The following is a 227362-nucleotide window of genomic DNA, read 5'->3' on the forward strand; positions in this document are numbered from 1 at the left end:
TACCCTGGTTCGAAGGGCATTCGCTGCAGGGATACTTCCTGCCTGCGTCACCGGCAAAGGAGCCGGCGCCGACCGTGATCTGCATCGGTGAGCCCGGCCACCGTAAGGAAGAATTTCTGTTCAAGCTCGAGCCGCACGCGCGCGAGCGCGGCTTCTCGATGCTGGCGCTCGACCTGTTCGGTGACCAGCGCGACGATTTTCTCGACGCGCTGTTGCGGCGCAAGGATCTCGAGAGCGCGATCCCCTGCGTCATGGACTATCTGGAGACGCGGCAGGACGTCGACTTCGCGCGCGTCGGAATCATCGCCGATGGCTGGGGCTCCTCCTTCGTGGCGCGCGCGGTGCTGCAGGAGCCGCGGCTTGCCGCCGCCGTCTGCGACGGCGGCCTGTGGGACCTGCACGAGCGGGCTTTCTTCGCCAGCCGATTTGCGATGAGCGACGTCAGCATCGTCCCCGTGCCGCATGCGCCGCTGATGGCCTCCAGCGCCGATTGCCCGGTGCTGATCACGCTCGGCGAGAACGGCTGGCTCAAGGCCGACCGGGCGCGTCAGCTCGTCCGGAACTCCCGGCTCGGCAGCTCGGATGTCACGCTGAAAGTGTTCACCGCGGCAGAAACCGGCGCGGCGCAGGCCCACGCCGACAATCCGAGCATTGCCAACGAGTATATCTTCGACTGGCTGGAATCGCGGCTCGGCGGCGCCGGGCGAATCTAGGTCAGCCGTCAGAGGTCCAGGCTGAGGCGGACGCAGGCCTTTTCCAGCCGGGTTTTCAGCGTCGCGAGCTTGGTGGTGAATTCGGCGAGTTCAGCCTCGTCAAACTCCTGGAAGACGAATTCCTTGATGGTCTTGTACTGCTCGTTGAGGCTCGCCAGGTGTTTCTGCGTCTTCTCGGTCAGGGACAGCCGGACCACGCGCGCGTCGGTCGGCGAGGGGCGGCGGCGCAACAAGCCCTTCTTTTCCAGCAGCTTGGACTGGGTGGTGACGAAGGACGGATCGACGTGGAGGAGCTTGGACACGACGTTGACTGGAATGCCGTCGTCCTTGTCGAGATCCGAGATGGCCATCAGGATCAGCCATTGCGGCCCGCTGATGCCGAGCGTCCTCGCCCAGAACTGACGCAGCTCCTCAAGATACATATTAATCGACGATATCTCCCAGGTGAATCGCCTGATGATATCCAGGTTACCGATGGTGCGCAGGCGCGCCCCCTCTTTCCTCGTCGCGGACACAGCGTCACTCCCGCAGGCTGATTCTCTTTCCGATCGTTTGTTTGGGGGCATAGTCCACGCAACTCTGCTCTGACGCAAGTGCAGAGCAGGCTAATTGTGTCACGAAAACTACAAATATGACCGGATCAGCCTTTTCGGTTGACCCGGGTGTTGCGCCGCAGACACAGGATTAGTGAAACCACAAAGCTGATCTAATAAACTATTTTGATTAATGGAGTTGCGCGGGCATATTGGTTCGTGACGGTGGGGGGTTCTCGATCGTCCCGTTGCAGGTGGTTCGCTCACGTCCCTCGCGAATGCGGGTACGTCCGAAAACGCGAAGCGGCCGAGCGGATTTGAAGAGACGGGGATCTGGGGGGCCTGATGGTCCGGTCTCCGTGAAATGAGCAACTTGGAGGTTTTAAATGAAAGTGGTGAAGAGCCTTTTGCTCGGCACTGCGGCGGGACTGATCGCCGTCGGTGGAGCTCAAGCGGCTGATCTTCCGGTCAAGGCCAAGGCGGTCGAGTACGTGAAGATCTGCTCACTCTACGGCGCAGGTTTCTACTACATGCCGGGCACCGATACCTGCATCAAGCTGGGTGGTTACGTCCGCGCCGACATGCTTCTCGGCGGTGGCGGCGACTATGGCTTCAGGAACAGCTCGAGCACCGTGAACGGCGGGTCCAACAACCGTCTGACCAACTACGTCTACAGCCGCGCTCGTCTGGACTTCAACATCGATACCCGCACGGCGACCGAATACGGCGTTGTTCGTACCTACGCAGACCTGGTCGTCAGCTACGACTCCACGAACGTCACCGGCAGCAATCCGTCGGCGTTCTCGACCAGCTCGGCTTCGCTCGGTCTCTACCACGCCTTCATCCAGTTCGCCGGCTTCACCTTCGGCCGCACGGTCTCGATCTTCGACGCCCCGTGGCAGAGCTATCCGGCGGGCGGCCCCGATACCATTCCGGGCGGCTCCAACCACGTCAACGGCGTGAACCAGGTTGCCTACACGGCTGACTTCGGCCAGGGCATCACGGCTTCGTTCGCGCTGCAGGACGAGACCTCGGCGAACAATGGTCAGTCGAACCTCTGGAACGTGTCGTCGGGTACGGCGGCGCAGTTCGTGACCGGCGTCTACGGTGCCAGCGCCTGGGGCGGCACGCGTGCGCCCGACATCATCGGTCAGGTTCGTGTCGACCAGGCCTGGGGTCTGGCGCAGATCTCGGTCGTGGCCCATGAGCTGCATGCAGCCTATTACGGCGCGACTGAAGCCACCGGTCATCCCTCCGACAAGTGGGGCTGGGCCGTGCAGGGCGCCTTGTCGATCAAGAACATCCCGACCGGTGCGGGTGACGTCATCAACCTGCAAGCCGTCTACACGGACGGTGCGACGCGCTACAACTTCCAGAGCCTGTTCCCGCAGAGCTTCTTCATGTTCAGCGGCAGCAGCAGCGCCTATCAGAGCACCGGGTTCGCCGGTCTCGCTGATGGCGTGTTCGGAATCGGTACCGGCATCGATACCGTCAAGACCTGGGGCGTCCGTGGTGGCTACACCCACAACTGGAGCCCGAACTGGGCCAGCGCAGTGTACGGTGGCTATGGCCAGCTGAGATACGGCGACACGGGCAAAGCCCTGATCTGCACCAACTTCGCCGCAATCGGGTTGGCCGGTTCGACGTGTAATCCGGACTTCAACTTCGCGGTGGTCGGTGTGAACACCGTGTGGACCCCGGTCAAGGGCCTGGCGTTCACTGCCGACTTGAGCTGGTCGCGTCTGGACCAGAAGTACTCCGGGTTCATCGCCAGCCCGGGCATTGCCACCGCTGCGAAGCCGGCGGCCGTGTACGAGCTGAAGGACCAGGACTCGGTGAGCATGCTGCTGCGCGCTCAGCGCAACTTCTGATCCGCGGTCGCGCAAATCGATCCGAGAACCCCGGCGGGAAACCGCCGGGGTTTTTTTCACGGCAATCGTTTCGGAAAATCGAATGCCCGTTGCAGAACACGAAGGCGTGCCATGCGATTCGACCTCATCAAACTTATTTACTTACCTGAGTTACTAAGCTATATAGCTCTCAGCCAGATACGAAAGTTGCGGCTCTTAGCTTCATGCTAAGCCTCCAGAAACCTCCGGCGATGCCCCGCCGGAGGTTTTTTATTGTCCATACCGCAGCGTCAGCCGCGTATCGCGCGGGCGCGCGCCGGCGGCCGATAGGCGAGGCGGCTGTGGCCGGCGCAATAGGGCTGGCCGTCCGGCGCCGTGTTGCCGCAGAAGCAGAAATCGTCTGCGCCCGGCGTCGAGATCGGCCAGCGGCAACGATTCTCCGACAGATCCAGCAGCGAGCAGCGGTTGGCCTCGTCGATCGGGCCTGCGACCGCCGCCGCATCGGTCTCGCCATAGAGCGTGGCGAGCATCTCGTATTGCAGCCGCGGGACAGCCTTGCGCATCCGCGCCGGCGCCAGGCCCTTGTCCTGCACCTTGCGGTCGTTGACCGTCCGGCCGCGCGTCAGATTGAGTCGCGACAATTTGCCGATCACCGCGTTGCGGCTGACGCCGATGTCGGCGGCGATCTCGCGACAGGAGAGGCCGGCCTCGAAGTGCTGCTTCAGAAGTTCGATTCGTTCGTCGGTCCAGGTCGGTGAGAGAACAGGCATGTGTCGGCGATCCCAGGTTGCAGATACTGGCCATCCGCCCACTCCAGATCCGTCCGCCTCACGCACCGGGTGCGCTCACGTCCTGCCATTGTCGCGGATCGACAGAAGACCGTCCTTGATGGCGAGACGGATGCCTTCCTCGATCAATGTCCGTGCGACGCCGGGGACGCTGGTGCCGTGGGTGCCCTGTCTCACCAGCTTCTCCAGATACGCGATGGTCGAGAGCGCCAAGGTTACGGGAATGCGGTCAGTCTCGGCTTTTTCGGTGGCCATGGCCCGAACGCTAGCCTCTTACTCGGGTACATAAAAGTAACGATTAAGACTCTATTTAGGTTTGAGGGCGGAAGTCAAATCAGCGCTGGGGCGAAAGCTCACGTGATTGGAATCGCTTGAGAATCGGGCGCGCCACGACGCGCCGCGGGGAAAGACCGGGCGGCGGCGTGAGGTCGGAAGGTCAGAGGGAGGGCGCGGCGGCTCAGCCGTGCACGATCGCCTTTTCGATCATGCAATGGATGCCTTTGGCGCCGTTGACGGTCTGGGTCACCCGGAGATCGGCGGCGAGGCTGCACAGCGTGTAGGCATCCTCGCGGGACAGATTTCGCATCTCGCCGAGCAGCGCGATCATGTCGCGCAACGCGCGCACCACGCATTGGTCGAGGTCGGGGTCCATCGCCATGGTCATGTAGTGCGTCGGCGTCTCGGCGCGGGGATAGTCGAGCTTCAGGTCCTTGCGCAACGTCAGACGGAAGCGGCCTTGCAGCGCGGTCTCGATCGCGGTGACGCAGACCTCGCCGTCGCCCTGCACGCCATGGCCGTCGCCGCAGGAGAACATCGCGCCCGGCACGAACACCGGCAGATACAGCGTCGCGCCGGCTCCGAGCTCCTTGTTGTCGAGATTACCGCCCATCGCGCGCGGGATCAGCGAGGAGATGCGGCCCCAAGCTGGCGGTGGCGATACGCCCATCACGCCGAAGAACGGCTTGAGCGGCAGGTCGAGGCCCCACGGCATGCGGCCGGTCATCCTGGTACGGTCGAGCGGGATGTTCAGAATGCGCGTCTCGTGGAAATCGTCGGGCAGGGTGCCGGACAGCGGCTTGATCAAGTTCCAGCCCCAATCCTGCCGGAGCTGGACGTCGAGGATCTCGACCGCGAGCACGTCGCCGGGCTCGGCCCCTTCGACCGCGATCGGACCGGTGAGGATATGGCCCGGCAGCATGCGCTCGCTTGTTGCATGAACCTGGTGCATCTCGAGCGGAATGTGAAACTTGTCGCGATCAGGCAGCACATCCGGCCCGCCGCTGATGGTGTCGACCGTCACCTCGTCGCCGCTGGCCACGGTGAGGACGGGCTTGAGCGCGGCTTCGAAGAAGCCCCAATGGCAGGTGTCGGGGCTGGAATGCAGGTGATGATGGGTCATGGGCCGCGTCCGGTTGGTTTGATCGGTCCGGGCTTGACCCGGCGATCGATCCTCTTTCAAGAAGGATTTCCGAACAAGGCCGGGCCGGCCAAGCCCGCGCATGGCAGGCACGATCATTCCAGCGAGGCTCCTCTGTTTTTCGCTCTCTCCAAGACCATCGGCGTCGCGCTGCTGCCGATCAATCTTCTGGTCGAGCTCGGAATTGTCGCTGTCGTGCTGATGGCGACGCGCTTTGCCGCATTCGGCCGCAGGCTTGCCGTGATCACGCTGGTGCTGCTGGCGCTCGCGGCGTTCTCGCCGCTCGGCAATCTCCTGATCTACCCGCTGGAGTCGCGCTTCCCGGCGTGGGACGCCTCGCGCGGCGCGCCCGACGGCATCATCGTGCTCGGCGGCTCGGTCGACACCGACCTGTCGGCGGCGCATCGCACGCCGGTGGTCGCGCACGCGGCCGATCGTCTGTTTGCGCCGGCCGAGCTGGCGCGCCGCTACCCCAATGCGCGCATCGTCTTCACCGGAGGCTCCGCGAACCTGGTGTCGAGCGAAGCCAGGGAGGCCGACTATTCCGCGCCGATCCTGGAGAATCTCGGCATCGCGAAGGACCGCCTGATCCTCGAACGCGACTCCCGCAATACCTGGGAGAACGCGATCTTCACCAAGCAGCTGGTATCGCCAAAGCGAGGCGAGCGCTGGCTCCTGGTGACCTCGGCCTTCCATATGCCGCGCTCGATGGGGATCTTCCGCAAGGCCGGATTTGACGTCGAGGCCTATCCGGTGGACTGGCGAATGGGGGGACGCGAGGATCTGTTCTCCTTCACCAACATGGGCGCTCAGGGGCTGGGCCGAACGGAAGTCGCCGTCCGCGAGTGGATCGGCCTTCTGGCTTATCGCCTAATGGGCCGGATCGCCGAGTTGCTTCCGGGGCCGGGCAAGGACTAGAACGAGGTCACAAGACAAGAACACGGCGCGCGATCGCCGGCGCGGAGGAAGCCATGCAACAGCAGAGTGCAGACAGGCCCGATCTTGCCGGCCTCGTCGCCGATCTCAACAGCCTCTTGCGGCTGAAGACGAATGTGATCGGCATGAAGTTGTTCGCGAGCGTCGCGGAGATGGAGGCAATCCCGAAGATCCGCCGCCCGAACGCAATTCACACCACCGACCAGATCGTCAGCATGGCCGCGCGCCTGGGCTGGACCGTCGGCATCACCGCCGACGATCTCGTAGGCGCGCAATGCCGCGCGGTGATCGGTCTCAGCCCCCAGGACGAAAAATGGCTCGCCGGCGAGAACTATGTCGGGGTGTGGCATGGCACGGCGGACGACGCACGCAAGCGCCAGGAGGCGCTGGACGTGGTTCCGTTCGGACACTATCAGGCGCTCGCCGTCAGCCCGCTCGCCAGTGGCCGGCTCGATCCGCCCGACATCTGCCTCGTCTACGCGACGCCGGGGCAGATGATCATCCTGATCAACGGGCTGCAATATACCGGCTACAAGAAGTTCGAATGGGGCGTGGTCGGCGAGACCGCCTGCGCGGATTCCTGGGGGCGGGCGCTCAAGACGGGGGAGCCCAGCCTGTCCTTGCCATGCTATGCCGAACGGCGCTATGGCGGCGTGCCGGATGAGGAGATGCTGATGGCGTTGAAGCCGTCGCATCTCGCCAAGGCAATCGAAGGCATGAAGGCGCTGGCGAAGAACGGCCTGCGCTACCCGATCCCGCCCTATGGCATTCAAAGCGACGTCCGTGCCGGCATGGGCGTGAGCTACGCGAAGAAGTAAAGGCCGATCATGAGCTCTGCGAAATTCGACATCGTCGTCTACGGCGCGACCGGTTTCACCGGCCAGCTCGTCGTCGAATATCTGGCGGCGCATTACAAGCACGACAGGGCGCTGAAATGGGCGATGGCGGGCCGCAGCCTCGACAAGCTGACATCGGTGCGAGATGCGATCGGCGCGGCGGCCGACACGCCGCTGATCACGGCCGATGCCTCGGATGCGGCGTCGCTGAAGGCGATGGTGGCGCAGACCAAGTCGGTGATCACGACGGTCGGGCCGTACCAGTTTTACGGCGAGGATCTGCTCGCTGCCTGCGTCGCTGCGGGCGTCGATTATTTCGATCTCTGCGGCGAGCCGGTGTGGATGCGGCAGATGATCGACAAGTACGAGGCGGCGGCCAAGGCCAGCGGCGCGCGCATCGTGTTCTCCTGCGGCTATGATTCCGTGCCGTTCGAGCTCGGCACCTTCTTCGTGCAGGAGGAGGCCAAGCGCGTCTTCGGCGCGCCGGCCCCCCGCGTGAAGGGCCGCGTGCGCGACATGCGCGGCACGCTGTCGGGCGGCACCGCGGCGAGCGCGAAGGCGACCTTCGATGCGGTCGCCAAGGACCTCAGCCTCGTCGCCATCCTCAACGACCACTTCGCACTGACGCCTGGCTTCACCGGCCCGAAACAGCCCAAGGGCAACCGGGCCGCTTACGAGGAGGATCTGCAATCCTGGGCCGCGCCGTTCATGATGGCGCTGATCAACACCCGCAACGTCCATCGCTCCAACATGCTGATGGGCTTTCCCTACGGGAAGGACTTCGTCTACGACGAGATGGTGCTGACCGGTCCCGGCGAGAAGGGTGAAGCCAACGCCAAGCGCGTGATGGCGGCCAATGCCGAGAAGACCGGCCCCAACGCGCCGAAGCCGGGCGAGGGGCCGTCGAAGGAGGAGCGGGAGAACGGCCTGTTCGATCTGCTCTATGTCGCGATCGCCCCCGACGGCCGCATGGTCCGCGCCGGCGTCACCGGCGACCGCGACCCCGGCTACGGCTCGACCTCCAAGATGATATCCGAATGCGCGATCTGCCTGCTACGCGACGCGAGCGACGTTCCCGCCGGCTTCTGGACGCCGGGAGCCGCGATGCAGCACAAGCTGATCAAGCGGCTGCAGGACAATGCCGGGCTGACGTTCAAGGTGGAGACATAGGGTCTAGGCGTCCTCGCCAGCCCTAGCCTTGTAGAGCTGCGCGGCCGCGATCATGCCCCACACAGCGCCGAGCATCATCCAGAAGTGCCGCCAGTGGTCGGTGTCGATCACCAAGCTTTCGCCGACGGTGCCGAGGAAGGCGGAAAAGATCGCGAGGTAGGCGCGCTGCCACGGCACACGGATGAAGACGTGGCGGAAACCCATGATGACGGTGGTGAGGACCAGCGCGGGATAACATACGCCGGCGAGCCAGCCGCCGGACATGAAGGCGTTGAGGTAGGAGTTGTGAGTGTCCTCGGGGAAGTAGCGGTTGAATTGCAGTGGACCGATGCCGAACGGCAGATCGAGCGCCATCTCCGCCCCCAGGATGTGCCGGCCGAACCGGCCGAAGCGGCCTTCGTCATAGCTCTGGCCGAAGCTCGCGCGCTGCTTGAACATCTCGGCCGTGGCATCGAGCGACAGCAGCACGGCGATCAGCGCGAGGCCGAGCACCGCGGCGACGATCGCCATGATGACGATGCGCGAGCGTTGCGCATTGGTGCGGCTGGTCAGCACCATCAGCGCCAGCATGAAAGCGGAGGTCAGCACCAGGCCGCCCCAGGCGGCGCGCGAGAAGGCGAGCAGGATCGCCAGCGACATGATGCCGAAGGCGATGACGTTGCGGAAGGCCTTGGCCAATTTGTCGGAGACCACGCTCTGAAGCGCGAACAGCGCCGGCAGGATCAGGTAGGCGCCGAGCACGTTCGGGTCCTTGAACGTGCCGCGCGCGCGGCCGTACAGCGTGAGGAGATCGTTGCCGTCGGGAACCAGGTGGAAGTAGCCGGCGATCGCCAGCAGCGAGGCAATCATCGCGCCGACCATGAGGCCGCGGCGGAGCATGTCGAGCCGGGCCTCGGTGTCCTCGGACATGACCATGGCGAAGAACAATACGGTCACCGCCATGTACCAGGAGGTCGCGATCCAGCTCACCACCTCCGTCCGCTCCAACAGCGGAATCGCGCTGATGGTGTAGCCGACATTGAGCAGGATCAGCATCAACACCAGCGGCATCAGCACGAGCCGCAGCCGCAGGCCGGTGGCAAAGAAGGTGACGGTCGCGAGCAGCGTCGCGATCTCGTAAGGGCTCGGCTCGATGAAGACGATGGCGCCGGAGGCGCCGACCAGCCACACCAGCGCGCGCTGCAGCGCCAGCACGCCGGGCGCGGCCGTTGCGGCTACGTTCACTCCACCGGCTGTCGCCGCATACGCCATCACACGCTCACGCTACTCGCACGCCACACGACGCCGTCATCGTCCGGCTTGACCGGGCGATCCAGTACTCCGCGGCGGGCATTGCGCAGAACAGCTGCCGCTGCGGAGTACTGGATGCCCCGCCTTCGCGGGGCATGACAGAGAAATTCAATACGCGTTCTCGTTCTTGGTCAGCAGCGAGATCGGCGTCTTCAGGAGAATGACGAGGTCGAACAGCACCGACCAGTTCTCGATGTAATAGAGGTCGAACTCGACGCGCTTCTGAATCTTCTCTTCGTTGTCGATCTCGCCGCGCCAGCCGTTGATCTGGGCCCAGCCGGTGATGCCCGGCTTGACGCGGTGGCGGGCGAAATAGCCATCGACGGCTTCGTCGAACAACCGGCTCTGCAGCTTGCCCTGCACCGCATGCGGTCGCGGGCCGACCAGCGACAGATTGCCTGCGAACACCACGTTGAAGAGCTGCGGCAGCTCGTCCAGGCTGGTCTTGCGGATAAAGCGGCCGACGCGGGTGACGCGCGGATCGTTCTTGGTCACGACCTTCGAGGCGGTCGGATCGGCCTGATGGTGATACATCGAACGGAACTTGTAGACGTCGATGCGCTCGTTGTTGAAGCCGAAGCGTTTCTGGCGGAACAGCACCGGGCCGGGGCTGTCGAGCTTCACGGCGAGCGCGACCAATCCCATCACCGGCAGCGCTGCGATCAGCGCGAGGCCGCCGACGATACGGTCGAACAGCCATTTCATCACCAGGTCCCAATCGGTGATCGGCGCCTCGAACACGTCGAGCGTCGGCACCTCGCCGAGATAGGAATAGGAGCGGGGCCGGAAGCGCAGCTTGTTGGTGTGGGCGGAGAGGCGGATGTCGACCGGCAGCACCCAGAGCTTCTTGAGCATCTCCAGGATCCGCGTCTCCGCCGAGATCGGCAGTGCGAACAGCACGAGGTCGACGCGGGTGCGGCGGGCGAACTCGACGATGTCGTCGACCTTGCCGAGCTTGCGCGCGCCGGCGCAGGTGTCGAGCGCGCGGCTGTCGTTGCGATCGTCGAACACGCCGAGCACGTGGATGTCGGAATCCTCCTGCGCCTTCAGCGCCTCGACCAGCTGCTCGCCATTGCTGTCGGAGCCGACGATGATGGTGCGGCGGTCGAGCCGGCCCTGGCGCGCCCAAGCGCGGACCAGCGCGCGCAGCACCAGGCGCTCGGCAATCAACGCGGCGAGTCCGAGGAAGTAGAACGCGGCGAGCCACAGCCGCGAGATTTCGCTGCCGAACTTGGCGAAGAAGGAAATGCCGATGAAGAGCAGGAAGACGAACGACCAGGACGAGATCATCCGCGTCATCTGCCGGAGCTGACCACGGAACAGCTGCACTTGGTAAATGTCGGCGGCCTGGAAGCAGATCACGGCGGCGATGGCGACGGCGACGACCTCGGCTGGGTAGATCCAGCTGAACGCCCCCGCGAGCGGCATGACGTAGCCGAGATAGACAGCGATGCCGACGAGGCTCAGCAGCGCGAAATCGGCCAGGCGCACGAAGCCGGTGATCACGATCGGCGAATAGGCGCGGGCGACCTTCTGGTTAACGACCTCGAGCGCCGCAGGCGAGAGCCGGCGACGGCGCTCCACGAAGGGCTGGTCAGCAGGCTTTGCCGCAGCGCTGGCCGCGGCATCGAGCATCGAGCGTGCGTTGAGCGGTTCCACGGGCGTTCACGTCCATTCCAGAGCCCGCGGCACGGCCTTGCGCGCCCGGGCAAGCATCCCTGGCGCTTCGATTATCGAACAAATCGGAAGATTCTCTAAAGCTGGACTTAAGGATGGTTAATGATTGGCAAATGCGTCGCGATAGCCGGCGAGCACGCCCTCGACCATCGCGGCTTGCGAGAAATGCGCCGAGATGCGCTCGCGCAGGGAGAGTGCGCGTTGCGCGGTGGTTTGCGGATCGTCCAGCGCTGCGGCGATCGCCTCCGCCATCGCCTCGGGATTGCTGGGCGCGAACAGCGCCGGGCTGTCGGCGCCCAGGATCTCGGGGATGCCACCGATCTTGGATGCGATCATCGGAATGCCCGCGGCGCCGGCCTCGATCACGACGTAAGGCATGGAATCTCCGCGCGAGGGGACGACGAGCAGCCGCCCCTTGGAGAAGCCGTAGCGCGCCTTGACGTGACCGATGAAGCGGATGGCGTTCGCCAGGCTGAGCCGCTCGACCTGCGCCTTCAGCGCGGCCGTCTCCTCGCCGTCGCCGCCAAGCGTGAGCGTGACCTTCTTGCCGCCTTCGTGCAGGCGCGCCACGGCGTCGACCAGCAGGTCGGCGCCCTTGATGTGCCTGAACTCGCCGACATAGCAGAGGTCGGTCGCATCCTCGGCGGTGACGACCGGCTCGAATTCCTCCGGCGTCACGCCGTTGAAGACGCAATGCACCACGCCCTTGGGCGTGCCGACGATGCGCTGATAGGTGTCGCGGGCAAAGACGCTCTCGAACAGGAACAGGTCCGTCGAGCCCATTAGCGCGCGTTCGAGCCGCGCGTAGAACTCGCCCTTGAAGGTGTTGAGCGGATAATGCAGCGAGCCGCCATGCGGGGTGTAGATCCGGATCGCGTCATCCGACCGTCGCCGCATGCGGATGAAGGCGCCGGCCTTGGCGCCGTGGCCGTGCAGCACGTCGGGCTTGAGCGCGGCGATAAGCCGCTGCATGCGGAGCCATACCAGGACGTCGTCCGGCGACGGTTCGCGGCGGATCGCCATGCGGTGTACGCCGAGCTTCAAGCGCGGTGCGAGCTCGGTCAGCGCCTTGTCGGCGCGCTCGCCGCCGGTGAGGCTGTCGGCGAGGATGCCGACATGATGGCCGCGGTCGACCTGGCCGTTGGCGACGTCGAGGATGTGACGGAAGATGCCGCCGACGGGTGCGCGCACGGCGTGAAGGATGCGAAGCGGCCGGTCGGGAGAGGGGGGCATGATCAAAACCAGCTCGACGGCGACTGCCGAACAATTCTCGCGAAATAATCGAGATGGATTAAGGGGCCTCGTGGTTAACAAACGGTGACGGGTCGACGCGCGCAAGGGGCGTGTCGTCGAGATTAACCCAGCGGCAACCTTAATGGAGTGTAATCGCCTCGGTTGAGGTAAAGTCGCAGCATTGCCCTGCGGGAGTGTTCGATGCGTTTAGCGTTCTGGCGTGCCGGCAAGGACAAGGCTGTGATCGAGCGGGCCGTCGCGAAGTCCAAAGGCGAAGCTGCGCCCAAGAGCGAAGCGAAGACTGAAAAGAGCGAAGCGAAGGCCGAAAAGATCGAAGCCAAGGTTGAGGCCAAGATCGAAGCGAAGCCCGCGCGCGTCATTGCCAAGCCTGCGCAGGTCGAACCCGGCGACATCGACCTGCACGCGCTCGGAGCGGCCCTGGCGCGCAAGCGCAGCTGGGTCGTCGTGCCGACGGTGCTGGCGCTCGTGGCCTCGCTCGCCATCGTCAATCTCGTCACGCCGCGCTACAAGTCCGAAACCCGCATCCTGATCGATGGCCGCGAGAACGTGTTCCTGCGTCCGAACGGCGACCGCACCGAGGAGCGGCAGGCGCTCGATGCCGAGGCCGTCACCAGCCAGGTGCAGCTGGTGCTGTCGCGCGATCTGGCGCGCGAGATCATCAGGAAGAACAAGCTCGCCGAGCGTCCCGAATTCGATCCCGTCCTCCAGGGCATCTCGCCGCTGAAGTCGCTTGCCGCGCTCGTCGGCATCGGCCGCGATCCGTTCGCGATGACGCCGGAAGAGCGCGTGCTCGATTCCTATTACGAGCGCCTCCAGGCCTACGCCGTCGACAAATCGCGCGTGATCGTGGTCGAATTCCAGTCCGCCGATCCCGAACTCGCCGCGCGCGTCGCCAACTCGATCGCCGACGGCTATCTCGTGCTGCAGCAGGCCGCGCGCCAGGAGCAGGCCAAGAACGCCAGCCAATGGCTGGCCGGCGAGATCGAGAGTTTGCGCAAGAAGGTCTCGGACGCCGAAGCCAGGGTCGAGGACTTCCGTTCCAAGTCCAGCCTGTTCATCGGTACCAACAACACGACGCTGTCGAACCAGCAGATGGGCGAGGTCAACACCCAGCTCAACAATGCGCGCTCGATGAAGGCGGATGCGGAATCCAAGGCCAGGCTGATCAAGGAGATGCTCCAGAGCGGCAAGCCGATCGAGGCATCCGAGGTCGTGAACTCCGAATTGATGCGCCGACTGTCGGAGCAGAGGGTCACGCTGCGCGCCCAGCTCGCCGAGCAATCGTCGACGCTGCTCGGCAATCATCCCCGGATCAAGGAGCTGAAGGCGCAGCTCGGCGACCTCGACAATCAGATCCGCGACGAAGCGGCCAAGATCTCGCGCTCGCTCGAGAACGACGCCCGCATCGCAAGTGGCCGGGTCGACGGTCTGACCACCAGCCTCGAGCAGCTCAAGAAGCAGGCGGCCTCCACCAACGGCCAGGACGTCCAGCTCCGCGCGCTCGAGCGCGAGGCCAAGGCGCAGCGCGATCTGCTCGAGACCTATCTCGCCAAGTACCGCGAGGCCAACACCCGCGAGACCATCGACACCGCGCCGACCGACGGCCGCATCATCTCGCGGGGCATCGTCTCGAACACGCCGGCCTATCCGAAGAAGCTGCCGATCGTACTGATCGCGACGATCGCAACGCTGCTGCTCTCGTCCGGCGTCGTCGTCACCGGCGAGCTGCTGCGCCAGACCGCGCCGCGCGCGGCAATGGGCTTGGCGCAGGCACCGGTCCGCCAGGAGCCGCTGGCCGTTCAGCAGGCCCGCGAGCCCGCAATCGACAGGCGCAGCGAACCCATGTTGGATCCGGTGTTGGCGGAGCCCGCGCCGCTGCAGCCGGAGATGGCGACCGACTTGGATACGAGTGAATTCGCCGAGATCGAGCGCCTGGCCGACGAACTGCGTGCCGCGGGCGCTGCGGCCAAGAAGGTCACGGTGCTCGGCACGGCGCCGGGCGAGGCCATCACGCTGTCGACGCTGACGCTGGCGCGGAACCTGGCGCGCGATGCCCGCGTCGTCGTGGTCGATCTCGCCGCGTCCTCGCCGACGATTGCCGCAGTCTCCGCCGATGCGCAGGCTCCCGGGCTTGCCGAGCTGATGCAGGGCGAGGCCTCGTTCGCGCAAGTGATCACCCGGGACAGGCTGTCGCGGCTGCACCTGGTGATGGCCGGTCGTCCCGGCTTCGATCGCAGCCTGCTGCAGTCGCCGCGCGTCGCGCTCGCGATCGACGCGCTGCTGCGGGCTTACGATCACGTGCTGATCGACGCCGGCAGCGCCTCCGACCTTCCGGCCGAGCTGCTCACGGCGCATGCCCGCGCCGTCGTGGTGCCCGATGCCGCGATGGCAGCGGATGCGCGCACGCAAATGTGCGAGCAGCTGAGAGCCGTCGGCTTCAGCGCGGTGGCGATGCTGAGCAAGCCGGTGCAGGCCTCGGATGCAGTGGACTCCCCGCGCGTGGTGGCGGCGTAGCTTCTCTTTCCCTCTTCCCTTGTGGGAGAGGGTGCCGAGACATCGTAGGTTGGGCAAAGGCGCACTTGCGCCGTGCCCACCACCCATCCAATACGGTAATAGAAGGCGTGGGCACGCTCCGCTTTGCCCACCCTACGAAGCTAGGACACGTCCCCGTTACCCGAACGCCTGCCGCAGCCGCCGGGCCATGTCGAACAGCATCTGGTTCTGCTTCACCAGCCGCTTGCCGTGGCTGAGCGAGGACATCGCCATGGCCGCGAGCTTGCCGCGCGAGGTCAGGGGGACGAAGCTGTCGAAGATCTCCTCGTCGTCCTTGCAGAACATCCGCTTGTAATCGTCCGAGCCGATGCCGAGGTCGAGCGAGCGGTAGCCGCGCTCGCCGTAGCGGTCGATGATGTAGCGCATCAGGATCAGGCCGGGGCTGTAGCGGGCGTGCTCGGACATCGTGTAGGTGTTGAACATCATCGAGAAGCGCTCGCCGTCGGCGACGCCGGCGAAGATCGCGATCACCTCCTCGTCGCATTCCAGCGCATGGATGTCGATGACATGACCTTCGCCGCGCGGCGCGAGACAGGCGCTGCGGACGAACTGCTCGACGCCGGGTTCGGCGAAGACGTTGGGGAGCTTCTGCTCCGCCATCCGAGCCGGCTTGACGCGGAAGAACCAGTCGAGCAGGCGAATGATGTCCGCGTCCGACGTGGCCAGGTGATAGCGGTAGCCGGCGAGGGACTGAAGCTTCTTTTCCTTGCTCTTGAGGCGGCGGCGGAGGGAATTGCTGATCCGCGATGCCGGCGGGCCGCCCGGCTCCATCACGAGGCGCGGACAGCCGTTGATCGCGCGCTGCCGCGGCAGGGCTGCAAACGGGTTCGGCTGGTCGTGCCAGCGCTCGGGCTGCTGCGTCAGCGCGAGCACGTCGACGTGCTCATCGAGCGGCGCAAGCAGCGCATCGAGATCGGCGCTGGCGGCCTCTGCCGCAAACTCGGCGTTCCACAGGCCCATGTTGAAGGTCGTGTGCTTGCCGCCCATGAAGCCGGCGGTGCGCACGCCGTGGCCCTGGCGCAGCGAGAGCGGCAGCAGCAGGAGCGGCCGGCGCTCGGCGTCGCGGGCGATCACGATGAAGGGACGGGCACCTTCACGGGCCCCGACCAGCCGCTGCCAGGGGGCGAGCAGGTCGAAGCGCTGGTAGGGCGTGAAAAGATGGCCACTGGCCTCGAAGCCGCGCCAGACCGCCTCGACCTCGGCGAGATCGGTGACGATGTCGACCTGTGCGATACGGCTCGCTCTCGACCGCGCTGGCGCTTCTGCCGTCCGGCTTTGCATCGCCGCAGCCATGGTCATTCGCGAAACCTGTCGAGAAAAACGAAAATACGTATTTCGGCCTGTGGCCGACCTTTGCAAACAAAGGTCAACAAAGGGTAATGACACTGCAGAGGGAACTGACCGCCGGCGCGCGCGAAGGGTGGGATTTTGGCTTCCGACGACAGATGGTTGGAACGGCTGCGCCTCGAGCTGGCCTGGTTCACCGGCCAGGCCATGCTGCGCAGGCGCGGTGCCGGCGCCATCCTGCGCTTCCGCTACGTGCGGCCGCGGCGGCGCGGATTTCAGCCGCTGCGCGAGCACGAGATCACGCCGCAATTCCTCGATCGCGCCATCCGCGCGCTGAAGCGTTGGAAGTACGATTTTGTCGGCATGGACGAGGTCTGCCGGCGCGCGGTGACGCTGCCGGAGAAGCGGCGGTTCGTGGCGCTGACCTTCGATGGCGCCGGCAAGGATCTCGTCACCTTCGCCTATCCGGTGCTGGCGCGTCACGCCGTGCCCTTCACGATCTATGTGCCGACCGCCTTTCCCGACGGCGTCGGCGAGGCCTGGTGGCTTGCCCTGGAGCAGGTGATCGCGCGCGAGAGCCGCATCGACCTGATGATGGGCGAGAAGGCCCAGCGTTTCACCGTCGCGGACAACGCCGGGAAGCACGCGCTGTTCTCGTATCTGGAGAGCTGGCTGCGCTCGCTGCCGCCGGCGGACCTGTCGGCAGCGATCGCCGATCTCTGCACCCGCTACCGGATCGACCTCGCCGCGCTCTCGCGCGAGGCGTCGATGGATTGGGAACACCTCGCCAGGCTCGCCGCCGATCCGCTCGTGACCATCGGCAGCGCAACGGTGAACTATCCGGTCCTGGCCAACATGAAGGACGCAGCCGCACTGCGCGAGATGACGATGGGCAAGGCCGTGGCAGAATCGGCCTTCAACCGCGAGATCAGGCATTTCGCCTTTCCGTTCGGCGACCGCGCTTCGTTCCGGCGCAGCCACGTCGTGATGGCGGAGGAGGCGGGCTTCGCCAGCGCGGCCTCGACGATCCCCGGCATCGTGGAGGCGGAGGGACGGACGAACTTGCGCGCGCTGCCGCGCATCTCCTGGGACGGGCGCATGCGCTCGCTGCGGATGCTGCGCGTGCTGGTGTCGGGCGCCGCCTTTGCGCGGGTGCGGCCGACCGGGAGCGCTACGAGCCGGACCTGACGCGATCGGGCCGCTGCATCCAGCTGACGATCGGCATCGCCGGCAGCACCCAGCCCATGCCGACCACGACGTAGTAGATCGCCTGCCGCCAGCCGGATTCGGCGATCCACGGCATCTGCGCCGCCGCCATGCCGAGCAGGGCCCAGACGGTGGCCAGCACCAGGAGCAGGATGGCGCCGAGGAACTTGCGGGTGCGGATCGTCATGGCGGGGACTTTAAGGCTTTCGCGTAACTTGCGCTGCGGGAGCGGGGGACTATAAGGGGCACGCAATCCGGTTCAAGTCTCTTCGCCACAGGCTTGGTTTTGTCCTTGAAATGACGACGAATTCCGCCCCATCCGAGCCGCATCGCGCCGTGCGCTGGTGGCTGATCGTCGTGGCCGCGCTGATCGCGCTGATGGTGCTGGTCGGCGGCGCGACACGGCTGACGGAATCGGGCCTGTCGATCGTCGAATGGAAGCCGGTGACGGGCACAGTTCCGCCGCTGTCGGAAGCGGCGTGGGCCGAGGCATTCGAGGCCTACAAGAAGATCCCGCAGTACCGCGAGCTCAATGCCGGCATGAGCCTGTCCGAATTCAAGACGATCTTCTGGTGGGAGTGGAGCCACCGGCTGCTCGGTCGCTTCATCGGCGTCGCCTATCTGCTGCCGTTCCTGTTCTTCCTCTGGCGCGGCGGACTGTCAGGTGAGCTGAAGCGCAGGCTGTGGCTGCTGTTCGCGCTCGGCGGCCTCCAGGGGGCGGTCGGCTGGTGGATGGTCGCCTCGGGCCTGACGGAACGCACCGAGGTGTCGCAATATCGGCTGGCGACGCATCTTTCGCTCGCGCTCCTGATCTTCGCGGGCATCGTCTGGACCGTGCGGCGGCTCGAGGAGCGACCGCAGATCGCAGCACCGGTTCGGCTGCGGTTCACGAGCGCGGTGCTGCTCGTCGTGACCTTCGTGCAGATCTATTTCGGCGCGCTGGTCGCGGGCCTGCGTGCCGGGCGGGCCTTCAACACCTGGCCCGAGATCGACGGGGCGCTCATTCCGTCGGCGGAGCGGCTATGGTTCGAGACGCCGTGGTGGCGCAACATGTTCGACAACGTGCTGACCGTGCAGTTCGAGCACCGCATGACCGCCTATGCGCTATTCGTGCTGGCGCTGCTGCACGCGTTCGACGCGGTGCGCTCGCGCGCGGGCGCAGCAGCAAGCGGCGCGCTGTGGCTGTTCGCGGCGGTGAGCGTGCAGGCGGTGCTCGGCATCCTCACGCTTCTCAACCAGGTGCCGATCGCTCTTGCGCTGAGCCACCAGGCGGTTGCGATCGTGGTGTTGACGCTCGCAGTGATCCAAGTCGAGCGGCTCGCGTCACGGCAGTCTGCGCAGACGCAGCCGCGCGCGGTGCCCGTGGGCGCGCCCGGCTGATCACCATCAGCCCGGCTGATCAGCAATAGCCGTAGACGCCGCACGCATAGGGCAGGCGCCAGAAATAATCGACCTGCTTCCCGCCGTAATAGGCGCCCTGATAATCGTAGCTCCAGGGGCGGCCGTAATATCCAGGCAAGGTGTGAGAGCCCGGCAACAGCGGCGTGCCCGGCAGATTGCGGATGTAGCTGCCGATGCCGTAGGCCGGCGAGATCAGCGCATCCGGATCGGTTTCGACATAGACCTGTGGCGGGTCCTGCGGCGGCCCGGCGGCGCGCCGCTTCGGCGTCGCCGGCAGATCGGCGGCCATTGCAGACGAGGCCGTCAGCATCACTGCCAGGGCGGGCACCATCCAGCGCAGCATCGTCGGCTCCGAATCAAAGGGGATCCAAGCACGATATATGGGGCAGGTATGGTTAATGAGGGTTAATCGAGTCCCGTCATTCCGGGGCGGTCCGTAGGACCGAACCCGGAATCTCGAGATAACCCGACAATATCGAGGTTCTCAGGTGCGCAATTGCGCACCAGAGTTCGGTGCTTTGCACGGCCCCGGAACGACTCCAGGTTCAAGCCCCCAGCGCCTGTTCCAGATCCGCGATCAGGTCTTCCTTGTCCTCGATGCCGACCGAGATCCGGACCACGTCCGGGCCGGCGCCGGACTTGATCTTGGCGGCATCGTCGAGCTGGCTGTGCGTGGTCGAGGCCGGATGGATCACCAGCGAGCGGGTGTCGCCGACATTGGCGAGGTGCGAGAACAGCTGCAGCTTCGACACCAGGCTGACGCCGGCGTCATAGCCGCCCTTCAGGCTGAAGGTGAACACCGCGCCGGCGCCCTTTGGTGCGTATTTGCGCGCGAGCTGGTTGTACTTGTCGCTCGGCAGCCCGGCATAGCTCACCGAGGCCACCGCCGGATGTCCGGCGAGGTATTCGGCAACGGCTTTGGCATTGTCGCAGTGCTTCTGCATGCGCAGCGGCAGCGTTTCGATGCCGGTCAGGATCATGAAGGCGTTGAACGGCGACAGCGCCGGGCCGAGGTCGCGCAGGCCGAGCACGCGGCAGGCGATTGCGAAGGCGAAATTGCCAAAGGTCTCCTGCAGCCGGATGCCGTGATATTCGGGGCGCGGCTCCGACAGCATCGGATATTTGCCCCCCGTCGACCAGTCGAAGGTGCCGGCGTCGACGATGATGCCGCCGAGCGAGTTGCCGTGGCCGCCGAGGAACTTCGTCAGCGAGTGCACGACGATGTCGGCGCCGTGATCGATCGGACGGATCAGATAGGGCGAGGCCAGCGTGTTGTCGACGATCAGCGGCACGCCCGCCTTGCGTGCCACGGTCGAGACCGCCTCGATGTCGGTGATGCTGCCGGCGGGGTTGGCGATGGATTCGATGAAGATCGCCTTCGTGCGCGGCGTCACCGCGCGCTCGAAGCTTGCGATGTCGTCAGGATCGGCCCACACCACGTTCCAGCCGAAGCTCTTGAAGGCGTGCGTGAACTGGTTGATCGAGCCGCCATAGAGCTTGCGCGCGGCGATGAATTCGTCGCCGGGCTGCAGCAATTGCTGCAGCACCACGACTTGCGCGGCATGGCCGGAGGCGACCGCGAGCGCGGCCGTGCCGCCTTCGAGCGCGGCGACGCGCTCTTCCAGCACCGCATTGGTGGGATTGCCGATGCGGGTATAGATGTTACCGAACGCCTGCAGGCCGAACAGCGAGGCGGCATGATCGGCATCGTTGAAGACGAAAGAGGTCGTTTGATAAATCGGAGTCGCGCGCGCGCCGGTGGTGGGGTCGGGCTGTGCACCGGCATGCACGGCAAGCGTTGAAAATCCCGGAAGGCGATCGCTCATTGAGGGCGTCCTGTTCTTGTGGCTTGAAAATCGCGCGGCATGCTGATCGGCGAGACGCTTGGCGTCAAGGCGCCGCTTCACATCGGAACGATCGTGCTACGCATTGTCGCGTTCGCGAAACGAAACCTTCGCAAGTGCGTCAGCTTTGCTCGCTCTTGTTCTTCGCAGCGCGATCGGAAGCGGCGGTGTCGCCGCCGCCGACACTCATCCGATTGAGGGACAGCCGCATGCCCTGCGTCGGCGCCGGGGCGCGCTTGGAGCTGAGCGTGCGCGAGTTCACGCCCATCCACGAGATTTCCGACGACAGGCGGCCATATTCGATCTTGGGGCAGCGGTTCATGACCACCTTGATGCCGACTGATTCCGCTTTCCTCGCCGCCGCGTCGTCGCGCGCGCCGAGCTGCATCCAGATCACCTTCGGCAGCGGGTCGAGCGTCAGCGCCTCCTCGACGACCGGCATGATGTGGCTGGAGTTGCGGAAGATGTCGATCATGTCGACGGGACGGCCGATGTCCGACAGTGACGCGACGAACGGCTTGCCGAGCAGCTCCTTGCCGACATGGCCGGGATTGACCGGGATCATGTCGTAGCCGCGCTGCATCAGGTATTTGAACGCGAAATAGCTCGGCCGCACGTTGACCGGCGAGGCCCCGACCATCGCGATCGATTTCACGCCGTTGAGGATGCCGCGGATGTAATTGTCGGGATAGGCGTCGTGGTTCATCACTTATCTTTTCTTGTTGGCGGGGGTCACTCATCCCGCCATGTCGGCGCGCGCTTCTCGATGAAGGCGCCGATGCCTTCCTCGGCGTCGCGCGCCATCATGTTCTCGGTCATCACCTCTGCGGCATAGCGATAGGCGTCCGCAAGGCTCATCTCGGCCTGGCGGTAGAAGGCCTCCTTGCCGAGCTTGATCGTGTAGGCGGATTTCAACGCGACCTGTTGCGCGAGCTCGATCGCGGCGCCGAGTTCGGTGCCGGCGGGAACGACGCGGTTGACGAGGCCGATCTCGCGGGCGCGGTCCGCCGTGACGGGCTCGCCCGTCAGCAGCATCTCCATGGCCTGCTTGCGCGGGACGTTGCGCGACAGCGCCACCATCGGCGTCGAGCAGAACAGGCCGATGTCGACGCCGGGTGTGGCGAATTTCGCTTCCTGCGATGCGATCGCGAGATCGCAGCTGGCGACGAGCTGGCAGCCGGCGGCGGTCGCGATGCCCTGGACGGCCGCGACCACGGGCTTCGGCAGATGTACGACCGCCTGCATCATCGCGCTGCAGGCGTTCATCATCTCGGCGAAGAACGCGCGGCCGCGGTCCGGGTCGGTGCGGTGCGCGGTCAGCTCCTTCATGTCGTGGCCGGCGGAGAAAGCAGGACCGTTGGCCGCGATCACGACGCCGCGGACGGCCTTGTCGTCGCGGATCTCGTCAAGCTCGCCATGCAGGGCTGCGATCATCGCCGCCGACAGGCTGTTGCGCGCAACCGGCCGGTTGAGTGTCAGGACCGCGATGGGGCCGACCGTCTCGCGCAGCAGGATCGGCGGTTGCGGGGTGGGGGCGCGGGCGGCCTGGACGGACATTGACGCGATTTCCGCTAAATGATTGCAATTGGATGACACCGATAACTTAATGTAACAGGGCAGGCGAAGCGAGGGTGGGGACGGCATGGCGTTAGCGAAAATGAGCGTGGCGGAGCTGGAGCAGTTCCTCCGTCTCGAGTTTCCCCAGGCCTTCAGCGGTGACGACATCACGATCGAGAGCGCGGACGGCCAGACCAGCCTTTTGCGCCAGCGTTACAGCGAGCGGATGTTGCGCCCCGGCGGAACCGTGTCCGGCCCGACGCTGATGGCGCTCGCGGATTTCGCCATGTACGTGGTGCTGCTGTCCGCGATCGGGCCGATCGGGCTCGCCGTCACCACCAATCTCAACATCAACTTCCTGCGCAAGGGCCAGCCCGGGCAGGATGTGCTCGCCGAGGCCCGGCTGCTCAAGCTCGGCAAGCGCCTTGCCGTCGGGGAGGTGAATCTCTTGTCGGGGACCTCGCCCGATCCGATCGCCCATGTCACCTCGACCTATTCCATTCCAAATGTTTGAGCTTTTCGCAGGTAATATCGCACCATATTTTTAAGTCATTGATTTTATGTTGCTAATTTGCGCTCTGAGGCATTGACCGTTGCGCCTCTCTTCTCTAGAAACCCGCGCAGTCAGGCGCGGTGTTCGCGCCGATATCTCCCGTCCACGGAAACTCCGACATGAAAACCTTTTCGGCAAAGCCGGCTGAGGTGACGAAGAAGTGGGTACTGATCGACGCCAAGGGTCTCGTCGTCGGCCGCCTCGCCACCATCGTCGCCATGCGCCTGCGCGGCAAGCACCTCCCGACCTACACCCCGCACGTCGATTGCGGCGACAACGTCATCATCATCAACGCGCAGCATGCGGTCCTCACCGGTCGCAAGCGCGAGCAGAAGACCTACTACAAGCACACCGGTTACGTCGGCCACGTCAAGGAGCGCACCGCGCGCCAGATCCTCGAAGGCAAGCATCCCGAGCGCGTGCTCGAGAAGGCCGTCGAGCGCATGATCCCGCGTGGTCCGCTCGGCCGCGTGCAGATGGGCAACCTCCGTGTCTACGGCGGCGCCGATCATCCGCACGAGGCGCAGCAGCCCGAGAAGATCGATATCGCCAAGTTGAACCGCAAGAACACGAGGGCCGCATAACATGGCCGAATCCATTCAGTCGCTCGACCAGCTCTCGCAGCTCAAGACGGCGGCCGCGCCCGAGGCGCCCAAGCACGAGAAGAAGGTCGACAAGTTCAACCGCGCTTACGCCACCGGCAAGCGCAAGGACGCGGTCGCCCGCGTCTGGATCAAGCCGGGCGCCGGCAAGGTCACCGTCAACTCGCGCGAGGTCGAGGTCTATTTCGCCCGTCCCGTGCTGCGCATGATGATCGAGCAGCCGTTCTCCGTGGCCCAGCGTTCGGGCCAGTACGACGTGATCTGCACCGTCGCCGGCGGCGGCCTGTCCGGCCAGGCCGGCGCGGTCCGTCACGGCATCTCCAAGGCGCTCACCTATTTCGAGCCGGAGCTGCGCGGCGTGCTCAAGAAGGGCGGCTTCCTCACCCGCGACTCGCGCGTGGTCGAGCGCAAGAAGTACGGCAAGGCCAAGGCTCGCCGCTCCTTCCAGTTCTCGAAGCGTTAATCGCTTTCGTCGCATTCGCCGCGAAAGCGGCTTCAATGAGATGCAAAAGGGCGCTGATTTCAGCGCCCTTTTTGTTGTTCGTTTGTATGCAAATTGATGGCGTGTTTCCCGAAAACTTAGGGATCGGCGAAAACCTGAATGGAACCCGCGAGACCTAGCGTCGCCTTCGGAAGGGCGCGCAAATCGGCTGGGCCGATCGCGTAACTGCTATGTTCTAGAGGGGGCCGACATGATGTCGCTCGATAGCATCACGCTCTATTTGGTCGCTACCATGGTCGCCGCACTGCTCGGCGCCATGATGGTGTTTTTCGGCAAGCAGGAGAACAGCCCGGCGCTGAAATGGTGGGGCACCGCCTATCTGCTCGGTGCCGCCTCCGTCGCACTATGGACCGCGGCGGGCGACAGGCTGGGGCCGCACATTTACCTCGCACTGAACGCCGTCGGTTTCGTCGCCTGCGGCATGGTCTGGAACGCAGCGCGCGTCTTCCACGGTCGCAAGCCGAACTGGCCGGGGCTCGTGCTCGGCGCGCTCGCCTGGGTCGCTGCTGCGACGCTGCTCGATCCCGCGGCATCGATGCTGCGCATGCTCGTCGGTGCCGGCATCGTCTCGGTGTACGCGGCGCTGACCGCGAGCGAGCTCTGGACCGAACGGCGCAAGAGCGTGCAACGGCGCTGGCCCGCCTTCGTGATGCCGGTGATGCACGGCTGCGTGTTGATGCTGCCGATCCTGATCGGCAGCTTCCTGCGCCCGCATGATGCCGGCTTCTCCTCGAGCATCTGGGTCACCGTGTTCGCGGTCGAGCTCATACTCTATGCCGTCGGTACCGTGTTCGTGATCTTCATGCTGGTGTCGGAACGCACCGTCACGGCGCACCGCACTGCGGCATCGACCGATCCCTTGACCGGCATGCTCAACCGGCGCGGCTTCTCGGAAGCTTGTGCGCGCGTGATCGAGCGCGAGGCCAAGGCCGGGCGGCCGGTGACCGTGATGATCTTCGACATCGACCATTTCAAGTCGATCAACGACCGCTTCGGCCATCCCGCCGGCGACGAGATGCTGAAGCTGTTCTCCACCGTCGTGGTCAGCAATTTGCGCATCTCCGACCTGTCGGGCCGGATCGGCGGCGAGGAGTTCGCCGCGCTGTTGCCATGCTCGCTGGAGGAGGGCGTGCTGGTCGCCGAACGCGTGCGCGAGGCGTTCGAGACCTCCGGCGTGGTCGTCGACGAAGGCCCGGTCGACACCACCGTCAGCATCGGCGTTGCCGGAGGTCCGGCCGGCACCGAGCTCGAGGTGCTGCTGGCCTCGGCCGATACCGCGCTCTACCAGGCCAAGCGCGGCGGCCGTAACCGCGTCGAGGCAGCCGAGGAGCTGCCGCTGTCGCTGGAGAACTGGCGCCGCCAGAGCGCGGCGCGCACCGCCGCACCGCAGGCGCGTCCGGCCACCGCGTAAGAATGCAGGGCGGGCTTGCGGTAAATCTCTGTTTACCATTCGATCCCTACCATCGTGGTCATGGAATCGATCCGTCGACAGAATCCGCAAGCCGCCCTGATGTCGCTCGAAGCCGAGGCTGCCTCGGCCCGCGGCGGTTTCGCCTGTCTGTTCTCCACCGCCGATGAATACGAGACGGCGCTGATCACCGAGCGCCGCGCGCAAGGACGCTACACGCGGGAACGCAGCTACTGGCCGTTCGTGTTGTTCGTAGGCTGTGCACTGATCGTCGCGGGCACGGTCCTGCTGTTCGCCTGACAGGCCTGCATTTCCAGGCCGGGCAGGGCGCCGCTTCGGCGCCTTTTTCTTTGTCGCCGTCTGCGGTAGACACGGCCATCAACAAAAGGGTGGAAACCGATGATCACCGAGATCGCGCAAATCGACGTCAAGCCGGGCAGCGAGAAGGACTTCGAGGCGGCCGTTGCCAAGGCCAAGGCCGCTTTCGGCCGCTCCAAGGGCTTTCACGGCTTCGAGCTGCACAAGTCGATCGAGAAGCCGCAGCGTTACCGGCTGATGGTGAAATGGGAGACGCTGGAGAACCACACCGTGGACTTCCGCGGCTCGGAGAATTTCACGGAATGGCGCGGCCTGGTCGGCCAATATTTTGCCGCGCCTCCCGAGGTCGAGCACACCGAGACCGTGCTGACGACCTGAGCGGCTCTATTTCTGGAGCATGATCTCCGCGCAAACGCGTTCCGCGTTTGTCGCGAAGGAAAACCGCTCCACACTTTGCGCTAACGCGGCCGTCCGGGTCCGGATCATGCTCTAAGCCGCCTCCGCCAGCGGCGGCGCCTCATATGTCTTGACATGGTCGATCATGACCTTTGCGATGGCGACCAGCGGGAGCGCCAGCGCCAGGCCCCAGATGCCGAACACGACGCCGAGCAGGATCTGGAACGCGAACAGCGTGGCCGGCGGGATGTCGAGTGCCTGCCGCTGCAGGATCGGCGTCAGCACGTAGCTTTCCATGGCGTGCACGCCCATGAACAGCAGAAACGCCGACAAAGCCGGGATCCAGCCCGAGGCGAGGCTCGCCAGCACCACGATGACGCCGGCGATGATGGCTCCCACCGTCGGGATGAAAGCGAGCAGGCCCGCCTGAATCCCCAGGATGAACGCGCTGGGGATGCCGATGAGGGCGAGTCCGATCCAGGTAACGGCACCGACCGCGATCATGACGATGATCTGGGCGATCAGCCAGCGCTCGAGCGTTTCAGCGATACGGTCGATGACCAGGGCGACACGGGTGCGGTGCCGCGCCGGCGCCAGGAACAGCAGGCCGTCATGGTAGACCTTGGGCTGGGCGGCGAACGCCAGGCCCAGGAACAGCACGATGAAGATGTTGCCGACGCCGTGAATGGTGCCGAGCAGCAGCTTGAGGGTCTGGCTCACGATCGCCCCGCCGCTGGAGGCGAGCGTGCCGGCACTGGGCAGCGGAGCGCGCGAAGGCGCTGCCGGCGCAGGCGTCGTCTCCGAGGCCGCGTTGGCCGCGGAGTCCGATGCAGCGTTGCCGAGATCGAAGAAGCTGGTGTCGATGCCGTGGCTCTCGAGCAGGGACCTGACATTGGTGATCTGCGACTTGATGGTCTTGCTCAGCAGCGAGGCCTGCTCGGCAATGGTGGCGCCGCCGATATAGGCGACGCCCGCGAGCAGCAAAGCGAGCGCGACGCAGACGATTGCAAGCCGGATCGTGTGAGGCAGCTGGACCCGGCGGCCGAGCGCATTGACCAGCGCGTTGAGACCGAGGCCGAGCAGCATGCCGGTGAAGATCAGCAGCAGGGTGGCCGCAAAATACCAGGTGAAGGCGAGCAGCGCGGTGAACAGCACGACGCCGATGCCTCCGACCGCGATTGCCCAGGCCTGATCCCGCGCGAGGTCGGAACGGGAGCGGGATCGTTCATCTGCGGAAAAGGTCACATCGTATCCTGTCTTTGGTGGCTGCAATGGGGGCACTCTTTCGACAAACGCGCCTCCGATCAAGGGCGGCAACGCGCCGGTTTGACGCTGCCACGCGAACGGTGCAGAGCGGTGACGACAAGGAAGTGAGGGGGGCGCTTGGGCGTTATCAGCAAGTGGGCCGGTCTGCTCGGGCTGTTGGCTTTGCTCGTCGGTGGCGACCAGATCCGGATCAACCGGCCGGACCATAAATACCGCCTGACGGTCGAGGTGACGACGCCCGCCGGGATCAAGACCGGGTCGGGCATTCTGGCTGTCGTGCCCGATCGCAACTATAACCGCAGCGGCCGCACGACGACGCGCGGGGAGGCCGTGTTCGTCGATCTCGGCCAAGACAAGAACCAAGACAAGAACATCATGGTCTTGCTGGCGCATCAGCAGGGCGCCAAGCTCGACCTCGACGACATCAATTATGTGGCGCTCCGCGCCTATGGCATCGCGCGCGGCAGCCGGGTGTCGTTCAAGGACATGAGCCGGCAGACCGGCATTGTCCCGGTGCAAGGGGAGCTCATCCCCGTGCTCGTGAGCTTCGGCGATCTCAGGGATCCCAGCACCGCGCGACGTGTCGCCAGCGACAATGCAGCGGCAATCCTGGGCGAGGGCTATGCGATCCGCGGCTTCTTCGCCGAGGTGGTACCCAACGGGCTCTGGCCGATCGACTTCGGAGGCGCGCTGGGCGAGCCCGTGACACGCGGGCTGGAGGCCAGACTTCCCTGGCTGGCCGCGCCGGGCGAGACGGCGGCAATCGCGCTGAAGGCCGCCGGTCTGCCCGTGGAGGGCGGGTTGGACGCCCGGGAGGCATTTGCGCGAAAATAGCATTGCCGTCCCGCGATCCCCTCTGTTGAATTTGTTCCATCGCAGGGGCATGTTTGGAGAATCTTCTTATCGGGAGGCGCGGAACGACAGATGAGAAAGCCGGTCGTCGGCGTGATCGGGAATTCCCATCGCGTCGAGAATCGATTTCAGGTCCAGATGGTTGGCGAGCGAAATCTGCGCGCCGTGGCCGATGTCTCCGGCGGCTTGCCGCTGATGTTCGCTGGAGCCCCCGACATCACAGATATCCCGGCGCTGCTCGATACCGTGGACGGCATCATCCTGACCGGGGCTCGCGCCAACGTTCATCCGACCCGCTTCAACGTCGACCCTTGTGAGAAGCACGAGCCCTACGACATCCACCGCGACGAGGTCGCGCTGGCGCTCTCGGTCGCCTGCGTCGCCCGCGGCATCCCGCTGTTCGGCATCTGCCGCGGCCTGCAGGAGATGAACGTCGCCTTCGGCGGCTCGCTGCATCCCGAGATCCGCGAGATCCCCGGCCGCATGAACCACCGCATGCCCCGGCTCGAGAACGGTGAGATCCATCCCGATCCGACCGTGGTGTTCGCCGACCGCCACGACGTCGAGCTGACACCCGGCGGTGCCTTCGCCAGGATTCTCGGCTGCGAGAAGATCCGGGTGAATTCGCTGCACGGACAGGGCATTCTCGAGCCCGGCAAGCGCGTGCTGATCGAGGGCATCGCCGAGGACGGCACCATCGAGGCGATCCGCATCGCGGAAGCTGCGAGCTTTGCACTCGGCGTGCAATGGCACGCGGAGTACGACCCGCAGCACAATCCGAACAACCGCAAGCTGTTCGAAGCCTTCGGCGAGGCGATGGTGACAAGGCAGAAGGCGGCGGCGTAGGCCACGCGGGCGCGGCGCGCGCTCTCTTCGCGCCGTCATTGCGAGGAGCCCTTGCGACGAAGCAATCCAGGAGCTTCCCGCGAACGCAGTCTGGATTGCTTCGCTGCGCTCGCAATGACGGAATACGCGGCATTGCTCGCATTCTCCGGTTCTCAGCTCAACTTGCAAACGCGTCGACGATCTCGCGGCGGTTTTTGCCCGAGGCCTGACGTTGCGTGCTCGCGACTCGCGCTATGCAATCATGGTGCCTTCGAAATTCTGATCGCGATAAACCAATCGGTAGGAATTGCTCCGAGCCGATTTTCGCGGCTCTGATTTGTTCTTTGAGAACGAACTGGAGTCAGATGCAGAACGAAAGCTGATGGGCCCGCGCGGTGCAAGGTCTTGCTACCATCGTCAAACCGTAGACGCCCCTCCGGCAGTGGTCTGATCTCGCCCCCGTTTCAGCTTGGCTGGCTCGATTTCGGCATGACCTAAAACGAAAAGGCGCCTCCTTTCGGAAGCGCCTTTTGCTTGTCGCAGACAGTTCGGGCGGATCAGCCCGAATAGTACATGTCGAACTCGACCGGGTGCGGGGTCATCTCGAAGCGCTCGACCTCGGTCATCTTCAGCTCGATATAGGCGTCGATGAAGTCGTCGTCGAACACGCCGCCGGCCTTGAGGAAGGCGCGGTCCTTGTCGAGGTTTTCGAGCGCCTCGCGCAAGCTGCCGCACACGGTCGGAATCTGCTTCAGCTCTTCCTTCGGCAGGTCGTAGAGGTCCTTGTCCATCGCCGGACCCGGATCGATCTTGTTCTTGATGCCATCGAGGCCGGCCATCAGCATCGCGGCGAAGCCGAGATAGGGATTGGCGAGCGGATCGGGGAAGCGCACCTCGACGCGCTTGGCCTTCGGCGAAGCGGTGTAGGGGATGCGGCAGGAGGCCGAGCGGTTGCGCGCGGAATAGGCGAGCAGCACGGGGGCCTCATAGCCCGGGACCAGACGCTTGTAGGAGTTGGTCGACGGGTTGGTGAAGGCGTTGATCGCCTTGGCGTGCTTGATGATGCCGCCGATATAATGGAGGCAGGTCTCCGACAGGTCGGCGTACTTGTTGCCGGCGAACACCGGCTTGCCGTCCTTCCAGATCGACTGGTGCACGTGCATGCCCGAGCCGTTGTCGCCGTAGACCGGCTTCGGCATGAAGGTGGCGGTCTTGCCGTAGATGTGCGCGACCTGGTGGATGCAGTACTTGTAGATCTGGATGTGGTCGGCCATCAGCGTCAGCGTGTCGAACTTCATGCCGAGCTCGTGCTGGGCGGAAGCGACCTCGTGGTGATGCTTCTCGACCTTGACGCCCATCTTGGCCATGGCGCCCAGCATCTCCGAGCGCATGTCCTGCACGGAGTCCTGCGGCGGCACCGGGAAATAGCCGCCCTTGGTGCGGACGCGGTGGCCGAGATTGCCGCCCTCATATTCGGTGTCGGAGTTGGTCGGCAGCTCCGAGGAGTCGAGGCGGAAGCCGGTGTTGTAGGGGGTGGAGGAGAAGCGCACGTCGTCGAACACGAAGAACTCGGCTTCGGGGCCGACGAACACCGCGTCGCCCACGCCCATCGACTTCACCATCGCCTCGGCCTTCTTGGCAATGCCGCGGGGGTCGCGGTTGTAGGGTTCCCCGGTGGTCGGCTCGAGCACGTCGCAGGTGATGACCATGGTGGTCTCGGCGAAGAACGGGTCGATCGTCGCGGTCACCGGATCGGGCATCAGGCACATGTCGGACTCGTTGATCGCCTTCCAGCCGGCGATCGAGGAGCCGTCGAACATCGTCCCTTCGGCGAAGATGTCTTCATCGATCATGCTGACGTCGAACGTGACGTGCTGCCACTTGCCGCGCGGATCGGTGAAGCGCAGGTCGACGTACTTGACGTCGTTGTCCTTGATCGATTTCAGGACGTCTTTGGCGGTCTTCATGCATACCCCTTATGGCTCTGCGGGTCGGTTTCCAGGTGAGCAAGATTGTTCTCGCTTTTGGCGAGTTCGCGCGCGACCGCACAAACGAAATCAGGCCGCCGAAGCAGCCTTATTTCTTGTCAGAGTGTCGCAAAATGCGGGATAGCACCCGGCTCAGATAGCGTCCAGCCCGGATTCGCCGGTTCGGATGCGGATCGCCTCTTCGATGTTGGAGACGAAGATCTTGCCGTCGCCGATGCGGCCGGTCTGCGCGGCGCGGCGGATCGCGTCGATGGCGCGCTCGACCAGGTCGTCGCCGATCACGATTTCGATTTTGACCTTGGGCAGGAAGTCGACGATGTATTCTGCGCCGCGGTAAAGTTCGGCGTGGCCCTTCTGCCGGCCAAAGCCCTTGGCCTCGGTGACGGTGATGCCCTGGAGACCGACTTCCTGAAGCGCTTCCTTCACCTCGTCGAGCTTGAATGGCTTGATGATGGCTTCGATTTTCTTCACTGCGCGTCTCCCGGCCTCTCGATCCAATAGCAACGTCTTCGTCAGGACGCGCATTTCTCAACGCACGATCTTGTCTTCCTGTGCCGGGATCCCTGACCCGTCCGGCAGCGACGGCCGGCCACACCCTTCAAGATGTCAGTGAGCACGACGAACCGAAGCGGCTTCCTCGAAAGCAGGGTCTATGCCAAGTTGCAAATGCCCTGATTATTGGAGCGTTATCAGCCTTTTACGAGCATCTCTGAGTGATGGTGGCGACCTGCACAAAATACCGAAGACTGCGAAATAGGCAAACGGTTCAATATGTGCGCAGTTCGACGTTCTCGCCGCCGAATCGGCGCCAAAGATGCCTGTTCAAGAGGCGTTTGTACTAGGAAGTGGCATGGAAGTTCTGAGCAACGCCGAAATGCAGCGCGCCGACCAGCTCGCCATTGCGGCCGGCACGCCCGGTTTCAAGCTGATGCTGAGCGCGGGCCAGGCGGTCGCCGAGGCCGCCCATGCGCTGGTGGAGGAGGGGCCGATCCTGATCGTGGCCGGCCCCGGCAACAATGGCGGGGACGGTTTCGTCGCCGCCGCCGAGCTCGCCGCGCAGGGGCGTGAGGTCTCGGTGATCCTGATGTGCGAGCGCGACCAGCTCCAGGGCGATGCCGCCTCCGCCGCGCGCGGCTGGAAGCACCCGGTGCTGCCGTTCAATCCGCAGGCGATCGGCAGGCCCGCGCTGATCATCGATGCGCTGTTCGGCGCGGGTCTCAGCCGTCCCGTCGATGGCGAAGCGCGCGCCATGATCGAGGCGATCAACGCCAACGGTGCTCCGGTGCTGGCGGTCGATTTGCCGAGTGGGATCAACGGCACCAGCGCGGCCGTGATGGGCGTGGCGGTGAACGCCACCGAGACCGTCACCTTCTTCCGCAAGAAGCCGGCGCACCTGCTGCTGCCGGGGCGCATGCATTGCGGCCGGGTGCGGGTTGCCGACATCGGCATCGATGCGCAGGTCCTGGAGGAGATCGCGCCGCAGACCTTCGAGAACGATCCGGATGTCTGGGGCGCGGCGTTTCCGGTGCCGCGCATCGACGGCCATAAATACGCGCGCGGTCACGTGCTCACGGTCTCGGGCGACGCAGCCGCGACCGGCGCGGCACGGCTCGCCGCGCGCGGCGCGCTGCGCGCCGGCGCGGGCCTCGTGACGCTGGCGAGCCCGCGCGATGCGCTCGCGATCAATGCTGCCGCGCTCACCGCGGTGATGGTGCGCCCCGTCGATACCGCGGTCGAGTTTGGCGAGCTGCTCGGCGACAAGCGCTACAACACCTGCATCATCGGTCCCGGCGCCGGCATAGGCGAACGCACCTGCGATATGGTCCACACCGCGCTTGCCGCGCAGCGGCATCTGGTGCTGGACGCGGACACGCTGACGAGCTTTGCCGCGACCCCCGAGCACCTGTTCGAGTCGATCAAGTCCTCTCAGGACAATGCGGTGGTGCTGACCCCGCACGAAGGCGAGTTTCCGCGCCTGTTCTCCGACCTCAGCAACAAGCATCCCGGCCGCTCCAAGCTCGAGCGCGTGCGCGCCGCCGCCGAGCGCTGCGGCGCCGTCGTGCTGCTGAAGGGCCCGGACACCACAATCGCCGCCCCTGACGGCCGCGCCACCATCGCCGCCAACGCGCCGCCCTGGCTCGCCACCGCCGGTGCCGGCGACGTGCTGTCCGGGATCATCGCGGGCCTCCTGGCGCAAGGCGTGCCACCGTTCGAGGCCGCCAGCATCGGCGTCTGGATGCACGGCGAGGCGGGAAGCGAAGCTGGGCCGGGCCTGATCGCGGAGGACCTCACCGAGACGCTGCCGGCCGTGCACCGGCGGATCTATGACGCGCTGGGCATCCAATACTGAACGTTCACTCCACCCCATACCAGCGCACCAGGCGCGGCGCGGCCCAGTGGGTTGCGACGGATTCGATCAGCCAGCGTCCGGGCGAGGTCGCCGCGAAGGCGATGCGCTGGGTCTGGCCGGGCTCGATCGCGAGCGTGTCGAGCCAGTAGGGTTTCCAGCCGTCGTCGAGCTTGTCCAGCAGGCGGAAATGGTGGCCGTGCAGGTGAAACACGGTGGCGATGGGGGCGGGGTTCTGCAGCGCCAGCACCACGGTGCGGCCGGTCTTGGCGCGAAAGGCGGGGGCGGAGGCGGTGTAGAAGGTCGCGGGCCGAACCCAGCCGGAATCGGCGGCGCCGAGCGCGACATCGAACCGCAGGGCGCCTTTCAGGTCGAGGCGGTCGGGCAGATCGTTCGCGGGCAGAGGTTGTAGCGGCGGCAGCTCCGCGCGCCGCCGGATTCCGCCGGAGACCGAAAGGGTTCCGATCTGGCGCGCCTCCTTGCCGTCATGCAGCAGGAAGGGAGCCGAAGCCTCGACATCCACGAAGGCGTCGGCCCGCGCGCCGGGAGCAAGGACGAGGGCGCCGTTGCGGGCCGGAAACGGCTCGGCCGGCTGGCCATCCAAGGCCATGACGTGAACTTCGTGATTTTCTAATTTAATTGCGAGAACAGAGCGTTGCGAGCCGTTGATGATGCGCAGTCGCAGCCGCTGGCCGGCCGAGGCTGAGAGATCGAATGAGGTCTGTCCGTTGATTGTATGGAGCGGCTTCGCGTCCTTCGGGTCTTGGCCCGGCGGAACTGCGGTGCCATCCGGCTGCAGGCGCCATTCCTCGATCAGCAGAACCTCGTCACGATCGGCGGCGACCGGGCTGGTCTCAGCCGCGATGATCGGAAGCGGACGCGCGGGCTGCTTCAGGCTGTCCTCGAACAGGCTGAAGTCGGCCAACAAGGTTCCGGCATTAGGGATTGAAATGATTGACGTTTCAACGGTATCTGGCGGCGCGGGCGCGCGTCCCCGGAGCGGGTCGGAAGGAGCCCCGCCGCCGAGGCCGTACCAGACTGGCGCAAGCGGCACAGGTAGGTCGTTCCGAAACACCAACTTGCAACGGTCCCCACGCCTCAGGCGGACGCCCCGGAGATGGCTTACGGCGGCCAGCTCCCAGATCGGCGTAGCCGGCTGACCCGGTCTCAAAGCCAGCGTTGCCGGCCTCGCCTGCAGCGCGAGCTGGGCCGTCACGCTGGGGCTTGCGCCGCCCAGGATCAGCCCGGCTGCCGAGGCCGCCATGCCTGCCAAAACCTCGCGCCGATGGGGGGCATGGATCCGGGTTGTCATGGGCACGATCCGGACCACGCCGTGCTGGATAAGTCCAGCCGCAGTGCCTACTTGAAGCCTGCCTCCATCAGGCCATTTTTTTGCTGCGAACAGTCAGGCACATGCTATAAGCCCGGCCGCCCGCGGCATCGCGGCCGGTCTTGATGCAAATTCACGCGGGCGTGGCGGAACTGGTAGACGCGCTGGATTTAGGTTCCAGTGACGAAAGTTGTGGGGGTTCGAGTCCCTCCGCCCGCACCAAGCGCTTATCGCGTTTGCACGGATTACGAGGCCTGCTTCCGCGCGGATGATCGTCCGTCAGGAAGCGGGTCCGATGAACCACCGGCGTGGAGGCGATTGCCTTGCGCCGGATCGATTAACGATAGCGTCCCGACGCGCGACGTGCCGGGGCCGAACGAAAAGAAGATTGGACGCCATGCAGGTCACAGAAACCCTCTCGGAAGGTTTGAAGCACGAGTTCAAGATCAGCGTTCCCGCGTCTGATCTCGACGCCAAGGCCGGCGCCAAGCTCGTCGACCTCAAGGACAAGGTCCGCATCAACGGCTTTCGTCCGGGCAAGGTGCCGGTCTCGCACCTGAAGAAGGTCTATGGCCGCTCGGTGATGGCCGAGACCATCGACCAGACTATCCGCGACACCAACACGCAGCTGTTCTCCGAGCGCGGCTTCCGTCTCGCGACCGAGCCGAAAATCACCATGCCGACGGAGCAGAAGGACGTCGAGGAGCTGCTGAGCGGCAAGACGGATCTGACCTACACGGTGGCCATCGAAGTCGTGCCGGCGATCGCGCTCGCCGACTTCAAGAGCTTCCAGGTCGAGAAGCCCGTTGCCGAGGTCACCGACGCCGACGTCGACGAGGCGATCAAGCGCATCGCCGATTCCAACCGCACCTATGCCGACAAGGGCGAGGGCGCCAAGGCCGCGTCGGGCGACCGCGTCACCATCAACTTCACGGGCCGCATCAACGGCGAAGTCTTCGAAGGCGGCACCGGCGAAGGCATCCAGGTCTCGATCGGCTCCAACACGTTCATCCCGGGCTTCGAGGAGCAGCTCATCGGCATCGGCGCGGGTGAGACGCGCACGCTGAAGGTGTCGTTCCCGAAGAACTACATGAACGACAAGCTCGCCGGGCAGCCGGCCGAGTTCGAGACCACCGCGACGCTGATCGAGGCGCCGCAGGACCTTGCGATCGACGACGAGTTCGCCAAGTCGCTCGGCCTGGAATCGCTGGACAAGCTGAAGGAAGCCGCACGCGAGCGCCTGGTCGCCGAGTTCGCGACCGCCACGCGCCAGCGCGTCAAGCGCGCGCTGCTCGACCGCCTCGACGAGGCGCATCGCTTCGAGGCGCCGCCCTCGCTGGTGGACGAGGAGTTCAGCCTGATGTGGAACTCGGTCAAGGCCGAGATGGACTCCGCCGGCAAGACCTTTGCCGACGAGGACACCACCGAGGACAAGGCCAAGGAGGAGTATCGCAAGATCGCCGATCGCCGCGTGCGGCTTGGCCTCGTGCTCTCCGAGATCGGCGAGAAGAACAAGATCACCGTGACCGACGACGAGGTCGGGCGCGCCGTGATCGAGCGCGCGCGCTCGATGCCCGGCCGCGAGAAGGAGGTCTGGGACTTCTACCGCAACAACGCCCAGGCGCTGGCCCAGCTTCGTGCGCCGATCTATGAGGACAAGGTGGTCGACTTCATCCTCGAGCTTGCCAACGTGACCGAGAAGAAGGTCTCGCGCGAGGACCTCTACAAGGACGACGACGCGGAAAAGACCGCGGCCTGAAGGGTTTGAGATCGTCCGCTATTAAGGATGATGAGCAAAGAGGCCCAGCTAGCCAGGTGGCCGGCTGGGCCTCTTTGTCCGAATCAGCTTCAACTGCCGTCACGGATTAAGCCTTAATGCGCTCCGCACTTGTCAGAAGCGAATTGGGCTATATCTGTCGCTACGCCTTCTGCTTCTTACCCAAGTTCCTGCATCACAGGACGTCCATTCGCCTCCGGCAAGTCCAGCCAAACCGGCAACCCTGCCCGGCGATGTCCGTCTCCGAAAACCCTAGGTGACTCATGCGCGATCCGGTTGAAACCTACATGAACCTCGTGCCCATGGTGGTCGAGCAGACCAACCGTGGCGAGCGCGCCTACGACATTTTCTCGCGCCTCTTGAAGGAGCGCATCATCTTCGTGACCGGCCCGGTCGAGGACGGCATGTCGACGCTGATCGTCGCGCAGCTCTTGTTCCTCGAGGCGGAAAATCCGAAGAAGGAAATCTCGATGTACATCAACTCGCCGGGCGGCGTGGTGACGTCGGGTCTGGCGATCTACGACACCATGCAGTTCATCCGCCCGCCGGTCTCGACCCTGTGCACCGGTCAGGCGGCGTCGATGGGCTCGCTGCTGCTTTGCGCCGGCGAGAAGGACATGCGCTTCTCGCTGCCGAACGCGCGCATCATGGTGCACCAGCCCTCCGGCGGCTTCCAGGGCCAGGCCACCGACATCATGCTGCATGCCCAGGAAATCCTGAACCTGAAGAAGCGGCTCAACGAGATCTACGTCAAGCACACCGGCCAGACCTACAAGTCGATCGAGGATGCGCTGGAACGCGACAAGTTCCTGACCGCGAACGATGCCAAGGAGTTCGGCCTGGTCGACAAGGTGATCGACAAGCGCGCCGAGGAGCCCGCGCAGGCGAAAGCCCCGTAGCACTACCGGAGCGTCACGACGATCCCTCGGTTTGTCGTGGACCCTTCAGGGCTGCGTTCACGTTAGGTGCGCGTGCGCGCGGTGCAAAACGCGGTTTTGCGCCCTGCGACGAGCAGAAAGTTCCGCTTTCGTGCTTGTTTTTCGTGGCAATCCAGCAACGCCGGGGTGTTTTCGATCACTTCGCCCGTGCCAAGACCGGAAATCACGGTATTGTCACGGGTAGCCAGCGACCCCCGATTAGCGAATTCTTGATAGTCGGGTGACAGCATGGTTGGCTACGATTGATCGGCTATGATCGCGGGAGAATCGAACGACCGTGATTCGCACGGGATGTAGTAAAGCGTAGGGTCTTTTTTGGTACGGAATTTGCTCTACTTAAGCTTCATACCGACCATCGTGTCGGAATGGAGCGATCGAGCGGAACGGGATCGAACCGCGGACGGAGACATGAATGAGTAAGGTCGGCACGAGCGACTCCAAGAACACGCTATATTGCTCGTTCTGCGGCAAGAGCCAGCACGAAGTCCGCAAACTGATCGCGGGTCCCACGGTCTTCATCTGCGACGAGTGCGTCGAGCTCTGCATGGACATCATCCGCGAGGAGAATAAATCCTCGCTGGTCAAGTCGCGCGACGGTATTCCGACGCCGAAGGAAATCTGCAAGGTGCTGGACGATTACGTCATCGGCCAGAGCCATGCGAAGAAGGTCCTGTCGGTCGCGGTGCACAATCACTACAAGCGCCTCAACCATCAGACCAAGCACAACGACGTCGAACTCGCGAAGTCGAACATCCTGCTGATCGGTCCGACCGGCTCGGGCAAGACGCTGCTCGCGCAGACGCTCGCCCGCATCCTCGACGTGCCGTTCACGATGGCCGATGCGACGACGCTGACTGAAGCCGGCTATGTCGGCGAGGACGTCGAGAACATCATCCTGAAGCTGCTCCAGGCCGCCGACTACAACGTCGAGCGCGCCCAGCGCGGCATCGTCTACATCGACGAAATCGACAAGATCAGCCGCAAGTCCGACAACCCCTCGATCACGCGCGACGTGTCGGGTGAGGGCGTGCAGCAGGCGCTGCTCAAGATCATGGAAGGTACGGTGGCTTCGGTCCCGCCGCAGGGCGGCCGCAAGCATCCGCAGCAGGAGTTCCTGCAGGTGGATACCACCAACATCCTGTTCATCTGCGGCGGCGCTTTCGCCGGCCTCGAGAAGATCATCTCGGCGCGCGGACGGTCGACCTCGATCGGGTTCGGCGCCCAGGTGCTCGCGCCGGAGGATCGCCGGACCGGCGAGATCTTCCGTCACGTCGAGCCTGAGGACCTCCTGAAGTACGGCCTCATCCCCGAGTTCGTCGGTCGTCTGCCGGTCGTGGCGACGCTCGAGGATCTCGACGAGACCTCGCTGAAGAAGATCCTGACGGAGCCGAAGAACGCGCTGGTGAAACAGTACCAGCGGCTGTTCGAGATGGAGAACATCGAGCTGACCTTCGCCGACGAGGCGCTTGGCGCGGTCGCCCGCAAGGCGATCGAGCGCAAGACCGGCGCGCGAGGCCTGCGTTCGATCCTCGAGGCGATCCTGCTCGAGACAATGTTCGACCTGCCGGGCCTGGAAGGTGTGGAAGAGGTCGTGATTTCCCGCGAAGTCGTGGAAGGAACGGCACGTCCGCTCTACATCTACGCCGATCGGTCCGATCGCGCCGTCGAGAACGCCAGCGCCTGATTCGACGGCGCTGGAACGCTCCAATCGTCTCCTCAAAGTGGGCTGCGGAACTGGTATTTCCGCAGCCGGTGTGGCGTCGCTTATCGCGTTGCGTAAGCGCCTGATGGCGCGCGTTTTTCAATGACTTGACACCCCCCGGGTCGATAGCCACCTAATGTCGGCGGCGAGCGAAAATTCTCTTCAAGATTCGCCTCTGTTCCGTTCCGGCGTGCCGGTCCAACCCGTAGAGGACCGACCGGTTCTGCGGATCACCTCGGCACCTTGTGGCGGTTGCGCTTGATCGGCGGGCTGCGTGCAAGGGGGCAAAGCAAAAGGAAAAGGCCATGACCAATCCAAAACCCCGGCCAACCATCGTTCATGGCGAAGCGCACGCCTATCCCGTGCTGCCGTTGCGCGACATCGTCGTCTTCCCGCACATGATCGTGCCGCTCTTCGTCGGCCGCGAGAAGTCGATCCGCGCGCTCGAAGAGGTGATGAAGAACGACGCGCTGATCATGCTCGCGACGCAGAAGAACGCGTCCGACGATGATCCGGCGCCCGATGCCATTTACGAGACCGGTACGCTTGCCAGCGTGCTGCAGCTCCTGAAGCTTCCCGACGGCACCGTGAAGGTGCTGGTCGAAGGGCTCGAGCGTGCGCGCGTGGCGAAGTACACCGATCGTGCCGATTATTATGAGGCGACCGCCGTCGCGCTTGCCGACACCGATGCGAAATCGGTCGAGGCCGAAGCGCTGGCGCGCTCGGTCGTGTCCGACTTCGAGAGCTATGTGAAGCTCAACAAGAAGATCTCGGCCGAGGTCGTCGGCGTCGTGCAGGCGATCACCGATTTCGCCAAGCTCGCCGACACGGTTGCTTCGCATCTCGCGGTCAAGATCGCCGATCGCCAGGGCATCCTGGAGACGCTGTCTGTCACCACGCGCCTGGAGAAGGTGCTGGGCCTGATGGAGAGCGAGATATCGGTGCTGCAGGTCGAGAAGCGTATCCGTTCCCGCGTCAAGCGCCAGATGGAGAAGACCCAGCGCGAGTACTATCTCAACGAGCAGATGAAGGCGATCCAGAAGGAACTCGGCGACGACGACGGTCGCGACGAGCTCGCCGATCTCGAAGAGAAGATCTCCAAGACCAAGCTCTCTAAGGAAGCGCGCGAGAAGGCGCAGCACGAGTTGAAGAAGCTGCGCCAGATGTCGCCGATGTCCGCGGAAGCGACCGTCGTGCGCAACTATCTGGATTGGCTGCTGTCGATCCCGTGGAACAAGAAATCGAAGGTGAAGAAGGACCTGGAGCAGGCGCAAGCCATCCTGGACTCCGATCATTACGGTCTCGAGAAGGTCAAGGAGCGCATCGTCGAGTACCTCGCGGTGCAGTCGCGCGCCAACAAGCTGACCGGGCCGATCCTGTGCCTCGTCGGTCCTCCCGGCGTCGGCAAGACCTCGCTCGGCAAGTCGATCGCGAAGGCGACGGGGCGCGAATTCGTGCGCGTCTCGCTCGGCGGCGTGCGCGACGAGGCCGAGATCCGCGGTCACCGCCGCACCTATATCGGCTCGATGCCCGGCAAGATCATCCAGTCGATGCGCAAGGCGAAGTCGTCCAATCCGCTGTTCCTGTTGGACGAGATCGACAAGATGGGCGCCGATTTCCGCGGCGATCCGTCCTCGGCGCTGCTCGAGGTGCTCGACCCCGAGCAGAACGGGACCTTCAACGACCACTATCTCGAAGTCGACTACGATCTGTCCAACGTGATGTTCATCACCACCGCGAATACGCTCAATATTCCGGGGCCGCTGATGGACCGCATGGAGATCATCCGGATCGCGGGCTACACCGAGAACGAGAAGGTCGAGATCTCGCGCAAGCACCTGATCCCGAACGCGGTGTCCAAGCATGGCCTGGACTCCAAGGAGTTCTCGATCGACGACGAGGCGCTGCTGCTTCTGATCCGCCGCTACACCCGCGAAGCGGGCGTGCGCAATTTGGAGCGTGAGCTCTCCACACTGGCCCGCAAGGCGGTGAAGGAGCTGATGATCTCCAAGAAGAAGTCGGTTAAGGTCACCGAGAAGACTCTGGAAGAGCTGCTCGGCGTGCCGAAGTACCGCTTCGGCGAGATCGAGAGCGAGCCGCAGGTCGGCATCGTCACCGGCCTTGCCTGGACCGATGTCGGCGGTGAGCTGCTGACGATCGAAGGCGTCATGATGCCCGGCAAGGGCAAGATGACGGTCACGGGCAATCTGCGCGACGTCATGAAGGAGTCGATCTCCGCGGCGGCGTCCTATGTCCGCTCGCGCGCGATCAATTACGGCGTCGAGCCGCCGCTGTTCGACAAGCGCGACATCCACGTGCACGTGCCGGAGGGTGCGACGCCGAAGGATGGTCCGTCCGCGGGCGTTGCGATGGCCACCGCGATCATTTCGGTCATGACCGGCATTCCGGTCCGCCATGATGTCGCGATGACCGGCGAGATCACGCTGCGCGGCCGCGTGCTGCCGATCGGCGGCCTGAAGGAGAAGCTGCTGGCTGCGGCCCGCGGCGGCATCAAGACGGTGCTGATCCCCGAGGACAACGCCAAGGATCTCACGGAGATTTCCGATGCGATCAAGGGCGGCATGGAGATCATCCCGGTCTCGCGCCTCGACGACGTCGTCGCCAAGGCGCTGGTGAAGAAGCCGGTGCCGATCGTCTGGGAAGAGGACACCAAGGTGACGGTGAAGCCCGACGGTGACGAAGCCGCCGGGGGCCTGACCGCTCACTGAGTGTGCGGCTCGAAAATGATGATAAAACGGCGCCTTCTGGCGCCGTTTTTGTTTGGGGAAGGGAGGAGGCCATGCAGATCGACGGGCAATGCCATTGCGGGGCGATCACTTATCAAGCCGAGGTCGATCCGGAGGCGGTCTCGGTCTGTCACTGCACCGATTGCCAGACGCTGACCGGCTCGCCGTTCCGGGTGACGGCGATCTGCACCCAGGCCGATGTCCGCCTGACCCGCGGTACGCCCAAAATCTACGGCAAGCGCGGCGACAACGGCCGGATGCGCTTCCAGCATTTTTGCGGCGACTGCGGTTCCCCGCTGTTCACCAGCGGCGAGGGCGACCAGGTCGATGATTGGGGCATCCGTTGGGGCTCGATCCGCCAGCGGCATGCGCTGCGGCCGGCGCGGCAGATCTGGTGCCGGTCGGCGGCGGTGTGGATCGACGCGGTGCCGCTACTGCCGGGGCGGCCTCAGGAATGAGGCCCAAGTCGGTCCAAGTCGTTGGGCTGGGGTCTTGCCCGTCCGGGGCCCCTGGGGCTAAAGAGGCGGCGAGGGGCGGTTAGCTCAGCTGGTTAGAGCATCTCGTTTACACCGAGAGGGTCCGCGGTTCGAATCCGTGACCGCCCACCATTCCCCGAGACATATCGGCTTGGCAATATTCGTGCCCACTGGATTGCCGCAGAGCTGAATGACCTGGAATAGCAGCAATCAAGAGGCTCCGATGCAACAGCCTAGCGGGCACGAGCAAAATGCCGACCAGATCGCCTATTGGAACGGCCCGAGCGGGCAGCGCTGGGCCGATCGCCACGCGGTGCAGGAAAAGCTGCTCGGACCCATTGCCGACATTCTGATCGCGCGCGCCACGCCGAGGCCGGGCGAGCGCGTGATCGACGTCGGTTGCGGCTCCGGTGCGACGACATTTGCATTTGCGAAGGCGGTGGCGCCTGATGGCTTCGCGCTCGGCCTCGACGTGTCCGAGCCGATGCTGTCGCAGGCGCGCGCGCTGGCGCCGAAGGGCCTGCCGCTCGATTTCGTGCTGGCGGATGCGACGGTGTATCCGTTCGAGCCGGCGAGCTTCGATCTCCTCGCTTCACGCTTCGGCGTGATGTTCTTTGCCGATCCGATCGCGTCCTTTGCCAATCTGCGGCGCGCGCTGAAGCCGCGCGGCCGGCTCGCCTTTGCCTGCTGGCGCGAGCCGAAGGAAAACCCTTGGATGATGGCGCCGCTGATGGCGGTCTACAAGCACGTGCCGAAGATGCCGCCGGTCGGGCCGGAGGAGCCGGGCCCGTTCGCCTTCGCTTCGGAGGAGCGCGTGATGCGCATCTTGAAAGGCGCAGGATTCGCGGACGTCGCGATGGAGGCGCTCAATCTGGCGATGGACATTGCGATCGGCGGCGGGCTCGAGGCCGCCGTCGACGGCGCGCTGCAGATCGGCCCGGCCAGCCGCGCGCTCCAGGGCCATCCGCCGGAGACCTACGAGGCCGCCAAGGCCTCGATCCGTGAGGCGCTCGCGCCGTTCCTAAAGGAGCAGAGCGTGGCGCTCCAGGGCGCGATCTGGATCGTGACCGCAGAAGCGAAATAGCGCCGCCGAACTTGCGGTTGCGAGCATTGAAGATGAATCCAGCACTGAACCAGCGCACGGGTCTTTGGTCCGGCTTGCCCGGATGGGCGAACTCTATCGCGTGGTTCTGGATCTGGGTCGGCGCGATCGGCCTGGCCTTGATGGTCCACCTTGCTTTCCTGGTGGCGTGGCCAGATCACTTCATCCATGAAGACAGCGCGGCCTATATCATCCAGGCCGAATCCATCCTGAGGGGACAATATATCGACGATGTGATGAAGCGGCCGTATGGCGTGGCCGCCTTCCTTGTGCTGCTGTCAAAACTGTTCGGCCCGCACATCCTCGTTTTCGTCATCGCGCAGCATCTGATGAGCGTCGTCACCGCGCTTTTCGTTGCAGGGATCGTGCGCTTTGCCGGCGCGCCGCGTGTTTTTGCGTTAATGGCCTTTTGTCTTGCGGCGCTGCATGGCCGCATCGTCCACTACGACAACACGATCGGCGCGGAAACGATCTCCAACTTCCTGGTCAGTCTTGCGGCCTTCATCGCCGCTGGGGCGGCCTTCAGAAAATGGCCGGCGTTGCCGTCCGCGGTGGCGGTGGGCCTAACGCTCGGCGCCGTGATGACCTGCCGGTCGGCGGCCGTGGGACAAGCGGCCGTCATCCTGCTGTGGCTGATGGTGGTGCTGGACGCAGGACTGCTGCGCCGGCTCGGCGTCCTTGTGCTGGCAGGCTTTGTCGCATCAGTCGTCTACTTGACGCCGGCGGCGATCAATCTGGCGATCGACAAGCGTCCCGCCGGCAACGAGACCCTGGCCGTAATGGCCTTCGTGGTCGGCTATTCCGGCGACTTCGAACACGGCGTTCATCTCGACCGGAAGGCGCAGGCGCGGGGCTACGTCGAGCAGATGCGGGCTGAGGACACGCCGCGGGGATGGCCTGACATCGGTGTCTATCAATGGCCGTTCGGCGCGATGCACCGGCTGGCGAAGACCGGCGACAGCGAAGGGGATCTGGAGAGGGTGGTGCGTGACATCTTCGTGGAAACGCTGACGACGCCCTCGACGCTCTATCGACATCTCACGAAACACTTTTTCCGGGAGATGTTCTTTCTGCTGTTCGATGCAAATTCGGTGGCGCGGCGGGCGCCCAGCCCCCAAGGCTACGAGTTCTTCACGGTTCGCGATAGGTTCCCGTTCTTTGGCAGCCCGACGGGGTTGAAGCCCGGACAGCTGGTTCAGAACTACTACAAACCCTGGTGGCCATTGTCGCTGCTGCTGCCGACTGCGGATCAGTTTCAGCTCAACCTGAACCGCCTCTTTGCGCGTGGCTACGCGCCGAGCTCGCATCTGGTCGTGCTGTGCTGTGGGGTGAAAGTCTCAACTGAATACGACGATCGCCCGGGAGTGATGCTGTGGCTGTCCTCGGCGACCCTCGTCCTCGCCCTGGTGCTTCTGATCGGTGTCCCCGCGAGCCATGCGGGCTTGGTGCGGCGGTCATCCGGCCGCCTGGTTGCCGGCGGCACCTTGATGATCATGCTGGCGTTGATCAGCGCCGCGTTTCCGGCGTTTCTCATCTATGGGCTCAATCGCTACGCGTATTACGCCATTCCCTTCCTCGCCGGTTCGAGCGCGATCCTGGGCAGTGTGGTGTTCGATTGGCTCAGGGAGAAGGCCGGCCGGGCCGGCGGCGAAGCCTAAGCTCTCTCACACCACATCGTCCGGCGCCAGCGCGCAGCCATTGTCGAGATGCGTCTCGACCTGGAGCGTGGTGTGGCCGATGCGGAAGGATGTCCTGAGCAGCTGCGTCGTCTGCATCAGGAATGCGTCGTCGCTGCCGGCCGGCATCACGAGATGGCAGGTCAGCGCCGTCTCGGTGGTCGAGATCGGCCAGACGTGGAGATCGTGAATCTCCGAGACGCCCGGCCGCGCGAGCAGGAACGCCCTGATCGCGGCGAGGTCGGTGCCCTCTGGCGCGGCCGCCATCGACATGTCGATGGAGCCGCGCAAGAGGCTGGTCGTGCTCCAGAGGATGGTCGCGCAGATGACGAGGCTGGTTAAGGGATCGAGCCAGAGCCAGCCGGTCCAGATGATCAGCGCCGCCGAGACCACGACGCCGAGCGAGACCGCGGCGTCGGCGGCCATGTGCAGGTACGCGCCTTCGATGTTGATGTCGTCCTTCCGCCCGCTCGCGAACAGCATGGCCGTGAAACCATTGATCAGGATGCCGATGCCGGCGACCACCATCACGGTCACGCCTGCGACCGGCTCCGGCTCGCGCAGGCGCAAAATCGCCTCCCAGCCGATCGCGCCGGTTGCGACCAGCAGAAACACCGCATTGGCCAGCGCCGCCAGGATGGTGGAGGCGCGAAAGCCGTAGGTGAAGCGGCCGCTGGGCGCCCGCCGCGCCGCGATCGAGGCGCCCCAGGCGACGACCAGGCCGAGCACGTCGGACAGGTTGTGGCCGGCGTCGGCGAGGAGGGCGGTGGAGTTGCCGATATAGCCATAGATCGCCTCAGCCACGACCAGCGCGATGTTGAGCGAAATGCCGATCGCGAAGGCCTTGCCGAAATTCGCAGGCGCGTGGACATGCGAGTGATCATGGCCATGACTATGGTCGCGACCATGACGATGCGCATGGTCGCCATGATCATGGTGGTGATGACCGTGATGGTCGTGGCCGGCCAATCCTAGCGCTCCCGGGACGTCGCCAAATCGGACGCCATTGTAGGCGTTTCACTTGCCCCGTCACGGCGGAACAGCACGTAGAGCGCCGGCAGCACCAGCAATGTCAGCACCGTCGAGGAGAGGATGCCGCCGATCACCACGGTCGCAAGCGGCCGCTGCACCTCGGCGCCGGCGCCGGTGGCGAGCGCCATCGGCACGAAGCCGAGCGAGGCGACAAGCGCCGTCATCAGGACCGGGCGCAGCCGCGTCAGTGCGCCCTTGCGCACGGCGTCCGCCACCGAATGCCCCTCGCTACGCAGCCGCTCGATGAAGGCGATGATGACGAGGCCATTGAGCACGGCGACGCCCGACAGGGCGATGAAGCCGACACCGGCGCTGATGGACAGCGGGATGTCGCGCAGCAGCAGCGCCGCCACGCCGCCGGTCAGCGCCAGCGGCACGCCGGAGAACACCAGCGCCGCATCCGCCGCCGATCCCATGCCCATGAACAGCAGCAGGAACACGAGCAGCAGCGCCACCGGCACCACGATCGTCAGCCGCTTGGTGGCCGAGACCAGTTGGTCGAACTGGCCGCCCCAGCCGATCCAGTAACCCGGCGGCAGCTTGACCTTCTCGGCCACCGCGGCCTCGGCCTCCGCGACGAAAGAGCCGAGGTCGCGCGCACGGACATTGGCGGTGACGACGATGCGCCGCTTGCCGTTCTCGCGGCTGATCTGGTTCGGCCCCGGCGTCGCATCGACGGTGGCGACCGATGACAGCGGCACGTAGCGCATCTGGGCGAGGGGGGAGCTGACCAGCGACGTTCGAACGGCGCCGCCGATTGCTGCGTCCTCGGCGGGCGGCAGCGGAATCGGAATCGCCCTGATCGCCTCGAGATTGCCACGCAGGTGCTCCGGCAGGCGCACGACGATGTCGAAACGGCGATCGCCTTCGAACAGCTTGCCGGCCGACTTGCCGCCGACCGTGATCTCGACGATGCCCTGCACCTCGGCGACGCTGAGGCCATAGCGGGCGAGCGCCTGACGGTCGAGGCGGACGGTGAGGATCGGCAGACCGGCGACCTGCTCGATCTTGACGTCGCTGGCACCGCGGATACCGCGGATCGCGGCCTCCACCTGCTTGGCGGCGCCTTGCAGGATGTCGAGATCGTCGCCGAAGATCTTGACGCCGACGTCGGTGCGGACGCCCGAGATCAGCTCGTTGACGCGGAACTGGATCGGCTGGGAGATTTCATAGGCGCTGCCGGGAATCTCGTCTGCAGCATGCTCGATGGCCTCGACCACCTCCGATTTCGACTTGCCCGGGTCGGGCCATTCGGCGCGCGGCTTCAGCATGACGTAGCCGTCGGTCTGTGCCGGCGACATCGGGTCGGTGGCGATCTCCGCGGTGCCGATGCGGGTGAAGAACTCCTTTACTTCCGGGATTTGCATGATGCGCTTCTCCAGCGCCTTCTGCAGGTCGAGCGACTGGGTGAGGCTGGTGCCGGGAATCCGGATCGAGGCCAGCGCGACGTCGCCTTCGTCGAGGCTCGGAATGAACTCGCCGCCCATGCGCGAAGCGGCGATGCCGCTCGCGGTCACGATGAGCACGGCGGACAGGGCGACGGCGAGCCGGTTGTCGATGGCAAAACGGAGCAGGGGCAGGTAGGCGCGCTTCGCCATCCGCATGAACAGGTTTTCGTGCTCGGACACCTTGCCGGTGACGAAAATGGCGACGGCGGCCGGCACGAAGGTGATGGAGAACAGAACGGCCGCGCCCAGCGCCATCAGCACCGTCAGCGCCATCGGCGTGAACATCTTGCCCTCGACGCCGGTCAGCGTCAGCACGGGCAAATAGACCACGGCGATGATCAGCGTTCCGAACAGGCTCGGCTTGATCACCTCGCTCGACCCGCCCAGGATCGCGCGCAGCCGTTCGGGGGTCGTCAGTAGCCCGCCTTTCTCGCGCTGAGCCACAGCCAGCATGCGCAGGCAGTTCTCGACGATGATGACGGCGCCGTCGACGATGATGCCGAAGTCGATCGCGCCGAGCGACATCAGATTGGCGCTGACCTTGGTCTCGACCATGCCGGTGATGGTCATCGCCATCGACAGCGGAATGACGCAGGCCGTAACCAGTGCGGCGCGGATGTTGCCGAGGATCAAGAACAGCACGGCCACCACCAGCGCCGCGCCTTCCAGCAGGTTGTTCCGAACCGTGCGGATGGTGGCTTCGACGAGGTCGGTGCGGTCGTAGACGGTCCGCGTCACGACGCCCTCGGGCAGCGACTTGGCGATGTCCTCCAGACGGGCCGCGACGCGGCGGGCCACGGTCCGGCTGTTCTCGCCGATCAGCAGCATGGCGGTGCCCAGCACGGTCTCCTCGCCGTTCCACGTTGCGGTGCCCGTCCGCAGATCGCGCCCCTCGGCGACGGTGGCGACGTCCCGGATCCTGACGGGATTGCCGCCGCGCGAGCCGATGACGATGTCCTGGATTTCGCTGACATTGCCGACCTGGCCCGGCGAGCGAACCAGATATTGCTCGCCGTTGCGCTCGATATAGCCGGCGCCGACATTGGCGTTGTTGGCGGCGAGCGCCGTCATGACGTCGCGAAAGCCGAGCCGGTAGGCCATCAGCTTGCCGGGATCCGGCAATACGTGGAATTGCCGCTCGAAGCCGCCGATGGTGTTGACCTCGATCACGCCCGGCACGTTGCGAAGCTGCGGCCGGATGATCCAGTCCTGCACGGTGCGCAAATCGGTCAGGGAATAGTCGTGGCCGCCCTGCGTCCTGGCACCCGCTTTGGCCTCGACGGTGTACATGAAGATCTCGCCGAGGCCGGTCGAGATCGGCCCCATCGCGACCTCGACACCCGCCGGCAGCTGGTCCTTCACCTGCTGGATGCGCTCGCCGACGAGCTGCCGGGCGAAATAGATGTCGGTGCCGTCCTTGAAGACGATCGTGACCTGGCTGAGGCCGTAGCGCGACAGCGAGCGGGTGTAGTCGAGCCTGGGCAGGCCGCCCATCGCAGTCTCGACCGGGAAGGTGATGCGCTGCTCCGTTTCCAGTGGCGAATAGCCGGGGGCGCGGGTGTTGATCTGGACCTGGACGTTGGTGATGTCAGGGACGGCGTCGATCGGCAGGCGCTGGAAATTCCAGGCGCCAAAGGCGACGGCGCCGAGCGCGAGCAGGAGGACCAGCCAGCGCTGCTGCAGCGAGACGGCGATGAGACGCTCAATCATGTTCGGCCTCGCCCTTGCCCATCTCCGCCTTCACGACGAAGCTGTTTTCGGCGACGTAATGCTCGCCGGCCGAAAGGCCGGCCTTGATCTCGACATGGCGCGGATCGGAATCGCCTGTTTCCACGGGCCGCGCCTCGATCTTGTCGCCGTCCTCGCGCACGAACACGATGGTCTTGTTCTCCAGGGTCTGGATCGCGCTGCGGCGCACGGCGACCGCGACGTTGCGCGCCGCGAGGATCAGCCGCGCCGTGACGAACAGGCCGGGCCGCAGCCGTCCGTCCGGATTTGGCAGCACCACGCGTGCCAGCGCGGTCTGGGTCTCGCTTGAGCCGATCGGTGCCATGTAGGAGATCGAGCCCTTGATCTCGCCGCGGCCGTCGTCGGGATCGATCAGGACCTCGTCGTTGAGGCGGACGCGGCGGAGATCCTGCCGGTAGATCGACAGATCGACCCAGATGCTGGAGAGGTCGGCGACGACGAAGGCCGGCTTCTGCTCGGAGGCGTATTCGCCGAGCGAGATCTGCCGTTCGATGATGGTGCCGGCAATCGGCGCCTTCAGCTCGTAGACGGTGAGGCTCTGGTTGCTCTCGATCGCGGCGAGCAGATCGTCCTTGCCGACCTTGTCGCCGATCCGCTTCTGGATGGATTTGGCGATGCCCGGAAAGCGCGGTGTCACCTGCACCACGGCCTCCTGGTTGGCGCGCAGGATGCCGTTGAAGGCGAGCGTGTCGGTCAGCGTCGCGGATGCGGCCTCGGCCAGCACCACGCCGGCTGCCGCCAGCTTGACGTCGGAGATGCGGATGCGGTCGGCGCCGTGCTCGTCCTGCTCGACGCGATCGTTCGGCTTCTTGTGCTCGGAATGCGCGCTATGCTCGGTGTGCGCCACTTTGTCCGGCGCGAGCAGGGAATAGCCGTAAGCCCCGAGTGCGGCGGCAACGATGGCGACGAGCATGGTGGAGAAGTTCCTCATCGTGCGCTCTCCCGCGCCAGCGTGAAGGGATTGCCGACGAGGCCCTCGATAATGGCTACGCCCGCATGGAAATTCTGCAGCGCCTCCTGCTCGCGGAGCCGTGCCTGGGTGACGCTGGCCTGGGCATCGAGCACTTCGAGCAGGGTGAAGCGGCCCTGGCCGTAGCCTTGCGAGATCGCCTCGGACGCCTCGACGGCCTTGGGGATCGCGGTCTCGCGCAGCACCGCGAGTTCGCGCAGCGAGCCTTGCAGCGAGTCATAGGCGCGGCCGGCGATCACGATCAGCGTGTTGCGATTGGCCTCGCGCTCGGCTTTGGTCTTGGCGAGGCTTTCCTGGGCCGAGAGGATGTTACCCTGGTTCTGGTCGAACACGGGGATCGGCACTGAGACCGTCAGCCGCGCCGCATCGTCGCCCGTTTCGTTGAAGTGGCGCCAGCCAGCCGCGATCCGCACGTCCGGATAGGGCCTGAGCCGTGCCAGCAGGAGCTCGGCATTGCGCTGGGCATAGACTGCGGTCCAGCGCACCAGCTGCGGATTGGCGTCGATGGCGGCGACCACGGACTGGAACGTCGGCGGCTTGCCCATCGTGTCGAGCCGGCCGGAGACCTCGCCGAATTTGGCGGCGGGATCGCCCATCAGCACCGCAAGCTCGCGCCGGGCGCTTGCCAGCGTCGCCTTGAAGCGTTCGCGGTCGGCCTTCACCAGGGCGGAGGCGACCTCGGCGCGGCCGGTTTCCGCCGGCGAGGACGCGCCGGCCTCGACCCGGCGGCGCAGCAGCGGCGTCAGGCGGTCGATCGCGGCGATCTGCTCGTCGAGGATCTGGATGCGCCGCTGCGCGCCGAGCACGCTCAGAAAGGCGATCGCAGTCTCCGACAGCACCTCCAGCCTGATCGCCTTGCGCTGGATCGCCGCGACCTCGACGCCGGCTGCGCCTGCGGCGATCCGCGCCTCGCGCTTGCCGAACAGCTCGAAGGCCTGGCTGATCTGCAGCGTGGTCTCGGCCGATCGCGTTCCGCGATATCTGCCGGAGCCGAATGAATCGTCCTGTTCGTAGGTCAGTTCCGGATTGAGCAGGGCGCCCGCCTGGATGCGCTGGCCCGTGGCGATGCCGACGTCGCGCTCGGCTGCCGTCAGGCGCGGGCTCGCCGCCAGCGCGCGCGACAGCGCGCTCCGCATCGTCAAAGTCTGGGCGCAGCCGTTCTGAGTCAGCCAAGGGCTGACGAAAATTGCCATCGCGCACGCCAGGCGCGCGGCAGTCCGTTTGGAAGACACGAAGATGACCTGTGAGCAATCGCATCGTAGGCGCGCGGGCGCCCGGCTGATCAGTTCAGGTCAGGTGTCTGGGGGGCGGCGATTCGGTATCGGGATCGATGCCGATCGAGGCGGGCTCGCGAGATGACGTTGGCACGGTGTGCAGATGGATCGCCGTAGCCGGTTCGATGTGCTGGGCGACGGTCACAGAGAAGCAACCGTGGCAATGATGTGCCGCAATCGTCTTGCCTTCGCCGTCGCAAGGCACAACGGTCGTCGAGACAATGTGTGCTTGACCGAATGGGCTGGCCACATCGACGCATTGGCCGGCATGCAGGGCGCCCGACAGCAGATACAGCAGCGCGCAAACCACCGCCAAGGACCCGCGCCAATTGCGCGGGCGGAACACCTTGCTGACAGACCGGCGGATCGAAAACACGCTGTCACTCTCCTTGACCTCAAGCTGCCTAGCAGGGTCGGGGAACAGTGTCGACCCGCAACAATGTTACGTGTGGGGAACTTGATGTCGCGGCCAGGCCGGCCGCGTGTTGTGCGGAGGGGGGCATCGCTCTATCTTGTCGGCATGGCCGACGCATGCTGCTCACCGCCGCCGCTGGATCTTGATCGCCATCGCGGCAGCAAGCCCTATCGTCGCGTGCTCTGGGCCGTGCTCGCCATCAACGCCGTCATGTTCCTGGTTGAGATCGGCGCGGGCCTCGCCGCCGGATCAGCGTCGCTTCAGGCGGACGCGTTGGATTTCCTCGGCGACGCTGCGAACTACGCGATCAGCCTTCTGGTTGTCGGCATGGCACTTCGCTATCGCGCTGCCGCGGCGCTCGCGAAGGGGCTGACGATGGGCGCCTTTGGCCTGTGGGTCGTCGGCACGGTGATTTGGCATGCCGTTCATGGCACGTTGCCGAGCGCGTTTACCATGGGGACGGTCGGCGTGGCGGCCCTTGCCGCCAACGCGGCCTCGTTCGGCCTATTGTGGGCCTATCGCAAGGGCGACGCCAATATGCGCTCCGCCTGGATCTGTACCCGCAACGATGTGCTTGGCAACGTTGCCGTGCTGCTGGCCGCCCTCGGTGTGTTCGGCACTGGCACGGGATGGCCCGACGTGATCGTGGCCGCCATCATGGCCGGCCTTGCGCTTCAGGGCGCGGTCGTCGTCGCCCAGCAATCCACCGCGGAGTTGAGGGCGCGTCCAGCTTTGCGGTTGCCGTGACCGCCATGGACATGGAAAGACCGGATAGGTTGGGTTGGGCGGCGTCCGCCGCACCCATTCGAGCGGCTCTCACTGCCGGGCCTTCTCCCGGAATGCATTCGCCTGATGCGGGCACGCCGTTCTGCGGCCCACGCGCCTCTCCTGATCTGCAGGTTCCGCCCTGATCACATCATTGCCGGCCGTGACGCGGAAAGGCCCCAGCCGGACGAGCCGGCTGAGGCCTCATGTGCTCACAATCTCTATCCCTAGGACTTGGACAGGCAACCCGCATCTTCCAAGTTCGTTCCATACGATCTGTCCAATTTGGAACGTTCCTCACATCTCGCGATTAGCAAAAAGAGAAACTGAGGAGGACGGACAATGGACGGACTGATTTATCTGATCGGCTTGATCGTCGTCATCATGGCGATCCTGTCGTTCTTCGGCCTGCGCTGAGAGCGCCACGATGACGGTCGAAACTCTGATGCGGGAAGAGGTCATCGAAGGCGGCCTGGCAGCCGAGGCGCCTCGAACGATCCAGTGGAGCTCGGTGTTTGCGGGCGCTCTTGCTGCGAGCGCAATGTCGTTCATCCTGATCGGTTTTGGTGTCGCGGTGGGCCTCGGTGTCAGTTCGGCCTCGCCGACCTGGCGCGATGCGTCGGCGGCGCTGGCACTGCTGTCGGGACTGTATCTGATCATCCAGGCGATCGTCAGTTTCGGCTTTGGCGGCTACGTCGCCGGCCGGACCACCCGGCCCGAGCCCGCGCTCGCAACGATCGAGGATGACGGCGAGCGGCGGGACGGGCTTCACGGGCTGACCGCCTGGGCGCTGGCGGTCCTGGCCGGCGCGGCGCTGCTGGCGCTTCTCGGCGCCGCCGCGATCGACCGTTCGCCCATGCGCATTTCGGCGAGCAACACCTCGGCGGCCGAGCCCTTGTTGAGCTATGAGCTCGACAAGCTGTTCCGGGCGCCACGCCGCGCACCGAACACCGACCTGAGGGAAGCGCGCGCCGAAGCCGGACGCATCCTGATGACCTCGTCCAGCCACAGCGGCGTCAGCACCGATGACCGGGCCTATCTCGTGCAACAGGTCGCCGCCGTGACGGGACTGGCGGCCCCCGATGCCGAGCGGCGGGTCAATGCGCTGATCGCAGACTCCAAGACGGCCATCGATCGCGCGCGACGCAACTCGATCATCGTGGCGTTCTCGGTCGCGGCCGCGACCCTGATCGGCGCCGCGGTGGCCTGGGCTGCAGCCGTTGCCGGCGGCCGGCACCGTGATGGCGCACCGTTGCCGAGCTGGATGGCGAGCGCCAACCGCTTCCACCGCAATCCGCGCGCAATGCCGGTCCCGTAGGCCAGATCCAGGGGTGGACCTATCTGTCCGCCCCCGCATGTCGCTGAACGAATTCGGCAACGAGAGCTGTGATCTCCGCCGGGCGCTCCAGGCTCGGAAGATGGGCCACACCACGCAGCTCACGGCCTTCCGCGCCCGGAATTGCCGCGACAAGATGACGGCAGCGGTCCTTCACATAGGGGAAATCGAGGTCACCCCATATGATGAAGGTCGGCACTGCGATTTCATGAAGCCGGTTGAAGAAGGGTCTGATGTCGATGTCCGATCCGAAAGGTGGCGAGCGGAGCGCGATGCCGTTCATATCGAGGAACAGGTCGCGAGCCGGACCGCCAACGCGACCTTCGGCAGCCCGTGGTCCGTCCAGCCAGAGGCGCGCCTTCATCGCGTTCATCCGATCGAGATCGCCTGACGCTTCGATCTCCTTCCATCGCATCATCAGCGTCTCGATGTCGGCGGGATAGACCGGATCGGGTGCACCCGCGACGTTGGGGGCGATCAGAACCAGGGCGCGAACGCGCGAGGGATGCCGGACGGCGGCATCAAGCGCGATGCGCCCGCCGAGTGAGCAGCCGACGAGGATGGCGGGCTCGCCGCCTGCGGTTGCATCCAGCACTGCGAGGAGATCGGCGAACGCGGAAAAGTCTTCGGGCTCGGCGCGGGTTTCGCCGAACCCGCGTCGGTCATACCCGACCGCCCTGTGCGTGGCGCTCAGTTCATCGAATTGAGCGCGCCACATGCGCCTGTCGCACACATTCGCATGAAGAAAGACCACGGCAGGGCCGTCGCCCGCCACTTCTGTCGCAAGGCTGGCACGGCCGGATGCGACGTATTGCATCGAAGCGCGGTGATTTCTCATTCCGGTCGCGTCGCGCTTCAGGCCTTCTCTTCCCAGATCACCGCCAGATGCACGATGGTCTGCACCGCCTTTTCCATGTCCTGCCGGCTGACCCATTCGAGCCGCGAATGAAACGCGTGCTCGCCGGCGAAGATGTTGGGGCAGGGCAGGCCCATGAAGGAGAGGCGCGAGCCGTCGGTGCCGCCGCGGATCGCGGTGCGCATCGGGCGCAGGCCGGCGCGGCGGATCGCCTCGATGGCGTATTCGAGCACGTGCGGGTGACGATCGATCACCTGCTTCATGTTGCGATACTGCTCCTTGACCTCGAACGTGTAGGTCGAGCGCGGATAGTCCTTCATCACGTCCTTGACGATGCCCTCGAGCAGCGCCTCCTTCTCCTTCAGCCCTTCCTCGGTGAAGTCGCGGACGATGAAAGAAAGCGTCGCCTGTTCGAGCGCGCCGTCGATGCCGATCGGATGTAGAAAACCCTGCTTGCCCGAGGTGGTCTCGGGCGAGCAGCCCTCCTTCGGCAGACGCTCGACGATGGCGGCTGCGATCTTGATGGCGTGCTCCATCTTGCCCTTGGCGTAGCCGGGATGGGCGCTGACGCCGTTGATGGTGATGGTGGCGCCGTCGGCCGAGAAGGTCTCGTCCTCGACGCAGCCGGCGCTCTCGCCGTCCATGGTGTAGCCGAAATCGGCGCCCAGCTTGTTCAGGTCGACGTTGTCGACGCCGCGGCCGATCTCCTCGTCCGGCGTGAACAGGATCTTGATGGTGCCGTGCTTCACGTCGGGATTGTTGATGAAGAAATGCGCGGCATCCATGATCTCGGCGACGCCGGCCTTGTTGTCGGCGCCCAATAGCGTGGTGCCGTCGGTGGTGATGATGTCGTTGCCGATCTGGTTCTTCAGCGCGGGGTGCTCGTTGAAGCGGATCACCTGGCTGGTGTCGCCGGGCAGGACGATGTCGTCGCCGCGATAGTTCTTCACGATTTGCGGCTTGACGCCCTTGCCGGTGACGTCGGGCGAGGTGTCCATGTGCGAGCAGAAGCAGATCACCGGCACCTTCTTGTCGGTATTGGCCGGGATCGTTGCGTAGACGTAGCCGTAATCGTCGAGATGCGCGTCCGCAACGCCCATGGCCTTCAGCTCGGCCGCGAGCACGCGGCCGAGATCCTTCTGCTTCTCGGTCGACGGCGAGCTGGGAGATGCCGGATCGGACTGGGTATCGATGGTGACGTAGCGCAGGAAGCGCTCGGTCACGGTGTGCGAAAAGGAGAGGGAGGACATTTCTGATCAAACCGCCGGATGTTCGGGAAGCTGGCGGTATATCAGAAAAGCGGGCCGTGATGCGGCCGGAACGGGCTCGGGTCAGGCCTTAGTGGCTCAGATGGCCTCCTTCAGTTCCTTCACCGGGCGGAACGCGACCTTCCTGGTGGCCTTGATGTGGATCGCTTCGCCGGTGGAAGGATTGCGGCCGGTGCGGGCGGCGCGCTTGCGGACCTGAAGGATGCCGAGGCCGACGATGCGGACCCGGTCGCCCTTCTTGAGGTGCTTGGTGATCAGATCGACCATGTCGGTCAGGACGGCCTCGGCATGCTTCTTGGACACCTCCTGGCGCTCGGCAATGTCGGCGGCGAGGTGCTTGAGCGTGATGGTGGCGGACGCGGCTGCCTTCTTCGCCGAATCCTTCTTAGCCGCATCCTTCTTAGCCATGTCTGGCCTCCTCGATCTTGCAGGTTTGTCCAGGGAGACGGCCCCTAACGCGCAAGTTCCCGGAGGCGTAGACGATTCGGGAGCGGACTGACTACGCCGCCGGCGTTGCCGAGGGCCGCGTTCGTGTGTGCCAGCAGTGGAATCCGCCGGTTTGGGTTGCGGATGCAACATCCTTGACTTCACCAGATCGGGCCTTTAAGTCCCCCCTCGTTCCGCAGACATTGCGTGTCACGCGGGAGTAGCTCAGTTGGTTAGAGCGCCGGCCTGTCACGCCGGAGGTCGCGGGTTCGAGCCCCGTCTCTCGCGCCATTTTTGGCAAATAGATCAAATAGTTGCTGTCTACTGGTAGCCAAAAGCGCCGCTTGGACTGCTGTTTCATCCCGATCGCTTCCTTCCCCGCCAGAATACGTCTATTTCGGCTTGGACTCCTCGATATGCGCGAGGATGCGCCGAGCGTCCGCGCTGCCGGCCTGCGCCGCCTTGGCCAGGAGCCGCCTGGCCTCGGCAAGGTCCCTTCGGCCGCCGATTCCGTTGGCGTTGCATCGGGCGAGATTGACCAGAGCTTCGAGCCCGCCCATCGCGGCGCCCCTCTGGTACAGCGCCCGAGCCGATTTCAGGTCTCGTCTGGCTCCCAGCCCCTTCTCGGCAAGCTCCCCCATCCTGTTGATGGCCGTCGCATCGCCGAGCTCGGCGGCCCGCTGGTACAACGCATAGGCCTTTGCGGGATCGCTGGCCGCGCCGATTCCACGCTCCTGCTGTAGGCCGAGGCTGACGAGTGCTGGCGCAATCTTCTTCTCGGCGGCCATCTCATAGTAGAAGCGCGAGCGGGCGGGATCTTTCTCGACGCCGTTGCCGTTCTCATACATCAATCCGAGCTCGTAGAGCGCGCGTGCGTTGCCGAGCTCGGATGCCGCCTTGTAGCTCGCCATCGCTCCGGCGTAATCGCGCATGGCCAACAATGAACGCCCGAGCTGGTAGTGCAGGCGGTCTGCCCCTGGCGACCGCTTGACCGCCTCCACACATGCCGCAACCGCGCGCGCCGCCTTTGTATCGTCCCGCGTCTCGCCTTGGTCGGTGCCGATCGCCATCGAATCCGCGAGCCCGGCAGCGGAGTTGTCGCAGTGCTGCATGACGGCGGTATCGTCCTGAACGAGTTGCTTGACGGGATGGAGATAGATCTTGTCCTTGGAAAGCTGACCGTACATGTAGGGCGTCTGCTTCCGGTGCGTTGCCTGCCGAACCTCGTCGCGAACGTTGCGAAACACGAAGTTGATCTCGAGGTCGGCCTGCCGGAGGTATTTCAGCAGCGCCGCAGCGAAAGGGCTGTTGCGGCCTTCGCCCTCTTCCGCGGTCCGCCCCGGCTCCGCCGGAAAGAACACGAGCGTGTTGCGGATCGGTGCGCTTCCGGCTGAGGTCAGGGAAGCGCTGCTGCGGCGGCCATTCGGTATGGCAGGGAACGGGTTCTCGCGCATGGCATCCAGGATCACCAGACCCAGCCTGCGAGCCCGCCCGGCGGCAGCGGTCACCGCAGCCAGGGGAACGGTCTCTGCGTTGGCCGACTCGGGTGTCGCCAGATGCGCATCGACGGGGATCAGGTAACTGCCGACACCGGCAGCTGCGCTGTATCCGGAAAAATAGAAGACCGCGATGTCCGCAGCGGCGGACTTCTCGGTGAAGGCGACGAGCCCCACGCGCAGATCGTCGATGGTCGTGTTTTTGCGCAGATCGACCTCGAAGCCGAGACCGGTGAGAGCCGCGGCAATGTCCTCTGCATCGTTGACGGGAGAGCCGAGCGACGGCGCGTTCGCGTAGCTCGCGTTTCCAATGACCAAGGCGATACGGCCGTTGGAAGCTTCTGCTTCGGCGTCGAAGAGGAGCCCGATGGCAATGAACAGGGCCAGCCAGCGCAAGATCAAGTCGCGTCCCTCAGTCGATGACGGAATGGGGTTGCCGCCTGATCCAGTCGCGATAAGTGAGGAAATCGAGGTCGAGCAGACCATAGTCGACGCGCAGAAACCCGTCCACTCCGGACGACACCGCCGCGGGAGTCTGCCGCGCGACCTCTTGCGCCATCACGCCGACATAGAACCTGGCATCGCCCTTGTATCGATAGCGATAAAGACGGAGGCCAGTATCGGTCCAGCCGAGGGCCGTGATGTCCTCCTTGAGGCGGATGTCGGATGGAATGGTGACGCGGCTCGCAGCATTCGAAGCGGCGGCAGAGGCCGCTCTGCTGGCCGCGCTTGACGCCGCGCTCGAGGCTGATCGGCTGGCCGCGCTCGACGCCGCGGCTGATGCCGCCTGCGATGCCGCCCGGCTTGCTGCGCTCGACGCGGCATTGCTCACCGCAGTCGAAACGGCATTGCTGACCACGTTGCCGACGACGTTGCTGACGACGCCGCTGACCACATTGCCGACATTCTGGTTCACGCGTGCAACCACTCGCCGATATTCGCGATTGCGAACCTTTTCCTCTTCCGAGCGGGTGTAGGCGGAAACCAGCAGCCCGCGCCTGCGCGCCTCGGACACCGCGTTGATCATGCATCCCTTGGGATTGCCCTTGGACCGGCAAAGCTGGAATTGAAGCTGGACGTAGTCGGGGTATTTTTTGATGGATCTGGAGCACGCCCCGGAATCGCCGTCGAAGCAGGCGTTCACGTCGCTATCGTGCGCTGATTGCAGCATCAGTTCGGTGGAATTGACCGGTCGCAGGGCAAGGTCGCTGCCCGGCGGCAGGCGGTTATGGCGCGAGCTCGGATAGCGCTCGGCAAACCGGCCAACCACGCTCTTGTCGCGTGATTCCTTCAGGACGTCCCATGCCTTCTCGACCGCCTCCGAATTGCCGGTGGTCGTGTCGGCCGAGGCGAGCCGATAGCTCGCCGGTGGCGGACCGGGCATGTCGATCTGCCCGGTGGCTTGGCCCGGTTTGGCCGATTTCTCGAGCGAAGCCAGCGCGAGGCGGGCGCTCTCGACATGCTCGCCAAATGGATAGAGATCCAGATAGGCGCGGTACGCCGCGAGCGACTTCTGTCGCTCGACGATCTTCCAGGCGTTCGTTTCAGCGGTCTGCAACTGCGCAATGCGCTGGTCGATTTCGGCCGTATGCGCGCTCGCCGGGAATTGCTGGGCGAAGCGGCGCAAGGTCGCGATCTCGTTGGTCGAGCGGACGAACTCCCAGGCGAGCTGCTCGGCATCTGCTCCACCATCGCCGTTTGCGACGGCGGCTTCGCCGTTGAGATAGATGTCGCCCTTCGGCAGCGTCCCGTAGATCGCCGGCTCTTGTGTCCCGGTCTCCTTCCAGACTTCGTCGTGCACGATCCGGAACAGATAGTTGATCTCGAGTTGTGGCGTTTCGATATGGCGCAGGAGTGAGCCGGAGTAGGGGCTGTTCCGCCCGGCCCCGTCGCTCGCCGTCGTGCCGGCTGCGGCCGCAAAGGCAACGAGCACGTTGTCGCTCACCTCGACAGGGGCAAGACCGCGCGTGTCGGGCGCGAAATGGGTCGGGGCCCGGGACGTGCCGGACACTGGGGCGGCCGCCTTCGATGGCCGCGACGACAGCGCGCGTCCCGCGGCGGCGACCTTCGTCGTTTCGAACGGGTCGTTGCGACAGGCGTCGAGAACCACGAGGCCGATGATCTTCGGCATCACGGAGATATCGATCAAGGTCTCGAGATTGATCGCCTCGGCATAGACATCGATCTCGGACTTGATTTCGGCATCGACCGGAATCAGCCAGTTCTTTCCGTCCATTTCGACGCCATGGCCTGCGAAGAAGATCACCGCCTTGTCGGCCGTCTTCGCCGCATTGCCGAATTCGATGAGGGCCTGCCGGAAATGATTGTAGTCGAGGTCGGCGAGGTGCCTGACGGAATATCCCAGACGACCCAGCGACGTCGCCATGTCGGCGGCGTCGTTGGCCGGGTTGATGAGTTTTGGGACCTTGCGATAGTTGCTGTTGCCGACGACGAGCGCGATCCTGTCTTCAGCAGCCGCCTGCAGTATTGTCGAAACCAGCATCGACAACGCTACGCAGCCCAGAACGGCGATCCGGCGTGCCAGAACCTGCAACTTGAAGACGGGACGCGCGCTTGCGAGAACGAAGATCCCGAAATGACGAGGCATCGGCAGAAACTCAGAAAATGAAAAATCGAACAAACGGACTTGGGCGGCTTGTCCGTGGATTTTACATCAAGGGACGCTGGATGACGACATCAAAGGCCCCCGTGTTCAGGACTTCGTGAACCGGCACCTGCGATGCTTCGACCAAGAGGCTGCACGTCGCGAGCGATGAAACCAGTCGCGCTGCGCTGGTGTTGATGGCGCGGGCGACCGGGGCCGGCGACATCTTCGGAGACTGCGGATGACCAGGACAGTCAAGTTCGCCCGGGCGCCAATTCTCGCGCTTCCGCTGCTCGCCGCATTGTGCAGCGTGGCGCGCTGCAATGATCCGGCGGAGTCGTCACGCGACTCGATCATCCAGAACGTTCGTGAGGACGTGCGGCGACACATTCGGGCACGGGAAGCAGGCAAGGCCACGAAACGTCCGGAAGAGAGCCAAGCGGCAACGCAGATTCGTGTCACAAAGAAGCGAAACCGCGCGAGGGTGGAGTAGAGGGAGATCGCCGCGCACCCTGTGGCCCGGGAAAGTGTTGCAATTGAGCATCAGGTGGGCGCGGTTGATGGACCCGCCCCCACAATTCAGCGAATCGGGTGAAGACGCGGCGGGTGCTGTGCCAATAAAACTCTGCGCCTGAAGCTTGCGGGAATTTGCCTCCCGCGGCTCGGGCTGAACCAGCAGGGGGTTGATCGAAGACCATGAGGGCAGGAATTCTCCTCCGCGGCTTTGCCGTGGCCGTACCTTTTTTGCTTAGTCTGTTTGCGACGCGAGCGGCCTCGGCACAGGAGGTCAATGTTCCGCAGCAAGTCATCAACAACACCGTCCAGAACATCATCCAGAACGTCCGCGACCAGATTCAGCATCGCAGGGTCGTTGCTCCTCCTGGAATGCTGCGCTTCAGCGGCGAGGAGTCGGATCTCGACCGTCGTGATCCGTTCGCCGCCAGGGGCGTCAGCAATCCGTTCGGTGCGCTGGCCTACGCCAAGGCTCCGGCACTTGCAGCGCCGCCCCCGGCGGCCTGGCTTTACGGCGTGAACCTCGTCGGCAGTGGCGACAGTGCGCAATCGAGCGGGGTCCAGGTCAGCGTTGCGACGGTGACCGGCGCGGTCGATGTGACCAAGATCGGTATCTTCACTGCCACCGACGCGCTGACCTTCATCGGGACTGGCTCCCACTCGTGGGCGCACACCTTCACGAATGGCGGACTGATTACCGATGGTTCAATTCCATCGACTTCCGGCACCCTGTCGTATCTCAACGGCGGTTTCTCGACTGACTTCACCGCGCTCGCGAGCTGGACTCGCAGCACATCCAATCTGCCCCTTGCCGCGACCGCGGAGGGCAGCGGCATCGCCTATACCTGGAACGGCCAATACCGGTTCGACTTCCCCTATACCGTGTGGTTCGAGCCCACGGTCGGCGTAACCTATTCGGAGAGCTATACCGCCAATTTCGGCAGCAAGACGGGCGATTCAACCGAATTTCACGGTGGCATGCGCGTCGGATTCGAGGCGGACTGGCTGGGCTTCAAGGTTCAGCCGTCGATCTCGGGTCAGTACTACAGGATCGTGGATGCGAGCGGCGCCGGCGCCGTGGGCGGTGCGGTCCCCGTTGCGGCCGGCATGATCGGTACCAATGGCCTTCGCGGTTCCGCAAAGGTCAACGTGCTCTGGACGCCGCAGCTGTCGTCCTACCTCGAAGTTCATGGCAGCAGCATCACCGTGCCGGACCCGCTTCTGCCCGGAGTTGGGGGACTCGGAACCTCGATCGCCGGTACTCAGGCCGGCCTCCGCTACACTTGGTAAAGTGACCTCGAAGACGGATGCCCGCCTGCCCGGCGGGCATCTTCTTGCGCTCCTCTCGCGTCTGGCGGAGACAACATCCCCCACGGCGCCGTCGCATGGGCGAAACCAAACGAAATGCCGCCCGAAGGCGGCCTTTGGTATCAAACCGGACCTTTTTCGGTGGTTCAGCGGATCTCCGACGTCCCGGCGCTCGTCACCACCACCGGCTTGCCGGCCTTGATGACCTGGGTGGACTGGGCGGTCTGGCTGTAATCGGCATGGGTGCGGGCGGCGATCCCGAAGCCGGCCACGGCGATGCCGGCCACCAGCGCCACCACCACGATCTTCAGGTGGGTCGCACGATCAGCAGAATGAATTGAGTGGTTCATCTGAGCCTCCCGACGGGCTTTGCCGTCGTCTATGGGCTCACCTTCTAAGGGCTGTCTGTTTCCGGATGGTTTCGCGGGTTCCGCAAAATGGTTTCATCTCCCGCCTGGCGGGGCTCGTCCGGAATGGAGTTGGAGGCGGCGCCTTTCCGAGGCCTGGCATGTCGATCGGGAGCGAGGACGCCCTGCAGGCGGCGGACGCCTCATCTGGAGGACTTCTAAGAGCCGTTCTAAGAAGCTTTCAATTAGGGAAATCGCGCGCCCTCACATAAGCGTCGCCGTAAGCGCATGCTGTTCCGGGGACAGGCGGCATGACGCATCGAACATGCAGCTTCGGGGTGGCGCGTTGAACAGTCTTGGAATGCTGCGGTCGGCCGTGTTGGCGACCGCATCCGCTTGGGTCTTGATGCCTCAGGCATTGCTTGCACAATCTTCGGCGCAGGGTGGCGCGCAGACCATTCCGCCGGTGACTGTCACGGCGCCGGAAGCGCGCCGCCGCGCCGCGGCGACGCCCCAGCGCCGCGCGACGCGAACCTCGGTGCAGACCCCCGCCACGAACAGGCCGCAGCCACGGCGCGAGGTCGGCTTTGTCGAGACGCCGCGCGGGCCGTTGAACGGCTACGTCGCCGGCCGCAGTTCGTCGGGCACCAAGACCAACACGCCGATCATGGAGACGCCGCAGGCGGTGTCCGTCATCGGCGCCGAGCAGATCCGCGACCAGAAGCCGAACAAGCTCGACGAGGTCCTGCGCTACACCGCCGGCGTGCGCGCAGGGACCTTCGGTGCGGACACGCGCAACGATTGGTGGCTGATCCGCGGCTTCAAGTCCGATGACATCGGCCTGTTTCTCGACGGCATGCAGCTGTTCTATACGGCCTATGCGAGCTGGCGTCTGCCGCCGTCCAACATGGAACGCGTCGAGGTGCTGCGCGGTCCGTCCGCCGTGCTCTATGGCGGATCGAGCCCGAGCGGCATCGTCAACGTGATCAGCAAGATGCCGCCGGCAGAGCCGATCCGCTACATCGAGACCGGCGTCAATAACTTCGGCAACGCCTATGTCGGCTTCGATGTCGGCGGGCCGGTCGCGACGCAGCCCCAGGACGGAAAGCTGTTCTACCGAGTGGTCGGCGAGGTCAGGAACGGTGGCACGCAGGTCGACTTCACGCCGGACAACAACTACTTCATCGCACCGTCCTTCACCTGGAAGCCTGATGCCGATACGACCTTCACGGTTCTCGCCTCGGCCTCGAAGACGGACACGAGGGGTATCAACTTCCTGCCGTACCAGGGCACGGTGACCAATGCGCCGTTCGGCAAGATCCCGACCAGCTTCTTCGCCGGCGATCCCGGTGTCGACAAGTTCACGCGCGAGCAGGAGATGCTCGGCTATCAGTTCGAGCGCCATCTCACCGACGATCTCACGTTCCGTCAGAATGCGCGGTTCGCGCACGTCGATGTGACCTATCGCGGCTACGTCGGCAGCGGCTATACCAATGCGACGGCCGGCGACCTCTTCCGTTATAATTGGTACGCGAAGGACACGGCCAACCAGGCCAATCTCGACAACCAGTCGGAGTATCGTTTCGGCACCGGACCGGTGAAGCACACGATGCTGTTCGGCGTCGATCTGAGAGGTTATCAGATCGACGACTATCAAGCTTTCAACTTCTTCGGAGTTCCGTCAATCAACGCCTTGAATCCGGCGTATGGCGTCGGTGACATTCCCATCACCGGCGATCCGTTCAGAAATTTCCGGATCACGCAGAAGCAGGCCGGCATCTATCTTCAGGATCAGATGAAGCTCGGCAACTTCACGCTGGTGCTGAGCGGTCGCAATGACTGGGTCGAGACGACTCAGGCCGCTCGTGATACCGGCGCCACAATCGCCAGCCGCGACGACAGCAGGTTCAGCGGGCGCGCTGGATTGATCTACAATTTCGACAATGGCATCGCGCCTTACGTCTCCTATGCGACGAGCTACAACCCGGTCATCGGTCTGAACGCCCAGAACCAGCTGTTTCTGCCGGAGACCGGGCAGCAGACCGAGATCGGCGTGAAGGTCGCCCCCAAAGGGTTCGACGGCTATTTCACGGCCTCGGTGTTCGACCTGAAGCGCCAGAACGTGGCGACCACCGCGGGCACGGCGATCTTGCAGAACCAGACCGGCGAGGTGACCTCTCGCGGCATCGAGCTCGAAGCCGTGGCCAATGCCACTAGGGAACTGAAGCTGATCGGCGCCTTCACCGCCTATCACCTCTTCAACAGCCGGGATCTCGACCCGAGCCTGGTCGGCAAGACGCCGACCAACACGCCCGAGCTGCTGGTGTCGGGTTGGGCCGACTACACCTTCAAGGATGGTCCGCTCGCAGGGTTCGGCTTCGGTGGCGGCGTACGCTATGTCGGCTCCTCCTGGGCCGACACCGCGAACACGCTCGAGGTTCCCGCGGTCGTGCTCGGCGATCTCGCGCTCCACTATGAATGGCAGAACTGGCGCACGGCGCTCAACGTCATCAACCTGACCGACAAGATCTATGTCGCGAGCTGCGCGTCGGCCACGTCCTGCTTCTACGGCGACCGTCGGCGCGTCACCGCCAGCGTCTCCTACAAATGGTGAGGACAGGCGAGGGCAGGGTCGGAAGCTCTGGGGGCTCGGAGCAACCGATCGTGATGTTCGCCCGGCTCCGCCTGGGTGTCCGCTGATCCGCCGTCACGATGAGCTCGCGGGCCATGCCCCCCGGCCCAAAGCTCATCCGAGCGCGGCGCGAGCGACCGGCAGGTCGCCGTCGCCGCGCTCGCGGCCGGCTTGGAGCCAATCGCCGATACATTCGCCGGACGAGCCCCGGTCCCGTGATGACGCATGGCTCCTCTGATTACTCTGGGCTGTGGACAGGTCTTTCCTGCACCTGAGGCGGCGGCACCAGCATTGGTGTCCTGGCGGGCCGATTGGCAAATATGTCGCCGCGACAACGGAGGGAAGTTGCCCCTGCGGCCCTGATCGCCGTGGCCGGGCGCGTTGCTGCATCAAAACCAGAGTTTTGGTCGGTCAGCGCGCAGCAAACAGCTGCCTCGGCCCGAGCGCCGCAATCTCCGAACGGCTGACCTGCGAGACCGTGGCAGCCCTTGCTGGCCATGGCGATCTGCTCCATACCAGCCGCGGGGTGATTCCGGGATTTTCACCGTTCTGGGGGCGGCAAAGGGCCTGAAAAGAGCGTGTCTTGCGCCCATTGGTGCACTGCGCTAAGGCTCAGAATAATTCCAAATCGGACGAATCCGTGGCTGTCCCGAGGCTGCGGGAAAAAGGGCTCGCCAATGAGCGGCATTCTGCAGAACTATCTTCCACTCGTGGTCTTTATAGGAGTAGCGGGCCTGATCGGTCTCGTGCTGCTGATCGCGCCCTTCATCGTGGCGTTCCAGCAGCCGGATCCGGAAAAGCTGTCAGCCTATGAGTGCGGCTTCAACGCCTTCGACGACGCCCGCATGAAGTTCGACGTCCGCTTCTATCTCGTTGCCATCCTCTTCATCATCTTCGACCTCGAGGTGGCGTTTCTGTTTCCCTGGGCGGTGGCGTTCGGCAAGCTTGGCGCGACCGGCTTCTGGTCCATGGTGGTGTTCCTCGCCGTGCTGACGGTCGGGTTCGCTTATGAATGGAAGAAAGGGGCCCTCGAATGGGATTGAACCCGGCTACGCCGTCCGCAGGTCCGGTGATCGCACCGGCCCCCAAGGGTATCCTGGATCCGTCGACCGGCAAGCCGGTCGGGGCCAATGATCCGTTTTTCCTCGAGGTCAATTCCGAGCTGTCCGACAAGGGCTTCTTCGTGGCGGCGACCGACGATCTCATCACCTGGGCGCGCACCGGCTCGTTGATGTGGATGACATTCGGTCTGGCCTGCTGCGCGGTCGAGATGATGCAGGTGTCGATGCCGCGCTACGACGTCGAGCGCTTCGGCTTCGCCCCGCGTGCCTCGCCGCGCCAGTCCGACGTGATGATTGTTGCGGGCACACTGACCAACAAGATGGCGCCGGCGCTGCGCAAGGTCTACGACCAGATGCCCGAGCCGCGCTACGTCATCTCGATGGGCTCCTGCGCCAATGGCGGCGGCTATTATCACTATTCCTACTCGGTCGTGCGCGGCTGCGACCGCATCGTGCCGATCGACATCTACGTGCCGGGCTGCCCGCCCACGGCGGAAGCGCTGCTCTACGGCGTGCTGCTGCTGCAGAAGAAGATCCGGCGCACCGGCACCATCGAACGCTAAGGTTTTACGTCATGGACGACGCCAAGCTCGACGCCCTGGGGCAGACGATCGTTAGCGCGCTTCCGGGCGCTGCGACCGGTCACTCGGTGGCCTTCAACCAGCTCACCGTGGACGTCGAGACGGCCAGGATCGTCGAGGTGGTCAAGTACCTCCGCGATGACCCGAACTGCCGGTTCGTCAACATCACCGATGTCACCGCGGTGGACTACCCGGATCGCGAGAAGCGCTTCGACGTGATCTATCATTTCCTGTCGCCGACGCTGAACGCGCGCATCCGGCTCAAGGCGCAAGCCGACGAGACCACGCAGGTGCCGTCGCTGATCGAAATCTTCCCCGGCGCCGACTGGTTCGAGCGCGAAGCCTACGACCTCTACGGCGTGTTCTTCGTCGGCCATCCCGACATGCGCCGCATCCTCACCGACTACGGCTTCGAGGGTCATCCGCTGCGCAAGGATTTCCCGCTCACCGGCTTCGTCGAGGTCCGCTACGACGACCAGGAGAAGCGGGTGGTGTACGAGCCGGTCCGGCTCAACCAGGAATTCCGCAAGTTTGATTTCTTGTCGCCCTGGGAGGGTGCGGATTATCCGCTGCCTGGCGATGAGAAAGCAGGACCGAAGGCCTGACCATGAACGAGCAAGCTGAAAACCTTCGCAACTTCACGATCAACTTTGGTCCTCAACACCCTGCGGCGCATGGCGTGCTGCGTTTGGTGCTGGAGCTCGACGGCGAAGTCGTCGAGCGCGTCGATCCCCATATCGGCCTGCTTCACCGCGGCACCGAGAAGCTGATCGAGCAGAAGACGTACCTGCAGGCGATCCCTTATTTCGACCGGCTCGACTACGTCGCGCCGATGAACCAGGAGCACGCCTTTTGCCTCGCCGCCGAAAGGCTGCTCGGCATCGAGGTGCCGCGCCGCGGCCAGCTGATCCGCGTGCTCTATTGCGAGATCGGCCGCATCCTCTCGCATCTGCTCAACGTCACCACGCAGGCGATGGACGTCGGCGCGCTGACCCCGCCGCTGTGGGGCTTCGAAGAGCGCGAGAAGCTGATGGTGTTCTACGAGCGCGCCTCCGGCAGCCGCATGCACGCGGCGTACTTCCGCATCGGCGGCGTGCATCAGGACCTGCCGCAGAAGCTGGTCGACGACATCGAGGCCTGGTGCGATCCGTTCCTCAAGGTGGTGGACGATCTCGATCGCCTCCTCACCGCCAACCGCATCTTCAAGCAGCGCAACGTCGACATCGGTGTGGTGCCGCTGAAGGAAGCCTGGGAATGGGGTTTTTCGGGCGTGATGGTGCGCGGCTCGGGCGCCGCCTGGGACCTGCGCAAGTCGCAGCCCTATGAGTGCTACGCCGAGATGGATTTCGACATTCCGATCGGCAAGAACGGCGATTGCTACGACCGCTACCTGATCCGCATGGAAGAGATGCGCCAGTCCGTGCGCATCATGAAGCAGTGCATCCAGAAGTTGAACGCGCCCGACGGCAAGGGTCCCGTCGTCGTCGAGGACAACAAGGTCGCTCCGCCGCGCCGCGGCGAGATGAAGCGCTCGATGGAAGCGCTGATCCATCATTTCAAGCTCTACACTGAAGGCGTCCACGTGCCGGCCGGCGAAATCTACGCCGCGGTCGAGGCGCCCAAGGGCGAGTTCGGCGTCTATCTCGTCGCCGACGGCACCAACAAGCCCTACAAGTGCAAGATCCGCGCGCCGGGCTTTGCGCATCTCCAGGCCATGGACCACATCTGCCGCGGCCATCTGCTGGCCGACGTCTCGGCGATCCTGGGCTCGCTCGACATCGTGTTCGGAGAGGTCGATCGGTGATGGCGCAGGCGCCTATCCAGTTTGACCGCGCCTCGGGGGCCCTGGAAGGGGCCAACCTGTGGGAGCGGACGGCTGCCTTGGCGCTGGTGACGGGATCGAAGATCTCCTCGCACTTCTCGCACATGGGCTACATCGCCTGCGCGAATTTGCTGCGCAAGACGCTGCCCGAGCGCAACATCGCGATTAGGCTCAATCCCGACGCGGTGTTCGAATTCCCTTACGGCGACGGCTATTGGAGCAAGCTGCTCAACCGCTCCTACACTTACGAGGACGAGCTCGAGCTCTTGTTCGCCGATTCCATCGACGTCGACTACACGCTGCTCGATTGCGGCGCCAATTACGGATATTGGTCGGTGCTGGTGTCGAGCAAGCCGTTCGGCGCGCACCGGGCGATCGCGATCGAGCCGTCGGGCCAGAACTATTCGAAGCTCGCCAACAATGCCCGCATCAACGCTGGCCGCTTCGAGACTATGAAATGCGCCATCGGCGCGACGCGCGGCACCGCGCGTCTGTCGGGCACCAAGCACGAGGCCTTCAGCATCGCCGGCGACCAGTCGGCGGGCGGCGAGGAGGTGCCGGTGATCGCGCTCGACAACCTCATCGAGGACGGCAAGGTTGCGGCCACCGGCAAGTACCTGATCAAGCTTGACGTCGAGGGCGTCGAGATCGAGGCGATCAAGGGCGGGGCGCGACTGCTGCAGGCCGACAGCGTCATCATGTGCGAGGAGCACGGCAGCGACCGTTCCCACGCCGTGTCGCGCTTCATCCTCGAACAGACCCCGCTGAAGCTGATCGTGTTCGATCCGCGCAGCAACCGCATGGAGACCGTGACCGAGCTGTCGATCCTCGACCGCATCAAGGTCTCGACCCACGTCGGCTACAACGTTTTCGGCACCGCAAGCGCATTCTGGCAGGACAGGATCCAGGCCATGAACGCCAAGAACCTGGATGCCAAGACCGCGCGCCGCATGCAGTGAGAGATTGAAGAGATGTCCGTTCGCCGATTAGCACCGAAGGAAGTCCAACCCGCGAGCTTCGCGTTCACGGAGGAGAATCTCGCGTTCGCCAGGCAGCAGATCGCGAAATATCCCGCCGGCCGCCAGGCCTCCGCCGTCATCGCCATCCTCTGGCGCGCGCAGGAGCAGAACGAGGGCTGGGTGTCGGAAGCCGCGATCCGCGTCATCGCCGACATGCTCGACATGCCCTATATCCGCGTGCTGGAAGTCGCGACCTTCTACACCATGTTCCAGCTCGCCCCCGTCGGCAAGAAGGCCCACGTCCAGGTCTGCGGCACCACGCCGTGCCGGCTGCGCGGCGCCGAGGATCTGATCCACGTCTGCGAGCACCGCATCCATCACGAGCCCTTCCATCTCTCCAAGGACGGCAATTTCAGCTGGGAAGAGGTGGAGTGCCTGGGCGCCTGCGTGAACGCGCCGATGGTGCTGATCGGCAAGGACACCTATGAGGACCTGACCAAGGAAAGCTTCGGCAAGGTGCTCGACGGTTTCGCTTCGGGCAATCCGCCGAAGCCCGGTCCGCAGAACGGCCGCCAGTTCTCGGCGCCGATATCGGGACCGACCACGCTCAAGGAGATCACCTGATGCGTGATCTCATCGCAACCGGAGGGACCGCGGCCGTGAAGAGATGGGGCTTTGTCGCCATGCACGCCGCGATCGCGGCTGCCTTCATGTTCCTGCTGCAGCGTTTCTTCATGAACGCGTCGCAGGAGACCAGTCTGCTCTGGGCGCTGTTCTTCGCCGTCTGCGCCGCCGGACTTGCCTACAAGCAGTCCATTCGTTGATCGGAAAGCACTGATATGCTCGAGGACAAGGACCGCATCTTCAAGAACCTCTACGGCCTCCACGATTGGGGGCTCGAGGGTGCGCGGCGCCGCGGCGCCTGGGACGGCACCAAGAACATCATCGACAAGGGCCGCGACTGGATCATCAACGAGATGAAGGCGTCGGGCCTGCGCGGCCGCGGCGGCGCCGGCTTCCCGACAGGCTTGAAGTGGTCCTTCATGCCGAAGGAATCGACCGACGGCCGGCCGAGCTACCTCGTCGTCAACGCCGACGAGTCCGAGCCCGGCACCTGCAAGGATCGCGAGATCATGCGGCACGATCCGCATCTGCTGATCGAGGGCTGCCTGATCGCGAGCTGCGCCATGAACGCGCATGCCTGCTACATCTATGTCCGCGGCGAGTTCATCCGCGAGCGCGAGCATCTCCAGGCCGCGATCGACCAGGCCTATGAGGCCAAGCTGGTCGGCAAGGACAACGTCAACGGCTGGCCGTTCGACATTTACGTCGCCCACGGCGCCGGCGCCTATATCTGCGGCGAGGAGACCGCGCTGCTCGAAAGCCTCGAGGGCAAGAAGGGCCAGCCGCGCCTCAAGCCGCCGTTCCCGGCCAACGTCGGTCTGTTCGGATGCCCGACCACCGTGAACAACGTCGAGTCGATTGCGGTCGCGCCCGATATCCTGCGCCGCGGCGCGGCCTGGTTCGCCGGCATCGGCCGTCCGAACAATGTCGGCACGAAACTCTTCTGCATCTCCGGCCATGTCGAGCGGCCCTGCAACGTCGAAGAGGCCATGGGCATCCCGTTCCGCGAGCTGATCGAGAAGCATTGCGGCGGCATTCGCGGTGGCTGGGACAACCTCAAGGCCGTGATCCCCGGCGGCTCGTCGGTGCGGATGGTGCCGGCCGAGCAGATCATCGACACGCCGATGGATTTCGATAGCTTGAGCAAGCTGCGCTCGGGCCTCGGCACCGCCGCCGTGATCGTGATGGACAAGTCGACCGACCTGATCCGTGCGATCGCCCGCATCTCCTATTTCTACAAGCACGAGAGCTGCGGCCAGTGCACGCCGTGCCGCGAAGGCACGGGCTGGATGTGGCGCGTGCTGACCCGCATGGCCGAAGGTCGCGCCCACAAGCGCGAGATCGACATGCTGCTCGAGGTCACCAAGCAGGTCGAAGGCCACACCATCTGCGCGCTCGGCGACGCCGCGGCCTGGCCGATCCAGGGCCTGATCACGCATTTCCGCCACGAGATCGAAGCGCGCATCGACCAATATTCGCACAAGGCCGATGTCGACGACATCGGCGTCCGCGATCCCGTGAACATGGTCGCGGCGGAGTAGGAGAGGGCGATGACGGATCAGCCGGACAATATCGTGCTCGTATATCTTCGTCGCCTCGACGAGAAATTCGATCGCATGGCGGCGGACGTCAGCGACATCAAGACGCGCGTCACGAACATGGAAGAGAGAATGGGGCACGTCGATCTGAGGCTTGCCCAGGTTGACATTGCGGTTCCTGGGATCAATCGGCGAATTGATCGCGTCGAAGCCCGCCTCGTGCGCATCGAGCGACGCCTCGATCTCGTCGAACTGCCGCATTGAGGAAGACTGACGTATGACCAAGCTCATCATCGACGGCAAAGAGATCGATGTCCCCGCCGAGTACACGCTGCTTCAGGCGTGCGAGGCGGCCGGCGCCGAGATTCCGCGCTTCTGCTATCACGAGCGGCTGTCGATCGCCGGCAATTGCCGGATGTGCCTCGTCGAGGTGAAGGGCGGCCCGAAGCCGGTCGCGAGCTGCGCCTGGGGCGTGCGCGACTGCCGTCCGGGGCCCAAGGGCGAGCCGCCGGAGATTTCGACGCGTTCGCCGATGGTGAAGAAGGCACGCGAAGGCGTGATGGAATTCCTCCTGATCAACCATCCCTTGGATTGCCCGATCTGCGACCAGGGCGGCGAGTGCGATCTGCAGGACCAGGCGATGGGCTATGGTGTCGACACCAGCCGCTTTGCCGAGAACAAGCGCGCGGTCGAGGACAAATATCTCGGCGCGCTGGTCAAGACCTCGATGAACCGCTGCATCCAGTGCACGCGCTGCGTCCGCTTCTCGGCGGAAGTCGCCGGCGCACCCGAGATGGGCGCCACCGGCCGCGGCGAGGACATGGAGATCACGACCTATCTCGAGCACGCGCTGACGTCCGAATTGCAGGGCAACCTCGTCGACATCTGCCCGGTCGGCGCGCTGACCTCGAAGCCCTATGCCTTCGCGGCGCGCCCGTGGGAGCTCGGCAAGACCCAGTCGATCGACGTCATGGACGGCCTCGGCTCTGCGATCCGCGTCGACACCCGCGGCCGCGAGGTGATGCGGATCCTGCCGCGCATCAACGAGGCCGTGAACGAGGAGTGGATCTCCGACAAGACCCGGCACGTGGTCGACGGCCTGCGCACCCAGCGTCTCGACCGGCCCTATATCCGCGAGGCGGGCAAGCTGCGCGCGGCAAGCTGGTCCGAGGCCTTCGCCGCCATTGCCGCCAAGGCGGCCCGCACCGACGGCAAGCGCATCGGTGCGATCGCCGGCGATCTCGCCGGCGTCGAGGAGATGTTCGCGCTGAAGGACCTACTCGGCAAATACGGCTCCAGCAATCTGGCGGTGCAGGGCGGCGACGCCTTCGATCCCGCGCTCGGCCGCGGCTCCTACATTTTCAATCCGACGCTCGCAGGCGTCGAGCAAGCCGATGCGCTGCTCATCATCGGCGCGAACCCGCGGAAAGAGGCGGCCGTGTTCAACGCCCGCATCCGCAAGCGCTGGCGCGCCGGCGGCTTCAAGGTCGGCGTGATCGGTGCCAAGGCCGACCTGACCTATGACTACGACCATCTCGGTGCGGGCACCGAGACGCTGGCCGAGCTCGCGGCCGGCAAGCACTCCTTCATGGACGTGCTGAAGAACGCCAAAAACCCGATCATCCTGGTCGGTGCGGGCGCGGCCGCCCGTCACGACGGCGCCGCCATTCTCGCTGCCAGCGCCAAGCTCGCGCTCGACGTCGGCGCGGTCAAGGACGGCTGGAACGGCTTTGGCGTGCTGCACGAGACCGCCTCGCGCGTCGGCGCGCTCGATATCGGGTTTGCCGCAACCAGCGGCGGGCTCAACGCTGCGCAGATGACGACCTTCGGCACGCTCGACTTGCTGTTCCTGCTCGGGGCCGACGAGATCAAGGCGCCGGACGGGACCTTCGTCGTCTATATCGGCACCCATGGCGACCGGGGCGCGCACCGCGCCGACGTCATCCTGCCGGCGGCCGCCTATACCGAGAAGTCCGCGATCTACGTCAACACCGAAGGGCGCGTGCAGATGACCGGCCGCGCCGCGTTCCCGCCGGGCGAGGCACGCGAGGATTGGGCGATCATCCGCGCGCTGTCGGAAGCGCTCGGCAAGAAGCTCGGCTATGACTCGCTTGCGCAGCTGCGCCAGGCGGTGTTCAAGGCCGTGCCGCATCTGATCCGTCTCGACCAGATCGAGGCCGGCTCCGCCGACCAGGTCAAGAAGCTGGCCGGGAAGGGCGGCTCGCCCGAGAAGGCGCCGTTCAAGCCTCTGATCGAGGACTTCTATTTGACCAACCCAATCGCGCGTGCGTCCGCCGTAATGGCGGAATGCTCGCGTCTCGCCTCCGGGCAGATGCTGACCGCAGCGGAGTGAGCGTGATCTGATGGAATTCTTCGAAAGCGCATTCTGGACCGGATTCCTCTGGCCGCTGATCATCATGGTCGCGCAAAGCGTCCTGGTGCTCGTCGTCCTCTTGGTGGCGATCGCCTACATCCTGCTCGCCGACCGCAAGATCTGGGCGGCGGTGCAGATCCGCCGCGGCCCGAACGTGGTCGGCCCGTGGGGCCTGCTGCAATCCTTCGCCGACCTTCTGAAGTTCGTGCTGAAGGAGCCGATCATCCCGGCCGGCGCCAACAAGGGCGTGTTTCTTCTTGCTCCCTTGGTCTCATGCGTGCTCGCGCTCGCCGCCTGGGCGGTGATCCCGACCAATCTCGGCTGGGTGATCGCCGACATCAATGTCGGCATTCTCTTCATCTTCGCGATCTCGTCGCTGTCGATCTACGGCATCATCATGGCCGGCTGGTCGTCGAACTCGAAATACCCGTTCCTTGCGGCGTTGCGCTCGGCCGCGCAGATGGTGTCCTACGAAGTCTCGATCGGCTTCGTCATCATCACGGTGCTGCTCTGCGCCGGCACGCTGAACCTCACCGGCGTGGTCGAGGCCCAGCACGCGCGCGGTCTCGCCAGCCTGATCGGGTTGCCGCAGCTCACGATCCTGAACTGGTACGTCTGGCCGCTGTTCCCGATGTTCGTGGTGTTCTACGTCTCGGCGCTGGCGGAAACCAATCGCCCTCCGTTCGACCTCGTGGAAGCCGAATCCGAGCTCGTGGCCGGCTTCATGGTCGAGTACGGCTCGACGCCGTACCTCCTGTTCATGCTCGGCGAGTATGTCGCGATCGTCACGATGTGCGCGCTGGCGACGATCCTGTTCCTCGGAGGCTGGCTGCCGCCGGTGGACCTGCCGCCCTTCAACTGGGTGCCGGGAATCATCTGGTTCTCGCTCAAGCTGTTCTTCATGTTCTTCCTGTTCGCGATGGCAAAGGCGATCGTGCCCCGCTACCGCTACGACCAACTGATGCGCCTCGGCTGGAAGGTGTTCCTGCCGCTGTCGCTCGTGATGGTGATCGTGGTGGCCGGCGTGCTGCATTTCGCCGGCATCGCGCCGAAGTGAGGGCCGTCATGGGTATCAACATCAACGCCACTGCACGCTCGCTTCTGCTGTCGGAATTCGTCTCGGCGTTCTTCCTCGCCATGCGTTATTTCTTCCAGCCGAAGCCGACGCTGAATTATCCGTTCGAGAAGGGCCCGATCTCGCCGCGCTTCCGGGGCGAGCACGCCCTGCGCCGCTATCCGAACGGCGAGGAGCGCTGCATCGCCTGCAAGCTGTGCGAGGCGGTCTGCCCGGCACAGGCCATCACCATCGAGGCCGGCCCGCGCCGCAACGACGGCACCCGCCGCACCGTGCGCTACGACATCGACATGGTGAAGTGCATCTATTGCGGCCTCTGCCAGGAGGCCTGTCCGGTCGATGCCATCGTCGAAGGCCCGAACTTCGAGTTCGCGACCGAGACCCGCGAGGAACTCTATTATGACAAGGCCAAGCTGCTCGCCAACGGCGACCGCTGGGAACGCGAGATCGCCAAGGCGATCGAGCTCGACGCGCCGTACCGGTGAGGTGAGGGCATGATCCTTCCCGCGCTGTTCTTCTATCTCTTCGCCGGAATCTGCGTCGCCTCGGCCGTGATGGTGATTGTCTCGCGCAATCCCGTGCACTCCGTGCTGTACCTGATCCTGGCCTTCGTCAACGCCTCCGGCCTGTTCGTGCTGATGGGCGCCGAGTTCCTCGGCATGATGCTGATCGTCGTCTATGTCGGCGCGGTCGCGGTGCTGTTCCTGTTCGTGATCATGATGCTCGACGTCGACTTCCTCGAGCTGCGCGAGGGTTTCATCGAGTACCTGCCGGTCGGCCTGGTGATCGGGGGCATCTTCCTGTTCGAGCTGCTGCTCACCGTCGGCTTCTGGGTCATCAATCCCGGCGTCGCCAAGACGATCACGGCGGCGATCCCGGCCAATGTCAGCAACACCGAGGCGCTCGGGCTCGTGCTCTATACGAAGTACATCCATTACTTCCAGCTCTCGGGCATGGTGCTCCTGGTCGCCATGATCGGCGCCATCGTGCTGACGCTGCGCCACAAGGAGAAGGTCAAGCGGCAGGACATCAACGTTCAGAACGCACGGACGCCCGACATGGCGATGGCGGTGCGCAAGGTGGCGCCGGGGCAGGGGCTCTCGGACGCGGATGCGGCGGAGTGGGTGAAATGACGATCGGGCTCGGACATTATCTGGCGGTCGGCGCGATCCTGTTCACGCTCGGCATCCTCGGCATCTTCCTGAACCGCAAGAACATCATCGTCATCCTGATGTCGATCGAGCTGATCCTGCTCTCGGTCAACATCAACCTCGTGGCGTTCTCGACCTTCCTCGGCGACATCGTCGGCCAGGTCTTCGCGCTGCTGGTGCTGACGGTCGCGGCCGCGGAAGCTGCGATCGGTCTCGCCATCCTGGTGGTCTATTTCCGCAACCGCGGCTCGATCGCGGTTGAGGACGTCAATCTGATGAAGGGCTGAGCTCTCAAATGGTTCAGGCAATCGTTTTCCTGCCTCTGCTGGGCGCCATTCTGGCTGGCCTGATCGCGCTGTTCGGCGCGCATGCCCGCAACCCCTCGGGCGACGAGCTCGACCATCACGGCGACCACGGCCATGGCGCGCATGCCCATGCGTCCGACAAGATCAACGAGGATGCCTCCGTCATCCACGAGAGTCATCACGACGACGCTCACGATGATCACGGCCATGGCCCGACCGAGCCGCCGGCGGCGGGCTCGCGCGCGGCCGAGCTGATCACCACCGGGCTGCTGTTCGTCTCGGCGGCCTTGTCCTGGATGACGCTGGTCGACGTCGGCTTCATGCATCACGATTACAGGATCCAGCTCTTGCCCTGGATCTTCTCCGGCGACCTCCAGGTCTGGTGGACGCTGCGTGTCGACACGCTCACGGCGGTGATGCTGGTGGTGGTGACGACCGTCTCCTCGCTCGTGCACCTCTATTCCATCGGCTACATGGACGAGGACCCGAACCGGCCGCGCTTCTTCGGTTATCTCTCGCTGTTCACCTTCGCCATGCTGATGCTGGTGACGGCCGACAACCTCGTGCAGCTGTTCTTCGGCTGGGAAGGCGTCGGTCTCGCCAGCTATCTCTTGATCGGCTTCTGGTACCAGAAGCCGTCGGCGAACGCCGCCGCCATCAAGGCCTTCGTGGTCAACCGCGTCGGCGACTTCGGCTTCGCGCTCGGCATCTTCGCGGTCTTCATGCTGGTCGGCTCGACCGATTTCGAGACGATCTTCCACGCCGCACCCGGCCTCACCGGCAAGACCATCAACTTCCTCGGCTGGAACGCCGACGCACTGACCCTGACCTGCCTGTTGCTGTTCATGGGCGCGATGGGCAAGTCGGCCCAGTTCCTGCTGCACACCTGGTTGCCGGACGCGATGGAAGGCCCGACCCCGGTGTCGGCGCTGATCCACGCCGCGACCATGGTCACCGCCGGCGTCTTCATGGTGGCGCGCCTGTCGCCGCTGTTCGAGCTCGCCCCGAACGCCCAGGCCGTCGTGATGTTCTTCGGGGCGACCACGGCGTTCTTCGCCGCCACGATCGGCCTCGTCCAGAACGACATCAAGCGCATCGTCGCCTACTCGACCTGTTCGCAGCTCGGCTACATGTTCGTGGCGATGGGGGCGGGGGCCTATTCGGTCGGCATGTTCCACCTGTTCACCCACGCCTTCTTCAAGGCGCTGCTGTTCCTGGGCTCCGGCTCGGTGATCTACGCGATGCACCACGAGCAGGACATCCGCAACATGGGCGGCCTCTGGAAGAAGATCCCCTACACCTATGCGGTGATGGTGGTCGGCACCCTGGCCCTGACCGGCTTCCCGCTCACCGCCGGCTATTTCTCCAAGGATGCGATCATCGAGTCCGCCTACGCCTCGCACAATCCGTTCGCGATGTACGGCTTCCTGATGACGATCGTCGCCGCCGGCCTGACCTCGTTCTACTCCTGGCGCCTGATCTTCAAGACCTTCCACGGCGAGCCGCATGACGAGCATCATTACGAGGCCGCGCATGAAGCTCCGCTCTGGATCCTGATCCCGATCGGCGTGCTCGCGGTCGGCTCGTTCGTCGCCGGCCTGCCGTTCAAGGAGCTGTTCGCCGGCCACGGCATCGAGGAGTTCTTCCGCGAATCCGTCAAGATGAACCCGCACATCATCGAGGAGATGCACCACATCCCGCAGGCCATCGCCTTCCTGCCGACGGTGATGATGGTGCTGGGCTTCCTCGTCTCGTACCTGTTCTACATTCGCCGGCCCTATCTGCCGGTCGAGCTCGCGAACACGCAGCCGATGCTGTACCAGTTCCTGCTCAACAAATGGTACTTCGACGAGCTCTACGACATCATCTTCGTCCGTCCGGCGAAGTGGATCGGCTACCAGCTCTGGAAGAAGGGCGACGGCTTCATCATCGACGGCTTCGGCCCCGACGGTGTCTCGGCCCGCGTGCTGGACGTCACCCGCAACGTCGTCAAGATCCAGACCGGCTATCTCTATCACTATGCATTCGCCATGCTGATCGGTGCCGCCGGCCTGATCACCTGGTTCATGTTCGGCTTTGGAGGCCAGTAAATGACAACCTGGCCCATACTTTCGGTCACGACGTTCCTGCCTCTGGTCGGCGCGCTGATCGTCTATCTGAGCCGCGGTGACGACGAGGCCGCCCGGCGCAATTCGCGCTGGATCGCGCTCTGGACCACGCTGATCACCTTCGCGGTGTCGGTGATCCTGGTCATGCGTTTCGACCCCGGCAATCCCGACTTCCAGTTCGTCGAGAAGGCGAACTGGCTCGCCACCGGCATCACCTATCACATGGGCGTCGACGGCATCTCGCTGCCGCTCGTGATCCTCACCACCGCCGTGATGCCGTTCTGCATCATCGCGAGCTGGAAGGCGATCACGAACCGTGTCCGCGAATACATGATGGCGTTCCTGATCCTGGAAACGCTGATGATCGGCACCTTCTCGGCGCTCGATCTCGTGCTGTTCTATTTGTTCTTCGAGGGCGGCCTGATCCCGATGTTCTTGATCATCGGCGTCTGGGGCGGTCCGCGCCGGGTCTATGCCTCGTTCAAGTTCTTCCTCTACACGCTGCTCGGCTCGGTCCTGATGCTGCTCGCCATCATGGCGCTGTACTGGAACGGCGGCACCACCGATATCCCGACCCTGATGCACACCGCCGTGCCGCGGTCGTTGCAGACCTGGGCCTGGCTCGCCTTCTTCGCCTCCTTCGCGGTGAAGATGCCGATGTGGCCGGTGCACACCTGGCTTCCCGACGCGCACGTCGAGGCGCCGACCGCGGGCTCCGTGGTGCTCGCCGCGATCCTGCTGAAGATGGGCGGCTACGGCTTCCTGCGCTTCTCGCTGCCGATGTTCCCGCTGGCCTCGCACGACTTCGCGCCGCTGGTCTTCACGCTCTCGGCCATCGCCATCATCTACACCTCGCTGGTCGCGCTGATGCAGGAGGACATGAAGAAGCTGATCGCGTACTCGTCGGTGGCGCATATGGGCTTCGTCACCATGGGCATCTTCGCCGGCACCATGCAGGGCGTCGCCGGCGGCGTGTTCCAGATGATCTCGCACGGCATCGTCTCCGGCGCGCTGTTCCTCTGCGTCGGCGTCGTCTACGATCGCCTGCACACCCGCGAGATCGCGGCCTATGGCGGCCTCGTCAACCGGATGCCGCTTTATGCGATGACCTTCATGGTGTTCACCATGGCCAATGTCGGTCTGCCCGGCACCAGCGGTTTCGTCGGCGAGTTCATGACGCTGCTCGGCACCTTCAAGGTCTCGATCCCGACCGCGTTCTTCGCCAGCTTCGGCGTGATCCTGTCGGCGGCCTACGCGCTGTGGCTCTACCGCAAGGTCGTGTTCGGGGCGCTGGTCAAGCCGCAGCTGGCGAGCATGAAGGATCTCACCTTGCGGGAGTGCGTCATTCTATTCCCGATGATCGCGCTGACGATCCTGTTCGGCGTCTATCCGAAGCCGGTGCTCGACATGTCGGCCGCCTCGGTCCAGCAACTCGTCAACAATTACAATACCGCCGTGACGGCCGTGAAGGCCGCCGCACTGCTCCAGTGATCGGGCAGGTCAGGATATCGCCATGAGCTTTTCGACTGCAGGTTATCAACTGGCGCCGGTGCTGCCCGAGCTCGTGCTCGCGGTCGGCGCGATGGCGCTTCTGATGCTCGGGGCTTATCGCGGGCAGGAGACGACGAGAACCGTCACCTCTCTGGCGGTGGTGCTCCTGATCGTGGTCGGTGCGCTCGTCTACATGCAGCCCGCGGGCAAGCAGGTGACGTTCGGCGGCAGCTTCATCGTCGACGACTTCGCCCGCTTCATGAAGATCCTGGCCTTGATCGGCTCGGCCGTGACGCTCGTCCTGTCGACAGAGTTCCTGTCCGACCCGTCGCGCCGCATCTTCGAATACGCCATCCTGGTGCTGCTCTCGACCCTCGGCATGATGGTGCTGATTTCGGCCGGCGACCTGATCTCGCTCTATCTCGGTCTCGAATTGATGTCGCTGGCGCTCTACGTCGTCGCGGCCTCCAACCGCGACAACGCCAAGTCGACCGAGGCCGGCTTGAAGTACTTCGTCCTCGGCGCGCTGTCCTCGGGCATGCTGCTCTACGGCGCCTCGCTGGTCTATGGCTTTACCGGCACCGTGAGCTTCACCGGCATTGCCTCGGCCGCGACGATCTCGAATGTCGGCCTTGTGTTCGGCCTCGTCTTCCTGCTTGTCGGCCTCTGCTTCAAGGTTTCGGCCGTGCCGTTCCACATGTGGACGCCTGACGTCTACGAGGGCGCGCCGACCCCGGTCACCGCCTTCTTCGCTTCGGCGCCGAAAGTCGCGGCGCTCGCCGTCTTCACCCGCGTCACGCTGACTGCATTCCCCGGCATCGTCTCGCAGTGGCAGCAGATCCTGGTGTTCGTGTCGATCGCCTCGATGGCGCTCGGCTCCTTCGCCGCGATCGGCCAGAGCAACATCAAGCGCCTGATGGCCTATTCCTCGATCGGCCACATGGGCTTCGCGCTGGTCGGCCTTGCCTCCGGCACGGTGGAAGGCGCGCAGGGCGTCCTGATGTACATCGTGATCTATGTCGCGATGACGCTCGGCTCGTTCTCGATCATTCTCGCCATGAAGCGCAACGGCCAGGCCGTGGAGCAGATCAGCGATTTCGCCGGCCTGTCGCGCACCAATCCGCTGCTCGCCTTCATGTTCGCGATGCTGCTGTTCTCGCTCGCCGGCATCCCGCCGCTCGCCGGCTTCTTCGCCAAATGGTACGTCTTCGTCGCCGCCATCAAGGCGAACCTGTTCACGCTCGCCGTCATTGGCGTGCTGACCAGCGTGGTCGGCGCCTACTATTATCTCGCCATCGTCAAGACGATGTATTTCGACGAGCCGGCCGGGAAGGTCGATCCGGTCAGGATCGAGGTGCGGACGGTGCTGGCGGTGGCCGGCCTGTTCAACATCCTGTTTGCGCTGTTCGCGGGGCCCGTGGTGAGCGTCGCCTCCGCCGCGGCAAAGTCGTTGTTCTAGGATGGCCTTCGCGCTCGGTCCTCGCGCATCGGCCGCGGGCTACAAGCTCGCGGCGTTCGAACGGACCGGCTCGACCAATACCGAGGCGATCGAACACGCCAGGGCCGGCGAGCGCGGCCCGATGTGGTTCGTCACGTCCGAGCAGACCGCCGGCCGCGGCCGACGCCAGCGCGCCTGGATCGCGCCGCGCGGCAATCTCGCCGCCAGCATCCTCGAAGTCATGGACGTCGCCCCCGCCGTCGCCGCCACGCTCGGCTTTGCCGCAGGGCTGGCCGAGGAGGCGGCGCTGCAGAAGGTGAGTCTCGAGGCCGCGCTTCGTCTCGGCGAGGGCCGGCCCCGCTACGCCCTGAAATGGCCGAATGACGTGCTCGCCGGCGGCAAGAAGCTGGTCGGGATCGGCCTTGAGGCCGAGGCCGTCAATGGCGGCCTCGCCGTCGTCGTCGGCATCGGCACCAACGTGGTCGCCGCGCCGGAGGGCACGCCGACGCCCGCGGTGTCACTGGCCGCGCTCGGGGTCCAGATCAGCGCGGAGGAGCTGTTCACGGCCCTGTCTGATGCCTGGGTCGAGTTCCGGGGCATCTGGGACAATGGCCGCGGCTTTGCCGAGATCCGCAAGCTCTGGCTGGAGCGCGCCGCCGGCCTCGGCGAGAAGGTTGCGATCCACACGGGAACGACGACGCTGGAAGGCGTTTTTGACACGATCGACGACACCGGCTGCCTGATCGTCCGTAACCCGGAGGGCCGCCTCGTGCCGGTGGCGGCCGGCGAGGTGTTCTTCGGCCCGGTCGCCTCGGTGGGAGCTGCGTGATGGCAAGGCCCGACGAACTGGTGTTTGCGCCGCTCGGCGGCGTCGGCGAGATCGGCATGAATCTGTCGATCTACGGCCTCGGTAACCGCCACCAGCGGTCTTGGTTGGCGGTCGATCTCGGCGTCTCCTTCGGCGATGAGGAGCATCTGCCGGGCATCGACCTGATCATGCCCGACATCTCCTTCCTGGAGAAGGAGCGCAAGAACCTGATGGGCCTGGTGCTGACCCACGCCCATGAGGACCATTTCGGCGCTATCATCGACCTCTGGCCGAAGCTGAAATGCCCGATCTACGCCACCAGGTTCAGCGCCGCGCTGTTCGAGGCCAAATGCGCCGCCGAGCGCAACGCGCCCGAGATTCCGGTCACCGTGGTGCCCTCAGGCGGCCGTGTCGATATCGGCCCGTTCAACGTCGAGTTCATCCCCGTCGCGCATTCGATTCCCGAAGCGCATGCGCTGGCGATCCACACCGAAGCCGGCATCGTGCTGCACACCGGCGACTGGAAGATCGACCCGACCCCGACGCTTGGAGCCCCGACGGACGAGAAGCGGCTGCGCGAATTGGGCGAAGAGGGCGTGCTCGCCCTGATCGGCGATTCCACCAATGCCGTGCGCGACGGCCGTTCGCCGTCGGAGGCCGAAGTCGCCCGAACCATCATCGACCTCGTCAAATCCGCCAAGGGCCGCGTCGCGGTGACCACGTTCGCCTCCAACGTTGCCCGCGTCAAAGCGGTGGCTGATGCCGCGAAAGCCGCCGACCGCGAGGTGGTCGTGGTCGGCCGCGCCATGGAGCGCGTGGTGCAGGTCGCGCGCGAGACTGGCTATCTCGACGGCGTGCAGAACTTCCGCTCGCCCGAGGTCTATGGCCACCTGCCGCAGGACAAGGTGTTGGCGCTGTGCACCGGAAGCCAGGGCGAGCCGCGCGCCGCGCTGGCCCGCATCGCCAATGACGACCATCCCGAAATCACGCTGAACCGCGGCGACAGCGTCATCTTCTCCTCGCGTACCATTCCCGGCAACGAGAAGGCGGTCGGCTCGATCATCAACAATCTGGTGCTGCAGGGTGTCGAGGTCATCACCGACCGCGATGCTCTCGTCCATGTCTCCGGCCATCCCCGCCGCGACGAGCTGCGCGACATGATCTCCTGGGTGAAGCCGCAGCTCCTGATCCCCGTCCACGGCGAGGCGCTGCATCTGCACGAGCACGCCAAGCTCGCCCGCGCCGCCGGCGTGCCGCGCGTGCTGGTCTGCCGCAACGGCGACCTCGTCAAGCTCGGTCCCGGCGATCCCGGCATCGTCGGCGAGGTGCCATCGGGGCGTCTCTACAAGGACGGCACGATCCTGGAAGACTCCAAATCCCGTGCCGTCGTGGAGCGGCGCCGCATGGGCTTTTCCGGCTGCGCCTTCGTCGCCATCGCCATGACCGCGCAGGGTGAGCTCGCCGGCGATCCCGAGCTCGATCTGGTCGGCATCCCCGAGAAGAACAGGGCCGGCGAGCCCTTCGATGACATCGTCTTCGATGCCGTGATGTCGACCATCGAAGGCCTGCCGAGGGCGCGCCGGCGCGATCCGGACGCCTTGGCCGAGTCGGTGCGACGCGCTGTCCGGGCCGTGATCAACGAACATTGGGGCAAAAAGCCCCCCTGTCTGGTACATGTACTGACAGTATAGGGAGGGGAACATGTTGGGCCGGCTCAACCATGTCGCGATCGCGACCAAGGACGCGGTCAAGGCCGCGAAGATCTACGGTGCGGCCTTCGGCGCCCAGATTTCCGAGGCCGTGCCGCTGCCCGAGCACGGCGTCACCACCGTGTTCGCGACCCTGCCCAACACCAAGATCGAGTTCATCGAGCCGCTCGGCGAGGCCTCGCCGATCGCGAAGTTCATCGAGCGCAATCCCGACGGCGCTATCCATCACGTCTGTTACGAGGTCGTCGACATCATCGCCTCGCGCGACACGCTGGTGAAGGAGGGCGCCAGGGTGCTCGGCGACGGCGTGCCGAAGATCGGCGCCCATGGCAAGCCGGTGCTGTTCCTGCACCCCAAGGATTTTTCCGGCGCCCTGGTCGAGATCGAGCAGGCATAAGGCCGCGTCATGGCCATTCAGATTTCAACCTGGCTCGCGATCTATTTCGTGCTGTGGTGGGTCATGCTGTTCGTGACGCTGCCGTTCGGCGTGCGCAGCCAGCACGAGGACGGTGTCGGCGCGCCCGGCACCGACCCCGGTGCTCCCATCCTCACCCGCATGGGGCACAAGCTGATCTGGACCACGATCATCTCGGCGATCGTGTTCGGCATCGGCCTTGCGGCCTACCACGCCGGCTATCTCTCGATCGAGCGCCTGTCGAAGATGATGGGCATGCCGTTTTAGTTTCACCTCTTCCGCTCGGGGAGAGGTGGAGTACCTCGGCGATAGACTTTGCTTGATCGCGTCACTCGCCTAGAATTTTGCGATTTTTCTGTTGGGGGGAACGAATGACATTTCAACGTATCGTCATTGCGCTTCTGGTGCTGATCGTCGCCGGCATCGGTGCCATCGGCTATTTCGAATGGCGGATGGCCGTGCAGGTGCGCACGCTCAAAGCCTTCGTCGAAGGTTATGTCTTCAACGAGGCCGTGCTGGCCTGCGAGCAGGCCACGAGCTCGACGCCGTTCAAATGGAACGGCGGCAAGAGCACCTCCGTGATCGGCCTGAACTCGGTCAAAACTGACAAATACACCGTCAGCGCCAGCTACACGCTGGTGGCTGACAGTGTCTATTGCGATTACGATCCGATCAAGAGAAAGGCCGACATCGGCTCCAGCTTCCTGGAGCGGGAGACTTTCTAGCTAGATCGCGCGGCGTTGCCGGCCGGCGACGAGACCGTAGACGAACAGCACGATGATCGCGCCGACCACGGCCCCGATGAGGCCCGCGCCCTCGCCAGGGCGATACCAGCCCAGCGCTTGGCCGAGGTAGGACGCGACGAAGGCGCCGACGATGCCGAGGATGGTCGTCAGGATGAAGCCGGATGGTTCGTTGTCGCCGGGCATGATGAACTTGGCGATCACGCCGGCGATGAAGCCGATGATGATGGTCCAAAGAATGCTCATAGTGACACCTTTTCGAGTTGAGCCGCTGCTTCTACGCGGTGGGCAGCCGTCCATCCGGCGTGTACTTGTCGATGGCGGAAGGAAGCTCGCGGGTGAGCCGTGAGACGATCTCGTCCTGGGAAAGCCCGGTCTGCTGGGCGAGCTTTTCGAGGACGTCGTTGCCAATGGCCTGCTTGAGCTCCGGCGAGGAGATCTCCTTGTTGGGGCCGGGCTTCACCCAGGAATCGGCAACCTCGCCTTGCCCGTTCTGGTTGAATCGCTCCAGGAGCTCGCCAATGCCGCCATTGAGCAGGCCTCCGACTCCGCCGGCGCCCAGCATGCCGCCGAGATTGCCGAGCATGCCGCCGAGCGGCTGCTGGCCGCCCGCAGGCGAGCCGCTCCCTGCGCCTTTCAGCAGCTCAGCCAGCTTGTCACGATTCTGATATCCGGCGATGGCCAGCATTGCCAGAAGGGCGGTCATGGAGGGCATTCCGCGACCCATCGGTTGGCTCCCTTTTTGAAGGTCAGAAACGAAAAAACTGTCTCGGCCTGCTTGGGTTCCTCCGTCGGCCAATCGCGGCTCGCGACCAAGCGTCTCAGCGGGTTGCCCGACGCCCGGAGCCGTGCGGGCCGGGTGCTGCGCGCCCGGGTGGCGGACCGCGCCGATTGCGACTACGATCCGATCAAAACAATGGCCTGGATCGGCCCCGCGCGCTGCAGCATCGGGAGGAATGATCCGGTCCAGACAGGGGATGTGATCGTCATGGGCGGGGACCGGGCAGGGGATTACCGAATTCTGCATGAAGGCGAGTTGCGCCACTACCTGGCGGGCGTCTCCGAACTTGGGGCATTGCTCGGCGGCGAGCCGGCTACGTGGGCGATCACCGAGGTCGGGGACGGCAACCTCAACCTGGTCTTCATCGTCAAGGGTGCGCAGGGCGGCATCGCGGTGAAGCAGGCGCTGCCCTACGTCCGCCTCGTCGGCGAGAGCTGGCCCTTGCCGCTGTCGCGCGCCCATTACGAATATCTCGCGCTGTCGCGTCAGGCCCAGCTCGCACCCGGCCTGGTGCCGGCCGTGCTGCATCACAACGAAGCCCTGGCGCTGACGGTGATGGAGCTGCTCGAGCCCCACATCATCATGCGCAAGGGGCTGGTCGCGGCAACGCGCTATCCGCGTTTCGTGGACGATATCACGACCTTCATGGCGCGGACGCTGTTCTTCACCTCCGACCTCGCGCTATCGGCGGCCGAGAAGAAGGAGGCCATCGCGGCCTTTGCCGGCAACCACGCGCTCTGCAAGATCACCGAGGACCTGATCTTCACCGATCCCTACCGCATCGCCGAGCAGAACCGCTGGACCGCGCCCTATCTCGATGGCCTCGCCGCGAGCCTGCGCGAGGATCTGGAGCTGCACGTCGCGGTCTCCCGGCTGAAGCTGAAATTCATGGCAAGCCCGGACGCGCTGATCCATGGCGACCTCCACACCGGCTCGATCATGGTCACGGACAGCCAGACCCGGGTGATCGACCCGGAATTCGCATTCTACGGTCCCATGGGCTTCGACGTCGGCGCCGTGCTGGCCAATCTCCTGATGGCCTATTTCGCCTCTGCCGGCCACGAGCGCGCCCCGGGCGAACGGGCGGCCTTCGAGGCCTGGGTGCTGGAGACGGTCGAGCAGGTCTGGACCGAGTTCGCCCGAAAGTTCCTCGCCCTCTGGCGCGCCGGCGGCATCGGCGACGCCTATCCGCCCTCGCTCTTTCCCGGCGAGAAGGGGGCGGCGCGGCTGGAGGCCGAGCGGCAGGCCTACATGCAGCGCCTGTTCACTGATGCGGTCGGGTTCGCCGCTGCAAAAATCATCCGCCGCATCTTCGGCCTCGCCCACAATATCGATTTCGAGCTGATCGAGGACGCGCGCGTGCGGGCGGTCAGCGAAGCCCGTGCCGTGCGGCTGGCGAGGGCGATGATGGTGGATACGGCGTCGTTCCGGACCATCGCGGATGTGACGAATGCCGCGCGAAAATTGCGGGACTGGCTGCCGGAAGTGTCGGGCTGAACCAGCCACATGGCGAGGAGCCCGCCCCACGCTCCGTCATTGCGAGATGACATCGTCGCCGGAACGTTAGTAAAGCCGCATCGGCAGCAGGACGCCGTCCGCGCCGGCCAGCAGACCCCAGGTCTCGTTGGCCGCGACCTCGAACTCCCGGCTCTCGGCCGCGCCGCCCCCGACCGCGAGAGTCACCTTGTACCTGCCTGGCGGCAGATCGAGCTTCTGGCTGTCCGGCAATTCGCCTGCGGCACCGTCGGAATTCGCCAGTTCTTCGCCGGCGTGCGCCGCCAGTTTGATGGTCTGGTCGGCGACGGTGATCAGTGCCGCTTCATCCGTCTTGTTGCCGAGCATCAGCCTCGCTTGCCCGGGCTTGGGCAGGAGGCCGATGGTCGCCGGGGCGAATTTGCGCCTCGACAGCTCGGCAATTGTCTTGCCGTCCTGACGTGAGAGCCGGAGCAGGACCGGTCCTTCTCTCGTCAGGAATGTGATCGCGGCCCGGTCCGGCTCTGCCACGGCATCGTCTTCCTCCGTCCAGCCACGCTTGCCGAGTGCGTCGCGATAGAAGCCGAGCACAGAAGCGATATCGCGCGGCGTCTCGGCGTAGATCGACTGAATCTGCGGCGAAGCTTTCGCCGTCGCGAGGGCCCAGCCTTCGGGCAGTGGCAGGCCGGTATGCTCGGAGAGCTTGGCTTCGAAATGCGCTCCCGCACCGCGCGCCATCATCCCGACGGGGATGCTGAGCAGTCGTTCGGCGAAATTGTCCAGCGTGTCATGGCGCCGGACCGCCCACCAGGTCTGGTCGACATTGTCGTTCAAGCCGGAGGTGCGACTCCAGCCGAACTGGATAGTGTCTGTCGCGCTCTCTCCACCGAGGCTGGCCGCGACCGGATGCGCCAGCACGGCCGTAGCAACGACCAGACCGGTGGCGAGCAGGGCAGCTAGCTTTCGGCGATGCATTCTTCCGCGATCCCTTGGGGCTCAGATAATGATCCTGAGCTTGGTCGCGTTGATCACGAAAAATGTTCATCGATCCTGGTCGTCCGATGGCGCACCGCGTCAAAGGCCCCTCCGAAGGAGTGCCTCAGGAACCGGCATCATTTGCCGTCAAAACGAAGCTTGCTTTCGGCAGGCGACGAATGATCAAATCACTCATCGGAATACGCCTGCGTCGGGGGGATACATGATGTTCAAGACCATCGCGATCGTTGCCGGTTTGGGACTGGCGCTCGCCGCCACAGCCGAGGCGCAGACGCCGCGCAAGGGCGGAACCATCCGCATGACGGCGCCCTACGGCTCGAGCTTCACTAGCCTCGACATTCACACCACCCAGCGCGCCCAGGACGAAATCTACGCCAAGGCCCTGCACCGCTCGCTCTACATCTGGAATTCGGCGGAAGGAAAGCCGGTGCTGGAACTCGCCAAGGAGGACGTGGTCTCGGGCGGAGGCCTCGTTCACACCTTCAAGCTGCGCGACGACGCCTATTTCCACAGCGGCCGCAAGATGACCGCCGACGACATCATCTGGTCCTACAACCGCATCATGGACGGCAGCAAAGCCTATCCCGGCGCGCGTTACGTCCGCGTGATCGAGGGCGCAGCCGCGGTGGAGAAAGGCCAGGCCAAGGAGATCTCCGGCCTGAAGAAGATCGATGACTTCACCGTCGAGATGAAGCTGACCGAGAAGGTCGATCCCGGCTTCTACTTCTTCACCGCGCTGACCTCGATCTATCCCGCCGACGAGGCCGCCAAGGAAAGCTTCATCCAGAAGCCGATCGGTCTCGGTCCGTTCAAGTTCGTCGAGCACGTGCCGGGATCGCGCATCGTCCTGGAACGCTGGGACCGGTTCTATAAGCCGGGCAAGCCCTATGCCGACAAGATCGTGGTGTCGGTGATGGGCGAGGCCGCGGCGCGCGACGTCGCCTTCCGCAACAAGGAGATCGACACCTCGGTGCTGGGACCTGCGCAATACGTCGCCTACCAGTCCGACGCCGACCTCAAGGGCACCATCGTCGAGGTCGCCGAGGTTTTTACGCGCTACATGGGGATGAATCCCAACTTCAAGCCGTTCTCCGACAAGCGCGTGAGACAGGCGATCAATTACGCCATCGATACCGACTTGATCATCAACAAGCTGGTCAAGGGCAAGGCCTATCGCGCCACCAGCTGGCTGCCGCTGACCTCGCCGGCCTACGACAAGGCGATGAAGCCTTACCCCTTCGATCCCGCCAAGGCCAAGCAATTGCTCACCGAGGCCGGCTACGCATCCGGATTCGAGTTCGAATGGACCACCAGCCAGAATGAAAGCTGGGGCCTGCCGATCGTCTCGGCCGTCATTCCGATGCTGGACAAGGTGGGCATCAAGGCCAAGGTCAAGCAGGTCGAGACCGCGGTGCTGGCGGAGGTGGTGCGCACCGGCGACTACCAGGCCTTCATCTATTCCCAGGCAAGCGGCCCGGATCCTCAGGCCGCGCTGAAATGCTTCCATTCGGCGACGCCGCAGGCGGCCTGCAACTACACGACCTACAAGAATCCCGACTTCGACAAGATCCTCGATGAGGCCGGCCAGACGGACGACATGGCCAAGCGTATCCAGTTGCTGCAGAAGGCCAATGCGCTGCTCTACGAGGAGGCCCCGGTCTGGTTCTTCAACTACAACAAGGCGGTCATGGCAGTGCAGCCCTGGCTCAAGGGAATTCAGCTCAACGCGACGGAGCTGACCCACCAGAACGTCGAGGATCTCTGGGTCGACGAGACCTCGCCCGCGAAGTGACATGCGCGCTCCCTCCGGCGCGACCGGCGAGGGGGGAGCGGAGAAAAAGTTGAGATGCTCGCGTTCCTGATCCGCCGCGTCCTGCAGACCATTCCGACCGTGCTCGCCGTGGTGCTGCTGGTATTCGTGCTGTTCAGCGTCGTTCCCGGCAGCATCGTCTCGAGCATGAGCGACGACAGCGATCCGCAGGTCGAGCTGCGCATGAAGAAGCAGCTCGGCCTCGATCAGCCCGTCTATATGCGTTTCGGCGCCTACATCGCCGGGCTCGCGACCGGCGATTTCGGAACCTCGTTCCGGACCCGTGAGCCTGTCACGACCATGATCGCCAAGCGGGCGTGGCCGACGCTGCAGCTGATCTTCGCATCCATGGCGTTCGCGATATTGCTCGGCGTGCCGCTCGGCTTCGTCGCGGCCTTGCGGCCGGGCAGCCTCGTCGACACCGTCTCGATGATGCTGGCGGTGTCGGGCCTGTCATTGGCCAAGTTCTGGCTCGGACTGCTCTTGATGTACCTGTTCGCGCTCAAGCTCGGCTGGCTGCCGAGCTTCGGCTATGGCGACGGCGGCCTCAAATACCTGATCCTGCCTGCCGTGACGCTCGGCGTCTCGCCGATGGCGCTGCTGGCGCGGACGACGCGCGCCGCGGTGCTCGAGATCATGACCGCGGATTTCGTCCGCACCGCGCGCTCGAAGGGCATGAGCGAGACCAGGGTGGTCAAGTGGCACGTGATGCGCAACGCGCTCGTCCTCATCCTCACGACCATGGGCCTGCAATTCGGCGCGCTGATGGGGCAGGCGGTCGTGGTCGAGAAGCTGTTCTCCTGGCCGGGCATCGGCTCGCTGCTGGTCGACAGCGTGCTCCAGCGCGACATTCCCGCCGTCCAGGGCTCCATCCTGGTCGTGGTGCTGTTCTTTCTCGCGATCAATCTCCTGATCGACGTGCTCTACGGCGTGATCGATCCCAGGATCAGATACGCATGAAGCTCCGCGCCAATCTCGTCATCGGGGGAGCGTTGTTCGCGCTGGCGATCGTCGTCGGCCTGCTCGCGCCGTGGCTGGCCCACACCGATCCGGTCATGGACGCCAACCTCATGAATGCGGAGGAGCCCCCGAGCTGGACCTGGTGGTTCGGCACCGACGCGCAGGGCCGCGACATCTATTCCCGCGTCCTCTACGGCGCGCGCGTCTCGCTGACGGTCGGCATCGTCTCCCAGCTCATCAACAGCGTCATCGGCGTGGCGCTCGGCCTCAGCGCCGGCTATTTCGGCGGCTGGTGGGACGATGTCGTCAATGCCCTGACCAATCTCATGCTCGCGATCCCCTCGCTGATCTTCGCGCTCGCCATCATGGCGGTGCTTGGTCCCGGCCTGACCAGCCTCCTGATCGCGCTCGGGCTAACCAATTGGTCGTTCACCTGCCGCCTCGCACGGGCCTCGGCACTGTCGCTGCGGAGCCAGGGCTATGTGCAGGCGGCCACCGTGCTCGGCTATGGTGATATCCGCATCATGATCACGCAGCTCCTGCCGAACATGCTGGGGCCGATCGTCGTCATCGGCACGCTGGGCATGGGCAGCGCGGTCCTGTCGGAGGCCGCATTGTCGTTCCTGGGCCTCGGCGTCCGCCCGCCGTTTCCGAGCTGGGGCAGCATGCTGTCGGAGGCGCGCGAGCAGATCACGACGGCGCCGTGGCTTTCGATTTTTCCGGGCCTTGCCATCTTCCTGACCGTGCTCGGCCTCAATCTGCTCGGCGATGGCCTGCGCGACATTCTCGATCCGCAATCGCGGAGCCGGCGGACATGACCGGCGCGCCGCTGCTCGAGGTCGAGGATCTCCGCATCGATCTCGATGACGGAGCGAGGCGCGTTGCGGCGGCCGAAGGCATTTCGTTCCGCATCGATCGTGGCGAGACCTTCGGCCTGGTCGGCGAATCCGGTTGCGGCAAGAGCATCACCGCGCTCGCCTTGATCGGCCTGCTGCGGACGCCCTTGTCGATCGGCGGCGGCGTCATCCGGTTCGACGGACGGGAGATCCAGCAGCTGTCTGCCGCGAGGCAACGGCAGCTGCGCGGCAATCGCATCGCCATGATCTTCCAGGAGCCGATGACGGCGCTGAACCCGGTCTCGCCGGTCGGGCGGCAGATCGCCGAGATGTTCGTGCTGCACAAGGGCAAGAGCTGGCGGGAGGCGAGCCAGCTGGCGGTCGAGGCGCTCGCGAGCGTCCGCGTCCCCGCGCCGGAGCGGCGCGTGAAGGACTATCCTCACCAGCTGTCCGGCGGGATGCGCCAGCGCGTCATGATCGCGATTGCGCTGGCCTGCGGTCCGGACCTCTTGATCGCCGACGAGCCGACCACGGCGCTCGACGTCACCGTGCAGGCGGAGATCATCGAGCTGATGCGCAATCTGTGCGCCGAGCGCGGAACGGCGATCCTGATGATCAGCCACGATCTCGGCCTCGTCGCCAATGTCTGCCGCCGCGTCGCCGTCATGTATGCCGGCCGCATCGTCGAGGAGCGCGGCTCGGCCGACATCTTCCGAGCGCCGTCCCATCCTTATACGCAGGGCCTCGTCGACTCGCTGCCGCGGCTCGGCAGCCGTGCTGCGCTCGGCCGCAGCAGGCTGAAGGAGATCGCGGGCGTCGTGCCGGCGATCACGCGCTTCCCCGATGGCTGCCGGTTCAATCCGCGTTGCGCGCGGGCGACGGATATTTGCCGAACCACTGCGCCGCAGGCGGATCGGCTGGAGGCGGGCGGTTTCGTCCGGTGTCACCACCATGCATGAACCGCAGGCGAGAGCGGACGACGATGTGATCCTCAGCGTGGAGGATCTCGCCGTCCATTTTCCGCTCGGGGGCGGCCTGCTGGGCCGTAACAGGCGGCTGCTCCGCGCCGTCGACGGCGTCAACCTCAAGCTGAAGCGCGGCGAATGCCTCGGCCTCGTCGGCGAATCCGGCTCGGGCAAGTCGACGGTCGCCTTGTCGATTCTCGGCCTGGTGACGCCGACGCGCGGCCGCATCGTGCTGGACGGGCAGGTCGTTACCAACCGGCAATCTGGTGACCGTAAGGCGCTCGCCCGCATCGTGCAGATCGTGTTCCAGGATCCCTACGCTTCGCTCAATCCGCGCCAGACCGTTCGCCGCACGTTGGAGGATCCCCTGCGCGTGCACGGCGTGACCGCGAAAAGCGAGATCGAGGACCGCGTCGCGACGATGCTGAGGCATGTCGGGCTGCGCCCCGAGCAGGCCGACCGTTACCCGCACGAATTCTCCGGCGGCCAGCGCCAGCGCATCGGCATCGCCCGCGCGCTGATCCTTAAGCCCAAGATCGTCATCTGCGACGAGCCGGTCTCGGCGCTCGATGTCTCGATCCGCGCCCAGATCATCAATCTGTTGCTGGAATTGAAGGACACGCTCGGCCTCTCCTACATCATGATCAGCCATGACCTCGGCGTCGTCGAGCACATGAGCGACCGCGTCGCCGTGATGTATCTCGGCCGCATCGTGGAGAACGGCGACTGGCGCGAGATCTTCGAACGTCCCGCGCATCCCTATACGCAGGCCCTGATCGCCGCCATCCCCGATCCGCTGCGCCATGCCCCGCTGGCAACGACCGGCGGCGATCTGCCCAACCCGCTCAACCCGCCGAACGGCTGCGCCTTCAGCCCGCGATGTCGATATGCGGAGGCGGTGTGCCGGAGCGAGCCGGGGCCCACGCTGGAGACGCGGGCGGATGGACATGAGGTCAGGTGCTGGCGGAGCGGGGAGATTGCGGGGCGGATGGCGCTTATCTCGACCGACGGCTGATGCACCGAAGGGTGCTGCCTTGCAACTACGGTCGAACGGCCGTGACTTCGACCTCGATCAGCGCGTCGGGACGAGCCAACGCGGCAACGACGATGACGGTCACCGCTGCGGGGCTCTCCGAGCCCCAGCGCGCGCGGCGCCCTTGGCCAAGTGATAGCCAATCCAATCATAGATCGATCCCGTGGAATCCGCAGCGGTCGTGACCATGGCGCTGACCCTGTCATTCCTCGCAACGCTATATCCATCGTGGCGAGCTGCGCGGCTCGACCCTGTCGAGGGTCTACGACAGCGGGGCTAGAGCATGATCCGGAAAGGTGTGTCGCGGTTTTCCGAAAATTCATGCTCGAACAACAACCTGAAGCGCGATGACGTTTCATCCAAATCGCATCGCGCTTTAGTCACGGCAACGACGCGCGGAGGCGATCTGGCGGGCGCGTTTATGGGATGGATATTTCGCCTTCCGGTCCAACTCTGACCTCTGGCGAAGGCGGTTTCTGCGCGGCTATCAGGAGCATAGTGGACCGCATCCGCGCTCGGCGCGAGTTTAGGGACACGCGGAATCTCGTGATCAATCAGATCATTATCGCACGTGACCCGGAGCGGACGTCTTGCGCGCTAGCTGGCGGCCATGCGGCCCCCTTTGTGCCGAACATGGTAGAGCGCCGTCTGCGGTTAGCTGACCGGATGTTTTCGTGCCACAGTTCGTCGTCTTTTGCGGGGAGCTGACGGAAACCAGTTGGCCTTTGACCGAGATCAAGCTACTCGTAGCTCATGAGGAAGGACAAGACTTTTCGGCTTGTTCTGATCAAGCCGTCACATTACGACGACGATGGCTATGTCATTCGATGGTGGCGCGGCGGCCTGCCTTCGAATTCGCTGGCCTGTCTTTACGGCATTGCGCTCGATTGTCGCGAGCGCGGGGTTCTCGGGCCCGATTTTAACATCGAGATCGACGCCATCGATGAGACCAACTGGAAGGTGCGCGTCGCGGATCTGGCGCGCGCGATCAAGGCCGCCGAGGCCGGCATGGTGATGCTGGTCGGGGTCCAGTCCAACCAGTTTCCACGATCGCTCGATCTGGCGAGACAGTTTCGCAAGCTCGGAATCCAGGTTGCGATCGGCGGCTTCCATGTGTCCGGCACGCTTTCGATGTTGCCGGAGCGCGATCCCGGCGTTCAGGAGATGATGGACCTCGGCGTGTCGGTCTTCGCGGGCGAAGCCGAAGGGCGGCTCGAGGAGCTGTTGCAGGATGCGGTCGCCGGACGATTGCGGCCTCTCTACAACTACATCGACGATCTGCCACACCTGGAAAGCCAGCCTTTGCCGATCATTCCCCGCCAGCAGATCGGACGGGTCATCGGCCACACCACGAGCTTCGACGCCGGGCGCGGCTGCCCGTTCCAATGCTCGTTCTGCACCATCATCAACGTGCAGGGCCGCAAGTCGCGACGCCGCAGCGCCGACGATATCGAGGCCGTGATCCGCGCCAACGTCGCTCAGGGCGTCTTCGCCTTCTTTCTCACCGACGACAATTTTGCGCGCAACAAGGATTGGGAGATTTTGCTCGATCGCATCATCGCGCTGCGCGAGAAGGAGGGCTGGGACCTCCGTTTCACGATCCAGGTCGACACGCTCTGCCACAAGCTGCCCAACTTCATCGAGAAATGCGCCAAGGCCGGTGTCCGGCGATGCTTCATCGGCCTTGAAAACATCAATCCGGACAGTCTGCTCGGCGCCAAGAAGCGGCAGAACAAGATCACCGACTATCGCGAGATGATGATGGCCTGGAAGAAGGCCAGGATCATGACCGTCGGCGGTTACATCATCGGCTTTCCCAACGACACACCGGAATCGATCGTCCGCGACATCGAGATCATCAAGCATGAGCTGCCGATCGACATGCTGGAGTTCTTCTTCCTGACGCCGCTGCCGGGCTCGGAAGACCACAAGACGCTCTACCTGAAGCGCGTCGCGATGGATGCGGACCTCAACAAGTACGACCTGGACCACGTCACGACGGACCACCCCGCCATGTCCAGGGCGGACTGGGAGCGCGCCGTCGAGCTCGCCTGGAACACCTATTACAGCTGGGAGCACATCGAGACGCTGATGCGGCGTGCCGCGGCGATGGGCAACAATGTCGGCAAGATCGGCACCTACGCGCTCTATTTCAAAGGCTACCATCCCATCGAGCGCGTCCATCCGCTCGAAGGGGGTGTGCTGCGGCTGAAGAGCCGCGACGAGCGCCGTCCGCATCTGCCGGTCGAGCCGGCCTGGTCGTTTTATCCTCGCTATGCCGCGGAGACGGTCGCGAAGGCCGTACAATGGGCTTCGCTCGCTCTGCGCCTCCAGCGGCTGGCACGCAAGGTCAAGTCGGATCCGCACCGGCTCGCCTATGTCGATGCGGCGATCACACCGCAGGCCGACGAGACCGTGAGCCTGGATTTGTACAAGACGCGGTCCAGCCAGGCGTTTCTCGATCAGCGGCGGCATATCGAAGAGGCACAGAAAGCCAAGTTGGCCGGGGGATAGTGATTTCTCACCGCCGCGCGAATCATCCAATCAAATTGACCGATGTCCAGTTGCGCGCCGAACGGCCCCAAAACCATCACTTCGGCTGTGCCCCAAGCTGACCAAAGACGAGTCGCCGCCATATCGGCCTTCTACGGGACAGCAGACATGGCACCATGGTTGCGCTGACCGCCGTTATTGACCGGTGCGCAGCGCGCCTTTTGACCCGTCGCGGGCGACAGGCTTCGCACTCAGACGTGTATCAGGCGCGCGCCGGCCATTTCAGCTACGGCCAAGGCGCACATATGACTCGCCCGGAAACTGCAGAGGATATCCGCGTTGTATCGCCTGGCTTTGGCTTTCAACAGATTCGTCGCCCGTAGGTCCTTGCGCATCAAGCTCCACAATTGCTGGACGCGCGATGGTGATTTGCGATGCCGCAGAGATTTAGCATCCCCGCACCTGGATAACAATTAACTTCGGAGAACAAGGAAGGCCCCCCGAAGGCGGGCGCAATGAATATGTGCGATGCGAATTTCACGTCATGTTTCTTCGTCAAGAATTGTACGTACTTTCTCCGCCAGACCACGAAAGGTGAATGGTTTGCTCAACAGGTTGATCCCCGCATCAAGCCGACCGTTGTGGATTATCGCGTTGCGTGTGTAGCCGGTTGTGAATAGGACCTTGATGGTTGGGTGCAAGCGCCTAGCGTGATCGGCGATATTTTTCCCGGTAAGGCCATCCGGCAATATAACGTCCGTGAAGAGAAGATCGATGGATCGAGAGGATTCAAGAAAGCCAATGGCCGAGGCTGCATCGGCCGCTTCGAAAACTTGATATCCCAAGTCGCGGAGCACACCGGATGAATACGCGCGCAGATCGTCATGGTCTTCTACAACTAGGATAGCTTCGTTTCCCCTCAACAGCGCTGCGGTCGGGATGCTGCGATCTTCCTGCTTGTCGGGTTCCGTCTGCGATCGAGGAAGATAGAGTTTGACCGTCGTGCCCTGATCCGGCTCGCTGTAAATCCGAATGTGGCCACCTGTCTGTCGCACGAACCCGTAAACTTGACTGAGTCCCAACCCGGTTCCTTTGCCGACCTCCTTGGTCGTAAAGAACGGCTCGAAAACGCGATCGATGGTTGCGCTATCCATTCCGGTTCCGGTGTCCGTAACTGCGACCAAAACGTACTGGCCGGGAGGGACAGGCTCTGGCAGCGCGGCAACATACTCATCATCCAGCCAAGTGTTGCCTGTTTCGATTGTAAGTCGTCCTCCGCCGGGCATCGCATCTCGCGCATTGACCACCAGATTGAGGATGCCGTGTTCCAGCTCGGATGCATCAGCAAAGGCGCTCCACAAACCTGCATTGCCCACTATCTCAAGTCTGATTTGCTCCCCTAAAGTACTCTTGAGCAGTTCGGTCATTCCGCCGAGCAAACGATCTACATTAATCGGCTTTGGATCTAGCGGTTGCCGACGTGAAAACGCTAGCAAGCGGGCGGTGAGTGTCGCCGCGCGCTGCGATGCATGATGCGCCATTGCCTGCGCTCGCATGATGCGTCCAAACTGTGGTGCATCGGCCATGCTCGCGATCTGCCGTCCGATCGTTTCAAGACCGCCCATTATTACCGTAAGCAGGTTGTTAAAGTCGTGTGCAACACCGCCGGTAAGTTGACCAATCGCCTCAAGCTTTTGGGCTTGGCGCAGGGCCGCTTCCGCCTCCGTCCGACGCGCGATTTCTTCCGCTACACGCTGTTCCAACGTCGCATTGAGTTGCTGAAGTCTCAACGAGGTCGCGGAGACGTCCTTACGGGCGCCATCAAGTGCGCGCGCAAGGTGCGTTGCGTGAGCCGCGGCCTCTGTGGCGGAACGTTCCCGTGCCAGTGCTATATGAACGCGTGCTTCGCTTTTCAGTAGCTCGATCAAAAGCGGCAGGCCGAACTCGATATCATTCCAGCGAATATCCATGTTCTTGCCGACGAACACCAAGAGTGCCGCATTGACCGAACGAGCAACGGCGGGAACGAGCGTGTTGACGTCGGGAAATGCTACTTCTCCGGAGAACTCGCAGCAACTTGACGCGCGCCTTAAAAACGCTCGCCAAGATCTTCCACCGGGCAGTCGCTGGTCAAATCCCAGAGCTGGCGTAAAACTGCCTGTTTCTTCATCTTTCAAGAAAATGAGGAAGGCATCGGCTGCCATTTTCCTGGCTAGCCGCGCTGAAGCTTCCTGCCTTCCGCTGGCGTTGGCAAATTCGTTTAAAAGGTGAGCCCCGGCATCTTCCAATTGATCTACTCGGGAAAGACGCAAACGACCGCAGTGCAGTTGTGAAAGCCACTGAACTGCCCTTCCGCCCGGGCTATCTGACCGTGAGTGTTACACCCCGTCAACGGCACTTCGGAAAATCGCTCTTGCAGGCTTGAGAGTTCCGACCCGAACTCATCCCCCATCCGCAGGCGAGTAGCAACGCAGTCAAAGAAGAGGGCCGCGGCTGGAGGACCGCCTAACGCATCCAAGGCGACGTTTGCCGCTTGCTTCGCAGCAGAAACTGCGGAAGCGGTGCTCGTCCTCATAATTCGCACAATTGACCCAACGGGGACCTCAGCGGCGCACATGACTGCGCCTTCTGCATCGACAGCCAGAGGTACCCGCAAGCGATGTTCAGCTCCGCTATCCACGCCGATAATATTGTGCAGAAAGAATGGTAGCGGATCCTTTCGATCCAGGCTCTGATGAGTGTCTTGTGCGTGTTCTTCGAACGCTTCGATCGCTGGAAAGCCATCAAGACTAACCACTCGCATGCCGTCACTCGCAGTGACGCGATAGGCGCGCGAAGCAGGGCTCCAGCCATGACTAACACCAACGCCCAGCGGCTTTGAGGAAAGAATTTCCAATGCGACCGCCGCGTCGGATATAACTTCTTCTCCACAAAATACAGTAGTTTTCTGAAATTGAGCGTTATCCCCCGCGCCCCCACCAAAAAATTGATACTGACCCGCTGTAGCTAACGTCAACTGATCCACCAAAATATCAGCATGGCCAGCCAGAGCGTCAGCTAGAACGAGAGCAGCCCGAAATGGAAACCGCCCAGGCGGTGCTGGTGTAAACCTCGAAACTATCTCTTTGGCTGCCGCACCGGCATCCATCGCGAGGTTACGTCCAACGCTATACGAGAAGACCACATCGTCACCAACTAAGCCGAGGGCACACGCTAAGCCTTGTCCACTTGTCACGTTGGTAAATTCGCCGGCAGAGGAAGCTCCAACAACGATGGTATCGGGCAGCTCCTTTTTGATGGCGGAAAGCATTGCTCCGTGATCGTACTGAGGAGCTGCAAATAATATGAAGGCAGCAGGCGGTTTGCTTAGGGAATGCCGTATTTCGGTGGCGAGAATTTTGCCTGCCGTCGAGCTATCGCCCGAATCGGTCGAGACTACCGACGCTTTCATTGGGTCCCCCAGTGCTAGACAACGGCAGTAAACACCCTCCGAAAACAAAAGTTCCAAGTAGCTGGAAATATCGAAGGCTGAGAGGCGCTTTATGCAGCGGCGTTAGGCAACTGGCCGGGCTGGGTCTGAGGCGGCATAAAGCGCTTCTGGTCCATCGCTGCCGAATCCCGCGGTCGAGGATATGTCCGCTGTAAGATGTAGACCGGCCCTAACTCAAATCGCGCCAAACCGCCGCGATTGACCCATAGCCGACTTAGCTAGACTTGAACTAAGATTTCGGCTTCGTCCGCCTGTGGATTGGACCTCCCGGCACATACCATCCGGCCTTTTTGCGCACCGTTGGACTTTCATCACCTTGCTGGGCGGCAGAAATTGCCGCAGCGGCGAGAGCATCAGTGTGGACGAACTGTCCGACTACCTCAATCGCCATTGCACGCACATGTGTGTCGGGATCGCACTGAAGCACTTTCATCGCCCTTGGGAGTACTTCGGCTTCCTCGGGCTTGCAGGTTCCTTCCTTGCACCGGTCGCACGCCAACGTGTGCAAGGCGGAGCATCTGACGCGCTGATCGCGATCACTCAGCATACCCATCAAATCGGAAAGAGTATCGGGCGAAAGATAGCGGTCGAGAAACCTGCAACAATGCAATCGAACATCAGCATTGTCGTGCCGCAGCCCAGCGCGCACTGCAGGAAGTGCTTGCATCCCGAGATCGAGCAATTTCCGATAGGCGTTAGGCGCCTTGTACGGGAATGCGAGTTCTCCGATGATCTGGTGGTGCTCCGTCAATGTCCGGGACCCGTCAGGTTGTGGAACGTCGCCAGCACTAGCACACCGCGATACTTCCCTCCAGACACCCGGCATTTCCTCTTATGGCCCAACTCCGAGTCTGGCGAGGCCGGCTTCTGGGCGGCGATCGGGAGCACAGCGGACCTCATCCGCGTTCCAACTGCGGCGCGGGTTGGCACGCACGTTGGGCACCCTCAACTCCCGACGCCGCCAACCAGACGCGGGCGCCGATTTGTGAGCGATTTCTCCGCGTGCAGCGCGCGCAGCCATGTCCGAAAACTCACGATCTCCGCACAATCCGCGGTGCCTTCCGGCGCAACCAGCCAATCACCCGCGCCCGATCCCTGATCGATCCGTTCGCAGCGATAGCCCGGATGGTGGCTCACGCCGCGGGCGATCAGCACGTCCACCTTGCCCTCGACGAGCTCGTGCAGGCCGGCGGGCCGCAGCACGCGCAAACCGATCTCCGCATGTGCGCTGCGAAACTCCGCAAGTTCGAGGCGGCGCAGGTCGATGCTGCCGTGGACCCCCGCTTGCAGCAGCACCGTGCCTGACGGCTTCAATTGCGAGGTCGCCTCGGCGATGTGGCGAAAGCCTTCGGAGATCCCGGGCAGATAGGCCCGGCCGGCCTCGGTGAGGATGAGCTGCTTGTGCAGCCGCTCGAACAGCTGCACGCCGAGCCGCGCCTCCAGCGCTTTCACCTGCTGCCCCACCGCCGCGGGCGTGACGTGGAGTTCGTGCGCGGCGAGCTTGAAGCTGAGATGGCGCGCGGCGGCCTCGAAGGCGCGGAGCGCGTTGAGCGGGGGAAGGGCGTAGGTCATCGCGTGCACTTTGACACCGACAGGCCGCAGCCTTGCAATAGATTTTCTTGCGCTGAACCGCAGGAAGTATGCTTTGCGCTAGCGTCATGCCGCCGGATACGCTTGACGCGCAAATCCGGAGGAGCGCCATGTCACCAGCTCACATCGTCAGCCACAACCCCGCAACGGTCCATCCGCCCGCCGGCGGCTACTGCATGGGCCTGGAGCTGAAGCAGCATCGCCGCCTGCTGTTCATCAGCGGCCAGGTGCCTCAAAATTCCGACGGCACCGTGCCTGATGGCTTCGAGGCGCAATGCGAGCAGGCCTGGCGCAATGTCAGGGAAGTGCTCGCCGCGGCAGGACTTGGCATCGAGCACCTGGTCAAGGTCACCACGTTCCTGACGGACCGCAGTCAGCTCGTGACCAACCGTGCCATTCGCCGCGCCGTGCTCGGCGAGCACCAGCCGGCGCTGACGGTCGTGGTGGTCGAGACCGTCGACAGCAAATGGCTGCTGGAGATCGAGGCGATCGCCGCGGAATGAGCGGCCCGTCGATGTTGCAAATGAGCCGATCATATCGGGTGCCCAATGACTGAAATTCATCCGTTCTACCAGACGCACCGCCGCGCGATGGAAGCCGCCATGCGCGAGCGAATAGACCTTGCCGAAGCGATGCTGCGCGAGCGCACGAATCTCTCCGACATCGACGCAATCAGGCAGGAGGTGATGGACGAATTCGAGATCGTCCTCACCCAGATGCCCTATGTCGGCGGCGCGGCGAGCCGCATGAGCGATTTCTTTATGCGCCTGACCGGATTCATGGCCATCAGCCGGGTGCTGCGGCGCCACGGCGTTCCGGTGCCCGTGATCGGCGAGATCGAGCGGGAAACCTACAAGGCGCAGCTGCTGATGATGCCCGAACCCGAGCGTCTCGCCGCGGGGCGTCAGTTCATGTCGCCGGAGAACCAGGCCTTGATGCGCGAGCAGGCGGCAAGGAGCGTTACAAAAAATCACTAAGCGGAGTTTCCGGAAGATTTCGTCTACGATTTCGTCGAGCCCGGTCCGCACGACAGCTTCGAATTCGGCATCGACTACAAGGCCTGCGGCTTCTGCAAGCTCGCGGCACGCCATGGCGACAAGCAGATCCTGCCGAACATCTGCGGCCTCGACTTCGTCGCCTATGCCGCGCGAGGCATCCGCCTGGAACGGACCCAGACGCTGGCCGGCGGCGCCAGCCACTGCGATTTCCGCTTCTCGCGCTTACCGTCCAACGCGAAAGCGGAGCGTTAGGCGTATTCCTTCTGCCGCCACATCGTCATTGCGAGCGTAGCGAAGCAATCCAGAAATGCATCCGCGGAGAGTGTCTCGGATTGCTTCGCTACGCTCGCAATGACGGGGGGCACCGTCCCCTCGAAGCCCGCTGCCGATGATGCCATAATACCCCTGTTTTGCCCGACGGCGCAAATCGGCTTCGCAAAATCCGCAATTTCACGACACCCGGCCGCAAGTCATTGATTCCACTCGCCCCGGCTACTGTGCATGGGGTTGTTTTCGAACTTTTTGTTTAAGCGGCCGTCTACTCCGCTGCTTTCTCCCTCAAGCGCTGCGCGTAGACGTTGATGACCAGCGCCGCCAGCAGGATCAGGCCGCGGATCAGGATCTTCAGGAAGCTGTCGATGTTGACGTGGTCGAGGCCGTTGTTGAGCACGCCGAGCACGAACAGCCCGACGATGGTGTTGCCGATGCCGCCGCGGCCGCCGAACAGGCTGGTGCCGCCGACCACGACGGCGGCGATGGAATCGAGCAAATAGGTGTCGAACTCGTTCTGCTGCGCGCTGCCGAAATGCGCGACGCCCAGCATGCCGCCGATGCCTGCGCATACCGCCGAGATCACCATGACCGCCCCGAGGATCAGCTTGACGTTGAGACCCGAATATTCGGCTGCCTCGCGATTGCCGCCGACCATGTAAACGTAGCGGCCGAAGCGCGTGTAGGTCAGCACCAGATGGCCGGCGAGCAGCATGGTGGCGGCGACGATGACGAGCCAGGGAATGCCGCCGATCGAGCCCGAGCCGAGCGTCGTGATCAGGCTCGGCACCTTGTAGGCGATCTGGCCGCGCACGAGGAGGGCGGAGATGCCGGCGGCGATCTGCATCATCGCCAACGTCATGATGAACGAGGGGATGCCGATCACGGTCAGTCCCAGCGCGTTGACGAGGCCGAGCAGGGCGCAGAGCAGGAGCGACAGGATGATCGCGACCGCGCCGGGCAGGGGGACGTTGGCGATGTTGACGTAGGAGTCCTGCAGCGTGAAGTAGGCGACGGCAATGCCGGTGACGTTGGCGATGGCGGCGATGGAGAGGTCGATCTCGGCGCAGAGGATCACGAAGGTGAGGCCGACCGCGATGATCCCCGTCACCGACACCTGGGTCAGGATGTTGCCGAGATTGTCGAGCGTTGCGAAGGAGGGGCTGGCGAAGGCGAAGAAGGCGGTGAGGAAGATCAGCGTCAGGAACGGGGCGATGTTGCGCATCTGCGAGCGCAGGAAAGGGGCAAGGCCCCGCGCCCGTCGTCCTGTCGCCAAAGCCGTCTCGCTGCTCATGTGCTTCTCCGTCACGCCGCTTCCAGCAGGCGGTCCTTGCTGACCGGCTCGTTCTTGAATTCCCGCACCAAGGCGCCGCGCTTGAGCACGAGGATGCGGTCGGCCAGCGACAGCACCGTTTCCGGCTCGGTCGACAGCACGATGATCGCGAGCCCCTTTGTTCTGAGGTCGCGGACGATGTTGATGACGTCGTTCTTGGCGCCGACGTCCATGCCGCGGGTCGGCTCGCACAGCACCAGCAGCTTGGGCGGATAGGTCAGCCATTTCGCCAGCGCGACCTTCTGCTGGTTGCCGCCCGAGAGCATGCCGAGGTCGAGGCCGACCACCGGCGGCCGGATCTGCAGCTGCTCGACCTGGCGCTTGGCGATATCGCGCTCCTGCGCCGGCTTGAGCAGCAGCGAGGAGATCCGGTCGAGAATGCTGATCGAGATGTTCTTGTAGACCGGCTCCTGGTGGAACAGCATGTCCCGCCGGCTCTCCGGCACCAGCGCCACGCCGGCGCGCCGCGCCGCCGCCGTACTGGCGAAAGTCTTCGGCACGCCTTCGACTGCAAGCGTCCCGCGGTCCGGCTTCAGCTTGCCGAACAGGATGCGCGACAGCTCCTGCTGGCCGCAGCCCATGAAGCCGTAGATGCCGAGCACCTCGCCGGCGCGGGCCTCGAACGAGACGTCCTGAAGGCTGCGGGACAGCGACAGCTGGTCGACCGTGAGAATGACGTTGCTGTCGCTCGGCTGCGGCAGCATCAGATCGTCGGTATAGCTATGCTCGAGCGCCTCGCCGCCGCGGCCGATCATGGCCTCGATCAGCGCGCCCTTGCTGGTTGCAGCGCTCGCCGTCTCCGCAACCTTGCGGCCGTTGCGGAACACGGTCACCGTGTCGGACACCAGCAGGATGTCCTCGATGAAATGCGAGATGAAGACGATGGCAGTGCCTTGCTCGCGCAGCCGCCGGAGCGTTGTGAACAGGCGCTCGACCTCGGGCGGGGAGAGAGCGGAGGTCGGCTCGTCCAGGATGACGATGCGCGCGCCTGAGAACAGCACACGCGCGATCTCGATCAGCTGCTGCAGCCCGATCGGCAGGTCGCCGAGCCGCGCCATCGGATCGACGTCGATGCCGAAGCGGGCGAGCTGCTCACCCGCTTCGCGCGCCATCCGCCGCCATTGCACGAGGCCGAGGGCGTTGGTCGGCTGGTTGCCGAGGAAGACGTTCTCCGCAACCGTCAGGTCGGGCGCGACGCTGAGCTCCTGATGCACCATGGCGATGCCGGCGGCGTGCGCATCGCGCGCCGAGCGGAAATGCATCTCCTGGCCGTCGACCAGGAAGCGGCCGGAGAACTCGGTGTGCACGCCGGCGATGATCTTCATCAGCGTGCTCTTGCCGGCGCCGTTCTCGCCGACGAGGCCGTGGATCTCGCCGGGATAAAGCGCGAAGTCGACACCACGAAGCGCTTCGACGCCGCCGAAGCTCTTCGTGATGCCCTGCAGTTCCAGGATGGGCTGTTGTCCCACACTCATGAAAATAGGGAGGCTCAGATCAGGAAGTGATCCTGCATCCATTGCATCCCGGCGGCGTTGGCCTTGGTCACGACCGGGCCGTCGGTGACGACGTTCTTCGGGATGCCCTGTCCGCTCTTCTCGCCGCCGACGACGGCCGAGACGCCCGCGATGATCGCGCCGCCATGGATGCGGCAGGACGGATTGCGGACGGTCGCGAACATTCGGCCTTCGCTGACCGCCTGGATCGCCGGGGGCATGGCGTCGACCCCGCCGATCAGGATGTTGGTGCGATTGCGCGCCTTCATGATGTTGGCGGCGGCCAGCGCCATGTCGTCATTGTGGAAGAAGGCCGCGTCGATCTGCGGGTATTTGGTCAGATAGGTCTCCCACAGGCGGGCGGTCTTCGACACGTCCCAATCGGCCGGCTGGGTGTCCAGCACTTCGATGCCCGGGAATTGCTTGACGACCGAGTTGAAGCCCTTGGCGCGGCCCTGCGCACCGGTGTGGCCGAGCGCGCCCTGCGTCATGATGATCTTGCCCTTGCCGCCCATGGCGTTGCACAGCGCCTGCGTCACCGAGGCGCCCATGAATTCGTTGTCGGGAGCGAGGAAGGAATGGACGTTGATCTGATCGAGCGGCGCGATCAGCGTATCCATGTCGATCACGGGCGTGCCGGCGTCGATCATCTTCTGCACCGGCTGGGTGAGGGTGCCGATGCCGAAGGCCTGGATCGCGACGAAGTCCCATTTCTGCGAGGCCATGTTGTCGATCGCCGCGCGCTGCTTCACCGCATCGAGCTGGCCGTCGAACCAGGTCACCTCGACATTGAACAGCTTGCCCCAGAATTCCGCCGCCTGCTTGCCTTGCGCGCACCAGGTCGCCTGAAGGCCGGCGTTGGAGAAGGCCGCCTTCAACGGCTTCTCGCTGCGTCCGGCTGCGGCTGCAAGTGCGGGGTTTATGCCCATGCTGCCGAGGATGGCAGCTCCGGCGCCGGCGGTCGCTGCCGCCTGAAGAAGATCGCGCCTGGTCGTCGAGAAATCTTTCGTCCCGGACATCGCTCGCTCCCATATATTTTGTCGTCGGCGCGTCATTGGTAGCGCTACCGATCTCCGAAAGTCTCTCACAAGAGTTGTTCGCACTCAATCTTCAATGAGCCGCAGCGTCGTCGCAGCCCGCGCGTTGGTGCAGCGCGAAGTGTCAGGTGGACGATCGCCGAGCAGATCGCGGAGCGCATCTCCGATGACGGCGACGAACGCGATGCACCGCTCGCGGTGTGCCATCGTCATCGTCAGCGCCAGCATCGACCAACATCGCCTGCGTTTGCGGGTACAGATCGAACAGACGTGAAGGACGAGCGGCGTGAGGTCGGCGCAGCGCGAGGCGGCACGTTCCGAAGCTGTCTTGGATGGAGATGAGAGCCGAGTTCATCGACAGTTCAGCGCCGCAGGCAAAAAAAGAGCGGGGCCCTGGCCCCGCTCAAAAATTGTGTCGACCCTATTATCCCCGATCTTAAGATTTGATCTTGATTGACGGGGCGACGCTGCGTTTTGCGCGCCAGGGTCTCCTCCCGAGACTTGGACCACTAGGCCTCGACCTCGCGGTCAGCGCCTGAGCAAGAGGGATGCTAGATCAACTTTTCTCACTTGTCATCATTTTCGGCAACGAATGTCCAAAATAGGAGCAGCTGACGAAACGATCGGGCTTCCGCCTACCTAAATATATGACAGATATAAGAAATTTGTGGATGGCTGGGCGGGTTTCCTGCCTTAGATACCGGCCGGGCTCGGGCGCAGGGCAGTCCGGCCACAACTTTCGAGCAATTTGTGCAGGACCAAGGGGGCGGCGGAACTGGCCTCGACTCGGCCCCGCCCGGGTGTTTAGTTAGCGCACGAACGAATGGTCCGGCGGATGCGCGCACACCTGCAAAAATTCCTGCCCCTGGTCCTGCTCGCCCTGGTGATGCAGGTGCTGGCGCCGATCGCCGCCTGTCTCGCGGCCGGCCAGGCTGCGGCCGATCCGTTCTCTGCAGGTGTCATTTGCCACAGCGCAAGTGAGCGGGGCGGCCCGGCCGACGAGACCGGGACACCGGCCGCAAAAGCCGGCGCATGTGCGCTTTGCTGCCTCGCGCACGTTGACGCCTCGCTTGACGCGCCGTCCCATGCGGGGTTCTCAACTCCCGTCCGCCCCATCGCCAGCATCGTCTGGCACGTGGCGAACGCGCCCGTCCTCGCCGCCGTCGACAGTTCGAGCGCCCGGGCACGCGCTCCCCCCAGCATTTCCTGATCTGCGAAACCTTCAACTCCGCGCCGGCTTCCGCCGTGCCGGGATCGCAATGCGCCGGCTCTCTGCCAGCATCAGGAATGATCTCATGCCTCGTTCAGGCTTCTTTCGACTTTCCGTACCCGGAATTGTGCTTGCCTCGGCTTCTGCCCTCGTTGTGCCCTCCAACGCAATCGCGGAGGAAACCCGACGCGAGCTTCCTCCCGTCACGGTCGACGCGCCGCGGGAGAAACGGACTTCACCGACCCGCACCCAGCGAACCGCAACGCGATCAACGCGGGTCCGCGCGACTGCAAGTGCGCCTGCGCAACCGACGGCAGCTTCCGAAGGGGGCCCTGGCCCTGGTGCCCTGACGGTTCTCACCGCCCAGCAGGCGCTGAGCGAGATCAACCAGACGCCGGGCGGCGTAGCACTGGTCACAGCGGAGGCCTACCGGAATTCGACTCCCGCCAGCACGATCAAGGATGTCCTGGACTACGTGCCCGGTGTCTTTGCGCAGCCGAAATGGGGCGACGACACCCGGCTTTCGATCCGCGGATCCGGCCTGTCGCGCAATTTCCATCTGCGTGGCGTGCAGCTTTACATGGACGGCATCCCGATCAACACGGCGGACGGCTACGGCGATTTCCAGGAGATCGACCCGACCGCCTACAAATATGTCGAGGTGTACAAGGGCGGGAATGCGCTGCAGTTCGGAGCCAATTCGCTGGGAGGCGCGATCAACTTCGTGACGCCGACGGGCCGCGACCGCTTTCCGAACGGCGTCTCGTTCGACGTCGGCGCTTTCGGCTTCAAGCGGCTGCAGGCGAACGCGGGGGGCACCAACGGTCCGTGGGACGGTTACGTCACCGCCTCGACGCAGGCCGCGGACGGATTTCGCGATCACAGCTTCGGCTCCAGTAACCGCCTGAGCGGCAATGTCGGCTACCAGTTCTCGCCGGATTTCGAGACGCGATTCTATCTCAACGCCAACGAGGTGCGGCAACGCATTCCAGGAACCGTCACCAAGGCGTCTGCCTTGACCAATCCGGAGGCCGCGGCTCCGGCGAACGTTGCCCTGGACCAGCAGCGCAACATCGACACGGTCAGGCTGGCCAACAAGACGACGATCCGATTCGACGACACCAGGTTCGAGTTCGGCGCCTTCGGCGTCGACCGGCACCTCATGCATCCGATCTTCCAGTGGCTCGATTATCGCTACAAGGATTACGGCGGCTTCGCGAAGGTCACGGACGACCGCATGATCGGCGGTTACCGCAACAGGCTGGTCGCAGGCGTCAACCTGTTGAATGGCAGCATCGACAACCAGCAATTCGCCAACATTGCCGGACAGAAGGGGGCATTGCTATCGTCGTCGTTCGATCGCTCGGAGAACACCTCGGTTTACGTTGAGGACAGCTTCTACTTCCTGCCGAACGTCGCCGCGATTGCCGGCACGCAATTTCTGCATGCGACCCGCAGTCGGCGGGACCGGTTTCTCAGCGACGGCGACCAGTCGGGAGCAACCCGTTTTGATCTTTGGTCGCCGAAGACGGGGCTACTGTGGCAGATCGACCCGACATGGCAGGCCTTCGCCAACGTTTCGCGGAGCGCCGAAGTGCCGAGCTTCGGCGAGAGCGCGAGGGGTCCAGGCATTCCGACGATTCCGTTCACCAGCATCCGCCCGCAGATTGCGACGACCTACGAGATCGGGACGCGCATGAGACGGCCCGACTATACGTGGGAGCTCATCGCCTATCGCGCCAATATCCGCGACGAGCTGCTGTGCCTCTACAGCGCGTTCGGCAATTGCAACGTGACCAATGCCGATCGAACCGTCCACCAGGGCATCGAGGCTGGGGCAGGGGCAGCAATCTTCCGCCACCTCTTCGTGACAGGAAGCGCGCCCGACAAGGTGTGGCTCAACCTTGCCTATACCTATAACGATTTTCGCTTCGATAGCGACCCGACGTTCGGCAACAACCAGCTGCCCGGTGCGCCGCGTCACTATTTGCGCGCCGAATTGCTCTACAAGCATCCGACCGGGTTCTATGCTGGTCCGAACGTCGAATGGGTGCCGCAAGCCTATTTCGTCGACAGTATGAACACGCTCGCGACGGAGCCGTATGCACTGCTCGGATTGAAAGCGGGCTTCGACAATGGTGGGCCGTTCTCCGCTTATGTCGAGGGGCGAAACCTCACCAACAAGACATACATTGCAAGCGCCAGTATCATCGATCGCGCCACCGCCACGTCGGCCTTGTTCGAGCCAGGCACCGGCCGGGCGGTCTACACCGGAATGCGGTATCGATGGTAAGCGCAACTGAGGCTGCCGAAACCACCACGACCGTGCTCGATCAGATCAAAACCGAGGGAACCAGATGAACAGGATCAAGCTATCACTTCTCGCCGTCGCCATGCTGCTCGGCAGCAGCGCAGCGGTTGCTGCCGACGACGTCAAGGCCGGCGACCTCGTGATCTCGCAGGCCTGGAGCCGGGCGACGCCGGGCGGTGCCAAGGTCGCCGGCGGCTACCTGACCATCGAAAACAAGGGCAACACGGCCGACCGGCTGGTCAGCGTGTCCGCCGACATCGCAGGCAAGGCCGAGATCCACGAGATGGCGATGGACAACGGCGTGATGAAGATGCGCGCGCTCGACAAGGGACTAGCGATCGAGCCCGGCAAGACCGCGAAGCTCGCGCCCGGCGGCAATCATTTGATGCTCCAGGAGCTGAAGGGGCCGTTCAAGCAGGGCGACAAGGTGCCGGTGACGCTTCAGTTCGAGAAGGCCGGAAAGGTCGCCGTTGTCCTCGACGTCCAGGGTGTCGGCGCGCAGGCGCCGGGTGATGGCGGGCATTCGGGTCACATGGACATGAAGAAAATGCCGGATCATTCGGGAATGAAGATGAAATGAGACTGTTCTGGATTCTCGGGAGACCGAATATGTCGAAGCGATCCTGCCTGATCCTGATTGCCGCGCTCGCCGCATCACCAGTGGCGGCGCATGTCTCGCTCGAGACCAAGCAAGCCACCATCGGCGGGTCCTACAAGGCGGTCTTCACCGTGCCGCATGGCTGCGCGGGCTCGCCGACGGTGAAGATCCGCGTGCAGATTCCGGAAGGGGTCATTGCGGTGAAGCCGATGCCGAAGGCCGGCTGGACCATCGATATCGTGGAGGGCAAATATGCCGGGGAATACGACTATCACGGCAATAAGCTCTCGTCTGGCGTCAAGGAGGTGGCGTGGTCCGGCGGCAAGTTGGCGGACAAGAACTACGACGAGTTCATCATGCACACGGTGCTGACGGACAAGCTCAAACCGAACACCACCTTGTACTTCCCCGTGGTTCAGGAATGCGAGACCGGCGTCAGCCGCTGGATCGAGATCCCAGCCGGGGGGGCGGGGCATTCTCATGAGGGCAAGTCGCCGGCGCCTGGCGTGAAGCTCCTGCCGAAACCCTGATGCGCCTCCTCGCCGCGCTCGCGACGCTGCTCTTCGCTGCGGGCTTCGCGAGCGGCGCGTTGGCGCACGCGGCGCTGATCTCGGTCGAGCCGGCGAGTGGCAGCACGCTGGCGACCGCTCCGAAGGTGGTCGAGCTGCGGTTCAACGAACCGGTGACTCCGGGCGCAGTCCGGCTGATCGACGGGGCGGGCAGGGCGCGGGACGAGACACGCGTCAGCGCGTCGGGCGACACGATTTCGATCACGATGCCGGCTGATCTGCCTGAGGGGACCGCGGTCGTCAGCTATCGCGTGGTCTCGCAGGATGGCCATCCAGTCGCGGGATCGGTGATGTTTTCGATCGGCATGCCGTCGGAGACGAAGCAGCCCGCGAGCACGGACCATTGGTTGGGCGCGCTGATCTGGCTGGCGCGCGTTGGCCTCTATCTCGGACTGTTCGTTGGTGTCGGCGGTGTGTGGTTCGCGCGCTGGATATCTTGGTCTCTGGCCGGCATGACCGTGCCGCGCGTGGCGCTCGCGGTCGGCCTTTCGAGCGCGCTGGTGTCCCTCGGTGCGCTGGGGCTTGATCTCCTCGGCCTGCCGCCGGCGGCGCTGGCGACGGCCGCGCCTTGGAAGGTCGCGGTCGCGACCAGTGCCGGCCGCGCGTTTCTTGTTGCCGCCGCCGCGATGCTGTTCGCTCTGCTGGCGCTGCGCAGCGCATGGTCCTCGCGGGCTCTTGCGATCGTTGCCATGGTCGGTGTGGGCTTGTCGCTCGCCATGAGCGGGCACGCCGCAACGGCGCCGCCTCAAATGATGATGCGGCCGGCGATGTTTCTTCACGGCCTGTGCGTTGCGCTGTGGATCGGCGCTCTTGCTCCGCTCGCGGCTTTGCTGTCGAAGCCGACGCCGGCGGCACTCGCCGTCGTGATGCGCTTCTCGGGCATCGCGATGCCGGCGGTCGGCGTGCTGGCATTGACGGGCCTCGCCCTTGCGATTGTTCAGCTCGAAAAAGTTTCGGCGTTGGTCGAGACCCGCTATGGCCTCATCCTCTCGATCAAGCTCGCGCTGGTCCTCATGCTGCTCGCACTTGCGGCGCTCAACCGCTTCCGCCTCACTCCGGCACTTGCCCGTGATCGCGGAGCCCAGGCCATCCTCAAGCGCTCGGTCCTCCTCGAATGCGCCATCGCTCTCGCCATCTTCGCCGTCGTCGCCGGCTGGCGCTTCACGCCGCCGCCCCGCACGATCGTTCCGGAGACCCCTTTGGCGATCCACATCCACAGCGACAAGGCAATGTTCCAGGTGCTGGTGTCGCCTGGAAAGGTCGGCAAGGACGACTTCGTGCTCCAGCTCATGACCGGCGAGGGGACGCCCCTGGCGGCCAAAGAGGTGACGTTGACCCTCAGCCTGCCCGAGCGCGGCATCGAGCCGATGGAACGGAGCGCCTCGCTCGGGCCGGACGGCTACTGGCACGTGCGCAAGGTCGACCTGCCGTTCGCCGGCCGCTGGCGTGTGCGCATCGAGGCGCTCGTGAGCGATTTCGAGAAGATCACGCTTGCGGATGAACTCGAGGTGCCGCCGCCCTAGGCTCGCCGGCTTTGCAGAGCGCGCTGCTCCTGAAGTCAAACCTGAAGGCAACGGAAAAATGACAAGGAATTTCGCTGCGTTAGCGGCTTTTCCTCATTCCCGTCTTGTGTTTTCGCCCCCAATCCGGTTTCACTGCAGGCGATCACTGATTCCCAGAGTATGACCATGCGGTTGTCGCGCTTCTTTCTGCCCATCCTGAAGGAAAATCCGAAAGAGGCGGAGATCGTCTCGCATCGGCTGATGCTGCGCGCCGGCATGATCCGGCAGGAGGCCGCGGGCATCTATGCCTGGCTGCCGCTCGGGTTTCGCGTGCTGAAGAAGATCGAGCAGATCGTGCGCGAGGAGCAGGATCGCTCCGGCGCGATCGAGGTCTTGATGCCGACGCTCCAGCTTGCCGATCTCTGGCGCGAGAGCGGCCGCTACGACGCCTACGGCCCGGAGATGCTGCGTATCGCCGACCGCCACAAGCGCGAGCTGCTGTACGGGCCGACCAACGAGGAAATGATCACGGAGATCTTCCGCGCGTACGTGAAGTCCTACAAGAACCTGCCGCTCAATCTCTATCATATCCAATGGAAATTCCGCGACGAGCAGCGTCCGCGTTTCGGCGTGATGCGCGGCCGCGAGTTCCTGATGAAGGACGCCTATTCCTTCGACCTCAACGAGGCCGCGGCACGCGTCGCCTACAACAAGATGTTCGTCGCATACTTGCGCACCTTCGCCCGGATGGGGCTGAAGGCGATCCCGATGCGTGCCGAGACCGGCCCGATCGGCGGCGATCTCAGCCACGAGTTCATCGTGCTCGCCGAAACCGGCGAATCCGGCGTGTTCATCAATCGCGACGTGCTGGATCTGCCGGTACCGGGCGAGGACGTCGATTATGAGAGCGACCTGACGCCGATCATCAAGCAATGGACCTCGCTCTATGCGGCGACCGAAGACGTCCACGATGCCGCGCGGTTCGAGCAGGAGGTGCCCGTGGACAAGCGGGTCAACACCCGCGGCATCGAGGTCGGCCAGATCTTCTATTTCGGCACCAAATATTCCGAGCCGATGAAGGCGCTTGTGGCGGGGCCTGATGGCGTCGACGTGCCGATCCATGGCGGCTCGTACGGCGTCGGCGTCTCGCGCCTGCTCGGTGCCATCATCGAGGCCTGCCATGACGATGCCGGCATCAAATGGCCGGAGGCGGTGGCACCGTTCCGCGTCTCAATCCTCAACCTGAAGCAGGGTGATGCCGCGGTCGATGCTGCCTGCGAGAAGCTCTATGCCGAGCTCACGGCCAAGGGCGTCGACGTGCTCTATGACGACACCGATCAACGCGCTGGCGCCAAATTCGCCGCCGCCGACCTGATCGGCATCCCCTGGCAGATCATGATCGGGCCGAAGGGGCTCGCCGACGGCAAGGTCGAGATCAAGCGGCGCAGCGACGGCGCGCGCGAGACCATGTCGCCTGCGGACGCGGTCGTAAGACTTGTGGGCTGATCAGGCTGGTCGGCCGAATATTGTTCATCGCGCGATATCGCGGCCGCCAATCCGGCCACAATTGACCCCGAATCATGGGATTATCGAGCGATGGATGAGACCATGACCGAAACCGTGCAAACCGCGCCTTTCGCGCCATTCGAGTGGATGCTGTCGGCGCGCTATTTGCGGGCGCGGCGGAAGGAGGGATTCATCTCGGTCATCGCTGGGTTCTCCTTTCTCGGCATCATGCTCGGCGTCGCGACGCTGATCATCGTCATGGCCGTGATGAACGGTTTCCGCAAAGAACTGCTCGACAAGATCCTGGGCCTCAATGGCCACATCCTGGTCCAGCCGCTGGAATCGCCGCTGACCGACTGGAAGGACGTTGCCGACCGCCTCAGCCAGGTCGAGGGCATCCGGCTCGCGGCGCCGGTGGTCGACGGTCAGGCGCTGGCGTCATCGCCCTGGAACGCCTCGGGCGTCCTCGTGCGCGGTATCCGCTCCGACGATCTCAACAACCTCACCTCGATCGCCAAGAACGTCAAGCAGGGCTCGCTCGAGGGGTTTGACGAAGGGCAGGGCGTTGCGATCGGCCGGCGCCTCGCCGACCAGCTTTCGCTGCATGCCGGCGACAGCATCACGCTGGTGGCGCCGAAGGGCGCGGTCACGCCGATGGGCACGACGCCGCGCATCAAGCCCTACAAGATCGTCGCGGTGTTCGAGATCGGCATGTCCGAGTACGATCTCGGCTTCGTGTTCATGCCGCTCGCAGAGGCGCAGGCCTATTTCAACCGCAGCAACGACGTCACTTCGATCGAGGTGTTCACCACCAACCCCGACAGGATCGACGCCTTCCGCAAGGCGGTGACGGAGGCGGCGGGCCGGCCGATCTTCCTGGTGGATTGGCGGCAGCGCAACTCGACCTTCTTCAATGCGCTCCAGGTCGAGCGCAATGTGATGTTCCTGATCCTGACCATGATCGTGCTGGTCGCCGCGCTCAATATCGTCTCCGGCCTGATCATGCTGGTGAAGGACAAGGGCAGCGACATCGCGATCCTGCGCACCATGGGCGCTTCGCAAGGGTCGATCATGCGGATCTTCCTGATCACGGGCGCCTCCATCGGCGTGGTCGGCACGCTGGTCGGCTTCTGCGTCGGCCTCGTGATCTGCGTCAATATCGAATCGATCCGGCAATTCCTGTCCTGGTTGACTTCGACCGAGCTGTTCTCGCCGGAGCTCTACTTCCTGTCGAAGCTGCCTGCCGAGATCGACGTCGGCGAGACCACGGCCGTCGTCATCATGGCGCTGACGCTGTCGTTCCTGGCGACGCTCTATCCGTCGTGGCGCGCCGCGCGCCTCGATCCCGTCGAAGCGCTCCGGTACGAGTGAGGGGCTGATGGAGCAGCAGGGGGCGGAAGATGTACCGGTCATTTATCTGCACGAGATAAAGCGGCAGTACTTGCAGGGCGAGGTGCCGCTGACGATCCTCGACGGCGCCAAGCTGGCGCTGTGGGCCGGCCAGTCGGTCGCGCTGGTGGCGCCATCGGGCTCGGGCAAGTCGACGCTGCTGCACATCGCGGGGCTGCTGGAAGCCCCCGATTCCGGCGAGGTCTATGTCTCGGGCGCGCCGACCTCGCAGCTGCCCGACATCGAGCGCACCCAGCTGCGCCGCACCGATATCGGCTTCGTCTACCAGTCGCACCGGCTCCTGCCGGAGTTCTCGGCGCTCGAGAACGTCATGCTGCCGCAGATGATCCGCGGCCTGAAGAAGTCCGAGAGCGTCAAGCGCGCCAAGGAGATCCTGGGTTATCTGGGCCTCGGCGACCGCATCACCCACCGCCCCGCCGAGCTGTCCGGCGGCGAGCAGCAGCGTGTCGCCATTGCCCGTGCGGTGGCCAACGCGCCGCGCGTGCTGTTTGCAGACGAGCCGACCGGCAATCTCGATCCTGGTACCGCCGAGCATGTGTTCCAGGCCCTGATGCAGCTGGTCAAGGCGACCCACGTGTCGATGCTGATCGCCACCCACAACATGGAGCTCGCCGGCCGCATGGACCGGCGCGTGTCGTTGTCGAACGGCCAGGTGGTCGAGCTCGACTAAAGAGCTCGAAAACAACCCCATGCACAGTAGCCAAGTGCTTGGAGGGACTTCCGAAAAAAATCGAAGACGGCGCTCCGCCGCCGCCTCACGATTCAGGGCCTGATCACCGTCAATTTGAACGGTCCGCCATTGGCTGCGGCGTGTGCCACGGCCTCGTTGGCGTGGTCGAGATCGAAGGTCTCTGTCTCGTACTCTTCCAGCCGCAGCAAGCCGGCACGCACAAGCGCGATCAGGCGGCTGGCCGCATCGGGCGGATACATCCAGACGCCGTGGATGCTGATGCAGTTGCGCATGATCCAGGGGTAGGGCAGCTCGAGGCCCGGCCCGCCCGCCATGCCGACGCCACCCATCAGCACGATGCGTCCGTAAGCGCGCACCGTCATCACCGCCGCGCGCACGACAGTCGGGCTCACTGCGGGCGGCATGATGTCGAAGACGCAGTCGATCGGCCCCTGCGCGGCGCGCTTCATCGCTTCGCGGTCGTCGTCCTCATGGCCGGTGAGTCTGACCGGCTTGACGCGGCCGCCGAAGCGGCGGACGAGGTCGGCGAGGATCCTTTCGTTGCGGCCGGGCGCAACCACGCAGGCTGCGCCCATCGCCAGCGCGACGGAAACGGCGGCGCTGCCAAAATTGCCGGTGGCGCCGCTCACCAGTACGGTCTCGCCCGGGCGAAGGTTTGCCGCAAGGAAGCCGCCATAGGGCACCAGCAACGTGCCCAGGGCGCACCATTGCGCCGCCTGCTCGGACGTGATCGGGCCGAGGGCTTTGACGTTCTCGGTCGGCACCCGCATCCGCTCGGCGAAGGAGCCGTGGCGAAAGTGCCGTTGCAGGCGCATGCCGCCGGGCCCCGCGGCGGTCAGGCCCTGCAGGGCGATGTCGGGCGCCACGGCGTCATCGCGCGAGCGCACCGTCGGATCGCAGAACACCCAGTCGCCGACGGCAAGCTTGGTGGCATCAGGACCGATCGCGCGCACCCGGCCGATGCCGCCGGGGCCGGGGACGATCGGCAGGTCGAGCGCATAATTGCGCGTCCCGTCGAAGACCTCGTTCATGTAGGACAGCACGCGCGTGGCGACGACGTCGACGATGACCTCGCCGGTGCCGAGCACCGGTTCGGGGACAGTCTCGATCGCCAGCGGCACGCCGAAGGATTTGAGCACGGCAGCTTTCATGATGTTCACCTCGCAGTCGGGTGAGGTCGGTATGCGCTGCCCTGGCGGGAGACAGGAAGGCCTGGTATTATCCTAGTATTCCGTAGGCCCTCCATCGCAGGGACATCCGCCATGGCCGATCCACGCCGCGTCGAATTCGGGGACTTCCTGAGGTCTCGGCGTGAAAAGCTGTCGCCGAAGGCGGTCGGGCTTCCGGCGGGCAGGCGCCGGCGCACCGCGGGGCTGCGCCGCGAGGAGGTCGCGCAGCTCGCCGGTATCGGCGTCGACTGGTACATCCGCCTCGAGCAGGGCCGCACGGTGAGCCCGTCCGTCACGACTGTGGATGCGCTGGCCCGGGCGCTCCGCCTCTCAAAGACCGAGCACGCGCACCTCAAGGCGCTGGCGCGCGAGCCCGCAAGAAGCCCGTTCACCCGCGAGATCGTGCCTCCGCCCATTCGTCGCATGATCGAAAGCCTGCATCAGCCCGCCTACATCACCGGCCGGCGCTGGGACGTGCTGGCCTGGAACGATGCGGCCGAGGAGGTGTTCGGGTTCGGGCGTTTGCCCGAGCAGGATCGCAACACGCTGCTTCTGATGATGACGAACAAGCGGACGCGCAAATCCTACGGCGCCGGCTGGACCGACGTTGCCAAGGCGATGGTGGCGATGTTTCGCGCCAATCACGACGTCTGGGCCGGCGATCCCGCCTTCACGGAGCTGCTGACGCGGCTGCGCGACAGCAGTGCGGAATTCGTCGAATGGTGGGAAGCACACGACGTCCGCAGCACCATCTCGGGCCGCAAGACCATGAACCATCCGACCAAGGGCGTGCTGCACTTCGAGCACACCAGCTTCCAGGCCAACGACGATCCCGCGCTGAAGCTCGTGATCTATACGCCGGTTTAATCCCGGATGGAGAGCACGCTTCCGCCGTATCACGTCACGTTCGCCAAAGAGGACCGGGAGGTGCTCCCTGCGCCGGGGGAACCTAAGGGCCCTCCTAAGGTTACTGTTTCATCGGTGTGCAGGTGGAGCGAGGGACGTGTTCGGGGTTGACCGATGACGACAGCGACCGGGGCACGCTCGGCCGACCGCAACGCCGTCTTGGCCACCCTCGGCGACCACATTCGAGAGATCGGCAACCCCGACGATCTCGCCTATGCGGCGGCGGAGCTGCTGGGCCGCAGCCTCGATGTCAGCCGGGCAGGTTACGGTACCGTCGATACCACAGCCGAGACCATCACGATCGCGCGCGACTGGAATGCACCTGGAATCTCGAGCCTGGCCGGCGTGCTGCGCTTTCGCGACTATGGCAGCTATATCGAGGATTTGAAGCGGGGTGAGACGGTCGTCTGCGCCGACGCTGAAAAGGACCCTCGCGTCGGCGACCGCGCCCGAGCTCTCGAGGCAATCTCGGCCCGCGCTTTGGTCAACATGCCGATCTCCGAGCCCGACGGGGTTGTTGCGCTGCTGTACCTCAACAATGCCGCGCCGCGCGAATGGAGCCCGGCGGAGCTGGAGCTCATCCGCGAGGTTGCCGAACGCACCCGCACCGCTGTCGAACGTCGCCGCGCGGAGAGCGCGCTGCGCGAGAACGAGGCGCGGCTGCTCTTCCTGGACGCTCTCAACAAGGAAACGGCCAGGACGCGCGATGCCGACGGCGTCATGGCAGTGACGACGAGAATGGTCGGCGAGTATCTCGGCGTCTCCAACTGCGCCTATGCCGACATGGATCCCGATCAGGACGGCTTCACCATCCGCGGGGATTGGGCGGCCCCCGGTGCAATGCACATCGTGGGGCACTACAGCCTTGCCGACTTCGGCGAGAAGGCGGTGCGAGAGCTGGGCGCCGGCCGGCCCCTCATCATCAACGACAATCTGAAGGAGATCGCTCCCGAGGAAGCCGCCACTTTCCAGCGCATCGGGATCGGTTCGACGATCTGCATGCCCTTGGTCAAGGAGGGGCGCCTGACCGCCTTGATGGCCATTCATCATCGCGGCCCGCATCTTTGGACGCCGCGCGAACTTGCCTTGCTCACCGAGGTGACGGAGCGATCCTGGGCGCATATCGAGCGCGTCCGATCGGAGCAGGCGGCGCGCGAGGCTGCCGAACGGCTGGTCCTCGCCAACAAGGCCGCCGGAATCGGCGCATGGGACTACGATCCGATCAACGATATCCTTCGATGGGACGCCCGCTGCAAGGAGGTGTTCGGTCTCTCACCGGATGCCGAGGTCAGCTATGAGGGCTCATTCCTGAAGGGCATCCATCCCGACGACAGGCAGCGCACCCACGAGGCCGTCTCGACCGCGTTACAGCCCAATTCTCCGAGAAGTTACAACATCGAATACCGGACCGTCGGCATCGAGGATGGCGTCGAGCGCTGGATCGCCGCAACGGGTCACGCGATCTTTTCCAATGGTCAGGCCACCCGGTTTATCGGGACCGTGCTGGATATCTCGGCGCAAAAGAAGACCGAGCGTCATCTGCGGATCCTCAACGACACGGGAGCATCGGTTGCCCGCGAACGCGATCTCGACAGGATCGTCCAGATCGTGACGGATGCCGGCGTCGAGCTGACGGGCGCGCAGTTCGGAGCCTTCTTCTATAACGTCCTGGCCGCGGACGGGGGCAGCTACATGCTGTATTCGCTGTCCGGCGTGCCGCGATCCGCGTTCGAAAACTTCCCGATGCCGCGCGCCACCGCCGTGTTCGAGCCGACCTTCAAGGGCACGGGCGTGGTGAGGTCGGACGACATCCTGCAAGACCCGCGCTATGGCAAGAATGCGCCGCGGAAGGGCATGCCCGAGGGCCATCTCCCGGTCCGGTCATACCTTGCGGTCCCCGTGATCTCGCGCAGCGGCGAGGTGCTCGGTGGGCTTTTCTTCGGTCATGCGGAGGTCGGTCGATTCCACGAAGAGCACGAGGCCGCATTGCTCGGCATTGCTGGTCACGCTGCAACGGCCATCGACAACGCCCGGCTCTTGACCAGCCTCGAAGCGCTCAATGCCGGGCTGGAGCAACGTGTCGCCGACGAGATCGCCGAGCGCATGAAGGCCGAGGAGCAATTGCGGCAATCTCAGAAGATGGAAGCCGTCGGACAATTGACCGGAGGCATCGCCCACGACTTCAACAACATGCTGGCCGTCATCCTCGGCAGCCTGAATCTTGCCAAACGGCGGCTCGGCAGGGGCGAGCTCAACATCGACCGCTTTCTCGACGGCGCCATGGATGGTGCGAACCGTGCCGCCACGCTAACGCAAAGATTGCTGGCGTTCTCGCGACAGCAACCACTTGCGCCTGAGGTCGTGGACATCAACAAGATGGTCGACGGGATGAGCGAGCTGCTCGAGCGCTCGCTCGGCGAGCTCGTCCGTCTCGAGGCAGTTCTCGCGGCCGGGCTGTGGCGCGTCAAGGTCGACCCTGCCCAGCTCGAAAGCGCTCTGGTCAATCTTGCGGTCAATGCACGCGATGCCATGCCGAAAGGTGGCAGGCTGACGATCGAGACCGCCAACGCCTCGATAGATCGAAAATATGCCCGCGAATATGCGCTACAGCCCGGGCAGTACGTTCTCGTTGCGGTGACGGACAACGGCACGGGCATCGCGGCGGACGTGCTGGGAAAGGTGTTCGATCCGTTCTTCACGACCAAGGTCGTGGGCAAGGGGACCGGACTTGGCCTCAGCCAGGTCTACGGCTTCGTGCGGCAGTCGGGCGGCCATGTCAAAATCTATTCGGAAGTGGATGTCGGCACGACCGTGAAGATCTACCTTCCGCGCTATGCGGGCGAGGAGGCCGTCTCAACCCCGCCGCAAGGCGTGCCGAATCCCGGTGCCAGCCTGCAGGGCGAGACCATCCTCGTCGTCGAGGACGACGATCGGGTCCGCAGCATCTCCTCCGAAAGCCTGCGCGAGCTCGGCTATACCGTGGTCGAGGCCGCGAACGCGAGGGAGGCGATCGGCAAAATCGAAGGCGGTTTCGTTCCGGATCTGCTGTTCACCGACGTCGTCATGCCCGACATGACCGGTGCCGAACTCGCGGCCGAACTGTCGAGACGATACCCGGATCTGAAAGTGCTGTTCACCACCGGCTACACGCGCAATGCGATCGTCCACAATGGCGTGCTCGATGCCGGCAAGCATTTGCTGTCTAAGCCCTTTGCGATCGAAGACCTGGCCGCCAAGGTCCGCTCCCTGCTCGACGAGGGGTGAACAATCGTTGCGTTGAATCGCTCCTGAGGCGATGTCCGACGTCATTTCAAGGCGACGGAGCGGGCCGAGGGTTTGTGCTGACGGTCTGCCGGGGGGCGGGCGTCCACGGGCTCTCGGGCCAGTGAGCCGCCTGCCAGGGAGCCGCTTGCCGAGCCGTCGTCGGCCAGGAGCTTGTCGGGCCCGGCGCCGGCAATGCGCAGGATGCCTTGAGCCGAGCCCATTGTAACGGCAGGTCCGTCAGGTCGAGCTCGAATGTCGTGATCTCCGTCTTGCCGTCTGCTATCGGCGTGGTTTCGCGGACCTGCAGTGAGCGGGAGGCCAGTATCGTCTTGATCATGTCGGCGTCGATGTTGCCGCGCCAGACCTCGTACTTGCCGGTCCGCAGCGGAGATCCTCCGGCGGCTTTCCCCTTGTCGGCATTCGCCGCGATCAGGATCGTGCTCTTGCCGGCGGCCGCTTCGTCGGCCTCGGCCACAAATGTCAGCGGCGCGCCCTTGCTGCTTTCGCAAGACAGGCGCAGCTCCATCGTTCGGAAGGTGGAGGCGTTCTCCTTCCTTGCGGTCGCGATCTTGCGGACGAACGGCCGGGCCTCCTTCTCCAGCGACCAGTTCGTCTCGGCAAGCGGCCTCGCGTCGATGCCGAAACCGTAAAGCTCGGATCGCGTCAGCACGTGCAGGCTTTCGAACTTCACCGTCCGGATCAGGGAATCGAGCTCGCGACCAATTCCCATTGCTGCGATGAACGTGGCGCGATCGCGATCGGCCGCCAACAGCCGGCGCCGCCTGTATTCCGCGACCGCCGCCGGATCGGGCCGTCCGTCGAAGGCGAGCACCAGCTTGTTATTATGGACCGCCATTGTGGCGTCGGGGGCGACTTCGCGCGATATCGCTCCGAGAAACATGTATCCGCAGGCCGAGTTGCACATGGCACGGCTCGTGGTGAGCTCGGCCTCGACCTCGCCGCTTGCGTTCTTGAGCTTCAGGCAAGCGGCGTCCACCTGCGCGCCCGCGGCGCAGGCGGTCGCGATCGTCCGGCCGACCCTGGCAATCGCCTTGCGGCTGCGCAGCAACCGCGCAATCGCGTAGGACTGCTCGACGTTGCCGCCGGGCGAATGAAGGTAGATCGGACGCTGCAGGTCCTTGACGGCGGCGAGGAAGCGGCGAATGCGCAGCGCAGCCTCCCGATCGATCTCGCCCTCGATGGCGATCCAGCGATCGCAGCCCGGCCCGCATGCGTCGGCTGGCCCCTTGGCGAGATAGATCGTCAGCTTGGAGGCAAAGCCGGCTTTCTCGGTCGGCGTTGCTTCGGCACGCAAGGTGCCCGGAAGCAAAAGCGACGCAAGGAGCAGGATACGGGTGAGCATGGAAGGATCGACTGCGCGGAGGAAGCCTTGGCCGGACGCTATACGATGGCTGGTGCGGTCACAACGTGCGGTCGGACGCCCCGTGCGCATTTGTTCGACCGGCCAGCGCGGCAATCAGCGTTCGAGAACGTTCCGGCGCCTCGGTTCGCACGTCGCTGCAGCGAACTCGATCCCCCGGCGCTGGTGGCGGCGCGCCCGAGCGGCTCGCGTGCGACTCCGCTTGCCGGTACATGCAGGTGAGGGCGATCATGAGTGCGGGCGCGGTGATCTCTGCGGGTAAGTGGCGGACCTGCAATCGCTCAGTCTCGGCCATTCATCCTCCTTGAAGCAGAAGGGACGATCGTTCGAACGTACGCGAACGAGCGAGCGTGTGATTGATACGAGCGCGAATGTGATGAAAGCGAGCGAAAATATGGCGATAATTTGGATGAGGAACTCGACTGCGCCTTCGACTCGTCCATCACGCGAATGTGCGCGGGACGACGTTCCGCGCACATTCAGATTGTCCTCGCGTCGTCGACATTGAAATTGCTGGAAAACCCTTGTTTCAAAGGGTTTCCGTGCGTGTGCGATTAACATTCATTAATGAGCAAAGTCCTTTCGATCGCACTGTGGCGTCGCGGTTACAGCAATTCCGTCGTTCGCTGTTATGACCACGCCACGGCCCGGGGGCCCTCTGAAGAAACTGGAACGGGAATCAAATGAAGAAGAAGTTGTTGCTCGCCGCTGTCAGCCTTGTCGCGCTCAGCGCGGCTGCGCCGGCGCTGGCTGCCGATCTCGCGGCACGGCCTTACACCAAGGCTCCGCCGGCGATCGCCGCCGTTTACGACTGGAGCGGCTTCTACATCGGCGTCAACGGCGGCGGCGGTTTTGCTCACAGCACTTGGGATCTCGTCGGCGGCGGTCGCGAAGGATCGCACGACGCAACTGGCGGCACGGTCGGTGGCCAGATCGGCTATCGGTTCCAGTCCGGCCAGTGGGTGTTCGGCGTGGAAGGCCAGGGCAACTGGGCCGACTTCTCGGGCGACAACACCAGCGCTCTGTTCGCGACCCGCAACCGCTCGAAGATCGACTCGTTCGGTCTGATCACCGGTCAGGTCGGTTACGCCTGGAACAACGTCCTGCTCTACGTCAAGGGCGGTGCGGCGGTCGTCGGTGCCAAGTACGAAGTATACAGCACGGCTTCGGGTGCGCTGCTGGCGTCGAACGACCAGACCCGCTGGGGCGGCACGGTCGGTGCCGGCCTCGAGTTCGGCTTCGCACCGAACTGGACGGTTGGCGTCGAGTACAACCACATCTTCCTGTCGGACAAGGACGTCACCTTCGCCCTGGTTCCGTCGACCGATCGCATCCGTCAGGACGTCGACATGGGTCTCGTCCGCCTGAACTACAAGTTCGGCGGCCCGATGGTTGCCCGCTACTGAGTCTGGCTGCTCCATTGGAGCGGCTGACGAAAGCCCCGGCCTCGGCCGGGGCTTTTTTTCTGTTTGCACTCAGCGAGTTAACCATCTCGTCGCGGCGGTGGCCGGAGCGCTTGACTCCCTAGAACAAAATGAGAACTATGTTCTTCATACGTTCCAACAAGGGAGCAGGCCATGTTCAGGGTTTTCGTGGAAGAAGCCGCCGCACTGGCGTCCATCACACTGTTCGTCGGGATGATCGCGATCTGGGCCCAGGTCATTCCGCAGCTCTAGGCTGGCTTCCTCTGACCTCTTGGGGAAAAGCGGGACGACGGGGCGAAGCGGCCGCTCGGGCGTGGACTCTGACGCCGTGAGACCCCACCATTGAGAGGCGAGTCGGCCGGGAGTGCATGATGCCTTGAGGCGCCGGCGACCGCTCCATCTCAGTTGCAAGAGGCCGTCACGCGACCATGCCGAGCGCCGGATTTGTTCACCTTCACGTTCACTCGGCCTATTCGCTGCTCAAGGGCTCGATCAAGATCGCCAAGCTCGCCGAGCTTGCCAAGAAGGACCACCAGCCGGCGCTGGCGCTTACCGACACCGACAATCTGTTCGGTGCGCTGGAATTCTCCGACAAGATGGCGGGCTCCGGCATCCAGCCGATCGTCGGCTGCGAGCTCGCCATCGATTTCGGCGATCAGGATCCCAATGCGCGCAATGCCATGGGGCCCTCGCGCGTGGTGCTGCTCGCCGCGCAGGAGCGCGGCTATCGCAGCCTGATGCGGCTGAACTCGCGTGCGTTCCTGGAATCGCCGGACAGCCATGCTCCGTTCATCAAGTTCGACTGGCTCGAGGGCGAGACCGAGGGCCTGATCGCGCTGACGGGCGGACCGGACGGGCCGATCGCGCTGGCGCTCGCCGGCGGCATGTCCGAGCTCGCCGGCGTGCGGTGCGAGCGTCTGGCTGCTCTGTTCGGCGACCGTCTCTACGTCGAATTGCAGCGCCACAACGCCGAGAAGGAGCGGCGCGTCGAAGGCGGCCTGATCGACATCGCCTACGCCAAGGGATTGCCGCTGGTTGCGACCAACGAGCCGTATTTCGCGACCACCGACGATTATGAGGCGCATGATGCGCTGCTCTGCATCGCCGGAGGCCGGCTGATCGCCGAGACGGAACGCGAGCAGCTGACGCCGGATCATCGCTTCAAGACGCGCGCCGAGATGGCGGTGCTGTTCGCTGACATTCCGGAGGCGCTGGCTTCGACGGTGGAGATCGCCGAGCGCTGCTCGTTCCGGCCGATGACGCGCAAGCCCATTCTGCCGTTCTTCACCGTCGGTGCCGCCTCGAGCTCGGATGCGGCCGCGGTCGAGGCGGCCGAGCTGAAGCGGCAGGCGGAGGAGGGGCTCGCCAACCGCTTGCGCGTCCATGGCCTGTCGCAGGGCACGACGGAGGAGACCTACGCCAAGCGGCTCGCCTTCGAGCTCGACGTCATCACCCGCATGAAATACGCGGGCTACTTCCTGATCGTGTCCGACTTCATCAAGTGGGCGAAGAGCCAGGGCATTCCGGTCGGGCCGGGCCGCGGCTCCGGCGCGGGCTCGCTGGTGGCGTGGGCGCTCACCATCACCGACCTCGATCCGATCAGGTTCGGACTGCTGTTCGAGCGCTTCCTCAATCCGGAACGTGTCTCGATGCCGGACTTCGACATCGACTTCTGCCAGGACCGCCGCGGCGAGGTGATCAGTTACGTGCAGCAGCGCTACGGCCGCGACCAGGTCGCGCAGATCATCACCTTCGGTACGCTGCAGGCGCGCGGCGTGCTGCGCGACGTCGGCCGCGTGCTGCAGATGCCCTATGGACAGGTTGACAAGCTGACCAAGCTGGTGCCGCAGAATCCGGCGGCGCCGGTGACGCTGGCCGCCGCGATCGAGAGCGAGCCGAAACTGCAGGCGTTCCGCGACGAAGATCCGGTGGTGGCGCGCGCCTTCGACATCGCCCAGCGTCTCGAAGGCCTGACCCGCCACGCCTCGACCCACGCGGCCGGCATCGTGATCGGCGATCGTCCCTTGAGCGAGCTCGTGCCGCTCTACCGCGATCCCAAATCCGACATGCCGGTGACCCAGTTCAACATGAAATGGGTCGAGCCTGCGGGGCTCGTGAAGTTCGACTTCCTCGGCCTGAAGACGCTCACCGTGCTCGACGTCGCCTGCAAGCTGCTGAAGCCGCGCGGCATCCATGTCGACCTCGCCACGCTGCCGATCGACGATGCCGAGAGCTATCAGATGCTGGCGCGCGGCGACGTGGTCGGCGTGTTCCAGGTTGAAAGCCAGGGCATGCGGCGGGCGCTGATCGACATGCGCCCCGACCGTTTCGAGGACATCATCGCGCTGGTCGCGCTGTATCGGCCGGGTCCGATGGCGAACATCCCGACCTATTGCGCGCGCAAGCACGGCGACGAGCAACCGGAATATCTGCATCCCGTGCTGGAGCCGATCCTGAAGGAGACCTTCGGCGTCATCATCTACCAGGAGCAGGTGATGCAGATCGCGCAGGTGATGTCGGGCTATTCGCTCGGCGACGCCGACCTGTTGCGCCGCGCCATGGGCAAGAAGATTCGCGCCGAGATGGACAAGCAGCGCGACATCTTCGTCGCGGGCGCGGTGAAGAACGGCGTGCCGAAGGGGCAGGCCGAGACCATCTTCGAGCTGCTCGCGAAATTCGCCGACTACGGCTTCAACAAGAGCCACGCGGCGGCCTATGCGCTGGTGTCCTACCACACCGCCTACATGAAGGCGCATTATCCGGTGGAGTTCATCGCCGCGTCCATGACGCTCGATCTGAACAACACCGACAAGCTCTCCGAATTCCGCTCCGAGGCGCAGCGCCTCGGCATCAAGGTCGAGCCGCCGAACATCAACCGGTCGGGCGCGACCTTCGAGGTCGGCGAGAACACGATCTACTACGCGCTCGCAGCGCTCAAGGGCGTCGGCATCCAGGCGATCGAGCAGATCATCGCCGAGCGCAGCAGAGGCGGCCTGTTCACCTCGCTCGCCGATTTCGCCACGCGCGTCAGCCCGCGCGCGATCAACAAGCGCATCATCGAAAGTCTCGCCGCCGCCGGCGCCTTCGACACGCTGGAGCCGAACCGGGCGCGCGTCTTTGCCGGTGCGGACGCGATCCTCGCCGCCTGCCAGCGCGCGCATGAAGCTGCGACCATCGGCCAGAACGACATGTTCGGCATGTCGGCGGATGCGCCGACCATCATGCTGCCGCAGGTCGAGCCGTGGCTGCCGGCCGAGCGGCTGCGCCGCGAATACGACGCCATCGGCTTCTTCCTGTCGGGACATCCGCTCGACGATTACGCGACCGTGCTGAAGCGGCTGCGGGTGCAGAGCTGGGCCGAATTCTCGCGCGCGGTGAAGACCGGCGCCACCGCCGGCAAGGTCGCGGCCACCGTGGTCTCGCGCATGGAGCGGCGCACCAAGACCGGCAACAAGATGGGCATCATGGGCCTGTCCGATCCCACCGGTCATTTCGAGGCGGTGCTGTTCTCGGAAGGCCTTGCGCAATATCGCGACGTGCTGGAGCCGGGTGCGGCCGTGCTGCTGCAGCTCGGGGCCGAGCTCCAGGGCGAGGATGTCCGTGCGCGCGTGCTGCACGCCGAGCCGCTCGACGATGCCGCGGCCAAGACGCAGAAGGGCCTGCGCATCTTCCTGCGCGACACCAAGCCGCTGGATTCGATCGCCAAGCGTCTCGCCGGGCCCGACATGGCGGCCGCCAACGGCGGCGCGCCCAAGGTCGGCAGTCCCGGCATCGCACCGCGCGGAAACGGCGACGGCGAGGTCTCGCTGGTGATGATGCTCGACCTCGAGACGGAGGTGGAGATGAAGCTGCCCGGCCGCTTCAAGGTCTCGCCGCAGATCGCCGGCGCGATCAAGGCGGTGGCGGGCGTGATCGACGTGCAGCAGCTTTAGCTTCTCCGCCGCGCGTTCCGGTTTTTACAAAGTGGTCGCACTGCATCGGTTGCAACCCAGCGCTGATTCCGACTAGCATGTGCCCCGGGGAATGGAATGGGGCGTGTGATGCTGCGACAGAGGGCGTTGTTGTTGGCCGTTTGTGCCATGCTGACGGGGTGCGTCAGCAATCAGGTTGGAACGGACTTTGCGTCGGTGTCGAAAAAGGTCGGTCCTCCGCGCGCGGGGCACGCGCGTGTGGTGTTTCTGCAGGACAAGAGAAACGGCCTGAGCATGGCTATTTGCGGCTGCGAGGTGAAGCTCGACGGTGTGCCGCTCGGAAAAATCGTGGCCGGCAAATATGCTTATGCCGACCGGCCTGCCGGACGTCACGACGTGCTGCTCACTGAGTTGATGTTTCCGGGCGAGACCAAGCGCGAGATCGTCATGGAGGCGGGCCGGACGCATTTCTACCTGATCAAGAGCAGCGCCAGGCACGATGCCGCCATGGGCGGCGCCGTGCTCGGCGGTTTGGCCGGGCTTGCGGTCGTGTCAGTCGCAACGGCGGGCGAGGCCAATCTCGGGCCGGGCGAGCTCGTCGCGCTGGATGAGGCAACCGCGCGCACGAAGCTCGCGGAGCTGGAAGCCGTCGAGTAGGGTGCGCGATACGATGGCGTGCCTCTGATCGCGCCGGGCACAGGTTGTCGACGCGCGGCAGCTCTGGAGCGCGAAGAGATCTGGACGAATCATCACCGTGATTTGGATCGTTGCTTGAGCACGATCAGCGCATGAATGCGTGCCGCATTCGTCGAGAGAAAAAGAATGTCGCGATTTTTCGAATCGCTCTTTGGCGGGCTGATGTCGAATGCCTGCAGGCGGACGCAGCTTTGTGCAATCGTCGGCGCGCCATGGGCAGGCGTTTCGGCTTGCAGCATAGCGCGGGTGCAGCAATCATAGGTTGCGCAAATTAACACTTGCTATTTCTTCATATCGGCGCACCTATCTTCGCGACGCTTCATTCGTCCACTGACCCGAGGAGACGTCACATGTGCGACAAGTGTTCTGACACTCTGCGTCACCAAGCTCTGCGTCAAGACATCGCGCCGTCGCGGCGATCGGCGATGCTGTTTGGCGCCGCCGCGCTCGGCCTGGCCTTCGCCGGTGGAGCTTTCGCCAGCGGTGCCTTGGCCAAGGACGCCAAGCAGCCGCCGAAGCCGCAGAATGTGCTGTCGCCCGACGCGTCGCTGAAGCGGCTGATGGAGGGCAATGGGCGCTACGTCGCCGGCGTGTCGCGCCGCCACGATTTCAAGCACGAGCGCGAGGCACTGGCCGGCGGGCAGAACCCATTCGCCGCCGTGCTGAGCTGCGCCGACTCGCGCATCGCGCCGGAATACGCTTTCGACACGGGTCGCGGCGACCTGTTCGTTTGTCGCGTCGCCGGAAACTTTGCCGGCACCGAGACCATCGCCAGCATGGAATATGCGGTGGCGGTGCTGAACACGCAGCTGATCCTCGTGCTCGGCCATGATGCCTGCGGCGCGGTGGACGCGACGCTGAAGGCGATCAAGGACAATACGTCGCCGCCTGGCCACATTCCCTCGCTGGTCGATGCGATCGCGCCCGCCGCAAAGGCGGCGATGCAGCAGGGTGGGGACGTGCTCAACAACGCGATCCGGCAGAACGTGGTCGACAACATCGCCAAGCTGAAGACGGCCGCGCCAATCCTCAATGCGGCCGTGGAGCAGGGCAAGGTGAAGGTCGTCGGCGGCATCTACCGGCTGACGACGGGCACGGTCGATCTGATCGCCCAGGGCTGAACGGGCCGAGGAGCCTCGCGCCGCAGTGCGGTCGCGAGGCTTGCGTCTGACGTGGAGGTTTGACTTGGCTAGCGGCGCCATGCCGCCGCCTCAATCCGCGCCTTCCGTTCAAGTGCCATTCAACTGGCCGGGCGCCTGATATGCGGTGGCCACCTCAACAACAAAAGCGGGCACAGCCATGCGCGGGACCCTCAAAGTCTTCCTCTGCCTTCTCCTGCCGATGGCGGTCCTTGCCGCGGGCGCGCCGCATCAGGCCCGTGCCCAGCAGCAGGAAAAGCGCATCGCGCTCGTGGTCGGCAATGGCGCCTATGCCAAATCGCCGCTGGCGACCACTGCGAACGATGCCGGCCTGATCGCGCAGACGCTCCAGGCCGCGGGCTTCGACGTGGTCGGCGCCCGCGATCTCGACGGCGACACGCTGCGCAAGAGCTTGCGCGATTTCATCCAGAAGGCCCAGGCTTCGGGACCGGGCACCGTCGCGATGATCTATCTTGCCGGCTACGGCGTGCAGCTCGCCGGTGAGAACTATTTCATCCCGGTCGATTCCAACATCAGCCGCGACACCGACATACCGACCGAGGCACTGCGCATCAGCGACTATGCGCGCCAGCTCGCATCGATTGCTCTCAAGGCCAACATCGTGGTGCTCGATGCGGCCCGGGCCCAGCCTTTCATCGAGGGCGGACAGCCGATCGCGAGCGGTCTGGCGCTGGTCGAGCCCGAGGCGAATATGCTGATCGCCTTCAACGCCGCGCCCGGCACGGTGGCGCCGGAGGAGCCGGGGCCCTACGGCATCTACGCGCAGTCGCTCGCCGAGATGATCCGCACCGGCGGCCTGCCGCTGCCCGAGGTGTTCGACCGCGTCCGCCTGCGCGTCAACGAGGCCTCCAAGGGCGCGCAGGTGCCCTGGAACGAGCAGAAGATCTCGGCGCCATTCTCGTTCTTCGAGCGCGCGCCCGATGCGCCGCCGCCGCAGGCTGCGCCCGACCAGGTCGCCGCGATCCGCAGCAAGCCGATCCGCGATCTCGGCGTGCAGGACGCTTACGCCGCCGCGCTCGAGCGCGACACGCTGCCGGCCTATGAGGAGTTTCTCGCGGCCTATCCGAACGATCCCCTCGCCAAGCGCGTCATGGCGATCGTTGCCGCGCGCCGCGAAGCCATCACCTGGCGGCGGACCTACCGGACCGACACGCCGGAGGCCTATTGGTCGTATCTGCGCCGCTATCCGCGCGGGCCGCATGCGGCGGACGCGCGACGCCGCCTTGCGATCCTCACCGCGCCGCCCGAGCCGCCACCGGTCTTCGCGATGATCGACTACGACGTGCCGCCACCGCCGCCGGAGGAGGTGGTCTATGTCGACCGTCCCGTGCTGTATTTCAGCGATCCCGATTTCGGCTTCGCACCGCCACCCCCGCCGCCGGTCTATTATCTGCCGCCGCCGCCGCCGGATTTCGTCGTGCTGCCGCCGCCGCTGCCCGTGGTCGGCCTGTTCGTGCTGCCGCAGCCGGTGTTCGTGCCGATCCCGGTGTTCGTGAGGCCGCCGATCTATGTCGCGCCGCCGCCGAACAACATCATCTATCAGAACATCCACAATACGACCGTCATCAACACCGTCATCAACCGCCCACCGGCGCCGCCGGCCGCGGGACCGGCGCCCGGACCTGGGATCGGATCTGGGATCGGACCTGGCAATCTGGCGCCGGCGGTTGCCGGCCGCGCCACGCCGGCAGGTCCCGCCGTGCCGCAGGCGGTCGCCCAGCGCGCCGCGCTGATCCAGCAGGGCAAGGCGCCGATGCCGCCGAGCGCGACGATCCAGCCGACGGTGAGGCCGGGTATCCCGACGCCAGCTCCGGCCAATGTCGCGCCTGGCACGACAGCGCCGCCGCCCACAGGCACCAAGCTGCCGCAGGCCAATACCGTGCCGCCGCCGGGAGCTCCCGGCAGCCCGCCGGCCGGAGCGGCGCCCGGGGTTGGGGCGCCGGGCGGCACACCCAGTCCGACCGCGACCGCTCCCGCCGGCAGCGCCGCGGCACCCCCGCAAGCACTGGCGCCGACCAAGCTGCCGCAGGCCAATACGCTGCCGGTGCCAGGCACACCCGGCGGGCCGCCGCCGGCCGGGGCCGGGGGCGCGCCCGGAACTGTCCCGTCCCAAGGCAGGCCCGCCGCGACCGCCACGGCACCGAGCGGCAACGTCCCGCCGGCGCAGCCGAACGCGGCAACGACGCCCAATCGCCTCCCGGCTTCCGGAAACGCGACGTCTCCGCCAGCTGCCCTGCCCAGGCCGCCGGGGACAACGAGCCCGCCTGCGCCTGACCTGCGTGGCAGGCCCGGCGGGCCCCAGCCCGGCGCTTTGCCGCCGCCGAGCGCGGCCTCCGGCAAGCCGGCCGCCCCAACAGCGGTCAAGCCCGCGATACCTCCACCGCCGCCCGTGGCGGCGCGGACGCCGCCCGGAGCTCAGGACCATCGGCCCGCGCCACCGCCGCCGCAGGCCTCCAGGCCCGGCGCTGCGCCGTCGCATCCCCAGGCTCTGGCAAGGCCGACACCGCCGCCTCCGCCGCGCGTTGCGCCGCCCCCGCCGCCACGCGCAGCGCCTCCGCCCGTGGCCGTGGCGCGGCCGGCGCCGCCTCCCCCTGTTGCCCGGCCGGCGCCACCTCCGCCAGCGATGGCGCGGCCGGCGCCACCTCCGCCGCCTATCGCCCGGCCAGCGCCGCCGCCACCTCCGGTCGCCCGACCGGCGCCGCCGCCGATGGCCGCCGCGCCGCATGCACCTCCGCGGCCGGCCGGCCCGCCACCGAAGAGCTGCCCGCCGGGCCAGCCCAGGTGCTAGGAGGCTCAGGGGGCAGGGGACGCTGGGATGGGACAGCAGCCTAGAGGCGTCCCCAAAGGCCGTTATTTCCTTGCTTCTGGCCGAAATGGCGCTATATAGCGCGCCATCTCACACGGAAACATGGCTCGCAAGGCCGTCCGGTGGCAACCGGGGCGAGAACGCTCCGTTTTGCTCACACGTTTCCGGAGGAACCAACCGGAGAATTAGAACGATGGCGCTACCCGATTTCACCATGCGTCAGCTGCTCGAAGCTGGCGTGCACTTTGGTCACCAGTCCCACCGCTGGAATCCGAAAATGGCTCCGTTCATTTTCGGCACCCGGAACAACATTCACATCGTTGACCTCGCCCAAACCGTGCCGATGCTGCACCAGGCCCTTCAGGCCGTCAGCGACACGGTTGCCAAGGGCGGCCGCATCCTGTTCGTCGGCACCAAGCGCCAGGCCCAGGACGGCGTTGCCGACGCGGCCAAGCGCTGCGCGCAGTACTTCGTCAATTCGCGTTGGCTGGGCGGCACGCTGACCAACTGGAAGACGATCTCGGCCTCGATCAAGCGCCTGCGTCATCTCGACGACGTGCTCTCGGGCGGCGAAGCCAATTCCTACACGAAGAAGGAGCGCCTGACGCTGCAGCGCGAGCGCGACAAGCTCGATCGCTCGCTCGGCGGCATCAAGGACATGGGCGGTCTGCCCGACCTGATCTTCGTGATCGACACCAACAAGGAAGACATCGCGATCCAGGAGGCCCAGCGCCTCAACATCCCGGTCGCCGCGATCGTGGACACCAATTCGGACCCGAAGGGCATCACCTATGTGGTGCCGGGCAATGACGACGCCGGCCGCGCCATCTCGCTGTACTGCGATCTCGTCGCGCGTGCGGCGATCGACGGCATCTCGCGCGCGCAGGGCGATTCGGGCATCGACATCGGCGCGTCGGCCAAGCCGCTCGCCGAAGAGCTGCCGGCGGCGTCCTCGAGCGGCTTCCAGGGCCTCGCGGGTCCCCGCGGCACCGCCGACGACCTCAAGAAGCTCCCGGGCGTGTCGGGTGCGATCGAGAAGAAGTTCAACGACCTCGGCATCTTCCACTATTGGCAGCTCGCCGAGCTCGACCACGACACCGCGCACACGATCGGCGAGGAAGTCGGTCTGCCGAGCCGCGCCGATGCCTGGGTGGCCAAGGCCAAGGCGCTGACCGCGGAAGCGGAATAGTCAAAAAGAGCGATGGGTTGGCCGGATAGGATCCGGCCACCATTTCAGTTGACGCGAATTCCTGAGATGGACCGCGGCGGGGCGATTCGATGCCACGCCGCGGCAAACCGGCAGGCACAAAGGATTTCAACGATGGCAACGATCACAGCTGCGATGGTCAAGGACCTGCGCGAATCGACCGGCGCGGGCATGATGGACTGCAAGGCCGCGCTCACCGAAAACGACGGCAACATGGAAGCGGCGCAGGACTGGCTGCGCAAGAAGGGCCTGTCCAAGGCCGCCAAGAAGTCGGGCCGCGTCGCGGCCGAGGGCCTGATCGGCGCGCTCACCAAGGGCACCAAGGGCGTCGTGGTCGAGGTCAATTCCGAGACCGACTTCGTCGCGCGCAACGGCCAGTTCCAGGGCCTCGTCAAGATGATCGCGCAGGTCGCGTTCGACGTCGGAGCGGACGTCGAGAAGATCAAGGCTGCCAAGGTCGGTGACGTCACGATCGAAACCGCCATCAATGATGCGATCGCCACCATCGGCGAGAACATGACGCTGCGCCGCGCCGCCCAGCTCGAGGTGAGCCAGGGTGTGGTCTCGCACTACGTCCACGGGGCGGTCATCGAGGGCGCCGGCAAGATGGGCGTGATCGTGGCGCTGGAATCGCCGGGCAAGGCCGATGAGCTCGCAGCGCTCGGCCGGCAGATCGCGATGCACGTTGCGGCCGCCAACCCGCTGGCGCTCGATCCGTCCGGCCTCGATCCGGCCGTGGTCAAGCGCGAGAAGGACGTGCTGGCCGACAAGTACCGTCAGCAGGGCAAGCCCGAGAACGTGATCGAGAAGATCGTCGAGTCCGGCCTCAAGACCTACTACAAGGAAGTCTGCCTGCTCGAGCAGGCCTTCATCCACGACACCGGCAAGTCGGTGGCGCAGGCGGTGAAGGAAGCCGAAGGCAAGGTCGGCGGCGCTGTGAAAATCGCGGGCTTTGTGCGCTATGCTCTCGGCGAGGGAATCGAGAAGCAGGAAAGCGACTTCGCGGCCGAGGTCGCCGCGGCCAGCGGCAAGAAGTAAGCGCCGGAAGTTCCTTCCGGCGTGCCGCCGGAAGCGGCGCCCGGACGAGGAAAGTGCTCATGACTGATCCGGTCTATCGTCGCGTCGTGATCAAGCTGTCCGGCGAGTATCTCGCGGGACAGCAAGGCTTTGGCATCGATCAGCCGACCGTCGACCGGGTTGCGGACGATCTGATCGCGGCCCGCCATCTCGGCACCGAGGTCGCGGTCGTGATCGGCGGCGGCAACATGGTCCGCGGCGTCGAGGTCTCATCCCGCGGGGTGTCGCGCACCACCGGCGACACCATGGGCATGCTCGCCACCATGATGAATTGCCTCGCGCTGGAAGCGGCGATCGAGCGCAAGGGAACGCCGGCCCGGACGCTGTCGGCCTTCGTCATGCCCGAGATTTCCGAGCTGTTCACCCGCGCTGCGGCACACAAATACCTGGCTGAAGGCCGGATCGTGCTGCTTGGCGGCGGGACCGGCAACCCGTTCTTCACCACCGACACGACCGCGGTACTGCGCGCCGCCGAGATCGGTGCGCAGGCGGTCCTGAAGGCGACGAATGTCGACGGGGTCTACTCGGCCGACCCCAAGAAGGACCCGACCGCCACGCGGTTCGACCGCCTGACGCATTCGCAGGCGATCGAGGGCGGCTACAAGGTGATGGATGCGACCGCCTTCGCGCTTGCCCGCGAGACGTCGCTGCCTATCATCGTATTCTCGATCGCGGAGCCGGGCTCGATCGGCGCGATTCTGCGTGGCGTCGGCCACGGAACCATCGTCGCCGGCTGACGGCTCATCTGACGCGCCGAAAGGACGGTGCGGAGCGGTCGCCGGGATTTTGAAGGAGAAACGTGATGGCCACGGGTAATTTCGATCTCAACGAAGTGAAGCGCCGCATGCAGGGCGCCGTCGCCTCGCTCAAGCACGAGCTCGGCGGCCTGCGCACGGGACGCGCCTCCGCCTCGATGCTCGATCCGGTGCAGGTCGAGGCCTATGGCAGCCACATGCCGCTCAATCAGCTCGCCACCGTCAGCGTGCCGGAGCCGCGGCTGATCTCGGTGCAGGTCTGGGACAAGTCGATGGTCAAGGCCGTCGAGAAGGCGATCGTGGATTCCAATCTCGGCCTGTCGCCCGCGACCGAGGGCCAGGTGCTGCGCCTGCGCATTCCCGAGCTCAACGAGGAGCGCCGCAAGGAGCTGGTGAAGGTCGCGCACAAATATGCCGAAGCCGCCAAGGTCGCCGCGCGCCATGTGCGCCGCGACGGTCTCGACGTGCTCAAGAAGCTCGAGAAGAATCACGAGATGTCGGAGGACGACCAGAAGCGTCACGCCGACGAGGTGCAGAAGGCGACCGACGGCACCATCGCCGAGATCGACCAGTTGCTGGCCGCCAAGGAAAAAGAAATCCTCACCGTCTAAGCGCGATGACGGTCGTCATCGCGCTTGAGAGTATCGTTCGCGCATGATCTCGTCGGACAACCGCTTCGCACTTTTCCGGATCATGCTTTAAGGCATCGCCGTCATGTCCAACGCCGCCGCGCCCGCAACGGAAGGACCCGACAGGTCCGAGGCGCCTGCGCATGTCGCCATCATCATGGACGGCAACGGGCGTTGGGCGGCTGCGCGCGGTCTGCCGCGGGCGGAAGGGCATCGCCGCGGCGTCGACGCGCTGCGCCGCGTGGTGCGCGCCTCGCACGAGCTCGGCATCCGCTATCTCACCATCTTCTCGTTCTCCTCGGAGAACTGGTCGCGCCCGGCCAGCGAGATCGGCGACCTGTTCGGCCTGCTGCGGCGCTTCATCCGCAACGACCTCGCCAGCCTGCACCGCGATGGCGTCAAGGTCCGCATCATCGGCGAGCGCGAGGGGCTCGAGAGCGACATCTGCGCGCTTTTGAACGAGGCCGAGGAGCTGACGCGCGACAACACGCGCCTGACGCTGGTCGTCGCCTTCAACTACGGCTCGCGGCAGGAGATCGCGAAAGCGGCGCAGAAGCTGGCCCGCGAGGTCGCGGAGGGCAGGCGGGATCCTGCCACGATCGACGCCGAGACGCTCGGGGCGCATCTCGATGCACCCGATATTCCGGATCCCGATCTCATCATCCGCACCAGCGGCGAGCAGCGCCTGTCCAACTTCCTGATGTGGCAGGCTGCCTATAGCGAGCTCGTGTTCGTGCCGATCCATTGGCCCGACTTCGACAAGGCGGCGCTGGAAAGCGCGATCGCCGAATTTGCCAGGCGCGAGCGCCGCTTCGGCGGCCTGGTCGCGAAGACCGCCTCGTGAACGCACCCGATCCTGCACCGGCCGGCGCCAAGCCTGCCCCGAGCAATCTGGTGATGCGGGTCCTCGCAGCGCTGGTGCTGGCACCGCTAGCCATCGCGATCGCCTATGCCGGCGGCTGGTTGTGGGCGCTTCTCGTCACCCTGGTCTCGATCGGGCTGTTCGCGGAATGGCTGATGGTGGTGGGTGCGGCATCGGCCGCGCTGACCGGGGCAGGGACGGTCGTGATCGCCATGATGGGAGCCTCCGTCGCGTTCGGCGCGCTCAAGACCTCCATCGTCACCGGCCTCATCGGCGGCGCCATCGTGACGCTGATCGCGCGGGGCAAGTTCTTGTGGGCGGCGAGCGGATTTGCCTACGCGTCGGCGGCGCTGCTGGCCTCGATCCTGGTGCGGAAGGATCTCGTCAACGGCTTCTCGGCGCTGATGTTCGTGCTGCTCGTGGTGTGGGCGACCGATATCGGCGGCTACTTCGCCGGACGCAGCATTGGCGGTCCGAAATTGTGGCCGCGCGTGAGCCCGAAAAAGACCTGGGCCGGCGCCCTCGGCGGGTTTGCCGCGAGCCTTGCGGTCGCGGCCGGCTTCGCCGCCTGCGGGATCGGAAAGCTGGTTCCGCTGCTGCTCATCGGCGCCGTCCTGTCAGCGGTATCCCAGCTCGGCGATCTCTTCGAATCCGCCGTGAAGCGGCGCTTCGGTGTCAAGGATTCCAGTCACTTAATTCCCGGCCATGGCGGGCTTATGGACCGTCTGGACGGTTTTGTCGCCGCCATCCTGGCGGCCTGGATTATCGGCTATTTCCGCCATGGTGTGCATAGCGCCGGAAGCGGTCTTATGGTTTGGTGAGGATATGAGCGCCGTTCCCTTGCGTAACAACCGGCTTGCTGCGTCCGACATTCGCAGCGTTACGGTCCTCGGTGCCACCGGCTCGATCGGCGACAGCACGATGGATCTCTTGCGCGCCTCGCGCGAGCGCTACCGTGTCGAGGCGCTGACGGCGAACGCCAATGTCACGGCGCTCGCCAAGCTCGCCAGGGAATTCAACGCGCGCTATGTCGCGATCGCCGACACCTCCAAGCTCGCCGAGCTCAAGGCTGCGCTCGCGGGCACCAGCACCGAATGCGGCGCCGGCGAAAGCGCGGTGATCGAGGCCGGCGCGCGTCCGGCCGACTGGGTGATGGCGGCGGTGAGCGGCGCTGCCGGGCTGAAGCCGGCGCTCGCCGCGGTCGATCGCGGCGCGCATGTCGCGCTCGCCAACAAGGAGTGCCTGGTCTGCGCCGGCGACTTCTTCATGCAGCGTGCGGCAAAGGCGGGCGCCTGCATCCTGCCGGCCGATTCCGAGCACAACGCGCTGTTTCAGGCGCTGAGCTCAGGCAATCGCGACGAGCTCGTCCGCGTCATCATCACGGCGTCCGGCGGCCCGTTCCGGACCTGGAAGCCTGTCGATATCGAGCAGGCGACGCTCGAGCAGGCCCTGAAGCACCCGAACTGGAGCATGGGCCAGAAGATCACGATCGATTCGGCCTCGATGATGAACAAGGGGCTCGAGGTGATCGAGGCGTCCTATCTGTTCGCGCTCTCGCCGGACGAGATCGACGTGCTGGTTCATCCGCAGTCGATCATCCACGGCATGGTCGAGTTTTCCGACCGCTCGGTGGTGGCCCAGCTCGGCGCGCCCGATATGAGGACGCCGATCGCCCATTGCCTCGGCTGGCCCGATCGCATCAAGGGCCCGGCAGCCAAGCTCGACCTGGCCAAGATCGGCCAGCTCACGTTCGAAGCGCCGGACTTCGAGCGCTTCCCCGGACTGCGGCTCGCCTACGAATCGCTCCGGACCGGGAAGGGCGCGACCACCGTCTACAATGCCGCCAACGAGGTCGCCGTGGCCGCCTTCATCGCCGGCAAGATCCGGTTCGGCGCGATTGCCCGGCTGGTCGAGGCGACCCTCGAGGATTGGGTCAAAGGCGGCAACCAGGCGCCCCTGACCTCCGCGGACGATGCAATCTCTGTTGACCATGTTGCGCGAAATAGGGCTGCCGCCCTATTGCCTCAAATTGCCTTAAAGGCATCCTAGTTGGTTCGGGACCAGCGCCTTGCGGTGCTGGCTGAGGGAATTCGATGATTGACTTTTTCGTCCATAGTTTCAATACGTTGAGCCATGGGCTCCTTGGTTACGCGGTTCCCTTCCTGTTCGTGCTGACCATCGTCGTGTTCTTCCATGAGCTCGGCCATTTCCTGGTCGCGCGCTGGGCGGGCGTGCGCGTGTTAACCTTTTCGCTCGGCTTCGGCCCCGAGCTGGCCGGCTTCAACGACCGCCGCGGCACCCGCTGGAAGATCTCGGCGATCCCGCTCGGCGGCTACGTCAAGTTCTTCGGCGACGAGAGCGAGGCCTCGACCCCGTCGGCCCAGACGCTGGCGGCGATGTCGGCCGAGGAGCGCGCCGGCAGCTTCCACCACAAGAAGGTCGGCCCCCGGGCGGCGATCGTCGCGGCCGGACCGATCGCCAATTTCATCCTGGGCGCGCTGATCTTCGCCGGCATGGCGCTCTATTACGGCAAGCCGAGCACGATCGCCCGGGTCGACGGTGTCGTCGCCAACGGCGCGGCGGCTGCCGCCGGCTTCAAGGTGGGCGACGTCGTCGTGCAGATCGACGGCAAGCCGATCGAGAGCTTTGCAGACATGCAGCGAATTGTTGCGATGAACGCCGGTTCGGCTCTTGCCTTCCAGGTGAGGCGCGACGGCGCCATCGTCTCGCTGACCGCGACCCCGGCGCTGCTGGAGCGCAAGGACCCGTTCGGCAACAGCCACCGTCTCGGCGTTCTCGGCATCGAGCACAAGTCGCAGGCCGGGGAGGCCTCGACCACCCCGGTCGGCGTCGGCGAAGCGCTCAAGATCGGCGTCGAGCAGGTCTGGTTCATCATCACCAGCACCTTCAAGTTCCTGGGCTCGCTGTTCGTCGGCCAAGGCAATCCGAACGAGGTCAGTGGCGTCCTGGGAATCGCGAAAATGTCGGGGCAGGCGGCCAGCGCCGGGTTCCAGTTCGTGATCAATCTCTGCGCGGTGCTGTCGGTGTCGATCGGTCTTTTGAACCTGTTCCCGATCCCGCTGCTCGATGGCGGCCACCTGATGTTCTATGCGGCCGAGGTGGTCCGGGGCCGGCCTTTGTCCGAGCGGACCCAGGAAATGGGGTTCCGAATCGGGCTTGGCCTGGTGCTGATGTTGATGGTGTTTGCGACCTACAACGACATCCTGCGGATGGCAGCTTCCTGATAGGGGCTTTTTTGTGGCGTTGCTGTTGAGCAACGTCTTGGAATGAAATTGAAATTACGGCGCTTTCGGCCGTTTGCGGCGTCGGCGAAATTGGCTACAAGCGGCCTGAACTTGGGGAATCTCCGGACCGGCGTTGGGGTTGGGTCTGGCACGGAATGATAAGGGCGCGTTGCGGATGAAGTTTGGACTGCGACTCCGGGGGGGCTTGCTAGCAACCCTGATCTTGTTCGGCGCGCCGGTGGTGGCCCCGGTTGGGGCTGTTTTCGTGTCTTCGTCTGCGCTCGCTCAGACCGTTCAGTCGATTTCCGTCGAGGGGAATCGCCGCGTCGAGGTGGAGACGATCCGCTCCTATTTCAAGCCGGGCCCGGGCGGCCGGCTGGATCAGGCCGCCATTGACGACGGCCTCAAGGCGTTGATCGAGACCGGCCTGTTCCAGGACGTCAGGATCAACCGCGGTTCCGGCGGCCAGCTCATCGTCTCCGTGGTGGAAAACCCGGTGATCGGCCGCGTCGCCTTCGAGGGCAACAAGAAGATCAAGGACGAGCAGCTCACCGCTGAAGTCCAGTCCAAGGCGCGCGGTACCTTCTCCCGCGCCATGGTGCAGTCGGACACGCTCCGTATCGCCGAAATCTATCGCCGCTCCGGCCGCTATGACGTGCGCGTCACGCCCGAGATCATCGAGCAGCCGAACAACCGCGTCGACCTGATCTTCACGGTCGAGGAGGGCGCCAAGACCGGCGTCCGGTCGATCGAGTTCGTCGGCAACAATGCCTTCTCGTCCTACCGCCTTCGCGACGTGATCAAGACGCGCGAGACAAATCTGCTGAGCTTTCTCGGCAGCGGTGACGTCTACGATCCCGACCGCGTCGAAGCCGATCGCGACCTGATTCGCCGATTCTATCTCAAGAACGGCTTCGCCGACGTGCAGGTCGTCGCGGCGCTCACCGAGTACGATCCGGAGAAGAAGGGCTTCAACGTCACCTTCAAGATCGAGGAAGGTCAGCAATACCGCGTCGGCGCGGTCGATTTCCGCAGCTCTATTCCGAACTTCGATCCGAGCTCGATGCGCGCCTATTCGCGCCTCAATGTCGGCTCGCTCTACAACGTCGAATTGGTCGAGAAGTCGGTCGAGGAGATGCAGATCGAGGCCTCCCGGCGCGGCTATGCCTTCGCAGTGGTCCGCCCCGGCGGCGACCGCAACTTCGAAGCGCACACTGTGGCCGTCGTGTTCAACATCGACGAGGGCCCGCGCACCTATATCGAGCGCATCAACCTGCGCGGCAACACCCGCACGCGCGACTACGTGATCCGCCGCGAGTTCGACATCTCGGAAGGCGACGCCTACAACCGGGCGCTGGTCGACCGTGCCGAGCGGCGCCTGAAGAACCTCGACTATTTCAAGAGCGTGAAGATCACGACCGAGCCGGGCTCGTCGAGCGACCGCGTCATCCTGATCGTCGACATGGAAGAAAAATCGACCGGCGACTTCTCGGTCTCGGGCGGTTACTCCACCACCGACGGCGCGCTGGCCGAAGTCTCGGTCTCCGAGCGCAACCTGCTCGGCCGCGGCCTGTTCGCCAAGGCTGCGGTGACCTACGGCCAGTATGCGCGCGGCTACTCGCTGTCGTTCGTCGAGCCGTATCTGCTCGACTACCGGGTCGCGCTGGGCCTTGACCTCTATCAGCGTGAGCAGAAGTCCAACAGCTACATCTCCTACGGCACCAAGACGCTCGGCTTCTCGCCGCGCCTCGGCTTCTCCTTGCGTGAAGATCTTTCGCTCCAGCTGCGCTACTCGATCTATCGGCAGGAAATCACCCTGCCGGGCTACCTGGCGAACTGTAACAACACCCCCGGGCCGAACTTCAACCCGAGCCCGGCCTACGCCGCCGCGCAGACGCCCCCGCTTGATCTCGCCTCCACCAACGGCCTCGGCTGCTACAACGATGGCGAAGCCTCGCTGCCGGTGCGCAAGGAGCTCGCCAACGGCAAGACGCTGACCTCGGCGCTCGGCTACACGCTGACCTACAACACGCTGGACAACAACAAGAACCCGACCGACGGCCTGCTCGTCGACTTCCGGCAGGACTTTGCGGGTGTCGGCGGCGACGTCTCCTATCTGAAGTCGGTGGTCGACGCGAAGTACTACACGCCGCTCGTGTCCGACATCGTCGGCCTCGTTCGCCTGCAAGGCGGCATGCTGAACAAGATCGGCAGCGATCTGCGCATGCTCGACCACTTCCAGATGGGCCCGAACCTCGTCCGCGGCTTCGCCCCGAACGGAATCGGTCCGCGCGACTTGAATCCGTACGGTTCGCAGGATGCGCTCGGCGGCACCAAGTACTGGGGTGCGTCGCTCGAATTGCAGATGCCGTTCTGGTTCCTGCCCAAGGAAGTGGGTCTGAAGGGCGCGGTCTATGCCGACGCTGGCGGCCTCTACGACTACAGGGGACCGACGAGCTGGACCGTCACCAACGAAGTCAACGCGCCCGGTTGTATCCCGTCGACGATCAATCCCGCGAGCACGGGCACCTGCACAGGTCTCGTCTATGACGACAGCAAGGTCGTTCGCTCCTCGGTCGGTGTTGGCGTGATCTGGCAGTCGCCGTTCGGACCGCTGCGCTTCGACTACGCCGTGCCGCTCAGCAAGGGCAAGTACGACCGTACGCAGGAATTCCGGTTCGGCGGGGGCACCACGTTCTAGTTCGATCAGCACGGCACGATCCGGATCACCGGAGCCGGTTTCCGAAAGGGATCGTGCCGATCCAAGACATGAGGCATGATGCGGCCTGACCGCTTCATGCCGAAGCCGGACCGCGACGGGGTGGAATGGCGCAGCCGACCTTCTTCACAAAGCCGCCTGCCGCAGCGTTGGCCGACATTGCCACGCTGACCAAGGCGCAGTTGGTCGATCCCGCGAGGGGCGGCCACGTTATCACGGGCCTTGCTTCGCTCGACGAAGCGGGCCCGATGCATCTGGCATTCTTCGACAACCTCAAATATGCCGATCAGCTCAGGGCGACCAAGGCGGGCGCCTGTCTGGTCAGTCCGCGCTTCGAGGCCGAGGTGCCCGAACATGTGGCCGCGCTGCGGGTGGCGCAGCCGTTCCGCGCCTTCGTCCGGATCGCGCGGGAATGGCACGCCGACGCGCTGCGGCCCCAATCCTGGGTCGGCAACGACGGTATCGCGCCCTCGGCCATCATCGATCCCACGGCTCGGCTCGAGGACGGCGTGATCGTCGATCCCCTGGCAGTGATCGGCCCGGACGTCGAGATCGGCAGCGGCACCGTGATCGGCGTCGGAGCGGTGATCGGCCCTGGCGTGAAGATCGGCCGGGATTGCAATGTCGGCGCCCGGACCGCGATCCAGTGCGCCCTGATCGGCAACAACGTGCTGATCCATTCCGGCTGCTCGATCGGCCAGGACGGCTACGGCTTCATCTTCTTCGGCCCTGAAGGTCATCTGAAGGTGCCGCAGACCGGACGCGTGCTGATCCAGAACGACGTCGAGGTCGGGGCCAACACCACGATCGACCGGGGGTCCTTGCGTGACACCGTGATCGGCGAGGGGACCAAAATCGACAATCAGGTCCAGATCGGCCACAATGTGACGATCGGCCGGCATTGCCTGCTCGCGGCCCAGATCGGCCTCGCGGGCAGCTTGACCATCGGCGACAACGTGGCGCTGGGAGCGAAGGTTGGCATCAATAACCACCTCAAGATCGGCGACGGCGCGCAGGTGACGGCGATGAGCGCGGTCAAGGACGACATCCCGCCGGGCGGCCGCTGGGGCGGGCACTTCGCCAAGCCGACCAAGCAATGGTTCAAGGAGATCATCGCGGTGGAGCGCCTGGTACGCGACAGCAAGGCCGATCCGAAGGACGAGGGACGGGAATGACGGCGGAATCACCTGTTAAGTTCGAGCTGGTGGACATCAACGCGATCCTGCAGACGCTGCCGCACCGCTTTCCGATGCTGCTGATCGACCGCGTGATCAACATCCGCGCCGATTACAGCGGCATCGGCATCAAGAACGTCACCTTCAACGAGCCGGCGTTCCAGGGGCATTTCCCCGAGCGTCCGGTCTATCCCGGCGTCATGATGATCGAGGCGATGGCGCAGACCGCGGGCGTGATCGGCATCAAGTCGGTCGAGGGCACCGAGAAGCCGCGGGCGGTCTATTTCCTCACCATCGACAAGTGCAAGTTTCGCAAGCCGGTGCTGCCGGGCGATACGATCGAGTATCACATGCGCTCGCTCGGCCGCCGCAAGACCATGTGGTGGTTTCACGGCGATGCCAAGGTCAACGGTCAGGTGGTCGCCGAAGCCGACGTCGGCGCCATGTTGACCGATTGAGCGGCGCCCGGCGTCCGCCTCAGGTGCAATCGTAGCGGCTGCCCGCCGCCTCCCGCTTGATATTCCGGTTGAAGAACTGGCCCATGGACGGCGCGCCGAGGAGGCGCTCGACCGTGTCGGCGGTCACGCCGCAATAGCGGTGATAGGCGCCGTTGCTCGCGACGATCAGGTCCTGCTGCGCGGGATCGTAACAGACCCGCTGAAGCACCGTGCTGCGGGTGATGTCCCGGCACTCGAATGTCCGCAGATCGACCAGGCGGTGTTCGCCGGTCTCGACCGCCTCCGACACGACCGGTGTACCCGCGAGCTGTGCCAGCAGAAAGATCAGGGCCCTGACCACGATGGTTGAAGCTCCGCATGAACCTGGCGAGGGGACGGGAAGGCCGTCTCATCCGACACTTGAAACACGGCGAGATGATACGTCACTGGACAGATCGGGCATAGTCGCGCTAACCAGCCGAAAACCGAGCGACTTCAATACATAACCAGACCTTCTTGACGAGTAAGATTGGCTTGATGAGCACGATTGATCCCACCGCACGGATCGCGGACGGCGCCGTGATCGGCGAGGGTACCGAGATCGGACCCTATTGCATCATCGGCCCGAACGTCGTCATCGGTGCGAACTGCAAGCTGATCGGGCATGTGCACATCACGGCGCAGACCACGATCGGCGACGGCTGCACCATCTATCCGTTCGCTTCGCTGGGCACGCCGCCGCAATCGCTCAGCTATCGCGGCGAGCTGACGCAGCTCAGGATCGGCTCGGGCTGCACGATCCGCGAATCCGTGACCATGAACGCGGGCACCGTCGCCGGAGGGGGCGTCACCTCGGTGGGCGACCGCGGCTATTTCATGAACTGCAGCCACGTCGGCCACGACTGCCATGTCGGCAACGACGTGATCTTCGCGACCTCGGCAACGCTTGGCGGCCATTGCGAGATCGGCGACTTCGTCTTCATCGGCGGGCTGTCCGCCGTGCACCAGTTCACCCGCATCGGGGCGCAGGTCATGGTCGGGGGCGTGTGTGGCGTGCGCGACGACATCATTCCGTTCGGTCTCGTCAACGGCCAATATGCCGTGCTCGAAGGCCTCAACCTGATCGGCATGAAGCGCCGCAAGTTCACCAAGCAGCAGCTCGCCACCGTCCGCGCGTTCTACCAGAAGCTCTTCCATGGCTCCGGCACCTTCGCCGAGCGGCTGGAAGCGGCGCGGCCGCTTGCGGGCGAGGACCCTGCGATTGCCGAAATCCTCGACTTCATCGGCAAGGGCAAGCGCCCGCTCTGTCTCCCCGCCATCGCGAAGTGATCTTGGAGTGACCTTGGGATGGCCGCGGGCACGACATCGGCGGCTTTGCAGGTTTCGTCACCGGTCGGCATCGTCGCCGGCGGCGGTGCCATGCCGTTCGCGGTTGCCGAGTCGCTCGCCGCGCACGGCATCACGCCGGTGCTGTTTCCGCTGCGCGGGGCCTGCGATCCCCAGAGGGTGGAGAAGTTCCGGCATCGCTGGATCTCGGTCGGCCAGCTCGGCCGCGCGATGCGGCTGTTCCGCGAGGAGGGCTGCCGCGACCTGATCTTCATCGGCACGTTGGTGCGGCCTTCGCTGTCCGAGATCCGGTTCGACTTCACGACGCTGCGCCTGCTCGGCAATGTCATCCGCGCCTTCCGCGGCGGCGACGATCATTTGCTGTCGGGTGTCGGCCGCATCCTCGAGCAGGACGGCTTCCGCATGGTCGGCATCAAGGACGTCGCGCCGGATCTGCTGATGCCCGAGGGCTGCATCAGCCGCGCCTGGCCGAGCGATGCCAGCAAGGCCGACGTCGCGCGCGGCCGGGCGGTGCTGACCGCGCTCGGTCCGTTCGACATCGGCCAGGCCGTGGTCGTGATCGACGGTCACGTGGTGGCGGTCGAGGACATCGAGGGCACCGACGCGCTGCTCGCCCGCGTCGCGCGGCTGCGCGAGGAGGGCCGCATCCGCGCCGCCACCGGCCGCGGCGTGCTGGTGAAGGCGCCGAAGAGCGGCCAGGATCTGCGCTTCGACCTGCCGACGATCGGTCCGCGCACCATCGAGGGCGTCGCGGCTGCCGGCCTTGCCGGCATCGCCGTCATCGCGGGCAACACCATCGCCGCCGAGCCGCAGGCGATGATCGCGCTTGCCGATGCCAAATATCTCTTCGTCATCGGCCTGCCCGCGTGATGTCGCGCGATCCCAAGCGCAAGATCTTCCTGATCGCGACGGAGGAATCCGGCGACAGGCTCGGCAGCGCCCTGATGAAGGTGCTGCGCCAGCGACTTGGCGACGGTGTGCAGTTCGTCGGTGTCGGCGGCCGCACCATGGCGCGCGAGGGCCTGGAATCGCTGTTTCCGATCGAGGAGCTGTCGATCGTCGGGTTTGCCGCGGTGATGCAGCAATTGCCCAAGATCCTGCGGCTGATCCGGCAAACCGCCGACGCGGTGACCGAGGCCGCGCCCGACGTGCTCGTCATCATCGACAGCCCCGACTTCACCCATCGCGTCGCCCGCCGCGTGCGCGCGCGCAATCCCGCGATCCCGATCGTCGACTACGTCTCGCCGCAGCTCTGGGCATGGCGGCCGGGACGGGCACGGACCATGCTCGGCTATGTCGACCACGTGCTCGGCCTGCTGCCGTTCGAGCCCGAGGAATACCGCAAGCTCGGCGGGCCGCCCTGCAGCTATGTCGGCCATCCCCTGATCGAGCAATTGGGCTCGCTGCGGCCGAGTGCGGAGGAGCAGACGCGCCGCGACGATGAGCCGCCGGTGCTGCTGGTGCTGCCCGGCAGCCGCCGCAGCGAGGTCAGGCATCATCTCGACGTGTTCGGCGCAACGCTCGGTCGCTTAAGGGGTGAGGGCTGTGCGTTCGAACTGATGCTGCCGACCATGCCGCATCTCGAAGCCACCATCCGCGAAGGGATCGCGAGCTGGCCGGTCAAGCCTCGGATCGTGATCGGAGAGAACGAGCGGCGCGCCGCCTTCCGCATCGCCCACGCCGCGCTGGCGAAATCCGGCACGGTGACGCTCGAGCTCGCGCTGTCCGGCATTCCGATGGTGACGGCCTATCGCGTCGGCGCGATCGAGGCGTTCATCCTGCGACGCGCGATCCGTGTCTCCTCGGTGATCCTTGCCAATCTCGTGATCGGCAAGGATGTCATTCCCGAATATTTGCAGGAGGAATGCACGCCGGAGAAGCTGGTGCCGGCGCTTCGGGACGTGCTGACGGAGTCTCCGCTGCGCCGGCAGCAGGTCGAGGCCTTCGCCAGGCTCGATCAGATCATGTCGACCGGCAACAAATCGCCGAGCGTGCTCGCCGCCGACATCGTGCTTGCGACGATGCGGAAGAGTAGGCGAACGAGCTAAAAGACTGTTCAGCGCACGAACCTGGTTTGTACGGTTTGCTGGTCCAGTTTTTCCGGTTTTGACAGTGGTGCGGTCCGATGCGGATTTTCGCGGATCTCGATCATCTTGATCAGTCTGGCATTCTCCAGATCCTGAGGCTGAAAGCCGATCCCGCCCGTGCCCGCGAGCGCGAAGCAGTCCTCGAACTTCGTCACGCCATAGTCGGGCAAGCGATAAAGGTCGGTCGCATGCAAAACGGTGGGCCGCTCCGTGACCCACTCCGCCGTACGGCCTCGCGCCGGAAATTCGATGGGAAATCCGATCGGGTAGGGATTCGGAATCGTCGGCGCAAGGAGATCGACCGAAAGCGACTTTCCGCCTTGCGTTTCGTTCTTGATGAAAAAACGGACGTGGTCTTGCGACAAAACGGTGAGAACACATCTGACGCGGTCTTCCGGTCGGACCGGAAAGTTGCGGAGTATCCATGGACCAGTGTCGCGGTCACCGCGAAACCACCATTGAACCCACGCTTCCGCGGACGGCGGGCCAACGCTGCCGTCAGCGGCAACCACGATCTTTTGCGTCGTCCCGATCTGCGGTAGCGAAACATCGAAGCGCCGATGACCATCGATCCCGATCCAGGTCGAACAGCGATAATCGCCCGGCGCGGCTGAGGGGGCCATTGCCTTGGGGACTTGCCAGGCCCCCCACACCTGTGTGAACTGGGCGCCCTCCGTCGCCGCAATACATGCGCCCGACCAGTTGAAGCTGGTTTCGTGTCGGCCGGGATAGCCCGCGCCCAAACGGCCGCGGTTGACCCGAAAGTCGGGAGCGGAGCCCGGATAGATCATAGGCAGAACTTCGAGAGGCTTGGAAAGAAGCTTGGCCCATAAGGCCTCTGCCGTGCGTCCCGCGCCCGGGGGCGGCTTGGGCGGAAGCCGGTAGAATTCGAGCTCCCGCGCATCGGCATTCAGCGCGTCGAAGTCCTTGGACGGCGGTGGCGGCGGCAACAATATCTGCCGCCCCAGACTCGCGTTCAATTCGTCCCGCGTAGGAAGCTTGCTCAGCTCGGCACCACTCGCGCGCGCGCTCACGGCCACTCCCCCTTGGCAGCTGTGACCAAGTCATCGAAACTTGGCACGGACGTTTTGTTGTCCAAGATATTGTAGAGATCACTGGCCAATCGAACGCCGGCATCCGTGTCATTCTGGTAGTGCAGACCGGCGATCTGGCGGTTTCGCGCGATCCGGCCGGCGAGAACGGTGAGATCGTTCGCCATCGGCTGCACCGACGCTGGTAGCACCGACGTCAGGCAGCGCGCGACCAAATGCGCCTGAGTCGCGTGCCCGCTGGGATAGGACGCGTGACCGGGAACCTGGATCGGCGGCAACAGCGCGGGGCAGATTTGCGACGGTCGTGGCCGCTTGTAGTAGGCTTTCCAATGCATCGCGACCTGGAGCGCGATCAGGCTTGCCGTCGTCATCACGCGACAGGTGTTTGGATGCGAGTTCGGCGTGACGTTGAGAAGCGCCATGAAGTAGCTCAGAAACTCGTCGTTTTGCGCAAAAATCTCGCCGAGCGCGTCCGCCCGCTCGTCTTTGGCCATTGTCACGAGCGCGTCGATCTCAAGTCCGGTGTTCGCATAGTTCGGTTGGGCAACCATGATCGTGCTCCACCCGCCGTGAATGGCGAATTCGGCAAGCATCCGCCAGGCGTACCAGTCCGGGGTCCAGCTCCGGTCCGGGAACTCGGTGACGGTGGTACGGTTGGTGCTGACGCCCGTTTCCGTAATGAACGGCAGGTCTACGCGATCCGGAAAGATCCAACCGCCGCCGCCCGAGGCCGCGTTGCCGACGTTTCCAGCATTCCCAGCGTTGCCTGCGTTTCCCGCATTCCCGGCGTTGCCTGCCATCGCAGCCTCCCAATGATTTGCCGCCTATCTCTTGCTAAAAACTCAGTCAGGAAATCCTGCCGCCTTGAGTCGTTGTCGAAGATTGTCGCGGGTGGCCGCGTTGAGCGGCGTGCGGTCCGCCCAGGCTTGCAAATGGAAATTCGGGTCAACCAGCATATGGCGTTGCATGATCTGGCGCGCGTCTTCAAACTTTCCGATGGCCACCAGGCTGGCTGCGAGGATGCGGAAGTTCGAGGTGAAGCGCTCATTATGCTTCGCCGCTCGCCAACCCCAGGCGGCCGCTTCATCGAAATTGCCGTTGATGTAGTGGGCCTGGGAAAGCAGGTGTTCGTGCCAGAACACGTGTGAATCCAGCGGCGACAAGCGCAAGCCATGTTCGGCGCGCAAGACGGCGGTCGAGCCTTCGCCGAGATAGCCGCAGGTCGCACTGCTCATCGTCCATGCCATGGCCGAATTGGGACCGACCGTGATCGCGCGGTCCAACAGGCGGGTCGCCGTCTCGAAATCCTTGAACAGAAACGAATGCACGTGACCGTCGATCGCCAGCGCGAGCGCATCGTTGCCATCGCGCTCGATTGCCTTGGCGGCATTGCGCGACGCCTCCATGCTGTCGGCCGCGGCGTCGGTGGACCAGCCCTGGCCGACCCTGAACATGTACCAGTATGCGAGGTAGGAATAGGCCGGCGCATAGGTGGGGTCATGCGTGATGGCCTGCTGCAGCAATCCGCGCGCCCGCGAGAACGAGTCATAGTCCATGCGGTACAGATAGCTCAGCGCCTGGAGAACCAGATCGTAGGCGGTCAGATTCTGCGGATGCTTGCGCAGAGCCCGTGCACGCTCCCACTCGCGAACATGTGGCGCGATCGTCGTGACCACGCGCGTCGAGATTTGCTCCTGCAGTGCGAACAGCTCGCTGAGCTCGCCTTCGTGACGATCGGAGTAGATGATGTTGCCCGACTCGGTATCGTTGAGCTCGGTATTGATACGCAGCCGTCCGCCGGAGCGGCGAACACTGCCGTAGAGCACATAGCGCACGCCCAGCTCGCGACCGATGGCGCGGACATCGATGATCTCGCTGCCATAACCCAGCGTCGACCCGCGCGATATCACGAACAGCTCCTTCAGCGCGGAAAGCGCGTGAATGATCTCGTCGACAATCCCCTCCGCGAAATAGGCGTCATCCTGACTGGCAAGATTGCGGAATGGCAGAACGACGATGGATGGCCGGCCCTGCGCTCTGATTGGACTATCTGCCACCGGATGCGGTGAACGCTCGATGCGCAGCCCGAACGCTTTGACGGGGCGCGACAGATTCCGAAGATGCAGCTCGCCGAAGTCGACGACGGAGACGCCGGCCTGTTCACTGATCTGATCCGCGACAGCACCCGAGACGACGATGCCGCCGGGCTCGGAGTAGGTCTGAAGCCGAGCGGCGATGTTCACGCCGTCGCCATAAATATCCTCCCGTTCAAAGATCGCGTCGGCAACGTTGATTCCCATCCGGAGACTGATGAAGCGATGTTCCGGTTCTTCCGCCGACATCGCATTGGCGCCGTGCTGAATTGCAAGCGCGCAGTGGGAGGCGTCATTTGCACTGTCGAACACCGCAAGAAAGCCGTCTCCGGTGTTCTTGATCACTTGCCCCCTGTGCTTTGCGATCGTCGGGTCGATAATTGTCGCGCGGAGCGAGAGGACCCGCTTGTGGGTATCTTCCTCGTCCGCTTCCATTAATCGGCTGTAACCGACAATGTCGGCCGCGAGCACGGCCACCAGCTTGCGCTGACCAGCAGCAACCTCTTGCACGGCGCCCGGCCCTACAAGCGCGTCGGGTCTCGGGCTGGCATCGGGTTCACGGGGGATGGCCATAGTGTATCCCTGGTCACTCTGATGCGTGGGTCCTCGCCGCCGTTTGGACGCTGTTCCCTTAGCTAAGCCTGTTTTCCCGGGTTTCACAAGCCGCGGTTGTTTCGCGCAAATAGACTAATCCTCATTTTCGCAACCAGCCCGTGAATACGGTCAGGAGGCAGGTTGCGATTCTCTGGCGAAAACGGCAACCGCCTATGGCGCGTGCGACAGAAACGGCCTGGTCGATAGCCGCGATCGCCGGCTTGCGACCCCATTGCGGACTTCAGTCTCCTTCGATCCAAATTTCTGCTTTGCTCAGGGCGTTGAGAATGCGGTCTATGTCTTTGGGATCAAGCATTGCCCCCTCACAGAGCTTATTCAGCTCGCCAACCACCTGTTCGAGCCGATGAGAGCCTCTTACGAACGGCAGCTCGCGGCCTTTGAAGCTGCATATGGCGAATTGCTTCTCCTGGCTTTGCAAGCGTGCGCCAAGGGAGAATGGGGGCTCTTCGGCTCGTATGATCGGGTCGGCTTGCGCAGCCCGGCAAGGGAGGAACTGCTCGAATTGGGCTCAAAAATCGAACGCCTGCGCGACAAATGCGGTTTGGAGCCCTTCGCGCTTCATGCACGTTTCCTGCAGACGGGCTCTCGCCTTTCAAACACTCCGGGTGAGCCGAAACTGGCTCAGAGGTGGTTGGACGAGCTCACATGAGCATTCTCACCGCTACAATCCTGTGAGGCACTCCACAAGTTCTATTTCGGAGTTCCGGTCTGGCCACCCGAACCGGTGGTCTGCTCACTTCCCGGTCGGCCCGGAGGATGCGCCGAAGCGGCCGGCTTGTCCTGATCGGCCACGTATCCTGACTCTCCGGAGTTGCGGGTCTTGATTCCTTTGTCCGCATCGCGCTGCATCTGCTCGTTGGGCTGACCGGCCTTGAGCTCTTGGTCTACGTCGCGGCTCATCTCCTCCTTGGTCTGCCCACTGGGTGCGGCCTTTTGCTGTTGGGCCGTTGCTTGGAAGGTCACTGCGCTTCCGGCAACTACAATCAGTGCGAGAATTGCTGTTCGCATGCTTATCCTCTACGGCTTGCTCCGGCCCCTAAACGCGCGAACCTCCCAAGGTTTCCTAGTTCCAATCACGATTGTCGAACATCACGTCTTGCGATCGGTGCCCGTCCTAGGCAAGGCCGCCATCGACCCGAAAACACTGGCTGGTGATGCGCTGGCTTTCGTCGGAGGCGAGGAACAGTGCCATGTTCGCGATGTCCTCGGGCGTTACCGCATCGGGCACCGCCTGGCGCGAGCGTATCTCGGCAATGACCCGATCGTCCGGATACCACAGGCGGCGCTGACGTTCGGTGATGACCATGCCCGGCGCGATCGCGTTGACGCGAATGCGGTCGGAACCGACCGACCGCGCCAGCGAGTTGGTGAAGCCGACGATCGCCGCTTTCGCCGCGGCATAGACCGGCAGCGCCGGCGCGCCGCGCATCCAGGCGATCGAGGACATGTTGATGATCGAGCCGCCGCCGCGCGCCTGCATCTGCGGCACCACCGCTTGCGCGGCGAAGAAGACGTGTTTGAGATTGACGCCGATCATCCAGTCGAACTCGGCTGACGTGACCTCGGCGAGAACCTGGCGCTGATCATTGGCGGCGTTGTTGACGAGAACGGCGGCATCGCCGAGTGAACGCTGGGCCGCTGCCATCGCGCTGCGCAGGGCATCGATGTCCAGGAGATCGCAGGGCACGAACAGCGGCGGGGGCCCGGACGAGGCCGCAACTTCCTGCGCCAGGGCTGCGCCGGCGTCCTTGTCGATGTCGAGGAAGGCGACCCGGGCGCCTTGGCCTGCGAAGGCCCGGACGAAGGCGGCGCCGATGCCGCTGGCGCCTCCGGTGATCAACACCACGCGGCCGGCAAGGCTGGAATAGGTCGTCTTCGTCATGCGATCAGGCGCTCCGTCTCGGGGTCGAACAGGCAAATGCGGCGGGTGTCGAGCGCGAAGGCGGCGGACGTGCCGGGCGCGGGGCGGATATCCGGCGAGACACGCGCCATCGCGGGCTCGCCGCCGAGCCGCAGCAACACCATGGTCTCGGCACCGGTCGGCTCGACCAATTCCACCGGCGCCTCGACGAGGACGGGCGCTTCGCTGGAAAACGTGCGGCTGCCCTCGGCAATGCATTCCGGCCGGATTCCGAACACCACCTTGCGCCCGACGAAGGGGGCTGCGGCGTCATATCCCCTCAGGCGCAGACGAAGCTCGTCGGGCCGCCCCGCGCCGATCACGACGACCGGCCCGTCATTTTCGGCCTCGAGCCGCGCCGGCATGGTGTTCATCGGCGGCGAGCCCATGAAGCGTGCGACGAACAGATTGGCGGGATAGCGGTACACGGTATCGGGGTCGGCGAATTGCTGCACGCTGCCCTGATGCATCACGGCGATCCGTGTCGCCATCGTCATCGCCTCGATCTGGTCGTGGGTGACGTAGACGATGGTGGCGCCGATGCGCTGGTGCAGCCGCTTGATCTCCATCCGCATCTCGACGCGCAGCTTGGCGTCGAGATTGGAGAGCGGCTCGTCGAACAGGAAGAGCAGGGGATTGCGCACCAGCGCGCGTCCCATCGCCACCCGCTGGCGCTGGCCGCCGGATAATTGCGAGGGCTTGCGGCCGAGCAGCGGCTCGATCTGGAGCAGCTTTGCGACATTGCCGACCGCAGCGTCCTGCTCGGCTTTGGGAACGTGACGGCATTCCATGCCGAAGGTGATGTTCTGGCGCACCGTCATCGAGGGATAGAGCGCGTAGGACTGGAACACCATGGCGATGTCGCGGTCTTTCGGCGCGACGTCGTTGACGACGCGTCCGCCGATTTCGATCGTTCCCGCGCTCGGGCGGTCGAGCCCGGCGACGATGTTGAGCAGGGTCGACTTGCCGCAGCCGGACGGGCCGACCAGCACGGTGAACTCGCCGCTCTCGATGTCGAGCGCGATGTCCTTCAGCACCTCCAGATTGGCGTAGCGCTTGGACAGGGCGCGAATGCTCAGTGCTGCCATGACAACTCCATTGACGGCAACTCCATCATTTCACGGCGCCGGCAGTCAGGCCGCGGACGAAGTACTTGCCGCCGAGCAGGTAGATCAACAGCGTGGGCAGCGCGGCGATGATCACCGCTGCGCTCTGCACGCCATGCTGCGGGATATCGGCGATTGCGGCGGACAGCGCGATGAGAGCTGCGGTGACGGGTTGCTGCTGGCCGGTGGTGAACGTCACGCCATAGAGGAACTCGTTCCAGATGTGGGTGAACTGCCAGATCACCGTGACGATCAGGATCGGCCCGGAGAGGGGCAGGATGATGCGCCAGAAGATGCGGAAGAACCCGGCGCCGTCGATCCGCGCGGCCCTGATCAATTCGTGGGGAACGGCGACGTAATAGTTGCGGCAGAACAGCGTGGTGAAGGAGAGCCCCTGAATGGTGTGAATCAGCACGAGCCCGGTCAGCGTATTGATGAGGCCGACGTCCCGCAGCACGATGGTCCAGGGCAACAGGCGCATCTGCTGGGGGAGGAACAGGCCAAGCGTCACGATGCCATAGATCCAGTTGTCGCCGCGAAAACGCCAGAGCGACACGGCGTAACCGGCGATTGCGCCGAGCAGGGTCGAGATGATCGTCGCCGGAATCGTGACGAGCGCGGAATTCAGCATGTAGGGCCGGATGCCGGCGCAGGTCTCGGCGACGCAGAAGCCGCTCCACGCCCTCGCATAGTTGCTCCAGGCCCATTGTTGCGGCCAGCCGATCATCGAGGCCTGCGCGATCTCCTCGTTGCTGCGGAGCGAGTTCAGGACGACGACAACCAATGGCGCGAGATAGGCGGCCGCGACCAGCGACACGACGAGATAGATCAGAAGCCGGCTCGGCGCGAAGGTTCGCTCACGCATGGGTGGTCCGCCTTTGTCGGACATAACGCCAGGCTGCATAAGGCAGCAGCACCGCGAGCAGAATGAGCAGCATGAGCACCGCCGCTGCCGCGCCGCGGCCGAGCTGGCTGCGTTGGAACATGAGGTCGTAGACGACGAGCGCCGGCAGCTGGGTCGCGATTCCAGGCCCGCCATTGGTCAGCGCGCGGACGAGATCGAAGGCCGAGATCGCAAATTGCAGCTGGACCACAACCACGGTGATCGTGATCGGCCAGAGTGTGGGCAAGACGACGCGTCGGTAGATTCGAATCGGCCCGGCGCCGTCGATCTGCGCCGCCTTGATGATGTCGGCGTCGACGGATCTGAGACCGGCGAGAAAGAGCGCCATGGCGAAGCCCGAGGATTGCCAGATCGCGGCGATGACGATGGTCCAGATCGCCATGTCGCGGTCGACCAGCCAGTCGAACCTGAAGGATGTCCAGCCGAGGTCGTGAACGAGCTTCTGGATGCCGATGCCGGGATTGAGCAGCCAGCTCCAGACCGTGCCGGTGACCACGAAGGACACCGCCAGGGGGTAGAGGAAGATGGAGCGCAGCACGTTCTCGCCGCGAATGCGCTGATCGAGCAGGATCGCGAGCAGCAGACCGGTCATCAAGCTCAGCAGCACGAAAGCACTGCCGAACAGCAGCAGATTGTCGAAGGCGATCTGCCAGTTCCGGCTCGCCAGGACCGCCGAATAGTTGCGCAGACCCACCCAGCCCGTAACAGGGATCAGGGTGGAGGGGGTGAACGAGATCCAGATCGTCCAGAGCGAAAACGTCACGAGATGCGCCGCGGACAGGAGCAGCGGCACCCAGATCATCAGATATTCGGGCAGCCGGCGCACCCAGTCGGGCGTCGCCGGCCGCGCTGCTGTTGCGACCACGTCGGTCAACGCGCACCCTCGACGGCATCGGCAAGACGAGTGACCGCCTGCTCCGGCTTGATCGTCTTGTTCTTCACGTACTCGGTGAGCACGTCGATCATCGCGGCGGTCAGACCGTTTTGCTGCGCCATGTTATGGGCGAGGCTGAGGACGGCCTGATTGTTGGCGACCGCGTCCTTCAGCGCGGCTGCGGTCCGCCGTTGGCCGTCCGACCAGCCTTCGCCAGAGAGGTCGACATCGGTGCGCACCGGGATCGATCCGGTGATCTGCGAATACATGGTCTGGATCGCCGGATCCATGACGAGCTGGGCCATCAGCATCTGGCCGGCCTGCAAGTCAGGCTCCTTGCGCTGCCAGAAGATGAAGGCATCGGCATTCAAGAGGAAGACCGGCTTGCCGTTGTCGCTGGGTCCGGGCGCGATGATGAAATCGTCGAACTTGAACCCGGCGTTGCGCAACACGCCCTGCGCCCATCCGCCCTGGATCATCATGCCCATGTCGCCGTCGATGAAGCGCTTCAGATTGGTGGCATAAGGCTGTGCGCCAACATTGGGGTCGCACCAGTCGGCGATCTTGCGGGTTTGTGCGAAGGCAGCCTTGATCTCGGGCCCCTCCAGCGCCTTCTTGTCGAGGTTCATGATCGCCGCGCGATATGCGGCCGGGCTGATGCCGGCAAAGGAAGCCTCGAATTTTTGCCCGTCATCGGGACGGGTGCCGCCATTGGCGAGTGGGTAGTTCATTCCGGCCGACTTCATCTTGTCGGCAAGCTCGTTGAAATCAGCCCAGGTGACGGGAATCTTGTCGGCCTTGGCCTTGTCCATCCCGCGCTTGGAGAGGAACAGCATGTTGGTGCTGTAGATCTGGAGCGGCAGGGCGATCCACTTGCCTCCCGGCTTGTGCAATTTTGCAAGGTCCGGCGCGACCACCTTCTCATATCCGGCGGCGGCGACAACGCTGTCGAGATCCACGGTCGGAGCAATCTTCGACCAGGCCGCGATCTCGGGCCCCTTGAGCTGTGAACAGGCCGGCGGATCGCCGGCAATGATCTGGGCCCGCAGCTTGTTCATCATCTCCGTGGTGAAGCCTGGGACGGGCGAGTGCTGCCAGACCCCGCCCTTCTCCTCGAATTTCTTGCCGAGTGCCGTAATGGCCGCCCCGTCGCTGCCGGCCGACCATTGCGAGATCGCGGTCAGTCGCGGCTTGGCCGCGCCTTGCGCGCGAGCAAGGTGCGGAAATGCGAGCGCGGCAGCAGATCCAGCGAGCAGACGACGCCTTGTTGTTGTGATCGGCATGGCAGTTCCTCCCGGTGTGAAATCTTTCGCCCTTGCGGACGATTCAGGCTCAGCGCATGTCAGGCCGCCTCCGTCGAGGCCGCGGGCATGCCGCCACGGCTGGCGAGACAAAAGGCGGCGAAGGCGAGCGCAGCCTGCGGGTCGTTGCCCGTCGACGGCGGCACGAAGGCGAGCGAGACCTGCGCCAGTTTGCGTCCGCCCAGCAGGCAGGCGTCGATCCCATCGACCAGTGCTTTCCGATCCTCTTCCGAGAGAAGCGACGGCCAGCCGCTGATCGCAACGCCGCCGCACGGCTTGACGTTCAGCGTATTGCCGATCGCAAGCCCGAGCCGGAACAGCCGCCGGCGCAACTCCTGCCGCACGCGCGATGAGATCGGGACCGTGTTGACCCATTCGTTGCCGAGCTGCAGCAGCTCGGTTTCGGAAACGCCGAGAAGCTCAGCCAGCGCGGGAATCGACGCATAGGCCTCGACGCAGCCGTAATGTCCGCAGCGGCAGCGCGGTCCGTCAGGCCCGAACACCATGTGGCCGAGCTCGATCGGCTGCAGAGAGTCTGCCTCGGCCGGATCATCCATCCAGGCGCCGGCGACGCCGTGGCTGACGAGCACGAACAGATGAGTGTCGTTGAACGGGTAGTTTTCCGTGCGGCAGCGGTGAAAGGTGGCATGCGCGACGACCGAATTGGTAAATTCGAGCGGCACGCCCGCGAACATCTCGCCGAACAGGTAGCCGATGCGAGCAACGTCGCAGGGAATGATCGGATTGGCCGATATGCTGAGACGGCCGAGGCCGGGAATCGAGACGCCGATCTGGGACAGGGTGATCCGGCGGCGCCGCGTCCAGTCGCGCAACGAATTCATCGCTTCGCGAAATGCCCGGCCGACGGTCTCGACGTCAGGCGTCTTCGGGAGCGGCACACGCTCGGTGTAGTGCAGCTCGCCCGACAGGCCGCCGACCCCGACGCTGAGCCGCTGCGCCGTCAGCTCGAAGGCTGCCAGCGCCACTGCGCCGTCGAGGGACACGAGACCGGTCGGTCCGCCGACGTAAGGGGCAGGGCGCCGCATTTCCTCGATCAGGCCCTCGGCCTTCAGGTCGAGCAGGATGCGCGACAGGCTCGCTTCCGACAGGCGCACGGCCTTCGCCAGTGGCGGACGAAACGAGCCGCCGGACTGAAGCAGATGGGTCAAAATGGCAGCGCGCGTCTGCCGCCGACTTCTCGGCTGCTCCGGCATTTCCGTCCCTGTCGTCATTCTTACTTAGAGTAAGAATGCGCGCGGAGCGTTTCGACTGTCAAGGCGCTTGCCGCCGTGAGCACGGACTTGTTGTTGTGCGCGGCAGCACGAGGAAACTGCGGGCGTAAAACAAAAACGGCGCCATCTTTCGATGACGCCGTTTCGAAGCCGTGATGGCCTGACGTCAGCGCTTGTCGATCGACACGTAATCGCGCTTGGCGACGCCGGTATAGAGCTGGCGCGGGCGGCCGATCTTCTGCTGGGGATCCTCGATCATCTCGCTCCACTGGCTGATCCAGCCGACGGTGCGGGCGACCGCGAACAGCACGGTGAACATCGAGACCGGGAAGCCCATCGCCTTCAGCGTGATGCCCGAATAGAAGTCGACGTTCGGGTAGAGCTTGCGGTCGATGAAATACTGGTCGCTGAGCGCGATCTTCTCGAGCTCCATCGCCACCTTCAGCATCGGATCGTCGCCATGGCCGGTCTCCTTGAGCACGGCATGACACATCTTCTGCATGATCTTGGCGCGCGGATCGTAGTTCTTGTAGACCCGGTGGCCGAAGCCCATCAGGCGGACTTCGGAGTTCTTGTCCTTCACCTTGGCGATGAACTCGGGGATCTTGTCGACCGTGCCGATCTGATAGAGCATGTTCAGCGCGGCTTCGTTGGCGCCGCCATGGGCCGGGCCCCAGAGGCAGGCGATGCCGGCCGCGATGCAGGCGAACGGGTTGGCGCCCGAGGAGCCTGCGATACGCACCGTCGAGGTCGAGGCGTTCTGCTCGTGGTCGGCGTGCAGGATGAAGATCTTCTCCAGCGCGTCGGCGAGCACCGGACTGACCTTGTAGTCCTCGCAGGGCACCGCGAAGCACATGTTCAGGAAGTTCTCGGCAAAGCCGAGCGAGTTCTTCGGATACACGAAGGGCTGGCCGACGGTGTATTTGTAGGCCATCGCCGCCAGCGTCGGGATCTTCGCGATCATGCGCATGGAGGCGATCATGCGCTGCTTCGGATCGTTGATGTCGGTAGAGTCGTGATAGAACGCGGCAAGCGCGCCGACGGCCGCCACCATGATCGCCATCGGATGGGCGTCGCGGCGGAAGCCCTGGAAGAAGCGGGCCATCTGCTCGTGCACCATCGTATGATGGGTCACGCGGTGGTCGAAATCCTTCTTCTGCGCGGCGGTCGGCAGGTTGCCGTAGAGCAGGAGGTAGCAGGTCTCCAGGAAGTCGCCGTGCTCGGCGAGCTGCTCGATCGGGTAGCCGCGGTATTCCAGCACGCCCGCGTCGCCGTCGATATAGGTGATCTTGGACTGGCAGCTCGCGGTCGAGGTAAAGCCCGGATCGTAGGTGAACAGGCCGGACTGGCCGTAGAGCTTACCGATATCGATGACGTCAGGCCCGACGCTGCCGCTGAGGATCGGGAGATCGAAATTCTTGTTTCCGACCGTCAGCGTCGCGGTCTTTGGGCTTTCTTTTGCGTCCATCAGAGGTCCCCGATGTGTGGTGAAACGGGCCGGAGCCGGAGACCCCCAGGGCGACCATGGGGGGCAGGCCGGATGTTCCAGAATGTGGGGGAGATGGGTATATTATTGCTATGTGCGCTGCAAGATCGCCGCACGCATGGTCGACTTACGTCGTAGACTGATCCCCGAGCCGGCCGAGGCTCTCCTCGCGTCCCAGCACGTCCAAAACCTCAAATATACCAGGCGACGTCGTCCGTCCGGTGAGCGCCGCCCGAAGCGGCTGGGCAACCGCGCCGAGCTTGAGACTATTTTCCTCGGCAAAGGCGCGCAGCGCCGCTTCCGTGGTGGCGCCGCTCCACGTCTCGACTTTCTCCAGCGCGGAATGTAGCTGGCCGATCAGCTTGCGGTTCTCGGGCGTCAGCAGCGCCTGCGCCTTGGGATCCGGCGCGAGCGGCCGGTCGGCGAAGATGAAATGGGCGCCGTCGATCAGCTCGATCAAGGTCTTGGCGCGCTCCTTGAGGGCCGGCATGGCCTTGAGGAGCTGCGCGCGCGTGGTGTCGTTCAATTTGGCCTTGATCTCGTCGCGGCTCGGCACGATGTGGTCGAGCACGTCCTCGAACATCCTCACGAGCGAGTGATCGTCGCTATGGCGGATGTAGTGGCCGTTGAGGTTTTCCAGCTTGGCAAAATCGAAGCGGGCGGCGGCGCGGCCGACGCTGGCGAGATCGAATGCGTCGACCATCTCCTCAGTCGAGAAGATCTCCTGATCGCCGTGGCTCCAGCCGAGCCGGACGAGGTAGTTGCGCAGCGCAGCCGGCAGGTACCCCATGGCACGGTAGGCATCGACGCCGAGCGCGCCATGCCGCTTGGACAGTTTCGAGCCGTCCGGGCCGTGGATCAGCGGGATGTGGGACATGCTCGGCAGCGCCCAGCCCATCGCATCGTAGATCTGCTTCTGGCGGGCGGCGTTGATCAGGTGATCGTCGCCGCGGATCACGTGCGTGACGCCCATGTCGTGGTCGTCGACCACCACGGCGAGCATGTAGGTCGGGTTGCCGTCACCGCGCAGCAGGACGAGATCGTCGAGGTTCTCGTTCTGCCAGACCACGCGGCCCTGGACCTGGTCCTCGATCACGGTCTCGCCGGTCTGCGGCGCGCGCAGGCGGATGGTGGGCTTGACGTCGCTTGGCGCCGTCGCCGGGTCGCGGTCGCGCCACATGCCGTCATAGAGGCGGGTGCGGCCTTCGGCGCGCGCCTTCTCGCGCATGGCGGCAAGCTCCTCGGCGGTGGCGTAGCAGCGGTAGGCCTTGCCATCGGCGAGCAGCTGCTCGGCGACCTCGCGGTGCCGGGCGGCGCGGGCGAACTGGTAGATGACCTCGCCGTCCCAGCCGAGCTCGAGCCACTTCAACCCGTCGAGGATGGCGCCGATCGCGGCCTCCGTGGAGCGTTCCCGGTCGGTGTCCTCGATCCGCAGCAGCATCTTGCCGCCGTGCTTCTTGGCATAGAGCCAGTTGAACAGCGCCGTGCGGGCACCCCCGATATGGAGGAAGCCGGTCGGCGAGGGAGCAAAGCGCGTGACGACGGAATCGGACATTCTTGGCAGGGCCTATGCATTGGAAGGCGGTGGTGTATAGCAGGAACGGGACATAACTAAAGGGCGACGGCGGACCTGGTGTGCCCAGCTTAAGCTCTTGGCGCGGCCACGCGAATTTGGCAGAAGGACCGCTGATTTCGCTACAGGATTTTCGGAAATGACAGAACCGGTGGCAGCTGAGGTTGGGCGCGATTTCATTCGTGACATCATCCAGGCCGACCTCGACCAGGGCAAATACAAGGAGATCGTGACCCGGTTCCCGCCGGAGCCGAACGGCTATCTGCATATCGGCCATGCCAAGTCGATCGCACTCAACTTCGGCATCGCCCAGGAGTTTCCGGGTCGCTGCCACCTGCGCTTCGACGACACCAATCCGGTCAAGGAAGAGCAGGAATATATCGATTCCATCCAGGCCGACGTGCGCTGGCTCGGCTTCGACTGGGGCAAGAACCTGTTCTTCGCTTCGGACTATTTCGATCGCCTGTACGATTGGGCGGAGCAGCTGATCCGCGACGGCCTTGCTTATGTCGACGACCAGACCCAGGAGGAGATCCGCCTCTCGCGCGGCACGTTGACGGAGCCCGGCAAGAATTCGCCGTTCCGCGAACGCTCCGTGGAGGAGAATCTCGACCTGTTCCGCCGCATGAAGGCGGGCGAATTCCCCAACGGCGCGCGCGTGCTGCGGGCCAAGATCGACATGGCCGCGGGCAACATCAACCTGCGCGATCCCGTGTTGTACCGCATCCTGCATGCGCACCATCCGCGCACCGGTAACGCATGGTGCATCTATCCGAGCTATGACTATGCCCACGGCCAGTCGGACGCCATCGAAGGCATCACCCATTCGATCTGCACGCTGGAATTCGAGGACCACCGGCCGCTCTACGACTGGTTCATCGAGAAGCTGCCGGTGCCCTCACAGCCGCATCAGTACGAATTCGCGCGGCTGAACCTGACCTACACGCTCTTGTCCAAGCGCGTGCTGACCCAGCTCGTGCGCGACGGCCATGTCGCGGGCTGGGACGATCCGCGCATGCCGACCATGGCGGGCATGCGCCGGCGCGGCGTGCCGCCGGCGGCCCTTCGCGAGTTCGTCAAGCGCATCGGCGTCGCCAAGGCCAACAGCGTCGTCGATGTCGGCATGCTGGAGTTCTGCATCCGCGAAGAGCTGAACCGCACGGCGCAGCGGCGCATGGCGGTGTTGAAGCCGCTGAAGGTCGTGATCGAAAATTATCCGGAAGGGCAGACCGAGGAGCTCGAGGCGATCAACCATCCCGACGACGCTAGCGCCGGCACGCGGAAGATCACGTTCGGCCGCGAGCTCTATATCGAGCAGGATGACTTCATGGAGGATCCGCCGAAGAAGTTCTTCCGCCTGTCGCCGGGCAACGAGGTGCGGCTGCGCTACGCCTATTTCGTCAAGTGCACCGGCGTGATCAAGAACGACAAGGGCGAGGTGGTGGAGCTGCGCTGCACCTATGATCCCGCGACCAAGGGCGGCAACGCGCCCGACGGCCGCAAGGTCAAGGCGACCATGCACTGGCTGCCGGCGGCGGCATCCAAGCCGGCGGAGATCCGCATCTACAACCAGCTGTTCGCTAGTCCCAGCCCGGATGCTTCGAATTTCGCGGCCGATCTCAATCCGAACTCGCTGGAGATCCTCACTGAGGCGCGGGTCGAGGCGTCCGTCGCGGAGAGCAATGCGACCGAGCCGATGCAGTTCGAGCGCCAGGGCTATTTCGTGCGCGACAAGGACTCGACGCCCGGCAAGCCGGTGTTCTCGCGCACCATCGGCCTGCGCGACACGTTCGCGAAAGAAGTCGCGAAGGGCTGAGGCAAAGCGCATGAGCGACGAGGCCGACACCATCGTTTCCGCCATCATCGCGAAATGGTGCGCCGGCTTCTCTGTACTCGATGCGGCCGCGCTGTCCTCGCTCTATGCGAGGAACGCGTTCTTCTTCGGCTCCAACCCGAAGCTCTATCGCGGCCGGAAGGGCGTTGCCGACTATTTCAACGGCCTGCCGCGCTGGCGCAGACCGAGCGCGACCTTCTCCGACGTCAACGCCGCGCAGGCAGGTCCTGATCTGATCAACATGGCCGCGACCATCACGTTCGATCTCGCCGGCGAGCGGGACGATCTCGTCGTCAAGATGAGCTGGGTCATCATCCGCGAGGACGGCGACTGGAAGATCGTCAATCACCACGCCTCGTCGCAGGCGCCGCTGATCTGATGGCGCTTTTGTCATTCCGTAATGGCCCGAAGGGCCAAGCCCGGAATCCATAACTCCAGTTCGTGGTTATGGATTCTCAGATGCGCAAATTGCGCATCATAGCTCGCGCCAAGTGGCGCGCCCCAAAATGACGGAAGGATACGAACCGAAGCTCTCTCCGAGCGTTGAGGTGGCTCCAAACAAGGATTCCGCCATGCAGAACATCGCAGAGCATATGGAAGTGATCGGCGCCGACGGCGTCCACATCGGCACGGTCGATCGCGTCGAAGGCAACCGTATCAAGCTGACCAAGAAGGACAGCGGCGTGGGCAGCCACAAGGGCCATCATCATTTTATCGACAAGGGCCTCGTTGCCGATGTCGAAGGCAACAAGGTGCGGCTGTCCGCCAAGGCGGACGTTGCCGTGACCATGGAAGAGGAAAAGTAGACCGCTCCATCGCTCGTTCCCGATCTGTACCGCTATTCGCGCAGCCGCACGGTCCGGTAGCCTCCGCAACCGTCGCGTATCGTAAGGTGCAGGGGAATGGTGGAGCCGGGGCGGCCAGGACGCTCCCAGGGAGTTGCGGGGACGTGGCCGGTCGGCCGCGCTACCCCGACCGGCGGCTTTGCGCCGACGGGCCTTGGCATCTGGCCGGCCATCGTCGAAACGGTGCGCCAATGGGCGCGTGCCGAGGCCGGGCCTGGCCGGTTGTTGCCGTGGGTGCCGGTCGCCTTCGGCGGCGGCATTGCGCTTTATTTCTCCGCCGATCATGAGCCGGTGCTGTCTGTGGTTGCCGCGACGGCCGTCGCGCTGATGCTCGGTGCGGTGCTATTGCGGCGGAGCCGGCTGTTTGCGCCTGCCATCATGCTCGCGGCGCTCGCCGCCGGCTTTGCGATGGCGACCTGGAAGACGGCGCGCATCGCTCATCCCGTGCTGGCCAAGCCGCTCTATTCGGTGTCGCTGTCGGGCTTCGTCGAAGCGCGCGACATCCGTGAGCGTACCGATCGCTTCGTGCTGCGCGTCAGCGCGATGGAGGCGCAGCGCAGCGAGGTCAAGCTCGAGCGCGTTCGCCTCTCGGTTCGCAAGGGCACGGCGCCGGAGGTCGGCAGCTTCGTGCAATTGAAGGCGCGGCTGATGCCGCCGATCTCGCCGGTGCGCCCCGGCAGCTATGATTTCTCGCGCGACATGTTCTTCCAGGGCATCGGCGCCTCCGGCTTCGTGATGGGCGCGATCACGGCGTCCACGCCGCCGGGTGCCGGCGGCCTGCGGCTGCGCTATGCCGCCTTCATGCAAGACCTGCGCGATGCGATCGATGCGCGCATCCGCGCTACCCTCGAAGGCGACAACCGGGCGATCGCAACGGCGCTGCTCACGGGGCGGCGCGATGCGATCACCGCGCCCGTGAACGATGCCATGTTCGTCTCGGGCCTCGGCCATGTGCTGTCGATCTCCGGCTATCACATGGCGGTCGTCGCCGGCGTCGTCTTCTTCGCGGTGCGCGCGCTGCTGGCCCTGATCCCGGGGCTGGCGGCCGGCTTTGCCATCAAGAAATGGTCGGCGGCCGCGGCGCTGGTGGCGGCCGCGTTCTACCTGTTGCTGTCGGGCGCGGAGGTCGCGACGCAAAGATCGTTCTTCATGACGGCGGTGGTGCTGATCGCCGTGATGGTCGACCGCCGCGCCATCACCTTCCGCACGCTGGCGGTGGCGGCGCTGATCGTGCTCGCGGTCGCGCCGGAGGCATTGGTGCATCCGAGCTTCCAAATGTCGTTTGCGGCAACGCTTGGGCTGGTGGCCCTGGTACAGATCGGCATGCCGAACCTGCTCGCCTCGCCCGATCATTCCGCGACGGCGCGGATCGCGCTGTGGGGCGGCCGCGAGATCGCGATGCTGTTCCTGGCCTCGCTGATCGCGGGGCTCGCGACCACGCCATACGCCGCCTTCCACTTCCATCGCGTGACCCCATACGGCGTGCTCGCCAACCTCGGCGCCATGCCGGTGGTCTCGGCGCTTGTGATGCCGGCCGGGCTGCTCGGACTGCTCGCGGCGCCCTTCGGGCTCGACGGCGTGTTCTGGTGGTTGATGGGAATCGGCATCGAGTGGATGGTCCTGGTCGCGCGCTGGGTGGCGGCCCTGCCGGGCGCGGTCGGCCGCATTCCTGCCTTCGGGATCGCGCCGCTGGTCGCGGCGAGCCTCGGGCTCATTGTTATGGGCCTGTTGCGCACGCCCTTGCGCTGGTCCGGCGCCCTCGTGCTGCTGGCAGCGATCCTCTGGGGACTGTCGGTGCGGCAGCCCGACATCCTGATTGCCGGGGATGGTGCGAGCGTCGCGGTCCGGGGCGGGGATGGGCGCCTGCATGTGATCCGCGCCGGCAAGGACAGCTTCCTGCTGAAAGAGTGGTTGGCTGCCGATGCCGATCCGCGCGATGCCGGCAACGCCTCATTGGCGAGCGGGGTGTCGTGCGACGAGTCCGGCTGCGTGGCGCCGCTCGCGGACGGACGGCTCATCGCGCTAGCGACGCGCATCGACGCGCTGGCCGATGATTGCAGCCGCGCCGCGCTGGTGGTGACGGCGCGGCCGGCGCCGTCCGATTGCGCGGCGATGGTGGTCGATCGGGCCCGTCTTGCCAGTCAGGGCGCACTGGCTCTGACGCGCAGCGGAGAGGGGTTTTCGGTGCAGGTGGTGAGGGCGAGGGGAGCAAGCCGTCCCTGGCTGCCGGCCGGCGCCGGCGAGGGGGATTTCGACGGCAGCCTCGTGCCGAAGGCGGCCGTACCCCGCAACCGGGACGCAACGCCATCGGAGGCCGACTTGCAGGCCGACGATTGACGCGGATCACAAATACCAGGCCAGCACCGCGTCAAGCCTTCCGTTGCCGATGACCGGCAGGGCCACCATTCGGCTCAGCCCGGCTGCGCGGGCTTCGGAGCCGGCGATCGAGCCGTCACTGGTGAGATCGTCGTTGAGCGCGGGCATGCCGACGGCCCAGGCGCCGCCGATGCTGCCTTCCCCCTTGGCGATGGACTGCGCCGCATAGCGTGCGGCGAGGTCGGTCTGCGCGCTGCAATCGCCGGCGCGAAAGACCAGCGCCGAACGGGCCTCGTTCGGGACCCAGATCTCGAAGCGTCGCGCAATCGGCGTTGCCTGCGCGGAGAGGAATGTCAGAACCCAGGTCTGGTCGGTGCCGGTTCGGTAGGGCACGCCGACGCCGAGATTGATCCCGACCTTGGCGGCGTCCTCCCAGCGCAGGAAGCTCTTGGCGTCGTGCAGGTCCTTGATGATCAGCGGCAGGCCCGCCTTCCAGGTGCGTCCGGGCAGGCCGAAGCCGCGCGGAAATCTGGTGTGGCGGGAGTTGAATTCGAACATGTCCGCCGTGCCGTAATAGCCATCGACGAGCCCCATCTCGTGCGAGAGATCAGGATCGTTGTGCCAGAGCTCGATCGCGCCGACATGCGCCTCGTCGTCGCCGCAGAACAGCACCAGCACGGCTTGCAGGAATTCGCCCGCGAACACCGGCACCGCCACGCCGCAGGTGAGGCCGGCCGCAGCGGCCTGATCGGTCCGCTTGAAATAGGAGTTGGCGAATTTCGTGAGGATGACGGGGTGACCACAGGCCCAGGCCTTGCCTGGAAGTCCCTCGTCGTATCCGAAGTGCAGCTCTTCGCTGACGGCCTTGAACGCGGACAGCCCTTCACCGTAGAGGCCGCCGCCGAATTCCAGCCGCATGCGCGTCCGGTCGGGTATCCAGAGTTCAACGACGCGAATAAAGGTCTTCATCGAGCGTGTCCGCCGCCTCGAACCACGACAGCATCGGTCATTTGGCTGCGGAGCGGACGTTCAAAATTCAGGCAGGACGGCCCAAACTTCGTGCGGCGACGGGCTTACCGATCGAATGTCCTGAAACACAAACCCACCGGGCTCGCCGGCCTCGGCCGGCGACGGCAATTTCAATCCCGGGCTCGGCCTTTCGGCCGATGGGCGTCAGCCGATCGGCAGGCGCGTGATCGTGGGCCGCGTGTCGGCGATGATCTGCGGCTTGTGCTCGCGCTCGGGGGCTGGCTGCGTCACCGGCAATTGCAGCACGGTCGCGCGCTGGCCTTCGACGAGCTGCGTCACCAGCACGTACTTGCCGTCGGGGAATTCGATCGCGTCATGATGGCGATCGGGAATGTGCGGGTCGATCTTGCCGAACTTGCCGACGCGGGAGTTCACGGTGCGCGTCCAGATCCAGCGGTTGTCGTAGCGGACGTTGTCGGCGAAAGCGAGCTCCGTCCCCGGCAGCAGACAGACCGCGACGGAGAGATCGGCTTCGGAAGCGAAACCGCGCGTCGAGGTGCCGCGGAAGGTTGTCGTGACGATCGTCTCGCCGACCTCGGCGGGGCGCGTCGCGACGGCATGCAGGCTGTAGTCACACATCGGGTGCTCCTCATGCTGGAATAGCGACCCGCGTCTCTTTCGAGGCGCAGGCCTCTATCAGAGTGGAAGCCTGCAACGCTCTGCTCGGTTATGGGCAAATCTGCGGCTCGCGTCCGCAGCGCGCGATCACATTATCTTTCCCGGATTCAATAGGAACAAACCTCGCGTCCTTGCATTCGGCCGGAGCTATCGGCACGGCCGGCACGACTCTGCCGGCGAAGCAGAAATGGCTGCGGGCCTGCATGGGCGGATGTCGCGCGGCGGATGTCGCGCGGGAAGAGGGCCGGACAGTCGGCGCAGAACCAGAGAAACCGTCCGGCCGGAGCGAACAAGCATCCGCTCCGATGCTGGATCGACGATGCCGATCGAAGCGCGCGAGGCGCTTGAGACTTCCCGTATCAGTACTTCCGGTAAAGCCCGATCAGCTTGCCCTGTATCTTCACGCGGTTCGGCGGAAGAATGCGGACCTCGTAGGCGGCATTGGCGGGCTCGAGCGCGATCGAGGCGCCGCGGCGGCGGAAGCGCTTGAGCGTGGCCTCCTCGTCGTCGATCAATGCCACCACGATGTCGCCGGTATTGGCAGTCTCGTTGCGCTGGATCAGCGCCATGTCGCCGTCGAGGATGCCGGCCTCGACCATCGAATCGCCGCGCACTTCGAGCGCGTAGTGCTCGCCCGAGCCGAGCATGTCCGGCGGTACGCTGATGGTGTGGCTGCGGGTCTGCAGCGCCTCGATCGGCGTGCCGGCGGCGATGCGGCCCATCACGGGCACCGCGACCGGACGCTCGCCCTCGTCCGCGGGCGGGCTGGAGCTCGCGCGCACCTTGCCGAGATTGCCCTCGATGACGCTCGGGGTGAAGCCGCGGCGATTGCCGGCGGCGGCCTGGAGCTCGGGCAGCTTGATCACCTCGATGGCACGGGCACGGTTGGGCAGGCGGCGAATGAAGCCGCGCTCCTCGAGCGCAGTGATCAGGCGATGGATGCCTGATTTCGAGCGCAGGTCGAGCGCATCCTTCATCTCGTCGAAGGACGGCGGCACGCCGCTTTCCTTCAGACGCTCGCTGATGAACCGCAGAAGCTCGTATTGTTTGCGCGTCAACATCTCGACCAAAGTCCCCCGGTTGATGTCGTTCGATTCCGACACGATGAAGTCGGCACTAGGCCGCTACATCCTCGAAACAAATCATGAACGGACACTATATGTTCGATATGTGTTCCGCAACTGCTTAATTTACGGTGAACGCGGCCAAGCTCGCGGAATGCGTGTGGCTCGCAGCTCAGGCCGGGAGCCGCAGCACCTCGCAAGGCGTGCCGGCCTCGGCCTTGGGGGCGAACGGAGCCCGCACGAGAAGTACCTGTGCCGCAGCGAGATTCGCAAGCAGGGAGGAGTCCTGATGGCTGACGGGAAGGGCGACGCGCGTGCCGTCGTCGCGCACCTCCAGCCGCGCACGCAGATAGTCCTCGCGCTGGTCGTTGGCGGCGACATCGCGGCCCAGCACGGCGCGCTCGCGCTGATGATGAATCGCTGAACGGCCCGCGAGAGCGCGAATCAAGGGCACCATGAACAGGAAGGCGCAGACATATGACGACACGGGATTGCCGGGCAGGCCGATCACGCGCATCGGGCCGAGCCTCCCGTGCATCATCGGCTTGCCGGGCCGGATCGCGATCTTCCAGAACGCCATCGCGATGCCTTCGCCCTTGAGCGCCTGCTGGACCAGATCGTGGTCACCGACCGAGGCGCCGCCGGTCGTGATCAGGATGTCGGCGCCGCCCTCGCGCGCGCGGCGGATGCCGGCGGAGGTCGCCTCCAGCGTATCGGCGGCAATTCCGAGGTCGATGGTCTCGGCGCCCTCGCTGCGGGCGAGCGCGTGCAGGGCATAGCCGTTGGAATAGACGATCTGGCCGGGACCAGGCGCGGTGCCCGGCATCACGAGCTCGTCGCCGGTGGCGAGGATCGCGACCCTCGGGCGGCGGACGACGGCGAGATGTGGATGGTTCATTCCGGCGGCGAGGGCGAGATCGCGCTCGGTGAGACGGATTCCCTTGCGCAGCAGCACGTCGCCTTCACGGAAGTCGATGCCTGCAGCGCGGATGTGCCGGCCGAAAATGGCGGCTTCCTTGATCGTGACATGCTTGCCGTCGGCAGCCGTGTCCTCCTGGATCACGACGGCATCGGCGCCGTCGGGAACGACGCCGCCGGTGAAGATCCGCACGGCTTCGCCGGGGCCGACGCGTCCCGCGAACGGCCGACCCGCCGCCACCTCGCCGACGACGGTCAGCCTGGAATCGATCGTCGCGTCGGCCGCGCGCACGGCATAGCCGTCCATCGCCGACATCGCCTCCGGTGGCTGCGTCCGCCGCGCCGCGATGTCGCCGGCGAGCACACGATGATAGGCCTCGTCGAGCGAAACCTTCTCTTCAGCCAGCGGCTCTGCGCCGGCCAGCACCGCGGCGAGCGCGTCAGAAACCGGCATCAGGGCCACGGGCGAACTCCTGCTGAGCACATCAGTCAATGGGCGGCGAGAGTTCTAGCCGAGTGCAGCCGTGAGGCAAAGCAGCACGGGGGATGATCTATCCTGCGTGATCGCGGGGTGGAGGAGGTCAGCTCAACTCCGCCGCGGCATGATGAGAAAGGCGAGATAGACCGGAACTAGGATCGCCATGGCCAGGACGACAATGACGAGCGCCACGGCCAGCATCGGTCAACGCTCCGTCGGATCGCCGGGACTGAAATCCGCGACGTCGGGCGGCTTGGGACCCTGATCCTTGTCGGGCAGCGGATCGGCCTGGGATTTCAGGTCGGCGGCCTTGCTGATCAGCTTGGCGGAGAGGTCAGAATCGGAGGTGGTTCTGGCGAATTCGAGCAGGAGAGAAGCCTGCTTGGTGAGATAGGTCTTGCCCAGCACGTCGATCAGTCCAATGTAGAAGTCCCCAACGGACTCATGAGTCCGAAAGGTGGTATTCCGTTCCCGGAACTCTGTATAAAAATGCACAAAGGGAGCGGGTTCCACATTTTCGGCAAATTTTGTTCCGGGAGTGATCGCGCTCCGGGCTGTCCGCGGCTCAGATGCCCAGCGCCTTCAATGCGTTCCCGACATCGAGCGGCGAGGTGACATGCACGGCGGTCAAGCCGCGCGCCCGTGCTCCCTCGATGTTCTCGGCGAGGTCATCGAAGAATACGATGCGCTCGGCCGGCACGCCGATCGCCGCGACGACATGGTCGAAGGCCTCGGCATCCGGCTTGCGCAGGCCGATGCTGGAGGACAGATAGAGCTCGCGGAAATGGCCGAGCAGATCGGCATATTCCTTTGAGAAATAGTCGACGTGCGGCCGATTGGTGTTGGAGAAGGCGTAGAGCGGCATCTGCTTCGCCGCGCGCGGCAGCAGCTCGGCGATATCAGGCATCTCGCCGGCGAAGATCGCGTTCCAGCCTTCCAGGAATTGCGCATCCGAGATGCCGATCCCGAGCGAGGACCGCAGCGAGGCGAAATAGTCCGCATCGCTGATCTTGCCCATCTCGTGCAACCGGTAGGCCTCGTCACGCACATAGCGCGCGATGATGGCCTCGGGCTGGCAGCCGGCATGTCCCGCCCAGCAGGCGATCGCCTTGGAAAAGTCGATGTCGAGCACCACGCGCCCGAGGTCGAACAGCAGCGCATCCGCGCTGCCGGGAGAGAGCGATGTCATTGCGTCCTTTTCACGTCAGTGTGGCGCGTCAGTAACGATAGGGCTCGTGATCGAACAGCGGGAACGCGCTGAACACGCTGGGCGCGTTGGTGGCGGTCGCCGGATGTAGGCAGGATTTGTCGATCTCGGCGAATGAGGTGGCGCCCAGAAGGCCGAGGCAGCGCAGCACCTCGTCTTCGAGCAACTCCAGCATCCGCGCGACGCCGGCTTCGCCGGCTGCCGCCAGCGCCCAGCATTGCAGCCGGCCGATGCCGACGAGGTCGGCGCCCGCCGCGATCGCCTTGACGATGTCGGTGCCGCGGCAAAAGCCGCCGTCGACCATGATCTTGGCGCGGCCCTTCACGGCGTCGACGATCTCCGGCAGCACGTGCATGGCGCCGCGGCCGTGGTCGAGCTGGCGTCCGCCATGGTTGGAGACGTAGATCCACTCGACGCCGTGATCGAGCGCGATCTGCGCATCCTCGGCGGTGGCGATGCCCTTGAGGATCAGCGGAATTTTGAAGCTGTCCTTGATCATCTTCACGGTCCGCCACTCCAGGCCCTTCTGGAAATCGCCGCCAGTGGCGCGCAGGCGGCTCTCGCGAACGTAGCGCTTGGCGATGTCACGTTCACGACGGCTGTAATGGGCGGTGTCGACGGTCAGGCAGAAGGCGGCGTAAGCGTTCTTCTCGGCCCGGCTGACGACGTCGGCGACGAAGGTATCGTCGCCGCGGACATAGAGCTGATAGAGACGCAAGGCATCGGGGGCAGCCTCGGCGGTCGCCTCGAGGCCGGGCTCGGACACCGAGCTCAGCATGTGCGCCGCGCCGAACCTGCCTGCAGCGCGCGCGACGCTCGCCGCGCCATCCGGATCGAAGATCTCGAGTGCGCCGACGGGAGCCAGCACCACCGGCAGGCGCAGCTTGCGGCCGAACTGCTCGACGCTGCCATCGACCCTGCGCACGTCGCGCAGCACGCGTGGGCGGAAGGCGATCTCGTCGAGCGCCATGCGGTTGCGCCGCATCGTGGTCTCGGTCTCGGCGGCGCCGACGATGTAGTCCCAGGCATTCTGGTTGAGGTTGACGCGCGCCTTCCGGATGAACTCGTGCAGGTTCTGGAACGGCTCGTCGCTGGCGCCGAGCTCGACGTTCCGTTCCTGCCGGATGCGGGGCGCTTCATTCATTGTTGTCCTCCCGAGAATTTGAAGTCTTGTCGCCATCGCCTATCGCGTCCGGCCCTCCAAAACCATCCTAAAATCGCATAGCTGCGAGGCGTCGGGGCCCGACCAGTGTCGTGTTGCTTCGAAACAGTTTCGGAACGTTGCCAAAAGTTTAGGCCAAGGCGAAGGGATTTCTTCGATGTATCCGCCGGCGTGGCATCCCGGCCTTGAAGAAACCGGAATGGTATTGTGAGAGGTGGGCTGGATCGCCATTTGCATGGCGTCTGCCGGCCTCAAGAGAAACGCCAAGCAAAAGGGCACCTTCATGCGGAAAACCCTGCTGTTCCCCCTGGGCGCGCTCACGGGAGCGTGCCTGACCCTTTTGATCGCCAGCCCGCAGGGCGGCGTATGGGCGGCGCGGGCGGCAGTGAGCGCGGATGATGCCTATGCCCAGCTCAATCTGTTCGGCGCCGTATTCGAGCGGGTCAAGGCCAGCTATGTCGAGAAGCCGGACAATGCCAAGCTGATCGAGGGCGCGATCACCGGCATGGTGACTTCGCTCGACCCGCATTCGCGCTATATGAACGCCAAGTCCTGGACCGAGATGCAGGAGACCACCTCCGGCGAGTTCGGCGGGCTCGGCATCGAGGTCACGATGGAGGATGGCCTCGTCAAGGTCGTCTCGCCGATCGACGACACGCCGGCTTCGAAGGCCGGCATCATGTCCGGCGACCTCATCGGCAAGATCGACGGCGAGGCCGTGCAGGGCATGACGCTCGAGCAGGCAGTGAACAAGATGAAGGGCCCGGTCGACACCAAGACCAAGCTCACCATCATCCGCAAGGGCGCGGATGCGCCGCTCGACGTTACGATCACGCGCGAGATCATCCATGTGCGCCCGGTGCGCTTCCACGTCGAGAACGGCGACATCGGCTATATCCGCATCACCTCGTTCAACGAGCAGACCACCGACGGCCTGAAGAAGGCGATCGCCTCGGTCTCCAGGCAGGTCCCGCCGGAGAAGCTTGCCGGCTACGTGGTCGATCTGCGCAACAATCCGGGCGGCCTGCTCGACCAGGCCGTGTCGGTGTCGAGCGCCTTCCTGCAGCGCGGCGAGGTCGTTTCGACCCGCGGCCGCAGTCCGGAAGAAACCCAGCGCTTCACTGCCCATGGCGGCGACCTCACCAAGGGCAAGCCGATCGTGGTGCTGATCAACGGCGGTTCGGCCTCGGCCTCGGAGATCGTTGCCGGTGCGCTGCACGACCATAAGCGCGCGACGTTGATCGGCACGCGATCGTTCGGCAAGGGCTCGGTGCAGACCATCATTCCGCTCGGCTCGAGCAACGGCGCGCTGGCGCTGACCACGGCGCGCTACTACACGCCGTCGGGCCGCTCGATCCAGGCCCAGGGCATCGCGCCCGACATCGAGATCCTCCAGGACGTGCCGCCCGAGCTGAAGGGCCGGATGGACACAATGGCGGAATCCCAAATGCGCGGACATCTGTCGGCCGGCGAGGGCGGCGAGCAGACCGGATCGCAATCCTACGTCCCGCCGGAAGCGAAGGACGACAAGGCCCTGCATGCGGCGTTCGATTTTCTCCGCGGCGCGCCTGCGAACGAGGTCGCCGCCAAGTCTGCGACGAAGGCTGCAGTGCCGAATTAGACCTCACGACGCCGGATACTGGATCGCCCGGAAGCGGATGACCGCTTCCGGGCGGTTTCGTTTGCGGCGCCGTTTCGGGGATCCGACCTAACCGACCTCGCGGCGGCGGCTCTCGCTGCCTTCGCGCCGGGCGAGCCGGCTGCGGTGCAGCGCGAACAGCTCCAGCATCTTGTCGGCGGGCTTGGCGGCGCTGAACAGATAGCCCTGCATCTCGGAGCAGCCGAGCGTGCGGAGCAGGCGCTGCTGCTCCTCGGTCTCGACGCCCTCGGCCGTCGTGGTCATGCGGCGGGCCGCGGCCAGGTTGACGACGGCCTGAACGATGCTGGCGGAGCCGTCGGGGCGGGCGATGTCCTCGACGAAGCAGCGGTCGATCTTGATCTTGTCGAACGGGAAGCGGTGCAGATAGCTCAGCGACGAGTAGCCGGTGCCGAAATCGTCGAGCGCAATGCGCACGCCGATGGCGCGGAGCTGGTGCAGGATCGCGAGCGCGTCATCGTCGTCGCGGATCAGGACCGCCTCGGTGATCTCGAGCTCGAGCCGGCTCGCCGGCAGGTTCGACGCGGCGAGCGCCGCCATGATCTTCAGCGCCAGCGTGCCGCTCTTGAACTGCACCGGCGAGACGTTGACGGCGAGGCGGATGTCGTCGGGCCAGCTTGCCGCGTCCCGGCACGCCGTCGCCAGCACCCATTCGCCGATCTCGTTGATCAGGCCGGTGTCTTCGGCGATCGGGATGAAATCGGCCGGCGAGACCCAGCCGCGCTCGGGATGGCGCCAGCGCACCAGCGCCTCGCAGCCGGTGATGCGGTCGTCCTTCAGGCCGAGGCAGGGCTGGTAGTAGACCTCGAGGCCGCCTTCGCGATGTCCTTGCGCGATGGCGTGGCGCAGGTCGCCCTCGAGCTGGCGGCGTTCGCGGACCTTGGCGTCCATGTCAGGCTCGAAGAAGCGGTAGGTGCGGCGCCCGGCGGACTTGGCCGCGTACATCGCCATGTCCGCGTTCTTCAGGATCTGGTCGAGCGCCGTGCCGTGCTCCGGCGCGAGCGCGATACCGATGCTGGCGTCGCTGGTGAGATGATGGCCCATGCAGTCGACCGGCGTGCGGATGGTTTCGAAGACCCGCGCGACGAGCTCGTTGACCTGATCCAACGACGTCACCGCGCCCTGCACGATGGCGAATTCGTCGCCGCCGAGGCGCGCCACGAAGTCCGCCGGGCCCGCACAGCGGCGGAGGTTCGTCGCGATCGATTTCAACAGCTCGTCGCCGACGAGATGGCCGAGCGCGTCGTTGACGCCCTTGAACTCGTCGATGTCGACGTAATGCACCGCGATCTGCTCGCCGTCGCGGACCGCGGCCAGCTCCTGCCGCAGATGCTCGTGGAACATGGTGCGGTTGGGCAGATCCGTCAGCGCGTCGTAATGGGCGAGGTGGGTGATGCGCTCCTCGATGCGCCGGCGCTCCGTGATGTCCTCGTGGGTCGCCACCCAGCCGCCATCCGCGAGCGGCTCGTTGAGGATGTGGATCGAACGGCCGTCGGCGGTATCGACCACCATGGAGTTGCGCAGATGGATGTCCTTCAGAACGCGCGCGACGTAGGCATCGACGTCGCCGGTGAACGAGCCGGTTGTCTTGCGATGGGAGATGATGTCGCGAAAGCTGCAGCCGGGCTTCACGACCTCGGCCGACAAGCCGTAAATCTCGATGTAGCGCTGGTTGCAGATCACGAGCCGCTGCTCGGAATCGAACAGCAACAGGCCCTGCGTCATGTTATTGACGGCGCGGTCTAGCCGCTGCTTCTCCAGCGTCAGCCGTTCGCGCGAAAGGCGGTGCTGCTCCAGCAGCTTGCGCACGACGGCAATCAGCACGCCTGCGATCGCGAGCGCCGAAGAGGCTGCGATCGAGATCAGAATGCCGATCTGCTCGCGCCAGTCCGCCAGGGCCGCCGCGCGCGTCGTGGTGGCCATCACCAGGATCGGGAAGTGGGGCAGGGCGCGGGAGGAGATCAGCCGGTCCTGGCCGTCGACGGGGCTGTCGAACCGGCCGGCGAAATGATCGAGCCCGAACACCCGCTGATGCTCGAACGGACCGGTCTTGAAATTTCGTCCCATCAATTCGCCGGAATGCGGATAGCGGGCGAGCAGCGTGCCGTCGCGATGCAGCATCGAGATCGTCGCGCCTTCGCCGAGCACCACGGAGGCGAAGAATTTCTCGAAATTGGCGGGCTCGATGCCGCGGCCCACCACACCGAGGAACTCGCCGCCTGGCCCGACGACCCTTCGGGCCACCAGAATGGTCCATGCGCCCGAGATACGGCTGTGCAGCGGCTCGATCAGGACATCAGGCGCATGGGGATCGTACTTGAAGGTGCGGAAGTAGGCACGATCGGCGACATTCACCTTGGGGGCCGGCCATGCCGTCGACGAATTGATCAGATTGCCTTCGGCATCGATGATGTTGACGCCGCCCATATAGGGCAGCGCTTCGATCTTCGATCGCAGCAACCGGTGCACGTCCTCGCCCGAGAGGCGCTTGCGATAGTCCTCCCCGGTCGTAATTCCGGTGGTGCGGACGTGATCGACGAAATCCTTCTGGATGACCGCGAAGTCCTGCAATTGCTGGTCGAAATGATGAGCCAGCAGCAGCACGGTGTTTTCCAGCTCGCGGCCGGAATTGCGCAGCGCCCGCTCCCGGAAGTTCTGCGCCATCAGCACCGAGCCTATCGCGATGGCCGCGATCAGCAGCGTGCCGCCAACCACCAGCCAGCGGATCGGGCCGCTGCGCACGAAGGCCTGGTCAAAGAGACGACTGCCGAATTTCATCTTCATGCTGGATCGTTGCCGCGCACACGTCAGGATCAATTCCCGATCCTCAAAACATCCGTTGGTTTACGGGAACGGTGTGGAGGCGAAGTTAGGAAGCGCGGTTAATGCGGCATGAACGCTCGCGCACAAAAGCAATCGATGCGACAGTTGCAAAGCCTGCAGAATTTGCCGCAAGCGCCCGCGATGCCGGTTAATTCCTGCCGGCTATGCCGCAATCAACCGACGCTTAACCATCTAACATCTTGGCGTACCTCGAATGCCTAGTGGCACGTGATTTGCGAACCCATCTGCTCACAACGCAGAAAGGGACACGACCATGACGAACATCCTGAAGGACTTCATCGCGGACGAGCGTGGCGCAACCGCGATCGAATACGGCTTGATCGCGGCCGGTATTGCCCTGGCGATCATCACGGTGGTCAACGGAATGGGCAGCCGGCTGAACACCAAATTCGCGTCGATCAGCACGTCGCTGAAGTAGCGCGATGATCAGGCGCGGTAGTGGCCGGATTTGCCGCCGCGCTTCTCGATGAGATGGATGCCCTCGATGCGCACGCCGCGCTCGACTGCCTTGATCATGTCGTAGATCGTGAGGCAGGCGACCGACACGGCCGTGAGCGCCTCCATCTCGACGCCGGTCGGACCCGTCACCTTCACGCTGGCCCGGACCACGCAGCCCGGCAGCCTGGCATCAGGCTCGATATCGACGATGACCTTCGACAGCGCGAGCGGGTGACAGAGCGGGATCAGCTCCGAGGTGCGCTTGGCGGCCATGATGCCGGCGATGCGCGCGGTGCCGAGCACATCGCCTTTCTTGGCGTTGCCGGACACGATCAGATCGAGCGTCGTCTTGGTCATGACGACGCGTCCCTCGGCGACCGCAAGCCGCTCCGTCGCCGGCTTGTCCGATACGTCGACCATCCGCGCCTCGCCGGAGGCGCCGATATGGGTGAGGGCGGGCCGGGCTTTGGCCTGCTTCGCCCTGGCTGACCCCTTCGCTGGCTGGCGCGCCATGTCAGCGCGTGCCCGCCGCGCGCGCCGTCGCCTCGCGCGCAAGCAGCGCGCGCGTCGCCGCCGTGACGTCGGCCTGCCGCATCAGGCTCTCGCCGACCAGGAACGTCGACATGCCGACGCGCTCGAGCCGGGCGAGGTCCTCGGGCGTGAAGATGCCGCTCTCGCCGACCATCAGCCGATCCGAAGGGATCAGCGGAGCCAGCGATTCGCTCGTTGCCAGCGTGGTCTCGAAGGTGCGCAGATTACGGTTGTTGACCCCGATCATCGGCGAGCGAAGTCTCAGCGCCCGGTCGAGCTCGGCGCGGTCATGGATCTCGATCAAGACGTCCATGCCGTAGGCGAGGGCCGCGTCCTCGATGTCCCTGGCGGCGGCGTCGTCGAGCGCCGCCATGATGATCAGGATGCAGTCGGCGCCGTGCGCGCGGGCCTCGGCCACCTGATAGGTGTCGAACATGAAATCCTTGCGCAGCACGGGGAGTGAGGTTGCTTCGCGCGCGGCCACCATGAAGTCGAGATGGCCCTGGAACGAGGGCGTGTCGGTCAGCACTGAGAGGCAGGCGGCACCGCCGGCCTCATAGGCCTTCGCGAGTGCTGGCGGGTCGAAATCGGCGCGGATGAGGCCCTTGGACGGTGAGGCCTTCTTGATCTCGGCGATCAGCGCGTAGCCGCCCTTGGCGTGCTTGGCCTTGATCGCGCGCAGGAAACCGCGCGGTGCGGAGGCGGCCCTGGCTTGTGCCTCGACGGTGGAGAGCGGACGCGCTCGCTTCGCCGCCGCGATCTCGTCGCGCTTGTAGGTCTCGATCTTGGTCAGGATGTCGGACATGCGGGAGTTCAGCTGTTGGAGATCGTGACCAGATGCTTCAGCTTCGCGTTGGCTGCGCCGCTGTCGATCGAGCGGACGGCGATCGCGACGCCCTCCTTGAGGTCCTTGGCGCGGCCGGCCACGACCAGCGCGGCGGCGGCGTTGAGCAGCGCCACGTCACGATAGGGGCTCGGCTTGCCGTCGAGCACGCTCTGCAACGCGATCGCATTGGCGTCGGCGTCACCGCCTTTGAGCGCACCGGCCTCGCAACGCGGGAGCCCGGCTTCCTCCGGCGTCACCTCGAAATTCCGGATCTCGCCGTTGTTGAGCGCGGAGACGAAGGTCGGGCCGGTAAGCGTGATCTCGTCGAGACCGTCGGAGCCGTGCACCACCCAGACGGAGTCGGAGCCGAGATTCTTCAGCACCTGCGCCAGCGGCTGAACCCATTGTCTGGAGAACACGCCGACCATCTGCCGCTTCACGCCGGCGGGGTTGGACAGGGGGCCGAGCAGATTGAAGATCGTGCGCGTGGCGAGCTCGACCCGGGTCGGGCCGACGTTCTTCATGGCCGGATGGTGGGCGGGGGCGAACATGAAGCCGATGCCGCATTCGCGCACGCAGCGGCCGACCTGGTCCGGCTTGAGATCGATCTTCACCCCGAGCGAGGCCAGCACGTCGGCGGCGCCCGAGCGCGACGACAGCGCGCGGTTGCCGTGCTTGGCCACGGGCACGCCGGCGCCCGCGACGATGAAGGATGCGCAGGTCGAGACGTTGACCGAGCCGGAGCCGTCGCCGCCGGTGCCGACGATGTCGACCGCCTCGGGCGGCGCCTTGACGGTCAGCATCTTCGAGCGCATCGCCGCGACCGCGCCGGTGATCTCGTCCACGGTCTCGCCGCGCACCCGCAGCGCCATCAGGAGCCCGCCCATCTGCGAGGGCGTGGCCTCGCCGCTCATCATGGCATCGAAGGCGGAGGCGGCTTCGTCACGCGACAGGCTGGCGCCGGTCGCCACTTTTCCAATGATCGATTTCAGGTCGTCCATTGCGTGCTTTCAACTCACTGGTTCGCGCCGGTCACCTGCGCGAAGGCGGCCTGATTAATGGTGGTCCCGATGTCGGTTTCAAGCTTGTTGACGTAGGAAGCGACCTGCTCCTCGGTCTGGGCGCGGTCGAGGCTCTCCTTCAGCTTCTTGACCGCGTCGGAGGCAAGGTCGACCGCGGGATCGACGATGTCGGTGACGCGGAACACGATCACCTCGCTGCCGCCGCTCACGGCCGTCTGTCCGATGCCGTCCTTGGCGGTGCGGAAGGCCGCCGCCACGACGGTGCCGGGCACGCCGGCGGGCGAGTCGTCGCGCTTGAAGCCGGTCGCGGTCTCGACCTTGGCGCCGACAGCGGCGGCCTCGTCGGCAAGCTTGCCGCCCGCATCGAGCTTCTGCACCATCTCGGTCGCCTTGGCCTTCAGCTTGGCCGCGATCTGGTCCTGGCGCCAGCGCGCCTCGACCTGGTCGCGGACCTCGTCGAGATTGCGGTCGCGCGAGGGCGTGATGGCGAGCACGTCGTACCAGACATAGCCGCCCTTGAACGAGATCGCGTCGTTGTCGACGCCGACGTCGGTGTTGAAGGCTTGCGACACCACGTCGAGGCCCTGCGGGATGCTGGCGACCGGTTGGCCGTTCGGCGCGCGACCGGAGCGGTCGACGGCCTCGATGGTCACGGCGGTGAGGCCGAGCTTCTGCGCCGCGTCGATCACGCTGGAGCCGCCGCCGCGCTCGTCTTCCATCTTGTCGCGGAGGTCGGCCACCTTGACGCGCGCACGGTCGGTCGCGATCTCGCGCTTGATGTCGCCGGCGAGCTTGGCGTAATCGGCCTCGGCGCCCGGCTCGATCTTGTCGACCCTGACGATCGCGACGCCGAGGCCGCTCTGGATCGGCTGGCTGATCTCGCCGGCGGGCAGCGCGAACGCGGCATCGCCGAGGGCGGGCGTGAGCGAAGACTTTGTCACCAGCCCCAGGTCGACGTCGGAAGCGCTCAGCCCGCGTTCCTTGCCGATGTCCTCGAACGAGGTCCCGCCGACGAGGCGCTCGCGAGCGGCTTGCGCTTCGGTAACGTTCGGAAACACGATCTGCTGGATCTGCCGCTTTTCCGGCGTGCCCAGCCGATCCTTGCGCTGCTCGAACGCCTTCCGGGCATCCTCGTCCGAGACCTCGGACCATTTGCCGATCTCTTCCGGCGAGACCACGACGAAGGAGATCTTGCGATATTCGGGCGCGCGGAACTGGACCTTGTGATCCTCGAAATAGGCGGCTAGCGCCTCGGGCGAGGGTGGGTCGATCGGACCGGCCTGCGCGGCGTCGAGCCTGGCGAATTCAATCGAACGTTGTTCGTTCTGGTAGCGCGTCAGGACGTCGATCATGGCCTTCGGCGGCTCGAGGCCCGCCCCGACCGTGCCGGTGATCTGCCGGCGCAGCGATACCTTGCGCTGCTCGGCGACATAGCGCTGCTCGGTGTAGCCGAAATTGCGGATCAAGGCCTGGAAGCGGTTGGCGTCGAAGTTTCCGCCGACGCCCTTGAAGTTGGGGTCGTTCATGATCAGGTGGCGGATCTGCTCGTCGGACTGGCCGAGGCCGAGCCGACGCGCCTCTTCATCGAGCGCGGCCTCGGCAATGGTCTGCTGCAGCACCTGGCGGTCAAGGCCGAAGGCGCGCGCCTGATCGGGCGTCAGCGGACGGCCGAACTGGCGGCTGATCTGCTGCAGGCGGTCGGTGTAGATCTGGCGGAACTCGTTGAGCGAGATCTCCGTGCTGCCGATCTTGGCGACCGTGGACTGCCCGAAGCCCTTGAAGATGTCGGCGATGCCCCAAATGCCGAAGCTGATGATCAACACGCCCATCACCACGGCCATCACGATCTTGCCGAGCCAGTTCGATGAGGCCTTGCGTATTCCTCGGAGCATTTGGTCCAACTTGTTTGGTCAGGAGGGGAACGGAGCGCGTCTTAATGCAGATTCCGCAAAAGCGCGTCACCAAATTGATAGATCATCATAAAGTGGCGGCTTTCCCCCCGCAACCTCGCCCCCGGCGAAGCCTTGAAGCTGCGGCTAAAGGGCCTTTGGTCTCTGGAACTGCAGGAGCACCTCTGCTAGCGCATGACCAAACCTCATTCTGCTGGATATTGACATGACCGATGCCATCCGACCGCTGATTGCGGGCAACTGGAAAATGAACGGCCTGAAAGCCCAGGCTGCTGAATTCGACGCCATGCTCAACGGCGCGGCAGACGTGGCCGGCAAGGCCGACCTGCTGGTCTGCCCGCCGGCGACCCTGGTTGCGGCGTTCGCAGAGAAGGCGCGCGGCAAGAAGGTCGCGGTCGGGGCCCAGGACTGCCACCCCAAGGCCTCCGGCGCCCACACCGGCGATATCGCCGCCGAAATGCTCGCCGATGCCGGCGCGACCGCCATCATCGTCGGCCATTCCGAGCGCCGCGCCGACCACGGCGAGGGCGACGCGCTGATCCGGCAGAAGGCCGAGGCGGCCTGGCGCGCCGGGGCCGTTGCGATCGTCTGCATCGGCGAAACGCAGGGCCAGCGCGACGCCGGCCAGACCCTGGACATCCTGCGCGGCCAGCTCGACGGCTCGCTGCCGGATGGCTCGACGGCGGCCAATCTGGTCGTGGCCTATGAGCCGGTCTGGGCGATCGGCACCGGGCTGACCCCCACAGCCAAGGATGTCGAGCAGATTCATGGGTTTATCCGGGAACGCCTGACCACCAGGTTCAAGGCGGACGGCGCCAAGATGCGAATCCTCTACGGCGGCTCGGTCAAGCCCTCGAACGCAGCCGAGCTGATGGCGGTGAAGAACGTCAACGGCGCGCTGGTCGGGGGCGCCAGCCTGAAAGCGGCCGATTTCCTTGCCATCGCCAAGGGCTGCCCCTAGCTAGGTCCAAACCGCGGGACCGGGCCCGATCGGGGGTGGCAATGCCACCTCCGATCGTGTAACACCGCGCAACTTCAGGAAAACCCGCGAAGCGCGATCGGCCGCCGTCAGGCGCCGCCCGCTTGTGACGGAAGGGCACTATGCAGACCGTTGTCATCGTCATCCACCTCATGATCGTCGCCGTCATGATCGGCGCCGTCCTGCTCCAGAAGTCGGAAGGCGGCGGCCTCGGCATGGGCGGCGGCGCGGGCTTCATGTCGAGCCGCGGCACGGCGAACCTTCTGACGCGGACCACCGCGATCCTGGCCGTCGGCTTCTTCCTCACCAGCTTGTTCCTGTCCTGGTATGCCGGTTACGACCGCAAGCCGTCGTCGATCATCGGCCAGCCCTCGCAGACCCAGCCGGTCGGCGGATCGCCGATCGCGCCGCCGACCTCGGGCGGTATCCTGGATTCGCTCAAGAAGGCCGACGAGCAGCAGCAGGCACCGGCTCCGACCGGTCCGCAGGTGCCGCGCTCGCAATAAAGCAGGGGGGCCATGCAGGGCGGTGGCTACCGTCCTGCATCAACAATCCCCATCAAGGCACTGTCATCACTCTTCGTTTCGGCTCACCCACAGGCCCGCAAAATCTTTGGGGCGGAATACGAATCGCTTTGGCGAATCGTATTTAGGGGATTAGAGGTTAAGTCCCATGGCGCGGTACATATTCATCACCGGCGGCGTGGTTTCTTCGCTCGGCAAGGGTTTGGCTTCGGCGGCACTGGGTGCCCTGCTGCAGGCCCGGGGCTACAAGGTCCGCCTCCGCAAGCTCGACCCCTATCTCAATCTCGATCCCGGAACGATGTCGCCGTATCAGCACGGCGAAGTGTTCGTGACCGATGACGGTGCGGAGACCGATCTCGATCTCGGTCACTACGAGCGCTTCACCGGCCGTCCCGCGACCAAGGCCGACAACATCACCACGGGACGCATCTACCAGGACATCATCTCCAAGGAGCGCCGCGGCGATTATCTCGGCGCGACCATCCAGGTGGTTCCGCACGTCACCAACGCCATCAAGGAATTCGTCCTCGACGGCAACGACGATTACGACTTCGTGCTGGTCGAGATCGGCGGCACCGTCGGCGACATCGAAGGCCTGCCGTTCTTCGAGGCGATCCGCCAGCTCAAGAACGAGCTGCCGCGCGATCACGCCGTCTACATCCATCTGACGCTGCTGCCCTACATTCCGAGCGCCGGCGAATTGAAGACCAAGCCGACGCAGCACTCGGTGAAGGAGCTGCGCTCGATCGGCATCCAGCCGGACATCCTGCTCTGCCGCACCGATCGCGAGATCCCGAAGGAAGAGCGGCGCAAGCTCGGGCTGTTCTGCAACGTGCGCGAGAGCGCCGTGATCGAGGCGCGCGACGTCGACAATATCTACGCGGTCCCCGAGGCCTACCACAATGCGGGCCTCGACGACGAAGTGCTCGCCGCCTTCGGCATCGCCTCGCGGATTCCGCCGGAGCTGCGCAGCTGGCAGCAGATCAACGAGCGCATCCGCAATCCCGAGGGCAACGTCACCATCGCCATCGTCGGCAAGTACACCGGCATGAAGGATGCGTACAAGTCGCTGATCGAGGCGCTCTCGCATGGCGGCATCGCCAACAAGGTGAAGGTCAATCTCGACTGGATCGAGAGCGAGATCTTCGAGAAGGAGGATCCGGCGCCGTTCCTCGAGCACGTCAACGGCATCCTGGTGCCCGGCGGCTTCGGCCAGCGCGGCGCGGAGGGCAAGATCAAGGCGGCGCAGTTCGCGCGCGAGCGCGACGTGCCGTATTTCGGCATCTGTTTCGGCATGCAGATGGCCGTGATCGAGGCCGCGCGAAACCTCGTCGGCATCGAGGACGCCAACTCCACCGAATTCGGCCCGACCAAGGAGCCGCTGGTCGGCCTGATGACGGAATGGCTGCGCGGCAACGAGCTCGAGAAGCGCTCGCAGGCGGGCGACCTCGGCGGCACGATGCGGCTTGGCGCGTATCCCGCCGCGCTCAACCGCGGCAGCCGCGTCTCGCAGGTCTATGGCGGCGCCACCGAAATCTCCGAGCGTCACCGCCATCGCTACGAGGTCAACACCGCCTACAAGGACCGTCTCGAGCAGCACGGCCTGAAGTTCTCAGGCCTCTCGCCCGACGGCGTGCTGCCTGAAATCGTCGAGTACGAGGACCACCCCTGGTTCATCGGCGTCCAGTTCCACCCCGAGCTGAAGTCGCGCCCCTTCGAGCCGCATCCGCTGTTCGCTTCGTTCATCGAGGCGGCGGCGAAGCAGAGCCGGCTGGTGTAGCCGGCTCGGTCTTTCCCGCCGAAGTCTTGCTCGCACGTCCGGCTAAAGCATGATCCGGAAAAGTGCGAAGCGGTTTTCCGGAGAGATCATGCGCAATCAACAACCTAGAGCGCGATGACGATTCATCGAAATCTCATCGCGCTTTAGGCGGCCGCGATGTCCATCCTGCGGCAGAAGCAAGATGCCTTGATCGGCACCTCCGCCCGCGACTGGGCGAGGTCAAGTCGCTGCTTGATCAGCGGCCTCTCGGCCTTGTCGCCACGCCGCATGAGACATTCGTGCAAGCCGTGAAGCGACCACAGATTGTCGGGATGCTGGCAGGCCCGGCTCAGCTTTCCATCGAGGCCGAGATCGGAACGGTATACCGCCTCGGCTTCCTCGATCCGTCCCTGCTCCAGCAGCAGCGCGCCGAGTGCGTGACGCGGCGGCTGCATCCATCCCCACGGCTCGTCATAGGGCAGGGCGTCGCTGAGCGCGACCGATCGGCGCAGCTCAGCGAACGCGAAGTCGTAGTTGGCTTTGCGATATTCCAGTTCGCCATTCAACATGGCTTCGGCCACGCCGAGCAGGGCGACGACCTTGTTGTTGTGCACGAGCCGGCTCTCCGGCACGCGCGTCTTCGCCTGTGCGAACAACGCTTTCTCGGTTTCGGCCTCAGCGACGTGGCCAAGCGCCGAATGAGCCACCGCCTTGGCATAGTGGATCATCGCCGTCACAGAGCAGTATAGCTCGCGATCCTCCGGCAGCTGTTGGGCAATGATGTCGTGCCATTTGCCGAAACGCACGAGAACGTGCTGCTTCATGGTCAAATAGCCTTCCAGGAAGTCCGCCATGGGAGGCGACTGAATGCGCAGCACCGGCTCGGGCACGGTGGCAATGAGTTCCTCGGCCGCTGCGATCGCAGGAGCGTATTGACCCAGGAACATCGCGCCGTAGATGGCGAAGTGGAAGTTGTGGATGACATAGACCAGATAGACACCCGGATCGTCCGAATAAGCGAGGAACCTGCGGTCGGTCGCCAGCGCCTTCTGATTGTAGAGCAGGACGTCGTTGTACTGCCCGCACAGCACGTCGAGATGCGTCGGCATGTGGATCAGATGGCCGCTATCGGGGGCGATCTCGCGTAGCCGGTCGCCAGCGCGCATCGCCCGTTGCGGGAAGGGCGACATCTCCATGAGATGGACGTAGAGATGGAGCAACCCCGGATGATCCCACGCAGCCGGCCATCGATCGAAAGCTTGTTCGAGCACGGCCCTGCATTCCTCGGTGCCGGCGCCCTTGGTGGGTTCTCCAGACGAGAGATCCCACATCATCCACGGCGTCTCGTTCATGATCGCTTCGGCAAAGACGGCTCGGACCTCGAGATCGTCGGGATACGTGGCGAAGACCTTTCGCATCTCTCGCGTGAAGGCCTTGTCCCACGGCGCCATGTCCTCGATCGCTTCGCGCTGCGGATAGCGCGCCGACAAGGCGCGGATCAGCGCTTGCTCGACCGGGCTCGCCTTGTCCGCCTGCGCGAGCGCGTCCTGCGTCGCATCGTATGACGCCGCGAGCGCCAATTGACGTCCTTGCGCGTCGTAGCGGACCCAGGGCAGGTTGTAGTTGGGACCGGCGGCGTAGCCGATGCCCCAATGCGCCATGGCGCAGCTGCTATCGAATTCGAGCGCCTTGCGAAAACATTTGATCGCCTCGCCGTGGTTGAATCCGAACACCCAGTTGAGCCCTCGGTCGAACCAGAGCTGCGCATCGGGCGAAGTCGTGGTGATTTTGCGGCTGTAGGGTCCGAGATCAAAATAGGTCATTGGCTCTGCCCCCTTTGATCGCTTCCGTCGTTACTCGGGCCGTCGCCGGCTGCTCCGCCGGACCGAGCCTGCACATTATCAAGACCGCCGGCCCCGCGCTATCGAGCTATGCGCGAACCGCCATGAGGGTCGCCCGGCCGGGGCTCAAGACAGAGTTGTGGCCAGCAGGTATAACCGCCGCTCCTGTCAGGGAGGACCATGAATGATCTACGAAATGCGCATCTATCGTTGCCTGCCCGGCCGGTTGCCGGCGCTGCTGAAGCGCTTCGAGACCGCCACGCTGAAGATCTGGGAGAAGCACGGCATCAAGCAGGCGGGCTTCTTCACCACCCTGATCGGTCAATCCAACCAGGAGCTGACCTATTTCCTCGCCTGGGACTCGCTTGCCGAGCGCGAGAAGAAGTGGGGCGCGTTCATGACCGATCCGGACTGGATGAAGGCGCGCGCCGACAGCGAAGCCGACGGCCAGATCGTCGCCAACATCGTCAGCCAGATCCTGGCGCCGACTGCCTTCTCGGCGGTGAAGTAGCAGGCAGCGGGCAGGGAACCCTGGCGCAACCCTGATATTCGGACCGTCCGGGCGGAAGAGGGTTGATCCGACCCTCGTGGCGGCTATGGTCGCGCCGAAACGAGGGATTTGCCTTGAGCTCTTCGAATTCAGCGGCGCCGGTCGTCACCATCGGCAGGGTCAAATTCGGCAACGATCTGCCGATCGCGATCATTGCCGGGCCCTGCCAGCTCGAGAGCCGCCAGCACGCGCTGGAGGTCGCCTCCGCGCTGAAGGAGATCGCCGCGCGGCTGAACATCGGCCTCGTCTACAAGACCTCGTTCGACAAGGCCAACCGCACCAGCGCGGCGGCGGCGCGCGGGCTGGGCCTTGCGCAGTCGCTGCCGATCTTCGCCGAGATCCGGTCCTCGCTCGGCCTGCCCGTCCTGACCGACGTGCACGAAGCCACGCAATGCGCCGAGGTGGCGCAGGCCGTGGACATCCTGCAGATTCCAGCCTTCCTGTGCCGGCAGACCGATCTGCTGCTGGCCGCGGCCGCGACCGGCAAGGTCGTCAACGTCAAGAAGGGCCAGTTCCTGGCACCCTGGGACATGGCCAACGTCGTGACCAAGATCACGAGCGCGAACAATCCCAACGTGCTCGTCACCGAGCGCGGCGCGTCCTTCGGCTACAACACGCTCGTCTCCGACATGCGCGCGCTGCCGATCCTGGCGCGCACCACCGGCGCGCCCGTGATCTTCGACGCCACCCATTCGGTGCAGCAGCCGGGCGGGAAGGGGACGTCCTCGGGCGGCGAGCGCGAATTCGTCCCGGTGCTGGCGCGGGCAGCTGTCGCGGTCGGCGTTGCCGGCGTCTTCATCGAGACCCATCCCGATCCCGATCGCGCGCCGTCGGACGGTCCCAACATGGTGCCGCTGCGCGAGTTCGAGGGGCTGATCGCGCGGCTGATGGCGTTCGACGCGCTGGCAAAGAATCCGCGCTGATGCAGAAGAGCGAGGCGCGGCCGCAAGATCACGGCTTGCCGGCGGCGCTCTACGTCATCTCGGGCGCAAGCTTTGCCGCCGCCTTGTCGGCGCGCGCGCTCGATCCGGTGCTGCCGCACGTCGCCGAGGATTTTGGCGTCAGCATTGCGACCGCCGCGGGCTTTGCCGCGGTGTTCGCCTTCACCTTCGCGATCATCCAGCCGATCATCGGCGCCGCCGCCGACCTGTTCGGCAAGACGCGGCTGATGATCGGCTGCCTCGCGCTGCTCGGCCTCGCCAACATCCTGGGCGCATTCTCGACGTCGTTCTCGGTTCTGTTTGCGACCCGCATCCTCGCGGGCATCGGCTCCGGAGGCGTATTTCCGGTGGCGCTCAGCCTGACCAGCGATCTCGTCGGACCGGAGAAGCGCCAGGTTGCGATCAGCCGCACGCTCGCCGGCGCCATGACCGGCAATCTGCTCGGCGCCTCGGCCTCCGGTCTGATCGGCGATTTTCTCGGCTGGCGCGGCGTGCTGGCGGTGCTCGGTGCGCTCGTGATCGTCGCATCGATCGCGGTCGCTGCCGGCTTTCGTGGCGCCAAGGTCACGCATCCGCCGAGGTCGAGCCTGTCGGCGCTGAAGGCCGGCTATCGCACCATCTTCACCAACCCGAATGCCTATGTCTGCTATTCGGCCGTGTTCATCGAGGGCTGCTGCGTGCTCGGCCTGTTTCCCTACATTGCTTCGTTCCTGTTCGAGCTCGGCCAGACCTCGCTGTCGATCGCCGGCCTCGTCATCGCCGGCTTTGCGGTCGGCGGCCTGTTCTACACGCTCACGGTGTCGCGCCTGCTGCCGTGGCTCGGCGTGAAGGGCATGATGATCGCAGGGATGACTTTGGTGGCCTCACAGCTCATCGCCGTCGCCTTCGGTCCACGCTGGGAAGTGCAGGCGCTGAATCTCGTCGTGATGGGCTGGGGCTTCTACATCGCCCATGGCTGTCTCCAGGTCTTCGCCAGCGAGCTCTCGGTCGAGGCGCGCGCCACCGCCATGTCGCTGCATTCGTTCTTCTTCTTCATGGGACAGACGGTGGGACCGCTCGCCTACGGCTTCGGGCTCCAGCATGCCGGTAAGATGGCGACCCTGTCTGCGAGCGCCGTGATCATGGTGCTGCTCGGCCTCGTCTGCGCGCGGCTGCTTAAGCAGCGGGCGCCGTCAGATGCCCATGTCTGAGGACGCGTCCGGGAGAAGCGCCCTTTGTGGCGCTCAGGCGCTCACATGGGCCTCCTGCCAGAGGTCGAGCACCTCGTGACGCGTGATGCCACGGGTGATGAACACGATGCGCGACCGGCGGTCGGCATTTGGCCATCTTGCAAGCGCCACCGGCGGATGGAAGACGTGGTGGACGCCATGGACCGCGACCGGCTTCGCTTCATCGCGAAGATTCAAGATGCCCTTGACGCGCAAGAGATCCTCGCCCCGGGTGGCGCGCAGATGCGCGAGCCAGCGCGATACGGCCATCCAGTCGAGGGGATCGTCGAATGCGATCATGAAGCTGAGGATCGACGCATCGTGGCCATGATGCTCGTGATGGGCATGACCGTCATCGTGATGATGGCCGCGGTCATGCGCCGCCTTGGGGAGGTCGGCGAACGCCTGCTCGTTGAGCCAGCGCTCGATATCGGCTGTCTTCTTGTCGGGGTCGATGAGGGCGGCGCCGAACAATTGGGCCGGATCGACCTCGCCGTGCACCACGCTCTCGATCCTGGCGCCAGGATTGAGCCGACGAAGCCGCAAGTCCAATGCGTCAGTGTCATTGACTAAATCGCGCTTGGTGATCAGCAGCCGGTCTGCGAGCGCGACCTGCTTCACCGCCTCGTATTGGCGGTCGAGCTGCCGTGCTGCATTGACTGCGTCGACGGTCGTCACCACGGTGTCTAGCCGCAGGAAATGCGAGACCAAAGGGTTGTTCAAGAGCAACTGAGCGATGGGAGCGGGATCAGCCAACCCCGTTGTCTCGACCAAAATCCTGCGGAACGGCGGTACCTCGCCACGATCGCGGCGCACCAATAGCGCGCGCAGGGTCTCCTCCAGATCGCTGCGAATAGTGCAGCAAATACAACCGCTCGCAAGCACGGCAACCTCGCCGTCGACGCGTTCCACGAGAAGGTGGTCGAGGCTGACCTCGCCATACTCGTTGATGACGACGGCGCTGTCCTTCATCGCGTCATGGCGCAGCAAGCGGTTGAGCAGTGTCGTCTTGCCGCTGCCAAGAAAGCCGGTGATCAGTGACACCGGAGTCCGCTCGGCAGATTTGTCGCTCTCGAACAGGCTCATCGGCGTCCTCAACCCTGGTCTTATTTTTGTCGCTGGACAACAGCCTAATGGAGGACGAGCATTCCGAAAACAGGATCTTAAGCCCGATCTCAGCGGGCACAACCCGGGAGGAAGCGATGGACGACACCAAAGGCGATGAAGACAAGGGCGGTGCCGCGACCGATCGGCGGACGCTGCTCCGCACGGCAGGCCTTGCTGGTGCGGCTGGGGCGGCATTCGCAGGTGCGATGCACGGCAAGTTCTCGCTCGCGCCGATCACAGCGGCGCAGGCTCAAACCCCGGCGATGCCAAAGGGCGTGGACAAGCCTTGGTGGCCCTCGAAATGGGGCAAGGACGACGAGGCCGGCGCGTCGAACCACATCACGCCGGAGAAGGTTCTCGATGCCGTGAAATGGATCAAGGATGGCAAGATCTACAAGATCGGTCGCGTTTACGAGCAAGGCATGCCGTTGTTCGGCGCCCGCGCATTCTCGTTGCGCATTCCCGGCGGGCCGACTGGCGGCCCGTTCGGCGACAACAAGCTCGTCTATCACGACGAGTTTCTCGCCACCGAAATCGGTCAGACCGGCACCCAATTCGACGGGCTCGGCCATATCGGCATCCAGTTGGGCAAGGACGGCGACAAGAGCGAGATGCGCTTCTACAACGGCTTCACGGCCGCCGAGATCAGCGACGCCTACGGCCTGAAGAAGCTTGGCGCCGAGAAGCTCAAGCCGCTGTTCACACGCGCCCACCTGATCGACATGGTCGCGCTGAAGGGCGGCATGATGGATGCGGGCCAGGAGATCACCTCGGCCGATATCAAGGCGGCGCTCGCAAAGCAAAACATCGCGGAGAGCGACATCAAGCCGGGCGATGCGATCATGTTCCACACCGGCTGGGGCTCCCTGTGGATGAAGAACAATGATCGCTACAATAGCGGCGAGCCGGGAATCGGCCTCGATGCCGCCAAGTGGATCATCGAGAAGGATCTCGCGTTGACTGCGGCCGACACCTGGGCGGTCGAAGTGGTGCCCAATCCCGACAAGTCGCTCGCCTTCGTGGTTCACGCCGAATTGCAGACCAAGCACGGCATTCTCAACCACGAGAACCTGATCTTCGACGAGCTGATTGCCGACAAGAAGTACCAGTTCGTCTACTGCTTCACGCCATCGCCGATCAAAGGCGCGACCGGCAGCAATGGCTGTCCGATCGCGATCACCTGAAGCGGATGTGAAAGCGGGTGGGCGGGACGTCGCCGCCCACCACGCGAAGGGCCGCCCAATCACCCCGTCCGCGATCGCGGGGCATTGCTCCCCACCACGACACCACCAGCCCGGTATACATGGCACACGAATTGCTTCGATTCTGGGCAAATCGAGGGTGTGAGACCGTGGACGTCCCAACCAGCCATTCGGCCAGCGCAGCCGGTACGCACCGTTCGACCGGATATCTCACCAAGCCGCCGCTGCGGCGTTTCCTCGCCGATTGCCACGCCGAATTCCGGACCGACAATTCCGGCGAGCTTGCCGACTACATTCCCGAGTTGAAGCGCGCCAACCCCGATCATTTCGGCATCGCGCTCGTCACCATCGACGGCCATGTCTACGAGGTCGGCGACAGCGAGGTGCCGTTCACGATCCAGTCGGTGTCCAAAGCCTTCGTGTTCGCGCTGGCGCTGGAGATGGTCGGCGAGGCGCGCGTCTCGGCCACGATCGGCGTCGAGCCGAGCGGCGAGGCCTTCAACTCGATCCGGCTCACCAACGACAACCGTCCCTTCAACCCCATGGTCAATGCCGGCGCCATCGCCTGCTCGGGCCTGATCTACGAGGTCGAAGGGAAGGGCGCCTTCGAGCGCGTCCGCGCCAAGCTCAGCGCGTTCGCCGGCCGCGAGCTCGGCGTCGACGAGGCCGTGCACGCCTCGGAGACTGCGACCGGCAACCGGAATCGGGCGATCGCCTGGCTGCTGCGGAATTACGCGGTGCTGCCCGACGACGTCGATGCCGTGCTCGAGGTCTATTTCCGCCAATGCGCGATCCTGGTCACCGCGCGCGATCTCGCGGTGATGGCGGCAACGCTTGCCAATCGCGGCATCAATCCGGTGACGGGCGTGCAGGTGATCACGCCGCATATCGTCGCGCGCACGCTCTCGGTGATGACGAGCTCGGGCATGTACGACTACGCCGGCGAGTGGACCTATCGCGTCGGCATTCCCGCCAAGAGCGGCGTCGGCGGCGGCATCGTTGCGGCGCTGCCCTCGCAGCTCGGGCTCGGCACCTTCTCGCCGCTGCTCGACGACCATTTCAACAGCGTGCGCGGCCTGAAGGTCTGCGAGGCGCTGTCGGCGCGGTTCGACCTGCACATGCTCAACCGCAACGCCGACGTCCGCACCAGCATCATGGCCGATTACGACGTCTACGGCATCTCCTCGCGTCGCAGCCGCCAGCCGCACGAGCAGCAGATCCTCGACGAACGCCACAGCGACATCCGCGTGCTCGAGCTGGTCGGGGCGATGAACTTCGCCACGATCGACTACGTCACCCGAAGGCTCACCGGCCAGCCGCCGAACGCACCGCTGCTGATCGTCGACTTCCGCCGCGTCCCCGACATCACCGCGGCCGGCGCTGCGCTGCTCGGCGAGACGCTGACCGCGCTCGGCAATGCCGGCGTCACCACCATTCTGTCCGGTTTCGAAGGCACCTCCGCGGTGTGGAGCGCGATCGCCGCACGCACCGCCGAGCCGCGCCGGCTGCGCCGCTTCGCGCTGCTCGACGATGCCATCGAATGGGCCGAAGACCAGGTGATCTACCGCTTCGGCGGCTTCACCGATCTCAAGGAGAGCGCGCAGCTCGGCGAGCAGGCGCTGCTCGCCGAGCTCGACGCCGAAGAGATCGCCGCGATCGTCGAGCTGTCGACCACGCGGCATTACGCGGCGGGCCAGCGCATCATCGCGGCCGGCGAGCTCGCCAACTCGCTGTTCTTTCTCCAAAGCGGGATGGTCAGCGTGAAGCTGCGCAGCGGCGTGCGGCTCGCCTCGCTCGGGCCTGGCATGGAATTCGGCGAGATGGCGATCCTGGAGCAGAGCCGCAGCGCCGACGTCTTCGCCGACACGCCCGTCACCTGCCTCGAACTGCCACTCGATAGCTTTGCCGACTACCGCCGCCTGCACCCGGAAACGTCGCTGAAGATCATGCGCAACCTCGCCGCCATCCTGGCGCGGCGGTTGGTAGCGGCGAATGCGAAGGTGGACTTGCTGAGCGCCTACTGACAATACCGAGACATTGTTGTTCGTGCGGTGCGGCGTTTCACGCTGCACCTTGTCCGGGACGCGAGCGGGGCTGTCTCACTTCGCCCCACCAGCCGGAATCGGCTCCATCCCGCTCGCGATGATCGCCTCGCGCGCGGCGGGGGAGGCCAGGAAGTTTATCAAGGCGCGTCCAGCCTCCGGCTCCTTCGCACCCGTCGCAATCCCAGCCGAGAAGATCGTGATCTTCTGCAATTCGTCCGGCAGGGGACCTACGATGTCGATGCCCTTGACGGGCTTCAATTCGCTGATCTGCTGAAAGCCGAGCTCGGCCTCGCCATGCGCGACGATCTCGCCGACCGGCGTTGCCGGAATCTTGCGCGCCTTGTCCTTCATGGCCTCGGTAATGCCGAGCTTGTCGAACATCTCGGTCGAGACGTAGACGCCGCTGGCGCTGTCGGAATAGGCAATCGTCTTCGCCGCCAGCAGCGCGCGCTTGACCGCATCGGCCGAGCTGATGTCCGGCTTCGATGCGCCCGATTTCACCGCGATTCCGATCGGCGACTTCGTGAGATCGACCTGGCTGCCGGCGACGACCTTGCCCTTGCTCGCAAGATCGCTCAGGGCATAGCCCACCATGATCAGGACGTCGGCCGGCTCGCCGCGCTCGAGCCGGACGGGAATCGCGTTCGCGGTCGTTCCCATCGACGGCCCATATTCCGTGAGCACCTTGTTGCCACTGGCCTTCTCGAATTCCGGCACGAGCGCCTTGTAGGCGGCCGCCAGTCCGCCCGAAATCATCACCCGCACCTCGGCGGCATCCGATGTGCCGGTCAGCACGAGGACGCCGAGGAGGCCGAGCGCCAAATTACGGAATGTTGCCGAGATTGCTGTCATCGTCGTCGTCTCCAACTAGCCCCGCCCGCGATAGGGCGCGACGCCTTGCTCGGGCAACCAGAGGCCCTTCGGCACGCGGCCGGTCTGCCAGAACACGTCGATCGGGATGCCGCCGCGCGGATACCAATAGCCGCCGATGCGCAGGAATTTCGGCTTGATCTCGGACGCAATGCGCTTGCCGATCATGACGGTGCAATCCTCGTGGAAGGCGCCGTGATTGCGGAAGCTCGCGATGTAGAGTTTGAGCGATTTCGACTCCAGGAGCCACGCGCCCGGCGCGTAATCGATCATCAGATGCGCGAAATCCGGCTGGCCCGTGACCGGGCAGAGCGAGGTGAATTCCGGCACGGTGAAGCGCACCAGATAATCCGTGCCGGCTTGCGGATTGGGCACGCGGTCGAGCTGGGCCTCTTCCGGCGTGTGCGGCCACTCGACCGCGCGGCCGAGCTGGAGGGATTTCTTCGCCATCGTCGTCACATCCTGTTTCGGACGCCGGGATGGACGCAAATGCCGCTGCCGTCAACCGGCGGCGATCGTCTGGATCATGACGATCCGGTCGTTGCCGGACTCGCAGCCCCACAGCTCGCCGGGACGGCCATCGAGCTGGCGGACATTGGCGTTGGCCTTGTCGCTGGCGAAGACGTTGAACTTCTCGGTGGCGGGGTCGAAGCGGACGATGGCGTTGGCGGAGAAATCGGTCAGCCAGACCTTGTCCTTGTCATCGACGTACACGGCATAGGCGCGGGGACGTTCGCCCGGCAGCTTCCAGGTCTTCCAGGAGCCGTCGGCGGGATCATGCACGGAGACGTGGCCGCTGTTCCACTCGCTGACCCAGATTCGGCCCCTCGAATCCGACCACACGCGCCGCGAACCCTGGTTCGGGGTCGGCGGCTCGACCACGGTCGCATTGCCGCCTGCGCGGTCGATCTTCGCGATATGGCTGCCGCCGAGCGAGGCGTACCAGACATCACCCTTGGGCGTCACCGTGATGCCGTAGGGGCCGACCCCCTTCGGCGCCTTGAACACATTCATCTCGCCGGTCTTCGGAGTCAGCCGGCCGTAATAGCCGGATTGCCCGGTGAACCAATAAGTGCCGTCCTTGTCGAACACGCCGGTGTTGAGATTGGCGGAGGCGAACCTTTCCGGCAGGCGGAACAGCGTCACCTTGAGATCGGAAGGGTCGACCCGCGCAATCGCGTTCTGGCCGCCCTCGGTGATCCAGGGCGCGCCGTCGGGCCCGACGGTCACGCCGTGTGGGGCCGCGCCCTGACCGAGGCTGACTGTCTTGAAACGGCCATCGCGTGGATCCAGGTTGCCGAGCAGACCCTTGCCCTGCGCCGTGAACCAGATCGTGCCGTCAGGGGCGGGCGTGAGATCGTGCAGGCCGATACCCGGGCTGATGGGGTAGTATCTCGTCCGGAACGGGCCTTCCTGCGCAAAACCTGGGCGGGCGGCGAGCAGCGCGGCACTCGAAGCAAGAAATTGGCGGCGATTCATGGCGTTACCCCGACTGTTTGAGATTGAGGTTGGGCACGCGGACCAGATGCGGTGGAGCATATTCTGAGGCGCCTTGCGCGTCAGTCGGAGCGGTGCGTCCAAGCGTTCACATTTGCTTGCGGCCCGTGTAAGACCCGCGGCACCGATCAGCCCCAACGAACGGAAGTGGACATCATGACCGCCATCATCGACATCATCGGCCGCGAAATTCTCGATAGCCGGGGCAATCCCACCGTCGAGGTCGATGTCGTGCTGGAGGACGGGGCGCTCGGCCGCGCCGCGGTTCCGTCCGGCGCCTCCACGGGCGCCCATGAGGCCGTGGAACTGCGCGACGGCGACAAGGCGCGCTATCTCGGCAAGGGCGTGACCAAGGCCGTCGGCGCCGTCAATGGCGAGATCTTCGAGGCCCTGAGCGGCCTCGACGTCGAGCAGCAGGCCCAGATCGACCAGATCATGATCGACCTCGACGGCACGCCGAACAAGAGCCGGTTAGGAGCCAACGCCATTCTCGGCGTCTCGCTGGCCTGCGCCAAGGCGGCCGCGAACTCGCTCGACATGCCGCTCTATCGCTACGTCGGCGGCACCTCGGCGCGCCTGCTGCCGGTGCCGATGATGAACATCATCAACGGCGGCGTGCACGCCGACAACCCGATCGACTTCCAGGAATTCATGATTCTGCCGGTCGGCGCCTCGAGCTTTGCCGAGGGCCTGCGCTACGGGGCGGAAGTCTTCCATACGCTGAAGTCCGAATTGAAGAAGGCCGGCCACAACACCAATGTCGGCGACGAGGGCGGTTTCGCTCCGAACCTGCCGTCGGCGGACGCCGCGCTCGACTTCGTCATGAACGCGATCGGCAAGGCCGGCTTCAAGGCGGGCACCGACATCATGCTCGGCCTCGACTGCGCCTCGACCGAGTTCTTCAAGGACGGCAAATACGTCTATGAGGGCGAGGGCAAGACCCGGTCGATCTCCGAGCAGGCGAAGTATCTTGCAGACCTCGTCGCGCGCTATCCGATCGTGACCATCGAGGACGGCATGTCGGAAGACGACATGGACGGCTGGAAGGAGCTCACCGACCTGATCGGCAAGAAGTGCCAGCTGGTCGGCGACGACCTCTTCGTCACCAACGTCAAGCGCCTCGCCGAAGGCATCAAGACCGGCCGCGCCAACTCGATCCTGATCAAGGTCAACCAGATCGGCACGCTGACCGAGACGCTCGCCGCGGTCGAGATGGCGCACAAGGCCGGCTACACCTCGGTGATGTCGCACCGCTCCGGCGAGACCGAGGATTCCACCATCGCCGACCTCGCGGTCGCCACCAATTGCGGTCAGATCAAGACCGGCTCCCTTGCAAGGTCCGACCGGACCGCCAAATACAACCAGCTCCTGCGCATCGAGCAGCAGCTCGGCAAGCAGGCGCTCTATGGCGGCAAGGCGGCACTGAAGGCGCTGGCGTAAGCCGGCGTCTCGATCCGCGCGAACATAAGAGACAGGGGAGGACTGACATGAGTGACGGCAAGACCGGACTGGAATTGCGCTCGCTGCTCAAGAAGAGCGGTGAGCTGGAATTGTCTCTCGTGACGGTCCCGACCCCGGAGCCGGCTGACGATGAGGTCGTGGTCCGCGTCGAGGCCACCCCGATCAACCCGTCCGACCTCGGGCTCCTGATCGGGCCGGCCGACATGTCGGCCGCCAAGGTCTCCGGCAGCAAGGAGATGCCGGTCATCACCGCCACGATGCCGGAGGCGGCGATGCGGATGATGGCGGCGAGATTCGATCAGTCGCTGCCGGTCGGCAACGAGGGCGCCGGCACGGTGATCCGGACCGGATCGTCGGACGCGGCCAAGGCCCTGATGGGCAAGACGGTGTCGATGATCGGCGGCGGGATGTACACGCAGTACCGCGTGCTCAAGGTCCGCGACGTCATGGAGCTGCCTGCGGGCACTACGCCGGCGGACGGCGCCTCCTGGTTCGTCAATCCGCTGACCGCACTCGGCATGACCGAGACGATGCGGCGGGAGAACCACAAGGCGCTCGTGCACACGGCCGCGGCCTCCAATCTCGGCCAGATGCTCAACAAGATCTGCATCAAGGACGGCATCGGCCTCGTCAACATCGTCAGGAACAAGGAGCAGGCCGACATCCTGCACAAGATCGGCGCCAAATACGTCGTGGACTCCAGCGCGCCCAGCTTCATGGACGATCTCACCAACGCGCTGGTCGAGACCGGCGCCACCATCGCCTTCGACGCCATCGGCGGCGGCAAGCTGGCGAGCCAGATCCTGACCGCGATGGAGATCGCAGCCAACAAGACCGCGAAGGAATACAGCCGCTACGGCTCCAACGTGTACAAGCAGGTCTACATCTATGGCAGCCTCGACACCCGGCCCACGGAACTGAACCGCTCGTTCGGCCTGAGCTGGGGCGTCGGCGGCTGGCTGCTCACGCCGTTCCTTCAGAACATCGGCCCCGCCGAGATCGGCCGCCTGCGCCAGCGCGTGGCATCCGAGCTCAAGACCACCTTCGCCAGCCACTACACCAAGGTGGTGTCGCTCGCCGAGGCGCTCGATCCCGCCAATATCGCGGTCTACGCCAAGCGGGCCACGGGCGAAAAATTCCTCATCAACCCGAACAAGTGATCGCTGCGCTCGGTTATGGGGACGCATCAGGCCGCCGCTTGGCGGCCTGATTGCTTCTGACGTGGCCCGGATGGGACGCGCAAGCGGACCCATTTTGAGAAACGCAGCGTTTCCAAATCGGGCTGGTTCATGCACTTGCATCAATCAGCCCGGATGGCTTAAGTGCCTTCCCGACATTCCCGCTCAAGCCTTCAAGGACACCCAATGGCCTATAACATCGTCACGATCGCTGGCAGCCTGCGCAAGGACAGCTTCTCGCTCAAGATCGCCAATGCACTCGCCAAGCTTGCGCCTGCCTCGCTCAAGCTCGAGGTGATCACGCCGGCGGGCATCTCGTTCTTCAACCAGGACCTCGAGGGCGCGCCGCCCGCGGACTGGCTTGCCTTGCGCGAAAAGCTCCAGAAGTCGAACGGCGTCCTGTTCGTCACGCCCGAATACAACCGCTCGATCCCGGGCGTTCTCAAGAACGCCATCGACGTCGCCTCGCGGCCCTATGGCAAGAGCTCGTTCCTCGGCAAGCCGGTCGGCATCATCTCCAACTCACCGGGGCTGCTCGGCGGCGTCAGCGCGGCCAAGCATCTTCAGAACATTCTGCCGGGCATTTCCGGTCCGGTTCTCCAGCAGCCGGAAATTTACCTCAGTGGCGTCGGCGACGCCTTCGACGCGGACGGCAACCTGACCAAGGACTCCCTCAAGACGGTGCTGCAGCAGTACATCGACGCCTACGCCGCGCATGTAGCGAAGAATCAAGGCTGAGGCCGAACGACCCAGCGGCCATAAGCAGGTCTTCAATCTGAAGGACAAGGCCGATCAATGATCGGCCTGTCCGATTGGACCTTCGAGCGCGCAAGTCTAGCTGGCCATGCGCTGCCTCAGGCTCTGATAGAACGCGGTCTCGAAGTTCATGTAGCCGATGAACGACGTTGGATCGCCGAAGGGGAGAATCTGGGTGGCCCAGAACCCGCCGACCCCGTTCTGCCGGTCGATCCAGTAGAACAGGTTGGCGAGGCCGGCCCAGCCCAGCGCGCCGGCCGGACGTCCCGTCGGGGCTTCCTCGTCGTTGACCATGAAGCTCAGCGCCCACGACTTGGACTGGCCCGGGAAGAACTCCGCGTCGTTGCACAGCGCGGGAATGACGCCGGTGATCGGCGTCACCTTCTTGTCGCCGAGATGGTTCTTTTCCGCCATGCGCACGGTTTCGGCCTTGAGCACGCGGCCGTGCTCGCCAACGCCGTCATTCAGCCACATGCGGATGAAGCGCATGTAGTCGCCGATCGTGCCGTAGAGCCCGTGACCGCCCATGTGAACTTCGGGCTTGGCCGGCAGTTCGAAATCCATCGGCGTCAGCGAGCCGTCGGCACCTCGCGCGTGGATACCGGCCAGCCTTTGGCGCATCGCATCCGTCAGTTCGAAGGTCATGTCCTTGATCCCGAGCGGTTCGAAGATGCGCGCCTTGAAGACGTCACCGAGCCGGCGGTCCGTGATGGCTTCGACGATCTGGCCGCACCAATCGAGATTCGTTCCATAGTCCCACCGCTCGCCCGGATCGAACAGGAGCGGGGTCATCAGGCAGGCCTTGGTCGCGGTGATCACGCTGGGCTGACTCTTCTCCTGGGCCAGGCGATTATAGGTGTGGTTGATGAAGTCGTAGCTCAGGCCAGCCGTGTGCGTCATCAGCATGCGGGTGGTGATATCGCGCTTCGGCGGACGCAGAACCGGCTCGCCCTTGTCGTCGAAGCCATCGATCACCTGGAGCTTGCCGATCTCTGGCGCGTAGCGCTTCGCGGGCGCGTCGAGATCGAGCTTGCCCTCCTCGACAAGCTGCAGGACGGCCGTGCCGGTAATCGCTTTCGTCGTGGAGAAGATGGCGAAGATGCTGTCGGTCGTCATGTCGGCGGCGGTATCGAGACGACGCTTGCCGGCCGCGCCCTCGTAGATGTTGCGATAGCGGTTCGTCACCATCGCGACGACGCCCGGCACGCGCGGCGTCGAGGTAACGACGCCGTCGAGAACGGCGTCTGCCGTCGCGCCAAAATTCATGATCATGATCGTCCTCCCGTCTGCATTGGAATTATCTGGTCGACGCGTTTCGCGCTCAGTTCATGGCGAAGCCCTGGTAACCGCTCGCCGCCACCTCGTCGCATTTCTGGCGATAGGCACCGACGCCGCCGCAATAGGAGAGAACGCGGCGCGGCTTGCCGTCGACGTTCGAGCCCAGGTACCAGGAATTGGTCTTCGCGATCAGCGTGGCGTTGGCGATCTCGTCGTGATGCGCCACCCAGCCGTCTTCCGCGTCCTTGGTCGGCTCGATCACCTTCAGGTCCTTGGCCTGCATGTACCTGATGCAGTCGGCGATCCATTCGACCTGCTGCTGCAGGCACGTCGTCATGTTGCACAGCGCCGCCGATGGGGCGAGCGGCACGCCGGTCGTGAACAGGTTGGGATAGCCGTGAACCTGCAGGCCCATCGTCGTTCGGATGTCCTTGCCCCAATCCTCCCTGAGCGATCGTCCGCCCCGTCCCCTGATGTCGATGCGCGTCAAGGCGCCGGTGCCGGCGTCGAATCCGGTTGCGAGAATGATGATGTCGAGCTCGTGGACCGTGCCGTCCGCGGTCTGGATGCCGTTTGGCGTGACGCGTTCGATCGGATTGTTCTTGACGCTGACGATCTCGACATTGGGCCGATGGAAAGCCTCGAGGAAGTTCTGCTCGAGCGGCACCCGGTGCGTCCCGAAACCATAGTTCGCGGGGATCAGGAGGTCGCACAGCTTCGGATCCTTGAGCCGCTCGCGCATCTTCTCGCGGACGAATTCCGAGATCTCGGCGTTGACCGCCTCCTCGAAGAACAGCTCGGCGAAGGAGGAGATCCATAGCTTCAGCGAGCCGTCATTCCAGCAATCCTCGATCACCTCGCGGCGTTTCTCGGGCGACAGGCCGGCCCAGGCATGCTCGAAGTCATACTCGAAACCTGTGAAAGTGTGCGGCAATCGCTGTGTGAAGTGCTCGAACTTGGACTTGTAGGCCTGCGCATCAGCCGCGCTGTACCTGGGATTCTTCATCGGGATGATGTATTGCGGCGTACGGACGAAGACCTTGAGATGGCGGACATCGCCCGCGATCGTCTGGATGACCTGGATGCCGGTTGCGCCGTTGCCGATGATGCCGACGCGCTTGCCCGCGAGGTCGACCGGCTGCTTCGGCCAGCGCGCCGTGTGAAACAGGCGTCCCTTGAAAGTCTCCTGGCCCGGAAACGACACGTACGGGGCCGAGAGCATGCCGCAGCAGGTGACCAGGAACTGGGTGTCGATCACGTCGCCCTTGTCGGTCGTGACCAGCCAGCGCTCCGTTGCTTCGTTGAAATGTGCGCTTTTGACCGTCGTGTTGAACTGGATGTCCTTGCGGAGATCGAGACGGTCGGCGACGTAGTTGAGCCAACGCTCGATTTCCGGCTGGCCCGGAAACTTCTCGCTCCAGCTCCATCCCTTGTAGAGCTCCTCGGAGAACAGGTACTGGTAGATGTAGGCTTCCGAGTCGAAGCGAGCGCCGGGATAGCGATTCCAGTACCAGGTGCCTCCGACGCCGGACGCCGCGTCGGTCGCCCTGACACTCAATCCCTGCTCGCGCAAACGATAGAGTTGATAGAGCCCGGCGACGCCTGCTCCCACCACGAGGGCATCGAGCCTGGCCGTCGCATGCGCGCCGTTGCTTCCATTGGTCTTGCTTGCGGTTTCCATATTGGTTCCTCCTCGCGTTTCCAGAGCGCACGCGACCGTCCTCCGTCCGCGAGATCATCGGACGCTGGTGCATCGCGTCATGTTCGGTCCGGCAGCGCGAAGGAGTGGGCGCGTTTCGCCCGCGGCTGTTCCGCCGCTTCTCCTGCGCTGCCTGGAACGCGAGCAAGGCTACGTGGCGGCCGAGCTTGGGGCTTGAACAGAATCGACAATCCTTTGAACGGAGCCTGGCGCCGGACCTCAACACAGTTCGCTTGGCAAACTGCAAAACCGGCTTATGCTCCGCTCCTGCCGTTCGGCCAACGAGAAGCGGAAGCAACCGCGCCACAAAAATCCCAGGGAGGAGGCTCGTGCGATGAGCCAATTCATCACGGTCGAGGAGCTGCCACGCTACGCGCCCGGCCAGCTGATGCTGGACAGTTCGGCGGTGGGCAAATCCGACTTTCGGTTGCGCGTCTTCCGCTATGCGCCATCCGACATCTGGGTCCCGCCAAACGAGAACTTCCTGATCGTGGTGTATCGTGAAGGCAAGACGTCGATGAATCGCCGTGTGACCGGCCTCTGGAAACAGGATCATGTCGGCCGCGGCGTCACGACATTGCTGACGCGTGCGGAGCCTTCGAACTGGCGTTGGAGCCACGACATCGAGGTCAGCCATTTCTACATTTCCCCGACTTTGATGGCGAAGACTGCGAGCGAAGCGTTCGATCGCGATCCGGACGGCATCGAGCTTCACGACCTGCTCAGGATCGAGGATCCGGTGCTGACCTGGATCGGCGACCGCATGGTGCAGGAGGTGTCCGAAGGAGCTCCGGGCGGGCGGCTCTGCTATGACGCGCTGGCACTTCAAGCGAGCGTGCACCTCCTGCGAAGATACGCCTCCGTGCAATTCAGGATGCCCTGTGCACAGGGGCGCTTCAGGCCAGCCCACGCGCGGCTGATCGAGGACTATATCGAGCAGAACCTATCGAGGAACATCACGCTCGAGGAACTCGCCAATATCTGCAACTGCACGCCCGTGCAGTTTGCGCGCAAATTCCAGGTGCACTACGGCATGCGACCGCATGCCTATGTGCTGAGCCGCAAGGTGCAGCGCGCGTGCCAACACCTGCGCAAGGACCGGCTTGCTCTGAAGGAGATTGCGCTCTTGAGCGGGTTTTCCGATCAGAGCCATCTCAACCGGATCTTCCGCAGACACCTCAACATCACGCCCGCAGAATATCGCAAGAGCTGCCTGAGTTAGCCTTGCCGCGTCACAATCGGACCTGCTCCTGACCATGAGGTTGGGGATGCGATGGCCTGGAATTAGCACTCCCTTAACCAACCTGACCCATCTTCTAAGGATGGTCTCCCGCGCGCGCCTGAAATCGATCCTGACCGGTCTTGCCCTCTATGCGATGGCGGCCGCGATCGTCGGCTATTTCGGCGTCAATGCCTATACCGGCAAATACGGCCTCAACGCCCGCCAGGAGCTCGACCAGGAGATCATCGCGCTGACCAGCGAATTGGCCCAGCTCAAGCGCGAGCGCGCCAGGAGCGAACAACGGGTGTCGCTGCTGCGGTCCGAGAAGATCGACCCGGACATGCTGGACGAGCGGGCGCGCTTCCAGCTCGACTATGTCCATCCGCGCGATCTCGTTCGGATGATCCCGGCGAACTAGCGTATCCGCAGCCGCAGCGAAAGTCGCTGCTGAAATTCGCCCCCGGACCCTGGCCTCCTGCGAAGGTCGTAACCCTGGAACGGGGCGGTTGCCTTGACGGCGGCGCCGCGGCGGGCCCATGCCTTTGCTGGCGCTCGCTGAAAGTTGACGCAGATCAACCGGGCAGCACCGGCACGTTCTACACTGCTATCCGGAGGAAACTGTGATGAATGGGACCATGCCCCGGCATCACGCGGCCCGCGTCGAGGCCGCCATCGCGTCAGGCCAGGCGGCCCGGTCCGCGCTCGTGGCATCGTGGCGCCGTTCCTCCCGATTGCATCATCTCGATCCTGGCGGCCACGCCACGCCGATGCGGCTGACCGAAGCCGAGCTGCAGCAGGCGCGCGAGCGCATCGCGCCGCTTCTGGCTGCGGCGCAGGGCGCGATGGACCGGCTTTACCAGGCCGTCGGCGCAGCCGGTTGCTGCGTTCTGCTCGCCGATCGCGAGGGCGTGCCGGTCGATCGCCGCGGCACGGTGGCGGACGACGCGACGTTTCAGTCCTGGGGCCTTTGGACCGGTGCGCTCTGGAGCGAGGAGCACGAGGGCACCAACGGCATCGGTACCTGCCTCGTCGAGCAGCGTCCGCTGACCATCGATCGCGACCAGCACTTCTTTGCCCGCAACACGCTTCTGAGCTGCACCGCCGTTCCGATCTACGATCACGAAGCGGCGCTCGCGGGCGTGCTCGACGTCTCCTCCTGCCGCGCCGACCGTACCGACGCCTTCGCCAGCCTGATCGCGCTCGCGGCAGGCGAGGCGGCCAAGCGGATCGAGGCCGACCTGTTTCGCAAGGTCTTCGCCCATGCCCGCATCGTGCTGACACAGGCGGCGGATGGAAGCTGCGGCGGCCTTGTTGCGGTCGATGCGGACGACCTCGTGATCGGCGCAACGCGCTCCGCCCGGCTGGCGCTCGACATCGCGCCGGGCGGTGCGCTGCGGCCGGTGCCGGCGGCCGATCTTCTCGGCGGCGATGCCGCGCGCGATCATCTCGCCGGCGGCCAGCGTGCGGTGCTGCAGCGCGCCCTGCTGCGCGCCGGCGGCAATGTCTCCGCCGCCGCCAAGGCCCTCGGCGTCAGCCGCGCCACGCTGCATCGGAAGCTCAAGCGGTTCGAGCTGAGCCACTAGCAGCGCCGCGCCACGACTGTCGCAGAACTGCGACAGGTCGGCTCCGCCATCGCCTCCGCCCGGGCTGACAGACATCGCCTCCCGCATCATCGTCTGCGCAAGTCGCGAACAGGCGACGACAAGCGCAAACAGCAACATCGGGAGTGATCAATGAACAAGGTGGAATTCCTCAGCGTCACCAAAGTGCCCTTTGCCGAACGCTACGACAATTTCATCGGAGGCAAGTTCGTCGCGCCGATCTCCGGGAAATATTTCGACAATGCCACGCCCCTGACCGGCCAGGTGGTCTGCAAGATCGCGAGGTCCGACGCACAGGACATCGAGGCGGCGCTCGACGCGGCGCACGCCGCCAAGTCCGCCTGGGGCCGCACCAGCGTCGCCGAGCGCGCCGCGGTCCTGAACCGGATCGCCGACCGCATGGAAGAGAACCTCGAGCGCCTCGCGATTGCCGAGACCTGGGACAACGGCAAGCCGATCCGCGAGACGCGCGCCGCCGACCTGCCGCTCGCGATCGACCATTTCCGCTATTTCGCCGGTGTCGTCCGCGCCCAGGAAGGCTCGATCGGCGAGATCGACCACGACACCATCGCCTATCATTTCCACGAGCCGCTCGGCGTGGTCGGCCAGATCATTCCCTGGAACTTCCCGCTGCTGATGGCCTGCTGGAAGCTCGCGCCGGCGCTGGCCGCCGGCAATTGCGTGGTGCTCAAGCCCGCCGAGCAGACCCCGGCCTCGATCATGGTCTTCGCCGAGATCATCGCCGACCTGCTGCCGGCTGGCGTGCTCAACATCGTCAACGGCTTTGGCCTCGAAGCCGGCAAGCCGCTTGCGTCGAGCCCGCGCATTGCCAAGATCGCCTTCACCGGGGAGACCACGACGGGCCGGCTGATCATGCAATATGCCAGCCAGAATCTGATTCCGGTCACGCTCGAGCTCGGCGGCAAGTCGCCGAACATCTTCTTCAAGGACGTCACCGCCGAGGACGACGATTTCTTCGACAAGGCGATCGAGGGCTTCGTCATGTTCGCGCTGAACCAGGGCGAGGTCTGCACCTGTCCGAGCCGGGCGCTGGTCCACGCCGACATCTATGACCGCTTCATAGAGCGGGCGCTCAAGCGCGTCGCCGCGATCAAGCAGGGCGATCCGCGCGATCCCACCACCATGATCGGGGCCCAGGCCTCCAGCGAGCAGCTCAGCAAGATCCTCTCCTATATCGACATCGGCAAGCAGGAGGGTGCCAAGGTGCTGGCCGGCGGCGGACGCGCCGATCTCGGCGGCGATCTCAGCGGCGGCTTCTACGTCCAGCCGACCGTGTTCGAGGGCCACAACAAGATGCGAATCTTCCAGGAGGAGATCTTCGGCCCCGTCGTCTCGGTCACGACCTTCAAGACCGATGACGAGGCGCTGGCGATCGCCAACGACACGCTCTACGGCCTCGGTGCCGGCGTCTGGAGCCGTGACGCCAATCGCTGCTACCGCTTCGGCCGTGAGATCCAGGCCGGCCGGGTCTGGACCAACTGCTACCACGCCTATCCCGCCCATGCGGCGTTCGGCGGCTACAAGCAGTCGGGCGTCGGGCGCGAGACCCACAAGATGATGCTCGATCATTACCAGCAGACCAAGAACCTCCTGGTCAGCTACAGCCCGAAGAAGCTCGGCTTCTTCTGATCGGGGCGAGATCTGATTGGGCAGGAGAGGGCGGCGCCGCTTCGGCGCCGTCCGCTCCGCATGTCGGGATTGGCGTCGTGCACAGTTCTTGATCCGGTCACGAATCTGCGCGCGCGATGGCGCTCATAGATTTGTTGCCCGATCAGCGCCAAAGATTTTGCAATATTTCGATCACGTTGCAGTGCGGCATAATGAAAGTCGTGCCATGCCGCCGCGGTGCTTTCCAAGGGCGTTTGACTTGGGTTAGAGAGGGCGAAAGTTTTCTCTGACCCGGAATTCCCATGGCCGCACCCAAGAAAGCCGCCGCAAGCGCTCCACAGGACAAGACCGACGGCGGTTCGCCCCCGGAATTCACGAAGGAGCAGGAACTCAAGGCGCTCCGCGACATGCTCCTGATCCGGCGGTTCGAGGAAAAAGCCGGCCAGCTCTACGGCATGGGTGCCATCGGCGGCTTCTGCCACCTCTATATCGGCCAGGAGGCCGTGGTGGTCGGCATGCAGATGGCCCTGAAGGAGGGCGATCAGGTCATCACCGGCTATCGCGACCACGGCCACATGCTCGCGACCGGCATGGATGCCAATGGCGTGATGGCCGAGCTGACGGGCCGCCGCGGCGGCTATTCCAAGGGCAAGGGCGGCTCCATGCACATGTTCAGCAAGGAGAAGCACTTCTACGGCGGTCACGGCATCGTCGGCGCCCAGGTCTCGCTCGGCACTGGCCTCGCCTTTGCCAACAATTATCGCGGCAACGACAATGTCAGCGTCACCTATTTCGGCGACGGCGCGGCCAACCAGGGCCAGGTCTATGAGAGCTTCAATATGGCAGAGCTCTGGAAGCTGCCGGTGATCTACGTCATCGAGAACAACCGCTACGCCATGGGCACCTCGGTCTCGCGCGCCTCGGCGCAGCAGGATTTCTCCAAGCGCGGCGCGTCATTCAACATCCCGGGCAAGCAGGTCGACGGCATGGACGTCCGCGCCGTGAAGGCCGCGGGCGATGAGGCGGCGGCCTGGTGCCGCGCCGGCAAGGGTCCCTTCATTCTGGAGATGCAGACCTACCGCTACCGCGGCCACTCGATGTCCGATCCTGCAAAATATCGCACGCGCGAGGAGGTCGAGAAGGTTCGCCACGACCAGGACCCGATCGAGCAGGTGCGTAATCGCCTGCTCGCCGCCAAGGTCAGCGAGGCCGATCTCAAGGCGATCGACGCCGAGGTGCGCGACATCGTCAACGCCTCCGCCGATTTCGCCCAGCACGATCCCGAGCCGGATGCCGCCGAGCTCTGGACCGACGTGTACCGCTGAACGCGCGCAAGCTTTCTTTGGAGAAGACATGCCAATTCAAGTGCTGATGCCCGCGTTGTCGCCCACGATGGAGAAGGGCAACCTCGCCAAATGGCTGAAGAAAGAGGGCGAGACGATCAAGTCCGGCGATGTCATCGCCGAGATCGAGACCGACAAGGCGACCATGGAGGTCGAGGCGACCGACGAGGGCACGCTCGGCAAGATACTGATCCCCGAGGGCACCGCCGACGTCGCGGTGAACACGCCGATCGCGACCATCCTCGCCGACGGCGAGAGTGCGGCTGATCTCGCCAAGGCACCCGCAGCGGCGGCGAAGGCTGCGGAGTCCGCGCCGCCGGCCGCAGCCAAGGCCGAGGCGCCCGCGCCGAAAGCCGCGCCTGCTCCGCAGGCCGTCGCCGAGCCCGATCCGGAAGTCCCCGCCGGCACCGAAATGGTGACGCAGACCATCCGCGAAGCGCTGCGCGATGCCATGGCCGAAGAGATGCGCCGCGACGCGGACGTGTTCGTGATGGGCGAAGAGGTGGCCGAATATCAGGGCGCCTACAAGGTCACGCAAGGCCTGCTCCAGGAGTTCGGGCCTAAGCGCGTGATCGACACGCCGATCACCGAGCACGGCTTCGCCGGCGTCGGCGTCGGCGCCGCCATGACCGGCCTCAAGCCGATCGTCGAGTTCATGACCTTCAACTTCGCCATGCAGGCGATCGACCAGATCATCAACTCGGCGGCCAAGACGCTCTACATGTCCGGCGGTCAGATGGGCTGCTCGATCGTGTTCCGCGGCCCCAACGGCGCGGCCGCGCGCGTCGCCGCCCAGCATAGCCAGGACTATTCGGCCTGGTATTCGCACATTCCCGGCCTGAAGGTCGTCGCGCCATATTCGGCGGCCGATGCCAAGGGTCTTCTGAAGGCCGCGATCCGCGATCCCAATCCGGTGATCTTCCTCGAGAACGAGGTGCTGTACGGCCACACCGGCGAAGTGCCCAAGCTCGATGATTTCATCATCCCGATCGGCAAGGCGCGCATCGTTCGCGCCGGCAGCCATGTCACCATCATTTCCTGGTCGAACGGCATGACCTATGCCCTCAAGGCCGCCGACGAGCTTGCCAAGGAGGGCATCGAAGCCGAGGTGATCGATCTTCGGACGCTGCGCCCGATGGATACCGAGACCATCATCAATTCGGTCAAGAAGACGGGCCGGGCCGTCACCGTGGAAGAGGGCTGGGCCCAGAGCGGCGTCGGCGCCGAGATCGCCGCGCGCATCATGGAGAACGCCTTCGACTATCTCGATGCGCCGGTGACGCGCGTGTCCGGCAAGGACGTGCCGATGCCCTATGCCGCGAACCTGGAGAAGCTCGCGCTGCCCTCGGCGGCGGAAGTCGTCGAGGCCGCCAAAGCCGTCTGCTACAGGTAGACCATGGCAGGTCCCAAGGAGCAGCCACTGCCGCCCGACGTCATGACCCGCGACGACGCGGTCGAGATCCTGCGCGTGTTCGTGCTGGACGGCGGGCTGTCGATGGCGTTCCAGCGCGCCTTCGAGGAGCCGGACATGTGGGGCCTCCTGCTGGTCGATCTCGCACGCCACGCCGCGCGCGCCTATGCGCGCGAGAGCGAATATACCGAGGAGGACGCGCTGAACCGGATCCTCGAGATGTTCCAGGCCGAGATCGAGCGTCCCACCGACACCGGCACCACCACGCCACGCGGCAAGGGGCACTGATTATGGCGATCGAAGCCCATCATTACGATTTCATGCTGGAGGCGATCCGCGAGGCGGAAACCTCGATCGCGCAAGGAGGCTTGCCGATCGGCGCGGTGCTGACGCGCGACAACCAGATCATCGCCCGCGGCCACAACAACCGCGTGCAGGAGAACAATCCGATCCTGCATGGCGAGATGAGCTGCCTGCGCGAGGCTGGCGCGATCTCGTTCCACGACACCGTCATGTACACCACGCTGTCGCCATGCTCGATGTGCGCCGGCGCGCTCGCGCTGTTCAAGGTCAAGCTGGTGGTGATCGGAGAGTCCATCACCTTCGAAGGCTCCAAGGACATCCTCGACAAGTTCGGCATTCCCTGGATCGACCTTGCCGACGAGCGCTCCATCACCATGATGAAGAACTGGCGTTCCATCCCTGCCAATGAACGCCTCTGGCAGGGCGACATCGGCAACTAAAACCTGGTCTGTTCGTCTTCGCTGTCGAAGACGAATTTTTGCAAAGTTTGTCTTGAGGTCAGCATGCCCATCAACATCCTGATGCCCGCTCTCTCGCCGACGATGGAGAAGGGCAACCTCGCCAGGTGGCTGAAGAAGGAAGGCGACAAGGTCAAGTCCGGCGACGTCATCGCCGAGATCGAGACCGACAAGGCGACCATGGAGGTCGAGGCGATCGACGAGGGCACGATCGCCAAGATCCTGGTGCCCGAGGGCACCCAGGACGTTCCGGTCAACGATGTGATCGCGGTGCTCGCTGGGGAGGGCGAGGACGTGAAGGCCGCAGGTAGCGCCAAGCCCAGCGCGTCGGCCGCGCCGCCGAAAGCTGCTGAAGCACCTGCCGCACCGGCGCCAGCGCCTGCAGCGCCCAAGGCCGCGCCTCAGCCGGCAGTTGCGCCCGCGCCGCAGCCCGCAGCTCCGGCCGCGCAGGCCAATGGCCACGGCGGTCGCGTGTTCTCGTCGCCGCTGGCGCGGCGCCTCGCCAAGGAAGCCGGCATCGATGTCGGCATGGTCACCGGCACCGGCCCGCACGGCCGCGTGGTCGCGCGCGACGTCGAGCAGGCCAAGTCCGGCAAGGGTCTCAAGGCACCTGCTGCGGCACCGGCCGGCGGTGCGCCCTCGATCGCGCCGACGATGTCGGACAAGCAGATCCTGTCGCTGTTCGAGCCCGGCTCCTACGACATCGTCCCGCATGACGGCATGCGCCGAACCATCGCCCAGCGCCTGACCGCGTCGATCCAGAACGTTCCGCACTTCTACCTGACCATCGACTGCGACATCGGCAAGCTGCTCACTGCCCGCGAGGAGATCAATGCGGCCGCTCCCAAGGACAAGGAGAAGAAGCCGCTCTACAAGATCTCGGTCAACGACTTCGTCATCAAGGCGATGGCGGTGGCGCTGCAGAAGATTCCGAACTGCAACGTCAGCTGGACCGAAAGCGGCATGGTCAAGCACCACCATTCCGACGTCGGCGTCGCCGTCGCGATGCCCGGCGGCCTGATCACGCCGATCATCCGCAAAGCGGAGACCAAGACGCTGTCGACCATCTCCAACGAGATGAAGGACTTTGCCGCGCGGGCTCGTTCCCGCAAATTGAAGCCCGAGGAATATCAGGGCGGCACCACCGCTGTCTCCAACCTCGGCATGTACGGCATCAGCCACTTCACCGCGGTGATCAACCCGCCGCATGCGACCATTCTGGCCGTAGGCACCAGCGAGGAGCGCCCCGTCGTGCGCGGCGGCAAGATCGAGATCGCGCAGATGATGAGCGTGACCCTGTCCTGCGATCACCGCGCCATCGACGGCGCCCTCGGTGCCGAGCTGATCGGCGCGTTCAAGCAGCTGATCGAAAACCCCGTGATGATGATGGTGTGAGGCGGCGGCAAAGGGGGCAACCTTGCAGGTCCGGACCCGCTGGCCATGGATATCGCTGCTGCTCGGAGCCATCGTCGCGCTCAACCCGGTCGGGCTCGATTTTCTTCACTCTGCGTTCTTTGCCGGCGAGCAGCTGGCACGGAACATCGCCCAGCCGATCGTGCTCACTGCGCTCGCCATCATAGTTCTCGTGGTGGTGCTCGAATGGCTGGTGAGATCTTTTCTGGTCAAGCGCCGCGCCCGCGGCGCTTCTTGAGTTGAACGGGAGCCGCTATGGCCGACACATCCTTCGACGTCATCATCATCGGCTCCGGCCCCGGCGGCTATGTCACCGCGATCCGCGCCGCGCAGCTCGGCTTCAAGACGGCGATCGTCGAGAAATCCTATCTCGGCGGCATCTGCCTGAACTGGGGCTGCATCCCGACGAAAGCGCTGCTGCGCTCTGCCGAAATCTATCACTACATGCAGCACGCCAAGGACTATGGCCTGTCGGCGGAGAAGGTGTCGTTCGATCCGAAGGCCGTGGTGCAGCGCTCGCGCGGCGTCTCCAAGCGCCTCAACGACGGCGTCGGCTTCCTGATGAAGAAGAACAAGGTCAGCGTGATCTGGGGCGCCGCCTCGATCGATGCGCCCGGCAAGGTCACGGTGAAGAAGTCCGACGTCGAGGCGCCGAAGGGATCGCTGGGCGAGGGGACGTATCAGGCCAAGCACATCATCGTCGCAACCGGTGCGCGGCCGCGCGTGCTGCCTGGCCTCGAGCCCGACAAGAAGCTGGTCTGGACCTATTTCGAGGCGATGGTGCCGGAGCGGATGCCGAAGTCGCTGCTGGTGGTCGGCTCCGGCGCGATCGGCATCGAGTTCGCCTCGTTCTTCCACACCATGGGAAGCGACGTCACCGTGGTCGAGGTGCTGCCGCAAATCCTCCCCGTCGAGGACGCCGAGATCGCAGGTCTCGCCCGCAAGCGGCTGGAGAAGCAGGGCATCAAGATCATGTCCTCGACCAAGGTCACAAAACTGGAGAAGAAGGCCGACAGCGTCCTCGCCACCATCGACGACGGCAAGGGCAAGCCCGTGACATCAGAGTTCGAGCGCGTGATCTCGGCGGTGGGTGTCGTCGGCAATATCGAGAATCTCGGCCTGGAAAAGCTGGGCGTGAAGACCGACCGCGGCATCATCGTGGTCGACGGCTACGGCAAGACCAACGTCCCCGGCATCTACGCCATCGGCGACGTCGCAGGCCCCCCGATGCTGGCGCACAAGGCCGAGCATGAGGGCGTGATCTGCGTCGAGGCGATCAAGGGCCTCAATCCGCATCCCATGGACAAGAACATGATCCCGGGTTGCACCTATTGCCATCCGCAGGTTGCATCCGTCGGCTTGACCGAAGCCAAGGCCAAGGAGAATGGCCGCGAGATCCGCGTCGGCCGCTTCCCCTTCGTCGGCAACGGCAAGGCGATCGCACTCGGCGAGGACCAGGGCCTGGTCAAGGTCATCTTCGACAAGAAGACCGGTCAACTGCTCGGGGCCCACATGGTCGGCGCGGAGGTCACCGAGCTGATCCAGGGCTACGTCGTCGCCATGAACCTGGAGACGACGGAAGAAGAGCTGATGCACACGGTGTTCCCGCATCCGACGCTGTCGGAGATGATGAAGGAAGCCGTGCTGGATGCCTATGGACGGGTGCTGAATATTTGACGGCTCGTCATGCGCGGGCTTGACCCGCGCATCCATCCAGCGAAGCGTTTTTCGTGAGATGGATTGCCGGTCAAGCCCGGCAATGACGGAGGCAAGAAACTGGCAACAAGGAAGAAGAAAGAATCGAGCCATGCACGACAACGACAATCTCACCATCGAGCGCCCGACCTTCGTCACCCATCTCGAATGCGCGATGGAGGGCGATCATTACGCCGCCGACCAGGTCCACAACCTCTCCAAGGCCGGCAAGCCGCTGCTGGTGCGCTACGACCTCGCGGGTGTGAAGAAGGCGCTGACGAAAGACGCGCTGGCGCAACGCCCCGGCGACATGTGGCGCTATCGCGAGCTGCTGCCGGTGCGCAAATGCAAGGACATTGTCTCGCTCGGCGAAGTCACGACGCCCCTGATCCGGCTGCCGAAGCTCGGCGCAAAGCTCGGCGGCGGCGAGATCATCGTCAAGGACGAGGGACGGCTGCCGACCGGCTCGTTCAAGGCGCGCGGGCTCGTGATGGCGGTGTCGATGGGCAAGGCGCTCGGCATCAAGCATATGGCGATGCCGACCAACGGCAATGCCGGCGCGGCGCTGGCGGCCTACGCCACGAGCTGCGGCATCAAGACCACGGTCTTCTGCCCGGCCGACACGCCCGAAGTCAACGTCAGCGAGATCGAGCTGCAGGGCGCGACCGTCTACCGCGTCAACGGCTATATCGACGATTGCGGCAAGATCGTCGGCGAGGGCAAGGCCAAGGTCGGCTGGTTCGACACCTCGACCTTGAAGGAGCCGTACCGCATCGAGGGCAAGAAGACGATGGGCCTCGAACTCGCCGAGCAGCTCGGCTGGGACGTGCCCGACGTGATCTTCTATCCGACCGGCGGCGGCACCGGCCTGATCGGCATGTGGAAGGCGTTCGACGAGCTCGAGAAGATCGGCTTCATCGGCTCAAAGCGGCCACGCATGGTCGCGGTGCAGGCCTCCGGCTGCGCGCCGATGGTGCGCGCCTATGAGGCCGGGACCGAACATGCGACGCGCTGGGAGGACGCCCACACCATCGCCTCGGGCATTCGCGTGCCGCAGGCGATCGGCGATTTCCTGATCCTGCGCGCGGTGCGCGAGAGCAAGGGCTTTGCCATCGCGGTCGACGACGACAAGATCTCGGCGGCGCTGAGCGAGGTCGCGCGCGAGGAGGGGCTCCTGCTCTGCCCCGAGGGCGCCGCGACCTACGCCGCCTACAAGGAAAGTCTCGCCGACGGTCGCGTCAGCAAGACCGATCGCGTCATGCTGTTCAACTGCGCGACCGGCCTGAAATATCCGCTGCCGCCGGTCACGCGCACGCTCGATCGCCACAAGCCGATCGATTATTCGCAGTTCTAACTTACTTCTCCCTCTCCCCGTTCTTACGGGGAGAGGGTCGGGGTGAGGGGCTGCTTCCGCAAACACAGTGACAGTTGAGTTCGCGGAGACTCCTCCTCACCCGAATTGCTTCGCAATTCGACCTCTCCCCGCAAGCGGGACGAGGTGAAGAAAAAAGACATCGCTGGGGAGAAGAGAATGAAGAAAGCCGTCTGGGCTGCGCTGATTGCTGTTCTCGCTGTTGCAGGCGCCGCGCGCGCCCAAGACTATCCCTCCCATCCCATTACCATCATCGTGCCGTTCGCGGCCGGGGGCCCTTCGGACGCAATGGCGCGGGTGCTCGCCGAGCGTATGCGGGTGTCGCTCGGCCAGCCGGTCGTGGTCGAGAACGTCACCGGAGCAGGCGGCTCCATCGGTGTCGGCCGTGCCGTGCAATCGCCGCCGGACGGTTACACCATCTCGTTCGGCCATCTCGGCACCCATGTCGCCAATGGCGCCGTCTACAAGCTCAAATTCGACCTCGTCGCCGATCTCGAGCCGGTAGTGCTGCTGCCGAGCAACCCGATGATCGTGGTCAGCAAGAATGCAGTGCCCGCGACCTCGCTGAAGGAGCTGATCGATTGGCTGAAGTCGCGGCCGTCGCCGCCGACCGCCGGCACGGCCGGTGCGGGCTCCGGCAGCCACATCGCCGGCGTCTATTTTGAGAGCGTCTCCGGCATCAAGCTGCAATACGTGCCGTATCGCGGCACTGCGCCGGCATTGAACGATCTCATCGCCGGCCAGATCGACATCATCGTCGACCAGACCTCCAATTCCATCAGCCAGGTCCGCGCCGGCACTATCCGCGCCTACGCCGTCACCGACGACAAACGCCTCGCCTCCGCGCCCGAGATCCCAACCGCGGACGAGGCGGGCCTGAAAGGGTTCAACATGACGCTGTGGTCGGGCATGTGGGTACCGAAAGGCACGCCGAAGGAGATCGTCGCAAAGCTCAACGCTGCGGCCGTGGAGGCGCTGAACGATCCTGCGGTGAGGAAGCAGCTCGAAAGCCAGGGGCTCGAGATGACGCCCAAGGATCAGCTCACGCCCGAAGCGCTCGGCACGCGGCAAAAGGCCGAGATCGCCAAATGGTGGCCGATCATCAAGGCGGCCAACATCAAGGTGGATTGAGCGCCGGGCGGCACAGGCTCGCGGTGTGGCGAGATTGCGCGATGCTTCTGGGCAGGCCGCCAGGGCGGCCATCTCGGTCACCGCCGCGTTTGCTCGCGGCGGGGGCGCTCACGACGTGGCTTGGTGACCTGGTGCCAGCGCACGGTCCAGGCATTGCATCAGGTCCGAGGCGGCGAACGGCTTACCGAGAAAACAGATTGCGCCCGCATCGAGCGCCCGCGCACGCACGCCCTCATCCGGGAAAGCTGTGATGAATATGAATGGCGTAGCCGAACCCTGCGACCGCATCTTCGTCAACAGATCGATTCCACTCATCAGCGGCATCTGCACGTCGGCGATCACGCACGAGGTGTCGCTCGAATCGGTCGAGCTCAGGAACTCTTCCGCCGAGGCGAATGTGTGGACGTTGTATCCGCGCGATTCCAAGAGATTGTTGATCGCGGCCCGAACGTAAGGGTCGTCGTCAAGCACCGAGATGACCGAAGCCACTGACAAGACGTCCGCTCCTCGCCGGGAATTGCGCTTGCCGTCGCCGCGGCTAGAACATAAGGGGATAAGGTGGACCTGCCGGTCACGATTGGAAACTCATACTTAGGTTTGTGCATCGGGCTTGTTCGGCCCGATCCCGAGCGCCTCGCTCATTCTCACCAGATCGGCCAGTGACTTCGCGCCCATTTTGCGCATGATCTGCCCGCGGTAGATCTTGACGGTGATTTCGGCCAATCCGAGCTGGGCCGCCACCTGCTTGTTCATCAGGCCGGACGTCACCAGTGACAATACGTCTCGCTCCCGCGAGGACAGTGACTCGAAGCGTGATCTGACCGTCGAGACCGTCCTGTTGAGATCGCGGCGCTTGCGGTCTCGCTCGATCGCGGCCTGGACTGCGTCGAGAATGTCTTGATCGCGGACCGGCTTGGTCAAGAAGTCGATCGCCCCGCTCTTCATGGCCCGAACCGTCATGGGGATATCGCCATGACCGGTAATGAAGATGATAGGCGTGTGGATATTTGCCTTGGCAAGGTCGGCCTGCAGCTCGAGGCCGCTCGTTCCGGGCAGGCGGATGTCGAGCACCAGGCAGCTCGGGACGTCTGGCGGCTTGGCCTGGAGGAGCTGCGGCGCCGAGCCGAATGCTTCGACCTTGAGACCGACCGACTCGAACAGATTGGTGAGCGCACGGCGCATGGACGCGTCGTCATCGACGATGAGGACAAGGGGCTGGTCGCCGTCCTTCTGCGGCGGCGAAGAGTCCGCGCGCTCGGTCACGATGCTTCCTCTCGGTAGAGGGGCAAGGCGATCTGAAAAGTCGCGCCGCGCTCCTGATTTGGTATGGCGGAAAGTCGCCCGCCATGGGCCTCGATGATCGATCGACAGATCGACAGGCCCATGCCCATGCCGGACGACTTCGTGGTGAAGAACGGCGTGAACAGGCGGTCTATCGCCTGTTCGCTGATGCCGGTTCCGCAGTCGGAAACGCTCACCTGCATCGCGCCATCGCCGCTCGCCTGTGAGCGGATCGCCAGCTCGCGCGGGCGATCGTGGACGTCCGCCATGGCCTCGATCCCGTTCATGATCAGGTTGATCAGGACCTGCTGCAATTGGATGCGATCGCCAAAGATCCTCGGCAGTGCCGACGACAGCTCCATGCGGACGGACACGGCCTGGCTGGCCATCTCGCGCTGAACCAGCGCGACGGCCTCCCGCACGACCGCATTGGCGTCGAGCGGAACCATCTCGATGTCAGAACGCTTGGCGAGCGCCCGAACGTGACGGATCACGTCGCCGGCACGCCTGCCGTCCTCGATGATCCACTCGACGGAGCGGCGGGCCGCTTTGAGATCCGGCGGACTGCGCTGCAACCAGGCGAGGCACGCGTCGGCGTTTGCGATCACTGCAGCGAGCGGCTGATTGATTTCGTGGGCAATCGAAGCGGTCAGCTCGCCCAGTGTCGTGACACGTGTCACATGGGCGAGCTCGGCCTGGGCCTTGCGCAGCGCGTCTTCGGCTTGGTTGGCCCGGATGGCCGCGGTTACGTCCGTGCAAACGCCACGGTAGCCCAGGAAAGCGCCGTCCGCGTCGAAGTACGGCTTGCCGCTGGTCCGCACGTAGATCGGCTGCCCATTGCGGTCCTTGCTGCGATACACCAGGTCGCGGAACGGGACGTGGGCATCGAGCGCCGCTCGATGTTGCCGCCATTTCTCGGGCTCGAGAGCGGCGTCGGGAGCAATGTCCCAGCGTGTGAGCCCGATTAGGCCCGCGGGAACAGTGTTGGTATCCGAGTGTTCCGATACCTGGGTGACCCGGTGGTCCGGCCCGGTTTCCCAGAACCAGTCAGAGGCAGTTTCGGCATAATCGCGAAAGCGCTGCTCGCTGTCGCGGAGCCTGCGTTCTGCCTCTTTGGCCGCCGTGATGTCGCTGACCGATCCGACGAACTCAACGTAGCCGCTCGCATCTCGCGTCGCCCGTGCCACCGCCCTTACGTATTTGATGGAACCGTCGGGCATCACCAGCCGGTATTCGTGATCGTAGTCCTTGCCCTCGCGCGCCGCGCGGCCCGTCGTCTGCTGCACGGCGAGCCGGTCCTCCGGATGGATCCGCTGCAGCATGAAGGGGATCGAGGGCTTCGTCCCCTCTTCGCATTCGAAGATGCGATAGGTCTCCCTGGACCAGGTGATCTCGCGGGTTGCGGCCTTCCAGCCGAAACTACCTGTGTGGCTCAATTCCTGCGCCTGGGCGAGGTAAGCCTCGCTCTGTCGCAGCGCGTTCTCTGCCTCCTTGCGTTCGGTGATGTTCTCGCAGGCGACCAGCACGATCGGCCCACCATTGGCTCGCAGCATGGCCTTGGCGTTCTCGCGCACCCATAACATCGAGCCGTCCTTGCGAACCTTCCGGATCTCCCAGGTGTGTGACTGATCAAGGGTCTTGAGGCACAACGCGACACAGGCGCGGACAGTGGCGCGATCTTCCGCGAGGAAGACATCCAGCACGGATCGGCCGATCAACTCCGCCGGCGTGTAGCCCAGCTGCTCGGCGCCGAATGTGTTCACGTTGATCACGGTACCGGCCGAATCGACCATGAAGTACATGACCGGCGTGTGCTCGAAGACCTGCTGCCATTGCTTGACCGCCTCGGGCAAGTCGGCGGCATTGGCATCGGTGCGCTGCTTGGCGGGAACAGTTTGCCTCAGGCAGCCGACGAGGAATTGCGCGGCTGACTTTCCGAACGTCGCTGCCCGGCCAGGCTTCATCGCTGACGCTCCCGGCACTCTCTGCGTGAACAGGAGTAGAGCACGTTGCGGCGAGAGGAGCAATTCCAGCCAAAGTCGGGTCGGCCGTCATGACGTTCGCCTTTGGACCGTCCGCTCACCGCCAGGTCCATTGCGGCGCCTGAAGGACACCGTGCCGGCCGAGGTTCACGGTGACCGTGCAGCCGGTGCGTCGTGCGCCGTCTCGTTGAACTCGAGCAGCGTGGGCCCGGGCGAATACGGGACAAACTTAGGTATAGCTCCTTCATGCCTAGTCATGTCGGCCATTTTACCTCCGTACAATTGAGCGTTTCGTGCCCCGCGGACTAGCCTCTCGACCATCGGGAGAGTCGAAGCGAACAGCCGGGGAAAAGCGCAAGCAACGGAGGGAGACAACAATGTGCGATATGTCGGTACGTCCCGAGCGTCGCCTATCGGCGTCCGAAAGTTGCTCCTCGGTCAATGGCTGCGCGGTGTGCGGCGGCAAGTTTGGCCTGATCCGCTACTATTCCTGGCGGACGGCGCTCTGCTCCAAGAAGTGCGTCGATCGTTTCCGCACGCGAAGCGAACGCGACCGCCGGTGGTTGTTTCGGGCCCAGGTCGCATAAGGCTGGATTGGAGAGTTGATCCGGGAGGCCGTGCGTTTGAATCCCTTATGCAAGCTCTTCTGCTGGATCGTTCTCATCGCCCCCATCGCGGCCGGGCAGGCACAGGAGACGGGACACGGTGCCGTTCATCGCCAGCACCCGCCCCAGGACCAGGCGCTGCACGAAAAGTTCTATTCGACCTGGCGCATGCCGGACAATCCGGGCGTCAGTTGCTGCAACAGCGCCGACTGCTATCCGACCGACATCAAGTACATCGACGGCCAGATCTATGCGCGGCGCCGGGAGGACGGGAGATACATTCTGATCCCACCGCAAAAGGTGGAGCGAAACAGGGATAATCCGGACGGCCGGAACCACCTGTGCGCTCCACCGCCCGCACTGTCTCCGCTCGACAGCGTTTACTGCTTCGCTTTGGGAGGTGCCACATGAGATTCGCGTTCGTGCTGGTCAACGGCCGGACCCCGTTCCGGCAGACCTCGTGCGTGCAATGCTGCGAGCCGATCAGCGGCAGCTATTTGCGCGAGATTGCGACCCGTCTGCATTACTGCGATCATCAGTGCTACGCGCTGTCTTGCGAGACGCTCGCGAAAGATGGCGTGAGAGCGGCTTCATGAAATTCGTGGTGGTCAATCACGAGCCGCCGTCGCACGCGGCCGCGTGCAGCACATGCTCGCGGCCGCTCCGCTCCGGCTATGTCCGGCATGCGCGGACGCAGCGCCGTTACTGTGATGACCATTGTTACCGGCGCGGCGAATTCTCCACGCTGTTCATGCACTGGCCGTTGCCTGGGCGGACGGAACCAATTGCCGGCAAGGTCGAGCTCGCCGCTGGCAGCATGATCGGGACGTTGACGGTCATGAGTGCCGTCTGGTGCTGGAGCTGCACGATCACCGCCTGGACCGTCGCGAGAGCTTTGACCGGCGCATATTTGGACGGTCGCGACCTGATCACGATGGAAGGAGGCGACACCTAGAGCATGATCCGGAAAAGTGTGAAGCGGTTTTCAGAGATCATGCTCAAACAATCACCTAAAGCGCGATGACGATTGATCCCAATCGCGTCGCGCGTTAGCTGCGCGACTGCACGCGCGTGGAAGCCGCAGCACCGTATCCTTGAAGCGCCGCGTCCAGCCCCGGCGGCGTCGATCAGGGAATGGGTGCTGCGGCCGCCGCTGGCTCCGTTGCGCTGGCCTCGTGCGTCACCACGCGCTGGTCGCTCTTGCCGGCGATCATGCTGCTGCCCTCGAACCTTGCCCGGTAGACCAGCACGTTCTCCATCACGCGCTGGACGTAGTTGCGCGTCTCGGACAGCGGGATGCGCTCGACCCAGTCGACCGGATCGACGTTGGGGTCGCGGGGATCACCGCGCTTCTGCACCCATTCGCGCACGCGGCCGCGGCCGGCATTGTAGCCGGCGAAGGTCATGATCTGGTTGCCGCGATATTCCGAGAACAGCGCGCTGAGCTCGGCGGCGCCCATCTGCGTGTTGTAGACGGGATCGGAGACCATCCTGTCCCAGTCGTAAGTCAGGCCGAAGCGCTTCGCGGTGTCGCGTCCCGCTTCCGGCGTCACCTGCATCAGCCCGACCGCGTTGGCATGCGACTTGTCGCGTTGCTCGAACGAGCTCTCGGTGCGTGCCACCGAATAGATCACGCTGGTCTCGATCGCGGGCGCGACCTGCTTGTGCTCGGGGATGCCGATGGTCGGGAAGGCGTAGTGGTCGAGCGCGAGCCCGCGCGCCAGCGCGGTCTTGCCGACTTCCAGCATCACGCGCGCATCGTTGTGCCGGCCGGCAAGCTCGCCGAGCGCTTCCAGCGCGGCGACGTCGGTACTCTCCTTGGCGAAATCCTCGGCGTAATAGAACACCATGTCGCGCTCGCCGATGCTGTAGAGCATGTCGGCGGCGCGCACGCGCTCGTCCGCAAGCTGCGCATCCGCCGAGGCCAGCACGGGGGAGGGCGGACGCAGCTCGATGCCGTCGAGGCCGAGCTTGGCGCGGGCGAGCTGGCCGTAATAGGCGGTGTGATAGCGCGCCGCCGCCCGATAGCTCATGCGCGCATCGGCCGACGCGCCCATGGCTTCGGCCGCGCGGCCACGCCAGTAATGCGCCCGGGACAACGCGATCGGATTGGATGAGCCAGCGTCGATCGCGGCGAAGTGCATCATCGCCGTTTCGGGATCGTTCAGAAAGCGCAGCGCGATCCAGCCGCACATGAAGTGATGGTCGACGCGGTAGACTTCCTTTTCCGGCACCGCGGCCGTGCGCACCACGTCATAGGCGGTCCTCGACTTTCCCTGGTCGAGCAGCTTGCGTGCGAGCATGCGGCGCTCGCGCCACCACGCGTCGGTGTCCTGGGCCGCCATGGTCTCGGGCGCGGCGGCGAGGATCACCTCGGCGGCGTCGTCGATGCGATCCTTCTGCAGGTGCCATTGCGCGCGGCACAGCACGTAGCCGAGATCGCGGCGCGCTTCGGCCGGCACGTCCTCGAGATAGTCCTTGGCCTTGCTCGCCTTGCCGGTGACGGCGGCGCAGGCCTTGACGATGGCAAGCGCATCCTCGCCGAGCCGTTTGGCCGCGCGCCTTGCGCCGTCATAGTCCTTGGCGCCGAGACGCTTGTCCATGCGGGCGCGATGATCGTCCGCCGTGAGCAGATCACGGAAGGCCTGGTAGGAATCCTCCTCGCTCCGCTCGGACAGTTCCTCCGCGCGCCAGGTTTCCCGGACCAGCCGCGCGGCCCTGTCGGTCTCGCCCTCAGTGAGCAGCCCGCGCGCGAGTGCGAACTTGCCCTTGGCGCTGGTCGGTCGATCCATCGTGAACTTGTGCACGATGGCCGCGTCGGCCTTCTCCTGCCACAGCCGTGCCTCGGCGCGGCGGCGGAGCAGGGCGCTGCTCGGCCAGCCGGGATTGGCGGCGAGGAAGGCGGCGTAGCGCTTGAAATTCGCGGTGCTCTCGGGATGGCGCAGCATGAACCAGTCGGCGAGCTTCTGGCCGGCGGGGTCCGCGATGCGGTCGCGCGCAGCGCTCGCGTCTTCGGTCTTGCCCTTGCGCGTCAGGTCGATGGCGTCCTTCAGCGCGGCGAGATCGCCGGTCAGGGGCGGAGACGACGGCTTGGCCGCGGGCTGCTCGACCGCCTTCTTCGTTTTGCGCTTGGCATCGGCGTGCTTGCCGTGTCGCGCTTTGCCGGCGGAGGCGTGGCGGTGCTTGCCTGCCTTCGCCTCATGCGTCTTCTTCGGTGCGGATGATTTGTGACTGCTCTTCGCCGCCAGCTCGGTGGGAAGGAGGGCCATTGCGGCCACGGCAACGACACACGCGAGCGAGCGTAGGCACTGGTTCATCCGATGGTCCCCCCTGCGAAAACCACTACAAACCAAGGTCCGCAACATGCGGCTTGCGAATCGAAGCACCGAACGATGCGTCGGCATCGTGTCGCATCCTCAGGCTGTCGCAACAATGCGGCAAAATACGGATTGGAACTGGGGAACTTCCGAAACGACGGAAGAGACGGTGGCTTTAACCTTTGTTAACGATCGGGACTCGCGCGACGATTGCGCACGGTACCGGACGCCGGAACGGCCAGATTGCGCGTGTTCCCTCGGCTAATCCGGTGTATGAGTTCCCTCGCTTCATCCTTTCAACCTTTGCCCTGCACCTATGCCGATTTTCAACCAGTCGATCCGGCGCAAGATCGTCGGCATCGCGCTCGGATTGATCGTCCTGATGCTGGTCACCTCGATCCTGTCGATGGTGATGTCCAGCCAGGTCGGCATTCTGCTCGACGAGCTGACCAACCGCTACATCCCGGCCTACAGCCATCTGGCGCGTGCGAACATCCGCTCGCTGGAACGGGCGCTGGCGCTGCGGCGGATGGTGATGACCAGGATGGAGTCGCCCTCGGACGAGGAGGCCTATGCGGCGCGGCGTCGCGACTTCGAGGTGCTGGACCGCCAGTTCGAGCAGGAGGCCGAGGCCGCTCGCAAGCTCATCAACGCGATCATCGACGACCCCAGGACGTATTCCGACAACGCCGCGCTGGCCCGGCTCGACGTCCGGATCGAGAGCGCCGTCACCGAGCTGCGGCGCGATCTGGACGAGGGCAATGCGAAACTGCTCAAGCAGGTCGGGGCCAGGGATATGGCCGCAGCCCGCGGCACGCTGGAACACATCGACACGCTGCGCGATGCGTTCAACCGGAAGGTCGATGGGATCCGCGCCGACATGCTGACGCAGGTCTATTTCTCGACGTCTCAGGTGATCGGCCGCCAGCACCAGGCGATGATCGTCTCGGGGGTCGTAACCCTGCTCGCGGCGATCGTCGGCTTCGTGTTTGCGTTGTTGGTGAGTAGCGGCATCACGCGTCCGGTGCGGCTGCTGCTGGCCGGCGCCCGCGAGGTCGAGGCGGGCCGTTTCGACAAGCCCATCACAGTCTCGACGCAGGACGAGATCGGCGAGCTCGCTGCCGCCTTCAACCGCATGATCGAGCAGCTCAGGCACAACGAGCGCATTCGCGAGACCTTCGGCCGTTACATCGATCCGAAGGTGGTGCAGGGCCTGATCGACCGGCCGGAGGTCGCCGTCGACGGTGAGCGGCGGGTGATGACCATCATGTTCTGCGACATGAGCGGCTTCACCTCGATGAGCGAGGGCATGACGCCGCGCGGCCTCGTCAAGGTGATGAACCACTACTTCACCGTGATGTCCGCTCCGATCAGGAACAATCGCGGTATCATCGACAAATATATCGGCGACGCCATCATGTCCTATTGGGGGCCGCCCTTCATCGAGGAGGATGAGCAGGGCCTGCTCGCCGGGCTTGCCGCCGTCGAGATGACCGAT

203 protein-coding genes, 3 tRNA genes and 1 pseudogene (2 of these 207 cut by a window edge) are annotated in these 227362 nt (G+C 64.7%); 127 read left to right on the forward strand and 80 right to left on the reverse strand.

Annotation, left to right across the window (positions count from 1 at the left end; all coding sequences use genetic code 11):
* Nucleotides 1-713: the 3' portion of an alpha/beta hydrolase family protein gene (locus AC24YW_RS19975; protein ID WP_487484331.1), read on the forward strand. 400 nt of this gene lie to the left of the window's left edge; the window shows 713 of its 1113 coding nt (coding positions 401-1113); its start codon lies beyond the left edge, outside the window; it ends in the stop codon at nucleotides 711-713.
* Nucleotides 714-721: 8 nt separating this feature from the next.
* On the opposite strand, the gene AC24YW_RS19980 is transcribed toward AC24YW_RS19975, so the two are convergent.
* Entirely contained in the window at nucleotides 722-1228 is a 507-nt protein-coding gene (locus AC24YW_RS19980) for a MarR family winged helix-turn-helix transcriptional regulator (RefSeq protein ID WP_036010395.1), read from the reverse strand.
* A gap of 404 nt (nucleotides 1229-1632) precedes the next feature.
* On the opposite strand from AC24YW_RS19980, the gene AC24YW_RS19985 reads away from it, so the two are divergent.
* Nucleotides 1633-3117 (forward strand): porin, encoded by a 1485-nt coding sequence (locus AC24YW_RS19985; protein WP_487484332.1) that lies wholly within the window; start codon nucleotides 1633-1635, stop codon nucleotides 3115-3117.
* 269 nt (nucleotides 3118-3386) lie between these two features.
* Here AC24YW_RS19985 and AC24YW_RS19990 read toward each other — a convergent pair whose 3' ends face one another.
* From AC24YW_RS19990 to AC24YW_RS20000, 3 genes are all read right to left on the reverse strand, one after another.
* Entirely contained in the window at nucleotides 3387-3866 is a 480-nt protein-coding gene (locus AC24YW_RS19990; protein ID WP_487484333.1) for a GcrA family cell cycle regulator, read from the reverse strand.
* 75 nt (nucleotides 3867-3941) lie between these two features.
* Complete coding sequence (locus tag AC24YW_RS19995) at nucleotides 3942-4139, reverse strand: hypothetical protein (protein ID WP_024341172.1); 198 nt, start codon at nucleotides 4137-4139, stop codon at nucleotides 3942-3944.
* Between the two features lie 202 nt (nucleotides 4140-4341).
* On the reverse strand, nucleotides 4342-5283 hold the full coding sequence (locus AC24YW_RS20000) for an acetamidase/formamidase family protein (RefSeq protein ID WP_487484334.1): 942 nt from the start codon (nucleotides 5281-5283) through the stop codon (nucleotides 4342-4344).
* A gap of 168 nt (nucleotides 5284-5451) precedes the next feature.
* On the opposite strand from AC24YW_RS20000, the gene AC24YW_RS20005 reads away from it, so the two are divergent.
* Genes AC24YW_RS20005 through AC24YW_RS20015 form a run of 3 tightly spaced genes read left to right on the forward strand, consistent with a single transcriptional unit; the run spans nucleotide 5452 to nucleotide 8243 of the window.
* Nucleotides 5452-6219, forward strand: a complete 768-nt coding sequence (locus AC24YW_RS20005) for a YdcF family protein (RefSeq protein WP_487484625.1) — start codon at nucleotides 5452-5454, stop codon at nucleotides 6217-6219.
* Nucleotides 6220-6272: 53 nt separating this feature from the next.
* Nucleotides 6273-7055 carry a DUF169 domain-containing protein gene (locus tag AC24YW_RS20010; RefSeq protein WP_487484335.1) on the forward strand — a complete coding sequence of 261 codons (783 nt, stop codon included), beginning with the start codon at nucleotides 6273-6275 and terminating at the stop codon, nucleotides 7053-7055.
* Between the two features lie 9 nt (nucleotides 7056-7064).
* Nucleotides 7065-8243: a saccharopine dehydrogenase family protein gene (locus tag AC24YW_RS20015; protein ID WP_487484336.1), complete on the forward strand. Its 1179-nt coding sequence runs from the start codon at nucleotides 7065-7067 to the stop codon at nucleotides 8241-8243.
* Nucleotides 8244-8246: 3 nt separating this feature from the next.
* On the opposite strand, the gene AC24YW_RS20020 is transcribed toward AC24YW_RS20015, so the two are convergent.
* From AC24YW_RS20020 to AC24YW_RS20030, 3 genes are all read right to left on the reverse strand, one after another.
* Nucleotides 8247-9494: an O-antigen ligase family protein gene (locus AC24YW_RS20020; RefSeq protein ID WP_487484337.1), complete on the reverse strand. Its 1248-nt coding sequence runs from the start codon at nucleotides 9492-9494 to the stop codon at nucleotides 8247-8249.
* 147 nt (nucleotides 9495-9641) lie between these two features.
* Nucleotides 9642-11192, reverse strand: a complete 1551-nt coding sequence (locus tag AC24YW_RS20025) for an undecaprenyl-phosphate glucose phosphotransferase (protein WP_487484338.1) — start codon at nucleotides 11190-11192, stop codon at nucleotides 9642-9644.
* A 117-nt stretch (nucleotides 11193-11309) separates the two neighbouring features.
* Nucleotides 11310-12443: a glycosyltransferase family 4 protein gene (locus AC24YW_RS20030; protein WP_487484339.1), complete on the reverse strand. Its 1134-nt coding sequence runs from the start codon at nucleotides 12441-12443 to the stop codon at nucleotides 11310-11312.
* A 201-nt stretch (nucleotides 12444-12644) separates the two neighbouring features.
* On the opposite strand from AC24YW_RS20030, the gene AC24YW_RS20035 reads away from it, so the two are divergent.
* The gene (locus tag AC24YW_RS20035; protein ID WP_487484340.1) at nucleotides 12645-14978 is read left to right on the forward strand and encodes a GumC family protein; all 2334 of its coding nucleotides are present in this window, start codon (nucleotides 12645-12647) and stop codon (nucleotides 14976-14978) included.
* Between the two features lie 156 nt (nucleotides 14979-15134).
* On the opposite strand, the gene AC24YW_RS20040 is transcribed toward AC24YW_RS20035, so the two are convergent.
* Nucleotides 15135-16316 (reverse strand): GNAT family N-acetyltransferase, encoded by a 1182-nt coding sequence (locus AC24YW_RS20040; protein WP_487484341.1) that lies wholly within the window; start codon nucleotides 16314-16316, stop codon nucleotides 15135-15137.
* A 129-nt stretch (nucleotides 16317-16445) separates the two neighbouring features.
* Between AC24YW_RS20040 and AC24YW_RS20045 the strand changes: the two genes are divergently transcribed.
* Nucleotides 16446-17492 (forward strand): polysaccharide deacetylase family protein, encoded by a 1047-nt coding sequence (locus AC24YW_RS20045; protein WP_487484342.1) that lies wholly within the window; start codon nucleotides 16446-16448, stop codon nucleotides 17490-17492.
* Here AC24YW_RS20045 and AC24YW_RS20050 read toward each other — a convergent pair.
* On the reverse strand, nucleotides 17476-17697 hold the full coding sequence (locus tag AC24YW_RS20050; RefSeq protein WP_197949956.1) for a DUF2842 domain-containing protein: 222 nt from the start codon (nucleotides 17695-17697) through the stop codon (nucleotides 17476-17478). The genes AC24YW_RS20045 and AC24YW_RS20050 overlap by 17 nt on opposite strands.
* A gap of 110 nt (nucleotides 17698-17807) precedes the next feature.
* Between AC24YW_RS20050 and AC24YW_RS20055 the strand changes: the two genes are divergently transcribed.
* Nucleotides 17808-18890 carry a COX15/CtaA family protein gene (locus AC24YW_RS20055; protein WP_487484343.1) on the forward strand — a complete coding sequence of 361 codons (1083 nt, stop codon included), beginning with the start codon at nucleotides 17808-17810 and terminating at the stop codon, nucleotides 18888-18890.
* A 19-nt stretch (nucleotides 18891-18909) separates the two neighbouring features.
* Here the strand turns inward: AC24YW_RS20055 and AC24YW_RS20060 are convergent, their stop codons facing one another.
* From AC24YW_RS20060 to AC24YW_RS20075, 4 genes are all read right to left on the reverse strand, one after another.
* On the reverse strand, nucleotides 18910-19254 hold the full coding sequence (locus AC24YW_RS20060; protein WP_487484344.1) for a hypothetical protein: 345 nt from the start codon (nucleotides 19252-19254) through the stop codon (nucleotides 18910-18912).
* Between the two features lie 202 nt (nucleotides 19255-19456).
* A complete protein-coding gene (locus AC24YW_RS20065; protein ID WP_487484345.1) occupies nucleotides 19457-20737 on the reverse strand; it encodes an O-acetylhomoserine aminocarboxypropyltransferase in 1281 nt (426 codons plus the stop codon).
* A 139-nt stretch (nucleotides 20738-20876) separates the two neighbouring features.
* The gene (locus tag AC24YW_RS20070; protein ID WP_487484346.1) at nucleotides 20877-21461 is read right to left on the reverse strand and encodes a CoA-binding protein; all 585 of its coding nucleotides are present in this window, start codon (nucleotides 21459-21461) and stop codon (nucleotides 20877-20879) included.
* Between the two features lie 26 nt (nucleotides 21462-21487).
* The gene (locus AC24YW_RS20075) at nucleotides 21488-22312 is read right to left on the reverse strand and encodes an enoyl-CoA hydratase (protein WP_487484347.1); all 825 of its coding nucleotides are present in this window, start codon (nucleotides 22310-22312) and stop codon (nucleotides 21488-21490) included.
* 85 nt (nucleotides 22313-22397) lie between these two features.
* Here AC24YW_RS20075 and AC24YW_RS20080 point away from each other — a divergent pair, with 85 nt between their 5' ends.
* The 6 genes from AC24YW_RS20080 to AC24YW_RS20105 all read left to right on the forward strand — a co-directional run bounded on the left by AC24YW_RS20080 (nucleotide 22398) and on the right by AC24YW_RS20105 (nucleotide 26073).
* Nucleotides 22398-22826 (forward strand): PaaI family thioesterase, encoded by a 429-nt coding sequence (locus AC24YW_RS20080; protein ID WP_487484348.1) that lies wholly within the window; start codon nucleotides 22398-22400, stop codon nucleotides 22824-22826.
* Nucleotides 22827-22984: 158 nt separating this feature from the next.
* A complete protein-coding gene (gene rplM / locus AC24YW_RS20085; RefSeq protein ID WP_011087726.1) occupies nucleotides 22985-23449 on the forward strand; it encodes a 50S ribosomal protein L13 in 465 nt (154 codons plus the stop codon).
* 1 nt (nucleotide 23450) lies between these two features.
* Nucleotides 23451-23930 carry a 30S ribosomal protein S9 gene (gene rpsI / locus AC24YW_RS20090; RefSeq protein WP_028178828.1) on the forward strand — a complete coding sequence of 160 codons (480 nt, stop codon included), beginning with the start codon at nucleotides 23451-23453 and terminating at the stop codon, nucleotides 23928-23930.
* A 229-nt stretch (nucleotides 23931-24159) separates the two neighbouring features.
* Nucleotides 24160-25380: a GGDEF domain-containing protein gene (locus tag AC24YW_RS20095; RefSeq protein WP_487484349.1), complete on the forward strand. Its 1221-nt coding sequence runs from the start codon at nucleotides 24160-24162 to the stop codon at nucleotides 25378-25380.
* A 60-nt stretch (nucleotides 25381-25440) separates the two neighbouring features.
* Nucleotides 25441-25677 carry a hypothetical protein gene (locus AC24YW_RS20100; protein ID WP_487484350.1) on the forward strand — a complete coding sequence of 79 codons (237 nt, stop codon included), beginning with the start codon at nucleotides 25441-25443 and terminating at the stop codon, nucleotides 25675-25677.
* 99 nt (nucleotides 25678-25776) lie between these two features.
* The gene (locus AC24YW_RS20105) at nucleotides 25777-26073 is read left to right on the forward strand and encodes an antibiotic biosynthesis monooxygenase family protein (protein ID WP_027518288.1); all 297 of its coding nucleotides are present in this window, start codon (nucleotides 25777-25779) and stop codon (nucleotides 26071-26073) included.
* 111 nt (nucleotides 26074-26184) lie between these two features.
* Here AC24YW_RS20105 and AC24YW_RS20110 read toward each other — a convergent pair whose 3' ends face one another.
* Nucleotides 26185-27336, reverse strand: coding sequence for an AI-2E family transporter (locus tag AC24YW_RS20110; protein WP_487484351.1), 1152 nt, complete (start codon nucleotides 27334-27336; stop codon nucleotides 26185-26187).
* Nucleotides 27337-27474: 138 nt separating this feature from the next.
* Here AC24YW_RS20110 and AC24YW_RS20115 point away from each other — a divergent pair, with 138 nt between their 5' ends.
* Together AC24YW_RS20115 and AC24YW_RS20120 are read left to right on the forward strand one after the other, a co-directional pair.
* On the forward strand, nucleotides 27475-28191 hold the full coding sequence (locus AC24YW_RS20115) for a hypothetical protein (RefSeq protein ID WP_487484352.1): 717 nt from the start codon (nucleotides 27475-27477) through the stop codon (nucleotides 28189-28191).
* 90 nt (nucleotides 28192-28281) lie between these two features.
* A complete protein-coding gene (locus AC24YW_RS20120) occupies nucleotides 28282-29055 on the forward strand; it encodes a gamma-glutamyl-gamma-aminobutyrate hydrolase family protein (protein WP_487484353.1) in 774 nt (257 codons plus the stop codon).
* Between the two features lie 536 nt (nucleotides 29056-29591).
* Here the strand turns inward: AC24YW_RS20120 and glnA are convergent.
* Nucleotides 29592-31001: a type I glutamate--ammonia ligase gene (gene glnA / locus AC24YW_RS20125; RefSeq protein ID WP_487484354.1), complete on the reverse strand. Its 1410-nt coding sequence runs from the start codon at nucleotides 30999-31001 to the stop codon at nucleotides 29592-29594.
* 153 nt (nucleotides 31002-31154) lie between these two features.
* Nucleotides 31155-31493: a P-II family nitrogen regulator gene (locus AC24YW_RS20130; protein WP_007603495.1), complete on the reverse strand. Its 339-nt coding sequence runs from the start codon at nucleotides 31491-31493 to the stop codon at nucleotides 31155-31157.
* A gap of 379 nt (nucleotides 31494-31872) precedes the next feature.
* Here AC24YW_RS20130 and AC24YW_RS20135 point away from each other — a divergent pair, with 379 nt between their 5' ends.
* Complete coding sequence (locus AC24YW_RS20135; RefSeq protein ID WP_487484355.1) at nucleotides 31873-33372, forward strand: NAD(P)H-hydrate dehydratase; 1500 nt, start codon at nucleotides 31873-31875, stop codon at nucleotides 33370-33372.
* A 4-nt stretch (nucleotides 33373-33376) separates the two neighbouring features.
* Here the strand turns inward: AC24YW_RS20135 and AC24YW_RS20140 are convergent, their stop codons facing one another.
* Nucleotides 33377-34681, reverse strand: coding sequence for a multicopper oxidase family protein (locus AC24YW_RS20140; protein ID WP_487484356.1), 1305 nt, complete (start codon nucleotides 34679-34681; stop codon nucleotides 33377-33379).
* Between the two features lie 155 nt (nucleotides 34682-34836).
* On the opposite strand from AC24YW_RS20140, the gene AC24YW_RS20145 reads away from it, so the two are divergent.
* The 3 genes from AC24YW_RS20145 (at nucleotide 34837) to AC24YW_RS20155 (ending at nucleotide 37375) form a co-directional block, all read left to right on the forward strand.
* Nucleotides 34837-34921: transfer RNA gene (locus AC24YW_RS20145), tRNA-Leu, on the forward strand.
* Between the two features lie 175 nt (nucleotides 34922-35096).
* Nucleotides 35097-36458: a trigger factor gene (gene tig / locus AC24YW_RS20150; RefSeq protein ID WP_487484357.1), complete on the forward strand. Its 1362-nt coding sequence runs from the start codon at nucleotides 35097-35099 to the stop codon at nucleotides 36456-36458.
* A gap of 281 nt (nucleotides 36459-36739) precedes the next feature.
* Complete coding sequence (locus tag AC24YW_RS20155) at nucleotides 36740-37375, forward strand: ATP-dependent Clp protease proteolytic subunit (RefSeq protein WP_061877822.1); 636 nt, start codon at nucleotides 36740-36742, stop codon at nucleotides 37373-37375.
* Between the two features lie 62 nt (nucleotides 37376-37437).
* Here the strand turns inward: AC24YW_RS20155 and AC24YW_RS20160 are convergent, their stop codons facing one another.
* Nucleotides 37438-37644, reverse strand: a complete 207-nt coding sequence (locus AC24YW_RS20160) for a hypothetical protein (protein ID WP_487484358.1) — start codon at nucleotides 37642-37644, stop codon at nucleotides 37438-37440.
* Between the two features lie 182 nt (nucleotides 37645-37826).
* On the opposite strand from AC24YW_RS20160, the gene clpX reads away from it, so the two are divergent.
* From clpX to AC24YW_RS20190, 6 genes are all read left to right on the forward strand, one after another.
* Nucleotides 37827-39098, forward strand: coding sequence for an ATP-dependent Clp protease ATP-binding subunit ClpX (gene clpX / locus AC24YW_RS20165; RefSeq protein ID WP_008547851.1), 1272 nt, complete (start codon nucleotides 37827-37829; stop codon nucleotides 39096-39098).
* 323 nt (nucleotides 39099-39421) lie between these two features.
* Nucleotides 39422-41845, forward strand: coding sequence for an endopeptidase La (gene lon / locus AC24YW_RS20170; protein WP_172783507.1), 2424 nt, complete (start codon nucleotides 39422-39424; stop codon nucleotides 41843-41845).
* Nucleotides 41846-41916: 71 nt separating this feature from the next.
* Nucleotides 41917-42321 (forward strand): GFA family protein, encoded by a 405-nt coding sequence (locus AC24YW_RS20175; RefSeq protein WP_487484359.1) that lies wholly within the window; start codon nucleotides 41917-41919, stop codon nucleotides 42319-42321.
* Nucleotides 42322-42394: 73 nt separating this feature from the next.
* Nucleotides 42395-42471 (forward strand) — tRNA-Val (locus AC24YW_RS20180).
* Between the two features lie 91 nt (nucleotides 42472-42562).
* Nucleotides 42563-43423, forward strand: a complete 861-nt coding sequence (locus AC24YW_RS20185; protein WP_487484360.1) for a class I SAM-dependent methyltransferase — start codon at nucleotides 42563-42565, stop codon at nucleotides 43421-43423.
* A 32-nt stretch (nucleotides 43424-43455) separates the two neighbouring features.
* Nucleotides 43456-45099, forward strand: coding sequence for a hypothetical protein (locus tag AC24YW_RS20190; protein WP_487484361.1), 1644 nt, complete (start codon nucleotides 43456-43458; stop codon nucleotides 45097-45099).
* A gap of 6 nt (nucleotides 45100-45105) precedes the next feature.
* On the opposite strand, the gene AC24YW_RS20195 is transcribed toward AC24YW_RS20190, so the two are convergent.
* The 5 genes from AC24YW_RS20195 to AC24YW_RS20215 form a co-directional block, all read right to left on the reverse strand.
* Nucleotides 45106-46086, reverse strand: coding sequence for a cation diffusion facilitator family transporter (locus AC24YW_RS20195; RefSeq protein ID WP_487484362.1), 981 nt, complete (start codon nucleotides 46084-46086; stop codon nucleotides 45106-45108).
* 2 nt (nucleotides 46087-46088) lie between these two features.
* The gene (locus AC24YW_RS20200) at nucleotides 46089-49307 is read right to left on the reverse strand and encodes an efflux RND transporter permease subunit (RefSeq protein ID WP_487484363.1); all 3219 of its coding nucleotides are present in this window, start codon (nucleotides 49305-49307) and stop codon (nucleotides 46089-46091) included.
* Nucleotides 49300-50277 (reverse strand): divalent metal ion exporter adaptor subunit IhpB, encoded by a 978-nt coding sequence (ihpB, locus tag AC24YW_RS20205; RefSeq protein WP_487484364.1) that lies wholly within the window; start codon nucleotides 50275-50277, stop codon nucleotides 49300-49302. The genes AC24YW_RS20200 and ihpB overlap by 8 nt, the downstream gene beginning before the upstream one ends.
* Nucleotides 50274-51509 (reverse strand): divalent metal ion exporter subunit IhpA, encoded by a 1236-nt coding sequence (ihpA, locus tag AC24YW_RS20210; RefSeq protein ID WP_487484365.1) that lies wholly within the window; start codon nucleotides 51507-51509, stop codon nucleotides 50274-50276. The genes ihpB and ihpA overlap by 4 nt, the downstream gene beginning before the upstream one ends.
* A 94-nt stretch (nucleotides 51510-51603) precedes the next feature.
* Nucleotides 51604-51966 carry a hypothetical protein gene (locus AC24YW_RS20215; RefSeq protein WP_487484366.1) on the reverse strand — a complete coding sequence of 121 codons (363 nt, stop codon included), beginning with the start codon at nucleotides 51964-51966 and terminating at the stop codon, nucleotides 51604-51606.
* Nucleotides 51967-52110: 144 nt separating this feature from the next.
* Between AC24YW_RS20215 and AC24YW_RS20220 the strand changes: the two genes are divergently transcribed.
* Both AC24YW_RS20220 and AC24YW_RS20225 read left to right on the forward strand, forming a co-directional pair.
* Nucleotides 52111-52752 (forward strand): cation efflux transmembrane domain-containing protein, encoded by a 642-nt coding sequence (locus AC24YW_RS20220; RefSeq protein WP_487484626.1) that lies wholly within the window; start codon nucleotides 52111-52113, stop codon nucleotides 52750-52752.
* A 445-nt stretch (nucleotides 52753-53197) separates the two neighbouring features.
* Entirely contained in the window at nucleotides 53198-54088 is an 891-nt protein-coding gene (locus AC24YW_RS20225) for a hypothetical protein (protein ID WP_487484367.1), read from the forward strand.
* A 19-nt stretch (nucleotides 54089-54107) separates the two neighbouring features.
* On the opposite strand, the gene AC24YW_RS20230 is transcribed toward AC24YW_RS20225, so the two are convergent.
* The 3 genes from AC24YW_RS20230 to AC24YW_RS20240 form a co-directional block, all read right to left on the reverse strand.
* On the reverse strand, nucleotides 54108-54923 hold the full coding sequence (locus tag AC24YW_RS20230; protein WP_487484368.1) for an alpha/beta fold hydrolase: 816 nt from the start codon (nucleotides 54921-54923) through the stop codon (nucleotides 54108-54110).
* Nucleotides 54924-54961: 38 nt separating this feature from the next.
* Entirely contained in the window at nucleotides 54962-56212 is a 1251-nt protein-coding gene (gene pepT, locus AC24YW_RS20235) for a peptidase T (RefSeq protein ID WP_487484369.1), read from the reverse strand.
* A gap of 96 nt (nucleotides 56213-56308) precedes the next feature.
* The gene (locus AC24YW_RS20240) at nucleotides 56309-56638 is read right to left on the reverse strand and encodes an HU family DNA-binding protein (RefSeq protein WP_487484370.1); all 330 of its coding nucleotides are present in this window, start codon (nucleotides 56636-56638) and stop codon (nucleotides 56309-56311) included.
* Between the two features lie 232 nt (nucleotides 56639-56870).
* Here AC24YW_RS20240 and AC24YW_RS20245 point away from each other — a divergent pair.
* Nucleotides 56871-56947: transfer RNA gene (locus tag AC24YW_RS20245), tRNA-Asp, on the forward strand.
* Nucleotides 56948-57048: 101 nt separating this feature from the next.
* On the opposite strand, the gene AC24YW_RS20250 is transcribed toward AC24YW_RS20245, so the two are convergent.
* Nucleotides 57049-58554, reverse strand: a complete 1506-nt coding sequence (locus AC24YW_RS20250) for a caspase family protein (RefSeq protein ID WP_487484371.1) — start codon at nucleotides 58552-58554, stop codon at nucleotides 57049-57051.
* 10 nt (nucleotides 58555-58564) lie between these two features.
* Complete coding sequence (locus tag AC24YW_RS20255) at nucleotides 58565-60760, reverse strand: caspase family protein (protein WP_487484372.1); 2196 nt, start codon at nucleotides 60758-60760, stop codon at nucleotides 58565-58567.
* 238 nt (nucleotides 60761-60998) lie between these two features.
* On the opposite strand from AC24YW_RS20255, the gene AC24YW_RS20260 reads away from it, so the two are divergent.
* Nucleotides 60999-61250: a hypothetical protein gene (locus AC24YW_RS20260; RefSeq protein WP_487484373.1), complete on the forward strand. Its 252-nt coding sequence runs from the start codon at nucleotides 60999-61001 to the stop codon at nucleotides 61248-61250.
* Nucleotides 61251-61642: 392 nt separating this feature from the next.
* Entirely contained in the window at nucleotides 61643-62560 is a 918-nt protein-coding gene (locus tag AC24YW_RS20265) for a hypothetical protein (RefSeq protein ID WP_487484374.1), read from the forward strand.
* A 164-nt stretch (nucleotides 62561-62724) separates the two neighbouring features.
* On the opposite strand, the gene AC24YW_RS20270 is transcribed toward AC24YW_RS20265, so the two are convergent.
* Nucleotides 62725-62928 carry a hypothetical protein gene (locus tag AC24YW_RS20270; protein WP_036010204.1) on the reverse strand — a complete coding sequence of 68 codons (204 nt, stop codon included), beginning with the start codon at nucleotides 62926-62928 and terminating at the stop codon, nucleotides 62725-62727.
* A gap of 358 nt (nucleotides 62929-63286) precedes the next feature.
* Here AC24YW_RS20270 and AC24YW_RS20275 point away from each other — a divergent pair, with 358 nt between their 5' ends.
* From AC24YW_RS20275 to AC24YW_RS20385, 23 genes are all read left to right on the forward strand, one after another.
* Nucleotides 63287-65539 carry a TonB-dependent siderophore receptor gene (locus AC24YW_RS20275; RefSeq protein ID WP_487484627.1) on the forward strand — a complete coding sequence of 751 codons (2253 nt, stop codon included), beginning with the start codon at nucleotides 63287-63289 and terminating at the stop codon, nucleotides 65537-65539.
* A 695-nt stretch (nucleotides 65540-66234) separates the two neighbouring features.
* Nucleotides 66235-66600, forward strand: a complete 366-nt coding sequence (locus AC24YW_RS20280) for an NADH-quinone oxidoreductase subunit A (protein ID WP_008136158.1) — start codon at nucleotides 66235-66237, stop codon at nucleotides 66598-66600.
* Nucleotides 66591-67181 carry a NuoB/complex I 20 kDa subunit family protein gene (locus tag AC24YW_RS20285; RefSeq protein WP_487484375.1) on the forward strand — a complete coding sequence of 197 codons (591 nt, stop codon included), beginning with the start codon at nucleotides 66591-66593 and terminating at the stop codon, nucleotides 67179-67181. Before AC24YW_RS20280 ends, AC24YW_RS20285 begins: the two co-directional genes overlap by 10 nt.
* 11 nt (nucleotides 67182-67192) lie before the next feature.
* Complete coding sequence (locus AC24YW_RS20290; protein WP_487484376.1) at nucleotides 67193-67804, forward strand: NADH-quinone oxidoreductase subunit C; 612 nt, start codon at nucleotides 67193-67195, stop codon at nucleotides 67802-67804.
* 2 nt (nucleotides 67805-67806) lie between these two features.
* Nucleotides 67807-69003 carry an NADH-quinone oxidoreductase subunit D gene (locus tag AC24YW_RS20295; protein WP_487484377.1) on the forward strand — a complete coding sequence of 399 codons (1197 nt, stop codon included), beginning with the start codon at nucleotides 67807-67809 and terminating at the stop codon, nucleotides 69001-69003.
* Nucleotides 69003-69980 carry an FkbM family methyltransferase gene (locus AC24YW_RS20300; RefSeq protein WP_487484378.1) on the forward strand — a complete coding sequence of 326 codons (978 nt, stop codon included), beginning with the start codon at nucleotides 69003-69005 and terminating at the stop codon, nucleotides 69978-69980. Before AC24YW_RS20295 ends, AC24YW_RS20300 begins: the two co-directional genes overlap by 1 nt.
* Nucleotides 69981-69992: 12 nt before the next feature.
* Entirely contained in the window at nucleotides 69993-70604 is a 612-nt protein-coding gene (nuoE, locus tag AC24YW_RS20305) for an NADH-quinone oxidoreductase subunit NuoE (RefSeq protein WP_035704001.1), read from the forward strand.
* Complete coding sequence (locus AC24YW_RS20310) at nucleotides 70604-70804, forward strand: hypothetical protein (RefSeq protein WP_487484379.1); 201 nt, start codon at nucleotides 70604-70606, stop codon at nucleotides 70802-70804. The genes nuoE and AC24YW_RS20310 overlap by 1 nt, the downstream gene beginning before the upstream one ends.
* 15 nt (nucleotides 70805-70819) lie before the next feature.
* Complete coding sequence (gene nuoF, locus AC24YW_RS20315; RefSeq protein ID WP_487484380.1) at nucleotides 70820-72145, forward strand: NADH-quinone oxidoreductase subunit NuoF; 1326 nt, start codon at nucleotides 70820-70822, stop codon at nucleotides 72143-72145.
* Between the two features lie 9 nt (nucleotides 72146-72154).
* Entirely contained in the window at nucleotides 72155-72406 is a 252-nt protein-coding gene (locus AC24YW_RS20320; protein ID WP_487484381.1) for a hypothetical protein, read from the forward strand.
* Between the two features lie 13 nt (nucleotides 72407-72419).
* Nucleotides 72420-74495 (forward strand): NADH-quinone oxidoreductase subunit NuoG, encoded by a 2076-nt coding sequence (gene nuoG, locus AC24YW_RS20325; RefSeq protein WP_487484382.1) that lies wholly within the window; start codon nucleotides 72420-72422, stop codon nucleotides 74493-74495.
* Nucleotides 74496-74505: 10 nt separating this feature from the next.
* Nucleotides 74506-75573, forward strand: a complete 1068-nt coding sequence (gene nuoH, locus AC24YW_RS20330) for an NADH-quinone oxidoreductase subunit NuoH (protein ID WP_257180028.1) — start codon at nucleotides 74506-74508, stop codon at nucleotides 75571-75573.
* A 14-nt stretch (nucleotides 75574-75587) separates the two neighbouring features.
* A complete protein-coding gene (gene nuoI, locus AC24YW_RS20335; protein ID WP_024341235.1) occupies nucleotides 75588-76076 on the forward strand; it encodes an NADH-quinone oxidoreductase subunit NuoI in 489 nt (162 codons plus the stop codon).
* A gap of 9 nt (nucleotides 76077-76085) precedes the next feature.
* A complete protein-coding gene (locus tag AC24YW_RS20340; protein ID WP_487484383.1) occupies nucleotides 76086-76724 on the forward strand; it encodes an NADH-quinone oxidoreductase subunit J in 639 nt (212 codons plus the stop codon).
* The gene (gene nuoK, locus AC24YW_RS20345; protein WP_008547737.1) at nucleotides 76721-77029 is read left to right on the forward strand and encodes an NADH-quinone oxidoreductase subunit NuoK; all 309 of its coding nucleotides are present in this window, start codon (nucleotides 76721-76723) and stop codon (nucleotides 77027-77029) included. The genes AC24YW_RS20340 and nuoK overlap by 4 nt, the downstream gene beginning before the upstream one ends.
* An 8-nt stretch (nucleotides 77030-77037) precedes the next feature.
* Nucleotides 77038-79137 carry an NADH-quinone oxidoreductase subunit L gene (gene nuoL / locus AC24YW_RS20350; protein WP_487484384.1) on the forward strand — a complete coding sequence of 700 codons (2100 nt, stop codon included), beginning with the start codon at nucleotides 77038-77040 and terminating at the stop codon, nucleotides 79135-79137.
* Complete coding sequence (locus tag AC24YW_RS20355) at nucleotides 79138-80646, forward strand: NADH-quinone oxidoreductase subunit M (protein ID WP_487484385.1); 1509 nt, start codon at nucleotides 79138-79140, stop codon at nucleotides 80644-80646.
* 22 nt (nucleotides 80647-80668) lie between these two features.
* Nucleotides 80669-82105 (forward strand): NADH-quinone oxidoreductase subunit NuoN, encoded by a 1437-nt coding sequence (gene nuoN / locus AC24YW_RS20360; protein WP_487484386.1) that lies wholly within the window; start codon nucleotides 80669-80671, stop codon nucleotides 82103-82105.
* A 1-nt stretch (nucleotide 82106) separates the two neighbouring features.
* Nucleotides 82107-82913 (forward strand): biotin--[acetyl-CoA-carboxylase] ligase, encoded by an 807-nt coding sequence (locus AC24YW_RS20365; protein ID WP_487484387.1) that lies wholly within the window; start codon nucleotides 82107-82109, stop codon nucleotides 82911-82913.
* Nucleotides 82913-84583: a ribonuclease J gene (locus AC24YW_RS20370; RefSeq protein ID WP_487484388.1), complete on the forward strand. Its 1671-nt coding sequence runs from the start codon at nucleotides 82913-82915 to the stop codon at nucleotides 84581-84583. The genes AC24YW_RS20365 and AC24YW_RS20370 overlap by 1 nt, the downstream gene beginning before the upstream one ends.
* Nucleotides 84584-84593: 10 nt before the next feature.
* Nucleotides 84594-84998: a methylmalonyl-CoA epimerase gene (gene mce, locus AC24YW_RS20375; RefSeq protein WP_487484389.1), complete on the forward strand. Its 405-nt coding sequence runs from the start codon at nucleotides 84594-84596 to the stop codon at nucleotides 84996-84998.
* Nucleotides 84999-85007: 9 nt separating this feature from the next.
* Nucleotides 85008-85283 carry a DUF1467 family protein gene (locus AC24YW_RS20380; protein WP_025036606.1) on the forward strand — a complete coding sequence of 92 codons (276 nt, stop codon included), beginning with the start codon at nucleotides 85008-85010 and terminating at the stop codon, nucleotides 85281-85283.
* Between the two features lie 104 nt (nucleotides 85284-85387).
* Complete coding sequence (locus tag AC24YW_RS20385) at nucleotides 85388-85741, forward strand: hypothetical protein (RefSeq protein ID WP_487484390.1); 354 nt, start codon at nucleotides 85388-85390, stop codon at nucleotides 85739-85741.
* Here the strand turns inward: AC24YW_RS20385 and AC24YW_RS20390 are convergent, their stop codons facing one another.
* Together AC24YW_RS20390 and AC24YW_RS20395 are read right to left on the reverse strand one after the other, a co-directional pair.
* The gene (locus AC24YW_RS20390) at nucleotides 85742-86005 is read right to left on the reverse strand and encodes a GlsB/YeaQ/YmgE family stress response membrane protein (protein WP_487484391.1); all 264 of its coding nucleotides are present in this window, start codon (nucleotides 86003-86005) and stop codon (nucleotides 85742-85744) included.
* A 31-nt stretch (nucleotides 86006-86036) separates the two neighbouring features.
* A complete protein-coding gene (locus tag AC24YW_RS20395; protein WP_487484392.1) occupies nucleotides 86037-86486 on the reverse strand; it encodes a YidB family protein in 450 nt (149 codons plus the stop codon).
* 261 nt (nucleotides 86487-86747) lie between these two features.
* On the opposite strand from AC24YW_RS20395, the gene mtnK reads away from it, so the two are divergent.
* Complete coding sequence (mtnK, locus tag AC24YW_RS20400; RefSeq protein WP_487484393.1) at nucleotides 86748-88037, forward strand: S-methyl-5-thioribose kinase; 1290 nt, start codon at nucleotides 86748-86750, stop codon at nucleotides 88035-88037.
* 66 nt (nucleotides 88038-88103) lie between these two features.
* On the opposite strand, the gene AC24YW_RS20405 is transcribed toward mtnK, so the two are convergent.
* The gene (locus tag AC24YW_RS20405) at nucleotides 88104-88988 is read right to left on the reverse strand and encodes a hypothetical protein (RefSeq protein ID WP_487484394.1); all 885 of its coding nucleotides are present in this window, start codon (nucleotides 88986-88988) and stop codon (nucleotides 88104-88106) included.
* A gap of 223 nt (nucleotides 88989-89211) precedes the next feature.
* On the opposite strand from AC24YW_RS20405, the gene AC24YW_RS20410 reads away from it, so the two are divergent.
* The 6 genes from AC24YW_RS20410 to AC24YW_RS20435 all read left to right on the forward strand — a co-directional run bounded on the left by AC24YW_RS20410 (nucleotide 89212) and on the right by AC24YW_RS20435 (nucleotide 97127).
* Entirely contained in the window at nucleotides 89212-90801 is a 1590-nt protein-coding gene (locus AC24YW_RS20410) for an ABC transporter substrate-binding protein (protein ID WP_487484395.1), read from the forward strand.
* A 54-nt stretch (nucleotides 90802-90855) separates the two neighbouring features.
* Nucleotides 90856-91779, forward strand: coding sequence for an ABC transporter permease (locus tag AC24YW_RS20415; protein ID WP_487484396.1), 924 nt, complete (start codon nucleotides 90856-90858; stop codon nucleotides 91777-91779).
* Entirely contained in the window at nucleotides 91776-92597 is an 822-nt protein-coding gene (locus tag AC24YW_RS20420; protein ID WP_128265630.1) for an ABC transporter permease, read from the forward strand. Before AC24YW_RS20415 ends, AC24YW_RS20420 begins: the two co-directional genes overlap by 4 nt.
* The gene (locus tag AC24YW_RS20425; protein WP_487484397.1) at nucleotides 92594-93574 is read left to right on the forward strand and encodes an ABC transporter ATP-binding protein; all 981 of its coding nucleotides are present in this window, start codon (nucleotides 92594-92596) and stop codon (nucleotides 93572-93574) included. Before AC24YW_RS20420 ends, AC24YW_RS20425 begins: the two co-directional genes overlap by 4 nt.
* On the forward strand, nucleotides 93567-94595 hold the full coding sequence (locus tag AC24YW_RS20430; protein ID WP_487484398.1) for an ABC transporter ATP-binding protein: 1029 nt from the start codon (nucleotides 93567-93569) through the stop codon (nucleotides 94593-94595). The genes AC24YW_RS20425 and AC24YW_RS20430 overlap by 8 nt, the downstream gene beginning before the upstream one ends.
* A 771-nt stretch (nucleotides 94596-95366) precedes the next feature.
* Complete coding sequence (locus AC24YW_RS20435; protein WP_487484399.1) at nucleotides 95367-97127, forward strand: B12-binding domain-containing radical SAM protein; 1761 nt, start codon at nucleotides 95367-95369, stop codon at nucleotides 97125-97127.
* A gap of 521 nt (nucleotides 97128-97648) precedes the next feature.
* Here the strand turns inward: AC24YW_RS20435 and AC24YW_RS20440 are convergent.
* The 4 genes from AC24YW_RS20440 to AC24YW_RS20455 all read right to left on the reverse strand — a co-directional run bounded on the left by AC24YW_RS20440 (nucleotide 97649) and on the right by AC24YW_RS20455 (nucleotide 102168).
* Nucleotides 97649-99394, reverse strand: coding sequence for an ATP-binding protein (locus AC24YW_RS20440; protein WP_487484400.1), 1746 nt, complete (start codon nucleotides 99392-99394; stop codon nucleotides 97649-97651).
* A 5-nt stretch (nucleotides 99395-99399) separates the two neighbouring features.
* Nucleotides 99400-100557 (reverse strand): FIST signal transduction protein, encoded by a 1158-nt coding sequence (locus AC24YW_RS20445; protein ID WP_487484401.1) that lies wholly within the window; start codon nucleotides 100555-100557, stop codon nucleotides 99400-99402.
* 268 nt (nucleotides 100558-100825) lie between these two features.
* Entirely contained in the window at nucleotides 100826-101347 is a 522-nt protein-coding gene (locus tag AC24YW_RS20450; RefSeq protein WP_487484402.1) for a HEAT repeat domain-containing protein, read from the reverse strand.
* Nucleotides 101348-101541: 194 nt separating this feature from the next.
* Complete coding sequence (locus tag AC24YW_RS20455; protein ID WP_487484403.1) at nucleotides 101542-102168, reverse strand: LysR family transcriptional regulator; 627 nt, start codon at nucleotides 102166-102168, stop codon at nucleotides 101542-101544.
* A gap of 128 nt (nucleotides 102169-102296) precedes the next feature.
* On the opposite strand from AC24YW_RS20455, the gene AC24YW_RS20460 reads away from it, so the two are divergent.
* Nucleotides 102297-102689, forward strand: coding sequence for a RidA family protein (locus AC24YW_RS20460; RefSeq protein ID WP_487484404.1), 393 nt, complete (start codon nucleotides 102297-102299; stop codon nucleotides 102687-102689).
* Nucleotides 102690-102734: 45 nt separating this feature from the next.
* A pseudogene (locus AC24YW_RS20465) lies at nucleotides 102735-103436 on the forward strand (L-2-amino-thiazoline-4-carboxylic acid hydrolase).
* A gap of 286 nt (nucleotides 103437-103722) precedes the next feature.
* Here AC24YW_RS20465 and AC24YW_RS20470 read toward each other — a convergent pair.
* The 4 genes from AC24YW_RS20470 to AC24YW_RS20485 all read right to left on the reverse strand — a co-directional run bounded on the left by AC24YW_RS20470 (nucleotide 103723) and on the right by AC24YW_RS20485 (nucleotide 107545).
* A complete protein-coding gene (locus tag AC24YW_RS20470; protein WP_487484405.1) occupies nucleotides 103723-104748 on the reverse strand; it encodes an ABC transporter permease in 1026 nt (341 codons plus the stop codon).
* Between the two features lie 11 nt (nucleotides 104749-104759).
* Nucleotides 104760-106262 (reverse strand): sugar ABC transporter ATP-binding protein, encoded by a 1503-nt coding sequence (locus AC24YW_RS20475; RefSeq protein WP_487484406.1) that lies wholly within the window; start codon nucleotides 106260-106262, stop codon nucleotides 104760-104762.
* A 14-nt stretch (nucleotides 106263-106276) separates the two neighbouring features.
* Nucleotides 106277-107299, reverse strand: coding sequence for a sugar ABC transporter substrate-binding protein (locus AC24YW_RS20480; RefSeq protein WP_487484407.1), 1023 nt, complete (start codon nucleotides 107297-107299; stop codon nucleotides 106277-106279).
* 84 nt (nucleotides 107300-107383) lie between these two features.
* On the reverse strand, nucleotides 107384-107545 hold the full coding sequence (locus tag AC24YW_RS20485) for a hypothetical protein (protein WP_487484408.1): 162 nt from the start codon (nucleotides 107543-107545) through the stop codon (nucleotides 107384-107386).
* Between the two features lie 607 nt (nucleotides 107546-108152).
* Between AC24YW_RS20485 and AC24YW_RS20490 the strand changes: the two genes are divergently transcribed.
* The 8 genes from AC24YW_RS20490 to AC24YW_RS20525 all read left to right on the forward strand — a co-directional run bounded on the left by AC24YW_RS20490 (nucleotide 108153) and on the right by AC24YW_RS20525 (nucleotide 117093).
* Nucleotides 108153-108527: a DUF2946 family protein gene (locus AC24YW_RS20490; RefSeq protein ID WP_487484409.1), complete on the forward strand. Its 375-nt coding sequence runs from the start codon at nucleotides 108153-108155 to the stop codon at nucleotides 108525-108527.
* A gap of 85 nt (nucleotides 108528-108612) precedes the next feature.
* Nucleotides 108613-110820, forward strand: coding sequence for a TonB-dependent receptor family protein (locus AC24YW_RS20495; RefSeq protein WP_487484410.1), 2208 nt, complete (start codon nucleotides 108613-108615; stop codon nucleotides 110818-110820).
* A gap of 64 nt (nucleotides 110821-110884) precedes the next feature.
* Nucleotides 110885-111418: a copper chaperone PCu(A)C gene (locus AC24YW_RS20500; RefSeq protein WP_487484411.1), complete on the forward strand. Its 534-nt coding sequence runs from the start codon at nucleotides 110885-110887 to the stop codon at nucleotides 111416-111418.
* A 29-nt stretch (nucleotides 111419-111447) separates the two neighbouring features.
* Nucleotides 111448-111966, forward strand: coding sequence for a YcnI family protein (locus AC24YW_RS20505; protein WP_487484412.1), 519 nt, complete (start codon nucleotides 111448-111450; stop codon nucleotides 111964-111966).
* Complete coding sequence (locus AC24YW_RS20510; protein WP_487484413.1) at nucleotides 111966-113528, forward strand: copper resistance CopC/CopD family protein; 1563 nt, start codon at nucleotides 111966-111968, stop codon at nucleotides 113526-113528. The genes AC24YW_RS20505 and AC24YW_RS20510 overlap by 1 nt, the downstream gene beginning before the upstream one ends.
* A 165-nt stretch (nucleotides 113529-113693) precedes the next feature.
* Nucleotides 113694-115013, forward strand: a complete 1320-nt coding sequence (gene proS / locus AC24YW_RS20515; RefSeq protein ID WP_487484628.1) for a proline--tRNA ligase — start codon at nucleotides 113694-113696, stop codon at nucleotides 115011-115013.
* Between the two features lie 90 nt (nucleotides 115014-115103).
* On the forward strand, nucleotides 115104-116384 hold the full coding sequence (locus tag AC24YW_RS20520; RefSeq protein ID WP_487484414.1) for a lipoprotein-releasing ABC transporter permease subunit: 1281 nt from the start codon (nucleotides 115104-115106) through the stop codon (nucleotides 116382-116384).
* Nucleotides 116385-116391: 7 nt separating this feature from the next.
* Nucleotides 116392-117093 (forward strand): ABC transporter ATP-binding protein, encoded by a 702-nt coding sequence (locus AC24YW_RS20525; protein WP_487484415.1) that lies wholly within the window; start codon nucleotides 116392-116394, stop codon nucleotides 117091-117093.
* A 92-nt stretch (nucleotides 117094-117185) separates the two neighbouring features.
* Here AC24YW_RS20525 and AC24YW_RS20530 read toward each other — a convergent pair whose 3' ends face one another.
* Nucleotides 117186-118265 carry a zinc-binding dehydrogenase gene (locus AC24YW_RS20530; RefSeq protein ID WP_487484416.1) on the reverse strand — a complete coding sequence of 360 codons (1080 nt, stop codon included), beginning with the start codon at nucleotides 118263-118265 and terminating at the stop codon, nucleotides 117186-117188.
* 111 nt (nucleotides 118266-118376) lie between these two features.
* Here AC24YW_RS20530 and AC24YW_RS20535 point away from each other — a divergent pair, with 111 nt between their 5' ends.
* Together AC24YW_RS20535 and AC24YW_RS20540 are read left to right on the forward strand one after the other, a co-directional pair.
* Nucleotides 118377-119150 (forward strand): helix-turn-helix transcriptional regulator, encoded by a 774-nt coding sequence (locus AC24YW_RS20535; protein ID WP_487484417.1) that lies wholly within the window; start codon nucleotides 118377-118379, stop codon nucleotides 119148-119150.
* A gap of 153 nt (nucleotides 119151-119303) precedes the next feature.
* On the forward strand, nucleotides 119304-122453 hold the full coding sequence (locus AC24YW_RS20540) for a GAF domain-containing protein (RefSeq protein WP_487484418.1): 3150 nt from the start codon (nucleotides 119304-119306) through the stop codon (nucleotides 122451-122453).
* Between the two features lie 46 nt (nucleotides 122454-122499).
* On the opposite strand, the gene AC24YW_RS20545 is transcribed toward AC24YW_RS20540, so the two are convergent.
* Both AC24YW_RS20545 and AC24YW_RS20550 read right to left on the reverse strand, forming a co-directional pair.
* Nucleotides 122500-123816, reverse strand: a complete 1317-nt coding sequence (locus AC24YW_RS20545) for a hypothetical protein (protein WP_487484419.1) — start codon at nucleotides 123814-123816, stop codon at nucleotides 122500-122502.
* Nucleotides 123817-123874: 58 nt separating this feature from the next.
* Nucleotides 123875-124129: a hypothetical protein gene (locus AC24YW_RS20550; RefSeq protein ID WP_487484420.1), complete on the reverse strand. Its 255-nt coding sequence runs from the start codon at nucleotides 124127-124129 to the stop codon at nucleotides 123875-123877.
* 388 nt (nucleotides 124130-124517) lie between these two features.
* Here AC24YW_RS20550 and AC24YW_RS20555 point away from each other — a divergent pair, with 388 nt between their 5' ends.
* The 3 genes from AC24YW_RS20555 to AC24YW_RS20565 all read left to right on the forward strand — a co-directional run bounded on the left by AC24YW_RS20555 (nucleotide 124518) and on the right by AC24YW_RS20565 (nucleotide 129826).
* Nucleotides 124518-125240 (forward strand): outer membrane protein, encoded by a 723-nt coding sequence (locus AC24YW_RS20555; RefSeq protein WP_487484421.1) that lies wholly within the window; start codon nucleotides 124518-124520, stop codon nucleotides 125238-125240.
* 446 nt (nucleotides 125241-125686) lie between these two features.
* On the forward strand, nucleotides 125687-129190 hold the full coding sequence (gene dnaE, locus AC24YW_RS20560; RefSeq protein WP_487484422.1) for a DNA polymerase III subunit alpha: 3504 nt from the start codon (nucleotides 125687-125689) through the stop codon (nucleotides 129188-129190).
* Between the two features lie 195 nt (nucleotides 129191-129385).
* Nucleotides 129386-129826: a DUF2846 domain-containing protein gene (locus AC24YW_RS20565; RefSeq protein WP_487484423.1), complete on the forward strand. Its 441-nt coding sequence runs from the start codon at nucleotides 129386-129388 to the stop codon at nucleotides 129824-129826.
* A 92-nt stretch (nucleotides 129827-129918) separates the two neighbouring features.
* Here AC24YW_RS20565 and AC24YW_RS20570 read toward each other — a convergent pair whose 3' ends face one another.
* Complete coding sequence (locus tag AC24YW_RS20570; RefSeq protein WP_487484424.1) at nucleotides 129919-130104, reverse strand: hypothetical protein; 186 nt, start codon at nucleotides 130102-130104, stop codon at nucleotides 129919-129921.
* Between the two features lie 111 nt (nucleotides 130105-130215).
* Between AC24YW_RS20570 and AC24YW_RS20575 the strand changes: the two genes are divergently transcribed.
* The 13 genes from AC24YW_RS20575 (at nucleotide 130216) to fabZ (ending at nucleotide 145958) form a co-directional block, all read left to right on the forward strand.
* Nucleotides 130216-130986: a carbonic anhydrase gene (locus AC24YW_RS20575; protein ID WP_487484425.1), complete on the forward strand. Its 771-nt coding sequence runs from the start codon at nucleotides 130216-130218 to the stop codon at nucleotides 130984-130986.
* A gap of 178 nt (nucleotides 130987-131164) precedes the next feature.
* Nucleotides 131165-133813: a caspase family protein gene (locus AC24YW_RS20580; protein ID WP_487484426.1), complete on the forward strand. Its 2649-nt coding sequence runs from the start codon at nucleotides 131165-131167 to the stop codon at nucleotides 133811-133813.
* Nucleotides 133814-134024: 211 nt separating this feature from the next.
* On the forward strand, nucleotides 134025-135020 hold the full coding sequence (locus tag AC24YW_RS20585) for a 30S ribosomal protein S2 (RefSeq protein WP_487484427.1): 996 nt from the start codon (nucleotides 134025-134027) through the stop codon (nucleotides 135018-135020).
* A 132-nt stretch (nucleotides 135021-135152) separates the two neighbouring features.
* A complete protein-coding gene (gene tsf / locus AC24YW_RS20590) occupies nucleotides 135153-136076 on the forward strand; it encodes a translation elongation factor Ts (protein ID WP_124158103.1) in 924 nt (307 codons plus the stop codon).
* 59 nt (nucleotides 136077-136135) lie between these two features.
* Nucleotides 136136-136852, forward strand: coding sequence for a UMP kinase (gene pyrH, locus AC24YW_RS20595; protein WP_487484428.1), 717 nt, complete (start codon nucleotides 136136-136138; stop codon nucleotides 136850-136852).
* A 65-nt stretch (nucleotides 136853-136917) separates the two neighbouring features.
* On the forward strand, nucleotides 136918-137481 hold the full coding sequence (frr, locus tag AC24YW_RS20600; RefSeq protein WP_025036556.1) for a ribosome recycling factor: 564 nt from the start codon (nucleotides 136918-136920) through the stop codon (nucleotides 137479-137481).
* Nucleotides 137482-137584: 103 nt separating this feature from the next.
* Entirely contained in the window at nucleotides 137585-138343 is a 759-nt protein-coding gene (locus AC24YW_RS20605; protein WP_036010029.1) for an isoprenyl transferase, read from the forward strand.
* Nucleotides 138344-138396: 53 nt separating this feature from the next.
* On the forward strand, nucleotides 138397-139182 hold the full coding sequence (locus AC24YW_RS20610) for a phosphatidate cytidylyltransferase (RefSeq protein WP_487484629.1): 786 nt from the start codon (nucleotides 138397-138399) through the stop codon (nucleotides 139180-139182).
* A 4-nt stretch (nucleotides 139183-139186) separates the two neighbouring features.
* Entirely contained in the window at nucleotides 139187-140410 is a 1224-nt protein-coding gene (dxr, locus tag AC24YW_RS20615) for a 1-deoxy-D-xylulose-5-phosphate reductoisomerase (protein ID WP_487484429.1), read from the forward strand.
* Nucleotides 140411-140454: 44 nt separating this feature from the next.
* Complete coding sequence (gene rseP / locus AC24YW_RS20620) at nucleotides 140455-141606, forward strand: RIP metalloprotease RseP (RefSeq protein WP_487484430.1); 1152 nt, start codon at nucleotides 140455-140457, stop codon at nucleotides 141604-141606.
* 175 nt (nucleotides 141607-141781) lie between these two features.
* On the forward strand, nucleotides 141782-144307 hold the full coding sequence (gene bamA, locus AC24YW_RS20625) for an outer membrane protein assembly factor BamA (RefSeq protein ID WP_487484431.1): 2526 nt from the start codon (nucleotides 141782-141784) through the stop codon (nucleotides 144305-144307).
* A gap of 125 nt (nucleotides 144308-144432) precedes the next feature.
* Nucleotides 144433-145500, forward strand: coding sequence for a UDP-3-O-(3-hydroxymyristoyl)glucosamine N-acyltransferase (gene lpxD / locus AC24YW_RS20630; RefSeq protein ID WP_487484432.1), 1068 nt, complete (start codon nucleotides 144433-144435; stop codon nucleotides 145498-145500).
* Nucleotides 145497-145958 (forward strand): 3-hydroxyacyl-ACP dehydratase FabZ, encoded by a 462-nt coding sequence (gene fabZ, locus AC24YW_RS20635; protein WP_036010015.1) that lies wholly within the window; start codon nucleotides 145497-145499, stop codon nucleotides 145956-145958. The genes lpxD and fabZ overlap by 4 nt, the downstream gene beginning before the upstream one ends.
* 19 nt (nucleotides 145959-145977) lie before the next feature.
* Here fabZ and AC24YW_RS20640 read toward each other — a convergent pair whose 3' ends face one another.
* A complete protein-coding gene (locus tag AC24YW_RS20640; RefSeq protein ID WP_487484433.1) occupies nucleotides 145978-146298 on the reverse strand; it encodes a KTSC domain-containing protein in 321 nt (106 codons plus the stop codon).
* Nucleotides 146299-146474: 176 nt separating this feature from the next.
* Here AC24YW_RS20640 and lpxA point away from each other — a divergent pair, with 176 nt between their 5' ends.
* Genes lpxA through lpxB form a run of 3 tightly spaced genes read left to right on the forward strand, consistent with a single transcriptional unit; the run spans nucleotide 146475 to nucleotide 149332 of the window.
* Nucleotides 146475-147266, forward strand: a complete 792-nt coding sequence (gene lpxA, locus AC24YW_RS20645; RefSeq protein ID WP_487484434.1) for an acyl-ACP--UDP-N-acetylglucosamine O-acyltransferase — start codon at nucleotides 146475-146477, stop codon at nucleotides 147264-147266.
* 18 nt (nucleotides 147267-147284) lie between these two features.
* Nucleotides 147285-148154, forward strand: a complete 870-nt coding sequence (locus tag AC24YW_RS20650; RefSeq protein WP_487484435.1) for an LpxI family protein — start codon at nucleotides 147285-147287, stop codon at nucleotides 148152-148154.
* Complete coding sequence (lpxB, locus tag AC24YW_RS20655; RefSeq protein WP_487484436.1) at nucleotides 148154-149332, forward strand: lipid-A-disaccharide synthase; 1179 nt, start codon at nucleotides 148154-148156, stop codon at nucleotides 149330-149332. The genes AC24YW_RS20650 and lpxB overlap by 1 nt, the downstream gene beginning before the upstream one ends.
* An 8-nt stretch (nucleotides 149333-149340) precedes the next feature.
* On the opposite strand, the gene AC24YW_RS20660 is transcribed toward lpxB, so the two are convergent.
* The 3 genes from AC24YW_RS20660 to AC24YW_RS20670 are packed head-to-tail and all read right to left on the reverse strand — an operon-like array spanning nucleotide 149341 to nucleotide 153089.
* Complete coding sequence (locus tag AC24YW_RS20660; protein WP_487484437.1) at nucleotides 149341-150405, reverse strand: G1 family glutamic endopeptidase; 1065 nt, start codon at nucleotides 150403-150405, stop codon at nucleotides 149341-149343.
* Nucleotides 150402-151223, reverse strand: a complete 822-nt coding sequence (locus tag AC24YW_RS20665; protein ID WP_487484438.1) for a phosphatase PAP2 family protein — start codon at nucleotides 151221-151223, stop codon at nucleotides 150402-150404. Before AC24YW_RS20665 ends, AC24YW_RS20660 begins: the two co-directional genes overlap by 4 nt.
* Nucleotides 151224-151265: 42 nt before the next feature.
* Nucleotides 151266-153089 carry an adenylate/guanylate cyclase domain-containing protein gene (locus AC24YW_RS20670; protein ID WP_487484439.1) on the reverse strand — a complete coding sequence of 608 codons (1824 nt, stop codon included), beginning with the start codon at nucleotides 153087-153089 and terminating at the stop codon, nucleotides 151266-151268.
* 253 nt (nucleotides 153090-153342) lie between these two features.
* Here AC24YW_RS20670 and AC24YW_RS20675 point away from each other — a divergent pair, with 253 nt between their 5' ends.
* Nucleotides 153343-153780: a hypothetical protein gene (locus tag AC24YW_RS20675; protein WP_487484440.1), complete on the forward strand. Its 438-nt coding sequence runs from the start codon at nucleotides 153343-153345 to the stop codon at nucleotides 153778-153780.
* Between the two features lie 41 nt (nucleotides 153781-153821).
* Here the strand turns inward: AC24YW_RS20675 and AC24YW_RS20680 are convergent, their stop codons facing one another.
* The 9 genes from AC24YW_RS20680 to gltX form a co-directional block, all read right to left on the reverse strand.
* Nucleotides 153822-154139 (reverse strand): hypothetical protein, encoded by a 318-nt coding sequence (locus AC24YW_RS20680; RefSeq protein WP_487484441.1) that lies wholly within the window; start codon nucleotides 154137-154139, stop codon nucleotides 153822-153824.
* Nucleotides 154140-154245: 106 nt separating this feature from the next.
* Complete coding sequence (locus AC24YW_RS20685; protein ID WP_487484442.1) at nucleotides 154246-155013, reverse strand: SDR family NAD(P)-dependent oxidoreductase; 768 nt, start codon at nucleotides 155011-155013, stop codon at nucleotides 154246-154248.
* Nucleotides 155010-156119 (reverse strand): ABC transporter ATP-binding protein, encoded by a 1110-nt coding sequence (locus AC24YW_RS20690; RefSeq protein ID WP_036044282.1) that lies wholly within the window; start codon nucleotides 156117-156119, stop codon nucleotides 155010-155012. Before AC24YW_RS20690 ends, AC24YW_RS20685 begins: the two co-directional genes overlap by 4 nt.
* 25 nt (nucleotides 156120-156144) lie before the next feature.
* Nucleotides 156145-157002, reverse strand: coding sequence for a carbohydrate ABC transporter permease (locus tag AC24YW_RS20695; RefSeq protein ID WP_198399728.1), 858 nt, complete (start codon nucleotides 157000-157002; stop codon nucleotides 156145-156147).
* Nucleotides 156995-157915, reverse strand: a complete 921-nt coding sequence (locus tag AC24YW_RS20700) for a carbohydrate ABC transporter permease (protein WP_487484443.1) — start codon at nucleotides 157913-157915, stop codon at nucleotides 156995-156997. Before AC24YW_RS20700 ends, AC24YW_RS20695 begins: the two co-directional genes overlap by 8 nt.
* Nucleotides 157912-159198, reverse strand: coding sequence for an ABC transporter substrate-binding protein (locus AC24YW_RS20705; RefSeq protein WP_487484444.1), 1287 nt, complete (start codon nucleotides 159196-159198; stop codon nucleotides 157912-157914). Before AC24YW_RS20705 ends, AC24YW_RS20700 begins: the two co-directional genes overlap by 4 nt.
* Nucleotides 159199-159257: 59 nt before the next feature.
* Nucleotides 159258-160430 (reverse strand): ROK family transcriptional regulator, encoded by a 1173-nt coding sequence (locus tag AC24YW_RS20710; RefSeq protein WP_487484630.1) that lies wholly within the window; start codon nucleotides 160428-160430, stop codon nucleotides 159258-159260.
* Nucleotides 160431-160614: 184 nt separating this feature from the next.
* Nucleotides 160615-161916, reverse strand: a complete 1302-nt coding sequence (gene gltA / locus AC24YW_RS20715; protein WP_487484445.1) for a citrate synthase — start codon at nucleotides 161914-161916, stop codon at nucleotides 160615-160617.
* 145 nt (nucleotides 161917-162061) lie between these two features.
* Entirely contained in the window at nucleotides 162062-163489 is a 1428-nt protein-coding gene (gene gltX / locus AC24YW_RS20720) for a glutamate--tRNA ligase (protein ID WP_487484446.1), read from the reverse strand.
* A gap of 157 nt (nucleotides 163490-163646) precedes the next feature.
* Here gltX and AC24YW_RS20725 point away from each other — a divergent pair, with 157 nt between their 5' ends.
* The 4 genes from AC24YW_RS20725 (at nucleotide 163647) to AC24YW_RS20740 (ending at nucleotide 168523) form a co-directional block, all read left to right on the forward strand.
* Nucleotides 163647-165323, forward strand: coding sequence for a glutamine--tRNA ligase/YqeY domain fusion protein (locus tag AC24YW_RS20725; RefSeq protein ID WP_487484447.1), 1677 nt, complete (start codon nucleotides 163647-163649; stop codon nucleotides 165321-165323).
* A 10-nt stretch (nucleotides 165324-165333) separates the two neighbouring features.
* A complete protein-coding gene (locus tag AC24YW_RS20730) occupies nucleotides 165334-165720 on the forward strand; it encodes a nuclear transport factor 2 family protein (protein WP_487484448.1) in 387 nt (128 codons plus the stop codon).
* A gap of 193 nt (nucleotides 165721-165913) precedes the next feature.
* Nucleotides 165914-166147 (forward strand): DUF2171 domain-containing protein, encoded by a 234-nt coding sequence (locus AC24YW_RS20735; RefSeq protein WP_487484449.1) that lies wholly within the window; start codon nucleotides 165914-165916, stop codon nucleotides 166145-166147.
* Between the two features lie 96 nt (nucleotides 166148-166243).
* On the forward strand, nucleotides 166244-168523 hold the full coding sequence (locus tag AC24YW_RS20740) for a ComEC/Rec2 family competence protein (RefSeq protein ID WP_487484450.1): 2280 nt from the start codon (nucleotides 166244-166246) through the stop codon (nucleotides 168521-168523).
* A 6-nt stretch (nucleotides 168524-168529) separates the two neighbouring features.
* Here AC24YW_RS20740 and AC24YW_RS20745 read toward each other — a convergent pair whose 3' ends face one another.
* From AC24YW_RS20745 to AC24YW_RS20775, 7 genes are all read right to left on the reverse strand, one after another.
* Nucleotides 168530-169471: a GAF domain-containing protein gene (locus tag AC24YW_RS20745; protein WP_487484451.1), complete on the reverse strand. Its 942-nt coding sequence runs from the start codon at nucleotides 169469-169471 to the stop codon at nucleotides 168530-168532.
* 204 nt (nucleotides 169472-169675) lie between these two features.
* Nucleotides 169676-170110, reverse strand: coding sequence for a hypothetical protein (locus AC24YW_RS20750; protein WP_487484452.1), 435 nt, complete (start codon nucleotides 170108-170110; stop codon nucleotides 169676-169678).
* 398 nt (nucleotides 170111-170508) lie between these two features.
* A complete protein-coding gene (gene lexA / locus AC24YW_RS20755; RefSeq protein ID WP_036009965.1) occupies nucleotides 170509-171210 on the reverse strand; it encodes a transcriptional repressor LexA in 702 nt (233 codons plus the stop codon).
* A gap of 175 nt (nucleotides 171211-171385) precedes the next feature.
* Nucleotides 171386-172594, reverse strand: a complete 1209-nt coding sequence (locus AC24YW_RS20760) for a molybdopterin molybdotransferase MoeA (RefSeq protein WP_487484453.1) — start codon at nucleotides 172592-172594, stop codon at nucleotides 171386-171388.
* A gap of 219 nt (nucleotides 172595-172813) precedes the next feature.
* Nucleotides 172814-173017, reverse strand: a complete 204-nt coding sequence (locus AC24YW_RS20765; protein ID WP_487484454.1) for a hypothetical protein — start codon at nucleotides 173015-173017, stop codon at nucleotides 172814-172816.
* Nucleotides 173018-173174: 157 nt separating this feature from the next.
* Nucleotides 173175-173798: an HAD family hydrolase gene (locus tag AC24YW_RS20770; protein WP_487484455.1), complete on the reverse strand. Its 624-nt coding sequence runs from the start codon at nucleotides 173796-173798 to the stop codon at nucleotides 173175-173177.
* A gap of 28 nt (nucleotides 173799-173826) precedes the next feature.
* Complete coding sequence (locus AC24YW_RS20775) at nucleotides 173827-174960, reverse strand: alpha-hydroxy acid oxidase (RefSeq protein ID WP_487484456.1); 1134 nt, start codon at nucleotides 174958-174960, stop codon at nucleotides 173827-173829.
* A gap of 301 nt (nucleotides 174961-175261) precedes the next feature.
* Between AC24YW_RS20775 and AC24YW_RS20780 the strand changes: the two genes are divergently transcribed.
* Nucleotides 175262-176599 carry a S41 family peptidase gene (locus AC24YW_RS20780; protein WP_487484631.1) on the forward strand — a complete coding sequence of 446 codons (1338 nt, stop codon included), beginning with the start codon at nucleotides 175262-175264 and terminating at the stop codon, nucleotides 176597-176599.
* 87 nt (nucleotides 176600-176686) lie between these two features.
* On the opposite strand, the gene AC24YW_RS20785 is transcribed toward AC24YW_RS20780, so the two are convergent.
* Complete coding sequence (locus AC24YW_RS20785) at nucleotides 176687-179419, reverse strand: bifunctional diguanylate cyclase/phosphodiesterase (RefSeq protein WP_487484457.1); 2733 nt, start codon at nucleotides 179417-179419, stop codon at nucleotides 176687-176689.
* 313 nt (nucleotides 179420-179732) lie between these two features.
* Here AC24YW_RS20785 and AC24YW_RS20790 point away from each other — a divergent pair, with 313 nt between their 5' ends.
* Nucleotides 179733-179897: a Flp family type IVb pilin gene (locus tag AC24YW_RS20790; RefSeq protein WP_487484458.1), complete on the forward strand. Its 165-nt coding sequence runs from the start codon at nucleotides 179733-179735 to the stop codon at nucleotides 179895-179897.
* Nucleotides 179898-179905: 8 nt separating this feature from the next.
* Here the strand turns inward: AC24YW_RS20790 and moaC are convergent, their stop codons facing one another.
* The 4 genes from moaC to AC24YW_RS20810 are packed head-to-tail and all read right to left on the reverse strand — an operon-like array spanning nucleotide 179906 to nucleotide 184188.
* Complete coding sequence (gene moaC, locus AC24YW_RS20795; protein ID WP_487484459.1) at nucleotides 179906-180430, reverse strand: cyclic pyranopterin monophosphate synthase MoaC; 525 nt, start codon at nucleotides 180428-180430, stop codon at nucleotides 179906-179908.
* 1 nt (nucleotide 180431) lies between these two features.
* On the reverse strand, nucleotides 180432-181253 hold the full coding sequence (trpC, locus tag AC24YW_RS20800) for an indole-3-glycerol phosphate synthase TrpC (RefSeq protein WP_487484460.1): 822 nt from the start codon (nucleotides 181251-181253) through the stop codon (nucleotides 180432-180434).
* A gap of 8 nt (nucleotides 181254-181261) precedes the next feature.
* Nucleotides 181262-182275 (reverse strand): anthranilate phosphoribosyltransferase, encoded by a 1014-nt coding sequence (trpD, locus tag AC24YW_RS20805; RefSeq protein ID WP_487484461.1) that lies wholly within the window; start codon nucleotides 182273-182275, stop codon nucleotides 181262-181264.
* Between the two features lie 14 nt (nucleotides 182276-182289).
* Nucleotides 182290-184188, reverse strand: coding sequence for a SurA N-terminal domain-containing protein (locus tag AC24YW_RS20810; RefSeq protein WP_487484462.1), 1899 nt, complete (start codon nucleotides 184186-184188; stop codon nucleotides 182290-182292).
* A 223-nt stretch (nucleotides 184189-184411) separates the two neighbouring features.
* Here AC24YW_RS20810 and tpiA point away from each other — a divergent pair, with 223 nt between their 5' ends.
* From tpiA to pyrG, 3 genes are all read left to right on the forward strand, one after another.
* Nucleotides 184412-185167: a triose-phosphate isomerase gene (gene tpiA / locus AC24YW_RS20815; RefSeq protein ID WP_487484463.1), complete on the forward strand. Its 756-nt coding sequence runs from the start codon at nucleotides 184412-184414 to the stop codon at nucleotides 185165-185167.
* A gap of 140 nt (nucleotides 185168-185307) precedes the next feature.
* Entirely contained in the window at nucleotides 185308-185691 is a 384-nt protein-coding gene (gene secG, locus AC24YW_RS20820) for a preprotein translocase subunit SecG (protein ID WP_487484464.1), read from the forward strand.
* Nucleotides 185692-185857: 166 nt separating this feature from the next.
* Nucleotides 185858-187489 (forward strand): CTP synthase, encoded by a 1632-nt coding sequence (pyrG, locus tag AC24YW_RS20825; RefSeq protein ID WP_487484465.1) that lies wholly within the window; start codon nucleotides 185858-185860, stop codon nucleotides 187487-187489.
* Nucleotides 187490-187632: 143 nt separating this feature from the next.
* Here the strand turns inward: pyrG and AC24YW_RS20830 are convergent, their stop codons facing one another.
* The gene (locus tag AC24YW_RS20830; RefSeq protein ID WP_487484466.1) at nucleotides 187633-189291 is read right to left on the reverse strand and encodes a hypothetical protein; all 1659 of its coding nucleotides are present in this window, start codon (nucleotides 189289-189291) and stop codon (nucleotides 187633-187635) included.
* A 202-nt stretch (nucleotides 189292-189493) separates the two neighbouring features.
* On the opposite strand from AC24YW_RS20830, the gene AC24YW_RS20835 reads away from it, so the two are divergent.
* From AC24YW_RS20835 to AC24YW_RS20845, 3 genes are all read left to right on the forward strand, one after another.
* Nucleotides 189494-189820, forward strand: a complete 327-nt coding sequence (locus AC24YW_RS20835) for an NIPSNAP family protein (RefSeq protein WP_487484467.1) — start codon at nucleotides 189494-189496, stop codon at nucleotides 189818-189820.
* A 113-nt stretch (nucleotides 189821-189933) separates the two neighbouring features.
* On the forward strand, nucleotides 189934-190782 hold the full coding sequence (gene kdsA / locus AC24YW_RS20840; RefSeq protein ID WP_487484468.1) for a 3-deoxy-8-phosphooctulonate synthase: 849 nt from the start codon (nucleotides 189934-189936) through the stop codon (nucleotides 190780-190782).
* On the forward strand, nucleotides 190782-191990 hold the full coding sequence (locus tag AC24YW_RS20845; protein WP_487484469.1) for an MFS transporter: 1209 nt from the start codon (nucleotides 190782-190784) through the stop codon (nucleotides 191988-191990). Before kdsA ends, AC24YW_RS20845 begins: the two co-directional genes overlap by 1 nt.
* A gap of 33 nt (nucleotides 191991-192023) precedes the next feature.
* On the opposite strand, the gene AC24YW_RS20850 is transcribed toward AC24YW_RS20845, so the two are convergent.
* Nucleotides 192024-193094: a CobW family GTP-binding protein gene (locus tag AC24YW_RS20850; protein ID WP_487484470.1), complete on the reverse strand. Its 1071-nt coding sequence runs from the start codon at nucleotides 193092-193094 to the stop codon at nucleotides 192024-192026.
* 116 nt (nucleotides 193095-193210) lie between these two features.
* On the opposite strand from AC24YW_RS20850, the gene AC24YW_RS20855 reads away from it, so the two are divergent.
* Nucleotides 193211-194299 carry a cyclase family protein gene (locus AC24YW_RS20855; protein ID WP_487484471.1) on the forward strand — a complete coding sequence of 363 codons (1089 nt, stop codon included), beginning with the start codon at nucleotides 193211-193213 and terminating at the stop codon, nucleotides 194297-194299.
* Nucleotides 194300-194466: 167 nt separating this feature from the next.
* Entirely contained in the window at nucleotides 194467-196341 is a 1875-nt protein-coding gene (gene glsA, locus AC24YW_RS20860) for a glutaminase A (protein WP_487484472.1), read from the forward strand.
* Nucleotides 196342-196416: 75 nt separating this feature from the next.
* On the opposite strand, the gene AC24YW_RS20865 is transcribed toward glsA, so the two are convergent.
* From AC24YW_RS20865 to AC24YW_RS20875, 3 genes are read right to left on the reverse strand one after another with little or no spacing between them, the layout of a single operon-like run.
* Complete coding sequence (locus AC24YW_RS20865; RefSeq protein WP_487484473.1) at nucleotides 196417-197214, reverse strand: substrate-binding domain-containing protein; 798 nt, start codon at nucleotides 197212-197214, stop codon at nucleotides 196417-196419.
* Nucleotides 197215-197229: 15 nt separating this feature from the next.
* Nucleotides 197230-197682: a preQ(1) synthase gene (gene queF / locus AC24YW_RS20870; protein ID WP_487484474.1), complete on the reverse strand. Its 453-nt coding sequence runs from the start codon at nucleotides 197680-197682 to the stop codon at nucleotides 197230-197232.
* A 51-nt stretch (nucleotides 197683-197733) separates the two neighbouring features.
* Nucleotides 197734-198711: a Vgb family protein gene (locus tag AC24YW_RS20875; RefSeq protein ID WP_487484475.1), complete on the reverse strand. Its 978-nt coding sequence runs from the start codon at nucleotides 198709-198711 to the stop codon at nucleotides 197734-197736.
* A gap of 174 nt (nucleotides 198712-198885) precedes the next feature.
* Between AC24YW_RS20875 and eno the strand changes: the two genes are divergently transcribed.
* The 3 genes from eno to AC24YW_RS20890 all read left to right on the forward strand — a co-directional run bounded on the left by eno (nucleotide 198886) and on the right by AC24YW_RS20890 (nucleotide 202106).
* The gene (gene eno, locus AC24YW_RS20880) at nucleotides 198886-200169 is read left to right on the forward strand and encodes a phosphopyruvate hydratase (protein WP_036044362.1); all 1284 of its coding nucleotides are present in this window, start codon (nucleotides 198886-198888) and stop codon (nucleotides 200167-200169) included.
* A 47-nt stretch (nucleotides 200170-200216) separates the two neighbouring features.
* Complete coding sequence (locus AC24YW_RS20885) at nucleotides 200217-201350, forward strand: zinc-binding dehydrogenase (protein ID WP_487484476.1); 1134 nt, start codon at nucleotides 200217-200219, stop codon at nucleotides 201348-201350.
* A gap of 204 nt (nucleotides 201351-201554) precedes the next feature.
* Nucleotides 201555-202106, forward strand: a complete 552-nt coding sequence (locus AC24YW_RS20890; protein ID WP_487484477.1) for an NADPH-dependent FMN reductase — start codon at nucleotides 201555-201557, stop codon at nucleotides 202104-202106.
* A gap of 96 nt (nucleotides 202107-202202) precedes the next feature.
* Here AC24YW_RS20890 and acmB read toward each other — a convergent pair whose 3' ends face one another.
* Both acmB and AC24YW_RS20900 read right to left on the reverse strand, forming a co-directional pair.
* The gene (gene acmB, locus AC24YW_RS20895; protein WP_487484478.1) at nucleotides 202203-203396 is read right to left on the reverse strand and encodes a methyl acetate hydrolase AcmB; all 1194 of its coding nucleotides are present in this window, start codon (nucleotides 203394-203396) and stop codon (nucleotides 202203-202205) included.
* Nucleotides 203397-203445: 49 nt separating this feature from the next.
* Nucleotides 203446-205083 carry a flavin-containing monooxygenase gene (locus tag AC24YW_RS20900; RefSeq protein WP_487484479.1) on the reverse strand — a complete coding sequence of 546 codons (1638 nt, stop codon included), beginning with the start codon at nucleotides 205081-205083 and terminating at the stop codon, nucleotides 203446-203448.
* A 352-nt stretch (nucleotides 205084-205435) separates the two neighbouring features.
* Here AC24YW_RS20900 and AC24YW_RS20905 point away from each other — a divergent pair, with 352 nt between their 5' ends.
* From AC24YW_RS20905 to AC24YW_RS20965, 13 genes are all read left to right on the forward strand, one after another.
* Complete coding sequence (locus tag AC24YW_RS20905; RefSeq protein WP_487484480.1) at nucleotides 205436-206323, forward strand: helix-turn-helix domain-containing protein; 888 nt, start codon at nucleotides 205436-205438, stop codon at nucleotides 206321-206323.
* A 100-nt stretch (nucleotides 206324-206423) separates the two neighbouring features.
* Nucleotides 206424-206741 (forward strand): FtsB family cell division protein, encoded by a 318-nt coding sequence (locus tag AC24YW_RS20910; protein ID WP_025036496.1) that lies wholly within the window; start codon nucleotides 206424-206426, stop codon nucleotides 206739-206741.
* 205 nt (nucleotides 206742-206946) lie between these two features.
* Nucleotides 206947-207906: a helix-turn-helix domain-containing protein gene (locus tag AC24YW_RS20915; RefSeq protein WP_487484481.1), complete on the forward strand. Its 960-nt coding sequence runs from the start codon at nucleotides 206947-206949 to the stop codon at nucleotides 207904-207906.
* A gap of 150 nt (nucleotides 207907-208056) precedes the next feature.
* Nucleotides 208057-209574 carry an aldehyde dehydrogenase gene (gene adh, locus AC24YW_RS20920; protein ID WP_487484482.1) on the forward strand — a complete coding sequence of 506 codons (1518 nt, stop codon included), beginning with the start codon at nucleotides 208057-208059 and terminating at the stop codon, nucleotides 209572-209574.
* A 281-nt stretch (nucleotides 209575-209855) separates the two neighbouring features.
* Entirely contained in the window at nucleotides 209856-210878 is a 1023-nt protein-coding gene (pdhA, locus tag AC24YW_RS20925; protein ID WP_487484483.1) for a pyruvate dehydrogenase (acetyl-transferring) E1 component subunit alpha, read from the forward strand.
* A 28-nt stretch (nucleotides 210879-210906) separates the two neighbouring features.
* The gene (locus tag AC24YW_RS20930; RefSeq protein WP_487484484.1) at nucleotides 210907-212289 is read left to right on the forward strand and encodes a pyruvate dehydrogenase complex E1 component subunit beta; all 1383 of its coding nucleotides are present in this window, start codon (nucleotides 210907-210909) and stop codon (nucleotides 212287-212289) included.
* Nucleotides 212290-212292: 3 nt separating this feature from the next.
* Nucleotides 212293-212595, forward strand: coding sequence for a DUF5076 domain-containing protein (locus AC24YW_RS20935; RefSeq protein ID WP_018320291.1), 303 nt, complete (start codon nucleotides 212293-212295; stop codon nucleotides 212593-212595).
* A 2-nt stretch (nucleotides 212596-212597) separates the two neighbouring features.
* Entirely contained in the window at nucleotides 212598-213050 is a 453-nt protein-coding gene (locus AC24YW_RS20940; RefSeq protein ID WP_487484485.1) for a nucleoside deaminase, read from the forward strand.
* Nucleotides 213051-213113: 63 nt separating this feature from the next.
* Nucleotides 213114-214463 (forward strand): pyruvate dehydrogenase complex dihydrolipoamide acetyltransferase, encoded by a 1350-nt coding sequence (locus tag AC24YW_RS20945; protein WP_487484486.1) that lies wholly within the window; start codon nucleotides 213114-213116, stop codon nucleotides 214461-214463.
* A gap of 22 nt (nucleotides 214464-214485) precedes the next feature.
* Entirely contained in the window at nucleotides 214486-214719 is a 234-nt protein-coding gene (locus AC24YW_RS20950; protein ID WP_487484487.1) for a hypothetical protein, read from the forward strand.
* 17 nt (nucleotides 214720-214736) lie between these two features.
* Nucleotides 214737-216158 carry a dihydrolipoyl dehydrogenase gene (gene lpdA, locus AC24YW_RS20955; protein ID WP_487484488.1) on the forward strand — a complete coding sequence of 474 codons (1422 nt, stop codon included), beginning with the start codon at nucleotides 214737-214739 and terminating at the stop codon, nucleotides 216156-216158.
* A 130-nt stretch (nucleotides 216159-216288) separates the two neighbouring features.
* The gene (locus AC24YW_RS20960) at nucleotides 216289-217530 is read left to right on the forward strand and encodes a threonine synthase (RefSeq protein ID WP_487484489.1); all 1242 of its coding nucleotides are present in this window, start codon (nucleotides 216289-216291) and stop codon (nucleotides 217528-217530) included.
* A gap of 177 nt (nucleotides 217531-217707) precedes the next feature.
* On the forward strand, nucleotides 217708-218679 hold the full coding sequence (locus tag AC24YW_RS20965) for a tripartite tricarboxylate transporter substrate binding protein BugD (RefSeq protein ID WP_487484490.1): 972 nt from the start codon (nucleotides 217708-217710) through the stop codon (nucleotides 218677-218679).
* A 108-nt stretch (nucleotides 218680-218787) separates the two neighbouring features.
* Here the strand turns inward: AC24YW_RS20965 and AC24YW_RS20970 are convergent, their stop codons facing one another.
* The 3 genes from AC24YW_RS20970 to AC24YW_RS20980 form a co-directional block, all read right to left on the reverse strand.
* Complete coding sequence (locus tag AC24YW_RS20970; protein ID WP_487484491.1) at nucleotides 218788-219174, reverse strand: response regulator transcription factor; 387 nt, start codon at nucleotides 219172-219174, stop codon at nucleotides 218788-218790.
* A 96-nt stretch (nucleotides 219175-219270) separates the two neighbouring features.
* Entirely contained in the window at nucleotides 219271-219942 is a 672-nt protein-coding gene (locus AC24YW_RS20975) for a response regulator transcription factor (RefSeq protein ID WP_271537795.1), read from the reverse strand.
* Complete coding sequence (locus tag AC24YW_RS20980) at nucleotides 219939-221924, reverse strand: PAS domain S-box protein (RefSeq protein WP_487484492.1); 1986 nt, start codon at nucleotides 221922-221924, stop codon at nucleotides 219939-219941. Before AC24YW_RS20980 ends, AC24YW_RS20975 begins: the two co-directional genes overlap by 4 nt.
* Nucleotides 221925-222544: 620 nt before the next feature.
* On the opposite strand from AC24YW_RS20980, the gene AC24YW_RS20985 reads away from it, so the two are divergent.
* Genes AC24YW_RS20985 through AC24YW_RS20995 form a run of 3 tightly spaced genes read left to right on the forward strand, consistent with a single transcriptional unit; the run spans nucleotide 222545 to nucleotide 223502 of the window.
* Nucleotides 222545-222958 (forward strand): hypothetical protein, encoded by a 414-nt coding sequence (locus AC24YW_RS20985; RefSeq protein WP_487484493.1) that lies wholly within the window; start codon nucleotides 222545-222547, stop codon nucleotides 222956-222958.
* Entirely contained in the window at nucleotides 222955-223143 is a 189-nt protein-coding gene (locus AC24YW_RS20990; RefSeq protein ID WP_487484494.1) for a hypothetical protein, read from the forward strand. The genes AC24YW_RS20985 and AC24YW_RS20990 overlap by 4 nt, the downstream gene beginning before the upstream one ends.
* On the forward strand, nucleotides 223140-223502 hold the full coding sequence (locus AC24YW_RS20995) for a hypothetical protein (RefSeq protein ID WP_487484495.1): 363 nt from the start codon (nucleotides 223140-223142) through the stop codon (nucleotides 223500-223502). Before AC24YW_RS20990 ends, AC24YW_RS20995 begins: the two co-directional genes overlap by 4 nt.
* Nucleotides 223503-223674: 172 nt before the next feature.
* Here the strand turns inward: AC24YW_RS20995 and AC24YW_RS21000 are convergent, their stop codons facing one another.
* Nucleotides 223675-225864, reverse strand: coding sequence for a lytic transglycosylase domain-containing protein (locus AC24YW_RS21000; RefSeq protein ID WP_487484496.1), 2190 nt, complete (start codon nucleotides 225862-225864; stop codon nucleotides 223675-223677).
* Between the two features lie 316 nt (nucleotides 225865-226180).
* On the opposite strand from AC24YW_RS21000, the gene AC24YW_RS21005 reads away from it, so the two are divergent.
* Nucleotides 226181-227362: the 5' portion of an adenylate/guanylate cyclase domain-containing protein gene (locus AC24YW_RS21005; protein WP_487484497.1), read on the forward strand. The gene runs 555 nt beyond the window's last position; 1182 of the gene's 1737 nt are visible here — the first part of the coding sequence; its start codon is at nucleotides 226181-226183; its stop codon lies off the right edge, out of view.

The sequence above is a fragment of the Bradyrhizobium sp. USDA3516 genome (assembly GCF_057651995.1).

What these genes read in the sequence shown, in the direction of transcription:
- AC24YW_RS19985 (WP_487484332.1), top strand. Translation starts at nt 1,633, where the DNA reads ATGAAAGTGGTGAAGAGCCTTTTGCTCGGCACTGCGGCGGGACTGATC.
- AC24YW_RS19990 (WP_487484333.1), bottom strand. Translation starts at nt 3,866, where the DNA reads ATGCCTGTTCTCTCACCGACCTGGACCGACGAACGAATCGAACTTCTG.
- AC24YW_RS19995 (WP_024341172.1), bottom strand. Translation starts at nt 4,139, where the DNA reads ATGGCCACCGAAAAAGCCGAGACTGACCGCATTCCCGTAACCTTGGCG.
- AC24YW_RS20000 (WP_487484334.1), bottom strand. Translation starts at nt 5,283, where the DNA reads ATGACCCATCATCACCTGCATTCCAGCCCCGACACCTGCCATTGGGGC.
- AC24YW_RS20010 (WP_487484335.1), top strand. Translation starts at nt 6,273, where the DNA reads ATGCAACAGCAGAGTGCAGACAGGCCCGATCTTGCCGGCCTCGTCGCC.
- AC24YW_RS20015 (WP_487484336.1), top strand. Translation starts at nt 7,065, where the DNA reads ATGAGCTCTGCGAAATTCGACATCGTCGTCTACGGCGCGACCGGTTTC.
- AC24YW_RS20020 (WP_487484337.1), bottom strand. Translation starts at nt 9,494, where the DNA reads ATGGCGTATGCGGCGACAGCCGGTGGAGTGAACGTAGCCGCAACGGCC.
- AC24YW_RS20030 (WP_487484339.1), bottom strand. Translation starts at nt 12,443, where the DNA reads ATGCCCCCCTCTCCCGACCGGCCGCTTCGCATCCTTCACGCCGTGCGC.
- AC24YW_RS20035 (WP_487484340.1), top strand. Translation starts at nt 12,645, where the DNA reads ATGCGTTTAGCGTTCTGGCGTGCCGGCAAGGACAAGGCTGTGATCGAG.
- AC24YW_RS20040 (WP_487484341.1), bottom strand. Translation starts at nt 16,316, where the DNA reads ATGACCATGGCTGCGGCGATGCAAAGCCGGACGGCAGAAGCGCCAGCG.
- AC24YW_RS20050 (WP_197949956.1), bottom strand. Translation starts at nt 17,697, where the DNA reads ATGACGATCCGCACCCGCAAGTTCCTCGGCGCCATCCTGCTCCTGGTG.
- AC24YW_RS20055 (WP_487484343.1), top strand. Translation starts at nt 17,808, where the DNA reads ATGACGACGAATTCCGCCCCATCCGAGCCGCATCGCGCCGTGCGCTGG.
- AC24YW_RS20060 (WP_487484344.1), bottom strand. Translation starts at nt 19,254, where the DNA reads ATGCTGCGCTGGATGGTGCCCGCCCTGGCAGTGATGCTGACGGCCTCG.
- AC24YW_RS20065 (WP_487484345.1), bottom strand. Translation starts at nt 20,737, where the DNA reads ATGAGCGATCGCCTTCCGGGATTTTCAACGCTTGCCGTGCATGCCGGT.
- AC24YW_RS20070 (WP_487484346.1), bottom strand. Translation starts at nt 21,461, where the DNA reads ATGAACCACGACGCCTATCCCGACAATTACATCCGCGGCATCCTCAAC.
- AC24YW_RS20075 (WP_487484347.1), bottom strand. Translation starts at nt 22,312, where the DNA reads ATGTCCGTCCAGGCCGCCCGCGCCCCCACCCCGCAACCGCCGATCCTG.
- AC24YW_RS20080 (WP_487484348.1), top strand. Translation starts at nt 22,398, where the DNA reads ATGGCGTTAGCGAAAATGAGCGTGGCGGAGCTGGAGCAGTTCCTCCGT.
- rplM (WP_011087726.1), top strand. Translation starts at nt 22,985, where the DNA reads ATGAAAACCTTTTCGGCAAAGCCGGCTGAGGTGACGAAGAAGTGGGTA.
- rpsI (WP_028178828.1), top strand. Translation starts at nt 23,451, where the DNA reads ATGGCCGAATCCATTCAGTCGCTCGACCAGCTCTCGCAGCTCAAGACG.
- AC24YW_RS20095 (WP_487484349.1), top strand. Translation starts at nt 24,160, where the DNA reads ATGATGTCGCTCGATAGCATCACGCTCTATTTGGTCGCTACCATGGTC.
- AC24YW_RS20100 (WP_487484350.1), top strand. Translation starts at nt 25,441, where the DNA reads ATGGAATCGATCCGTCGACAGAATCCGCAAGCCGCCCTGATGTCGCTC.
- AC24YW_RS20105 (WP_027518288.1), top strand. Translation starts at nt 25,777, where the DNA reads ATGATCACCGAGATCGCGCAAATCGACGTCAAGCCGGGCAGCGAGAAG.
- AC24YW_RS20120 (WP_487484353.1), top strand. Translation starts at nt 28,282, where the DNA reads ATGAGAAAGCCGGTCGTCGGCGTGATCGGGAATTCCCATCGCGTCGAG.
- glnA (WP_487484354.1), bottom strand. Translation starts at nt 31,001, where the DNA reads ATGAAGACCGCCAAAGACGTCCTGAAATCGATCAAGGACAACGACGTC.
- AC24YW_RS20135 (WP_487484355.1), top strand. Translation starts at nt 31,873, where the DNA reads ATGGAAGTTCTGAGCAACGCCGAAATGCAGCGCGCCGACCAGCTCGCC.
- AC24YW_RS20140 (WP_487484356.1), bottom strand. Translation starts at nt 34,681, where the DNA reads ATGACAACCCGGATCCATGCCCCCCATCGGCGCGAGGTTTTGGCAGGC.
- tig (WP_487484357.1), top strand. Translation starts at nt 35,097, where the DNA reads ATGCAGGTCACAGAAACCCTCTCGGAAGGTTTGAAGCACGAGTTCAAG.
- AC24YW_RS20155 (WP_061877822.1), top strand. Translation starts at nt 36,740, where the DNA reads ATGCGCGATCCGGTTGAAACCTACATGAACCTCGTGCCCATGGTGGTC.
- AC24YW_RS20160 (WP_487484358.1), bottom strand. Translation starts at nt 37,644, where the DNA reads ATGCTGTCACCCGACTATCAAGAATTCGCTAATCGGGGGTCGCTGGCT.
- clpX (WP_008547851.1), top strand. Translation starts at nt 37,827, where the DNA reads ATGAGTAAGGTCGGCACGAGCGACTCCAAGAACACGCTATATTGCTCG.
- lon (WP_172783507.1), top strand. Translation starts at nt 39,422, where the DNA reads ATGACCAATCCAAAACCCCGGCCAACCATCGTTCATGGCGAAGCGCAC.
- AC24YW_RS20175 (WP_487484359.1), top strand. Translation starts at nt 41,917, where the DNA reads ATGCAGATCGACGGGCAATGCCATTGCGGGGCGATCACTTATCAAGCC.
- AC24YW_RS20185 (WP_487484360.1), top strand. Translation starts at nt 42,563, where the DNA reads ATGCAACAGCCTAGCGGGCACGAGCAAAATGCCGACCAGATCGCCTAT.
- AC24YW_RS20190 (WP_487484361.1), top strand. Translation starts at nt 43,456, where the DNA reads ATGAATCCAGCACTGAACCAGCGCACGGGTCTTTGGTCCGGCTTGCCC.
- AC24YW_RS20200 (WP_487484363.1), bottom strand. Translation starts at nt 49,307, where the DNA reads ATGATTGAGCGTCTCATCGCCGTCTCGCTGCAGCAGCGCTGGCTGGTC.
- ihpB (WP_487484364.1), bottom strand. Translation starts at nt 50,277, where the DNA reads ATGAGGAACTTCTCCACCATGCTCGTCGCCATCGTTGCCGCCGCACTC.
- ihpA (WP_487484365.1), bottom strand. Translation starts at nt 51,509, where the DNA reads ATGGCAATTTTCGTCAGCCCTTGGCTGACTCAGAACGGCTGCGCCCAG.
- AC24YW_RS20220 (WP_487484626.1), top strand. Translation starts at nt 52,111, where the DNA reads ATGGCCGACGCATGCTGCTCACCGCCGCCGCTGGATCTTGATCGCCAT.
- AC24YW_RS20225 (WP_487484367.1), top strand. Translation starts at nt 53,198, where the DNA reads ATGACGGTCGAAACTCTGATGCGGGAAGAGGTCATCGAAGGCGGCCTG.
- AC24YW_RS20230 (WP_487484368.1), bottom strand. Translation starts at nt 54,923, where the DNA reads ATGCAATACGTCGCATCCGGCCGTGCCAGCCTTGCGACAGAAGTGGCG.
- pepT (WP_487484369.1), bottom strand. Translation starts at nt 56,212, where the DNA reads ATGTCCTCCCTCTCCTTTTCGCACACCGTGACCGAGCGCTTCCTGCGC.
- AC24YW_RS20240 (WP_487484370.1), bottom strand. Translation starts at nt 56,638, where the DNA reads ATGGCTAAGAAGGATGCGGCTAAGAAGGATTCGGCGAAGAAGGCAGCC.
- AC24YW_RS20255 (WP_487484372.1), bottom strand. Translation starts at nt 60,760, where the DNA reads ATGCCTCGTCATTTCGGGATCTTCGTTCTCGCAAGCGCGCGTCCCGTC.
- AC24YW_RS20260 (WP_487484373.1), top strand. Translation starts at nt 60,999, where the DNA reads ATGACCAGGACAGTCAAGTTCGCCCGGGCGCCAATTCTCGCGCTTCCG.
- AC24YW_RS20265 (WP_487484374.1), top strand. Translation starts at nt 61,643, where the DNA reads ATGCTGCGCTTCAGCGGCGAGGAGTCGGATCTCGACCGTCGTGATCCG.
- AC24YW_RS20270 (WP_036010204.1), bottom strand. Translation starts at nt 62,928, where the DNA reads ATGAACCACTCAATTCATTCTGCTGATCGTGCGACCCACCTGAAGATC.
- AC24YW_RS20275 (WP_487484627.1), top strand. Translation starts at nt 63,287, where the DNA reads ATGCTGCGGTCGGCCGTGTTGGCGACCGCATCCGCTTGGGTCTTGATG.
- AC24YW_RS20280 (WP_008136158.1), top strand. Translation starts at nt 66,235, where the DNA reads ATGAGCGGCATTCTGCAGAACTATCTTCCACTCGTGGTCTTTATAGGA.
- AC24YW_RS20285 (WP_487484375.1), top strand. Translation starts at nt 66,591, where the DNA reads ATGGGATTGAACCCGGCTACGCCGTCCGCAGGTCCGGTGATCGCACCG.
- AC24YW_RS20290 (WP_487484376.1), top strand. Translation starts at nt 67,193, where the DNA reads ATGGACGACGCCAAGCTCGACGCCCTGGGGCAGACGATCGTTAGCGCG.
- AC24YW_RS20295 (WP_487484377.1), top strand. Translation starts at nt 67,807, where the DNA reads ATGAACGAGCAAGCTGAAAACCTTCGCAACTTCACGATCAACTTTGGT.
- AC24YW_RS20300 (WP_487484378.1), top strand. Translation starts at nt 69,003, where the DNA reads ATGGCGCAGGCGCCTATCCAGTTTGACCGCGCCTCGGGGGCCCTGGAA.
- nuoE (WP_035704001.1), top strand. Translation starts at nt 69,993, where the DNA reads ATGTCCGTTCGCCGATTAGCACCGAAGGAAGTCCAACCCGCGAGCTTC.
- AC24YW_RS20310 (WP_487484379.1), top strand. Translation starts at nt 70,604, where the DNA reads ATGCGTGATCTCATCGCAACCGGAGGGACCGCGGCCGTGAAGAGATGG.
- nuoF (WP_487484380.1), top strand. Translation starts at nt 70,820, where the DNA reads ATGCTCGAGGACAAGGACCGCATCTTCAAGAACCTCTACGGCCTCCAC.
- AC24YW_RS20320 (WP_487484381.1), top strand. Translation starts at nt 72,155, where the DNA reads ATGACGGATCAGCCGGACAATATCGTGCTCGTATATCTTCGTCGCCTC.
- nuoG (WP_487484382.1), top strand. Translation starts at nt 72,420, where the DNA reads ATGACCAAGCTCATCATCGACGGCAAAGAGATCGATGTCCCCGCCGAG.
- nuoH (WP_257180028.1), top strand. Translation starts at nt 74,506, where the DNA reads ATGGAATTCTTCGAAAGCGCATTCTGGACCGGATTCCTCTGGCCGCTG.
- AC24YW_RS20340 (WP_487484383.1), top strand. Translation starts at nt 76,086, where the DNA reads ATGATCCTTCCCGCGCTGTTCTTCTATCTCTTCGCCGGAATCTGCGTC.
- nuoK (WP_008547737.1), top strand. Translation starts at nt 76,721, where the DNA reads ATGACGATCGGGCTCGGACATTATCTGGCGGTCGGCGCGATCCTGTTC.
- nuoL (WP_487484384.1), top strand. Translation starts at nt 77,038, where the DNA reads ATGGTTCAGGCAATCGTTTTCCTGCCTCTGCTGGGCGCCATTCTGGCT.
- AC24YW_RS20355 (WP_487484385.1), top strand. Translation starts at nt 79,138, where the DNA reads ATGACAACCTGGCCCATACTTTCGGTCACGACGTTCCTGCCTCTGGTC.
- nuoN (WP_487484386.1), top strand. Translation starts at nt 80,669, where the DNA reads ATGAGCTTTTCGACTGCAGGTTATCAACTGGCGCCGGTGCTGCCCGAG.
- AC24YW_RS20365 (WP_487484387.1), top strand. Translation starts at nt 82,107, where the DNA reads ATGGCCTTCGCGCTCGGTCCTCGCGCATCGGCCGCGGGCTACAAGCTC.
- AC24YW_RS20370 (WP_487484388.1), top strand. Translation starts at nt 82,913, where the DNA reads ATGGCAAGGCCCGACGAACTGGTGTTTGCGCCGCTCGGCGGCGTCGGC.
- mce (WP_487484389.1), top strand. Translation starts at nt 84,594, where the DNA reads ATGTTGGGCCGGCTCAACCATGTCGCGATCGCGACCAAGGACGCGGTC.
- AC24YW_RS20380 (WP_025036606.1), top strand. Translation starts at nt 85,008, where the DNA reads ATGGCCATTCAGATTTCAACCTGGCTCGCGATCTATTTCGTGCTGTGG.
- AC24YW_RS20385 (WP_487484390.1), top strand. Translation starts at nt 85,388, where the DNA reads ATGACATTTCAACGTATCGTCATTGCGCTTCTGGTGCTGATCGTCGCC.
- AC24YW_RS20390 (WP_487484391.1), bottom strand. Translation starts at nt 86,005, where the DNA reads ATGAGCATTCTTTGGACCATCATCATCGGCTTCATCGCCGGCGTGATC.
- AC24YW_RS20395 (WP_487484392.1), bottom strand. Translation starts at nt 86,486, where the DNA reads ATGGGTCGCGGAATGCCCTCCATGACCGCCCTTCTGGCAATGCTGGCC.
- mtnK (WP_487484393.1), top strand. Translation starts at nt 86,748, where the DNA reads ATGGGCGGGGACCGGGCAGGGGATTACCGAATTCTGCATGAAGGCGAG.
- AC24YW_RS20405 (WP_487484394.1), bottom strand. Translation starts at nt 88,988, where the DNA reads ATGCATCGCCGAAAGCTAGCTGCCCTGCTCGCCACCGGTCTGGTCGTT.
- AC24YW_RS20410 (WP_487484395.1), top strand. Translation starts at nt 89,212, where the DNA reads ATGATGTTCAAGACCATCGCGATCGTTGCCGGTTTGGGACTGGCGCTC.
- AC24YW_RS20415 (WP_487484396.1), top strand. Translation starts at nt 90,856, where the DNA reads ATGCTCGCGTTCCTGATCCGCCGCGTCCTGCAGACCATTCCGACCGTG.
- AC24YW_RS20420 (WP_128265630.1), top strand. Translation starts at nt 91,776, where the DNA reads ATGAAGCTCCGCGCCAATCTCGTCATCGGGGGAGCGTTGTTCGCGCTG.
- AC24YW_RS20425 (WP_487484397.1), top strand. Translation starts at nt 92,594, where the DNA reads ATGACCGGCGCGCCGCTGCTCGAGGTCGAGGATCTCCGCATCGATCTC.
- AC24YW_RS20430 (WP_487484398.1), top strand. Translation starts at nt 93,567, where the DNA reads ATGCATGAACCGCAGGCGAGAGCGGACGACGATGTGATCCTCAGCGTG.
- AC24YW_RS20435 (WP_487484399.1), top strand. Translation starts at nt 95,367, where the DNA reads ATGAGGAAGGACAAGACTTTTCGGCTTGTTCTGATCAAGCCGTCACAT.
- AC24YW_RS20445 (WP_487484401.1), bottom strand. Translation starts at nt 100,557, where the DNA reads ATGAAAGCGTCGGTAGTCTCGACCGATTCGGGCGATAGCTCGACGGCA.
- AC24YW_RS20455 (WP_487484403.1), bottom strand. Translation starts at nt 102,168, where the DNA reads ATGACCTACGCCCTTCCCCCGCTCAACGCGCTCCGCGCCTTCGAGGCC.
- AC24YW_RS20460 (WP_487484404.1), top strand. Translation starts at nt 102,297, where the DNA reads ATGTCACCAGCTCACATCGTCAGCCACAACCCCGCAACGGTCCATCCG.
- AC24YW_RS20470 (WP_487484405.1), bottom strand. Translation starts at nt 104,748, where the DNA reads ATGAGCAGCGAGACGGCTTTGGCGACAGGACGACGGGCGCGGGGCCTT.
- AC24YW_RS20475 (WP_487484406.1), bottom strand. Translation starts at nt 106,262, where the DNA reads ATGAGTGTGGGACAACAGCCCATCCTGGAACTGCAGGGCATCACGAAG.
- AC24YW_RS20480 (WP_487484407.1), bottom strand. Translation starts at nt 107,299, where the DNA reads ATGTCCGGGACGAAAGATTTCTCGACGACCAGGCGCGATCTTCTTCAG.
- AC24YW_RS20485 (WP_487484408.1), bottom strand. Translation starts at nt 107,545, where the DNA reads ATGCTGGCGCTGACGATGACGATGGCACACCGCGAGCGGTGCATCGCG.
- AC24YW_RS20490 (WP_487484409.1), top strand. Translation starts at nt 108,153, where the DNA reads ATGCGCGCACACCTGCAAAAATTCCTGCCCCTGGTCCTGCTCGCCCTG.
- AC24YW_RS20495 (WP_487484410.1), top strand. Translation starts at nt 108,613, where the DNA reads ATGCCTCGTTCAGGCTTCTTTCGACTTTCCGTACCCGGAATTGTGCTT.
- AC24YW_RS20500 (WP_487484411.1), top strand. Translation starts at nt 110,885, where the DNA reads ATGAACAGGATCAAGCTATCACTTCTCGCCGTCGCCATGCTGCTCGGC.
- AC24YW_RS20505 (WP_487484412.1), top strand. Translation starts at nt 111,448, where the DNA reads ATGTCGAAGCGATCCTGCCTGATCCTGATTGCCGCGCTCGCCGCATCA.
- AC24YW_RS20510 (WP_487484413.1), top strand. Translation starts at nt 111,966, where the DNA reads ATGCGCCTCCTCGCCGCGCTCGCGACGCTGCTCTTCGCTGCGGGCTTC.
- proS (WP_487484628.1), top strand. Translation starts at nt 113,694, where the DNA reads ATGCGGTTGTCGCGCTTCTTTCTGCCCATCCTGAAGGAAAATCCGAAA.
- AC24YW_RS20520 (WP_487484414.1), top strand. Translation starts at nt 115,104, where the DNA reads ATGGATGAGACCATGACCGAAACCGTGCAAACCGCGCCTTTCGCGCCA.
- AC24YW_RS20525 (WP_487484415.1), top strand. Translation starts at nt 116,392, where the DNA reads ATGGAGCAGCAGGGGGCGGAAGATGTACCGGTCATTTATCTGCACGAG.
- AC24YW_RS20530 (WP_487484416.1), bottom strand. Translation starts at nt 118,265, where the DNA reads ATGAAAGCTGCCGTGCTCAAATCCTTCGGCGTGCCGCTGGCGATCGAG.
- AC24YW_RS20535 (WP_487484417.1), top strand. Translation starts at nt 118,377, where the DNA reads ATGGCCGATCCACGCCGCGTCGAATTCGGGGACTTCCTGAGGTCTCGG.
- AC24YW_RS20540 (WP_487484418.1), top strand. Translation starts at nt 119,304, where the DNA reads ATGACGACAGCGACCGGGGCACGCTCGGCCGACCGCAACGCCGTCTTG.
- AC24YW_RS20545 (WP_487484419.1), bottom strand. Translation starts at nt 123,816, where the DNA reads ATGCTCACCCGTATCCTGCTCCTTGCGTCGCTTTTGCTTCCGGGCACC.
- AC24YW_RS20550 (WP_487484420.1), bottom strand. Translation starts at nt 124,129, where the DNA reads ATGGCCGAGACTGAGCGATTGCAGGTCCGCCACTTACCCGCAGAGATC.
- AC24YW_RS20555 (WP_487484421.1), top strand. Translation starts at nt 124,518, where the DNA reads ATGAAGAAGAAGTTGTTGCTCGCCGCTGTCAGCCTTGTCGCGCTCAGC.
- dnaE (WP_487484422.1), top strand. Translation starts at nt 125,687, where the DNA reads ATGCCGAGCGCCGGATTTGTTCACCTTCACGTTCACTCGGCCTATTCG.
- AC24YW_RS20570 (WP_487484424.1), bottom strand. Translation starts at nt 130,104, where the DNA reads ATGCTGCAAGCCGAAACGCCTGCCCATGGCGCGCCGACGATTGCACAA.
- AC24YW_RS20575 (WP_487484425.1), top strand. Translation starts at nt 130,216, where the DNA reads ATGTGCGACAAGTGTTCTGACACTCTGCGTCACCAAGCTCTGCGTCAA.
- AC24YW_RS20580 (WP_487484426.1), top strand. Translation starts at nt 131,165, where the DNA reads ATGCGCGGGACCCTCAAAGTCTTCCTCTGCCTTCTCCTGCCGATGGCG.
- AC24YW_RS20585 (WP_487484427.1), top strand. Translation starts at nt 134,025, where the DNA reads ATGGCGCTACCCGATTTCACCATGCGTCAGCTGCTCGAAGCTGGCGTG.
- tsf (WP_124158103.1), top strand. Translation starts at nt 135,153, where the DNA reads ATGGCAACGATCACAGCTGCGATGGTCAAGGACCTGCGCGAATCGACC.
- pyrH (WP_487484428.1), top strand. Translation starts at nt 136,136, where the DNA reads ATGACTGATCCGGTCTATCGTCGCGTCGTGATCAAGCTGTCCGGCGAG.
- frr (WP_025036556.1), top strand. Translation starts at nt 136,918, where the DNA reads ATGGCCACGGGTAATTTCGATCTCAACGAAGTGAAGCGCCGCATGCAG.
- AC24YW_RS20605 (WP_036010029.1), top strand. Translation starts at nt 137,585, where the DNA reads ATGTCCAACGCCGCCGCGCCCGCAACGGAAGGACCCGACAGGTCCGAG.
- AC24YW_RS20610 (WP_487484629.1), top strand. Translation starts at nt 138,397, where the DNA reads ATGCGGGTCCTCGCAGCGCTGGTGCTGGCACCGCTAGCCATCGCGATC.
- dxr (WP_487484429.1), top strand. Translation starts at nt 139,187, where the DNA reads ATGAGCGCCGTTCCCTTGCGTAACAACCGGCTTGCTGCGTCCGACATT.
- rseP (WP_487484430.1), top strand. Translation starts at nt 140,455, where the DNA reads ATGATTGACTTTTTCGTCCATAGTTTCAATACGTTGAGCCATGGGCTC.
- bamA (WP_487484431.1), top strand. Translation starts at nt 141,782, where the DNA reads ATGAAGTTTGGACTGCGACTCCGGGGGGGCTTGCTAGCAACCCTGATC.
- lpxD (WP_487484432.1), top strand. Translation starts at nt 144,433, where the DNA reads ATGGCGCAGCCGACCTTCTTCACAAAGCCGCCTGCCGCAGCGTTGGCC.
- fabZ (WP_036010015.1), top strand. Translation starts at nt 145,497, where the DNA reads ATGACGGCGGAATCACCTGTTAAGTTCGAGCTGGTGGACATCAACGCG.
- lpxA (WP_487484434.1), top strand. Translation starts at nt 146,475, where the DNA reads ATGAGCACGATTGATCCCACCGCACGGATCGCGGACGGCGCCGTGATC.
- AC24YW_RS20650 (WP_487484435.1), top strand. Translation starts at nt 147,285, where the DNA reads ATGGCCGCGGGCACGACATCGGCGGCTTTGCAGGTTTCGTCACCGGTC.
- lpxB (WP_487484436.1), top strand. Translation starts at nt 148,154, where the DNA reads ATGTCGCGCGATCCCAAGCGCAAGATCTTCCTGATCGCGACGGAGGAA.
- AC24YW_RS20665 (WP_487484438.1), bottom strand. Translation starts at nt 151,223, where the DNA reads ATGGCAGGCAACGCCGGGAATGCGGGAAACGCAGGCAACGCTGGGAAT.
- AC24YW_RS20670 (WP_487484439.1), bottom strand. Translation starts at nt 153,089, where the DNA reads ATGGCCATCCCCCGTGAACCCGATGCCAGCCCGAGACCCGACGCGCTT.
- AC24YW_RS20680 (WP_487484441.1), bottom strand. Translation starts at nt 154,139, where the DNA reads ATGCGAACAGCAATTCTCGCACTGATTGTAGTTGCCGGAAGCGCAGTG.
- AC24YW_RS20685 (WP_487484442.1), bottom strand. Translation starts at nt 155,013, where the DNA reads ATGACGAAGACGACCTATTCCAGCCTTGCCGGCCGCGTGGTGTTGATC.
- AC24YW_RS20690 (WP_036044282.1), bottom strand. Translation starts at nt 156,119, where the DNA reads ATGGCAGCACTGAGCATTCGCGCCCTGTCCAAGCGCTACGCCAATCTG.
- AC24YW_RS20695 (WP_198399728.1), bottom strand. Translation starts at nt 157,002, where the DNA reads ATGCGTGAGCGAACCTTCGCGCCGAGCCGGCTTCTGATCTATCTCGTC.
- AC24YW_RS20705 (WP_487484444.1), bottom strand. Translation starts at nt 159,198, where the DNA reads ATGCCGATCACAACAACAAGGCGTCGTCTGCTCGCTGGATCTGCTGCC.
- AC24YW_RS20710 (WP_487484630.1), bottom strand. Translation starts at nt 160,430, where the DNA reads ATGCCGGAGCAGCCGAGAAGTCGGCGGCAGACGCGCGCTGCCATTTTG.
- gltA (WP_487484445.1), bottom strand. Translation starts at nt 161,916, where the DNA reads ATGGACGCAAAAGAAAGCCCAAAGACCGCGACGCTGACGGTCGGAAAC.
- gltX (WP_487484446.1), bottom strand. Translation starts at nt 163,489, where the DNA reads ATGTCCGATTCCGTCGTCACGCGCTTTGCTCCCTCGCCGACCGGCTTC.
- AC24YW_RS20725 (WP_487484447.1), top strand. Translation starts at nt 163,647, where the DNA reads ATGACAGAACCGGTGGCAGCTGAGGTTGGGCGCGATTTCATTCGTGAC.
- AC24YW_RS20730 (WP_487484448.1), top strand. Translation starts at nt 165,334, where the DNA reads ATGAGCGACGAGGCCGACACCATCGTTTCCGCCATCATCGCGAAATGG.
- AC24YW_RS20735 (WP_487484449.1), top strand. Translation starts at nt 165,914, where the DNA reads ATGCAGAACATCGCAGAGCATATGGAAGTGATCGGCGCCGACGGCGTC.
- AC24YW_RS20740 (WP_487484450.1), top strand. Translation starts at nt 166,244, where the DNA reads ATGGTGGAGCCGGGGCGGCCAGGACGCTCCCAGGGAGTTGCGGGGACG.
- AC24YW_RS20745 (WP_487484451.1), bottom strand. Translation starts at nt 169,471, where the DNA reads ATGAAGACCTTTATTCGCGTCGTTGAACTCTGGATACCCGACCGGACG.
- AC24YW_RS20750 (WP_487484452.1), bottom strand. Translation starts at nt 170,110, where the DNA reads ATGTGTGACTACAGCCTGCATGCCGTCGCGACGCGCCCCGCCGAGGTC.
- lexA (WP_036009965.1), bottom strand. Translation starts at nt 171,210, where the DNA reads ATGTTGACGCGCAAACAATACGAGCTTCTGCGGTTCATCAGCGAGCGT.
- AC24YW_RS20770 (WP_487484455.1), bottom strand. Translation starts at nt 173,798, where the DNA reads ATGACATCGCTCTCTCCCGGCAGCGCGGATGCGCTGCTGTTCGACCTC.
- AC24YW_RS20775 (WP_487484456.1), bottom strand. Translation starts at nt 174,960, where the DNA reads ATGAATGAAGCGCCCCGCATCCGGCAGGAACGGAACGTCGAGCTCGGC.
- AC24YW_RS20780 (WP_487484631.1), top strand. Translation starts at nt 175,262, where the DNA reads ATGCGGAAAACCCTGCTGTTCCCCCTGGGCGCGCTCACGGGAGCGTGC.
- AC24YW_RS20785 (WP_487484457.1), bottom strand. Translation starts at nt 179,419, where the DNA reads ATGAAGATGAAATTCGGCAGTCGTCTCTTTGACCAGGCCTTCGTGCGC.
- AC24YW_RS20790 (WP_487484458.1), top strand. Translation starts at nt 179,733, where the DNA reads ATGACGAACATCCTGAAGGACTTCATCGCGGACGAGCGTGGCGCAACC.
- moaC (WP_487484459.1), bottom strand. Translation starts at nt 180,430, where the DNA reads ATGGCGCGCCAGCCAGCGAAGGGGTCAGCCAGGGCGAAGCAGGCCAAA.
- trpC (WP_487484460.1), bottom strand. Translation starts at nt 181,253, where the DNA reads ATGTCCGACATCCTGACCAAGATCGAGACCTACAAGCGCGACGAGATC.
- trpD (WP_487484461.1), bottom strand. Translation starts at nt 182,275, where the DNA reads ATGGACGACCTGAAATCGATCATTGGAAAAGTGGCGACCGGCGCCAGC.
- AC24YW_RS20810 (WP_487484462.1), bottom strand. Translation starts at nt 184,188, where the DNA reads ATGCTCCGAGGAATACGCAAGGCCTCATCGAACTGGCTCGGCAAGATC.
- tpiA (WP_487484463.1), top strand. Translation starts at nt 184,412, where the DNA reads ATGACCGATGCCATCCGACCGCTGATTGCGGGCAACTGGAAAATGAAC.
- secG (WP_487484464.1), top strand. Translation starts at nt 185,308, where the DNA reads ATGCAGACCGTTGTCATCGTCATCCACCTCATGATCGTCGCCGTCATG.
- pyrG (WP_487484465.1), top strand. Translation starts at nt 185,858, where the DNA reads ATGGCGCGGTACATATTCATCACCGGCGGCGTGGTTTCTTCGCTCGGC.
- AC24YW_RS20830 (WP_487484466.1), bottom strand. Translation starts at nt 189,291, where the DNA reads ATGACCTATTTTGATCTCGGACCCTACAGCCGCAAAATCACCACGACT.
- AC24YW_RS20835 (WP_487484467.1), top strand. Translation starts at nt 189,494, where the DNA reads ATGATCTACGAAATGCGCATCTATCGTTGCCTGCCCGGCCGGTTGCCG.
- AC24YW_RS20845 (WP_487484469.1), top strand. Translation starts at nt 190,782, where the DNA reads ATGCAGAAGAGCGAGGCGCGGCCGCAAGATCACGGCTTGCCGGCGGCG.
- AC24YW_RS20850 (WP_487484470.1), bottom strand. Translation starts at nt 193,094, where the DNA reads ATGAGCCTGTTCGAGAGCGACAAATCTGCCGAGCGGACTCCGGTGTCA.
- AC24YW_RS20855 (WP_487484471.1), top strand. Translation starts at nt 193,211, where the DNA reads ATGGACGACACCAAAGGCGATGAAGACAAGGGCGGTGCCGCGACCGAT.
- AC24YW_RS20865 (WP_487484473.1), bottom strand. Translation starts at nt 197,214, where the DNA reads ATGACAGCAATCTCGGCAACATTCCGTAATTTGGCGCTCGGCCTCCTC.
- queF (WP_487484474.1), bottom strand. Translation starts at nt 197,682, where the DNA reads ATGGCGAAGAAATCCCTCCAGCTCGGCCGCGCGGTCGAGTGGCCGCAC.
- AC24YW_RS20875 (WP_487484475.1), bottom strand. Translation starts at nt 198,711, where the DNA reads ATGAATCGCCGCCAATTTCTTGCTTCGAGTGCCGCGCTGCTCGCCGCC.
- eno (WP_036044362.1), top strand. Translation starts at nt 198,886, where the DNA reads ATGACCGCCATCATCGACATCATCGGCCGCGAAATTCTCGATAGCCGG.
- AC24YW_RS20885 (WP_487484476.1), top strand. Translation starts at nt 200,217, where the DNA reads ATGAGTGACGGCAAGACCGGACTGGAATTGCGCTCGCTGCTCAAGAAG.
- AC24YW_RS20890 (WP_487484477.1), top strand. Translation starts at nt 201,555, where the DNA reads ATGGCCTATAACATCGTCACGATCGCTGGCAGCCTGCGCAAGGACAGC.
- acmB (WP_487484478.1), bottom strand. Translation starts at nt 203,396, where the DNA reads ATGATCATGAATTTTGGCGCGACGGCAGACGCCGTTCTCGACGGCGTC.
- AC24YW_RS20900 (WP_487484479.1), bottom strand. Translation starts at nt 205,083, where the DNA reads ATGGAAACCGCAAGCAAGACCAATGGAAGCAACGGCGCGCATGCGACG.
- AC24YW_RS20905 (WP_487484480.1), top strand. Translation starts at nt 205,436, where the DNA reads ATGAGCCAATTCATCACGGTCGAGGAGCTGCCACGCTACGCGCCCGGC.
- AC24YW_RS20910 (WP_025036496.1), top strand. Translation starts at nt 206,424, where the DNA reads ATGGTCTCCCGCGCGCGCCTGAAATCGATCCTGACCGGTCTTGCCCTC.
- AC24YW_RS20915 (WP_487484481.1), top strand. Translation starts at nt 206,947, where the DNA reads ATGAATGGGACCATGCCCCGGCATCACGCGGCCCGCGTCGAGGCCGCC.
- adh (WP_487484482.1), top strand. Translation starts at nt 208,057, where the DNA reads ATGAACAAGGTGGAATTCCTCAGCGTCACCAAAGTGCCCTTTGCCGAA.
- pdhA (WP_487484483.1), top strand. Translation starts at nt 209,856, where the DNA reads ATGGCCGCACCCAAGAAAGCCGCCGCAAGCGCTCCACAGGACAAGACC.
- AC24YW_RS20930 (WP_487484484.1), top strand. Translation starts at nt 210,907, where the DNA reads ATGCCAATTCAAGTGCTGATGCCCGCGTTGTCGCCCACGATGGAGAAG.
- AC24YW_RS20935 (WP_018320291.1), top strand. Translation starts at nt 212,293, where the DNA reads ATGGCAGGTCCCAAGGAGCAGCCACTGCCGCCCGACGTCATGACCCGC.
- AC24YW_RS20940 (WP_487484485.1), top strand. Translation starts at nt 212,598, where the DNA reads ATGGCGATCGAAGCCCATCATTACGATTTCATGCTGGAGGCGATCCGC.
- AC24YW_RS20945 (WP_487484486.1), top strand. Translation starts at nt 213,114, where the DNA reads ATGCCCATCAACATCCTGATGCCCGCTCTCTCGCCGACGATGGAGAAG.
- lpdA (WP_487484488.1), top strand. Translation starts at nt 214,737, where the DNA reads ATGGCCGACACATCCTTCGACGTCATCATCATCGGCTCCGGCCCCGGC.
- AC24YW_RS20960 (WP_487484489.1), top strand. Translation starts at nt 216,289, where the DNA reads ATGCACGACAACGACAATCTCACCATCGAGCGCCCGACCTTCGTCACC.
- AC24YW_RS20965 (WP_487484490.1), top strand. Translation starts at nt 217,708, where the DNA reads ATGAAGAAAGCCGTCTGGGCTGCGCTGATTGCTGTTCTCGCTGTTGCA.
- AC24YW_RS20980 (WP_487484492.1), bottom strand. Translation starts at nt 221,924, where the DNA reads ATGAAGCCTGGCCGGGCAGCGACGTTCGGAAAGTCAGCCGCGCAATTC.
- AC24YW_RS20990 (WP_487484494.1), top strand. Translation starts at nt 222,955, where the DNA reads ATGAGATTCGCGTTCGTGCTGGTCAACGGCCGGACCCCGTTCCGGCAG.
- AC24YW_RS20995 (WP_487484495.1), top strand. Translation starts at nt 223,140, where the DNA reads ATGAAATTCGTGGTGGTCAATCACGAGCCGCCGTCGCACGCGGCCGCG.
- AC24YW_RS21000 (WP_487484496.1), bottom strand. Translation starts at nt 225,864, where the DNA reads ATGAACCAGTGCCTACGCTCGCTCGCGTGTGTCGTTGCCGTGGCCGCA.